The organism is Streptomyces sp. NPDC046805, from assembly GCF_040645355.1.
Classification (GTDB): domain Bacteria; phylum Actinomycetota; class Actinomycetes; order Streptomycetales; family Streptomycetaceae; genus Streptomyces.
Window position 1 is genome coordinate 55,672 of sequence record NZ_JBEYYC010000005.1, and the last position, 189,401, is coordinate 245,072.

Consider the following 189,401-nt stretch of genomic DNA (forward strand, 5'->3'; position numbering starts at 1 on the left):
GCGAAGGCGGCGATGTGCTGGGCGACGCCCTTGGCGATCTCGGCGTTCGGCTTGTCCAGCTCGACGAGGACACCGATCTGCGGCGGCAGGTCGGGCATCGTGCGGTGCATGTACGCCGTCACGTAACCGCCGGCGAACTGCGCGAAGCGGTCGAGGACGATCTTCTCGCCGAGGTTGGCGTTGGCCTCGTCCACGAACGCCTGGACGGTCTTGCCGGGCTCGATCTCGGAGGCGAGCAGGGCCTCGATGTCGGCCGGGGAGGTCTTGGCGACGTGCTCGGCGATGGCCTTGGCCACGGCCTGGAACTTGTCACCCTTGGCGACGAAGTCCGTCTCGCACTTCAGCTCGACGATGACGCCGGAGGAGTTGTCGTCGGCGATGACGGAGACCACGGCGCCGTTCTCGGCGGAGCGGCCCTCGCGCTTGGCGACGCCCTTCTGGCCCTTGATGCGGAGCGCCTCGACGGCCTTGTCGACGTTGCCCTCGGCCTCGTCCAGCGCCTTCTTGCAGTCCATCATGCCGGCGCCGGTGAGCTCACGAAGCTTCTTGACGTCGGCGGCGGTGTAGTTCGCCATGAGTCTGTGAATCTTTCTCGAAGTCTGGAAGATCGAAGATCAGCGGGGTCTGCGTTCCCCGTGCCGTCCATGGAGCGGGGTCCCGCTGACACATCACTGACCTACGGGTGAACGGCGGGGGCGGTTTTCATGTCACCGCCCCCGCCGTCAACTCTGACGCTGACGGGTCAGGCCTGCTCGCCCTCGGCGGCCGGAGCCTCGGTGGCCGGAGCCTCGGTGGCCGGAGCCTCGGTGGCCGGAGCCTCGACGACGGTCTCGGTGACGACCTCGGCGGCCGGGGCCTCGGTCGCGGCCTCGACGGCCACGGCGGCCTCGTCGGCCTTCTTCTCGCCCTCGAGCAGGTCGCGCTCCCACTCGGCGAGGGGCTCGCCCGCGGCCTTCTCGCCCTTCTCACCGGTGGCGGCGCCGGAGCGGGCGATGAGGCCCTCGGCGACGGCGTCGGCGATCACACGGGTGAGCAGGGTGACGGAGCGGATCGCGTCGTCGTTGCCCGGGATCTTGTAGTCGACCTCGTCGGGGTCGCAGTTGGTGTCGAGGATGGCGACGACCGGGATGTTGAGCTTCCGGGCCTCGCCGACCGCGATGTGCTCCTTCTTGGTGTCCACGATCCAGACGGCGCTGGGCACCTTCTGCATCTCGCGGATACCACCGAGGGTCTTCTCGAGCTTGGCCTTCTCGCGGGAGAGGACCAGCAGCTCCTTCTTGGTCAGACCGGAAGCGGCGACGTCCTCGAAGTCGATCTGCTCGAGCTCCTTGAGGCGCTGCAGACGCTTGTAGACGGTCGAGAAGTTGGTGAGCATGCCGCCCAGCCAGCGCTGGTTGACGAAGGGCATGCCGACGCGGGTCGCCTGCTCGGCGATGGCCTCCTGCGCCTGCTTCTTCGTGCCGACGAACATGACCGTGCCACCGTGGGCGACGGTCTCCTTGACGAACTCGTAGGCGCGGTCGATGTACGACAGCGACTGGAGCAGGTCGATGATGTAGATGCCGTTGCGCTCGGTGAAGATGAAGCGCTTCATCTTCGGGTTCCAGCGACGGGTCTGGTGACCGAAGTGGACGCCGCTCTCCAGCAGCTCCCGCATCGTGACGACGGCCATGGCCGTATCTCCTTGGATTTCTCGGTTGTGCCGCGGATGCCGGACGGCTCCCGCGCCTGACGCCCGCAGCGCGCCGTTGCCACGTGAGGACCGAGGGGCGCTGACCCGAAGAGACGTTGCCGTCCGCTTCGTGTCGGGGCGTGCGAAGTCGACCCGGTGACCCGGATCGCCACCAGAAGTGTACGGGACCCGCGGGGCAGCGGGTGACGCAGCTGTCCACAACCGGTGAGTAGTCCACAGTTCCGGCCATGATCGACGGGGGTGCGGGAGGGTTCGGGGCATGCGAGGAGTGATGCGGTGCGTGAGTACGGGTCTGGGGCTGGCGGCCGTCCTGACTCCCTGGGCATGGGCCGACGCCCCGGCGCGGTCACGGGCGGCGCCGGACCCACCGGTCCCCGCCGTCGGCCGCGCCTGGCCGGTGGGCACCCGCCCGGCGGTCCTACGCGGTTGGGAACCCCCGGCAACGGCCTACGGCCGCGGTCACCGCGGAGTGGACCTCGCGGCGCCGACGGGAACCCCGGTACGAGCGGTGGCGGCCGGCCGGGTGTCCTTCGCGGGCCGGGTGGCGGGCCGGGGCGTGGTGTCCGTACAGCTGACGGGCACGAACCTGCGAACGACGTACGAGCCCGTGAGGGCGTCGGTGGAGGAAGGGGAGGAGGTGGGGGCGGGGGAGGTGGTGGGGGTGGTGGAACCGACGACGTCGCACTGCACGGCTACGTGCGTCCACTGGGGTCTGCTGAGCGGAGAGACCTACCTGAACCCACTGTCCTTGCTGCCGCCGTGGCTGCTCCACAGGGGTCCATCGAGACTGCTGCCGGTGCTGGGCGTGCCGCTGCCCACCTAAGCCGGCCGGCCGGCCGCGGGCAGTCGTACCTCCCCCAAGTTCTTCGAGCAGCGGGACCCCAGGCGGCACGGGTGGGCGCAGCCGCACCCCGCAAGCGCGGGTGACCGAATCCCCCGGCCAGCCGAGGCCGACAGCCGACGTCAGCCCTCAACCCCTCGCAGCGCCATGGAGACCGCCGCATCCGTGATCGCCGCGGGCTCCTCCGCCGCCCCCAGCTCGATACGCCGCACCGCCGCGTCCACGACCCCCTGAAGCAGCATCGCCGCCAGCCGCGGCTGCGCGTGCCCCATCTCCTCCAGCGCCTCGACGATCATCGCGACGAGCCCGCCGTGCGCAGCGCGGATCTTCTCTCGGGCCCCCGCGTCCAGCTCGCTCGCGGAGATCGCCACGACGGCCCGGTGCCGCCGGTCCCCCACCAGTGCCAACTGCTGCCGTACGTACGCCTCGACCTTGCCCTCGGCGGAGTCGGCCCGGTCCATCGCGGCCGACACCTCCGCCGCCCATACGGGGAAGTCGACCTCGCACAGCTCCTCGACCACGGCGGCGCGCGAGCGGAAGTACTCGTACACGGACGACCGCGCCAGCCCCGTCCGCTCGGCCAGGGCCGGGAAGGTCAGCGCCTCCGTCCCGCCCTCGGACAGCAACGACCGAGCCGCGTCCAGCAGGGCGGCTCGCTGCATCGACCGGTGCTCGGCCACAGAGGCCGCTCGAATCCTTGGCACGTCAACCACTTTACAAATGCGCCCACCCGGATGGGAGGCTCACCGCCCGAAGCCGGCCAGCTTCGCGCGCAGCTGCAGCACCGACTTGGTGTGGATCTGACTGACCCGGCTCTCGGTGACGCCGAGCACGTTCCCGATCTCGGCGAGCGTGAGTCCCTCGTAGTAGTACAGCGTGACGACGGTCTTCTCGCGGTCCGGCAGCGTGTTGATCGCCCGCGCCAGGAACCGGCGCAGCTCCCGGTCCTCGGCCACCTCCACCGGATTGTCGGCGGCGGTGTCCTCCAGCGTGTCCATCAGGCTCAGCCGGTCCCCGCCGTCGCCGCCGACGTGCAGCAGCTCCTCCAGGGCGACCACGTTCGCGAGCGACAACTGGCTGAACACCGCGTGGAGTTCGTCCACCTCGATGTCCAGCTCGGCGGCCACCTCGACCTCCGAGGGGGTACGCCGGAGCCGCGCCTCCAAGGTGGCGTAGGCACGCTCGACGTTGCGCGCCTTCTGCCGCACCGACCGGGGGATCCAGTCCAGTGCGCGCAGCTCGTCGATCATCGCACCCCGGATCCGGGTGATCGCGTACGTCTCGAACTTGATCTCGCGCTCGATGTCGAACTTCTCGATCGCGTCGATCAGCCCGAAGACACCCGAGGACACGAAGTCGGCCTGTTCGACGTTCGGCGGCAGACCGACGCTCACCCGCCCCGCCACGTACTTCACCAACGGCGAGTAGTGCAGGATCAGCTGCTCCCGCAGCCGCTCGTCCCCCGTCGCCTTGTACGACCGCCACAGCTCGTCGAGCGTCGATGGAGCGGGCGGCCGCACGCTGCCACCGTCGCGGGCGGCTGGGGGAGTCGCCGCCCGGTCGGAGCCGGAGGTGTGCTGGGGCATTCGTCGCCTTGTGTCGTTCTGCCGAGAAGTGCCGTGAAGTGCCAAGTGCCGTGAAGTGATGGCGCCTGGGTGAGCTGTCGGTCTGATGTCGAGTTGGTGCGGTCTGCGTCGAGGCCTCCGTGAGCGTAGCGTGACTGAGGAGTCGCGGTGTGCGAACAGTGAGCCTCCACCCCCGCCCGGACACCGTTCGTCCCACTCGCCGCCGGATGGCGCGCGTTGCTCTGCGTAACCGTTCCCGTGCGCCAACTCCATGAATTCCCAAGGGCGTCGGGGTTCCCCCGGACGGCCGAACACACTGGGTCAGCATCAGCTCCGCCCCTCACGGACCGAGATCACTGCCTGGCGTGTCAACTTCCAGCCGTCGTCGTGTCGTTCGACGTATCCGAGTGCTCGTAGTTCGTACAGTCTCGCGATCGCTTCGTCCTCGGTGGTCTGCGCACCCCGGGCGATCTCCGGGGGTGCCGCCGACCGGTGTCCGGGAAGCGCGGCGAGGACGCGCCGGGCGGCCGGTTCCAGCAGGTCACGGGGGAGCACCGGGCCGCTCCGGGCGGGTGCGAGCTCACCGATGCCGCCGACCAGTTCGACGACTTCCGCGGCATCGGTGACCAGCGTCGCCTCGCCGCGCAGCAGCTCATGCACGCCCGCGGACAGGCGGCTGGTTGCGGGCCCGGGCACGCCCATCGTCAGCCGCCCGAGGCGCTGGGCCGCCCGCGCCGTGACCAGCGAGCCGCTGCGGTAGGCGGCCTCCACGACCACGGTGCCCCTGGTCAGCGCGGCGATCACCCGGTTCCGCAGGATGAATCTGCTCGGTGTCGGATGATCGCCGGGCGGCAACTCCCCCACCACCAGGCCCTGTTCCGCGATCCTGCCGATCAGCTGGGCGTGTCCGCGCGGGTAGGGCCGGTCGACCCCGCAGGCCAGCACGGCGACGGTGGCGCCGCCCGCGCCGAGGGCACCCCGGTGCGCGGCGCCGTCCACGCCGTAGGCGCCGCCGGACACCACCACCCATCCGCGCTCGGCGAGCCCGGCGGCCAGGGTGGCCGCCATGTGGGCGCCGTAAGCGGTGCAGGCGCGGGCTCCCACGACGGCGACGGATCGCAGCCCCCACATCCGCAGACTGGGCCGCCCGCGGACCCACAGTCCCGTCGGCCGGGCGTCGCCGAGGTCTTCGAGCTGGGCCGGCCACTCGCCGTCCCCGGGCATGACGAACCGCACGCCCGCGTCCCGCGCGACGGCCAGGTCCCGCTCGGGCTCGGCCCGCGCGGCCCGCGCCCCGAGCCCCTCCCAGCGCGCCGCGCTCACCCCCGGCAGGGGCTCGCCGCCGTCCCGTAACCGCCGGGCCACCTCCCCCGCCCCGTGCTCCCGCAGCCACCGCCCGCCGGCCTCGTCACCGGGTTCGAGGACACGGGTGAGGAAGATCCGGGAAAGCAGCTCGTCGTACGGGGCTTCGCGCGCGCTCATGCCGGCGCCCCGATGGCCATGGGCACGCCGCGCGGGACCCCGGTGCGCAGTTGCAGGGCGAGGGCGACATCGGTGGCGTCGGGCCGGTCGTGACCGGAGAGATCCGCCACCGTCCAGGCGACACGCAGCACACGATCGAGCCCGCGGGCCGTCAGCACGCCCCGTTCGAGGCTGCGCTCGGCCTCGTCCAGCGCGCCGCTCGCGGCGTGCCAGCGCCCGCGCAGCTCTCTCCCGGGCACCTCGCTGTTGGTCCGCCACGGGGTTCCGGCGAGGCGCGCCACGGCGCGTTCCCGCGCCGCCCTGACCCGGTCGGCGACCGTCGCGCTGGACTCGCCCCGGGCGCCGCGCTCGGCGAGCTCGGCGCGGGTGACGGGGTCGACCTCCACCCGGAGGTCGACACGGTCGAGCAGCGGGCCGGACAGCCGCGCCTGATAGCGGCGGATCGCCGAGGGCGGGCACTCGCACAGGGAGTCCCGCTGCGAGAAGCGGCCGCAAGGGCACGGATTTGCCGCGAGCACCATCAGGAACCGTGCCGGGAACCGCACCACACCGGCACTGCGCGCGATCACGACGTGCCCCGCCTCCAGGGGCTGCCGCAGAGCGTCCAGGGTCTGGCCGTGGAACTCCGGCGCCTCGTCGAGGAAGAGCACACCCCGGTGGGCCAGCGAGACCGCGCCGGGACGTGCGATGCCCGGACCGCCGCCGACCAGCGACTGCATCGTGGCCGAGTGGTGCGGGGCGCAGTAGGGCGCGACGTCGATGAGCGGCTTGCCCGCCGGCAGCAGCCCGGCCACCGAGTGCACCGCGGTGACCTCCAGCGACTCCTCACGGCTGAGCCGGGGCAGGACGGCGGGCAGCCGCTCGGCGAGCATGGTCTTGCCCGCACCGGGCGGCCCTTCCAGGAACAGGTGGTGCCCGCCCGCCGCGGCCACCTCCACCGCCGTACGCGCCGAGGTCTGTCCCACGACATCGGCGAGATCGTGTTCCGGGCCGTACGGTGAGGCGCCCATGACGCGCATGCCGGTGGCCGCCCCCGTTCCGGGCACGCGCAGGCCGGACAGGAGCGGATCCGGGCGTCCCTGCTGGTCGGGCTCCTCCTCGGGCACGGGCTCGTCCGTCAGGACGGCGATCAGTTGCCGCAGGCTGCGGATGCCGAGCACCGACACCCCGGGCACCAGCGAGGCCTCGGCCGCGGCGCACTCGGGCACGACCACCTGCTCGTAGCCGGCGTCGGCCGCGGCCAGCACCGCGGGCAGGATGCCCCGGACCGGGCGGACCCGGCCGTCCAGCCCCAGCTCGCCGATCATCACGATGTCCACGAGCACCCGCGGATCGATCCGCTCGGCGGCACCGAGCACCGCGCAGGCGACGGCCAGGTCGTAACCGGAGCCCGCCTTGGGCACCGACGCGGGGCTGAGGCCCACCGTGAGCTTCTTCTGCGGCCACTCGGCCCCCGAGTTCACGACGGCCGCCCTTACCCGGTCCCGGCTCTCCGTCAGGCTCTTGTCGGGCAGCCCCACCAGCGTGAACGCCGCCACCCCCGGTTCCAGATCGGCCTGGACCTCCACGACCACGCCCTCGACGCCCACCAGCGCCACCGAGCACGCACGGGCGAACCCCATCAGGCCACCCCCCGCGCGTGTTCGAGCAGGGGCGCGCCGCGGTCCGGGAGCAGGACCCCGACCAGGTCGATGCGGACGCCGCCGGGCGGGGCGCCTCCGTGCGCCTGGATCCAGCGTTCGGCCAAGTCGCGCAGGCGCGACGCCTTCTCGGATGTCACCGCGGCCATCGGATGCTCGTAACCACTGCCGCGGCGGGTCTTCACCTCGCAGATGACCAGTACGTCGCCGTCCCTGGCCACGATGTCGACCTCACCGGTCCTGCCGCAGCGCCAGTTGCGCTCCAGAACCGTCATCCCGGCCTCGGTCAGCCGCCGCGCGGCCAGGTCCTCGCCGTACTGACCGAGTGCGCCCCGTGCCGTGCGTACCGTGCGTACCGTGCGTTCGTTCATGTCGGCACCACCTCCGGCGCCCACGGTCACGCATCCCGCCGGAGGAAGTGGATCTTGGTGGGCTACTCGGTGATTGTGGACAACTCCGTCACCCACACGTGTCACAGCCCGGTACCCACGTAAGCGTCCCGTCAGCCGCTCGGGAGCTCCAGGTCGCTCTTGTTCAGCTCCTCGATGTTCACGTCCTTGAACGTGAGGACACGGACCTGCTTCACGAAACGGGCCGGCCGGTACATGTCCCAGACCCAGGCGTCCGCCATGGACACCTCGAAGAACACCTCACCCTGGACCGAGTGGACCTGCATCTCGTAGTCGTTGGTCAGGTAGAAGCGCCGCTCGGTCTCGATCACGAATTTGAACAGACCGACGACGTCGCGGTACTCCCGGTAGAGCTTCAGCTCCATCTCGGTCTCGTACTTCTCGAGGTCCTCGGCGCTCATGGCATGTTCCCCTTCAGCCGTGCGATCCCCCCCATTGTGCGCCAGTCCTGCGGGTCGTCAGTCGATTTCCGGGTCGCCAGACGATTTCTGGGTTCCGCTAGGCGATTTCCGGGTCGAGGGTCACGGGACCGGCCGGGGGACCTTCGTCGAGCAGCCTGCTCAGCAGCTCGGCGAGTCTGGTCGGGTACACCGTCTCACGGGTCCGGGTCAGTTCCCCGCACGTCCACCAGCGTGCACCCGCGACGCTGCGCCGCTCCAGTTCGGTCAGGTCCGTCGCCCCGGTCGCCGTCTGTACCGTCCGGGCCAGGTAGTACCACTCGTCCTGGTCCCAGCGGCGGCCGGCGAAGGGGAACGAGCACCGGCGCCGCCACAGCACCGGGCCGAGTTCGACCTCGGTGATGCCGGTCTCCTCGGCGAGCTCCCGCAGCGCGGCCTCCTCGCGCGTCTCGTCGCCCTCCAGGCCGCCGCCCGGGGTGAACCACCAGTCGTCGGCCGGATCGTCCGGCTCGTGGCCGTGCAGCAGGAGGATGCGGTCCTCGGGGTCGAGCAGCACCACCCGGGCGACCTTGCGCAGACCGCCCCGGGGCGCGTCCCCGTGGGCGGTTCCGCCCGCGTCCGTGGCCTCAGCGGGCACCGGCGGACCCGGGCCGGGTACTGGAGCGGCCCCGCCGCCCCGCGATCGGGCCGTACGCCGCACCGCCGAAGATCAGGACGACGCCGGCGACGATCACGGCGGCGATGGTGCGCACCGGGCCCGGCTGGGAGAGGGCGCCGAGGGCCTCGAAGCCGGTGGGGCTCTTCAGCATGCCCTTCATGGGCCAGACGACGGCGTCGACGCGAGCGGTCACCGCGTTCTGCGAGACGGTGCCCTTGGCCGCGTCGGCGAGGTGGGCGCTGGAGTCCAGGGAGCCCTGGCGTTCGTCGCCGAGCAGGAACAGGCGCCCCTGGGGGACCTTGACCGTCGGGATCTTCGAGACCTCGGCCGGGGTGCCCTCGGGGAGGTAGGGCTCCTCGATCTTCTTGCCGTTGACGGTCAGCTTGCCGTCGGTGCAGCAGGCGACGGTGTCGCCGCCGACCGCGACCACACGCTTGACCACGGCCGCGCCCGTGACCCAGCTCTTGTCGTTGAAGACCACGACGTCGCCGCGGCGGACCTCACCGCCGTCGACGCGCTGCGCCAGGACGCGGTTGCCGACGCCGATCGTCGGCGACATCGAACTGGTGGGCACGGTGTACGGCTGGTACACCACCGCTCCCCATGCGAATCCGCCGAGGAACAGCACTGTGCCCAGTGCGACGGCCAGTCCCGACAACCGCTGACCGAGCTTGCCGCCGGCCTGCGCCGTGCCGGTGACCCCCTGATGCGGGGCCGTACGTGTCGTGCTCTCGCCACCCATGGCCCCGCACCCTACCCGGCACTTCCGGTCCGGCGGCAGCCCCTGCCGCCGATCAAGGCGTGCCCCGCGCGGCCCGCACACAACCGACACCAAACCCCCGCCGGACCAGCGAACGAGCACATGTCGTCGCGGTCCGGCGGGGGCCGGGATGCACACGCGGTGCCGGTGTCACCGGCTTCCGGCGGCCACCTTGGCGGTGGACTCGGACTCCGTCTTCATGGCGCTCCTGCGGCGCCACACCGCCACCGGCAGGACGGCCGCGAGGGCGACGCCCTCCGGAGCGACCGACAGGACGGCGGCGGCCGAGGACTGCTGGTCGAGGCCCACCTGGTCGAAGGTGTCCGGGATCGGCAGGGTGCCCCAGCGGTTGATCGGCCAGGCCCGGACGATGGCGCGGCCGACGACCTTGTCGACCGGAACCATGCCGTGGTTCTTGTCGCCCTGGTTGTAGCGCGAGTCGCGGGAGTTCTGGCGGTGGTCGCCCATGACCCAGATGTAGCCCTTGGGGATGTGCACCGTGAACTGGCCGCCCTGCTCGTCGACACTGCACGGCGTGTTGCCGGGGTACACGTACGGCTCGATCAGCGCCTTGCCGTTGACCTTCAGCGGGCCGGTGCCGTTGCACTCGACGGTGTCGCCGCCCACGCCGATGACCCGCTTGATGAGGTCCTTCTCCTCGGCGGACGGCATGAGGCCGATCCAGCTGAGGACCTTCTGCAGCGCGTTCGGGGTGGGGGTCGGCTCCCCCGCCAGCCAGTCGGCCGGGTCGTGGAAGACGACGACCTCGCCGCGCTCGGGCTTGGAGCCGAACCACGGGGTGAGCTTGTCGACCAGCACGCGGTCACCGCGCTGGAGCGTGTTCTGCATCGAGTCGGACGGGATCGAGAACGCCTGCACCAGGAACGTCTTGATCAGCAGCGCCAGCACCAGCGCGATGCCGACCAGGATCGGCAGCTCCTTCCAGAAGGAGCGGTGCTTCGGCCGGGGAGCCGGGTCGCCCGGCCCGTTGCTCCGCGCCCGGGGCGGCCCGCCGGCCGTGGAACCGCCCTCGGGGCCTCCGGAATCACTCCCCGAGGTCACGGCGTCGTCCGCGGCGGGGCCATTCACGCCCGCGGGATGCCCGCGGTGCTCCTCGCCGTCGTGCCCGGATCGCGCGCCAACCGCCACATCCCCCACGCCAACTCCTTACTCCGTGCCGCCGCCTGCCCCAGGTACGACGCAGGCCCACCACTCCCATAACGAGCGGGAGTTCCGCAGGGGTCGGGAGCTGGATCGTTCCGTTCGGATCGTCGGAGGCAACCCTATGCGACACCCGGGGGACCGCAGCCGCCCCCGACACGGGGTTGGACACGCTTGTGAAGGTTTTCGGTTCCCGCAGGGTCGTCCAGTGTCCGATGGGCCAGCCGATGAGCATCGCGCGGCCCACCACCGAGTCCTCGGAGACCGTCCCTCCGTAGGGAGTCTGCTGGTGGTAGCGGGAGTCCGCGGAGTTGCCGCGGTGGTCGCCCATCACCCACAGGCGGCCCTTGGGGACCGTGATGTCGAAGCGGATGGCGGAGGGAGCGTCGCCGGGATACACGTAGTCGGTCTCGGCCAGCGGCACGCCGTTGACGGTCAACCGCCCTTGGGCGTCACAGCACTTGACGTGGTCGCCGCCGACGCCGACGACCCGCTTGATGAGGTCCTTCTCGTTGTCGGAGGGCAGCAGACCGATGAAGGTGAGGCCTTCCTTGAGCTGCTTGACGCCGACGGGGTCGTTCTTCTGGACGGTCTGCTCGCCCGCCAGCCAGCCGCCCGGGTCGTGGAAGACGACGACGTCCCCGCGCGCGGGCTTGGCGCCGAACCACGGGGTGAACTTGTCGACCAGGACGCGGTCGCCGATCTGGATCGTCTGCTCCATGGAGCCCGACGGGATCACGAACGCCTGGACGAGGAAGGTCTTGAGGACCAGCGCTATGAGGACGGCCACGCCGACCAGGAGCGGCACCTCCCGGACGGCGCCGCGCCGGCGCTTGCGCTTGACCTTGCGCTGAAGCTTGCGCCGCTCCGCGCGAGTGCGGCCCCCGGCCGGTCCGGCGGCGGTGCGCCGGGCCCCGGTGGGCAGCAGATTGTCGGCGGCGCTGCCCGGCACACCGCGCGGCTTGCCCCGGTTACCCATGGACACCGTCCGCTGTGCTTGATCGCTTCGCCGCAGAGGCGCTCCGGCCGGGTTCGCCGCCCGGCACGCGCGCGTAGGCGACAGGGCGGCGCAGGTGCGTCCAGTGGGCGGACGGCCAGACGATCCAGTCGGCCCGGCCGATGACGTAACCGACCGGGATCATGCCGCCGCCGGGCGAGCCCAGATGGTCACGGGAGTCGCTGGAGTCCGCGCGGTGGTCGCCGAGGACGAAGAGCCTGCCGTCGGGCACCACGACGTCGAAGCGCACGGTGGACGGGCTGTCCCCGGGATAGAGGAACGCCGTCTCGTCGACCGGCCGGCCGTTCACGTCGATCCTCCCGTCCTTGTCGCAGCAGACCACATGGTCTCCCCCCACACCCACGACGCGCTTGATGTAGTCGCCATCCCCGAAATACCCGGTGCCGTCGAACACGACCACGTCGCCGCGCCGCGGCCCGGCCTCGAAACCGTACGCCAACTTGTTTACGAGAACGCGGTCCCCGATCCTCAATCCCCGCTCCATGGAGCCGCTCGGAATCTGGAACGGCTGCACCACGAACGTGCTGAGGAGCAGCAGGAACAGAAGGCAGGTGAAGAGGGTCAGGGTGATCCAGCCGCCCGGCAGCCGCTCGGTGATCCGCGGCACCAACGCGAAACGCGACCGTTCCTCCACGACCCCGGTGTCGGGGCGGGAGGAGCGGTCGCGTTCCGTCGGCTGTGCTTCGGTGTCCATCGGGGCCAGATGTTATCCGGCCCGACTGTGGACCCCGGGAGGCGCTCAGCTCTCGCGCTTCTCCTTGATCTTCGCGGCCTTGCCGCGCAGGTCGCGCAGGTAGTACAGCTTGGCGCGACGCACGTCACCACGGGTGACGAGCTCGATCTTCTCGACGATCGGGGTGTGCACCGGGAAGGTGCGCTCGACGCCGACGGAGAACGAGACCTTGCGGACCGTGAAGGTCTCGCGGACACCGGCGCCCTGGCGGCGGATCACAACGCCCTTGAACTGCTGCACACGGGAGCGGTTGCCCTCGATGACGCGGACGTGGACGTTGACGGTGTCACCCGGGCGGAAGGCCGGGACGTCGCTGCGCAGCGACGCGGCGTCGACGGAGTCGAGCAGGTGAGACATTTCGTCTGCTTTCTTCGCTGATGCCACAGGTCATCAACGGGAAGTAGGTTTTCAGGAAACCGCCGTGCGAGTCGGGACGGGCGTCGTGTCCCCCCATGGCAGGGGCGCACGCCGGACGGACGCACAGCAGCGGTCTATTCTTCCACGCTCTACGGCCTGCGCCAAAATCGGCCGTACGGCTCCCCGTCCGGGTCCGGCGCCCAGCCCAGGATGGACAGCATCTCGCGGTCCTTCTTGTCGAACGCCTTGGGGTCGCAGCGCTCGATGAGGTCGGGCCGGTTGAGCGTCGTCCGCTTCAGGGCCTCGTCGCGGCGCCAGCGCGCGATCTTGCCGTGGTGGCCGCTGAGCAGGACCTCCGGGATGTCCCGGCCGCGCCACTCGGGCGGCTTGGTGTAGACGGGGCCCTCCAGCAGGCTCGCCATCGCGCCGGGCGCGAAGGAGTCGTCCTGGTGGGAGGCGGCGTTGCCCAGGACGCCGGGCAGCAGCCGGGCCACGGCCTCCGTGATGACGAGGACGGCCGCCTCGCCGCCGGCGAGGACGTAGTCGCCGATGGACACCTCGTACACCGGTATCCGCGTGGCGTACTCGTCCATGACACGGCGGTCGATGCCCTCGTAGCGGGCCGGCGTGAAGATCAGCCAGGGGCGCTCGGAGAGCTCGACGGCCAGCTCCTGGGTGAAGGGGCGGCCGCTGGGGGTGGGGACGATCAGCGCGGGCGTATGGGCGCCTGCCTCGTAGCCGTCGGCGAGGACGGTGTCCAGGGCATCGCCCCAGGGGTCGGTCTTCATGACCATGCCCGGGCCGCCGCCGTACGGCGTGTCGTCGACCGTGTTGTGGCGGTCGTACGTCCACGTCCGCAGGTCGTGCACGCCCACGTTCAGCTGTCCACGCGCGCGTGCCTTGCCGACGAGGGAGACGTTCAGCGGTTCGAGGTACTCCGGGAAGATCGTGACGACGTCGAGGCGCATCAGGACTCTTCCTCCGAGTCCGCCGGCTCCCGGGACGAGGCGATCTCCGCGCGGTCGTCGATCAGGCCCGGCGGCGGCGCGATGACCGCCCTCTGCTCCTCCAGGTCGATCTCGGTGACGATCTCCTCGACGAAGGGAATGAGGACCTCGGTGCCGTCGGCGCGCTCGACGATGAACAGGTCCTGCGAGGGCAGGTGCGAGATCTCGGTGATCCGGCCGACCTCGGTGCCGTCCTCGGTGACCACGTCGAGATCGATGAGCTGGTGGTCGTAGTACTCGTCCTCGCCCTCGGGGAGTTCCTCGGGGTCGATGTCGGCGATCAGCAGGGTGTTGCGCAGGGCTTCCGCGGCGTTGCGGTCGCCCACGCCCTCGAAACGCAGGAGGAGACGGCCGCTGTGGACGCGGCCCGCCTCGATGGTGAGCGGTCCCGCGGAGGCGGGGTCGGTGGCGAGCACGGCGCCGGGCGCGAGCCGGAGCTCCGGCTCGTCGGTCCGTACCTCGACGGTGACGTCGCCCTTGATGCCATGAGCACGGCCGATCCGTGCGACTACCAGCTGCACGAGTACAGATCTCCTGTCATACGACTGCGGGCCGGGGACGGCCCAGTGGCCCTCCCCGGCCCGAGCCGGTTGCATTGAAGCGTCAGCGGACGTGGTCCACGTCGACGAGGTCGACGCGGACACCGCGACCGCCGATGGCGCCCACGACGGTGCGCAGGGCGCGCGCGGTGCGGCCGTTGCGGCCGATCACCTTGCCGAGGTCGTCGGGGTGGACCCTGACCTCCAGCACGCGTCCGCGGCGCAGGTCGCGCGAGGCGACCTGCACATCGTCAGGGTGATCGACGATGCCCTTCACGAGGTGCTCAAGCGCCTCTTCGAGCATGCTGCTCAGGCCTCGGAGGACTCGGCGGCCGCCTCGTCCTTCTTCTCGGCCTTCTTCTTCTGGGTGATGGCCTCACCCTTGCCCTCGTCGTCACCGCCGAGAGCCTCGAACGACGGACGCGTGGACTTCGGCTCGGCGACGAGCAGCGGCGCCGGAGCGGGCTCGCCCTTGAACTTCTGCCAGTCGCCGGTCTTCTTGAGGATGGCGAGCACGGGCTCGGTCGGCTGGGCGCCGACGCCGAGCCAGTACGCCACGCGCTCGGCGTCCACCTCCATGACCGACGGGTTGTAGGTCGGGTGGTACTTGCCGATCTCCTCGATGGCCCGGCCGTCACGGCGGGTACGGGAGTCGGCGACGACGATGCGGTAGTGAGGCGAACGGATCTTGCCCAGACGCTTCAGCTTGATCTTGACTGCCACGGGAGTGGATTCTCCTGGATTGGACGTGGTTGGGCACAACGAGATGCCGCGTGGGGTTGCGGTACCCGAGTGGCCCGATGGACGCGTCAGCCGGAGGAGAGAGGGGTCCTGTGCGGCTGTCGAGTACAGCTAGCCATTGTGCCACACCCCACGGGGCGCTTCAGGCCACGGGTGCGGGCGGGCACACCGCAGGCGCACCCGGCGCCCTGTGACGCACGTCGGGTGCGCGACCCGGCGGATCCGGCCGGGGTACGGCTGCCACGAGCAGCCGTACCCCCTAGCCCGCCGCCGCCCCCACTGCCTCCGGGATGCGGAACGGCTTGCCGCAGCCCCCGCACATGATCGGCGCCTGGGCCAGGACCGACGGGACGACCCGGACGTTGCGGCCGCAGTCGCAGACCGCCTTGACGCGGACGCCGCCGCCCGAGGAGCCGTGACGGGCGGCCGGGCCGCGGAAGGTGCGGGAGGTGTCGGCGGCCGTGGCCGCGGTGTGGGCCTTCAGGGCGCGCTGGAGCCGCTCGATGGTCGGGCGGTAGCGCCGCTTCGCCTCGGGGTCGAGCGTGACCAGCGAGAAACCGCTGCTGGGGTGCGGTTCGTCGGGGTGGTCGAGGCCCAGCTCCTCGGCGATGGCGAGAAATCTGCGGTTGTGGTAGCGGCCTGCCCGGGAGGTGTCGCGGATCCCGCGGGAGGCTGCGATGCCGTGGACTGCCTCATGGAGCAGTCGCTCGAAGGAGAGCTCGTGCCCGCATGCGGACGACGACTCTCCGATCAGGGATTCTGGCGCGGCAAGGTCCGGCAGCTCGGGGTGGTACCGCTGAATGTCGGCCCACGCCTGCGCCAGCTCTGCGGCGAGAACAGGTGGTGTCTGTGTCGTGCTCACGTAATGACAACGAGCCGGGGTGCTTCAGTGTTCCGATTCCGGGGCATCCCAAATAATTTGCACGTACCCGTCAGTTGCGGCTGATGCGTCCGGACGAGGGCGGGTGCGCTGATCTGCGGAGAAGCCTCACAGCTCGTACCAAGCCGGTGCGTAGCCTGACGTACGCCCATCCGTCTGCCGGCGCCAGGCGCGCCGAGGCGGCTGTCGCCGCCGGTTGCGCAAGAGGCGTTTCGGCCGCTCTCGTACCGGAGGGCCTCACCTCAATAAGCGCGCGCGACGACCGCGACGTTACCGGGTGCGTCATCGGCGCCCGGCACCGCCCCGTCCTCGGCGACCAGACACCGTACGGTGATCCCGTGGTCGGCCAGCCTGGCCTCGCCTTCTTCGCCGAGCACGGCCCACGGGAGGCGCGCCCAGCCGCCGGCGGTGACGGCCTCGACGGCCTCCTCGACCGTAGCCACCTCCGCCGTACGGGACACGCGGCGCTCCCGGGACTGGCGCAGCAGCAGCGCCTGGTCCTCCTCCAGGACGGCCGGGAGCAGTCCCGCGAGGGCGTCCAGGGACACCGGCGTCTTCCCTCCCGGGATACGACGGACCAGCATCGCGGTGCCGTGCTCCAGGTCACGGGGGCCGATCTCGATGCGCACCGGGACGCCCTTGAGCTCCCAGTCCACCGCACGGCGGCCGAACGGGATGTCCGTACGATCGTCCACCTCGACGCGGACACCGGCCGCCCCGAGCCGGTCGCCGACCTCGCGGACCTTGGCCAGAACCGCCTCGTCCCCCTTCACGGCGAGCACGACGGCCTGGATCTGCGCGAGGCGGGGCGGCACGCGCAGCCCGTCGTCGTCGCCGTGCATCATCACCAGGGCGCCGATCATGCGCGTGGTGGCACCCCAGGAGGTCTGCCAGACCAGTTCCTCGCGGCCGTCCTTCGACAGGTAACGGGTGTCGAAGGCCTTGGCGAAGTTCTGGCCCAGTTCGTGACTGGTGGCCATCTGCAGGGCCTTGCCGTCGCCCATCATGCCTTCGAGGGTGAGCGTGTTGACGGCGCCCGCGAACCGCTCCCTGCCCGTCTTGCGCCCGGCTACGACATCCATCGCGAGGACGTTCACCATGAAGTCCTCGTACACCTGGCGGTGGATGTGCGCGGCGAAGTCGCGCGCCTCCTCGTACGTGGCGTGCGCCGTGTGGCCCTCCTGCCACAGGAACTCGGTCGTGCGCAGGAACAGCCGCGGACGCAGCTCCCAACGCACCACGTTCGCCCACTGGTTGATGAGCAGCGGGAGGTCGCGGTAGCTCTGCACCCACTTCGAGAAGGAGGCGTTGACGATCATCTCGGAGGTGGGGCGGACGACCGCGGGCTCCTCGAGCTCCTTGCCGCCGCCGTGCGTGACGACCGCGAGCTCGGGAGCGAAACCCTCGACGTGATCGGCCTCCCTGGTGAGGTACGACTCCGGGATCAGCAGCGGGAAGTACGCGTTCTGCGTGCCCGTCCGCTTGATCCGGGCGTCCAACTCCGCCTGCATCCGCTCCCACAGGCCGTACCCGTACGGCCGGATCACCATGGTGCCGCGCACCGGCCCGTTGTCGGCCAGTTCGGCCTTGCCGATCAGCTCCTGGTACCAGCGCGGGAAATCGGCCGCCCTGGGCGTGAGAACGGGTGCCTTCGCCATGACGTGATCGTAGGGGCCCGTATTGCCGCGACGTGAATTATTTTCCGCTGGCACATGCAACCCACAAGCCGGCCTTCACGCCCCCTGGACGCCGCCGCGAGCCGGGAGTTACCTGACATACGTGGGGAGTGCCCGCGCACGGAACGGGGGCCATGGAATCGGGCACAGCGGCAACTCTCGGCTGATTGGGGCGCTTACCTATGACACCTACGCTCGTGCGGCACCAGCCGTCTCACGCGGGACCCACGCCCCGCGTGAACCCGTGTGCACGCGCGCGTGACTGGTCCGAGATCCAGGAGCGGATGCTGGTCCCGCTCCACGAAGCCGTCTACGAACGACTCGACGTGGGCCCGGCCACCCGGCTGCTGGGCCTCGGTTGCGGCAGCGGGCTCGCCCTGCTGAGGGCGGCCTCACGAGGCGCCACGGTCACCGGCGTCGACGCGGGCTGCCCCGAACGGCTCGCCCTCGCGCGGCAGCGACTGCTGCCGGACGAGCCGGGCACGCGCGCGAGGGCGACGATCCGGATCGTCGAGGGCGCGCCTCGGGACACCGCCGGCGCGGCCTCACCCGCGTACACCGTGGTGACCGCCTTCGAGCCCATCGGGTGCCGCCCGGGCGACGCGGACGTGCTCGGCGAACTGCTCGCCGCCGCGACACCGCTCGCCGCGCGCGGGGCGCCGGTGGTGCTGACCGGCTGGGGTCCGCCGGAGCGCTGCGCCACGTCGGCCGTGCTGCGGGTGGCCACGAAGCTGGCCGATCCCCTGCGCGGGACGGGCAGTTGGCGCCCGGCCCTGCGCGACGACCTGGAGGAGGTCGCCCAGCGGGCCGGGCTGAAGCCGGACGGCTCCGGGCGGGTGGCCTGCCCGTTCGGGTACGCCGACGTCGCCAGCGCCGTACGAGGCCTGCTGTCGACGGGCCTGTTCGACGCGGCCGTCACGGCGACGGACCAGGCGCAGGTGGACAAGGAGATCAGGGAGGCGCTGCACCCGTACCGGTGGCAGGACGGGACGGTGTGGATGCCGAACGTCTTCCGCTACCTGATCGCCCGCGTCCCCTAGGAAACGCCGAGGGCGCCCCCTTTGCAGAAGGGGGCGCCCCACAGACGTACGTACGGCGGCGCACTACGCGACCATGCGCCGTACGCGAACGCGCGTCAGCCCATGAACTTCTTGAACTCGTCGGGCAGTTCGAAGTCCTGACCGCCCTGCTGCGGCAGCCCGAGAGCGCCGCCCTGGGCCGCGGCCTCGCGGCGCTGCGCCTCCTCCAGCTCCTGCTGCTTGCGCTTCATCGGGTTGCCGGAGCGCTGCTTGCCCTTGGCCTTCTTCGGCTGCTTCTTGGCCCGGCCGGGGCCGCCGCCCATGCCCGGGATCCCCGGCATGCCGGGCATGCCGCCGCCCTGGGCCATGCGGGACATCATCTTGCGGGCCTCGAAGAACCGCTCGACCAGGTTCTTGACCGCGCTGACCTCGACACCGGAGCCCTTGGCGATACGGGCGCGGCGCGAGCCGTTGATGATCGTCGGCTCCTGGCGCTCGCCCGGGGTCATCGACTTGATGATCGCGGCCGTGCGGTCCACGTCCCGCTCGTCGATGTTGTTGATCTGCTCCTTGATCTGGCCCATGCCCGGCATCATGCCGAGCAGCTTGGAGATGGAGCCCATCTTCCGGACCTGCTCCATCTGGGCCAGGAAGTCGTCCAGGGTGAAGTCCTGGCCCTTCTTGGACGCCAGCTTGGAGGCCATCTTGGCGGCCTCTTCCTGGCTGAACGTCTTCTCCGCCTGCTCGATCAGGGTGAGCAGGTCACCCATGTCGAGGATGCGGGAGGCCATCCGGTCCGGGTGGAAGGGGGCGAAGTCGTCGAGCTTCTCACCGTTGGACGCGAACATGATCGGCTTGCCGGTCATGTGGCGGATGGACAGGGCCGCACCACCGCGGGCGTCACCGTCGAGCTTGGAGAGCACCACGCCGTCGAAGCCGACGCCGTCGCGGAAGGCCTCGGCGGTGTTGACCGCGTCCTGACCGATCATCGCGTCAACGACGAAGAGGACCTCGTCGGGGCTGATCGCGTCGCGGATGTCCACGGCCTGCTGCATCATCTCGGCGTCGATGCCGAGGCGGCCGGCGGTGTCCACGACCACGATGTCGTGGACCTTGGTCCTCGCGTGGTCGAGGGAGTCCTTGGCGACCTTGACCGGGTCGCCGACGCCGTTGCCCGGCTCGGGCGCGTAGACCGCGACGCCGGCGCGCTCGGCGACGACGCTCAGCTGGTTGACGGCGTTCGGGCGCTGGAGGTCGGCGGCGACCAGCAGCGGGGAGTGGCCCTGGTCCTTGAGCCACTTGGCGAGCTTGCCAGCGAGGGTGGTCTTACCGGCGCCCTGGAGACCCGCCAGCATGATCACGGTGGGGGGCTGCTTGGCGAAGCGCAGACGCCGGGTCTCGCCGCCCAGGATCGTGACCAGCTCGTCGTTGACGATCTTGAGGACCTGCTGGGCCGGGTTCAGCGCCTTGGAGACCTCGGCGCCGAGGGCGCGCTCCTTGACGTTCTTGACGAACGCGCGGACGACCGGCAGGGCCACGTCCGCCTCAAGGAGGGCGATGCGGATCTCGCGTGCCGTGGCGTCGATGTCCGCCTCGGAGAGCCTGCCCTTGCCCCGGAGGGACTTGAACGTGGCGGAGAGGCGGTCGGAGAGAGTATCGAACACGGCGACGTCGGTCCTCGCATCGGCAGTGGCTTGGGTCGTCCTCCAGAGTATCTGGCTCGGCAAGCAAGTCGCCCCTCCCCGGTGTGATCAGCTGGGAGAGACGACACCCCCGCGGCTGCGGGGAGCATGTGCGACAGCCTCTCCGACGACTCAGCGCGACCGGATCACCCCCGCGACAGCGGGGAGCACGCCGAGGAAACGCGCGAGGCGACCTCCAGGTCACGCCCGCAGCGTCTCCTCCAGCTTCTGCGCCACCGCGGACGCCTCCCCACTCGGCAGCGGCGAGCCCGCCGGACCGGTCACGTAGAAGGCGTCGACGGCGTTGGAGCCGAGCGTCGACACGTGCGCGCTGCGCACGCGTACCCCCGCGTCCTCCAGTGCCCGCCCGATCCGGAACAGCAGGCCCGGCGCGTCCTGGGCGCGCACCTCGATCACCGTGGCGTGCCGGGACGCGGCCGGGGCGACCGTCACCCGGGGTGGCGGCGCGACCACGGTCCGGCGGCGCGGGTAGGCCGCGTCCCGCTCCGCGAGGCGGCCCGCGATGTCGAGGGTGCCGTCCAGTGCCCGTACGAGGTCGGCGCGCAGACGGGCGGCCTGGGGCAGGGAGCCGTACTCCGCCGCGACGCGCCAGTTCAGCAGCAGGACCGAGCCGTCGTCGACGTCCTCGGGGAGATTCAGGGCGCCCAGTTCCGCCGTGCGGACCGTCAGCCGGTGCATGGCGAGCACACCGGCCATCGCGGGCAGCACGCCCGGCTGGTCGGGTACGGCGATGACCAGCTCCACGCCGAGGGGCTCGGGCTCCCCGGAGGGCTCCCCGCCGGACGGGGCTTCCGTCTGGGCGCGCAGCGCCAGCACCGGTCCGCCCGTGCGGAACGCCTCGAGGGCCAGCCGCTCCTGCTCGGCCGTGGGCGCGCCGGGCTCGGGTTCCTCGGGGGCGTCGCCCGCGAGCACCGCCGAGACCCGTTTCACCAGGTCGGCGACCAGGGAACCGCGCCACGTGGACCATGCGGCCGGGCCGGTCGCCAGCGCGTCCGCCTCGGTCAGCGCGTGCAGCAGCTCCAGCGTGCCCTGCGTGCCGACCGCGTCGGCGACCGAGCGGACGGTGGCCGGGTCGTCCAGGTCGCGCCGGGTGGCCGTCTGGATCAACAGCAGGTGGTGGCGTACGAGGGTGGCAAGCACGCCCGCGTCCGTGCGGTCGAAGCCGATCCTCGCGGCCACGTCGCGGGCGATGATCTCGCCGGCCACGGAGTGGTCACCCGGCCAGCCCTTGCCGATGTCGTGCAGAAGGGCGGCGACGAGGAGCAGGTCGGGGCGGCCGACGCGGCGGGTCAGGTCGGAGGCGCGGACCGCCGTCTCGATCAGGTGGCGGTCCACCGTCCAGACGTGGACGGCGTTGCGCTGGGGGCGGCAGCGGACCCGGTCCCAGTCGGGCAGCACCCGGCTGATGAGGCCCTCCGCCTCCAGTGCCTCCCAGACCTCGACCGTCGGGCGGCCCGAGCCGAGCAGGGTCACGAGCTGTTCGCGCGCCTCCGCGGGCCAGGGCGTGGGCAGGGGGCGTACGGCGGCGGCCATGCGCCGTACGGCGTGCAGGGAGAGCGGCAGTCCGGCCTGCGCGGCGGCAGCCGCGGCGCGCAACGGGAGCACGGGGTCGCGTTCGGGGCGGGTGGAGCGGGCGAGCACCACCTCGCCGTCCTGTTCCACCACGCCCTCGGCCAGCGGAGACCGCTCGGCGACCGGCTTGCCGCCGCCCAGCATGGCGCGCAGGCGCGGCCGCACGGAGCGTGAGCGCAGCACGCGCCCCACCTCACGCCAGGTGACGTCACTGGCGTACGAGATCACGCGCGCCGCCTCGTACACCTGCCGCAGGAGGGTGTCGGCGTCCAGGAGACCCAGCTCGGCCGCGACCTGGTCCTGTTCCTGGAGGGCCAGGCGGTCGGTGGCCCGGCCGGTCGTCAGGTGCAGGGCGTCGCGTACGTCGAGCAGGCGCCGGCGGGCGTCGGCGAGGCCCTCGCGCGGGGCGTCGGCGAGCCAGGAGGCGGCGACCGCGCGCAGAGCGGTGGCGTCCCTGAGGCCGCCGCGGGCCTCCTTGAGGTCGGGTTCCAGGAGGTACTGCAACTCGCCCTGCCGCTCGGCGCGTTCCGCGCACAGCTCCTTCAGTTCGGGGAGGCGTCTCGGCGCCTGGTTGCGCCAGTCGGCGAGGACGGCGGTGCGCAGTCCGGCGGTGAGGCCGGGGTCGCCGGCGATGTGCCGGGCGTCGAGGAGGCCGAGCTGGACCTTGAGGTCGTCGGCGGCGGTCTTGCGGGCCTCGGCCGGTGTGCGCACGGAGTGGTCCAGGGCGAGGCCGAGGTCCCACACGGGGTACCAGATGCGGTCGGCCAGGGTGGCGATCCTGGCGCCGTCACCGCCGTCGTGCAGCAGGAGGAGGTCGAGGTCGCTGCGCGGGGACAGCTCGCCGCGCCCGTAGCCGCCGACGGCGACCAGGGACACGCCCTTCAGGTCCTCGGTGGCCGCGTGCAGCAGCCCCGCCAGCCAGTCGTCCGTCAGCTCGGCGAGGGCAACGCGGCGCGGCGGACCGGACCGCGCCCCCTCGGTGAGCAGGCGCAGCCGGGCCGCCGCGTAGCCGCTGGGTCCCGAGTCCTCCGCGTCGTTCCGGACATGCGTACTCGTCACCCGGAGACTCCCGTCCTCGTCCTCGTGGTCCTCTTGGCCCTCGTGATGGCGCGGTCGCTCAGAGCGCGTCCGGGCCGCGCTCGCCGGTGCGGACGCGTACGGCCGTCTCGACCGGCAGGGACCAGACCTTGCCGTCGCCGATCTTGCCGGTGCGGGCCGCCTTCACAAGGACGTCGATCAACTGCTCGGCGTCGTCGTCCTCGGCGAGTACCTCGATGCGGACCTTGGGAACCAGGTCGACCGTGTACTCGGCACCGCGGTAGACCTCGGTGTGGCCCCTCTGACGACCGTAACCGCTTGCCTCGGTGACCGTCAGTCCGTGGACGCCGAAGGCCTGGAGGGCCTCCTTGATCTCGTCGAGCCGGTGCGGCTTGACGACGGCGGTGATGAGCTTCATGCGTCGACCTTCCTGGTCTGCGGGGCGGCCGGGGCCGGGGCGGGAGCGGCGGACGCGACGACTCCGCCGCCGGCGCCGCTGAAGTCGTAGGCGGTCTCGGCGTGCTGGGCCTGGTCGATGCCGGAGACCTCCTCGTCCTCGGTGACGCGCATGCCCAGGGTCTTGTCGAGGAGGAAGGCGAGGATCGCGGAGACGATCAGGGAGTAGGCCAGGACCGCGAAGACGCCGGCGCACTGCTTCCAGAGCTGGGCCGGGCCGCCGCCGTAGAAGAGACCCTTGGCCGCGGACTGGCCCTGGCCGCTGGCGAAGAAGCCGATCAGCAGGGAGCCGACGATGCCGCCGACCAGGTGAACGCCGATGACGTCGAGGGAGTCGTCGTAGCCGAACCTGTACTTCAGGCCGACGGCCATGGCGCACAGGACACCGGCGATGGCGCCGACGGCGATCGCGCCGAGCGGGGTGACCGCGCCGCCGGAGGGGGTGATGGCGACCAGGCCGGCGACGGCGCCGGAGGCGGCGCCCAGCGTGGTGAAGGCGCCGTGGCGGATCTTCTCGTAGGCGAGCCAGGCGAGCATGGCGGCGGCGGTGGCGACCTGGGTGTTGACGAACATCAGCGCGCCGACGCCGTCGTCATTGCCGAGCCAAGATCCGGCGTTGAAGCCGAACCAGCCGAACCACAGGAGCCCGGCGCCGAGCATGACCAGCGGGAGGTTGTGCGGGCGCATCGGATCCTTCTTGAAGCCGATGCGCTTGCCGATGACGAGGATCACTCCGAGCGCGGCGGCGCCCGCGTTGATGTGGACCGCCGTACCGCCCGCGAAGTCGATCACGCCCAGTTCGTAGGCCCAGCCGCCGGTGCCCCAGACCCAGTGCGCGACCGGGAAGTAGACGACGGTGGCCCACAGGGCGATGAAGAGCGCCCAGGCCGAGAACTTGACGCGGTCCGCGAGGGCGCCGCTGATCAGGGCGGGCGTGATGATCGCGAACATCAGCTGGAAGACGGCGAAGACGAAGACGGGGATGGTGTAGCCGGGCCAGAGCTCCGTCTTGCCGATCCCGCCGAAGCCGACGAAGTCGGACGTCCAGCCGATGAACGAGCCCCGGTCGGTGCCGAAGGCCAGGGAGAAGCCGTAGAGCACCCACAGGATCGTGACGATGCCGAGGCTGATGAAGCTCATCATCAGCATGTTCAGGGTGCTCTTGACGCGGACCATGCCTCCGTAGAAGAAGGCCAGGCCCGGCGTCATGAGCATCACCAGAGCGGAACAGATGAGCATGAAGCCTGTGTTCGCGGATGACAGTTTGGGTGCCTCCGCGGCAAGCGTGACGGCTGGGGCCATCGGCGTCTCCTCGTCGCGTGCGGGTCCGGTAGGTGAGGGGTGGGCCGTGGTGCGCCATGAGCGTGGCGCAGCACGGTTTCAGTAGAAGCCCCTCGTTGTTTCACCGGGGTGACGAAGGTGCCGTGCGTGTTACGCGTCCATGAACTGCGAGATGTCCTGGCACCGAAAAAACCGGCCGCGGGCGGCCTCTCCGATGACCTGGCATGGGGGAGCCGAGTCGGACAGTTCGGGAGGGCCGGCCGCGGCCGGGGTTCTGCGGGGTCAGACCGCCTGCGCGGTCTCCGGGAGGTCGTGGGCGAGCTGGTCGGAGAGATCGATGATCTCGGCGAGGTCGCCGAAGTCGCGGACGGCGGCGTCGACGGTCTTTCGGATACGAGTGTTCACCCGCTCGGAGCGGACCTTCTTGGCGACGCCCATGGCCCGTGAGGCGTACGCGGTGCTCTGCTCCGGTTCGCGGCGCAGCAGATGCACCGTGGCCATGCCGATGAGGTTGAGCGCGTACGACCGCTGATGTTCGAGGTCCTTGGCGAAGAGCTCCACGGCCCGGTCCATCAGGGGCTCGGCCAGGGAGGCGTAGGCGGGGCTGCGTCCGGCCACGTAGGCGAGGTCGCGGAAGGAGTGGGAGTTCTCGCCATGCAGCTCGGCCTCGGAGAAGAAGCGGATCCAGTCGGGGTCCGGCTCGTCCCACTCGTCGGCCTCGGAGAAGGTCTCCTCGGCCATCCGCACCGCCCGCTTGCACTTGCCGGGCAGGCCCATGTTGGCGTAGGCGCGGGCCTCCATCGCATACAGCATGGACTGGGTACGGGGGCTCGCGCAGTCCCGGCTGCCGTACTGCGCGAGGTGGATGAGCTCCAGGGCGTCGTCGGGCCGGCCGAGATGGATCATCTGGCGGCTCATGCTGGAGAGGATGTACGAGCCGAGCGGCTTGTCACCCGCTTCCTTGGCGGCGTGCAGGGCGAGGACGAAGTACTTCTGGGCGGTGGGCTGGAGCCCGATGTCGTAGCTCATCCAGCCCGCCAGCTCGGCGAGTTCGGCGGCGACCTTGAAGAGGATGCGGGTGGTGTGCTCGGACTGGGGTTCCTGGAGGAGGTCGGTGACCTCGTGCAGCTGGCCGACGACCGCCTTGCGGCGCAGGCCGCCGCCGCACTGGGCGTCCCACCGACGGAACATCACCGCGGTGGTCTCCAGCAACTCCAGCTCCGGCTTGGACAGCCGCCCGGGGCGCCGTGACTCGGACGGCTCGGGCTCCTGCCGGGCGATCGGGCTCAACTGTGCGGGGACGAGCCAGCGTTGCATCGGCTCGATGAGCGTCGGCCCGGCAGACAGGGCCAGCGAGGTCCCCAGGAAGCCGCGCCGTGCCAGCATCAGGTCGCTGCGCGAGAACTCGCTGAGCAGCGCCACGGTCTGCGGGGCGGTCCAGGGCAGGTCGACGCCGGACGCGGAGGGTGACGGGCGGGCGGAGCGCAGGCCGAGGTCCTCGACGGAGACCACGCAGCCGAACCGCTCGGAGAACAGCTCGGAGAGGATCCTGGGGATCGGCTCGCGCGGGTTCTCGCCGTCCAGCCAGCGGCGCACCCGCGAGGTGTCAGTGGAGATGTGGTTGGCCCCCAACTGGCGGGCCCGGCGGTTCACTTGACGGGCGAGCTCGCCCTTGGACCAGCCGCTGCGCACGAACCACGAGCCGAGCAGCTCATTGGGGCGCTTGTCAGCGTTCGCCGTGCTTCCGCCGTTGCCGCCCACTGGAACGCCCCCATCCCTGAGACCACTTGTCGCCGTGTGCGCCAAGCCTTATCAGAATGCCGGTAAACCCGGCCGCCCGTCCGCTGGTTGTCACCCGTCGAACGCGATGCCGGATTGCCTCCGGCATACCCGCGAGGGCATGTGCCCTCAGGTCTCATGCACTCAAAGTAATCCTACGATCACGGACTCAGCCATGGCGATCCCCGAAACGCCACCATTCGCCACCCCTTCGATTGAACTCACCATCGCCCTGGCGCGATTCACTTGACATAGGACGAACGGAAGTGGGCGGAGCGGTGCACCCGGGGGCGCACGCAGTCCGGCGCACCACCCAGGACGCCTCAGGGCGCCGCTCACCCCTGTGAGCACGGGAGGCATGCCACAGTGAGGCATCACGCTCCGCTTCCATCCCGCTCCGTGTCGTAACCACCGGTGCGCTGGACCCGTTGGAGGGGGCATGGACTTCACGATCGGCGGCCTTCGCGAGATCCGCTCCGGTGCGCGGCGGCGCGGCCGTTCGTCAGAGTGCACGGCCGTCGCCGAGTTCACCGGGCTCTGGGGCTGGGACGTGGTGCCGGGCGCGCGGGCCGCGCAGGGCGCCTGCTCGTGCGGTCGGGCCGACTGCCGCGCGCCGGGCGCACACCCGCTGGAATTCGCGCCGCAGGTTTCGGGCGGCGCGACGCTCGACGAGGTGACCAAGGCGTGGGGCGAGTTCCCGGGGGCCGCGGTCATGCTGCCGGTCGGCCGCGCCTTCGACGTGATCGAGGTGGCCGAGCCCGCCGGGCGCCGGGCCCTGGTCCGCCTGGAGCGCATGGGGCTGCCCCTAGGCCCGGTCACCGCGACTCCGGACGGCCGCGCCCAGTTCCTCGTCGCCCCGGGCGCGGCCGCCGATCTCCCCGCGTCGCTCTACCGCCTGGGCTGGGACGACCCGTCCGCCCTCGACCTGCGCGGCCTCGGCCCCGGTACGCACATCACGGCCCCGCCCTCCGACCGGGGCGGCCTGGGCCCGGTGCGCTGGCTCCGCCCGCCGGCCCTGGACGCGGCGACCAGGCCTCCGGCGGCCCGGCTGCTGCTGGGCACGCTCGCCTATGTGGCGCACCGCTCGCGGGCTTAGACGTACGTATCCATCACAGGACGCTGTAGCCGCAGCCATGCCGTACACGGCGAAGCGCCCGTCCCTGTCGCTTGTCAGGGGCGGGCGCTTCTCGAAGGGTGGGGAGAATTACCGCCCTTGTCAGTCACCGATAAGGGCGTCAATGAACGCCTCCGGATCGAACGGCGCCAGGTCGTCGGCGCCCTCGCCGAGGCCGACCAGCTTCACCGGCACGCCCAGCTCGTTCTGGACCGCGATCACGATGCCGCCCTTGGCGGTGCCGTCCAGCTTGGTGAGCACGATGCCGGTGATGTCGACGACCTCACCGAAGACCCGGGCCTGAACCAGGCCGTTCTGGCCGGTGGTGGCGTCGAGGACGAGCAGCACCTCGTCGATCGGCGCCTGCTTCTCCACCACCCGCTTGACCTTGCCGAGCTCGTCCATGAGGCCGGTCTTGGTGTGCAGGCGGCCGGCGGTGTCGATGAGGACGACGTCGGCGCCGAGCTCCTTGCCCTCCTTGACCGCGTCGAAGGCGACGGAGGCGGGGTCGCCGGCCTCCGGGCCGCGCACGGTGTGGGCCCCGACCCGCTCGCCCCAGGTCTGGAGCTGGTCGGCGGCGGCGGCACGGAAGGTGTCGGCGGCGCCCAGGACCACGCTGTTGCCGTCGGCCACGAGGACGCGGGCGAGCTTGCCGGTGGTGGTGGTCTTGCCGGTGCCGTTGACGCCGACGATCATCACGACGCCCGGCTTGCTGGACTCGGGCTCGGTCTTCACGGTGCGATCGACGTCGGTGCCGATCACCTTGAGCAGCTCCTCGCGCAGCAGCGTGCGCAGTTGCTCGGGGGTGCGGGTGCCGAGCACCTTCACCCGTTCCTTCAGCCGCTCGACCAGCTCCTGGGTGGGCTGCACGCCGACGTCGGCGGCGAGCAGGGTGTCCTCGACCTCCTCCCACGTCTCCTCGTCGAGGTGCTCGCGCGACAGCAGCGCGAGCAGGCCCTTGCCGAGGGCGTTCTGCGAGCGGGAGAGGCGGGAGCGGAGGCGGACCAGGCGGCCGGCCGTGGGTGCGGGGATCTCGAGCTCGGGGACGGGGAGCTCTTCGACGACGGGAGGTTCCTCGACGGCGGTCGGGGCCGAGCCGCCGGGGAGATCCACCTCCTCTATCGTGCGGCGCGGTTCTTCGCGTGGGGTCTCGGCCTCGTCGCCGACGTGCGGCTCGGCCGGAGGTGCGGTGAGGTCGGGCGCGGACGGGGGCGGCGGCGGCAGCGACTTCTTTCTGCGCATGCTGCCGACGACGAGCCCACCGAGCGCGGCGACCACGACCACGGCGATGACTACAGCAAGGATGACGGTTTCCATAACCCGTCCAGTATCCATCGCTCCCCCGGGAAGACCCGTGCTCTCCGGGAAGGGAGTTTCCGTATGTTCCTCCAACGCCCTCGCGCGATTTTCGGAGGATTAGTCGGACTAACGTACGATGGCTCACCATGAGCACCACCGCCCCACACGATGGCGCCCTCGACCACCTCGAAGAATCCCTGGAACACCACGGCCTGGAAACACGCGGCCTGGAACCAGTCCCCCACACCGAGCGCACCGCGAAGACCCGCGGACTGCTCCCCACCTGGATCGCCGCCAACATCAGCGTGCTGCTGCTGGGCATGGGCGCGAGCCTGGCCGTGTCGTACGGCCTGAACTTCTGGCAGTCCCTGGCGGTCGGCGTCGCGGCGCCGGTCGTCTCCTACGGACTCGTCGGTCTGATCGGCATCGCCGGCAAGCGCGGCGGCGCCCCCGGCATGGCCCTGTCCCGCGCGGTGTTCGGCCAGCGCGGCAATCTGCTCCCCGGCTCGCTGATCTGGATCGCGCGCTGGGGCTGGGAGACGATCAACGCGGTGACCGGCGCCTATGCGCTGCTGACCGTGCTGGACATCGTCCTCGGCGTCAGGAGCAACACCGTCCTGGTCATCGTCACGCTGCTGGCCTTCGTGATCGCGACGTTCGTGATCTCGGGTCTGGGCATCGGTGCGCTGCAACGCTGCAACCGGTGGGCGACCTGGCTGTTCGGCGGCTTCTCGGTCCTGGTCCTCGGCTATCTCGCCGTGCACACGGACTGGGGCAAGGTCTTCGGGCAGGGCGCGGGCTCCACGGCGTCCATGATCGCCGGCGTCGGCCTGATCGCCGCGGGCGGCATCAGCTGGGTGCCGGCGGCGCCGGACTTCACGCGCTATCTGCCGCGTACGGCCTCGTCGGTGGCGATCGTGCGCAACACCGTCGGCGGCGCCGGGATCGTCGTCCTGCCGATGGTCCTGATGGGCGCGGTGATGGCGTCCACGACGCCGGACCTCGCCACGGCGACCGACCCCGTCTCCTTCCTCGGCAAGATCCTCCCCATGTGGCTGGCGGTCCCGTACCTGCTCATCGCCGTGGTCGGCATGCTGCTGATCAACGCGATGTCCATGTACTCGGCGGGCTTCACCGCGCAGACCCTCGGCATCCGCATCCCGCGCCACTGGGCGGTCTCGGTCAACGCGGCGATCTCGCTGATCCTCGGCGGCTTCCTGATGCTGGTGGCGACGAGCTTCATGGGCTCCTTCATCGCCTTCCTGTCGATGCTCGCGGTGGCCTTCGGGGCCTGGGTCGGCGTCTTCGGCACCGACATGCTGCGCCGCAAGGAGTACGACGGCGCCGCCCTGCTGGACACCACGCACAGCAGCGCCTACTGGTACCGGGGCGGCTTCTCCCCCGCCGCCGTCGCCGCCTGGGCGCTCGGCCTCGGCACGGGGCTGCTGTTCACCAAGTCCGACTGGTTCACCGGCCCGCTCGCGACGAACAACCCGGTCGGCCAGTACGGCCTCGGCTGGGTGGCGGCGATCGTCGTCTCGGGTCTGCTGTACGTGATCCTGCCGAAGCCGGCGGTGGCGGCTCCGGCCTCCGCCCCGGCCGAGCAGGCGAGCGAGCTGCCGCACGAGGAGCCGGTGACGGCGGCCGTCTGACGGCGGCCGTCCGATCGGGGCCGACGCCCGAGAACCCTCAGGAAAAAGCCGTACTGCCCCGGCTCACGCTGTGTGAGCCGGGGCAGTACGGCTTCCCTTGAAGGGTCGAGGAGCGGGCAGCGGGGACTTGGCCCGGCTCCTCGAGTCTGTGCGACGGGTGCTATCCCATCTCCTCCAGCGCCTTGCCCTTCGTCTCCTTGACGAACTTGAGGACGAACGGGATGGAGAGCGCGGCGAAGATCGCGTAGATCACGTAGGTGCCGGAGAGGTTCCAGTCGGCCAGCGACGGGAAGCTCGCGGTGATGGCCCAGTTGGCGATCCACTGCGCGGAGGCGGCCACGCCCAGGGCGGCGGCGCGGATCTTGTTCGGGAACATCTCGCCGAGGAAGACCCAGACGACCACACCCCAGGAGAGGGCGAAGAAGAGGACGAACACGTGGGCCGCGATCAGGGCGACCCAGCCCTGCGTGGCGGGCAGCTTGCCGTCGACCAGGTGGTAGGAGAACGCCCAGGCCTCCAGCGCGAGGCCGACGACCATGCCGACGGAGCCGATGATGGCGAGCGGCTTGCGGCCGATGCGGTCCACGAAGATCATCGCGATCACGGTGCCGATGATGTTGATGATCGACGTCGTGAACGAGTAAAGGAAGGAGTCCGTCGGGTCGACGCCGACCGACTGCCACAGCGTCGAGGAGTAGTAGAACGCGACGTTGATGCCGACGAACTGCTGGAAGACCGACAGGCCGATACCGATCCAGACGATCGGCTTGAAGAAGAAGCGGCCGCCGAGCAGGTCCTTGAAGACGGACTTGTGCTCGCTCTTCATGGCGTGCTCGATCTCGGCCACACGGGCGTCCAGGTCGACCTTGTCGCCCTCGACCTCCTTGAGCACCTCACGGGCGCGGGCGTCCTTGCCGACGGAGATCAGGAAGCGCGGCGACTCGGGGATCGCGAAGGAGAGCAGACCGTAGAGAACGGCCGGGACGACCATGACGCCGAGCATGACCTGCCAGGCCTCGAGGCCCAGGATCTGGCCGCGCTGGTTGCCGCCGGCGGCGTTCAGGATGCCCCAGTTGACCAGCTGCGAGATCGCGATGCCGATGACGATCGCGGCCTGCTGGAAGGATCCGAGGCGTCCGCGGTACGCGGCCGGGGAGACCTCGGCGATGTAGGCAGGGCCGATGACGGAGGCCATGCCGATGGCGAAACCGCCGATGATGCGCCAGAAGGCGAGGTCCCACAGCGCGAAGGGCAGCGCGGATCCGACGGCGCTGATCGTGAAGAGGACGGCGGAGATCTGCATGCACCGGATGCGGCCGATGCGGTCGGCTATACGACCCGCCGTGGCGGCGCCGATGGCACAGCCGATCAGCGCGATGGCGATGACCTGAGCCAGGGTCGCGGAGCCGATGTCGTAACGGCTCCGGATCGCCTCGACGGCGCCGTTGATCACGGCACTGTCGTAACCGAAGAGGAAGCCGCCCATCGCGGCAGCCGCCGCGATGAAGATGACGTGCCCGAGATGTTCGGGATGAGCCGTCCTGGCTCCTGGCTGAGGTGCCTGCGCTGTGCTGGTCACGTATAACTCCTCGGGCCACCGGCAACGCTGCCGGGGTGGGGGATGAGCCCATTCAGGCTTCCAGTGGCGCACAGGTTCACGCCGCTCACACCTGAAGGTAAAAGCAACGTTGCCGAGACTATGCCTTCAAGTTTCGAAGTCAATAGGTCGACCACTGTGAGCTACGAGATACATCAGCGCGCCATCACTTCACTTCTTGAAGTTTGTGTTAACGGATCTTGACGTTGACGTCGGTTGTCAGCGGAGGCGTTGGCTGATGACCTTCGATACACCGTCACCCTGCATGGAGACGCCGTACAGTGCGTCGGCCACCTCCATGGTGCGCTTCTGGTGGGTGATCACGATGAGCTGCGACGTCTCCTGCAGCTCCTGCATGATCCGGATCAGCCGCTGCAGGTTGGTGTCGTCGAGGGCGGCCTCGACCTCGTCCATCACATAGAAGGGGCTGGGCCGGGCCTTGAAGATGGACACCAGCATCGCCACGGCGGTCAGCGACCGTTCGCCGCCGGACAGCAGGGAGAGCCGCTTGACCTTCTTGCCCGGCGGCCGGGCCTCGACATCGACGCCCGTGGTGAGCATGTTGTCGGGATCGGTCAGGACCAGACGTCCCTCTCCACCGGGGAAGAGCCGGCTGAAGACGCCCTCGAACTCGCGGGCGGTGTCCCGGTAGGCCTCAGTGAAGACCTGCTCGACGCGCTCGTCGACCTCCTTCACGACCTGAAGGAGGTCGGCGCGCGTCTTCTTCAGGTCCTCCAACTGCTCGCTGAGGAACTTGTGGCGTTCCTCCAGGGCCGCGAACTCCTCCAGCGCGAGCGGGTTCACCTTGCCGAGCTGCTGGTACGCCCGCTCCGCCGCCTTGAGCCGCTTCTCCTGCTCGGCGCGCACGAACGGTCGCGGCCGGTTGCGCGCGTGCTCCGGATCCTCGGGCAGTTCCTCGCCCTCGGCGGGCGGCGAGGGCGGCACCGGCTGGTGCGGGCCGTACTCGGCCATGAGCCCGGCCGGCTCCACGCCGAGTTCCTCCAGCGCCTTGGCCTCCAACTGCTCGATGCGCAGCCGCTTCTCCGCGCCGAGCACCTCGCCCCGGTGCACCGAGTCCGTCAGCTTGTCCAGCTCGCCCTTCAGATCACGTCCGGCGTTCCGGGCGGCGGCCAGCTCCCGCTCCCGCAGATCCTTGGCGGCCTCGGCGGCGACGCGCTCCTCCTCGGCCCGGCCGAGCGACACCTCGACGTGCGTGAGCAACTGCCGCGCACCGGAGGCGACGGCCTGAGCCACGTCCGCCTCGTACCGCAACCGGGCCCGCCGCTGTTCGGCACGCGCGCGTGCCTCGCGCTCGGCGCGGGCGCCCCGGTCCAGCGCGTCGGCCCGCCCCGCGAGCCCCTTGACCCGCTCCTCGTGCGTACGGACCTGGAGCCGGGCCTCCATCTCGGTCTGCCGCGCGTTGGCCCCGTCGGCGGCGAGCCGGTCCCGTACGAAGGTGTCCGGCTCCTCCTCGACCGGCATCTCCTCGGCGACGGCAAGCCGCTCGGCCAGCTCCTCGGCCTCCTGTACGGCACGGTCGAGCGCCTCCAGCGCACGCGCCGCCGCCGCGACGGAACGCTCGGCCTCGCCCGCGGCCCCGCGCGCCTGCCCGGCGAGCCGCCCGAGCTGCTGGGCGACGGCCGACTTCTCCCGGTCGGCCGCGCGCCGCCGCTCCCCCAGCTCCTCGACGAGCGCGGCACGCTCTGTGCGCCGCTCGGCCGCCGCGCGCTGCGCCTCGGCCAGCTCCTCGCACCGCACCGCCAACTCGTCCAGCTCGGCGGCGGCCTCGTCGACGGAGGCCTGCACTTCAAGGAGGCTCGGCGCCCCGGCCGACCCACCGTGCGCGAAGTGCGCCCCGAGCAGGTCGCCCTCGGCCGTCACGGCGGTCAGGTCAGGGCGCGCGTAGACGAGATCCTCGGCGTCCTCCAGGGTGCCGACGACGACGATCCCCCGCAGCAGCCGCCGTACGGCGGGCATGAGCTCGGCCGGGCCACGGACCAGGTCGGCGGCGAAGGGGGGTCGGGTGGAGGGAGTGCCTTCGGCGGCGTCAGCGGCCGTCGAGGTCGAGGCGGGGGCGGAGGTGCTCCCGGCACCGGCACCGGCGCCCGTGTCCGCGGGCCCGGCATGCTCGGGGTACCCGCCACGGCCCCTCTCGTCGCAACCCTCCGGGGCGCCGGCCAGCAGCAGGGCCGCGCGGCCGGCGTCCTGCTTGCGCAGCAGCCTGATCGCGTCGGCCGCCGATGCCGGGGTCGCCACGGCGATCGCGTCGGCCGCCATGCCGAAGGCAGCGGCCAGGGGTACCTCATACCCCGGGGTCACCGTCAGCAGCTCGGCCGCCGGACCCAGCAGGCCCGTCAGTCGGTCCCGGGCGCCCAGGAGCGCGCCGGTGCCGTCCTTGCGGCGCAGGCCCAGGGCGAGCGCCTCGTGGCGGGCCTGCGTCGCGGCGCGCTTGCGTTCCGCTGCCGTGGTCGCTTCGCGTGCCGCCGTCAGGGCTCCCTCCGCCTCGGCGAGCTCGCGCTTGGCCGCCTCGTGCTGCCCGGCGAGTTCCACGTCGCCGGCGTCGAGGCCGTCGACCTCGGCTTTGAGGGCTTCGTACTCCTCCTGGGCGGCGACCGCCCGCTCCCCCGCCTCGTCACGCGCGGCGGCCAGCCGGTCGATCTCCGCCTGGGCGGACGCGGCGCGCGAGCGGGCCGCGTTGACCTGGCCGGACAGCCGGGCCAGTCCCTCGCGGCGGTCGGCGATGGCGCGGGCGACGTCCTTCAGGCGCCGTTCCTCCGCGGCCAGTTCGCGCTCCAGGTCGGCGCGGTGGGCGACGGTGTCGTCCAGCGCGTGCTGGGCCGCTTCCAGGGCGGCCTCCAGTTCGGCCTCTTGCTCACGGATGCGGGCGGCCTCGCGCTCCATGTCCTCGGGGTCGCGGCCGCGCCGTTCCTCAGGAGGCGCGGAGGTCGCGCTCTTCACGCGCGCGTCGGCCAGCGAGATCGTGCCGCGGGCGCGTTCGGCCAGCTGGGAGAGCTCGTGCCAGGTCTGCTGGGCGCGCTGCAGTCGGGGCGTGAGCCGGCGGACCTCGTCCTCCAGCAGGGCCTCGCGCTGGAGCGCCTTCCGCAGCTCCTGCTCGGCGGCCTCCTTGCGCTGCTTGAGCTCGGCCTCGTCGGCGATCTCGGTCTTGAGCGCTTCGCGGAGTCGTACGAGATCGTCCGCGAGCAGCCGGAGACGGGCGTCGCGCAGGTCCGCCTGGATCACCGCGGCCCGGCGGGCCACCGCCGCCTGCCGGCCGAGCGGCTTGAGCTGGCGGCGCAGTTCGTCGGTGAGGTCCTGCACGCGCGCGAGGTTGGCCTGCATCGCGTCGAGCTTCCGCAGCGCCTTCTCCTTGCGCTTGCGGTGCTTGAGGACGCCGGCCGCCTCTTCGATGAAGGCGCGGCGGCCCATCGGATCGGCGTGCAGGACGGAGTCGAGCTGGCCCTGGCCGACGATGACGTGCATCTCGCGGCCGATGCCGGAGTCGGAGAGGAGCTCCTGGATGTCGAGGAGGCGGCAGGTGTCGCCGTTGATCTGGTACTCGCTGCCGCCGTTGCGGAACATGATCCGCGTGATGGTGACCTCGGCGTACTCGATGGGCAGGGCCCCGTCGGAGTTGTCGATGGTCAGGGACACCTCGGCCCGGCCGAGCGGCGGACGCCCGGTGGTGCCGGCGAAGATGACGTCCTCCATCTTGCCGCCGCGCAGCGACTTGGCGCCCTGCTCGCCCATGACCCAGCTGAGCGCGTCCACGACGTTGGACTTGCCCGAGCCGTTCGGGCCGACGACGCACGTGATCCCCGGCTCCAGCCGCAGCGTGGTCGCCGAGGCGAACGACTTGAACCCGCGGAGGGTCAGCGCCTTGAGATGCACGCCGTCGGACTCTACCTTCCGCCGCTATATCACCGCATGAACACGAGCATCCGCACGTATCTCACTCCGAGAACATGCGCAACCGCTCGGTTTCACGCATGAACATGCAGGGCACACCAGACGTTGAAGAGGGTGAAAGGATGCGCGGGGGAAAGAAAGAAGGGACGCCGAAGCGTCCCTTGCAACTCTGACAACTTAGCGGTCGATACGAGCAGCCCAACCGCTGCGTGTGCCGTCGTGGAGCAGTACAGCGATCAGGTGAGCGCAGGCTCCGCCTGGTGTGCGTCGATGCTCTCCATGATCCTGTCGTGAGAAGCGGCAGCCGTCAGCGCGTCGTTCTCGGCCTGGATCCGTACGAGCTCGGATTCCAGGTCCTGTACACGCTGCTGGAGCCGTCGCATCTCGGCGAGGAGTCGCGGGTCGGAGCCGCCGACGTAACCGAGAAGCGCCTTTGCCATGATTGATGGTCCTCCACACTGAGTGACCGACCGAATGCGGTGTGGGTCGTGAGGGATCGCACCAGGGGTGCTTGACACACTCAAGTGTTGCTCTGCCGTTGCTACATGCCAAACAGCTAAGGTGCGCGGGGCTTTCAGCGTCTCACCAAAAAGTTTGACGGTCAACACGATCACGCCCCGCATCGGCGGGCATCCCTGGGCTCGCGGCCGTTGGACGGCGGCGCTGCGAATCCTGCGGGGCCCTCAGGGCACGGCGATCATTCTTCCCTCGGGAGCCTCCCACGGCAAGCAATTCTTGGCAACCACCAGGCTCTTTTCCCTTCAGGCGGGGAGCGGCGAAGGCCCCTCCGCTTCGACCCGCGAGCCTTCGGGGGTCGGGGTCAGCGAACGGCGAAACCGTCGTAGCCGCCGCGAGGTGTGTCCCATATCTCGGTGACACCGTCGACATCCCCGGGCGTGTCACCGCCCTGAAGCCATGCGAGCAGCCCCTCGCATCCCTCGCGCGCCCCCTCGGCGACCACCTGGACCCGTCCGTCCCCCAGGTTGAGGGCAAAACCGCTCAAGCCGCCGATCTCCAGGGCCTTGGCCCGCGTGAACCAGCGAAACCCCACACCTTGGACGCGCCCCCGCACCCAGGCGACCATCCGTACTTCCTCACTCATGGGTGCAACCTAACCAGCCAATGTCCCAGGAGACACTTCCTCCCCCAGCCGTTTGCGGTACCGTCCCGACCCGTGAAGCTCGCGTGAAACTCACTCGATCGAGTGAGAAGAGTCGATCACAGGGACTACAGGAACCACTCGGACCGTAAAGATCGCGGACATCGCGGAGATCACGCGGATCGCATGCCTCACATGGATCCCGTGGATCGCACGGACCTCATGGCCCAGCGCGCAGGACGGGTCCCGGGCCGGCCGCGAGGGCGAGGAAGAGGGCAAGGACATGGGACGCCACCGACGCTCCGCCGCCGGCCGCGCCGCCAGGAGCCGCGCCACGGGGGGCACGGGAACGGACGGCTCCTATGCGGGGGGCCACGACTATCACGGCTATCACGACTACGCGGGCGGCCATGACCCGTACGACGCGTACGCGCGTGAGCTGTACGCGCGCGCCCGGGACTCGTACGCGGAGGGCAGGGGCCGGCGCACGGACGGCGGGGACTCGTACGCGCGCGGCCACGGCTCGTACGCGGAGGGCCAGGGTCGCTACACGGACGGCCGGGACTCGTACGCGGCCGACCGGACCGGCATCGGTATCGCGCCCTATCTGAACCCCGAGGCGTACGGCGCCACCGACGAGCGCAGCTCGGCGTACCTCTACGCGACCGACGACGACTACGCCCGGGCCACGAACACCGTCGTCCTGCCCACGGATCGGCACACCGACGGATTCACGAACAGCTTCGCGGAGAGCTTCACGGGCGGATTCGCCGAGGAGCTCACGGATGCGTTCGATGCGTTAACCCCGGTGTTCACTCCGGGTGGCGGGTCCCGGGAGCGGGGGCACCGGCGCAAGAAGAAGGCCGCGACGCCCGTGCGGACGGGGCTGCTCGGGGTCTCCGCCGCCGTCGCCCTCGGCACGGTCGCGGTGGCCGCGGGTGTGGTGCCCGGCCTGGACAACTACCGGCTCGGCGGCGGCACCAGCACCACGGGCGGCGGCAGCGTGCAGGCCGGGGGTGCACCCGGCAACTCGGCCTCCGAGCAGGGCGGCACCTCCGGCAGCGCCGACGGGGGCGGGGCCGGCGGATCCACCGCGAGCCGTGACACCCACCGCACCGTGTCGCCCACACCGTCCGCCCCGGCGTCCTCGGCGCCCGCGCAGTCCACGCCCCCCTCGACGCCGTCGGAGAAGCCGAAGGCGCCCCACTCGAAGAAGCCGCACACCACGCCGACCGACAAGGCCCCGAAGAGTCCGAAGGCCCCGCCGAAGACGTCCGCCCCGGGGAAGGTCTCCGCTCAGGCCGCCGCGCAGGCGGAGGTGCTGAAGCTGGTCAACCGGGAGCGCGCGAAGGTGGGCTGCACCCCGCTGGCGGCGAACGGTTCACTGACCGAGCTGGCCGCGTCCTTCAGTCTGGACATGGCCGCGCGGGACTTCTTCGACCACACCGACCCGACCGGGCTGACCCCGTGGGACCGGGCCGCCCAGGTCGGCATAACGGACCTCGGCGGCGAGAACATAGCCCGGGGCCAGACCGACCCGGCCGCCGTCATGGAGGCCTGGATGAACAGCCCCGGCCACCGCGCCAACATACTGAACTGCGACTACAGGACCCTCGGCGTCGGCGTGCACTTCGGGCTCGGCGGCCCCTGGTGGACCCAGGACTTCGGCTACTGACCTATTCGCAGGTCAGAGACTTACGCACCGCCCTGGGCCGTCTCGGGGCCGTCGCCCGTGGGCTCATCCCCTGGAAGACGCGATCAACGGCGGCCCGGGTACGGGTCCCGCTCCATGCTCACTCGCCCCATGGCAGCTCCCGCCCAAAGCCGCTCCGTAAGGTGTTTGGCGGTCCGGAAGAGCGGGGTGTGGCTCTAAAGTCGCTTGCCCCCGGTGGCTCCGGTGGAGTGGCCGCCCCGCTCTTCGGGACGCCCGGGCCGCTGATTGAGATGTGCGAATCGGTCGCTGTTTACGGAGCTGACGGCGGGGTGTCCTCGGACCGGAACGGCACGCTGTCCGAAGCCGAGGAGACGCACATGACCACACAGGTGCCCTGCTTATGGGTCGGTATCGACGCCAGCAAGGCCCACCACTGGTGGGTCGCCATCGACGACACCGGAACCACCGTCTGGAGCCGGAAGGTCAGCAACGACGAGGCCGTCATCCTCGCTGGCCTGAACGAGGTCCTTGCACTCGCCAGCGAGGTCCGTTGGGCAGTGGACCTCACCGGCACCGCGCCCGCCCTGTTGCTGGCCCTGCTCGCCGACCACGGCCAACGAATCGTCTACGTACCTGGCCGAACGGTCAACCGCATGGCCGGCGCCTACAGGGGCGAGGCCAAGACAGATGCCCGCGACGCCTACGTCATCGCCGAAACAGCCCGTCTACGGAAGGACTTCGCCGCCGTCGAGGTGCCCGCGAACCCGGTCGCTGATTTGGCTCTGCTCACGACCCACCGCACCGACTTGATCGCCGACCGGGTCCGTCTGCTCAACCGCCTCCACGACGTGCTCACCGGCATCAGTCCTGCCCTCGAAGCGGCCTTCGACTACGCCGACCACAAGGGCGCCCTGATCCTGCTCACCGGCTACCAGACCCCCGCCGCCCTGCGCCGCTGCGGCCAGGCCCGCCTGACCCGCTGGCTCACCGCACGAGGCGTGCGCCACCCCGAAACCGTCGCCGCCACCGCCCTCACCGCCGCACATGCCCAGCACATCCAACTACCCGGCCAGGACACGGCCGCGGGCATCACCGCAGACCTCGCAGCGCAAGTGCTGGCCCTGGACGAACGGCTCAAGCAGCTCGACCGGCAGATCAGCGACGCCTTCCACACCCACCCGCAGGCCGCCGTCATCGAGTCAATGCCTGGCATCGGCCCCATCCTCGGAGCCGAGTTCCTCGTCGCCGCAGGTGACCTGGCCGCCTACCCCGACGCCGGTCACCTCGCCTCCGCCGCCGGCCTGGTCCCCGTCGCCAAGGACTCCGGACGCCGCACCGGCAACCTCCGCCGGCCCCAACGCTACAGCCGCCGCCTACGCAGAGTGTTCTACCTCTCCGCGCAGACCAGCATCATCCGCAACGGCCCCAACCGGACCTACTACCTCAAGAAACGAGCCCAAGGACACAAGCACATACCCGCCGTCATCGCCCTCGCCCGCCGCCGCGTCGACGTCCTCTGGGCCCTACTACGGGACGACCGCCCCTTCACCGCCAGCCCACCAGCTAGGACACCGGCCGCTACAGCAGCTTGACTCGGTCATTAAGACTCCACCGACCGCGTGGGCATGCATACGCCCAGGGGCCTTCAAGACGCCGTTCGGCCTGTCGCCCAAACCTCGACGGGCGCAATCGAAGCGGCGCGCTCCAACCGGCGAATGAGCTGCCAGAGGACGACGATCGATAGCACAGCGGCACAGATGTCCAGACCGTCGCTGATGATGATCTGTCGCAGGGCATGACGAGCCTGGTCCGTAGTGACAGCCTTCTTCAAGTCCTTGGAGGCATCGTTGAACGCATACGAATTCGCTGCCACCAGGACAGACAGCCACCACGCTGTAAGCAGGGGATGTCCGCGTCTACGGTGCGGTTCCGGCTGGCCGGCAGCCCACAGATCGTTGACGAACATCTTGGGCACGAAGAGCTGCGCAACCGGTATCACCCAGCCAAAGACCAGCCACGCCTTGCGCCGGCGCTGTCCCTGGGGCCAGAGCACATCCGCGACATCGCGCATGTTGGCGAGCCAGATGCTGAACTGAAGCAGGGCGACGAGGAGCAGCCCTGTTCGCCAGCCCATCAGGTTTCTGAAATACGTGTCGACCTCGACCAGCGGGTTGTCGACGTACGGCCCCGGCGTCATCGGTCCCGCCAGCAGTTGGTATTTGTGCCATGCCGCCAGCCCGGCCGCGACAGCCACCAGCGCGAACGCGGCGAGCGCGACGCTGGCAAACCAAGCCTGCCCGCGCGGCAACCTGACTGTTCCGACCACGTCACACCTCCTGGAGGCCTCCCGTTCGGACTCCTCGCAGGTCGGCAGCGGATCTTAACCCTCGGGGGAGCGGATACAACAGCGTCTTTGCGTCGAGGGCCGTTATCCGCCTGCGCGTCGAGCACCCTCCGGGCCGTCTCCGGGCCGTCGGAGGGTGCTCAATGACGACCAACACTGACAACCACCGACGGCTGAGTCGCAGGTCGCAGCGTTGATCGATTACACGGCCGCAGGTCAGAGACCCGACCGTCACTTCTTCGGCTACTGAGTCCGACGACCGGCGGGCGTCGTCACGACGCGACGCGACGCGACGCGGGCGCCGCGACAAGACGTGGCGCTACGACGAGACGCGCGGCGCCCGCTGGCAGGTCGGGCAGAAGTAGCTGGACCGGTTCATCCAGGGGCGGCGGCGCATCGGCGTACCGCACCTCTTGCACGGCAGTCCCTCGCGCCCGTACGCGTCGAGTGAGCGGTCGAAGTAGCCCGATTCTCCGTTGACGTTGACATACAGGCTGTCGAAGCTGGTGCCGCCGACCGCGAGGGCCGCGTTCATCACGTCCCGTACGTGGCCCAGGAGTTCGGCCGTGCGGGGGCGGGTGAGGGTCGCGGTCGGGCGCTCGTAGTGGAGGCGGGCTCGCCACAGGGCCTCGTCCGCGTAGATGTTGCCGACGCCGCTGATCAACGACTGGTCCAGCAGGGCCCGTTTGACGGTGGTGCGCTTGCGGCGCAGGGACTGGTGGAAGGCCTCGTCGTCGAAGAGCGGGTCCAGGGGGTCGCGGGCGATGTGCGCGATGACGTCGGGCAGCCCGTCGGGGGTGTTGTCGTGCAACGACAGTCCGCCGAAGGTGCGTTGGTCGACGAAGCGCAGTTCCGTGTCCACCTCGTCGGCGAAGGTGACGCGGATGCGCAGGTGCTTCTCGTCCGGGGCCTCGTGCGGCTGCACCAGCAGCTGGCCGCTCATGCCGAGGTGCGCCAGGACGGACTGGTCGGTGTCCTCCAGGGGCAGCCACAGGTACTTGCCGCGGCGGCTGGGGACGCCGATTTGGTGGTCCTTGAGGCGGTGCGCGAAGTCGTCGGCGCCGGCCACGTGGCGGCGGACGGCGCGCGGGTGGAACACGTCGACGCCGGCGACCGTGCGGTGGGCGACCCACCGCTCCAGGCCGCGCCGTACGACCTCGACCTCGGGCAACTCGGGCATGGGATCCCCCGTGGGAAAGCGTGTATGAGCCGAAGATAACCGTGGATGCGCCGAGCGCCCGCCCCGGGTCGGGACGGGCGCTCGGGTGCGCTGTTCGTCAGGCGGAGGCGGACGACGCGGTGTCGTTCGCGGGGTTGCTCTCGGCGGCCTCCGTGGCCGCCTTGGAGCGCGCGTCCGCGTCGGCCCGGATGGACCGCCAGGCGGACTCGGCGGCCTGCTGCTCCGCCTCCTTCTTGCTGCGGCCGGTGCCGGTGCCGTACGAGACGCCTCCGACGCGGGCGGCAGCAGTGAAGGTCTTCTCGTGGTCGGGGCCGGTCTCCGTGACCAGGTACTCGGGCACGCCGAGCCCCTCGGTCGCGGTGAGCTCCTGGAGACTGGTCTTCCAGTCCAGGCCGGCTCCGAGGTTGGAGGACTTCTCGATCAGCGGGTCGAAGAGCCGGTGCACCAGCTCCGCCGCCGAGTCGAGGCCCCGGTCGAGATAGACCGCGCCGATCACCGCTTCCAGGGTGTCGGCGAGGATGGACGCCTTGTCCCGGCCGCCCGTTCCCTCTTCACCGCGGCCCAGCCGGATGAAGGAGCCCAGGTCGAGACCGCGACCCACCTCCGCGAGCGCACGCGAGTTCACCACCGCGGCCCGCAGCTTGGCCAGCTGGCCTTCAGGCAGGTCGGGGTGGATGCGGTACAGCGTGTCGGTGACGACGAGGCCGAGGACGGAGTCACCGAGGAACTCCAGCCGCTCGTTCGTCGGCAGACCGCCGTTCTCGTACGCGTAGGAACGGTGGGTCAGTGCACGCACCAGAAGGGCGGACTCGACCTCATAGCCGAGCCGCCCTTCCAGAAGCGTGTGGGACGAGGCCGTGTTGTCCGCCTTCTTCTTGGCGGGTGCGTCCATCTTGGCGTCAGCCGCCTTCTTGGGACTGGACACAGTGCCTCTCACCAGCCGCTCAGACCTCGAGGACCTGGCGCTTGTTGTAGGTGCCACAAGCCGGGCACGCGATGTGCTGCTGCTTGGGCTCGTGGCAGCGCTCGCACGCAACCAGGGTGGGGACCGCAGCCTTCCACTGCGACCGGCGGTGGCGCGTGTTGCTGCGCGACATCTTCCGCTTCGGAACAGCCACGGCTACTTCTCCTGCTTCTCGTCGGCGGGCGCTGATCGAGGCACGCCGCCGCTCATCTCGTCCTTCTCGCCGTCCGACATGGTGCCGGCGAGTCCCTGCAAAGCCGCCCAACGAATGTCGACGGCATCGTGATGGTGGTCCGGGTCGTCAGCGAGCCGCACTCCGCACTCGGAGCACAGTCCCGGGCAGTCTTCCTGGCACACCGGCTGCATCGGCAGTGCGAGCACCACCGCATCACGCAGCACCGGTTCGAGGTCGAAGAGTCCGTCCTCGAGGTAGAACCTCTCCTCGTCGTCCTCGGCGTCGTCGCCCGGCTCCGCGATCACGCGGCCCCGGTCGTCGGCGTCAGGGTACGAGAACAGCTCCTGGAAGTCCGCTTCGAGGTCGTACTCGAGCGGCTCCAGACACCTTACGCACTCTCCCTCGGCCTGTGCACGGGCGGTGCCTGTGACGAGCACCCCTTCCATGACCGACTCGAGTCGGAGTTCGAGCTCCACCGGGGCGCCTTCCGGCACTCCGATGACTCCCTGGACACCGAAGTCCTTGGGGGCGTCGATCGTGCGGGTCAGCCTCTGCAGCGCACCAGGACGCCGCCCCAGGTCGTGTGTGTCGAACACGAGGGGCTTGCGGTGGTCGAGGTGAGCGTGAGGGGCCATTCCTGCTTTCGATCTCTGAGCTCAGAGGGACACTGCCCTTCGGTGTCGCCGGGCAGCGCTGATCGCGGACGTATGCGCGACCGAACAGCCAGGATACTGGACCTTTCGCTCTCGGCCCAATCGGCCCGACGTCCCCACCGTCGGCCCCGGGTCCACCGCCCCGGTACTACAGGCCCCGCCCCTGCTCGTACGCCCGCAACTGCTCGGCACTGATCATGCTGGTGTCGAAGAGGCTGGTCTCGTCGAGAGCGTAGCCCTGCTGCTGGTGCTGCTGCTGTTGCTCGTGGGCCTGGTGCGGGTCGTAGGCGGCCTGCTGGGCGTCGTAACCCTGGACCGGAAGTCCGGCCGCCGGAGCGTAGTCGACGGGGGCATAGGGGTCGGCCTGCTGGTAGCCGTACGGGTCGTAGACCTGCTGGCCCTGCTGCTGCGGGAAGGCGGCGTACGGGTCGGTCTGCTGGTAGCCGTAGGGGTCGTGCGGGGCCATATCCGCCTCGGCGTAGACCTCCTGCGGGATCTCCTGGGGGATCCCCTGCGGCATCTCCGGCCGGGTCTCCTGCCGTGCCGGCTGCCCGGCCGGGGCGTCCGCGAGGGCCGCGAGGTCGGCGAGGTAGTCGGCGTCGCTGGAGTGCTGGAGCTTCGTGGAGTCGTCGGCGAGGGCGCCGAGGTCGTCGCTGGCGATACGACCGTGCAGCTTCTGGCGGCCGCGGCCGACCGCGTCCAGGGTCGCGGCGAGGACCGCCTCGAAGGCGCCCAGCTTGGCGTCGACATACGCGTCGGCGTTGTGGCGCAGGGTCTCGGGGTCGTGGCTGCGCTCGGGGGCGTCCTCGTCCTCGTAACCGTGCTCGTCGAGGCCGGGACCGGTGCCGAGGAGCTTCTCGCGGCCGCGGCCGACCGAGCCGAGGGTCTTGGTGAGGACGACCTCGAAGTTGGCGAGCTTGGAGTCGACGTAGTCGTCGGCCTCGGCGCGGACCTCCTCGGCCTCCTGCTGGGCCTCCGTGACGATCCGGTCGGCCTCGGCCTGGGAGCGGCGGGCCACCTCGGTGCCGGAGACCAGCGAGCCGCGCTCGGCGTGCGCGTTCTCGATGATCTGCTCGGCCTCCTGGCGGGCCAGCTCGACCATCTGCTCACGGCCGCCGATCAGCTCCTGGGCGTGCGCGAGGGAGTCGGGCAGGGCCTGACGCACCTCTTCGAGCAGCGCGAGCAGGTCGGCGCGGTTGACCACACACGACGCCGACATGGGCATGGCGCGGGCGCCTGAGACCGCGGCCACGATCTCGTCGAGCTTCTTCTGCACGTCCACCTGTGCTCGCCACTCTCTACAGCCGGGTTGGAGACGGACGAGACCGACTGTACGTCCATGTGGTGTCCGTCGGACACCGGGTGACGGTTTGTCAGGCTCCGACGGATTTCGCCCGCCTCGCTCAGCCCTGCTTGAGGCGCTCCGTGAGGGCGTCGAGGACGATCGGCGGGACCAGGTGCGAGACGTCGCCGCCCCAGGTCGCGACCTCCTTGACCAGGGAGGACGACAGGAAGCTGTAGGTGGGGTTGGTGGGCACGAAGAGGGTCTCCACGCCCGAGAGGCCGTTGTTCATCTGGGCCATCTGCAGCTCGTAGTCGAAGTCGCTGACCGCGCGCAGCCCCTTGACGATGGCGGGGATGTCGCGCTGCTTGCAGAAGTCGACCAGCAGGCCGTGGAAGGCCTCGACCCGTACGTTCCCGTACTCGGCGGTGACCTGGCGGATCAGGTCGATCCGCTCGTCGATCTCGAACAGGCCCTTCTTGGCCTTGTTGATCATCACCGCGACGTAGACCTCGTCATAGAGACGGGAGGCGCGGGAAATGATGTCGAGATGTCCGTTGGTGATCGGGTCGAACGACCCGGGACAGACGGCGCGGCGCACTTGAGATCCCTCGCTCTCCGGTCCGGTCATCGTGCGTCTTCGCACGTAGAGGCGGCGCGACCGTACCAAAACGTCCCTTCGCCGTAGCGACGGGACCGGATCGCCTCGAAGCCGTCGGGCCAGTGGAATTCGCCGCCTCTTGTGCTGCGCTCCACGGTGACGAGGGCTTCCTCCGCTAGCCAGCCTTCCGAGCGGAGTGTGAGGAGAATCTCGCCAAGATCGTCGTCCGAAACGGCATAAGGCGGGTCGATAAAGACGAGGTCGTACGGCTCGGCCGGTGCCGGGGTCTGGATGATCTGTTCCGCTTTGCCCGCCCTGACCTCCGCGCCGGGAAGGCCCAGGTTCTTCACATTCTCGCGGACGGTGCGCACGGCACGCGCGTCGGCTTCGACGAGCAGGGTGTGGCCCGCGCCGCGGGACAGCGCCTCCAGGCCGACGGCGCCCGAGCCCGCGTACAGGTCGAGGACGCGCTCACCGTCCAGGGGGCCGCCGAGCAGGGACTGCCAGGTGGAGAACAGGCCCTCGCGCGCGCGGTCGGAGGTGGGGCGCGTGCGGGTTCCCTGCGGGACGGCCAGGCGGCGTCCGCCGGCTTTGCCGGCGATCACGCGGGTCATTTTCGGGGTCCTTCTTCGAAGAGCTGCTGTGACTCGATGAGCCGCTTTGGCTCGATGAGCTGCTTTATGTGGTCAGTTTGGCAGCCTCGGGAGGGGGGTGCTTGACCGCCGTCGGCGGGTGCGGGTTCGTTCGGGCTCGTCGCTCCGTTCCCCGCGCCCCTTTCGGGCGGGACCGCTCAGCCCTTCTCCAGGTACTGCTCCCTCTCCTCGTCCAACAGGGCGTCCAGGGCCGTGCGCAGGCCGGGCAGCCCCTCCAGTTCCGGGTCCGCGGCGACCAGCTCGGTGGCCTCCTTGCGGGCCTCGGTGATGATCTCCTCGTCGTCGATGACGGCGAGCACCCGCAGGCTGGAGCGGGCGCCCGACTGGGCCTGGCCCAGGACGTCGCCCTCGCGGCGCTGTTCGAGGTCGATGCGGGAGAGCTCGAAGCCGTCGAGGGTGGCGGCCACGGCGCCCAGGCGCTGGCGGGCCGGGCTCGCCTCGGGCATCTCGGTGACCAGCAGGCACAGCCCGGCGGCCGAGCCGCGTCCCACCCGGCCGCGCAGCTGGTGCAGCTGGGAGACGCCGAAGCGGTCGGCGTCCATGATCACCATGGCAGTGGCGTTGGGCACGTTGACGCCGACCTCGATGACGGTCGTGGCGACCAGGACGTCGGTCTCCCCGGCCGCGAAGCGGCGCATGACGGCGTCCTTGTCGTCGGGCTGCATACGGCCGTGCAGCACCTCGACCCTGAGCCCCAGGAGCGGGCCCGCGGCGAGCTGCTCGGCAACGTCGAGGACGGCGAGCGGGGGGCGCTTCTCGGCCTCGTCCTCGGGGGACTTCTTCTTGCCCTTGGCGTCGGCGCCCTCATCGACGGAGTCGCCGATGCGCGGGCAGACGACGTACGCCTGGTGCCCGGCCGCGACCTCCTCACGCACCCGCTCCCACGCGCGCTCCAGGAAGTGCGGCTTGTCGGCGGCCGGGACGACATGGCTGGCGATGGGCGAGCGACCGGCCGGCAACTGGTCGAGGACGGAGGTCTCCAGGTCGCCGAAGACGGTCATGGCGACGGTCCGCGGAATCGGCGTCGCGGTCATGACGAGCAGATGGGGCGGCTGCTTGCCCTTGCCGCGCAGGGCGTCGCGCTGCTCGACGCCGAAGCGGTGCTGCTCGTCGACGACGACCAGGCCGAGGTCGTGGAACTGCACCTTGTCCTCGATCAGCGCGTGCGTGCCGATCACGATCCCGGCCTCGCCGGTGGCGAGGTCGAGCAGCGCCTGCCGCCGCGCGGCCGCCCCCATGGACCCGGTGAGCAGCACGACCTTGGTCGCCTTGTCGGCACCCCCGAGCATCCCGCCCTCGGCCAGCTCGCCCATCATCTCGGTGACCGACCGGTGGTGCTGCTGGGCGAGCACCTCGGTGGGCGCGAGCATGACGGCCTGCCCGCCGGAGTCGACGACGGCGAGCATGGCGCGCAGCGCGACGAGGGTCTTACCACTGCCGACCTCGCCCTGCAGCAGCCGGTGCATCGGATGCTCGGTGGCCAGGTCGTCGAAGATCTCCTTGGAGACCTTCCGCTGGCCGTCGGTGAGCGTGAAGGGGAGGCGGTCGTCGAAGGCCGCGAGGAGGCCGTCGGGGGTGGGCTTGCGCGCGACCGCGGGGAGTTGGGCGTCAACCCGGCGGCGGCGGGCCAGGGCGACCTGCAGGACGAAGGCCTCGTCCCACTTGAGGCGGGCGCGGGCGTCCTCGATGTCCGCCTTGGTGTGCGGGCGGTGGATCTTGAGCAGGGCCTCGGGGAGAGGGGTCAGGCCGCGGTCCGCGCGGAGGGAGTCGGGCAGCGGGTCGAGGGCCTCCTGCGCGCTGGGCAGCACCGTCTGGATCGCCTTGCCGATCTTCCAGGACTCCAGCTTGGTGGTGGCGGGGTAGATCGGGATGAGGGCTCCGGCCCACGACTCGACGTCCTCCTCGCCGTCCTCCCCCAGCAACTGGTATGCCGGATGCGCCAGTTGAAGGCGCCGGTTGAACATGGAGACCTTGCCCGCGAACATCGCGCGCGTGCCGGGCAGCAGTTCCTTCAGGGGCTTGTGAACGCCGTTGCCGAAGAAGACGAGTTGGAGGCGGCCGCTGCCGTCCGTGATCGTGACTTCGAGGCGCTGGCCCTTGCCGCGGGGAGTCCTGGGGGAGGCGAAGGTGTGCAGGCGGGCGTCGGCGACCTGGGCGACCACCGTGACGTGCTCGTCCATGGGGAGGTCGGCGAGGTGGGTGAGCTGGCCCCGCTCCTCGTAGCGGCGCGGATAGTGGTGCAGGAGGTCACCGACGGTGTGCAGGTCGAGGTTCTCGGCCATCACCTTCGCGGTGGCGGGGCCGAGCGCCTTCTTCAGTGGTTCTCGCAGTGCGGGCACGAGATCCATTGCACACCACATCACTGACAAAGCCGTAGACGGACCGGGAAACCCGTGGTCAGGCAGGTCGTTCGGGCTCTAGGATGGCGCGTTCCGGCCTGCCCGCGGTCACCTCCCCACACGGGACCGCCCGACCCCGCGCCGTCGCGAAGTCCCCCCACCGGCGCTGTGACGATGGACTACCAGACCTCACAGTCATCCCAGAATTCCCAGACCTCCCAGTCACCTCACACACCACAGACACCTCATACGTTCCAGGTCGACCTGCGCGGTCTGGTGGACCTGCTCTCCCACCACCTGTACTCCAGCCCCAAGGTCTATCTGCGCGAGCTGCTGCAGAACGCGGTGGACGCCATCACCGCCCGGCGGGCCGAGGAGCCCGGCGCCCCGGCCCGCGTGCGGCTGCACGCGGAGGACGGCACCCTGCGCGTGGAGGACACCGGCGTCGGGCTCACCGAGTCGGACGTGCACAGCCTGCTGGCGACCATCGGCCGCAGCTCCAAGCGGGCGGAGGGACTGCAGGAGGCCCGCTCCGACTTCCTGGGCCAGTTCGGCATCGGACTGCTCGCCTGCTTCGTGGTCGCCGAGCGCATCCGGGTCGTCAGCCGCAGCGCCCGTACGCCCGAGGCGCCGCCCGTGGAGTGGACGGCACGCGACGACGGCTCGTACACCGTGCGGACGCTGCCCGACGAGGCCCGGCCCGAACCCGGCACCACCGTGCACCTGGTGGCACGCGCCGGCGCCGGCGAGTGGCTCACGCCCGAGCGGGTCCGGGAGCTGGCACGGGACTTCGGGTCGCTGCTGCCGTACGACGTGCGCGTGGGCGACGAGTCGGTCACCGACCTGCCGGCGCCCTGGGACCACCCGTACCCCTCGCCCGGCGCGCGCCGGGTGGCGCTGGCCCGGCACTGCCACGAGCTCTTCGGCTTCACGCCGCTGGACTCCATCGCCCTGGACGTACCGCTCGCCGGGATCCGTGGCGTGGCGTACGTGCTGCCGTCGGCGGTGAGCCCCGCCCAGCGCGCGACGCACCGGGTGCACCTGAAGGGCATGCTGCTCACCGAGCGCGCCGAACAGCTCCTGCCGGACTGGGCGTTCTTCGTGCGCTGCGTCCTGGACACGGACAGCCTGCGGCCCACCGCCTCACGCGAGGCGCTGTACGAGGACGAGACGCTGGCGGCCGTGCGCGAGGCGCTCGGTGAGCGGATCCGCTCCTGGCTGACCGGGCTCGCGGCGGGTGACCCGCAGCGGCTGGCGGCCTTCCTGTCCGTGCACCACCTGGGGGTCAAGTCCCTCGCCCGGCACGACCGGGAGATGCTGCGCACGATGCTGCCGTGGCTCCCCTTCGAGACGACCGACGGTCAGCTGTCCCTGGAGGAGTTCGCGCAGCGGCACCCCGTGGTGCACTTCACACGGACGGTCGAGGAGTACCGGCAGGTCGCGCCGATCGCCTCCGCGCAGGGCGTCGGGGTGGTCAACGGCGGTTACACGTACGACAGCGAGCTGGTCGAGGCGCTGCCGTCGGTGCGTCCGGGGACGGTGGTCGCCGAGCTGGACGCGGACACCGTGACCGCGCACCTGGACGCGGTCGACCCGGCCGAGGAGCTGGCGCTGTCCGGCTTCCTCGCGGCCGCGCGGGCGAAGCTCGATCCGCTGGGGTGCGACGTCGCCCTGCGCGCCTTCCATCCGCTGTCCGTGCCCGCGCTGCACCTGGACGACCGGGCGGCCCGGCACGAGCAGGCCCGCACGGAGGCCGAGGAGCAGGCCGACGACCTGTGGGCGGGCATCCTCGGCGCGCTGCGCGGCAGCGCCCCGCGCGCGCGTCTGGTGCTCAACCACCTCAATCCGCTGGTACGGCGGATCAGTTCGCTCGACGACCCGGAGCTGATCGGCACCGCGACCGAGTCGCTGTACGGGCAGGCGCTGCTCATGGCGCAGCGCCCGCTGCGGCCCGCGGACTCGGCGCTGCTGAACCGGGCGTTCATCGGCCTGCTGGAATGGGCCACTCACGGGGAGGGCGGTCACCGATGACCGGGATCACGGACTTCGACGCGCTGCGCCGCGCGATGGCGGAGAACTCCGAGCTGCCGGAGGGCCCGGCCCGCAACGCGCGCGCGGAGCAGCTGCTGGCCGAGGCAGAGAAGCTGAACATCCCGCTCGCCGTGATCGAGGCGCTCGGGCATCAGCTGAAGGTCTACAACTACAGCTCCGAAGCGGACAAGATGTTCGTCCCGTTCGCGCGGCTGCTACGCATGTGGGACGAGCGGCCCGAGGACTTCGACGCGTACGAGACGCACGCGCTGCACTGGGCCTTCAAGTGGATGTCGGCCGGGATGCTGGACCAGCCGCACATCCCGCTCGCCTCGATCGAGAAGTGGCTCGGCGAGATGGAGCACCGCTACCGGCTCGCCGGGCACTCGGAACGGGCCGTGCGCAGTGCCGAGTTCAGCGTGGCCTCGCACATCGGGGACCTGGAGCGCGCCGAGCGGGCGTACGCCGCGTGGCTGGCCGCCGACCGCGACCGGATGGCCGACTGCCGTGCCTGCGAGCTGCACGGGCAGGGGGTGTGGCAGGTCAGTCGGGGCCGGGACGCCGAGGCGCTGGAGCTGTGGCGGCCGGTCGTGGAGGGCGAGTACACCTGCGCGCACGAGCCGCACGCAGTCCTCGCGTCCTCTCTGGCGCCGCTGCTGCGGCTCGGCCGCACGGAGGAGGCCCGCGCCCACCATCTGCGCGGCTTCCGGCTGGTGCGGTCGATGGAGAGCATGCGGGGCGCGTACGCGGACCACGTGGAGTTCTGCGCGCTGTCCGGCAACGAGGCGCGCGGTCTGGAGCTGCTCGCCGAGCGGCCGGCGTACTTCACCGACACCGGGCAGCCGCGCACCGGGATGGACTTCCTGGCCGTGGTGGCCCTGCTGATGGACCGCCTGACCGAGCGGGGGCTCGGGGAGCAGCCGGTGCCCGGCCCGGCCGGACAGGCCTGGACCGCGCGGGAACTGGCCGCGCACGCGCGCGCGGAGGCCCTGGAACTGGCCGCGCGGTTCGACGGGCGCAACGGCTCGTCGCACATCGGCGAGCGAGTACGGGAGCGGATGGATCAGCGCCCGCTGGTGGAGCGGCTGCCGCTCGGGGTGCGCACGGCCGCCGTGCCACGGCCCGTGGCGTCCCCGGCCGCCGCCGCTGCTGCTGCTTCCTCGGCTGCGGAGGGCGAGCCCGGACTGCCCGAGCTGCTCGCGGAGGCCCGGCGGCGGTCGGACGCCCTCGACCCGCGCACCCTGGAGGCGTGGGAGGTGGTCTCCCGGACGGCCGAGGGCGTCGACGAGGGCGTCGAGCTGGACGCGCGCACGCGCGCGGAGCTCGCCGACCACGCGGCGATGGCCGCCGGCCCCGAGGGCGTCGAACAGTTCCACCGGGCCGCCGACCTGTACGCGGAGGCGGGCGATCCCGGCGAGGCGCTGGCCGCACGCGCGCGTGCCGCCTACGTACGCGCGCTGGTCGGCGACATGGACGAGGCGCTCGCGGCGATCACCGAGCCGTACGACGGCGTCCGCGACCTGTACGCCCGGGACGCCACCGGTGTGCGACAGACGGCGTCCGTGCTGATGAGCCGCGCGCGCATCCTGACGCGGCGGATGCACGACGAGGACGCCGGTGACAGTGCCGCCCCCGCCGCCGAGCAGGCCGTGCGCGAGCTGCTGGCGCTCGTCGAGGAGCGCACCGAAGGCGACCTGCGGCTGGCGTCCCGCGCCGCCGAGGGGCGGGCCATGCTCGCGGAGGTCGCGGAGCACACCGGCGACGCGGAGAACGCTGCGGAGCTGTTCCGGCAGGCCGCCGAGCGGTACGTGGCGGCGGGGCTGCCGTGGTTCGCGGCGGAGTACGACGTGCGGGTGGCCGTTCTCGCCGGTGAGCGCGGCGACCTGGCCGAGGCCGAGGAGGCGCTGCGGGCGGCCCTGAAGCACGGCGGGCCGTACGTGGAGGGGGTCGAGCGAGCCCAGCTGCATCTCCGGCTGACCCAGGTCCTCGGGGGCCGGGGCGAGGTCGCCGAGGCCGCGGAGCACGCCCTGGAGGCCGCCCACTGGGCCGACGAGGCAGGCGAGAGCGGCACGCTGGGCGCCTGGGCACGGCACCAGCTGGGCGGCTTCCTGCTGCGGCAGGGACGGTACGCGGAGGCCGCCGAGGTGCTGGAGTCGGCGCTGTCCGACCTGAGCGCCGAGACGCACGGCGACGGCGCGGTCGTACAGGCGCGGTGGTGGCTCGGCGACTGCCTGGGCGAGCTCGGCGAGCACCGGGAGGCCGCCGAGCACCGGCTGCGGGCGGCGGAGATCGCCCGGCACTGGCCCGAGCAGCGCGACCACGCCATGCTGGCCCACCTCGCCGCGGAGTCCCTCAGCCGGGCGGGGCTGCCCGCCGAGGCGGACCAGGCCTACACGCGCGCGGGCGACCTGTGGCGCTCCCTCGGCGACATGGGCGGCCTCGTCCGCACCCTGCGCGCCCGCGCGTGGCTGGCGCTGCGCACCGAGGCCGGGATCGACGGCGCGCGGGAGCTGATGGCGGGCGCGGTCGGGGAGTGCACGGAGGCGTTGGAGGCCTCGGACGACGCTCCGGACGATGCGGCGGACCGGGAACGGCTCACCGCCGAACTCGGCCACACCCACCGGCAGTTCGGCGATCTGCTGGCCCGCTGGGCATCCGCGGAGGACGAGGACGCCGAGGAGGGCGACGAAGCCTGGGACGCCACGTTCCGGGCCGTGTTCGAGGAGGCGCTGGACCAGGTGACGCGGGCCGTCGCGGTGTTCGAGTCCCTGGGGGACGCCGCGCTGCACAGCCGTACGGGCGCCGAGCTCGCCGCGGGCTGGCTGGCGGCCGACCTGGACCGCCCGGCCGAGGCGCTCGCACGCGCGCGTGCGGTGCGGGAGGCCTACGCGGGGGCCGACGAAACGGACGAGACCGTGCTGGCGCGGCGGGCGGAGGCGGACAAGATGCTGACGCTTCCCCAGTAGCCGGAGCGCTGGGACGCGCCGCGGCTCACTCCACGCCGATGAGCAGCAGCGCTCCCTGCCGGCCGCCTCGGTAGACCACCGTGTCGACGGCGAGGTACGCCTCCCGTACGCGGGCTTCGAGGCGGTCGGCGACGGCTTCGGGCGTCTCCTCCCCGAGGACTATGGTGACCAGCTCACCGCCGGCCTGGAGCATGCGCTCCAGGACGGTTTCGGCGGTGGCGGTGACGTCCGAGCCGATCACGGCCACGTCGCCGTCGATGAGGCCGAGGACGTCTCCGGCCTGGCAGATGCCGGCCATGGTCCAGGACTGGTGCTCCGCGACGGCGACCTCGGCGTAGCGGGTCGCACCCGCCGCCGACGTCATCGACACCACGTCCTCGTCGAAGCGGCGCCCCGGTTCGTGTACGGCGAGCGCTGCTATGCCCTGCACCGCGGAGCGCGTCGGGATGAGGGCGACGCGGATGCCGTCCGCGCGGGCCTGCTCGGCGGCCGCGGCCGCGGTGTGACGCAGCTCGGCGTCGTTGGGCAGCAGCACGACCTCGCGCGCGTGGGCGCGTCGTACGGCCTCGGCGAGTTCCCCGCTCGCGGGCGGCTCCCCGGGGCGTGCCAGCACGGTGGTGGCCCCGGCCTCGGTGTACAGCCCGGCCAGGCCCTCGCCGGGCACGACCGCGACGACGGCCCGCTGCACCCGCTCCCGGGGCGTCCGCTCGCCGCCGCCGGTGTGTACGTCGCCGAGCCCGAAGTGGGTGATCCGGATCCGGTACGGCCGCCCGGCCTCGACGCCCGCCTCCACGGCGGCGCCGGCGTCGTCGACGTGCACGTGCACGTTCCACAGCCCGTCGCCGCCGACCACGACGAGGGAGTCACCGAGAGCGTCCAGCCGGTCCCGCAGCCGGGCCACGGCGGCGTCGCCGGCCTCCAGCAGATAGATCACCTCGAAGGCGGGCCCCCCTTGTCCGGCCCCGTCGGCGCACCCTTCCGCCCCTGCGCTCCCGGACATGGGCTCCACGCGCGCGTACGTCTCCTCGACGGGGCCTCCCTGCGGGAGCCCCGCGTCTCCCGGCGCCTCCCCCGTGAACGTCTCCACCAGCGCCGCGAGCACCACCACGAGCCCCCGCCCGCCGGCGTCGACCACCCCCGCCCGCTCCAGGACGGCCAGCTGCCTCGGGGTCGCCGCCAGCGCCGCGCGCGCCCCTTCGTAGGCGGCCCGCGCGACCGCCCCGCAGTCGCCCGCGGCACCCTCGGCGGCGTCGGCGGCCGCCGAGGCGACGGACAGGACGGTCCCCTCGACCGGGTGGGCCACGGCCTGGCGGGCGGAGTCGGCGGCGTGCCGCAGGGCGAGCTGGAGCCCCGGCCCGTCGGCGTGATCCGTATCACCCGCGGCCGGAGCGCCGACGGGCGTCTCGTCGCTCGCGGCGAGCACCTGCGCCATGCCGCGCAGCAGCTGCGCGAGGATCGTCCCGGAGTTGCCGCGCGCCCCGATGAGGGCGCCGTGCGCCATCGCACGTACGGCCTCGGCCGGTGTCGGCCGGGCACCCTCGCCGGCACCCGCCTCGTACCCGGAGAACACGGCCTCGACCGCTGCCGCGGCCGACTCCACCGTCAGGTACAGGTTGGTTCCGGTGTCGCCGTCGGCCACCGGGTACACGTTGATCGCGTCGATCTCCTCGCGCGCCCGCCCGAGCGCCCGGAGCGCGTGACCGCACCAGGTGCGCACCGCGAGAGCATCGAAGAATGTCTGCGGCACCTGCGCCACCTGCGCCTCCTTGAGCTGCTGGACGTGGGACGCAGCGTAGACCCCGGGCCGGTGCCCGCCGGAGGAGGGCCGGGAGCCGGGCCCCGGGCCGCCATGGTAGTTTCGTTGTACGGACGCAGTCGTTGTATGCTGCTCCGGTTGCCCGATCCGAATCGGGCCATCCCCCTGGCAAAGCCACTCAAGATCTCAGATCCTCGGATCTCGGTCCCGGCCTGCCGGGATCAACCGTAAGTGCATCTGAAGTCTTTGGAGTGACCCGTGGCTGCCAACTGCGACGTCTGTGGCAAGGGGCCGGGCTTCGGCAACAACATCTCGCACTCGCACCGCCGTACGTCCCGTCGCTGGAACCCGAACATCCAGCGCGTCCGTACCGTGGTCGGCGGGACGCCGAAGCGCGTGAACGCTTGCACCTCGTGCATCAAGGCCGGCAAGGTCGCGCGCTGACGTACAGCGCGGCCACTGCTGGTTCGCTGCAAAAAGCCGGTCCACCTCTGGGTGGACCGGCTTTTTGCCATCTCCGAGGCCCCGGCCGGTCGATCCCGGAACAGAGGCCCCTGTCACTCCGGGAACCGGGGCCTCTGTCACTGACGTGTCAATCCCGGAACCGCCACCCGTGATCCACGGGCCCGATCCCCGCGCCCAGCGCGAACCCCGCCGCGATCGCCCCGGTGACGTACTCCTTGGCCTCCGTCACCGCCTCCGGCACGGAGCGCCCCTTCGCCAGCCCCGCGGCGATCGCGGAGGCGAGCGTGCAGCCCGTGCCGTGGGTGTGCCGGTTGTCGAACCGCGGCGCCCGCAGCCAGTGCTCCTCGGAGCCGTCGGTCAGCAGGTCGACGGCGTCCCCGGACAGATGGCCGCCCTTGATCAGCACCCAGCGCGGCCCGTACGCCAGCACGGCCGCGGCGGCGTCCCGTAGTTGATCTTCCGACTCGACGTGCACGCCCGTCAGTTGGGCCACCTCGTCGAGGTTCGGGGTGGCCACGGTCGCCACGGGCAGCAGTGCCGTGCGCACCGACTCCAGCGCGGAGACCGCCAGCAGCGAGTCCCCGTGCTTGGAGACCCCGACCGGGTCCACGACCGTCGGCGCGTCCGTCCCCGCGAGCAACTCCGCCACCGCCTCGACCAGTTCGGCCGAGGCCAGCATGCCGGTCTTCACAGCCCGGACGCCGATGTCGTCCACGACGCTGCGGTACTGGGCCCGCACCGCCTCCACCGGCAGCTCCCAAGCGCCCTGCACGCCCAGGGAGTTCTGCGCGGTCACCGCCGTGACCACGCTCATGCCGTGGACGCCGAGCGCGAGCATCGTCTTCAGGTCGGCCTGGATGCCGGCGCCGCCGCCGGAGTCGGAACCGGCCACGCTGAGCACAGTGGGAATCATGACTCGATGTCTCCGAAGTGGTCCCAGCCGCCCTTGCTGGTCCAGGGGGCGCCGTCGACCGTCACGTGGGGCAGCGCCGAGGGGTTGAGGACCTCGCCGATGACCTGCCAGCGGGCCGGAAGCTTCACGTCCGGCGGGAAGGTCGCCACGATCGCGTGGTCCTCTCCCCCGGTCAGCACCCACTGGAGCGGGTCGGCCCCGACGGCCTGCCCGATGTCGTTCATCTGGGTCGGGATGTCGAACGCGCCGGAGCGGATGTCGATGCGGACCTTGCTGGCCTCGGCGATGTGCCCCAGGTCGGCGATCAGCCCGTCGCTCACGTCGCACATGGCGGTCGCGCCCAGCCCGGCCGCCGCGGGACCGGCGTGGTACGGCGGCTCCGGGCGCCGGTGGGCCTCGACGAAGGCGCGCGGCGAACGGAAGCCGCGGGACAGCACCGCATACCCGGCGGCGGACCAGCCCAGCCAGCCGGTCACGGCGACTATGTCGCCGGGCTGCGCGCCCGCCCGCGTCACCGGCTCGTGGCCGCGCAGGTCACCGAGCGCGGTGATCGACACGGTGATCGTGTCGCCGCGCACGACGTCGCCGCCGACGACGGAGGCCCCGGCGACCTGGCACTCGTCGCGCAGGCCGTCCATCAGCTCGGTGGGCCACGTAACCGGGAGTTCGGCGGGGACGACCAGCCCGAGCAGCAGCGCGGTCGGTACGGCGCCCATCGCGGCGATGTCCGCGAGGTTCTGCGCGGCCGCCTTGCGCCCCACGTCGTACGCCGTGGACCAGTCGCGGCGGAAGTGCCGCCCCTCCAGCAGGATGTCGGTGCTCGCCACCACCCGGCGGTCGGGCGCCGCGACCACCGCGGCGTCGTCGCCGGGACCGACCCGGACCGCCGGGGTGGTCGTCAGACGGGAGGTGAGCTCCCTGATGAGCCCGAACTCCCCGAGCTCACCAACAGTGCCCTTCATTGCCCTTTCGCCCCTTCTATGGCTGTCCGTGCCCGCTCGCGCTTCATCGTCGCCCTCGCTACGGTCGAGGTGACCGTCAACCTCTACCGTGCCTGTGCCCCGGCGCGGAGGCGTCGGCCCCCGCAGGTCTCCCCGCGGCGAGCGGCGACGCGATACCGTGGCGTTCCTTTTCCCCACATGATCCTCGTGGCCGCCCTGGAGGTTCCGTGGTACAGGCGTACATCCTGATCCAGACGGAGGTCGGCAAAGCGTCGACCGTCGCCGAGACGATCAGCCAGATCCCTGGAGTCATCCAGGCCGAGGACGTGACAGGACCGTACGACGTCATCGTGCGCGCCCAGGCCGACACCGTCGACGACCTCGGTCGCATGGTGGTCGCGAGGGTCCAGCAGGTGGACGGCATCACCCGCACCCTGACCTGTCCGGTCGTGCATCTCTAGTCCCCGTCTACGCTTGGCCGGTGAACATCTTCCGTCACCGGCCCCTGGGCCTGCTCGCGCCGGCCCTGCTGATCACCGCCGCAGGCTGCTCCTCGGCGGGCGGCGGCGCCACGGTCGAGGTTCCCACTCCGGACGCGAAGGCGGCCGGATCGTGCCGGAACCTGCACACGGCGCTCCCACCGAAGCTGGACGGACTCGACCGCGACGACCCCGGGCCCCGGTCCGTCTACACGGCGGGCTGGGGAAGCCCGGCGATCATACTGCGCTGCGGTGTCGAGCGGCCCAAGGAGATGAACGACCCGGAGGCCGACGGGGTCGGCGTGAACGGTGTCGACTGGCTGCTGCAGAAGCAGGACGACGGGTCCTTCCGCTTCACCACCACGCTGCGCGAGGCGTACGTCGAGGTGACGATCCCGAAGGACCGCACCGCGCACGGACTGGCACCGCTGACCGACCTGGCGAAGCCCATCAAGAAGGCGATCCCCGAAGGGATCGCCCACTGAATCCCGCGCGGCCCGAATCCCGCGTCGCCGGACGTGGCCTCGCTCAGCGCAGCCCGGTGGACCTGCGCAGGGCCGCCTGCACCAGGCGGTCCACCAGCTCGGAGTAGCTGATCCCCGCCGCCTGCCACATCTGCGGGTACATCGAGATCGGCGTCATGCCGGGCATCGTGTTGATCTCGTTGATCACGAACTCGCCGTCCTCGGTGAGGAAGAAGTCCGCACGGACCAGGCCCTCGCAGGAGGTCGCCTCGAAGGCCTCCACCGCGAGCCGCTGCACCTCGGCGGTCTCCTCGTCCGTCAGCGGCGCGGGCACGATGCCGGGCGTCGAGTCGATGTACTTCGCCTCGAAGTCGTAGTACGTGTGCGTCTCGGGGGAGGGGATCTCGGAGGGCACGGACGCGCGCGGGCCGTCCTCGAACTCCAGGACACCGCACTCGATCTCGCGGCCGCGCAGCGCGGCCTCCACGATGATCTTCGGGTCGTGCCGCTGGGCCTCGGCGATCGCCTCGTCCAGGCCGGACAGGTCCTCGACCTTGGTGATGCCGATCGACGAGCCCGCGCGCGCGGGCTTCACGAACAGCGGCCAGCCGTGCTCGCCGGCGAGATCGACGATCTTCTTGCGGGCGCCCGCCTCGTCCTGTGCCCACTCGCGCGGCCGGATCACCACGTACGGGCCCACCTTGAGCCCGTAGGAGGTGAACACCCGCTTCATGTACTCCTTGTCCTGGCCGACGGCCGAGGCGAGCACGCCCGCGCCCACGTACGGGACGCCGGAGAGCTCCAGGAGGCCCTGCAGGGTGCCGTCCTCGCCGTACGGGCCGTGCAGCACCGGGAAGACCACGTCGACCTCGCCGAGGGCCTTGGGCACGGAGCCGGGCTCGCTGAAGACGACCTCGCGGTCGGAGGGGTCGAGGGGGAGCAGCACGGCTCCCTCGCCCGACTCCGCCAGTTCCTCGACGTCGGGCGTCCGGCGGTCGCTGATGGCCATGCGCTCGGGCTCGTCGGCGGTGAGCGCCCAGCGGCCGTCGCGGGTGATGCCGATCGGCAGGACGTCGTACTTGGTCCGGTCGATGGCGCTCAGCACGGCGCCGGCGGTGACCACGGAGATCCCGTGTTCGGAGCTGCGACCGCCGAACACGACGGCCACGCGCGGCTTGCGAGACGGCTGCTCAGGGCTCTGGGGGAGGTTCTCGGTGCTCATATCGCGATGAGCGTACCCGTTGGTAGAGCCCTGAGACAGCGTCCACCCGCGAGCGAGCCGGAGGGAGCGCCGGTGCCGCGGGGTGCGTTCGCTCAGCGTCGTTCGGGCTTCGCGCTGCGCGACATCAGCTCCTTGAGGGCGACCACCGGCGGCTTGCCCTCGTGCACGATGTCCACGACCGTCTCCGCGATGGGCATCTCGACGCCGTGCCGACGGGCCAGATCCACCACGGACTCGCAGGACTTGACGCCCTCGGCGGTCTGCTTGGTGACCGCGATGGTCTCCTCCAGGGTCATGCCCCGGCCGAGGTTGGTGCCGAAGGTGTGGTTGCGCGAGAGCGGCGAGGAGCAGGTGGCCACCAGGTCGCCCAGGCCCGCGAGTCCGGAGAAGGTCAGCGGGTCGGCGCCGAGCGCGACGCCGAGCCGGGTGGTCTCGGCGAGCCCGCGCGTGATGAGCGAGCCCTTGGCGTTGTCGCCGAGCCCCATGCCGTCGGCGATGCCGACCGCGAGACCGATCACGTTCTTGACGGCGCCGCCGAGTTCGCAGCCGACGACGTCGGTGTTGGTGTACGGCCGGAAGTACGGCGTGTGGCAGGCGGCCTGGAGCCGCCGGGCGACCACCTCGTCGGTGCAGGCGACCACGGCCGCGGCGGGCATCCGCGCGGCGATCTCCCGGGCGAGGTTGGGCCCGGTGACCACGGCGATGCGGTCCTGGCCGACCTTGGCGACGTCCTCGATGACCTCGCTCATCCGCATCGTGGAGCCGAGTTCGACGCCCTTCATGAGGGAGACGAGCACGGTGTCGGGCGCGAGCAGCGGAACCCATTCCGCGAGGTTGGCGCGCAGAGTCTGGGAGGGCACCGACAGCACCGTGAAGTCGGCGCCGGCGGCGGCCTCGGCGGGGTCGGTGGTGGCCCGCAGGTTCTCCGGAAGTTCGACGCCGGGGAGGTAGTCGGGGTTCGTCCGGCCGGAGTTGATCGCGTCGACGACCTCCGGGCGCCGCCCCCACAGGGTGACCTCGCACCCGGCGTCGGCCAGCACCATGCCGAACGCCGTACCCCATGAACCGGCGCTGAAGACGGCCGCCTTGACGGGCTCGCTCACTTGCCGCTGTCCCCTTCCCCGACGGTCTCCGTCTGCGTTTCCCGCACGGTCTGCGCCTGCGTCCGGCGCCGCTGCTCGATCCGCTCGCGGCGCGGGTCGTAGGGCGTCTCGGGCGCCTTCTCGCCGCGGATCTCCTCCAGGTGGCGCGTGACGGCGGCCATGATGACCTCCGTGGCCTCCTTGAGGAGTTCCGCGCTCATCTCCTGGTCGTAGAAGCGCGACAGGTCAACGGGCGGGCCCGCGAGCACGTGATGGGTCTTGCGCGGCCAGAGGTGGGGCTTCTTGGCGTACGGCGGCAGCAGTTCGTTGCAGCCCCACTGTGCGACGGGAATCACCGGGCACTTGGTCTGCAGGGCCACGCGCGCGGCACCGGTCTTGGCGGTCATGGGCCAGCCGTCGGGGTCGCGGGTCAGGGTGCCCTCGGGGTAGAAGGCGACGCACTCACCGCGCTCGACGGCGTCGATCGCGGCCCGGAACGCGCTCAGCGCGTCGGTGCTCTCGCGGTAGACGGGGATCTGCCCGGTGCCGCGCATCGCGGCGCCGATGAAGCCCTTCTTGAAAAGCCCGCTCTTCGCCAGGAATCGCGGCACACGGCCGGTGTTGTACTGGTAGTGCGCGTACGCGAACGGATCCACATGGGAATTGTGGTTCACCGCGGTGATAAATCCGCCTTCGGCCGGCATGTGCTCCATTCCACGCCAGTCCCGCTTGACCAGAACCACGAGTGGTGGTTTGCAGATCATCGCGGCGAAGCGGTACCAGAAGCCGATTCTGCGGCGGGGCACGCGAACACCTTCCTCTAGAGCCTGGGGGGCCGCACAAGTGTCGCCCCAGGCCGCCGGTCTGTCGAGAACACGGTACGCCCGCCCGTCCCGCACCACGGCCGTTCCAGGGAGCTCGGCACCACTCCCCCGGCCAGGGCCGCCCGATGCGCTGGGTGACAATGAGCGCGACAAGGGAGGGACGGTACGGCGGTGCAGTGGACCTTGGTCATCCCTGTGAAGCCCCTGGCGCGGGCGAAGAGCAGGCTCTCCGACACCGCCGACGACGGGCTGCGCCCGGGACTGGCCCTCGCGTTCGCGCAGGACACGGTGGCGGCGGCGCTGGCCTGCCCGGCGGTCCGGGATGTGGCGGTCGTCACGAACGACGCCCTCGCCGGCCGTGAACTGGCCGCGCTGGGCGCCGCGATCGTCGCGGACGAGCCACGAGGCGGCCTGAACGCCGCCCTGGCGCACGCGGCGACGGTCGCACGGACATCGCGTCCCGCATCCCCGGTGGCGGCCCTGAACGCCGATCTGCCGGCACTGCGCCCCCTGGAATTGTCACGCGTACTGGACACCGCGGCGGAATTCCCGCGCGCATTTCTCGCCGATGCGGCAGAAATAGGAACGACATTGCTGGCGGCGGCCTCGGGCCGGGAATTGCGACCGGCTTTCGGCACCGATTCCCGGGCCCGCCATCGCGCGTCGGGGGCCGCGGAACTCCGACTGGACGCGGTGGATTCGGTACGACAGGACGTGGACACCGGAGCCGATCTGCGGGCGGCGCTGGCGCTGGGCGTGGGGCCGCGCACGGCGGCCGCGGCCGCACGGCTGCTGATCCCCGGACAGTGACCCCGCAGCAGTGGTCCCTGAGCAACGGTCCCTGACCGATAGGGCAGGCCACGGGACAGGCAGTAGGCTGCCGACATGCAGGCGACCGCATACACGTACGACCCCGAAACCCGCAGCGGACAGGTGCTCCTGGACGACGGCACCCCGGTGCCCTTCGACGCCCCGGCGTTCGACGCGGGCGGACTGCGGCTGCTGCGGCCGGGACAGCGGGTGCGGATCGAGACGGAGGGCTCGGGAGAGGGCCTGCGGATCACGCTGGTCACGCTGCAGACGCTCTGAGCGCCTGCGGACGCCCCCCGAAAACGCCGCGGGCCGGACTCCCTCGGGAGTCCGGCCCGGCGCGTGAGTGCCCCGTGTGCCTCCTACGCCTTGCGGGCGGTGGCCTTCTTGGCGGTGGTCTTGCGGGCCGTCGACTTCTTGGCCGGGGCCTTCTTCGCGGTGACCTTCTTCGCCGGAGCCTTCTTGGCCGCCGTCTTCTTCGCGGTGGCCTTCTTGGCGGTGGTCTTCTTCGCGGCCGCCGTGGTCTTCTTGGCGGTCGTCTTCTTGGCCGTCGCCTTCTTCGCGGCGGCCTTCTTGGCCGTGGTCTTCTTGGCCGCCGCCTTCTTCGCCGCGGCCTTCTTGGCGGTGGCCTTCTTCGCGGCCGCCTTCTTGACGGTCACGGCAGCGCCACCGGTCAGGCTGCCCTTGGGCGCCTTCTTGACGGCGACCTCGCCGCCGCGCGGCAGCTTCTTCGAGCCGCTCACCAGGTCCTTGAAGCCCTGACCGGCGCGGAAGCGCGGCACGGACGTCTTCTTGACCCGAACCCGCTCTCCCGTCTGGGGGTTACGGGCGTAGCGAGCGGGGCGGTCCACCTTCTCGAAGGACCCGAAGCCGGTGACCGAGACCCGGTCGCCCGCGACAACCGCGCGAACGACGGCGTCCAGGACCGCGTCCACGGCATCGGCGGCCTGCTGGCGGCCCCCCATCTTGTCGGCAATCGCTTCTACGAGCTGCGCCTTGTTCACGTCTTCCCCTTCGGAGACATTGCCAGAACGAAAGTGTTCAAGCTTTTTCGCACGTTAGGCAGATATATACCGCAAATCAAACACGAAACGGGCTAATCACCCTTGTGCCGCAACGGACTCGGCTCTCTCGGACTTGTTCAGCGTTCCTCTTGCGGGAATCGACCCTCGTCGAGGTCAGCGATGAACCGATCGAGACGCCTTGCCGCATCGGCGAGATCGTGCTTGGCCACGGCCGTAATGACCAGCAGCTTCCGGGTCAGCGCCATCCGTACGCCCTCCGGGACTTGCAGTGCGCGCACTCTTGCGTGCGCTTCCTTCAGCTGGTCCGCGACCGCCGTATAGAGCTCGAGTTGGCCGTCGTGTTCCATGCACAGATTGTGCCATCTGGGGCGAGTTGTCGCCTGCGCAGGGGGCAACTGCCGTCTCCAACGGCGTTGCGCGGCCGCCCGGAAGCGATGCGTCCGGAACCCGTCTACCCGGCCAATCAGCCTTTCAACGTGGGAAGTTGCGGACCTCGACGCACCACCCCGGAGGGGTACGGGGCCGAACATGGCTGTACCCCCGATCGTGGCGATCGGGGGTACAGACGGGGTGTTGCGGTGGCCGAAAGTCGACGCTGGGGCGCCCTTGGTTCAGACCTTGACCGTCCGCGGCTTGTACGCGGGGCGCTTGGCCTCGTAGGAGGCGATGTCGGCCTCGTTCTGCAGGGTGATGGAGATGTCGTCCAGCCCGTTCAGCAGCCGCCAGCGGGAGTTCTCGTCCAGCTCGAAGGAGGCGGTGACGCCCTCGGCGCGCACCTCACGGGCTTCGAGGTCGACCGTGATCGCCGCCTGCGGGTCCTTCTCCGTGAGCTCCCACAGCGCGTCCACGGTCTTCTGCTCCAGCACCACCGTGAGCAGGCCGTTCTTCAGCGAGTTACCGCGGAAGATGTCGGCGAAACGGGAGGAGATCACCGTCTTGAAGCCGTAGTTCTGCAGGGCCCAGACGGCGTGCTCGCGCGAGGAGCCGGTGCCGAAGTCGGGCCCGGCGACCAGGACGGTCGCGCCCTGCCGCTCCGGGAGGTTGAGCACGAACTCCGGGTCCTTGCGCCAGGCCTCGAACAGCCCGTCCTCGAAACCGTCCCGCGTGACCTTCTTGAGCCAGTGAGCAGGGATGATCTGGTCGGTGTCGACGTTGGAGCGGCGCAGCGGCACGGCACGGCCGGTGTGCGTGGTGAAGGCTTCCATGGCTCTCAGACTCCAGCGGGCGTAGGGGCGTCGGCGGACAGGTCGGCGGGGGACGCGAGGTGGCCGAGGACCGCGGTGGCGGCCGCGACCTGCGGCGACACCAGGTGCGTACGGCCGCCCTTGCCCTGCCGGCCCTCGAAGTTGCGGTTGGAGGTGGACGCGGAGCGCTCACCCGGGGCCAGCTGGTCGGGGTTCATGCCGAGGCACATCGAGCAGCCCGCGTGCCGCCATTCGGCGCCGGCCTCCTTGAAGACGACGTCCAGGCCCTCGGCGACGGCCTGCAGCCCCACGCGCGCGGAGCCCGGGACGACCAGCATCCGTACGCCGTCGGCGACTTTGCGGTTCTTGAGGATCTCGGCGGCGGAGCGCAGGTCCTCGATGCGGCCGTTGGTGCAGGAGCCTACGAAGACGGTGTCCACGGTGATGTCGCGCAGCGGCTGTCCGGCGCTCAACCCCATGTATTCCAGGGCCTTTTCGGCGGCCAGCCGCTCCGAAGCGTCTTCGTACGAAGCCGGATCGGGGACCGCGGCCGAAAGCGGCGCGCCCTGGCCGGGGTTGGTGCCCCAGGTGACGAACGGCGCGAGCGCGTCCGCGTCGATGACGACCTCGGCGTCGAAGACCGCGTCGTCATCGGTGCGCAGGGTCTTCCAGTACTCCACCGCGGCGTCCCAGTCCGCTCCCTCGGGGGCGTGCGGGCGGCCCTCGAGGTAGGCGAACGTGGTCTCGTCGGGGGCGATCATGCCGGCGCGGGCACCGGCCTCGATCGACATGTTGCAGATGGTCATGCGGGCCTCCATCGAGAGCTTCTCGATGGCGGAGCCGCGGTATTCCAGGATGTAGCCCTGGCCGCCGCCCGTACCGATCCGCGCGATGATCGCCAGGATCAGGTCCTTGGCCGTGACGCCCTCGGGCAGTTCGCCCTCGACCGTGATGGCCATGGTCTTCGGGCGGGCCAGCGGCAGCGTCTGGGTGGCCAGCACGTGCTCCACCTGCGAGGTGCCGATGCCGAACGCCAGCGCACCGAAGGCGCCGTGCGTGGAGGTGTGCGAGTCACCGCAGACGACCGTCGTACCGGGCTGGGTCAGGCCCAGCTGCGGGCCGACCACGTGCACGACGCCCTGCTCGACGTCGCCGAGCGAGTGCAGCCGTACGCCGAACTCGGCGCAGTTCTTGCGCAGCGTCTCCAGCTGGGCCCGCGAGACCGGGTCCGCGATGGGCTTGTCGATGTCGAGGGTCGGGGTGTTGTGATCCTCGGTGGCGATGGTGAGGTCGAGACGGCGGACCGGTCGGCCGTTCTTCCTGAGGCCGTCGAAGGCCTGCGGGCTGGTCACCTCGTGCAGCAGGTGCAGATCGATGAAGAGGAGGTCGGGCTCGCCTTCGGCGCGCCGGACGACATGGTCGTCCCAGACCTTCTCCGCCAGTGTCCTACCCATCGCTTCTTCCCCTTTTTCGGCTCGTTCGCCTCCGGGGCGCTCCGGGTCGGTGCCGGGAGGCCGATCGCGCCCGGCCCTTCGGGCCTGGGCGCGTTCGGGCCCTCGACACCGGCGCGCCCTGCGGCTCACTCGCGCTGTTCGCGGGCATCTGTCACCGGTCCCGCGCGTTGCGGGCCGCCGTGTTGTCCAGAGTGGCGCGTTCCACGAAATAATGAACTTGCGTTTCACAGAGTGAGACGTGAATATCGTTTCATGGACAACAGTAGCGGCGTCGGCGTTCTGGACAAGGCAGCCCTCGTCCTGAGCGCTCTGGAGTCCGGTCCGGCCACCCTCGCGGGTCTGGTCGGGGCCACCGGACTGGCACGACCCACGGCCCACCGGCTGGCCGTGGCCCTGGAACACCACCGCATGGTGGCACGCGACATGCAGGGACGGTTCATCCTCGGACCACGCCTGTCCGAGCTGGCCGCGGCGGCGGGCGAGGACCGGCTGCTGGCCACGGCGGGCCCGGTGCTCACCCACCTCAGGGACGTGACCGGCGAGAGCGCGCAGCTCTACCGGCGCCAGGGTGACATGCGGATCTGCGTGGCCGCGGCGGAACGGCTGTCCGGCCTGCGAGACACGGTCCCGGTCGGCTCCACGCTCACCATGAAGGCGGGCTCCTCGGCGCAGATCCTCATGGCCTGGGAGGAGCCGGAGCGCCTGCACCGCGGTCTGCAGGGCGCCCGCTTCACGGCGACGGCCCTGTCGGGCGTACGGCGCCGGGGCTGGGCCCAGTCCATCGGCGAGCGCGAGCCGGGCGTCGCGTCCGTCTCCGCGCCGGTGCGCGGCCCGTCGAACCGCGTGGTGGCCGCGGTCTCCGTCTCCGGCCCCATCGAGCGCCTGACGCGTCACCCGGGCCGTATGCACGCCCAGGCGGTCATCGACGCCGCCGCCCGCCTCTCCGAGGCGCTGCGCCGCTCGGGCTGACCCGGGCACCTTCGGACACGTCACCGGGGAGGGCCGGCCTCAACGCCGCGGCAGACCCTCCCCGACTCCCCCGTCAGGCCCTTCTCGACTGCTGCCACCGACGGCGAGCGATGCGCGGCCGGGACTCCGAACTGCTCGTGCTCCACGCCTGGTTGGCGCACGAGGCGGTGCCGGGCGCGGGAACGCCGAAGGCCCTCCACCGAAGTGGAGGGCCTTCGAACTGCGTACCCCCGACCGGATTCGAACCGGCGCTACCGCCTTGAGAGGGCGGCGTGCTAGGCCGCTACACAACGGGGGCGAGGATCAAGCGTTTCCGCTGATCCGAGCTGGTCTACCTGGACTCGAACCAAGACTAACTGAACCAGAATCAGCCGTGCTGCCAATTACACCATAGACCAATGTGGTTTAGACCAGCAGTACCCCCGACCGGATTCGAACCGGCGCTACCGCCTTGAGAGGGCGGCGTGCTAGGCCGCTACACAACGGGGGCCCTAGCGATCCCGAGTTGATCGAGATCAGTACCCCCGACCGGATTCGAACCGGCGCTACTGCCTTGAGAGGGCAGCGTGCTAGGCCGCTACACAACGGGGGCTTGCGGATGTGATCCGCGAGTGCAGATGAGCTCTGCGAGCTGGCCTACCTGGACTCGAACCAAGACTAACTGAACCAGAATCAGTCGTGCTGCCAATTACACCATAGGCCACTGGAACGCAAGCCCCTGCGGGGATTTTGTTCTAGCTGCGCCTCCGGACCCGGCCTTTCGGCCCGCTCCCCGGCGGCGCAGAAAGAACATTACCCGAAGGTGGACGGGGCTCCAAAACGGGTATCCGCGCGGACGAGCGCGGGGAGTTCGGCGAGGCTGGAGATCCGGTACCGCCCGACGGTCGCGGCGCCGCCCTCGTACGCCCCGTCACGACCGGCATACGCCCCGTCCCGGGCGATCCACACGGACAGCAGCCCGGCCTCGGCGGCGCCCCGCCCGTCGATCTCCGGATGGTCACCGACGTACGCCACCTCGTGCGGAGGCAGGTCGAGCGCCGCGCAGGCCGCCAGGAAGGCGCCGGCCTCCGGCTTGGACACACCGAGCTCGGCGGCGCACAGCACGGCCTCGAAGCGGTCGCGGACGCCGAGGGTGCGGAGCTTGTACTCCTGGACCTTGAGGCTCGAGTTGGACAGCACCGCGTGCCGGTGGCTGGCGGCGAGGGTGTCCAGGGCGGGCAGGACGTCCGGGAACAGGGCCCAGGCGGCCTCGTAGTGGACGATGTAGCGCCGGAGCCAGTCATCGGCGTCGGCGTCGCTCAGCGGCGCGTCCAGGAACTCCCGCACCCGGTCCCGCCGCTGCTCCTCGAAGGTGGCCTTGCCCGCCCCGAAGCGGGCCCACTGCCGGTCGGTGACCTCCCGCCACCGCTCCATGGCCCGCTCCACGGAGCCGGGCCCGTCGACCAGCCCCTCGGCCGACAGGTGCGCCCGCATCCCGGCCCGGTCCGCGGACGTGTAGTCGAACAGCGTGTCGTCGACGTCCCAGACCACGGCGCGGATGCTCATGGGGCGACGGTAACCCGATCGAGTGGTGCGCGTCCGGGGTTCGGCGGCACGCCGTTCCCGAAGGCGCCCGCATGCGTGAGGGGCGGCACCCGGAGTCACCGGGTGCCGCCCCTCACCGCTGCTCGGCTTACGCGGCCAGCTTCGCCAGCGCCGCGTCGATCCGGGCCAGCGTCTTCTCCTTGCCCAGGACCTCCAGGGACTCGAAGAGCGGCAGGCCGACCGTGCGGCCGGTGACGGCCACGCGGACCGGGGCCTGGGCCTTGCCCAGCTTGAGGCCGTGGGCCTCGCCGGCGGCCAGGACGGCCTCCTTCAGGGACTCGGCGGAGGTCCAGTCGGCGGCCTCCAGCTTCTCCCGGGCCGTACGGAGCAGGGCGTCGGAGCCCTCCTTCATGGCCTTCGCCCAGCTCGCCTCGTCGAAGACCGGCTCGGGCAGGAACAGGAAGTCGACGTTGTCCGTGATCTCCGACAGGACCTTGAGGCGGGTCTGCGCGTGCGGCGCGATCGCCTCCCACTTCGTCTCGTCGAAGTCCTCGGGCGCCCAGGGGGCGACGGGGGCCTGCAGCCACGGGCGGCAGCGCTCCGTGAAGTCCTTGACGTCCAGCAGCCGGATGTGGTCGGCGTTGATCGCCTCGCACTTCTTCAGGTCGAAGCGCGCCGGGTTGGGGTTCACGTCGGAGATCTCGAAGGCCGCGACCATCTCGGCGATCGAGAAGATGTCCTGGTCCGCCGAGAGCGACCAGCCCAGCAGGGAGAGGTAGTTGAGCAGGCCCTCGGGCAGGAAGCCGCGCTCGCGGTAGAGGTTCAGCGACGACTCCGGGTCACGCTTCGACAGCTTCTTGTTGCCCTCGCCCATCACGTACGGCAGGTGGCCGAACTCCGGGGTCCGGTTCGCGATGCCCAGCTCCATCAGCGCCTTGTACAGGGCGACCTGGCGCGGGGTGGAGGAGAGCAGGTCCTCGCCGCGCAGGACATGGGTGATGTCCATGAGCGCGTCGTCGACCGGGTTCACCAGCGTGTACAGCGGGGCGCCGTTGGCGCGCACGATGCCGTAGTCCGGCACGTTCTCCGGGGTGAACGTCAGCTCGCCGCGGACCAGGTCCGTGAAGGTGATCGTCTCGTCGGGCATGCGGAAGCGGACGATCGGGGTACGGCCCTGGGCCTTGTACTCCTCGACCTGCTCGGCGCTCAGGTCACGGCAGTGGCCGTCGTAGCCGGACGGCTTGCCGGCGGCGCGGGCGGCCTCGCGGCGGGTGTCCAGCTCCTCCTGGGAGCAGTAGCAGTAGTAGGCGTGGCCGGCGTCGAGCAGCTTCTGGGCGACGTCCTTGTAGATGTCCATGCGCTGCGACTGGCGGTACGGCGCGTGCGGGCCGCCGACCTCGGGGCCCTCGTCCCAGTCGAAGCCCAGCCAGCGCATCGCGTCGAGCAGCTGGTTGTACGACTCCTCGGAGTCGCGGGCCACGTCGGTGTCCTCGATGCGGAACACCAGGGTGCCCTGGTGGTGGCGCGCGAACGCCCAGTTGAACAGGGCGGTGCGGACCAGGCCCACGTGGGGGTTACCGGTGGGCGAGGGGCAGAAACGGACGCGTACGGGTGTGCCGGATGCGCTAGCCACGCTTTACAACCTTGTTGGTGAGAGTGCCGATGCCTTCGATGGTGACGGCGACCTCGTCGCCGACACTCAGGGGGCCGACACCTGCCGGGGTGCCGGTGAGGATGACGTCGCCGGGGAGCAGCGTCATGGCCTCGGAGATGTTGACGATCAGGTCCGCGATGGGATGGATCATCTGGCTGGTGCTGCCGAGCTGCCGCTGCTCACCGTTGACGGTGGTCTGGATGGTCAGGTCGTTCGCGGCGGCGAGGTCGATGTCCGTCTCCACCCAGGGGCCGAGCGGGCAGGACGTGTCGAAGCCCTTGGCCCGGGCCCACTGCTTCTCGCGCTTCTGGACGTCGCGCGCGGTGATGTCGTTGGCGCAGGTGTAGCCGAGGACGACGTCCTGGACGCGCTCCCGCGGGACCTCGCGGCACATGCGGCCGATCACGACGGCGAGCTCGCCCTCGTAGTCCAGCTGCTGGGTGAACGGCGGGTACTGGATCTCGTCGCCGGAGCCGATGACCGAGGTCGACGGCTTGAAGAAGGCGAACGGCGCCTCGGGCGCCTCGTTGCCCAGCTCCTTCGCGTGCTCCGCGTAGTTGCGGCCGAAGGCCACGACCTTGTTGGGCAGCACCGGCGGGAGCAGCCTGACCTTGCTCAGCGGCACCTTCGTGCCGGAGAGCTCGTATTCCGCGAACGGGATGCCCTTGATGATGTCGAGGACGAGTTCGTCCTGCTTGTCACCCTCGACCGCGCCGAAGGCGACGTTCCCGTCGATGGAGAACCTGGCGATGCGCACGGGATCCTTGCGCCCCTTCACTGAAGACCGAGCCGGCTGGAGTCTGACGCTCCAGGCTAACGCGGCAGGGGCGCCGCGACCTCGCGCATTACGGCATACGACGAAGGGCGCCGCTCCGGAGAGGGCGCCCTTGACATCCGCTCGGCCGCGTTGAACTCCGCGGGGCTTCCGGGCGTACTACTCCGCGACGAAGGCCGCGACCGGGATCTCCATGAGGACGGTGCGCCGCGGGTTGGCGGTCTGGGCGGGGAGGTCGACGGAGTGCTCCGGCAGCTGGGGGATCTGCAGTTCCCCGGCGTCGTCGAGGTGCGCCAGAGTCGTGCGACGCGGGTTGGCTATGTTGCGGAACATCATCGTCTTCACGGTGTTACGGACCCTGTCCTCAGGTGGAGTTGGCAGTGAGCGCCCTCTTGTAAAGCGTCAGGCTAAACATGCAATTCCCCGCCGAAGCCGTGAATTGCCCGGGATCAGCGTGTGAGTTTGCTCACGAATCCGCGCGCATTTCGGTCAATTCCGACCGGAGATCCCCTTCGGCGAAACGGACATTGCCTCTCCGAAGGCTGCATTCCGCTCCTGATCATGGCGACTGGGACAGCCGCCGCGCGCTGGCGACTCGCAGGAATAAGTCCGTAATGTACGAGATCGATTTCCACGCGTCGTAATGCCACAATCACGAACCGTCACGGTTGTCGCGGCCTGACACACGGGCCTTGTTGGAGATCCGGCACTGTGCTGGAATTCCACGGACCGCCGCAGGATCGAGCCGGCGCACGGGGGCGCGCAACAGCGCCGAGTGGCGGCGAGATGGGGGGAGCCGGCGCCGGTTGCCGACGATCACCCGGTGGGCGTATTCAGGGCGCTCTCCACAACGCCGACACCGTGTCCTTCCGTTCACGCGGAGGGGCGCCTGGTCCAGAGGTTGCGACGCTAGTGCAGGGACGTTTCAAGAGGGATGGCAGCGCTCCGGCGGAGCCGGAGACGCGTGGCGGGACCGACCGCGGTTCCTCGCCCCAGCACGCCCCGACCCAGGGCACGACCCAGTCCGTCGACGGCAGTCGGCGCTCCGGTCGCTCCGGCGCGCCGTCCGCGCCGAGCCCCGCTCCGGCGGTGCAGCCCCCGAAGGGCCCGAGCGGCCCCGGCTCGCGCGTGGCGCTGCGCAACTGGCGCATCTCCACGCGCCTGGTGTCGCTGCTCGCGCTCCCCGTGGTCGCGGCCACGTCGCTGGGTGCGCTGCGCATCAACGACTCCATGGACGACATCCAGCAGCTCGACAACATGAAGCTGCTGACGGACATGACCAAGCAGGCGACCCAGCTGGCCGCCGCGCTCCAGGAGGAGCGCGACCAGTCCGCCGGTCCCCTCGCGCACGGGCAGAGCGCCTCCAACTACACGGTCAAGGGCTACCAGCAGCGCACGGACCGCGCCCGCAAGAGCTTCGAGGACACCTCGGAGGAGATCGACGCGGCGAGCAAGGACGGTCAGCTCCAGGGCGTCCGTGACAGCCTCGTCGGCCTGACCGGCCAGCTGGAGAGCCTCGCCAAGATCCGCCGGGCCGCCTACCAGTCGAAGGACAACTCGACGCAGACGGTCGAGGCGTACCACCGGCTGATCACCCAGCTGGTCGACCTCTCGCAGGACATGGCGGAGGCGTCCAGCAACCCGGAGATGATCCAGCGCACCCGCGCCCTGGCGGCCTTCTCCACCGCCAAGGAGTACGCGTCCGTGCAGCGTGCCGTCCTGGCCGCGGCCCTGCCCGCCAACAACACGACGGGCGGCAAGCTCTCCGAGAACGACCGGCTGTACGCCGAGTCGGCGCTGCAGAGCGAAGGCTCGGAGATCAGGATCTTCCGGCAGATCTACTCCGACGAGGGCGCCGAGGAACTCCTCAAGCCCATCGACGAGGGCAACCCCACCATCGAGGCCGCGAACACCTATGCCAAGCGCGCCCTCGGCCAGGAGGAGGGCCTCTCCGGGCTGCCCAAGCGCTCCTACCGGGACTGGGTGGACGACAGCTCCACCAAGATCCAGCAGATGAAGAACATCGAGCAGCAGCTGCTCGAGGACATGGAGCAGAAGGCCCGCGAGCTGAAGTCGTCCTCCGAGCAGGAAGCCATCATCTCCGGTGTGCTGATCCTGCTGGTGCTCGGCGTCTCGCTGGTCGGCGCCTTCGTCGTGGCCCGCTCCATGATCCGCTCGCTGCGCCGGCTCCAGGACACCGCGACCAAGGTCGCCCAGGACCGCCTGCCCGAGCTGGTCAAGCAGCTGTCCGAGTCCGACCCGCAGGACGTCGACACGTCCGTGGAGTCGGTCGGTGTGCACTCCAAGGACGAGATCGGCCAGGTGGCCACGGCCTTCGACGACGTGCACCGCGAGGCCGTCCGCCTCGCCGCCGAGCAGGCCCTGCTGCGGGGCAACGTCAACGCGATGTTCACCAACCTCTCGCGCCGCTCCCAGGGCCTCATCCAGCGTCAGCTGTCGCTCATCTCCGAACTGGAGTCCCGCGAGGCCGACCCGGACCAGCTGTCCTCGCTGTTCAAGCTCGACCACCTCGCGACGCGCATGCGCCGTAACGGTGAGAACCTCCTCGTCCTCGCCGGTGAGGAGCCCGGCCGCCGCTGGACCCGCCCGGTCCCGCTGGTCGACGTGCTCCGCGCCGCCGCGTCCGAGGTGGAGCAGTACGAGCGCATCGAGCTCGCCGCGGTCCCGACCACCGAGGTCGCCGGCCGCGTCGTCAACGACCTCGTGCACCTGCTCGCCGAGCTGCTCGAGAACGCGACCTCCTTCTCCTCGCCGCAGACCAAGGTCAAGGTCACCGGTCACGCGCTGCCCGACGGCCGCGTGCTGATCGAGATCCACGACACCGGTATCGGCCTGTCCCCCGAGGACCTCGCCGCGATCAACGAGCGGCTCGCCTCGCCGCCCACGGTGGACGTCTCCGTCTCCCGCCGCATGGGTCTGTTCGTGGTCGGCCGTCTGTCGCAGCGCCACGGCATCCGCATCCAGCTGCGCCCGTCCGACTCCGGTGGTACGACCGCGCTGGTCATGCTGCCCGTCGACGTCGCCCAGGGCGGCAAGAAGCCCGCTCCGGGCAAGGGCGGCGCCGGCGGCGCAGGCGGTCCGGCCGCCGCTGCGGCCGCCGCGGGCGCGGCCGCTGCCCGCCGTGGCGGCGGTCAGGGCGGCGGTCCCCTCGGGGCCGGCGCACCCGCCGGAGGTGGACGTCTCGGTGCCGCCGCCCCGCGCGGCCAGGTCGGCGCCGGTCAGGGCCCGCGGGCCGAGCTGCCCGGCACGGGCCAGGGCGGCCGTCCGGGCGGGCCCGGCGGAGCGCGCGGAGCGCAGGGTCCGGCGGCGCCTCAGCAGGGCCGCCCGCAGCAGGACCTCTTCGGCGGCGGTTTCGGCGGTCAGGCCCCGGGTGCCCCGGGTGCCCCGCAGGGCCTGCAGGCCGCCGGTTCGGGCGCACCGCAGCAGGACCTCTTCGGGGGCGGCCGGGGTGCCGTACCCCCGCAGCGCGGTGACAACACCGCCGACCGGGGCCGTCAGCCGCAGCTGCCGCCGCGCGGTGGCCCGCGGGCCGAACTGCCGGGCGGCAGCGGGCCGTCGGGCACGCCGGGCTGGGGCAACGACAACGCCGCGCTGGACTCCCCGCGCGGCCACGACGAGCAGGACACGGCGCACACCGGGCCCATGGGGCGGTTCGACGCCCAGCAGGGTCCGGGCGCCACAAGTGAGTTCCCCCGCCAGGACTTCAACGGCGCGCAGAACTCGGGCCAGTTCGCCGGCCCCGGCGTCAACGGGCAGCAGGAGACGGGCCAGTTCGTCCGCTCGGACATCTTCGGAGGGCCGACCGGACAGCAGTCGGGCTCCGGCACGGGCCAGTTCGAGCGTCCGCAGGCGTACGACAACACCTCCGGCCAGTACGGTGCGCCGGGCCACGCGGGCAACATGCCGCACAACACCCAGCACACGGGCCAGTTCGAGCGTCCGCGGGCAGGCGGCCGGGGCGCCGACTTCGGTGCGCCGCAGCCCCCGCAGGCCCCGCAGCAGCACCAGGCCCCGCCGCAACGTCAGGTGCCCCAGCAGCACCAGGCCCGTCGGCAGCCCGAGGCGCTGCCGGCCGCGGGCACCGGTGACGGCCGTACGCCGCTGTACGACACGCTGGAGACCAACTGGTTCCACGGCACCCAGCAGCAGGACGGGGGCCAGGCTCCGGCGCCGCAGGCCGGCGCCCCCGCCTCCCCTGCTCCGGCCCGGCAGCGTCCCACCCCGGCCGCCTGGCGCAGCTCGCCGAACGACGACCTCAGCCGGCAGGCGGAGCGCGTACGGGAGCCCGCCGCGGGCGGTGTCACCACCTCAGGCCTGCCGCGCCGGGCGCCCGGGGCGAACCTCGTCGCGGGCACGGCTCAGCAGCAGCAACAGCACCACACCGGTCCGCAGGTCTCGCGTGCGCCCGACGACGTACGTGGCCGGCTGACCAATCTCCGTCGGGGTATCTCGCAGGGTCGTCAGGCGAGCAACGGCCAGACCGGCAGCTTCCCGAGCCCCACTCACCAGCAGGAGCGTTAGTTGAGCCAGATGAGCCAGGCGGCACAGAACCTCAACTGGTTGATCACGAACTTCGTGGACAACACCCCGGGGGTGTCCCACACCGTCGTCGTGTCGGCCGACGGTCTCCTCCTGGCGATGTCGGAGGGCTTCCCACGGGACCGTGCCGATCAGCTGGCGGCCGTCGCGTCCGGACTCACCTCGCTGACGGCCGGGGCCTCCCGGATCTTCGATGGGGGCAACGTGTCGCAGACGGTCGTCGAGATGGAACGCGGGTTTCTCTTCCTCATGTCCGTCTCGGACGGGTCGTCCCTGGCGGTCCTGGCCCACCCCGAGTGCGACATCGGCCTCGTCGGCTACGAGATGGCGCTCCTCGTCGACCGCGCGGGCGCCGTACTCACGCCCGATCTGCGCGCCGAACTACAAGGAAGTCTGCTCCACTGACCGACCCGGATCCACCCGCCTCACCAAATCACCGTCCGGCCGCCACAATCCCCCCACCGGCCCACGTCAGACGGCACGCCTGACCAACTTGCTGTCCCGCCCGGAGGATTCATGACACCGCCCACCGCCTCTCATGATCCGTACGCCGAGGCGTACGGGGACGAGGGCGATCAGCCGCTGGTACGTCCCTATGCGATGACCGGCGGCCGGACCCGGCCCCGCTATCAGCTCGCCATAGAGGCGCTGATCAGCACGACGGCCGATCCCGCAGCCCTCATGGGGCTGCTCCCCGAGCACCAGCGCATCTGCCACCTGTGCCGCGAGGTGAAGTCGGTGGCCGAGGTGTCGGCGCTGCTCGCCATGCCCCTCGGCGTGGCCCGGATCCTGGTGGCCGACCTCGCGGAGGCCGGCCTGGTCGCCATCCATCAGCCGGGTGGCGACGAGAACAACGGCGGTGCACCGGACGTGACACTGCTCGAAAGGGTGCTCAGTGGACTTCGCAAGCTCTGACGGAGGCCGGGCCACCACCTCGGCGAAGATCGTTGTGGCCGGCGGTTTCGGCGTGGGCAAGACCACGTTCGTCGGCGCCGTCTCGGAGATCAACCCGCTGCGCACAGAGGCCGTCATGACGTCCGCCAGCGCGGGCATCGACGACCTCACCCACACCGGGGACAAGAAGACCACCACGGTCGCCATGGACTTCGGCCGCATCACACTCGACCAGGACCTGATCCTGTACCTCTTCGGTACGCCCGGTCAGGACCGCTTCTGGTTCATGTGGGACGACCTGGTTCGCGGTGCGATCGGCGCGGTGGTTCTGGTCGACACCCGGCGGCTGGCCGATTGTTTCCCCGCGGTCGACTACTTCGAGAACAGCGGGCTGCCGTTCGTCGTCGCGCTGAACGGCTTCGACGGCAGCCAGCCGTACCAACCCGAAGAAGTGCGTGAGGCACTGCAGATCGGCCCCGACACCCCGATCATCACGACGGACGCCCGGCATCGCGCCGATGCCAAGAGTGCGCTGATCACGCTGGTCGAGCACGCTCTCATGGCTCGACTTCGCTAGCACTCAAGTCGGGACTTCCGTACGGCAGTTGCCGTAAGGACACCGGATCCGACTGTGGCCTTTGACACGGTCGGCACCGGTGTTCATAACGTTTCGGCAGAGGAATCGCGTGGTATCACCACGCGTCGCGCACAACCGATGCCGCTGCGCTCACAAAGGCCCCGTCATTTGGCGGGGCTCGCTCTGTATGACCGATTTATCGGCGGAGCGCCCCGAGCGGATTCCGCGGTTTCCACTGTTTGGAAGAGCGCTGGTCGACGTGCTGGAATGCCTGAACTGCCCAATAGTCATAGCCGTACTCAGTACGTGGTCGATGACACACCGGGCTCTGAGAGACTGCGGCACGACGTACACGACGTAGGTGCCCGCCGCCGAGAGGTTGTTGGTCGAGTGAGGCGAAGCAAGAACGGTCCCGAGCCGTCGGCGCGGGGCAACTTCACCCCGCCGCCGCGCGCTGCGGCGCCCGCCCCTGTGCCCGGACCGGAGCCAACGGCCGCTCCCGCCCCGAGCGGCGGCCGTTTCTCCCCGCGCAACTGGCGAGTGCCGACGCGGCTGAACGCGATCCTGCTGATTCCCGTGGTGGTCGGCCTCGTCATGGGCGGCTTCCAGGTGAAGAGTTCGATCGACACCTGGAACGAGGCCCGTGACGCGGAGAACACCGCGCTGCTGGTCCGCGCCTCCCTCAAGTACGCCAACGCGCTCTACGTCGAGCGCGACACCTCCGCGGCGCCGCTGCTCCTGCACAAGGACAAGCCGACCGTCGAAGCCGTCCGCAAGAAGACGGACGAGGCCGCCGACGGCTTCGACCGGGCCGCGCTGAACGCGCCGCAGACGCCCGGCCTGGTGCGCCGGCTGAAGCTGTTCCGTCAGGTGGAGCCCGGGCTGCAGAACCTGCGCGCGGCCGCGTACACCCCCAAGCTCACGGGTGTGCAGACCGAAGAGGGCTACGTCAAGATCGCCCACCCCCTGATGGAGTTCGCCAACGAGCTCGGTCTGGGCACCGGCAACATCACCTCCTACGGCCGTACCGTCTACGCGATGTCGCTCACCCAGGCGGCCCTGTCGCTGGAGCGGTCCATCGGCATGCACCTGCTGATCAAGCCCGGTCCGGACGCCCCGAACCTGGCCACGCAGCGCACCTCTCTCGCGTCGTACGCCTACCTGGAGCGCATCGCCGCCGAGGAGTACCTCGGCGGTGGCACCGAGCAGGACGCGCAGAAGCTCTCCGACGCCGAGGCGCAGGTCAAGGCCCAGGGCGCGCAGATGGCCCGGGCGGCCAAGCTCAAGAACCCGGCCTACATACCGCCGCCGGCCAAGCCGGAGACGCTGGTCGGGGCCGTGGCCACGATGAAGGACACCAGCCCCCTCACCCGCCAGGTGCTCGCCCAGCAGGGCGTCACCCCGCAGAACTGGTGGGCGGTCAACACTCTCAAGTTCAACGCCTACGGCAAGATCGAGTCGGACATGGCCGACAAGGCCGTGACCGAGGCCTCGGGCATCGCCGACGACGCCAAGACCTCCACGTTCATCACCGGTGGCGTGGTCCTGGTCGCCCTGCTCGCCGCGTTCATCCTGGCCGGCATGGTGGCCCGCCAGATGAGCCGCTCGATGCGCCAGCTGCGCAACGCCGCCTTCAACATCGCCGAGCAGCGTCTGCCGATGCTGGTCGACCAGCTCTCCCGCACCGACCCCGGTCGCGTCGACACCCGTGTGACGGCCATCCCGATCACCACCACGGACGAGATCGGCGAGGTCGCCCGCGCCTTCGACCAGGTCCACCGTGAGGCCGTCCGGCTCGCCGCCGAGCAGGCTCTGCTCCGGGGCAACATCAACGCGATCTTCACCAACCTGTCGCGCCGCAACCAGTCTCTGATCGAGGGCCAGCTGACCCTGATCACCGACCTGGAGAACAACGAGGCCGACCCGGACCAGCTGGAGAACCTCTTCAAGCTGGACCACCTCGCGACCCGTATGCGCCGCAACGGCGAGAACCTCCTCGTCCTCGCCGGCGAGGAGCCCGGCCGCCGCTGGGACCAGCCGGTCCCGCTGGTCGACGTCCTGCGCGCCGCCTCCTCCGAGGTGGAGCAGTACGAGCGCATCGAGCTCTCCGGTGTCCCCGAGGCCGAGATCCACGGCCGTGCCGTGACCGACCTCGTGCACCTGCTGGCCGAGCTGCTGGAGAACGCCACCACGTTCTCCTCCCCGCAGACCAAGGTCCGCGTCACCGCGACCCGTCTCCCCGACGGCCGCGTCATGGTCGAGATCCACGACAAGGGCATCGGCCTGACGGCCGAGGACTTCGCCGAGATCAACCACAAGCTGGCCAACCCGCCGAGCGTGGACGCCGCGATCTCGCAGCGCATGGGCCTGTTCGTGGTCGGCCGGCTGTCCGACCGGCACGGTATCCGTGTCCAGCTGCGCCCCTCGGGCGAACAGGCCGGTACGACCTCCCTGGTCATGCTGCCCGACGCGATCACCCACGGTGGCGGTGGCGAACAGCAGCTGCAGCAGGACGAGTTCACGGTCTCGCAGATCATCCCGGAGCAGAAGCCCGGGGGCGAGAACTTCAGCCAGCCGCAGCCGCTGCGCACGGCGGCCGAGCTCGGCTTCGACGACAGCCGCTACGACGTTCCGGACGACCTCCGCGACCTCGACCCGGTCGGCCGCTCGTTGATGCGTGAGGAGCGCCGCGCGGCCCTGGAGGCACAGACGCACGGTCAGGCTCCGCAGCTCCCCCAGGGGCGCCAGGACGCCCCCGAGACGCCCTCCTACCCCGCCGAGTTCAGCGCACAGCAGAACTACGACGGCAGCACGACGGGATACCAGCAGCAGCCTTCCGAGTACGACCAGCAGCAGCCGTCGTACGACGAGCAGTACTTCGCGCCGAACGGCGGCCTGCAGCAGAACGACGCCTTCTCCGCGGGCGCCGGATACCCGGAGCCCGGGTATGCGGAACCGGCCCAGGAGCAGCGCCCGGGCGGTCACGCCGCCGGTCGCGACTCCTTCCAGGCCTTCAACCAGCAGTCCCACCAGGACGACTGGCCGCAGCAGAACAGCTACCAGAACGGCTACCCGGGCCAGTACGCTCCGGAAGCGGAATCCACGCAGGCCGGTGACGCGAACGAGCCGAACCGCGTAGGCTTCGACCGTCCGGTCCGGCCCTCCCCCGCCGCCCACAAGCTGACCGACTCCGGCCTGCCGCGCCGCGGAAGCGCGAACGGCAACGGCGCGGTCGGTGCGGGGCACACGCAGCAGGAGGCGTCGGCTTCCGCACCGGAGAGCAACGGCGACAATGCCTGGCGTTCGGCGAACGACGATCGCTGGCAGCAGGCCTCGCAGCTCCGGAAGCCCAAGGCGGGCGGGGTCACCTCCTCCGGCCTTCCGCGGCGGGTGCCCAAGGCCAACCTGGTCGAGGGCGCCGCGGAGACCACCCCCCAGGGAGGCCCCCAGGTCTCCCGCGCCCCGGAGGATGTCCGGGGCAGGTTGAGCAACCTGCGCAGGGGCGTCCAGCGTGGACGCAGCGCAGGCAGTGAATCGAACGGCCAGGGCTTCGGTCCTGACAGCACCTACAACCAGGAGCGTTAGTGTGAGCCCGATGAGCCAGGCGGCACAGAACCTGAACTGGTTGATCACCAACTTCGTGGACAACACCCCGGGGGTGTCCCACACCGTGGTGGTCTCCGCCGATGGACTCCTTCTGGCGATGTCCGAAGGCTTCCCTCGTGACCGCGCCGATCAGCTCGCGGCTGTCGCCTCCGGTCTGACGTCTCTGACGGCAGGCGCCTCCCGGATCTTCGAGGGCGGCAGTGTGAACCAGACAGTTGTGGAGATGGAGCGAGGATTTCTCTTCATCATGTCCATCTCTGACGGCTCTTCTCTCGCTGTCCTGGCACACCCCGAAGCGGACATCGGCCTCATTGGGTACGAGATGGCCCTGCTGGTGGACCGCGCGGGCACGGTCCTCACCCCGGATCTCCGTGCGGAGCTCCAGGGAAGCCTTCTCAACTAACAGACAGACGGTGCGTGTTCGCGTTCCGGGGCCGTAAGGTTTCGGGACGCGGCTCCCCAGGCATGGGTGCCCGGCGCAGTCGGAGGAGGAGAAAGTGTCAACACCCCCAGGCAGTTCGTCTTCGGGTAACTGGTCGTACGGCCCTGCCCAGGGCTACGGCCAGGGCGACGGGTCACAGAACCCGTACAACTTCCCCTCCGCGCCGAGCCACCAGCAGCCGTACGCGCCGCAGGGCCCCGGCCCTTCGCCGTACGAACAGCCGTTGCAACCGCGCATCCAGCCGGTGCAGCCGCAGCGCCGTCCCGAGCCGGCGCCCGCAGGGGCGTCGAACAACCCCTTGGTCCGTCCGTATGCCATGACCGGCGGCCGGACCCGCCCGCGGTACCAGCTCGCCATCGAGGCACTGGTGCACACCACCGCGCAGCCGCACCAGATGCAGGGGCAACTGCCCGAGCATCAGCGGATCTGCAACCTCTGCCGTGAGATCAAGTCGGTGGCCGAAGTCTCGGCTCTCCTCACGATCCCTCTCGGCGTGGCCAGGATCCTCGTCGCCGACTTGGCGGAGGCGGGCCTGGTCGCCATCCACCAGCCCGGCGGCGACGAGAACGCCGGTGGCCAGCCAGACGTGACACTGCTCGAAAGGGTGCTCAGTGGACTTCGCAAGCTCTAGCGGCGGTCCTTCCCGCTCCACCACTTCCGCGAAGATCGTGGTGGCGGGCGGCTTCGGCGTGGGCAAGACCACGTTCGTCGGCGCCGTCTCGGAGATCAACCCGCTGCGCACAGAGGCCGTCATGACGTCCGCCAGTGCGGGCATCGATGACCTCACCCACACCGGGGACAAGAAGACCACCACGGTCGCCATGGACTTCGGCCGTATCACCCTGGACCAGGACCTGATCCTGTACCTCTTCGGTACACCCGGTCAGGACCGGTTCTGGTTCATGTGGGACGACCTGGTCCGGGGCGCCATCGGCGCCATCGTCCTGGTCGACACCCGCCGTCTCGCCGACTGCTTCCCCGCGGTCGACTACTTCGAGAACAGCGGCCTGCCCTTCGTCATCGCCCTCAACGGCTTCGACGGCAGCCAGCCGTACCAGCCGGACGAGGTCCGCGAGGCTCTCCAGATCGGCCCCGACACCCCGATCATCACGACGGACGCCCGCCACCGCGCGGACGCCAAGTCGGCGCTGATCACGCTGGTCGAGCACGCCCTGATGGCACGGCTCCGGTAACGCGCACGCGCATCAGGTGGGCGGGCTCTCCCCAAGGGGGAGGGCCCGCCCCCTTGTTCGTGTCGTGCGCCTGCGCCCTGCCCCGCGCGGGAAGGAAGCGCAAAGGGGCCCCTCCGTGCGGAGGGGCCCCTTTGCTGCTGCTGAAGCGGCGCAGCCTAGCCGTGCCAGCTGTGCGGAGCGCGGAAGCCGGGCTCACGCTCCAGGCGGCGCCAGCCGGCCTTCGCGCGGCCGCGGTGGGTCTGCTCGGTGGAGGCCGGCTGAGCGGCCGCACGGGCCAGGAGGACGGCCGTGATGGCGGCGACCTCCTCGGGCTCGGCGTGGCCCTTCTCGACGCGGATGTCAGGGGTGTTCATGGATGTCAGTCTCCGTGAGAGAGGCTTCCGCGGGATGGCCGCGGAAGATCCGCCGGGTTACTGCGGGGGGTTGCCGTGCTTGCGGGAGGGCAGGTCGGCGTGCTTGGTGTGCAGCATCGCCAGCGACTTGACGAGCACCTCGCGGGTCTCGGCCGGGTCGATGACGTCGTCGACCAGACCGCGCTCCGCCGCGTAGTACGGGTGCATCAGCTCGGCCTTGTACTCCTTGACCATCTTCTGCCGCATGGCCTCGGGGTCCTCGGCCTCGGCGATCTGACGGCGGAAGATGACGTTGGCCGCGCCTTCCGCTCCCATTACCGCGATCTCGTTGGTGGGCCACGCATAGGTGAGGTCGGCGCCGATGGACTGGCTGTCCATGACGATGTACGCGCCTCCGTACGCCTTGCGGAGGATCAGCGAGATCCTCGGCACGGTCGCGTTGCAGTAGGCGTAGAGCAGCTTCGCGCCGTGGCGGATGATCCCGCCGTGCTCCTGGTCGACACCCGGCAGGAAGCCCGGTACATCCAGGAAAGTGACGATCGGAATGTTGAAAGCGTCGCACATCTGGACAAAGCGCGCAGCTTTTTCGCTGGCCTCGATGTCCAGCACGCCCGCCAGCACCTGGGGCTGGTTGGCGATGATGCCGACGACCTGGCCGTCGAGGCGGGCCAGGGCGCAGATGATGTTGCGCGCCCAGCGCTCGTGGACCTCGAGGTAGTCGCCGTCGTCGACGATCTCCTCGATGACCTTCGCCATGTCGTACGGCCGGTTGCCGTCCGCCGGGACCAGGTCCAGCAGGACGTCGCCGCGGCGCTCGACCGGGTCGGAGGACTCGGCGCGCGGCGGGTTCTCGCGGTTGTTCTGCGGGAGCAGCGACAGGAGGTAGCGCACCTCGGCGATGCACGTCTCCTCGTCGTCGTACGCGAAGTGGCAGACGCCGCTCGTCTCGGCGTGCACGTCCGCGCCGCCGAGGCCGTTCTGGGTGATCTCCTCACCGGTGACCGCCTTGACGACGTCCGGGCCGGTGATGAACATCTGCGAGGTGTCGCGGACCATGAACACGAAGTCCGTGAGGGCCGGGCTGTACGCCGCGCCGCCCGCGCACGGGCCGAGCATCACGCTGATCTGCGGGATGACGCCGGACGCCTTGGTGTTGCGCTGGAAGATGCCGCCGTAGCCGGCGAGGGCGGAGACGCCCTCCTGGATGCGCGCGCCGGCGCCGTCGTTGAGGGACACCAGCGGGGCACCGGCCGCGATGGCCATGTCCATGATCTTGTGGATCTTGGTGGCGTGGGCCTCGCCCAGCGCGCCGCCGAAGATCCTGAAGTCGTGGGCGTATACGAAGACCGTGCGGCCCTCGACCGTGCCCCAGCCGGTGATGACACCGTCGCTGTAGGGCTTCTTCGCCTCCAGGCCGAACCCGGTCGCCCGGTGCCGGCGCAGCTGCTCGACCTCCTGGAAGGAACCCGGGTCCAGCAGCAGCTCGATGCGCTCCCGCGCGGTCAGCTTGCCCTTGGCGTGCTGTGCCTCGGTCGCCTTCTCGCTGGGGCCGGCCAGCGCCCGCGCACGGATCTCGTGCAGCTCGGCGACGCGCCCGCGCGCGTCCACCGGCTCGCTGGTCGATTCACCCGTCGCGTCTTCCAAAACGGTCATGTAGCGACCTTACGAAGGACACCTGGGAAAGCGAGCCGTCGACTCCGTACAGTCTCCGGCCCGTTTTCCTGGTACCCCTGAACAGAAGCTCGACGGCATGCAGCCGTTCCGACTGCTCAGAGGGCGTGGCGCTTGTAGGGGTGCGACAAAGACATCACCCGAGAGACACCTCACATTCGTGCCCCGCACATGCCATCCCCGGAGTGACACGGAGCCTCAAACGGCGGCCCGTCGAGAGGACCTCCACGGTGTCGTCCGCTCGCAGCACCGACCGCACCGGCCGGTCCCAGACGATCTCCAGCGGCGCGCCCGTGCGCGGCGGCTCGCTGATCCAGAGCTTAGCGGTACGGCCGGAGCGGCGGACCAGCACGCTCGCGCCCGCGGAGCCGGTCAGCGCCCCCGCCGTGGCGGCCTGCCAGAAGTTGGCGGCGAGGAGGCCGAGCGAGGGGACGCCGACCGCCTGGCAACGGGCGTCGTTGGCGAGGACGGACAGCCAGTCCCGGTCGGCGGCACGGTCGGCGACCGTACGGCGGGAGGCGCCGGGCAGCAGGACATAGACGTACGCGGCGTCCGCCGGATCGGTGCCGTGGTCGAGCCAGAGGGTCTGCCAGCGCCGGGTGTGCCGCTCCGTCGTGCTCGTGGTGTTGATGTCCGACCAGGCGCCGGTGCGGTCCTCGCGCAGGGTGTGCAGGTCGCCGCCGTACGGCAGGATCCAGCCGCCGTGGCCCTCCAGGTGGGCCCAGTCCCGCCCCCGTGCGAGGGCCTGGGTGCCGCCCTCCCCCAGGTTCCGGTTGTCCACGACCGTCTCGACCGGGACGCCGTCCGCGCAGGTGATCCCGGCTCCGAGGCAGATCACCGCGTCCGCCACGCAGAACCACGACTTGCGGGCCTCCAGGGTCGAGCCGAGGCCCTTGAGATGCTGGCCGACCGCCGCGTACTCGCCGTCCGTCACCCCGCCCACCCATCGCACATCCGGCTTGGGCTCGCCCCACTCGCCGCCGGCCCGGTCGGCGAGGCGTCTGGTGGAGACGGTGGTGCCGGGCAGCCGGTACCAGTCGACCGTCGGCCAGTACCAGTCGGTGTACTGATCGGCCCGGCCGCTGCCGCCCTCGGGCCACCAGTAGAGCATCCCGGCCCCGGTGTGCCAGCCGCGTGGGTTCTCGCCGTTGCCGCACTCGTAGTGGGCGATGCGGTCGCTGGCCATGGAGAGAGCGGCGACGAATCCCGGGCGGCGGTGCACGGCGCGGTCCATCGCCGCGAAGAGGTGGTGGCCGACGGGTTCGGGGGCGGCGGCCACGGGCGCGTCGGCGACGGCGTGCAGCCGGGCCAGGTCGGCGAGGTCGAACTGACGGCTCGTCAGTATCGGTGTGACGGTGTCCCGTTCGATCCATCCCTTGATACGGCCGTACCAGCGCTCGCGCTCCTCCTCGCTCGCACCGCCCGCGAGCAGCGTCATGGCCGCGATGAGCGCCTGGCCGTGGAAGTGGTCGCTGCGCATGACGTGCAGGTCGTCGCTCTTGAGGTAACCGCGGCTGATGGCACGCCCGTTGACGCCGTCCATCACCAACCCGTCGTGGATGAGCGGGGCGTAGGCGTGCTCGACGCCGTCCAGGATGTTCTGCTTGCCAGGGTCGGTGACGTCCCAGGCGGACCCGGCGAGCAGCGCGAAGAGCCGCCCGAGCCCGTCGAGCATGACCTGCCCGTACGTCCCCGAGTAGGCGACCCAGGTGTGCTGGACGAACGAGCCGTCGGCGTACAGCCCGTCCCCCCGGGTGACGTACGGGAAGACCGGCGAGAGCGCGTCCCGGGCGAGGGCGACGCGGTCGCCGGCCCGGCCGAGGATGCCGCGCAGGGCGACGGAGCGGCACAGGTCGACGCGGTTGGCGCCGGTGGACGTGCCGGAGTAGTCGGTGAGCATCGTGTCCGGGATGAAGTGGTCGACGGCCGCGCAGGCGGCGGCGATCCGCGCGTCGCCGAGGTGGTCGTACAGCGCCGCCGTGATGTCCATCAGGAGCCGTGGGCTGCCGATCTGCCACTCCCACCAGTTGCCGTAGCGGCTGGTGGAGGTGTTGTAGACGGTGGCCGAGAGGTGGTCGAGGCCGCGGAGGACGTCGGCGAGGAGGGCGGGGTCGCCGGTGGAGCCGGTGCCGCTGCGGACGTACGCCTGGGTCATCGCCCACAGGCGGCTGTAGCTCTGGGTGATGCCGGCGGGCGGGTCGAAGGGGTAGCCCGGCCAGAGGGAGGTGCCGGTCGGGGCCATGGTGGCGCGGAAGGTGCGGGCCAGTTCGCCCGTCTCGGCGAGGCGGGACGCGTAGGGCTCGGCGGCCGGGTCGTATCCGGCACCGAGGGCGATGTCGAGCCAGCGGAGGCGGAGCCGGACGAAGGGGTCGTCGTCGGCTGCCCTGGCGGGGCCGGCCCCCGTGAGGGCGGTGGTCGCCGTCGCCGTCGCCGTCGCGAGAAGGATGGCGGCCAGAAAGGTGCGGCGCGTTGAAGTCATGCTCATGCCGTCTACCACCGCGGCACCCATCACGGAATACCGGTGACGCGGTGTAGCGACCGAAACACGCCTATGAATGATGTTGAAAGTTGAATCGAATGGGTCTATGGTCGCCCTATCGGCATCGTTGAATGTTCAACATCAACGAGGACATCGAGCAAGGAGCAGCACTCATGGGCATCTTCGGCCGCAAGAACACCGACGAGACCACCCCCGCCACCTCGGCGCCGGCCGCCGTGAACGCCGGCCTGGCCGCGCTCAGCGGTGACTACACGATCGACCCGTCGCACACCACGCTCGGCTTCGTGGCCCGGCACGCCATGGTCACCAACGTCAAGGGCGCCTTCCTCGACTTCTCCGGCACGCTGCACCTGGACGGCGGCGACCCAGCGCGCTCGACCGCCTCCGTCGACGTCAAGATGGACAGCATCGACACGGGCAACGCCGACCGCGACAAGCACCTGCAGTCCGCCGACTTCTTCAAGACGGACGAGTTCCCGATGATGACCTTCCGCTCCACCAAGGCGGAGGCCCTGGGCGGCGACGACTTCCGGATCACCGGCGACCTGAGCATCATGGGCGTCACCAAGCCGATCACCATCAACCTCGAGTTCAACGGCTCCGCCAAGGACCCGTTCGGCAACGAGCGCGTCGGCTTCGAGGGCAAGGCGGAGCTTCTGCGCTCCGAGTGGGGCCTGACCTGGAACGCGGCGCTGGAGACCGGCGGCGTCCTGGTGTCCGACAAGATCAAGCTGAACTTCGACATCTCGGCGATCAAGAACGCGTGAGCCCCCGGCGTACGGCCGCCCGAGCCGTCCGCCCCCTGAGCGAGTGCCCGCCCCTTCCCTGCACCGGGGGGCGGGCGCTCACGCGTGTGCGGCCTTCAGCGCAGGCCGAGCGGTAAGACCTGTGGGCCTGCGCGGAGTTCAGAAATTTCCGCCGTCGCCGAAGCCCCCGCCGAAGTCCCCTCCGCCGCCGTCGCCGAACCCGCCGCCGTCACCGAACCCGCCCCCGAAGTCATCGGGGTTGAAGTCCGCGCCGGACACGTCGCCGCCCTCGCCGCCGAAGCCGGTCCCGAAGTCGCCGTATCCGGTGCCGTAGTCGGCCGCGTACGACGGGGTCGACATCATGCTGCCCAGCAGGGTGCCGACCAGCAGGCCGGGCAGGATGCCGCCGCCGAAGTAGCCGCCGGCCCAGGGGCCGTAGGCCGGACCGGCGTCCCAGTAGGGGCGGCGGCCGTAGTCGGTGTCGACCTCGCGGATCATGGGGTCGCGGCCCTCGGCCAGCCGCGTCCGGTCGGCCGCGCAGACGGGGACCTCGCGGGGTGCGCCGCCGGGCGGGGTCCACTCCGCGTCGGCGACCGACGGGCCGTGGCGGGGGTCGAAGAAGCAGGGCGGACGACGCTCCGGCAGCGGCATGCCGTGGCGGCGGGCGGCCAGTTGCGCGAGGGAGAAGCGGCCGTCCTCCAGCGCCTGGGTGACGGCGCGGACGTCCTCCGGTCTGCGGGCCCCGGCCATGGCGGTCTTCGCCTGCTCGTAGGCGTCCAGGGCCCGTTCGTAGTCCGCGCGCATGGCGTCGTCGGCGCCCGGCTCCGCGGGGTGGAAGTCCAGGCGGTCCAGCTCCTCGCCGAACGCGGTGATGTCCTCGTCGACCACCACCCGCAGCCGGTCCAGCGCGGCCCGCTGCTCCTCCTCGCGGCGCCGCCGGTTGCGTCGGACCAGCGCGTACGCGCCCGCGCCGCCGACCACCAGGACCGCGGCCGCGATGATCAGCGCGATGCCGGACGCTCCCCCGCCACCGGAGGAACCCCAGCTCGACGGGGCCTTGCCGCCCATGTTGGCGAGGGCACGGTCGGTGAAGTCCGTCAGCTGGGCCCGGGCGTCCTCGCCCTGGACGCTGGTGACCAGGTTCTGCACGGCCGTGTGGGACAGCACCGAGGAGTCGGCGCGGGCATCGAAGCGGTCGCCGAGGCGGATGGCGTAGAGGCCGGTGACGCCGGTGGCCGTGCGCAGGTTCGCGAAGAGGTTCTGGGTGGGGTACCCGGCCGGCAGGACGGCGATGAACAGGGGTTTGTCGGCGTCCTTGATGTGCTTGGCCAGCGCGTCGCGGTCCGCGGCGGGCAGCTGGGCGGCGGCCGCCGGATCGACGTACACCGGGTTCTTGCGCAGGGCCTCGGCGATCGTCGAGACGCTGGTGACCGCGGGGGCGGCCGGCGCGCGCGAGGCCGAGGCGGCGACTGCCGCACCCGGTGTGAGCACCACCCCCGCGACGAGCGCGAGGGCCGCCAGCAGGAGGGCGGGGAGGCTTCGGATCCGTCGCACGGCCTTCATGTTTCGAAGCTACCCGAAGCCTCTCAAATTGGTCATACGTCTGGTCGACTCTCCAGGCGCGCGGCCCGAAGGCCCGGCGGCGCGGCGACCCGTGGGGCCGGTGCGCGCCGGGGTGATCGTACAGCTCCTTCGCCTCCAGGAGCAGGGCTGCGACCGATCGATGGGCCCCGGCGAGTCCGAGAGCTCGCCGGGACCTCGTGCGCCGCGTCGGCTACGCGGCCGGTTCGACGCCGGCCCGCAGCAGGCCGTAGGTGTACGCGTCCTCCAGGGCCTGCCAGGAGGCAGCGATCACGTTGTCCGCCACGCCCACCGTGGACCACTCGCCCGTGCCGTCGGAGGTCGAGATGAGGACCCTCGTCGTGGAGTGCGTGCCGTGCTTGCCCTCCAGGATGCGGACCTTGTAGTCGACCAGGTCGAGGGTGGCCAGCTCGGGGTAGATCTTCTCCAGCGCCACGCGCAGGGCCCGGTCCAGGGCGTTGACCGGGCCGTTGCCCTCGGCCGTGGAGACGATGCGCTCGCTCTTGGCCCAGAGCTTGACGGTGGCCTCGTTGGCGTGGGAGCCGTCGGGGCGGTCCTCGACGATGGCGCGCCAGGACTCGACCTCGAAGTACTTCAGCGGCCTGCCCTCGACCTCGCCGCGCAGCAGCAGTTCGAAGCTCGCGTCCGCCGCCTCGTACGTGTAGCCGGCCAGTTCGCGTTCCTTCACGCGCTCGACCACCCGGCCGATCAGCTCGCGGTCGCCGCCGAGGTCGATGCCGAGTTCCTTGCCCTTGAGCTCGACCGAGGCGCGGCCCGCCATGTCGGACACCAGCATCCGCATGGTGTTGCCGACCGTCTCGGGGGCGATGTGCTGGTAGAGGTCGGGGTCGACCTTGATGGCCGAGGCGTGCAGGCCCGCCTTGTGGGCGAAGGCGGAGACACCGACGTACGGCTGGTGGGTGGAGGGGGTGAGGTTGACGACCTCGGCGATGGCGTGCGAGATGCGGGTCATCTCGCGGAGCCGGCCCTCGGGCAGGACCTGTCGGCCGTACTTGAGCTCCAGGGCGGCGACGACCGGGAAGAGGTTGGCGTTGCCGACGCGCTCGCCGTAGCCGTTCGCCGTGCACTGGACGTGGGTCGCGCCCGCGTCCACCGCGGCGAGGGTGTTGGCCACCGCGCAGCCGGTGTCGTCCTGGGCGTGGATGCCGAGCCGGGCGCCGGTGTCGGCCAGGACCGTGGAGACGACCGCCTGGACCTGGGCCGGGAGCATCCCGCCGTTGGTGTCGCACAGGATCACCACGTCCGCGCCCGCTTCCGAGGCCGCCCGCACGACCGCCTTCGCGTACTCCGGGTTGGCCCGGTAGCCGTCGAAGAAGTGCTCGCAGTCGACGAACACACGGCGCCCCTGCTCCGTCAGGAAGGACACCGTGTCGCGGACCATCTCCAGGTTCTCGTCCAGCGTGGTGCGCAGGGCGAGTTCGACGTGCCGGTCGTGGGCCTTCGCGACCAGGGTGATCACCGGGGCGCCGGAGTTGAGGAGCGCCTTGACCTGCGGGTCGTCCGCCGCCCGCGCGCCCGCGCGGCGGGTGGCGCCGAAGGCGACCAGCCGGGCGTGGCGGAAGTCGATCTCCGCTTGCGCGCGGGCGAAGAACTCGGTGTCCCGCGGGTTCGCGCCGGGCCAGCCGCCTTCGATGAAGCCCACGCCGAAGTCGTCCAGGTGCCGTGCGATGGCGAGTTTGTCCGCGACGGTGAGGTTGATGCCCTCCCGCTGGGCGCCGTCGCGCAGCGTGGTGTCGAAGACGTGGAACGAGTCGTCGAGCTCGCTGGATGCCGTCTCGGTCATGGTCTGAAGACTCCCGTGTCAAGTTCTCGGTCGTACCGGAATGACCGGCTCCACCGTCCCCCCATCCTCCCTCGCGCTCCGGCCCCCGGCTGAGGTGGGCCGGGAAACGAAAAAACCCCTCGCGGGTGCGAGAGGTCTGCGCGCGGGTCGAGGACGACGATGGCCACCCGTACCTGGTCGTACGTGATGGTCACTGCGGACCGGCGCGCCTGCTGCCAATCATCATGGCGAACGAGGGCACGGGGGCAGTCTGGCACAGCGCCGCCCCCGGCCCGGTGACTGTCTCAGGATGCGGGCGTCAAAGTGGACTCCGCGCGGGGCTCCACCCGCGTCAGGTCCAGGTCCTTCGTCTCCCGCATGGTGAGGTACACGACGAGGGACACGGCGGCGCAGCCGGCCACGTACCAGTAGAAGCCGGACTCCACCCCCGCGTTCTTGAACCACAGGGCGACGTATTCCGCCGTACCCCCGAACAGGGCGTTGGCGAGCGCGTACGGCAGCGCCACGCCCAGCGCGCGCACGCCCGTCGGGAACAGCTCGGCCTTCACACAGGCGTTGATCGAGGTGTAGCCGGTGACCACGACCAGGGCGAGCAGGGACAGCCCGAGGGCCGGCCAGTAGCTGCCCGCGTGCTTCAGCAGGGTCATGATCGGCACGGTGAGGAAGGTGGAGCCGACCGCGAAGGTGATCAGCAGCGGGCGCCGGCCTATCCGGTCGGAGAGGCGGCCCGCGAGCGGCTGGAGAGCGGCGAAGACGATCAGCGCGGTGAAGGAGACGAGGGTGGCGGTCTCCTTGGACAGGCCCGCCGAGTTGGACAGGTACTTGGTCAGATACGTGGTGTACGTGTAGTAGGCGACCGTGCCGCCCATGGTCAGCGCCATGACCAGGAACGCCTCCCGCTTGTGCTGCCACAGCGCACGCAGGGTGCCCCGCTCCTCGGCGCCGGAGGTGTCCTCCTCGTACACCTCGCTCTCCAGCATGGTGCGCCGCAGGTAGAAGACCACCGCGGCACCGAGCGCGCCCACGACGAACGGGATGCGCCAGCCGTAACTGTGCAGCGCCGCATCGGACATGGTGCGCTGCAGGAGGATCTGCAGCCCGAGGCCGATGATCTGACCCACCGTCATCGACACGTACTGGAAGCTGGAGGCGAAGCCGCGCTTGCCCGGGTCGGAGGCCTCCGTCAGATAGGTGGCGCTGGCCGCGTACTCGCCGCCCACGGACAGGCCCTGCAGCAGCCGGGCGACGAGCAGGACGACCGCGCCGCCGTACCCCGCGACCGCGTACGTCGGTGCGACGGCGATGAGGATCGCGGACGCGGACATCAGCGTGACGGTCAGGGTCAGCGCCGCTTTACGGCCTCTGCGGTCGCCGACTCTGCCGAGCAGCCAGCCGCCGACGGGGCGCATGAAGAACCCGACGGCGAAGATGCCCGCCGTGTTCATCAGTTGGGCCGTGGCGTCGCCGCTCGGGAAGAACGCTCCGGCGAAGTAGGTGGCGAAGGTCGCGTACACGAACCAGTCGAACCACTCGACCATGTTGCCGGCCGAACCGACCCAGATTTTCTTCCAGTGTTGTTGTCCCATGGGCCGTTACTTGCCCGGCGGAGGAACAAGGGATTCCTTTACGCCCCGAGGGTTTCAACGGGCGGACAAGTGCGGGGAGTTCCGCGGACGGGCGGCCGTGGTGGGGCCGCCCGTCCCGTGCGGTGGCTCAGCCCAGCGGGTGCATCCAGCCGTGCGTGTCAGCGACGGTGCCGCGCTGGATGTCCAGCAGGGCCTCGCGGAGCTTGAGGGTGACCTCGCCGGGCTGCCCGTCGGACTGCTTCCACTCGGCGCTCGCGCGCTTGACGGTGCCGACCGGGGTGATGACGGCGGCGGTGCCGCAGGCGAAGACCTCGGTGAGGGTGCCGTTCTCGGAGTCGCGCTGCCACTGGTCGATGGAGACGCGGCCCTCCTCGGACTCGTATCCGAGGTCGCGGGCGACCGTCAGCAGGGAGTCGCGGGTGACGCCCTCCAGGATGGAGCCCGTCAGGGTCGGGGTGACGATCTTGTCGCCGTACACGAAGTACAGGTTCATGCCGCCGAGTTCCTCGACCCACTTGTGCTCGACCGCGTCGAGGTAGCACACCTGGTCGCAGCCCTGGGCGGCGGCCTCGGCCTGGGCGAGCAGGGAGGCCGCGTAGTTGCCGCCCGTCTTCGCGTCGCCCATGCCGCCGGGGACGGCGCGGACGTGGTCCTCGGACGCCCAGATGGAGACCGGCTTCACGCCGCCCTGGAAGTAGGCGCCGGCCGGGGAGGCGATGACGACGAAGAGGTACTCGTTGGCCGGGCGCACGCCCAGGCCGACCTCGGTCGCGATCATGAACGGGCGCAGGTAGAGGGACTCCTCGCCGCCGTGCGCGGGGACCCAGTCCTTGTCGTGGCGGACCAGGGCGTCGCAGGCCTCGATGAAGGTCTCGACCGGCAGCTCGGGCATCGCGAGGCGGTGGGCGGAGCGCTGGAAGCGCTTGGCGTTCTGCTCCGGGCGGAAGGTGGCGACGGAGCCGTCGGGGCGGCGGTAGGCCTTCAGGCCCTCGAAGATCTCCTGGGCGTAGTGCAGGACGTTGGTGGCGGGGTCGAGGGGGATCGCCGCGTACGGAACAAGCTGGCCGTCGTGCCAGCCGCGCCCCTCGGTCCACTTGATCGTCACCATGTGATCGGTGAAGTGGCGGCCGAACCCGGGGTTGGCCAGGATCGCTTCGCGCTCCGCCGCGGAGAGCGGGGTGGCGGACGGCTTGAGCTCGATCGTGGGCGTCGTCATGAGTGGTTGTCCTTCACCGGTTGTAGTGACGGGCCGCGCTCACGCCCGCACGGCCGGTAGCCAGTGCCAGGACGTCCGAGCTTTCCCTCATACCGCGGCTCTGCGTTCGATTATCGCGCGTGGAGCGACAGCGGAAGGAATCGGGGTGAATACGGCCCGGTGATTGATGGTGGCACCCGGCGAGGCACAGCAAAAGCCGCCGGGTGCGGATGCGACCCGGCGGCCTCGAAAGAAGTCCGAGAGCGTGCGAAAGGGTCAGCCGGCCACCCGTACTCGGAGCGCGTCGCCGATCTCGGCGGTGCTGCGGGCGGGCAGTGCGCCGCGCTCCGCGAGGTCGGCGGAGACGGCGTCCTCGATGCGGGCCGCCTCGGCGTCGTATCCGAGGTGGCGCAGGAGCAGGGCGGCGGACAGGACCGTGGCCGTGGGGTCGGCCTTGCCCTGGCCCGCGATGTCCGGGGCCGAGCCGTGGACGGGCTCGAACATGGACGGGAAGTCGCCGCTCGGGTTGATGTTGCCGGAGGCGGCGACGCCGATGCCGCCGGAGACGGCCGCGGCGAGGTCGGTGATGATGTCGCCGAAGAGGTTGTCGGTGACGATGACGTCGAAGCGGGCCGGGTCGGTGACCAGGTAGATCGTCGCCGCGTCGATGTGGATGTAGTCGGTGGTGACCTCGGGGAACTCCTCGGCCACCTTGTTGAAGATGTTCGTCCACAGGTGTCCGGCGAAGGTCAGCACGTTGTTCTTGTGGACCAGCGTGAGCTTCTTGCGCGGGCGGGCCTGGGCGCGGGCGAACGCGTCGCGGACCACGCGCTCGACACCGAAGGCCGTGTTGACGGAGACCTCGGTGGCGACCTCGTGCTCGGTGCCCTTGCGGATGGTGCCGCCGTTGCCGGTGTACGGACCCTCGGTGCCCTCGCGGATCACGACGAAGTCGATCTCCGGCTGACCGGCCAGCGGGGTGGCGACGCCCGGGAGCAGCTTCGACGGACGCAGGTTGACGTGGTGGTCGAAGGCGAAGCGGAGCTTGAGCAGGAAGCCGCGCTCCAGGACCCCGGAGGGGACGCTCGGGTCGCCGATCGCGCCCAGCAGGATCGCGTCGTGCCGCTTCAGCTCGTCGAGGTCGGCGTCGGTGAGGGTCTCACCGGTGGCGTGGTAGCGCCGGGCGCCGAAGTCGTACTCCTTGGTCTCCAGCTTCACGTCCTGCGGAAGGACGGCGGCCAGGACCTTGAGGCCTTCGGTCACGACCTCCTGGCCGATGCCGTCACCCGGGATCACTGCGAGATTGATGCTGCGAGACATGGCGGCACCCTACTCCTCGTCCCATGGGATGACACGCCCTGTCCGGCATACGGACGGGCGATGGGCCCGACGGGTGACGATGTCAGCGTTTTTGACTGACGTTCACCCTGACGTAGGGCGGTAGTTGGCGATCGCTGGGAAGTTCTCCGCCATGGAGACCCCCGACTTCGGCATCCCGCCGCGGCTCGCCCGCCGGATGAGCATGGCCGAGCAGCACGACTACCTGCGTACCCGGCTCACCCGGCGCCGCACCCTGGTGACGGCGGGCGCGGTGGCGAGCGGGCTGGTGGCGGGCTGCTCCGGAGCCCAGGGCACGGGCGGCGCGCTGGGTACGGCGGACGGCCGACCAGGACCCGCGACCTCGCGGGTCCCCGGCGCCGCGACCACCCCGTTCGGCCGCCATCTCGCCTTCGGCGCCGACCCGAAGACCCGGATGCGGATCTCCTGGCAGGTGCCGTTCGCGGTCAAGCGGCCCTATGTGCGCGTCGGTCTGCGCCCCGACGACCTGGGCCGCCGGATCGAGGCCGAGGTGCGCGACCTGCACACGTCCGGGGTGCAGGGCGTGCGTCCGACGGTCGAGCAGTACTACGTCCACGCGGCCCTCGACGGCCTCCGCCCCGGCACGACGTACTACTACGGCGTCGGCCACGAGGGCTGGGACCCGGCCGCCCCGGACCACCGCTCGACCATCGCCTCCTTCCGCACGGCGCCCGCGACCCCGGAGCGCTTCGTGTTCACCGCCTTCGGCGACCAGGGCGTGGGGCAGGCCGCGAACGCCAACGACCATGTCCTGCTGCGCCAGAATCCGGCGTTCCATCTGCACGCGGGCGACATCTGCTACGCCGACGGGAACGGGACCGGGACGACGAAGGACGGCTACGACCCCCGGTCCTGGGACCTGTTCCTCAAGCAGACCGAGCCGGTGGCGAAGTCGGTGCCGTGGATGGTGACCACCGGCAACCACGACATGGAGGCCTGGTACTCGCCGGACGGCTACGGCGGCCAACTCGCCCGTTTCTCCCTCCCGGGCAACGGCTTCGACCCGCACGGGACGCCGGGCGCGTATGCGTTCACGTACGGCAACGTCGCCTTCGTGGCACTGGACGCGAACGACGTGTCGTACGAGATCCAGGCCAACCTCGGCCACACGGGCGGCCGGCAGACGGCATGGCTGGACCGGAAGCTCGGTGAGCTGCGCGCGGCGAAGGGCGTCGACTTCGTCGTCGTCTACTTCCACCACTGCGCGTACTCCACCTCGCAGCACGCCTCCGACGGCGGTGTCCGGGGGGAGTGGCTGCCGCTCTTCGCCCGGCACCAGGTGGACCTGGTGATCAACGGGCACAACCACGTCTACGAGCGGACGGACGCCGTGCGCAACGGCGAGGTCGGCAGGACGGTGCCGATCGGCGCGTCGACGGACCCGACGCGGGACGGGATCGTGTACGTCACCGCGGGCGGCGGCGGCCGGGACCTCTACTCGTTCCCCTCGGGCGTCAAGGACAGTTACGAGGGCCATGTCACCCGGCACGACGCGGTGAAGACCTTCCGCTGGACCAAGTCCCGTACCCAGGAGGCGGAATCGGCGGAGTGGTCGCGGGTGCGGTACACCGGCTTCTCCCTCCTCTCGGTGGAGGCGGAGGCCGGTACGTCCCCGAGGCTCAAGGTCTCGGCGCTGGCGCAGAGCGGCGACCGGATCGATCACTTCGAGGTACGGCGCGGCGCGGCCGGTGAGGGCGCGCGCCGCACCCGCGCGGGGCACACGTGACACGTGTGACCGGTTCACGTGACACGTGTGACCGGATCAGTGGCCGGCTTCGCCCCCGTTGTCACGGCGGTCGAGGGCGCGCTGGAGGGCGGCGGCGGCGTTCTTCCGGTCGGACTCGCTCGTGCGGGACACGTGGCGGACTCGGCGGCGGGCGGTCGTCTCGGCCATGGCAATCGACTCCTTCGGCAAACATGGAGCACGGAAGAGAAAAGGGGAGACGCCGGAAGAGGCGGCGAGCGGTGCCGCAGGAGTGACCTGCACGGGGCCCGGCTCACGAACCGCCATTCGCTTGATCGAGCGAGTCGTTCGGCTCCTACAAAACTAAAGGAGGACCCCGCGTCTGTCTCCATAATTAGTCGGACGTCCTACTATCTGAGACGGCGCAGCTCCCTGATCAGCGCGCGGACGGCCGCCGAGCAGGACGTCGCCGACCAGCCCGGCCGGGACCGGGGAACCGGAGCCGACGGTGGCGATCCCGAGGTCGGCGCGGCCCGCGGTCACCTCGCCGGCCGTGCCGGGACCCAGCTCCCTTACGACGGTCACGGTCGCCTCGATGCCGGGGTGCGCTGCCGCAAGCCGCTCCGGGGCGGGCGGCAGCAGATGCAGGGCCGCACTGCGGAAGGCGGCGATCCGCAGCGGGCCGGTGACCTCCCCCGCCTGCACGCCGCGGGGGTCGGCGACCAGGGCCGCCGGCATCCGCAGCACCCGCCGCGCGTGCGCCACCGCCCGCTCGCCGGCGAAGGTGAAGTACCTGACGGAGAACGTCGGTTACGACGCCGCCTTCGACTACCACGCGGGCCCGGTCGCCGAACTCCTCGCCGCGGCCGCCCCCGACGGCGTCGACGTCGTCGTCGACAACGCGGGCGGCGACCAACTGGGCGCTGGCATCGGCGCGTTGCGCGAGCGCGGGCGGGTGGTGCGGGTCGGCACGGTCGCCCAGTACAACACCCCCTCCGCCCCGCCCGTGGTGTTCGACCATGCCGCCGTGGTGGAGAAGAGTCTGCGCATCGAGGGCTTCCTGGTGCGCGACTACCGGGACGTGCAGGAGGAGTTGTACGAGTTCGCCGTGCCGCATCTGCTGAGCGGGGCACTGGAGCCGGACGAGACGGTGGTGGACGGCTTCGAGCGGATCGTGGAGACGTTCCTGCTGATGCTGCGCGGGGCAACACGGGGAAGATCCTTGTGCAAGCAGCCCCAAAGGGAACAATGAGGTCATGAACGACACGGCCAAAGTGCTGCTGGTGGGCGGTCCGCAGGACCTGCCCGAACGGATCGTCCCGCTCCCGCCCCCCAAGGACGATGTGAAGATCGAGCTCCGCAACGGATACGAGCACTTCAGGCGGACCTCGCGGTACGAGGACACGACGGAGGGCAGGCTGCCGGTGTACGAGTGGTGGGAGCGGACGGAGATGCCCGGTTAACACGCGCGGCATGACGCCGCCACCGCGTCCCGGAAGCCCTTCGGGTCCTCCACCCACGGCATGTGCCCCGCGTCCGGCAGGACCACCCGGCGTACGCGGGGCAGCGCCCGCTCCAGGGAGTCCACGGCGGTGCGCGGGCGCGGGTCCCGGGCACCGTCGACGATCAGCACGGGGACGTCGAGGGAGGCGCAGGCGGCGTACAGCTCGGGGGTGCCCCAGGTGCGCCTGCGCTCGTCGTTGAGCGCCCTGCTGCACGCGTGGTTGATCCCGAACCACGGGTCGGCCATGCGCTCGGCGTGCTCCAGGGCCCGCTCCCGGTCCTCGAACTCGGCCGACCACTGGAGCACCGCACGCTCCCGCTCCTCGCGTTCCGTGAGCCGGGTGCGGCCGGTCAACTCCCGCCAGCGGGCGAGGCGTTCGGGGTGATCGGCGAGCCGGGCACGGGTGTTCTCCGTGAAGGCGGGATACCAGTCGGCGTCCGGGCCGATCCCCGTACCGGAGACGTACACGAGCGTGCTGACCCGCTCGGGGTGCGCCAGCGCGTAGCTCAACGCCAGCTGGGCGCCCCAGGAGTGGCCGAGCAGCGCCATCCGGTCGAGGCCGGCGTGCCGCCGTACGGTGTCCAGGTCCGCGACGAACCGGTCGGTCGTCCACGGTCCCGCGCACGGGCGCGATCGCCCGCAACCGCGCTGGTCCCACCGGACGACGGGAGTGACGTCCGCCAGCAGCCCGGCCACGTCCGCGAACATGTCCCACAGCCCGGGCCCGCCGTGGCAGAGCACCAGGGGTGCCTCTCCGTGATCCGGCCTCGCCACCCACAGTCGTACGCCGTCGTCCGTCTCCACCGCCACGCTCGGGGTCACCAGGACAGTGTGGCCCGCGCGGGCATGGAAACGGGCCGGGAAGCCCGCTCGGGGTGGTCGGGCTTCCCGGCCCGGATTCGGGGGCGGGGGCGTCAGCCCATGTGGGGGTACGTGTAGTCGGTCGGCGGGACCAGGGTCTCCTTGATGGCGCGGGTCAGGGTCCAGCGCATCAGGTTCTGCGGGGCGCCGGCCTTGTCGTTGGTGCCGGAGGCGCGGCCGCCGCCGAAGGGCTGCTGGCCGACGACGGCGCCGGTCGACTTGTCGTTGATGTAGAAGTTGCCCGCCGCGTAGCGGAGCTTCTCCATCGTGTACGCCGCCGCCGCGCGGTCGTTGGAGATGACCGCGCCGGTGAGGGCGTAGTCGGAGACCGACTCCATCTGGGTCAGCATCTCGTCGTACTGGTCGTCCTCGTAGACGTGCACGGCGAGGAACGGGCCGAAGTACTCGGTGCGGAAGACCTCGTTCTCCGGGTCGGTGCACTCGACGACGGTCGGACGGACGAAGTAGCCGACCGAGTCGTCGTACGTGCCGCCCGCGACGATCGTGCAGGTCGGGTCGCCCGCGGCGCGGTCGATCGCGTCCTTGTTCTTGGCGAAGGCGCGGTCGTCGATCACGGCGCCGATGAAGTTCGACAGGTCGGTGACGTCACCCATGGCCAGGCCGTCGACCTCGGCCGCGAACTCCTCCTTGAAGCCGGAGTTCCAGATGGAGGCCGGGATGTACGCACGCGAGGTCGCCGAGCACTTCTGGCCCTGGTACTCGAAGGCACCGCGGGTCAGGGCGGTCTTCAGCGCCGCCCGGTCCGCGCTCGGGTGGGCGACGAGGAAGTCCTTGCCGCCGGTCTCGCCGACCAGGCGCGGGTAGGCGCGGTACTTCTCGATGTTGTTGCCGACCGTCTTCCACAGGTACTGGAAGGTCTTGGTCGAGCCGGTGAAGTGGATGCCGGCCAGGTCGCGGTGGGCCAGGGCGACCTCGGAGACCTCGATGCCGTCACCGGTGACGAGGTTGATGACGCCCTTGGGCAGACCGGCCTCCTCCAGCAACTGCATCAGCAGCACGGCGGCGTGGGTCTGCGTCGGGGACGGCTTCCACACGACCACGTTGCCCATGAGGGCCGGGGCGGTCGGCAGGTTGGCCGCGATGGCGCTGAAGTTGAAGGGGGTGATCGCGTAGACGAAGCCCTCCAGCGGACGGTGGTCCATGCGGTTCCACACGCCCGCGGAGTTGGCCGGGGGCTGCTCGGCCAGGATCTGGCGGGCGTAGTGGACGTTGAAGCGCCAGAAGTCGATCAGCTCGCAGGGCGAGTCGATCTCGGCCTGCTGGGCCGTCTTGGACTGGCCGAGCATGGTGGAGGCGGCGATGGTCTCGCGCCAGGGGCCGGAGAGCAGCTCGGCGGCGCGGAGGATGATGGCCGCGCGGTCGTCGAAGGACATCGCACGCCAGGCGGGCGCGGCGGCCAGGGCCGCGTCGATGGCGTCCTGGGCGTCCTGCTGGGTGGCGTTGCGGAGCGTGCCGATGACGGCCTTGTGGTTGTGCGGCTGGACGACCTGGAAGGCCTCGCCGCCGCCCATCCGCTTCTCGCCGCCGATGGTCATCGGCAGGTCGACCGGGTTCTCGGCGAGCTCCTTGAGCTTGGCCTCGAGGCGGGCACGCTCGGGCGTGCCGGGGGCGTAGCCGTGCACCGGCTCGTTGACGGGGGTGGGGACCTGGGTCACAGCGTCCATGAGACCTTTGACTCCTTTTTTCTTGAGCGGGTGTCTTGAGCGGGTGTTCGGGCTCAGCCCTTGGTGGCCATGCTGCGCAGGAAGAAGCGCAGGTTCGCCGGCTTCTCCGCGAGACGGCGCATGAAATAGCCGTACCAGTCGGTGCCGTAGGCGGTGTAGACGCGCATGCGGTGTCCTTCGGCGGCCAGCCGCAGGTGCTCGTCGCTGCGGATGCCGTAGAGCATCTGGAACTCGTACTCGTCCAGTTTGCGCCCGGCCTTCCGCGCGAGCTCCTGCGCGATGGAGATGAGGCGCGGGTCGTGGGACCCGATCATCGGGTACCCCTCGCCCTCCATCAAGGTCCGCAGGATACGGACGTACGCCTTGTCGATCTCGTGCCTCTGCTGGTACGCGACCTCGGCGGGCTCCTTGTACGCGCCCTTGACGAGCCGTACGCGGCTGCCGCTCGCGGCGAGCCGGCGGGCGTCGGCCTCGGTGCGGAACAGGTAGGCCTGGATGACGCAGCCGGTCTGCGGGAAGTCCTTCCGCAGCTCCTCGTGGATGGCGAACATCGAGTCGAGGGTGGTGTGGTCCTCGGCGTCGAGCGTCACGGTCGTACCGATGGCGGCGGCGGCCTCGACGACCGGGCGGACGTTGGCGAGGGCCAGCTCGTGACCACCCTGGAATGCAGGGGCGGGCCCGGAGGGCCCTCGGTCGAGGGTGGTGGCGGGCGACGGGAGGGACTGCCCGAACATCGACAGCTTGACGGACATCTCGACCCTGTCGCCGAGGCCGAGCGCCTTGAGGCGCTGGATCAGCTCCAGGTAGGCGTCCCGGGCGGCGGCGGCCTGCCCGGGGGTCGTGATGTCCTCGCCGACGACGTCCATGGTCAGCTCCAGGCCCTTGGCCGTGAGCTCCTTGATGATCGGGACGATGTCCGCCACGGTCTCACCCGGGATGAAGCGGTCGACGACCTGTTTGGTCACCGGGGCCGCCGAGATCAGACGTCGCATCCGGTCGCTGCGCGACGCGGCGAGAATCACGGGACCCAGCACGGGGCACCTCCACAACAGAGCACCAGACGGCCGTCGGCCGACGATTCGGCTACGGCACGGAGAACCACCGTGAAACCTAAGGATCCCTCTGATCGTGGGCCATCGACAGCTGTCACGCATCCGTTCCCCCGATCTCAGACAGATGTATGAAGGGGGCGCTGAAATGCGGGAGAATGCCCGAGTGACGGCCGTTTACAAAGGTGACTACCAGGAGCTGGTGGACGAGATCTCGGAGCTGCTGGGCGTCCCGGCGACCCTGGAGAACCGCGACTTCGAACTGATCGTCTTCGGCGCGTACGACGACAGCGAGGGCGAGTTGGACGCCTCGGCCCTCGACCCGGTCCGCGCCCGCTCGATCCTGACCCGGCGTTCCACGGCGGCCGTGCGCGAGTGGTTCGAGGGCTTCGGCATCACGCGGGCGACGGGGCCGGTCCGCATCCCGCCCACCCCGGAGGCCGGGGTCTTCCGCGGACGGATCTGCCTGCCGGTGCGCCATAGGAGTGTCGCCCTCGGGTACGTCTGGCTCCTCGACAGCGATCCGGGCCCGAGCGAGAGGCAGCTGACGGCGGCCATGGCGGTCACCGCCCGCATCGGCGCGCTGCTCGCGGACGAGGCCGAGGCCGGGGCCGGCCTCACCCGGGAGCTGCGGGCGGTGCTGACCGCCGAGCCGGGCTGGCAGCGGGACATGGCGGTGGCGGAGCTGCGCACGGCGCTGGGGAACCGCGCGGACGGCCCGCACACGGTGGTGTGCGTGGCCCCGTGGCCCTCGGCGGACCCCGCCGACGCACCGTCGGTGCGTACGCTGCCGGGGGCGACGGCGCTGTGCACGGTGCCGTGGGGTGCCGCGTCGCAGTCGCTCGCGCTGCTGGTGCGCCTGCGGTCGGCGGACGCGATGACGCCTGCGGTGTCGGCGGCGGGGCGCCTGCTGGAACGGGCGGGCGGCACGGGAGGCAAGGGTGGCGGCGCCGCCGCGGGCATCGCGCCCGCGCGGCCCGGGCTCGCGGAGCTGGGGACGTCCTGGCAGGAGGCGGTCGGCGCCACCCGCGCGGTGCTCGCGGAGCCGAGGCTCGGTCCGGTCGCGCAGTGGGCGCGCATCGGGCCGTTCCGTCTGCTGACCGCCCTCCCTCCGGAGGCCGCCCACGACCCCGTGGTCACCCCGCTCCTCACCCCCGCCCACCTCGAACTGGCCCGCACCGCCGAGACCTACCTCGACTACGCGGGCCAGGCGGGCCGCACGGCAGCCGCCCTGGGCATCCACCGCCAGACCCTCTACTACCGCCTGTCCCGGGTGGAGCACCTCACGGGGCTCGACCTCGACGACGGCGAGGACCGGCTGCTGCTGCACATGGCGTTGAAGGGGGCGCGGCTCTGAAAGCCGTTCCGGACGGCGCCCCGGGCACAGCACGACGCCGGGCGGGCTGGATGTCCAGCCCGCCCGGCGTCTCGGTGCGGTGGTCTCAGACCAGGTTGACCGAGCGGGCGAACGTCGCGCCGATCTCGGCGCCCAGGTCGGCCAGGACGCCGGCGCCCACCGTGTCGTCCACGGTCAGTACGGCCAGTGCCTCACCGCCGACGCCGGCGCGCGCGACCTGCATGCCGGCGATGTTGACGCCCGCCTCGCCGAGGATGCGGCCGACGGTTCCGACGACGCCGGGACGGTCCTCGTAGCGCAGGACGAGCATGTGCTCGGCGAGCGCGAGGTCGACGTCGTAGTCGCCGACGGCGACGATCTTCTGGACGTGCTTCGGGCCGGCCAGCGTGCCGGAGACCGACACCTCCTCGCCGCCGGACAGCGTGCCGCGCACGGTCACGACGTTGCGGTGGTCGGCCGACTCCGAGCTGGTCGTCAGGCGCACCTCGACGCCGCGCTCCTGGGCGAACAGGGGAGCGTTGACGTACGACACCGTCTCGTCGACGACGTCCTCGAAGACGCCCTTGAGCGCGGAGAGTTCGAGCACCTTCACGTCGTGCTGGGTGATCTCGCCGTACACCTCGACGTCCAGCCGTGCGGCCACCTCGCCCGCGAGCGCGGTGAAGATGCGGCCGAGGCGCTCGGCGAGCGGCAGGCCCGGCTTGACGTCCTCGGCGATGACGCCGCCCTGCACGTTCACCGCGTCCGGGACCAGCTCGCCGGCGAGCGCGAGGCGCACCGAGCGGGCGACGGCGATGCCCGCCTTCTCCTGGGCCTCGTCCGTGGACGCGCCGAGGTGCGGGGTGCACACGACCTGGTCCAGCTCGAAGAGCGGGGAGTCGGTGCACGGCTCCTTCGAGTACACGTCCAGGCCGGCGCCCGCGACGCGGCCCTCCTTCAGCGCCGCGTACAGCGCCTCCTCGTCGACGATGCCGCCGCGCGCGGCGTTGACGACGCGCACGCTCGGCTTGACCTTGTGCAGCGCGTCCGCGCCGATCAGGCCGAGGGTCTCGGGCGTCTTCGGCAGGTGCACGGTGATGAAGTCGGAGACGGCGAGCAGCTCGTCCAGGGACAGCACCTTGACGCCCATCTGCGCGGCCCGCGCGGGCTGCACGTAGGGGTCGTACGCCACGACCTTCATGCCGAAGGCGGACATGCGCTGGGCGACGAGCGCGCCGATGCGGCCGAGGCCGACGACGCCCAGGGTCTTCTCGGCCAGCTCCACGCCCGTGTACTTGCTGCGCTTCCACTCGCCGTCCTTCAGCGCGGCGTTGGCCTGCGGGATGTTGCGGGCGGTGGCGAGGATCAGGCCGCAGGCCAGCTCGGCGGCCGTGACGATGTTGGAGGTGGGGGCGTTGACGACCATCACGCCGGCCTTGGTGGCGGCGGAGACGTCGACGTTGTCCAGGCCGACGCCGGCGCGCGCGACGACCTTCAGCTTCTTGGCGGCGGCGATCGCCTCGGCGTCGACCTTGGTGGCGGAGCGGATCAGGATCGCGTCCACGTCGGTGATGGCCGGGAGCAGCTCGGATCGGTCCGCTCCGTTGCAGTGCCGGATCTCGAAGTCCGGGCCAAGCGCGTCAACGGTGGCGGGCGACAGCTCTTCGGCGATGAGTACGACGGGTTTCGAGCTCACGTGGGTCCTCACAAGTCCAGAGCGTGCGGACGGCCGTCCCGACGGCCGCAGGCGGAGGAGGGGGGCAAGCCGCGGAAGACGCACGACGCTGTGGGCCTGACGCGTATGTAGTCCAGCAGTGTAGTAGTGCCGCGTACGGCATATCGCGCCGCGGCGGAAGGATCACCCGTCCGTGGGTGGACAGCGTGGACAAGATGGGCGGCGGGGCCGGAGCAACCGGCTCCGGCCCCGCGGCCCTGAGGCCTACGCCTCCTCGTTCACCCAGCTCATCAGCTTGCGCAGCTGCTTGCCGGTGGTCTCCAGCAGGTGCTCGGAGTCCTGCTTCTTGTAGTCGTCGTACTTCTTCAGACCGCCGTGGTACTCGTCCATCCAGTTCTGGGCGAACGTGCCGTCCTGGATCTCGGTGAGGACCTTCTTCATCTCGACCTTGGTCTGGTCGTTGATGATGCGCGGGCCGGTGACGTAGTCGCCCCACTCGGCGGTCTCGGAGACGGACCAGCGCATCTTCTCCAGGCCGCCCTCGTACATGAGGTCCACGATCAGCTTCAGCTCGTGGAGGCACTCGAAGTAGGCGATCTCCGGCTGGTAGCCGGCCTCGACCAGGGTCTCGAAGCCCGCCTTGACCAGGGCCGCGGTGCCACCGCACAGCACGGCCTGCTCGCCGAACAGGTCGGTCTCGGTCTCCTCGGTGAAGGTCGTCTTGATGACGCCGGCGCGGGTGCCGCCGATGCCCTTGGCGTACGACAGCGCCAGCGCGAAGGCGTCGCCCGAGGCGTCCTGCTCGACGGCCACGATGCACGGAACGCCGCGGCCCTCCTCGTACTGGCGGCGGACCAGGTGGCCCGGGCCCTTCGGGGCGACCATGCAGACGTCGACGCCGGCCGGGGGCTTGATGAAACCGAAGCGGATGTTGAAGCCGTGGCCGAAGAACAGCGCGTCGCCGTCCTTCAGGTTCGGGGCGATCGACTCCTCGTAGACCTGGGCCTGGATCGGGTCCGGGACCAGGATCATGATGACGTCGGCCTCGGCGGCGGCCTCCGCCGGAGTCACCACGCGCAGGCCCTGCTCCTCGGCCTTGGCCCGGGACTTGGAGCCCTCGGGCAGACCGACGCGCACGTCGACACCGGAGTCGCGCAGCGACAGGGCGTGGGCGTGGCCCTGGCTGCCGTAGCCGATGACCGCGACCTTGCGGCCCTGGATGATGGACAGGTCGGCATCAGCGTCGTAGAACAGCTCGGCCACTTTGGGTTCTCTCCTTGATGTGACTGGTGTCGCGTCCCACCGTATGCCGGTGGGCGGAAAGGAAGTTTCGGGGTCTCGCCATACGGGCGGCCGGTGCGCTTCGCGCGGGGGCCGGCCGCCCGCTCGTGTGCCGGTACGGACCGGATCGTGTGCCGGTGGCGACCGGTTCGTGTGCCTAGGCGGACCGGTCGAGGGCGCGCAGCGACCGGTCGGTGATCGAACGGGCGCCGCGTCCGATCGCGATCGTGCCGGACTGGACCAGCTCCTTGATGCCGAACGGTTCGAGCATCTTGAGCATCGCGGACAGCTTGTCGCCGCTTCCGGTGGCCTCGATGGTGACGGCCTCCGGGGAGACGTCGACGGTCTTGGCGCGGAACAGCTGGACGATCTCGACGACCTGGGAGCGCGTCTCGTTGTCGGCGCGCACCTTCACCAGAACGAGTTCGCGCTGGACGGCCTGTGACGGCTCCAGTTCGACGATCTTCAGCACGTTGACGAGCTTGTTGAGCTGCTTGGTCACCTGCTCCAGCGGGAGGTCCTCGACGTTCACCACGATGGTGATGCGGGAGATGTCGGGGTGCTCGGTGACGCCGACCGCGAGCGAGTCGATGTTGAAGCCGCGGCGGGAGAACAGGGCGGCGATGCGGGCGAGGATGCCCGGGGTGTTCTCCACCAGGACGGAGAGCGTGTGCTTGGACATTTCTCTTTCGTCTCTCTCGTGCGTCTCTGGCTCAGTCGTCTTCGTTGTCGCCGAAGTCGGGGCGGACGTCCCGGGCGGCCATGATCTCGTCGTTGGAGGTGCCGGCGGCGACCATCGGCCACACCATCGCGTCCTCGTGGACGATGAAGTCGACGACGACCGGGCGGTCGTTGATCGAGTTCGCCTCCTCGATGACCTTGTCGAGGTCGTCCAGGGACTCGCAGCGGATCGCGTAGCAGCCCATGGCCTCCGACAGCTTCACGAAGTCGGGGACGCGGGTGCCGGCGCTCGGTCCCGTGGCGGGGCCGTTGTGAGAGGACGGGTCGTCCGTCTCGTGGCCGGAGTGCAGCACGGTGTTGGAGTACCGCTGGTTGTAGAAGAGGGTCTGCCACTGGCGGACCATCCCGAGGGCGCCGTTGTTGATGACGGCCACCTTGATCGGGATGTTGTTCAGGGCGCAGGTGGTGAGCTCCTGGTTGGTCATCTGGAAGCAGCCGTCGCCGTCGATCGCCCAGACCGCCCGGTCCGGCCGGCCGGCCTTGGCGCCCATGGCGGCCGGGACCGCGTAGCCCATGGTTCCGGCGCCGCCGGAGTTCAGCCAGGTCGCGGGCGTGTCGTACTGGACGAAGTGCGCGGCCCACATCTGGTGCTGGCCGACGCCCGCCGCGAAGATCGTTCCCTCGGGCGCCAGTTGACCGATCCGCTCGATGACCTGCTGCGGGGACAGCGAGCCGTCCGCGGGCTGGTCGTAGCCGAGCGGGTAGGTGTCGCGCCAGCGGTTGAGGTCCTTCCACCAGGCCGCGTACCTCGACCTGGCGGCCTCGCCCTGCTGACCCTCGCTGTGCTCCTTCTGCACGGCCTGGATCAGGTCCGCGATGACCTCGCGGGCGTCACCGACGATCGGCACGTCGGCCTCGCGGTTCTTGCCGATCTCCGCGGGGTCGATGTCGGCGTGGACGATTTTGGCGTACGGCGCGAAGCTGTCCAGCTTGCCGGTGACGCGGTCGTCGAAGCGGGCTCCGAGGGCGACGATCAGGTCGGCCTTCTGCAGCGCGGTGACGGCGGTGACCGCACCGTGCATGCCCGGCATTCCCACGTGCAGCGGGTGGCTGTCGGGGAACGCGCCGAGCGCCATCAGGGTGGTGGTGACGGGCGCTCCGGTGAGCTCGGCGAGGACCTTGAGCTCGGCGGTGGCCTTCGACTTCAGGACGCCGCCGCCGACGTAGAGGACGGGCCGCTTGGCGGCGCTGATCAGCTTGGCGGCCTCGCGGATCTGCTTGGCGTGCGGCTTGGTCACCGGGCGGTAGCCGGGCAGGTCCATGACCGGCGGCCAGGAGAAGGTGGTCCGCGCCTGCAGGGCGTCCTTGGCGATGTCGACGAGGACCGGTCCGGGGCGGCCGGTGGAGGCGATGTGGAACGCCTCCGCGATGACCCGGGGGATGTCCTCGGCCTTCGTGACAAGGAAGTTGTGCTTGGTGATCGGCATGGTGATGCCGACGATGTCCGCCTCCTGGAAGGCGTCCGTGCCGATCGCCTTGGACGCGACCTGGCCGGTGATCGCCACGAGCGGCACCGAGTCCATGTGCGCGTCGGCGATGGGCGTGACCAGGTTCGTCGCACCCGGGCCCGACGTCGCCATGCAGACGCCGACCTTGCCGGTGGCCTGCGCGTAACCGGTGGCCGCGTGGCCGGCGCCCTGCTCGTGCCGGACCAGGACGTGCCGCACGCGACGCGAGTCCATCAGCGGGTCGTACGCAGGCAGGATCGCCCCGCCCGGAATGCCGAATACGGTGTCGGCGCCGACCTCCTCGAGCGAACGGATCAGGGACTGCGCGCCGGTCACGTGCTCGACGGGCGCGGACTGCTGTCCTCCGGAACGGGGCCGCGGCTGCGGATGGTGGGCCCCGGTGGCCTGCTCGGTCATCGGCATTCTCTTCTCGATGCTGAGGGTTTCTGCGAAGTTCGTGCGGTGTGCGGCTGTTGTCCGCATGGTGCATGTGCAACAAAAAACCCCTCGTGCCGTTAGGCAAGCGAGGGGAGCGCGCCGGAGGAGGTCGCTGGGGATTCCGGACGGTGTCCGGTGAGTCCCAGCTCAGCCGACGCGCTTTCCAAGTACGAGAATTCGGGTGCGCATGGCACTGACCCTCCCCCCGGCACGCACCACGTGTCAAGTGGGTGGGACGGGAGTCTCATTATGTGAGCGAAGGGCGCTCCCGCCTCCCAAGACGGCCGTCGCGCCACTGCTCACACCACTGGTGTACACCCCCGTGCGGCCCGCGAAGGCCGGTTCGGCCGGACCGTGCGGAACCGGGTAGGGACCGCGGCCGATCGCCCGGCGCAGCCGGTACTCGTCCAGCGGCGCGGCGAACACCATGCCCTGCCCGTGGGTGCAGCCCATCGCGCGCAGGGCGACGAGCTGCTCGGGGAGGTCCACGCCGTCGGCCACGGACTGCAGCCCGAGGTCGGTGGCGATACGCAGCAGCCCGCTGGTGATCTTGTGCAGCCGGGCGGACTCGACGACGCCCTCGACCAGGCCGCGGTCGAGTTTCAGCACGTCGACGGGGAGCTTTCTGAGCGCCGTGATCGCCGCGTACCCGCTGCCGAAGCCGTCGAGCGCGATCCGTACGCCGAGACGCCTGAGGGCGCTCAGCCGCCGGTCCAACTCGTCCAGGCAGACCCGGGGATCGAGGTCGGCCAGTTCGACGACCAGGGAGCCGGAGGGCAGCCCGTGCCGGGTCAGCAGGGCCTCCACGGAGCCGAGCGGCATCGACCGGTCGAGCAGCCGCCGGGCGGACATCCGCACCGCCACGGGGACGGCGTGCCCGGTCGCGGTGCGCTCGGCGGCCTGCTCCACCGACTCCTGGAGGATCCAGCGGTCGAGCTCCGAGGTCTTGTCGCTGTCCTCGGCCACCCTCAGGAACTCGGCCGGCGTGAACAGCACCCCCTGGGAGGAGCGCCAGCGCGCCTGCGCGGAGACCGAGGTGATCCGGCCGCTGTCCAGGCACACCACCGGCTGATGCAGCAGCGTGAACTCGCCGTCGTGCAGGGCGGCACGCAGCCGCGTGGCCAGCTCCGCCTTGCGTACGACGTCCTGCTGCATCTGCGGCTTGTACAGCTCGACGCGGCCCTTGCCGGCCGACTTGGCGCGATACATGGCGAGGTCGGCGTTGCGCAGCAACTCGCCCCCGCCGAGGCCGGGTTCGGCGAAGGCCACGCCGATGGACGCGTTGACCCGGACGTCGTTCCCGTCGATGGCGTACGGCTGGGAGAGGGTGCCCCTGAGGCGGTCGGCGAGCTCCAGGATGTGCCGCTCCCGGGCACTGTGGTCACGGGTGCCGTCCCCGACGATCAGGGCCGCGAACTCGTCGCCGCCCAGCCGGGAGGCGGTGTCCCCGCGGCGGACCGCCTCCTGGAGTCTGCGGGCGGCCTGGACGAGCAGCTCGTCCCCGGCCTGGTGCCCGATCGTGTCGTTGACGGCCTTGAAGCCGTCCAGGTCGATGAAGAGCACCGCCGTGCCGCGCAGGGCGGCGCCGCGGTCGGAGGCACGGCGGCCGGAGACGGCCTGCTGCACGCGCCGGGTGAACAGCGCGCGGTTGGGCAGGTCGGTCAGCGGGTCGTGCTCGGCGTTGTGCTGGAGCTGCGCCTGCAGGCGCACGCGCTCCGTCACGTCCCGGCTGTTGAGGATGAGCCCGCCGTGATGGCGGTTGACGGTGGACTCGACATTGAGCCAGCCGCCGCCACCGGACCGGAAGCGGCACTCGATGCGCGTGGCACGTTCTTCGAGGGGGCTGGCGGCGAGGAAGCGGCGCACCTCGTGCACCACGCAGCCCAGATCCTCCGGGTGGATGAGATTGGCCAGTTCGGTACCCACCAGCTCCTCCGCGGGGCGGCCGTAGACACCGGCGGCGGCCGGGGAGACGTACCGGAGGATGCCGTTGGGAGCGGCGATCATGATGACGTCGCTGGAGCCCTGCACCAGGGAGCGGAAGTGGTTCTCCTTCTGCGCCAGTTCCTGGGTGAGGGTGATGTTGTCGAGCAGCATGATGCCCTGGCGCACGACGAGCGCCAGCACGACGGCGCCGGCGGTGATGAGCACGACGTGGTCGGGGCTGCGGCCGTTGAGGCCGTTGTACAGGATGCCCAGCGTGCACACGCCCGCGGCCAGGTACGGGGTGAGCGCGGCCAGGGAACCGGCGATGGGCCGGCCGGCCGGATACCGGCTGTGATCACCCCCCGGGGCGGGCGCGGGGTGGTGCCCGCCGCCGTGCTGTCCCGGCACGTGCTCGTGCACCACGCGCGGGTGCCCGTCCGGGGTGTGCCGGTCGGGCTCCCGCTGCCCCTGGTGCCGGGGAGCCGCCCAGGGGGCGTACGCGAGGAGCAGCGAGCCGGCGAACCAGCCCGCGTCCAGCAGCTGTCCGGAGTGGTAACTGCTGTGCAGCAGCGGCGAGGTGAACAGAGCGTCGCACATCACGGTCAGGGCGAGCGCGCCGATCGCGGTGTTCACGGCCGTACGGTTCCCCGGTGTTCTCCGGAAGTGCAGCGCGAGCACCATGCTGACGAGGGCGATGTCGAGCAGCGGATACGCCAGCGACAGCGCGGTGTGCGCCACGCTCGGCCCGTCGAACCGGGCGGCCTGGGCGAGCGCGAGGCTCCACGACAGGGTGAGCAGCGAGCCGCCGATCAGCCAGGCGTCCAGGGCCAGGCAGATCCAGCCCGCCTTCGTCACCGGCCGCTTGGCCAGCACGAGCAGCCCCACGATGGCGGGGGGCGCGAAGCACAGGAAGAACAGGTCGGCGTAGCTGGGGCTGGGCACCTGTCGCTGCAGGACGACCTCGTACCACCCCCAGACCGCGTTGCCCAGGGCCGCCATCGCCGAGGAGACGGCGAACAGCAGCCACGCGGGTCGAAAGCGGACGCCGGGTGTACGGGCGTAGAGGAAGCACGAGACGGCGGCCGTTCCGGCCGCGGCGGTCAGCCCGAAGTCGCCCATGACCAGCGCGAGTTCGCTCGAGCCCCAGCCGGCCGCGGAGCCGACGGCGTAGCCCGCGCAGACCAGGACCAGGACGAGCTGGTGGACCAGGCGCGACCCGCCGTCGAGAGCCGGCGGACGCGGCAGCGGCGTCCCCGGCACGGGGTGCGCCCGCGCCGGGGCTCCGTCGAGGGTGGTCGTCACGGCGGGCGGCGCGTTCACCGGGGCCCCCCGGTCCGCGCGGCTCCCGGATCGCGCTGGTCCCGGTGCGCCGGGTGCGTGTACCTCCTGCGGACGCTGGGCCTGCGGTGGTGGAGTTGGCTGAAGTGGTGGCAGCGTCTGCGCGACGCCGTGCGCCAGGGCCGCCGTCGGCGGCTCCGCCGCGTCGGATCGTTCGTCCATAGGCCGTGCATCGCCCGTCGCCCCCCTCACAGATGTGAAATGTCCGTCCCCGGCGCCGATCGGTGCGCGGCGCAGCCCCTGTCGGGACGATACACCAGTCTCGTCACTCAGGGACATAGGTTCTCTACGCACAGTGACGACCAGCGGGAATGCGCGTACTTACCGCATCCAGAGGATCGCGGAGGGTGCCCGAACCGGATTACACGCCCTTACCTGCCCGCCGTCACGCGCCCGTCGACGTCGTGGAGCCCGTCGTAAGGATCACGTTGCGCAGGGGCTCCCGGTTCACGAAACGGGTCAACTGGTCCACCAGCAGCCGCTTGGCGCGCGGCAGGAACGCCGAGGTGGGGCCGCCCACGTGCGGGCTGATCAGCACGCCGGGCGCCTGCCACAGGGGGTGCCCCGGGGGAAGCGGCTCGGGATCCGTCACGTCCAGCGCGGCGGTGAGGCGGCCGCCCTCCAGCTCCGCGAGCAGGGCCTTGGTGTCGACGACGGGCCCGCGGGCGACGTTGACCAGCAGCGCTCCGTCCTTCATCCGCGCCAGGAAGTCACCGTCGACCAGGCCCCGGGTGTCCTCGGTCAGGGGCGTGGAGACGATGACGACGTCCGCTTCGGGGAGCAGGGAGGGCAGTTCGGTGAGCGGATGCACGGGACCGCGCTCTGTGGCACGCCCGGAGCGCGCCACGCGCGCCACCCGCGCAAGCTCGAAGGGCGCGAGCCGGTCTTCGATGGCCGAGCCGATGGACCCGTATCCGACGATGAGGACCGTCTTGTCCGCTAGGGCGGGACGGAACCCGGTCTGCCAGCGCCCCTGCTGCTGCGCCCGGACGAAGTCGGGGATGCCGCGCAGGGACGCGAGGATCAGGGTGAGCGCGAGCTCGGCGGTGCTCGCCTCGTGCACTCCGCGCGCGTTGCACAGCCGTACGCCGGGCGCGATCGACGACAGCACCCCGGTGACGTCGTCGACACCGGCCGAAAGCGTCTGGACGACCTGGAGATGGGACATCCGCCCCAGCGGACCCACCTTCACGGAGTGGCTCTTCAGGTACGGCACGACGTACACCGCGCAGTCCGCGGGATCGGCCGGGAACTCCTGCCGCCCGTCCTCACCCCCGTCCCAGAAACGGTAGTTGAGCCCCTCGGGAAGACCCTCGATGTCCTGCGGCGGAATGGGTAGCCATACGTCTGCGGTCATGGTCAGAGGCTATGTCAGGGACGCAAGGGCGCAGAGGTTAGGTTGGGAGGCCAGGAAAGGGAGGTTCACGACCAGGTGGAGCGCAGGACGATCGGGGCCGAGGCGCTCGCGGTGGGGGCCGTCGGACTCGGATGCATGCCGATGAGCTGGGCGTACAGCGCTTCCCGGCGGCGGGGCGACGAGTCGCTCAGGGCGGTGCACCGGGCGCTGGACGTGGGCTCGTCGCTGCTGGACACGGCTGACATGTACGGCCCGTTCACCAACGAGCTGCTGCTGGGCCGGGTGCTGAAGGAGCGGCGCGCGGACGCCTTCGTGTCGACGAAGGTCGGCCTGCTGGTCGGCGAGCAGCACATCGTGGCCAACGGCCGCCCGGGGTATGTGAAGCGGGCGTGCGACGCCTCCCTCAGGCGCCTGCAGACGGACTTCATCGACCTCTACCAGCTGCACCGCGCCGACCCCGAGGTCCCGGTCGAGGAGACGTGGGGCGCGATGGCGGAACTCGTCCAGGCCGGGAAGGTACGGGCGCTCGGCCTGTGCGCGGTGGGTGCGCGCGGCGGCCGCCGCTCGGGCGCGGGTCTGCACGACGCCACGCTCCGCCAGCTCCGGCGGGTGCAGCAGGTCTTCCCGGTGAGCGCGGTGCAGGCCGAGCTGTCGGTGTGGTCGCCGGAGGCGCTGGACGCGCTGCTGCCGTGGTGCGAGGCGCGGGGCGTGGGCTTCCTGGCGGCGATGCCGCTGGGCCACGGCTTCCTGACCGGCACGCTGACCCCCGGCGGGGGCTTCGAACCCGAGGACGTCCGGGCCCGCCACCCCCGTTTCACGGCCGAGATGATGGCTGCCAACCAACCCATCGTGGCGGACCTGCGCCGCATGGCCCGCCGGCACGGCGAGGACGTCACTCCCGCTCAGGTGGCCCTGGCGTGGGTGCTGGCCCAGGGCCGGCACGTGGTCCCGGTGCCGGGGACCAAGCGGGAGCGCTGGGCCACGGAGAACGCCGCGGCCGCCGGCCTCGGGCTGACCGCGGCGGACCTCACGGCACTGGCCCGGCTGCCGCGCGCGCAGGGGTCGTGGGAATGACGGCCACGGGCGCCCGAAACCCGTCCGGCTGAATCGGGAACCCATGCGGTGCGAGCGGTGTATGAGAAGGAGAGCCTGGAGGGGAACCGCCGCGTCGAAGGGACCATGATCGTGCAACGTCGAGCTGCGACGGCCGTGCTGGCCGCGGCCACGCTCCTGCTCACGGCCGGCTGCTCCTCCGGCGGGGGAGGATCACCGTTCGGGAGCGGGAGCACAGGGTCGAGCGGGCCGGGCGGCGCGGCAGCCGGTGTCTCCGCGTCCGGCAGGGCGTCCGAGCCGACCCCGCCCGCCCAGGGTTCCGTGAAGGTGCTGCGGACGGTCACCGAGGATCTGACATCCCCGTGGGGCCTGACGCCCCTGCCGGACGGCGACCTGCTGGTCTCCTCCCGTGACGACGCGACGATCGTCCACGTGGACGCGAAGACGGACAAGAAGACCGAACTGGGCAAGGTCTCGGGGGTGTCCCCGGCCGGTGAGGGCGGCCTCCTCGGCATCGCCCTCTCCCCCGACTTCGCCTCGGACCACATGATCTACGCCTACTTCACCTCGGCCTCGGACAACCGCATCGTCCGCATGCTGTACGACGAGCACAAGCCCGCCGGCGATCAACTGGGCGCCCCCGACACGATCTTCAAGGGCATCCCCAAGGGCCGTATCCACAACGGCGGCCGCATCGCCTTCGGCCCGGACGGCATGCTCTACGCGGGCACGGGCGAGAGCGGCAACGGGGGACTGGCCCAGGACAAGAACTCCCTGGGCGGCAAGATCCTGCGCCTGACCCCGGAGGGCGAACCGGCCCCGGGCAACCCGTTCCCCGACTCCCCCGTCTACAGCTACGGCCACCGCAATGTGCAGGGGCTGGCCTGGGACGGCAAACAGCGGCTGTTCGCCTCGGAGTTCGGCCAGCACACCTGGGACGAGCTGAACGCGATCAAGCCCGGCGACAACTACGGCTGGCCGGATGACGAGGGCCAGTCGTCGAACAGCACGTTCCACAACCCGATCGCCGAGTGGCACACGGACGACGCCTCCCCCAGCGGCATCGCCTACGTCGACGGCGTCATCTGGATGGCGGCCCTGAAGGGCGAACGCCTGTGGCGTATCCCGCTGAAGGGCACGGAGGCCGCGGCCGCCCCGCAGGCCTTCCTCACGGGTGAGTACGGCCGCCTGCGCACCGTGACCGCGGCGGGCGGCGACAAGCTGTGGCTCGTCACGAGCAACACGGACGGCAGAGGGAAGCCGGCGAAGGGCGACGACCGAATCCTGGAACTGGAGGTGAAGTGAGCCCCGTTGGGGAGCCGGCCCCCTTGGGGAGCAGGTCCGGTGAGCAGCAGGCCCGTTGAGGCGTGGGCCGCACCCGGATTCACCCCGTCTTCCCGGCGGGGAGCGGGTCGGACGGAAACAGGTCCAGCCGGTGGGCCAACGCCGCCGCCTCTCCCCTGCCCGCGACGCCGAGCTTGCCGAGGATGTTCGACACATGGACGCTCGCGGTCTTCGGGGAGATGAACAGCGCCTCGGCTATCTGACGGTTGGTACGGCCCGCCGCGACCAGGCGCAGGACGTCGCGCTCCCGGCTGGTGAGACCGAGGGCCTCTACGGGATCGGCCGGGGTGAGGGCGTGCTCGCGGGCACGGGTCAGGGACAGGCGGCCGCGCTGGGCGAGGAGGGTGACGGCGTCGGCCAGCGGGCGCGCGCCGAGGTGGCCGGCGACGGCGTGGGCCAGGCGCAGCAGCTCCGTGGCACGGGCCCGCTCGTCCTCGCCGCCCGAGGAGAGGAGTGCCTCGGCCAGACGGTGCCGGACGCGGGCGAGGTCGTAGGGCCGCTCCAACTGCTCGAAGGCGGTGACGACATGCGACCAGGCGTCCACGTCGGCGGTGCCCTCGGCCCGGCGCAGTTCGGCGCGGGCCCACTGCTCGTAGCCGAGCCAGATCGGTGCGTTGGTGGTGAGCTTCTTGACGGCCGCGGCGATGCGCTCCAGGGCCGCCGCGCGGCCCGGCTGCGCGGCGGGCACCGTCCGGGCGCCGGCCTCGGCGGTGGCGGCGGCCAGCAGGAGGTGCCAGCCATAGCGCTGGGTGCCGGGCGGCATGCCGGAGTCCAGGGCGCGGTCGAGTTCGGCGCGGGCGTCGAGGAGGCGCCCTTCGGCCGCGGCGACGCCGATCGCGAGGGCGGCCAGCGGGAGGGACTGCTGGGGCATGGGGTCGTGGGCGCCGTAGCGGCTCCGGGCGGCGGCCAGTTGGCGCGCGGCCTCGGGCCCGTCGCCACGGCCGAGGGCGATCCGGGCCAGCACCATGAGGGCCATCCCCTGGGGCTTGGCGTTGTGGCCGCGCCGCAGCGCGTGCTCCGCGGCCTCGACGGCGGCGTCCCAGCGGCCCAGTGAGTACCGCGAGTCGGCGAGGTTGGACCACACCCAGGACTCGGAGTTCAGCAGGCCGAACTTCCGCGTGTGGCCGACCCCTTCCTCCAGGAGGCGGGCGGCCTCGCCGGAGCGGCCCAGGGCTTCGAGCTCGGAGGGCAGGTTGATGTAGGCGCGTCCGGCGACGGACGGCATGCCGTCGGCGACGGTCCGTTCCTTCACCTCGGTCATCATCGCGAGTCCCGCCTCGGCGTCGCCCGCGCCGGCCATGAGGCCGCCGAGGGTGAGGCGGGCGTTCGTCTCCGTCTCGCGGGCGCCCAGCATCCGGGCGTACTCCACCGCGCGTTCGGCGGCCGAGAAGGCCTCCGGGCCGGGCGCGCGCAGCATCAGCGAACCGGCGACCTGGTCCAGCACATTGGCGTGTACCTCGGACGGTGGGAGTCCGCGCACCAGTTCCTGTGCGGTGGCCAGCTCCTGCCGGCCGTCGCCACGGGCCAGGTTCTGCACCAGGTGGGAGCGCTGGGTCCAGAACCAGGCCGCGCGCAGGGGATCGTCCTCTTCCTCCAGCAGCCCCAGCGCCCGCTTGGTGATCTTCAGGGCGCGCTCGCGCTCCCCGCACAGCCGCCCCGCGACGGCGGCCTCGGCCATCAGATCGAGATAGCGCAGGGGCGCGGTGGCCGGGTCGCAGCCGCAGGGAGGGTAGACCTCGGTGTAGTCGACCGGGCGCAGGGTGGCCCTGACGTTCTCGGGGGTGGCGTCCCACAGCTCCATCGCCCGCTCCAGCAACCGCAGTTGTTCGGAGTAGGCGTGGCGGCAGCGGGCCGCCACGGAGGCGTCCAGGACGGCGGGCAGCGCCTTGGCGGGATCGCCGGCGTGGTACCAGTAGCTGGCGAGGCGGGTGGGGCGCTCGTCGGCGGGGGCGAGCGTCGGGTCGGCCTCCAGGGCTTCGGCGTAACGGCGGTTGAGGCGGGAGCGCTCGCCGGGCAGCAGGTCGTCGGCGACGGCCTCGCGGACCAGGGAGTGGCGGAAGCGGTAGCCGTCGCCGCCGGGTGCGGGTGTGAGGATGCCGGCGTTCACGGCGGACCGCAGGGCCTCGATGAGGTCGTCCTCGGCGAGCCCGGCGACGGCGGCGAGCAGCCGGTACTCGACGGTCGAGCCGCCCTCGGCGACGATCCGGGCGACGCGCTGGGCGGTCTCCGAGAGCGTCTCGACGCGCACGAGGAGCAGATCGCGCAGCGAGTCGGTGAGGCCGGTGCGGCAGCCCTCATGGGCGGCGACGGCCAACTCCTCGACGAAGAAGGCGTTGCCGTCGGACCGTTCGAAGATCTCGTCGGCCTGGTGGGGGTCCGGTTCGGCGGCGAGGATGCCGGCGATCTGGCGGCCGACCTCCTCGCGGTTGAAGCGGGCGAGTTCGACGCGGCGGACGGTGCGCAGCCGGTCGAGTTCGGCGAGGAGGGGGCGCAGGGGATGGCGGCGGTGGATGTCGTCGGAGCGGTAGGTGGCGAGGATGACGAGGCGGCCGGTGCGCAGGGTGCGCAGGAGGTAGGACAGGAGGTGGCGGGTGGAGGCGTCGGACCAGTGCAGGTCCTCCAGGGCGACGACGACCGTGCGGTCGGCGGCGGCCCGTTCGAGCAGGCGGGCGGTGAGTTCGAAGAGCCGGGCCGTCCCCTCCTCGTCGTGCCGGCCCGCGGCCCGGGTGAGCGCGGCGTCGCCCAACTCGGGCAGCAGACGGGCCAGTTCCTCCTCCTGGCCCGCGGCAGCATCGGACACCTCGTCGGGCAGCGCGCGGCGCAGGGCGCGCAGGGCGGTGGAGAACGGGGCGAACGGCAGCCCGTCGGCGCCGATCTCCACACAACCGCCCACGGCCACGACGGCGCCCTGACGGGAGGCGGCCGTGGCGAACTCCTCGACCAGACGCGTCTTGCCGACGCCCGCCTCACCGCCGATCAGCAGCGCCTGTGGCCCTCCCGCGGCGGCACGGGCGAGCGCGTCGTTCAGCGTGTCCCACTCATCGCCGCGGCCGACGAACACCGGACTGACGGATCTGGTCTCCACGGGCCCGAGCATCGCACGGGGGCCCGGCGAGGCGGCGGCGGTTTTCCACAGCGGGGGTGGATTCGTCGTACCGGTGGCGGGGAGCGGTGCCCTACGGCCGTCGCTCACGCGGCGCGCGGAAGCCGGCGACGGGGGTGGCCGGCGTCGCCGCCGGGTTCGGGCTCGGGGCGGGCCGCGGTGCGGCGGGCCGTCGCCTCGCGGCGGGCTTCGTGGCGCACGCGGACGGCCTCGCGGGCCAGGCGCTCGTGCTCGGCCCGGCGGAGCAGCTCGGCGGAACGGACGCGGTGGAGTTCGAACTCGAACATGGCAGGTCCTCCAGGAGAGTCGGGTGCGGGTTTCGGGCTTCGCTTGCCGCGATGCCCCCACCTTCGTCTCCCAGGGAGGGGTGCCGCATCGGGAGAGTTCCGCATCTTCGGGCGGGCGGCGGCCCCTTGGACATGCGTAAGGGGCCTCAGAGGATCCGTCTCGTGCTCACGGATGCTCTAAGGCCCCTTGGACGCCTGCGGTGTCGGCGTACGGATTCAGTGCGGCGACGGCAGCGCGAGCAGCGCGTCGGAGTACTTGAGGACGGCCAGGAGCAGGCCGATGACGCCGAGCGAGACGCCCGCCCAGGCGACCGACTTGATCCAGGGGGCCTGCGGCTTGCCGGGGGTGCCGAACGCGGGCCGGGCCAGGACGACGACGCCGGTGACCAGCGAGGCCAGCGCGAAGAGCCCGGCCCACAGCGCGGTGGTGTGCCAGGCGTCGCCGTAGACCGCCTTGATCTGCGCGCCGACGCTCGCGGTCGACGCGGTCTTCAACTGGCCGACGAGGGTCGCGCGCGCGGCGGCGACGGTGCCGATCCAGCCGCCGGTGAGCGAGACGAGGCCCAGCGCGGCGGAGACCACGGCGGCGGCGCCCTGGCCGACCCCGGAGGCGCCCTCGGGCGCGTTCTCCGCGACCTCGCCGAGCTCCTCGCCGGCTGCGGCGACGGCCTCGGTCTCCGTCACCTCGTCGGCGGCCTCGGTCGACTTCGTACGCTCGGCTGCCTTGGTCGCGTCCACCGTTTCCTCGCCGTTCCTCGCCTGATCGATCTCGGTCTCGTCGTTCTTGGCCTCGGTGCCGGTCCCGGCACCGTCAACAGTCTTCGTTCCCATGTCTCGCACCGTACGGACGCTCTCTGAGAGGACTCTTAATGATCGTTGTGAGCGGTACGCGCGCGTGCCGCGCGCCACTCGGGGGCGAGCACCGACCAGACCTCGATGTCGTGCCGGATGCCCTGGTGGAGGCGGCTCTCGCGGAGCACCCCGTCCCTGGTCATCCCCAGCCGCCGCGCGACATTGACGCTCGGCTGGTTGGCGGACGCCGCATGCCACTCCACCCTGTGCATGCCGCGCTCGTCAACCGCCCAATCGATGAGCATCCTGACGGCGCGCGTGACCAGGCCCCGTCCGGCCGCGGCGGGCTCCAGCCAGCAGCCCGCCTCGCAGTTGCCCTGCTGTGCGTCGAACGTGCGGAACAGCACCCCGCCGACCAGCTTCCCCTCCAGCCAGATCCCATGCAGGCTGCCGGCGTCCGCGGTGCGCTTGTCGGCGTACGCGGTGAGGAGGACGCGCGCGGAGTCGACGTCCGTCGCCCCCGCCCCGAAGGCGATGTACTGCCCGATGAACTCCCGACCCCGGTCCAGGTGCGCGAGGAACTCCTCGGCGTGCCAGGGCTCCAGCGGGCGCAGTTCGGCGCCGTCGTCCCCCAGGGATCTCGCGTACATCGTGCGGTTGCTCCTTCGCTGCGTGCGCTGCTACCGAACGAGCCTCTCATGGGCGGTGCGATCCTCGTCCCCAAGGCGTACGCCGTACGCCTGGCATACGTCGCCGTCCGGGGCGTCCCTCCGGCCGCCCCACTCCCCGCGCCGGGCCCGCCGGACCGTACGTACTACGCTCGCCCGGCATGAGGGGACGCGCTGATTCCGACATAGAACCCGAGACAGCCGAGGCGGCCGTCCCGGAGGACCGTGCGGGGGACCACCCGGAGGACTCGGACCACGCCGAGGGCGAGGACTACGTCGAGGACGCCCGCCGGGCCCGCTGGACGGCGATCGGTACCGGAGCCCTGCTCTCCCTCGCGGGCCTCGCCGCCGCGCTGCTCCGTCTCACCGGCTCCGCACCGGCACTGGTGCCGGCCGCCTACGCCTTCGGCGCCGCCGTGTGCGTGCTCGCCACGGTCCTCGGTCACCGCGGCCGTACCCGCTGGGCCCTCTGGCTGCTGATCACGGGCACGATGATCATGGCCCTCGGCGACCAGTCCGACTGAACGCGGCTGAACCTGGCCGGGAAACACCTGGGGGATGCATCGAAACCGATGCATCCCCCAGGGACTACCGCTTACGGACGCCGATCGCTCAGCCCTCGCTGACGCCCAGCTTCTCCAGGATCAGCTCCTTGACGCGGGCCGCGTCGGCCTGGCCGCGGGTGGCCTTCATGACCGCGCCGACCAGGGCGCCGGCCGCGGCCACCTTGCCACCGCGGATCTTGTCGGCGATGCCCGGGTTCCCGGCGATGGCCTCGTCGACGGCCGTGCCAAGGGCGGAGTCGTCGGAAACCACCTTGAGCCCGCGCTTCTCGACGACCTCGTCCGGGGTGCCCTCGCCCGCGAGGACGCCCTCGATGACCTGGCGGGCCAGCTTGTCGTTCAGGTCACCCTTCACGACCAGCTCGGTGACCCGGGCGACCTGCTGCGGCGTGATGGCCAGCTCGTCCGGCGAGACACCCGACTCGTTGGCGCTGCGCGCCAGTTCGCCCATCCACCACTTGCGGGCGGATGCGGCGTCGGCACCGGCGTCGATCGTGGCGACGATCGGGCCCAGCGCGCCGGCGTTGAGGATCGCCTGCATGTCGGTGGCCGAGATCCCCCACTCCTCGCGGAGCCGGTTGCGGCGGACCAGCGGCAGCTCGGGCAGCGCGGCGCGGATCTCCTCGACCCACTCGCGCGACGGGGCCACCGGCACCAGGTCCGGCTCGGGGAAGTACCGGTAGTCCTCGGCCTCCTCCTTCACGCGGCCCGAGGTCGTCGACCCGGTGTCCTCGTGGAAGTGGCGGGTCTCCTGGACGATGGTGCCGCCCGAGGAGAGCACGGCCGCGTGCCGCATGATCTCGAAGCGGGCCGCGCGCTCCACGGACCGCAGCGAGTTGACGTTCTTGGTCTCACTGCGCGTGCCGAACTTGTCGGCGCCCTTGGGCATCAGCGACAGGTTGACGTCGCAGCGCATCTGGCCCATCTCCATGCGGGCCTCGGAGACGCCGAGCGCCTTGATGACCTCGCGCAGCTCACGGACGTACGCCTTCGCCACCTCGGGGGCACGGTCGCCCGCGCCGACGATCGGCTTGGTGACGATCTCGATGAGCGGGATGCCGGCGCGGTTGTAGTCGAGCAGCGAGTGCTGCGCGCCGTGGATACGGCCCGTGGCACCGCCGACGTGCGTCGACTTGCCGGTGTCCTCCTCCATGTGGGCGCGCTCGATCTCCACGCGGAAGGTCTCGCCGTCCTCCAGCTGTACGTCGAGGTAGCCGTTGAAGGCGATCGGCTCGTCGTACTGGGACGTCTGGAAGTTCTTCGGCATGTCCGGATAGAAGTAGTTCTTACGGGCGAAGCGGCACCACTCGGCGATCTCGCAGTTCAGCGCGAGACCGATCTTGACGGCGGACTCGACGCCGATCGCGTTGACGACCGGGAGCGCGCCGGGCAGGCCGAGGCAGGTCGGGCACGTCTGCGAGTTGGGGTCGGCGCCCAGTTCGGTCGAGCACCCGCAGAACATCTTGGTCTTGGTGCCGAGTTCGACATGGACCTCGAGGCCCATGACGGGGTCGTACGACGCCAGTGCGTCCTCGTACGACACCAGGTCGGTCGTGGTGGTCACGATGAAACTTCCCTCTCAGCCCAGCAGGACGTCGTCATCGCCCAGCCGCTTCAGCTCGCGGTAGAGGATGGCGAGGCCGGTCACGATGGCGACGGCGGAAACGGCGGCGTCGATCAGGCGCAGCGTGTCGTGCTCGGCGCGGGCCTTCTTGATCTGCTTGGCGACGCCGACCGCGCTGAACGCGGTCCCCGCCATGGACAGGTACGTACCGGACTTCGACTTCTTGAAGCCCTTGGCCTTGTTCAGTGCACTCACAGCGACGGAGCCTCCTCGAGCAGCGGGTGCCCCCACTTTTCCACGAAGGCGGCCTCGACGGCCGCACCGACCTTGTACAAACGGTCGTCCTTCAGCGCCGGGGCGATGATCTGCAGACCGACCGGAAGGTTGTCCTCGGGCGCGAGGCCGCAGGGCAGCGACATCGCCGCGTTGCCCGCGAGGTTGGTCGGGATCGTGCAGAGGTCGGCCAGGTACATGGCCATCGGGTCGTCGGTGCGCTCGCCGATCGCGAAGGCGGTGGTCGGCGTGGTCGGCGAGACGATCACATCGACACCACTGCCCGGCTCGAAGGCCTTCTCGAAGTCGCGCGTGATGAGCGTGCGGACCTTCTGGGCGCTGCCGTAGTAGGCGTCGTAGTAGCCGCTGGAGAGGGCGTACGTGCCGAGCATGATGCGCCGCTTGACCTCGTCGCCGAAGCCAGCCTCACGGGTGAGGGAGGTGACCTCCTCGGCCGAGTGGCTGCCGTCGTCGCCGGTCCGCAGGCCGTAGCGCAGGCCGTCGAAGCGGGCGAGGTTGGAGGAGCACTCGGACGGCGCGATCAGGTAGTACGCCGACAGCGCCAGGTCGAAGGACGGGCAGTCCAGCTCGACGATCTCGGCGCCCAGTTCCTTGAGCAGCTCGACGGACTCGTCGAAGCGCTGGATGACGCCGGCCTGGTAGCCCTCGCCGCGGAACTGCTTGACGACGCCGATGCGCATCCCGGCGACGCTGCCGTTGCGGGCGGCCTCGACGACCGCCGGCACCGGGGCGTCGATGGAGGTCGAGTCGAGCGGGTCGTGCCCGGCGATGACCTCGTGGAGCAGCGCCGCGTCCAGGACCGTACGGGCGCAGGGGCCGCCCTGGTCGAGGGAGGACGAGAACGCCACCATGCCGAAGCGGGACACGGCGCCGTAGGTCGGCTTCACGCCGACCGTGCCGGTGACGGCGGCCGGCTGGCGGATGGAACCGCCGGTGTCGGTGCCGATGGCGAGCGGCGCCTGGAAGGAGGCGAGCGCGGCGGACGAACCGCCACCCGAGCCACCGGGGATCTTGGTGAGGTCCCACGGGTTGCCGGTCGGGCCGTAGGCGCTGTTCTCGGTGGAGGACCCCATGGCGAACTCGTCCATGTTGGTCTTGCCGAGGATGACGACGTCGGCGTCCTTCAGGCGCTTGGTGAGCGTCGCGTCGTACGGCGGGATCCAGCCCTCGAGGATCTTCGAACCGACGGTCGTCGGAACGCCCTCGGTGGTGAAGATGTCCTTGAGCGCGAGGGGAACACCGGCCAGCGGGCCGAGCTTCTCCCCGCGGGCGCGCTTGTCGTCCACGGCGCGCGCCTGGGCGAGGGCGCCCTCACGGTCGACGTGCAGGAAGGCGTGCACCTTCTCGTCGACGGCGTCGATGCGGGCGAGGTGGGCCTCGGTGACCTCGACGGCCGTGAGCTCGCCGGAGGCGATCTTCTCGGCGGTCTCGGCGGCGGTGAGCTTGATGATGTCCGTCATGACTTCTTAGTCCTCCCCCAGGATCTGCGGCACCTTGAAACGCTGCTGCTCCTGGGCCGGGGCGCCGGAGAGCGCCTGCTCGGGGGTGAGCGACGGACGGACCTCGTCCGCCCGCATGACGTTCGTCAGCGGGAGGGGGTGCGAGGTCGGCGGTACGTCTTGGTCGGCGACCTCGCTGACGCGGGCGACCGCGCCGATGATGTCGTCGAGCTGGCCTGCGAAGTGGTCGAGCTCTTCGGGCTTCAGCTCCAGACGCGCCAGCCGGGCGAGGTGGGCGACCTCCTCGCGCGTGATGCCAGGCATGCAGCGATCCTCTGGGGTGAGTGTGTGTGGTTTGGGGTTGGGGCTCGTCGTCCCCTTCCCGTCGTCCGCCCGAAGGGCGGGTCGCGCGGCGTCTGGGGCGTGCGATCGCAAGGCGCCGGAGCGTCCTCGTGGCGGAGCCACGTGGGCGATTCGGCAACGCGGCGAGCGTGCGTGCCAGGCGTCGCGCGACAGACGGGAAGGGGACGACTAGCCCCAATCCTATGGGGCCCGGCACGGTGCCCGTGAAACAGTTTCCCGAGCCGGGCGCCCCACGGGTCCTCCAGGCTCGCCGGCCGCGGTCAGCGGCGCCCCTCCCAGGCGGCGCTCCGCAGGAAGTGGTTGTCGTAGACCTCCTGTACGTCGAGGAGGCTCTCCGGGGTGAGTTCGCCCAGGCGGATGCGCTGGAGGTGGCGGAAGTACTCGAAGCGCTCGACGCCCGGGGCGATCACGATCAGGATGTCGGCGGTGGCCCCGGGGGCGGCGGCGAACGCGTGCGGCCTGCCCGGCGGCACGATGACGAGGTCGCCGCGCTCGGCGGTGACGACGTCGTCTCCGGAGAGGAGCTCGGCGGCGCCGTCGAGCAGGTAGAACATCTCGGCGGAGTTGTTGTGGAGGTGCGGGCGGGCCCCGTCGGCACCCTCGCCGAGGGTGATGCGCACGGTGGACAGCGCACCGCCGCTGGCACTGCTGTCGGCGAGCAGCTTGACGGTGGAGGGCGCCTGGCCGAGCACCTCGGCCTCGGCGTCCCGGACGAGTACGGTCTCGTCGAACTTCGGCACGAACAACGACATGGCTGGTTCCCCCCGGGTGGGACGTCGGGTCGGACCGCGAACAGCAGTCCGGCGGTGATGAGCACAATGATCGCGGTGGCGAAGTGAATTCAGCCCGCAGCCGTCAGTCGTCGGAAGCCGCCGCCGGCAGGGCGGCCCGCTGCCAGCCCCGCGACCCCCGCGCCCGCAGCCACGCCGTCGTCTCCTCGGGAGGCATCGCGGCGGCCACCAGCCAGCCCTGTACGGCGTCACAGCCCAGGTCCCGCAGCCGTTCCCAGGTCTCGTCGTCCTCCACGCCCTCCGCGACGACCAGCAGCCCGAGTGAATGCGCCAGGTCGACCGTGCAGCGCACGATCTCCGCGTCCTCGGTGTCCACGGCCAGCCGCGCCACGAACGACCGGTCGATCTTCAGCTCGCTCACCGGCAGCCGCCGGAGATGGACGAGCGACGAGTACCCGGTGCCGAAGTCGTCCAGGGACATCTTCACGCCGTGCCCGGACAGCGCGGCGAGCGTGTCGGCGGCGCGCTGCGGGTCCTCCAGCAGGACGTGCTCGGTGATCTCCAGCTGCAGCGCTCCCGCCGGGACCCCGTGCCGGGCCAGCCGCGCGGCCACCGAGCCCGCGAAACCCGGCGTGTGGACGTCCCGCGGGGAGACATTGACCGCGACGGGCACCCGCAGGCCCCGCGCACGCCACTCGGCGACCTGCCCGAGCGCGGTCTCCAGTACGTACTCCGTCAGATGGGGCATCAGCCCGGACGACTCGGCGATCGCTATGAACTCGTCCGGCGGAACCTTCCCGCGCTCGGGGTGCACCCAGCGGACCAGGGCCTCGAGACCGGCGACCTGCCCGTCGAAGCGGACCTTGGGCTGGTAGTGCAGCTGCACCTCGTGCGCGTCGAGGGCGCGGCGCAGATCGCCCAGCAGACCGAGCCGGTCGGGGGTGTTGGAGTCCCGCTTGGACTCGTACACCTCGACGCCCGTACGGTCCCGTTTCGCCTGGTACATCGCCACGTCCGCGCGGCGCAGCAGCCCCTCGGCGTCGGGGGCGTGGTCCGGGAAGACGGCGACGCCCGCGCTGGCCTCCAGCACGAGGGTGAGTCCGTCGAGGTCGAGCGGTGAGCTCAGCGCGGTGACGAGACCGCGGGCGACGCGGATCGTCGACGTCGTGGAGTCGGCGATCGGCACCAGTACGGCGAACTCGTCGCCACCCAGCCGCGCGGCCTCCGCTCCGCGCGGCAGGGCGTGCCGGAGCCGGTCCGCGATCTGCAACAGCAGCCGGTCACCGGCGAGATGACCGAGAGTGTCGTTCACCGACCGGAAGCGATCGAGGTCGATCAGCATGAGGGCGGCGCGGGCGTCGATGCGCTCGGCGTCGTCGAGGGCGGTCCAGATCCGCTCCAGGAGCCACTGCCGGTTGGGCAGCCCGGTCAGCGGGTCGCGCAGTTGCTCCTCCGCCCGGGCCCTGGCTATCCACAGGGTGGAGTCGAGGGCGATCAGCGGGATGGAGAACAGCGGGAGCAGGACCGGCCGGGCGACGGCGACCACGCAGACCAGCGGCGCGATGCCGAGCAGCGCGACCGCGACCAGTCCGTGTCTGACCAGGGCGGTGCGGGCGATGGTGGGCAGGCCGCCGCCGCGCGGGGCGTGCAGGTACCACAGCAGGGTGCGGGTGACCGCGAGGTAGGCGACCGCGACCAGCACGACCTGGGGGCCGGTGGTGACGGTCCAGTCGTCCGGGTTCCAGCGCGTCTCCACGGTCGGCACGCGGCCGAAGACGCCCAGCACCAGAGCGCCGGCGCCGATGCCGAGGATGTCCACCGCGCCGTGCAGCACGCCCTGCCGCCAGCGGTGGCGGCGGGCTATGCCGACCAGGACGACGACGGTGAGGCTGACCATGCCGGCGGCCACCCAGCCGTACAGCAGCAGGACGGCCAGGGTGAGGGCGGCGCCGGAGCCGGTGCCGCCCCACCAGCGGGCGTGGCCGAGCATCACCAGGTGGCCGACGATGACGCCGGTGAGCACGGCCAGGGACCAGCCGACCGTGCCGGCCGGGAAGAGGGCGCGGTGCTCGGTGAATGCCCGCAGGAAGCCGACGCCCAGCGCGAATCCGGCGGCCGCGACGATGCCGGCGGGCAGCGCGGGCAGGGACTGATGGCGTTCGACTCCGGCCCCGGGCAGCGCGGGGGCTCCTTCCAGGGCCAGGCATGCGGAGGCGCGCGTCGGGGTCGCGGTGCGCGGACGTGCGACGACATGCCCCCGCACACCCGCCCGCTCCGTGGCCCGCGCCACCCACCGGCACCTTCGCCACGCGACCGCCCTGCGACGCAGGCGCAGCCATGAGTCCGGGGCGGCGCTCTCGGTCGGTTCCATTCCCGTCCCTCTCACAGCCGGCGGTGCCCACGCCACGCGGCCCGATGCCCGTCAACGGCTCCGCGCTGGAAAACCCTTCCCCCCGTTCCCCAGGTCGGCCTTCGAGATGTTCCTCGAGGGTTACGTCAAGGGCCTTGCGAGAGCAGGGGGATGCCCCGACCGCAGCTGGGCACGGCAGGTGCATGTCTCAACAGTAGGACGAGGAAGGCTTCCACGGGCAGCGGTCGTCGACGGTTGCCCGAATGCGCCCCGGCCACCCGTATGCGTCTGGTATGCGCCGAACGGGTGGCCTTCCCCCGCTACTCCCCGGCCGGAAGGGCGACTTCGGCGGCGGCCTCGGGCCCCTGCTCCAACAGGACGCCGAAGCCGTCCTCGTTCAGAACCGGCACCTTGAGCTGCATGGCCTTGTCGTACTTCGATCCCGGATTCTCACCCACGACGACGAACGACGTCTTCTTCGACACAGATCCGGTCACCTTCGCGCCTCGGCTCTGCAGCGCCTCCTTGGCGCCGTCCCGGGTGTAGTTCTCCAGCGTTCCGGTGACGACGACGGTGAGCCCCTCCAGCGGGCGCGGGCCCTCGTCCTCGCCGGTGGCCTCCTCCTCCAGCGGGACGCCGGCGGCCTTCCACTTGCGGACGATCTCGCGGTGCCAGTCCTCGGCGAACCACTCCTTGAGGGCGGCGGCGATGATCGGGCCGACGCCGTCGGTGGTCGCCAACTCCTCCTCGGTGGCCTGCTCGATGCGGTCGATGGAGCGGAACTCGCGGGCGAGGGCCTGGGCGGCGACCGGGCCGACGTGGCGGATGGACAGGCCGTTGAGGAAGCGGGCGAGCGGACGCTCCTTGGCCGCCTCGATGTTCTTCAGCAGCGCGAGGGTGTTCTTCTTCGGCTCGCCCTTCTGGTTGGCGAAGACCGTGACGACCTTCTCCTCACCGGTCTTGGGGTCGCGCTTGGGCAGCCCGCTGTCCTGGTCGAGGACGTACGCCTTGATGGGGAGCAGCTTCTCCACGGTGAGGCCGAACAGGTCGCCCTCGTCGACCAGCGGAGGGTCGGCCGGCTCCAGAGGGCGGGTGAGCGCGGCCGCGGCCACGTCGCCGAAGTGCTCGATGTCCAGGCACTCGCGGCCCGCGAGGTAGGAGACGCGCTCTCTCAACTGGGCCGGGCAGGTACGCGCGTTGGGGCAGCGGAGGTCGATGTCGCCCTCCTTCATGGCCCGCAGCGGCGTCCCGCACTCGGGACACTCGGCCGGCATCACGAACTCCCGCTCGGTGCCGTCACGCAGGTCGACCACCGGTCCGAGGATCTCCGGGATGACGTCACCGGCCTTGCGCAGCACCACCGTGTCGCCGATGAGAACGCCCTTGGCCTTGACGACGTCCTGGTTGTGCAGCGTGGCGAACTCGACCTCGGAGCCCGCGACCGTGACCGGCTCGACCTGGGCGTACGGCGTGACGCGGCCGGTGCGGCCGACGCCCACCTTGATGTCGATGAGCTTGGTGTTGACCTCCTCCGGCGCGTACTTGTACGCGATCGCCCAGCGCGGGGCGCGGGCGGTGGAGCCGAGGCGGCCCTGGAGCCGGATCTCGTCGAGCTTGACGACGACGCCGTCGATCTCGTGCTCCACGGAGTGGCGGTTCTCGCCGTAGTACGCGATGAACTCCCGTACGCCGTCGAGGTCGTCGACCACACGGTTGTGCGGGGAGGTGGGCAGGCCCCAGGTCTTCAGCAGGTCATAGGCCTCGGACAGGCGGGTGAGTCCCTCGTAGCCCTCCAGGGCGCCGATGCCGTGGACGACCATGTGCAGCGGGCGGGTCGCGGTGACGCGCGGGTCCTTCTGGCGCAGCGAACCGGCCGCCGCGTTGCGCGGGTTGGCGAAGGGCTTGTCGCCGGCCGCGACGAGCCGCTCGTTGAGTTCGAGGAACTTCTCCATCGGGAAGTAGACCTCGCCGCGGATCTCCACGAGGTCGGGGACGTGGTCGCCGTGCAGCCGGTCCGGGATGTCCGTGATCGTACGGACGTTGGGCGTGATGTCCTCGCCGGTGCGGCCGTCTCCGCGCGTGGCCGCGCGCGTGAGGCGGCCGTGCTCGTAGGTGAGGTTGACCGCGAGGCCGTCGACCTTGAGCTCGCACAGGAAGTGGTAGTCCTGGTCGCCGAGTTCGCGGGCGATGCGGTCGGCCCAGGCAGCGAGCTCCTCGTCGTCGAAGGCGTTGTCGAGGGAGAGCATCCGCTGGCGGTGCTCGACCGCAGTGAACTCCGTCTCGTACGCCCCCGCGACCTTCTGGGTCGGCGAGTCGGGCGTGCGCAGCCCGGGGAACTCGTCCTCCAGCGCCTCCAGGGAGCGCAGGAGCTTGTCGAACGCCGCGTCGCTGATGACGGGAGCGTCCTTCACGTAGTACCGGAAGCGGTGCTCCTCGATCTGCTCAGCGAGCTGCGCGTGCTGCTCCCGTGCCTCGGCGGGCACCGTCGTCTCCGCTTGCTTGTCGCCGGCCACCGTATTGTCCTCCCGTTACTCAGGGTTGTCCGCGAGTGATCTCGCCGCCCGGACGCAGTGGGCGAGGGCCTTGCGGGCGTACGCGGGGGAAGCGCCCGCGAGTCCGCACGACGGGGTGACCGTGACGGCGTCCGCGAGAAGCCCCGGTAGCAGCCCCAGCCTGCGCCACAGCGTCCTGACACCCATGACGCTACCGGCAGGGTCTGACAACGGGCCGTCCACGGACGGCACGACACCGGTGAACAGCCGCGTCCCGCCTTCCACGGCCTCGCCGATCGCCTCGTCGTCACGTTCGGTGAGGAGCGAGAAGTCGAAGGCGATCCCGTCGGCACCGGCACGGCGCAGCAGCTCGAACGGCACGTCCGGCGCGCAGGAATGGACCACGACGGGGCCGCCGGTGTGCACCCCGAGGACGTCCCGGAGCGTGGCCTCGGCGACCTGCCGGTCGACGGCCCGGTGGGTACGGTATCCGCTGGCGGTCTTCACCCGGCCGCGGAGTACGGCGGTGAGGGTGGGTTCGTCGAGCTGCAGGACGAGTTGTGCGCCGGGCACGCGGCGCCGGACGTCGGCGAGATGGAGGCGCAGCCCCTCGCCGAGCGAGGCGGCGAGGTCGCGGCAGGCCCCGGGGTCGGAGAGGGCGGCCTCGCCGTTCCTCAGCTCCAGCGCGGCCGCCAGCGTCCAGGGCCCGACGGCCTGGACCTTCAGCGGGCCCTCGTAGCCCTGGGTGAACTCCTCCAGGGCGTCGAGGTCCTCCCCCAGCCAGGACCGCGCCCGCTTGGTGTCCCGCCCGGGCCGGTCGCCGATCCGCCACCCGCTGGGCTCCACGCGCGCGTACAGGTCGACGAGCATCCCGGCGGTCCGCCCGATCATGTCGGCGCCAGGGCCGCGGCCCGGCAGTTCGGGCAGGAACGGGAAGTCCTCGAAGGTCCCGGTGACGGTCTTGACGGCCTCGCGGGCGTCCCCGCCGGGCAGGGAGCCCACACCGGTGGCGGCACCGAACCTGAACTGGCTGTTTTCGCTCACCCAGGAAGCCTACGTAACTTCCCGGGGCGCGATTCCACCACCGGGCCCGGTCAGCGCCCCGGCCGTACCGACACGTCGTTGATCTCCGCGTCCCGGGGCAGGTCCAGGGCCGTGAGGACGGTCGTCGCGACCGACTCGGGGTCGATCCACTGCTCGGCCTCGTACTCCTTGCCCTCCTGCTGGTGGACCTTGGCCTGCATGGGGGTCGCGGTGCGGCCGGGGTAGACGGAGGTGACGCGCACGCCGTGTCCGTGCTCCTCCTGGCGGAGGGAGTCGGCGAGGGCCTTGAGGCCGTGCTTGGAGGCGGCGTACGCGGACCAGCCGGCGTGGGCGCTCAGTCCCGCGCCGGAGTTCGCGAAGAGCACCTGGCCGCGGGCGGCGCGAAGTTGGGGCAGGAAGTGCCGGGTCAGCTCGGCGGGGGCGATCAGGTTGACGTTGAGCTGGTGGCGCCAGGACTTGGGGGTCAGCTCGCCGATGTCGCCCAGATCGGCGACTCCGGCGAAGTGCAGGAGCGAGTCCACGCGGTCCGGGAGGGTCTGGTGGGAGAAGGCCCAGGAGAGCTTGTCCGGGTCGGAGAGATCGCCGACCAGGGTGCGGGCTCCGGGGAACTCGGCCGCCAGCTCCTTCGCGCGGCCGGCGTCGCGCGCGAGGAGGACGAGATCGTCCCCGCGCGCGTGGAGGCGGCGGGCCACGGCCGCGCCGATGCCGGAACCCGCCCCGGTGATCACATGAGTAGCCATGCGCCTCATGGTCGCATCAGCAGGCCCTCACACGGTGCCCAGGCTCTCCTCCAGGTAGGCCAGCGCCCCGACCGGCTCCTCGGCGAAGAACACCAGGTCGGTCAGCGGCCGGGGCAGGAAGCCCTCGCTGTCCATCCGGTGGAACTGCTCCTTGAGGCCGTCGTAGAAGCCCGCCGTGTTCAGCAGCACCACCGGCTTGTCGGTGTGGCCGTGCTTCTTCAGCTCCAGGATCTCGGTGGCCTCGTCGAGCGTCCCGGTGCCGCCCACCATGATCACCACGGCGTCGGCCTTCTCCAGCAGCAGCCGCTTGCGCTCGGCGAGGTCCTCGGCGACGACCATCTCGTCGGCGCCGGCCCGCGCCTTGGCCGCCAGGAAGCCGACGGAGACGCCGACCAGCCGGCCGCCCGCCTCCTGCACCCCGTCGGCGACCACCTTCATCAGGCCGACGTCGGAACCGCCCCAGACCAGCGTGTGACCGCCCTTTCCGAGCAGTTTCGCGAAGTCGCGCGCGGGGCGCGTGTAGCGGTCGTCGAGGTCGGCGGCGGAGAGGAAGACGCAGATGTTCATGGGCGCCACCGTACGCGGGAAGATGCACGGCCGTGTCCGGGAAGAACACGGCCGTATCCGGGAAGAAGCGGAAGCCCGCGAACGCTTTCCGAGTATGGCCGCAGGACACACGATCACCATCGAACAGGGCGAGCAGCACGTGCGCGCGGTGCACGGGGACCTGGTGCTCGCCGACAGCCGCCGACCCCTGCTGCTGCGCGAGACCGGCAGTCCCGTGCGGTACTACATCCCGGCCGAGGACGTGCGCCTCGACCTCCTCACCCCCTCCGGCACCCACTCGGTCTGCCCGTTCAAGGGGACGGCGACCTACTGGTCCCTGCCGGACGCCCCTGACCTGGTGTGGGCGTACCCGGAACCCAAGGACGAGGTGGCGCCGCTCAAGGACCACCTGTGCTTCTACGAAGTAGAAGTGTCGTAACCAGATATCCCTGCCCTCGGTGGCAGTCTCCACAGGCATGGACAAACAGATCATTTCCCGCGACGGCACCCTCATCGTGCACGACCTCACCGGTGAAGGCCCGGCGGTCATCCTGGTGAGCGGCGCGCTGGCGACGGGCGCCACGATGGCCCCGCTCGCCACGCGGCTGGCGGACCGCTTCACCGTCATCCCCTACGACCGCCGAGGCCGTGGCGAGAGTGGCGACACGGCGCCGTACGCCGTGGCCCGTGAGGTCGAGGACCTGGAGGTGCTGATCGAGGCGGCAGGCGGCGAAGCGGCGCTCTACGGCGTCGGAGCGGGCGGTGCGCTGGTGCTGGAGGCCGCGGCGAGCGGGCTGCCCGTGCGCCGGGTCGCGGTGTACGAGGCGCCGTTCTCCGACCGGAGGGACCGGGGCAGTGCGCGCGCCTCGTACGCCCGGGAGCTGGCGGAGGCCCTCGGGCAGGGCCGGCGCGGTGACGCGGTGGAGCTCTATCTCCGGCTCACCGGTATGGCCGAGGAGGTGATCCAGCGTGCCCGGCGCTCCCCGCTGTGGGCCGACATGGAGGCACTCGCGCCGACGCTGGCATACGACGCCACCGTGATGCGCGACGGCCTGCTGCCCCGGGAGCGGATCGTGGTGATCGCGGTGCCGGTGCTCGCCATGGCGGGCGGCGCGAGCTCCGCGTGGCTGCGCGCGGCCGCCCGGGACGTCTCGACCACGGCCCCCCACGGCACGTACCGCACCCTGGAGGGCCAGACCCGCATGGTGGACCCGGACGTGCTGGCGCCGGTGCTGGCGGAGTTCTTCGCCGGGTAGCTCTACGCCACCGCGGTCGTCGCGCGCGTGGTCGTCGCGATGGTCGCCGAGCCCACCACGCGCGTGCCGTCGTACAGCACGATCGCCTGGCCGGGGGCGACGCCGCGGACCGGCTCGGTGAAGGTGACCCGCAGCTCGCCGTCCACGAGTTCCGCGCTCACCTCGGTCTCGCCGCCGTGGGCGCGCAGCTGGGCCGTGTACGTGCCGGGGCCGGACGGGGCGACGCCGCACCAGCGGGGCTTGATCGCGGTGAGGGCGGTGACGTCGAGGGCCGCGACCGGGCCGACCGTCACCGTGTTGGTCACCGGGGAGATGTCGAGGACGTAGCGCGGCTTGCCGTCGGGGGCCGGGGTGCCGATGCGCAGTCCCTTGCGCTGGCCGATGGTGAATCCGAACGCGCCTTCATGGGTGCCGACCTTGGCGCCGGACTCGTCGACGATGTCGCCCTCCGCCTTGCCGAGGCGGGAGGCGAGGAAGCCCTGGGTGTCGCCGTCGGCGATGAAGCAGATGTCGTGCGAGTCGGGCTTCTTGGCGACCGCGAGGCCCCGCCGCTCGGCCTCGCCGCGGATCTCGTCCTTGGTGGTGACGGTGTCGCCGAGCGGGAACAGCGCATGCGCCAGCTGCTTCTCGTCCAGGACACCGAGGACGTACGACTGGTCCTTCGCCATGTCGGAGGCGCGATGCAGCTCGCGCGTGCCGTCCTCGTTCACGATCACCTTGGCGTAGTGGCCGGTGCAGACGGCGTCGAAGCCGAGGGCGAGGGCCTTGTCCAGGAGCGCGGCGAACTTGATCTTCTCGTTGCAGCGCAGGCACGGGTTGGGGGTCCGGCCGGCCTCGTACTCGGCGATGAAGTCCTCGACCACGTCCTCGCGGAAGCGGTCGGCGAGGTCCCAGACGTAGAACGGGATGCCTATGACGTCCGCGGCGCGGCGGGCGTCGCGCGAGTCCTCGATGGTGCAGCAGCCCCGCGCGCCGGTGCGGAACGACTGCGGGTTCGCGGAGAGCGCGAGGTGGACGCCGGTCACGTCGTGGCCCGCCTCGGCCGCGCGGGCGGCGGCGACGGCGGAGTCCACGCCGCCCGACATGGCGGCGAGAACGCGGAGGGGGCGGGTGCGCTGCGGGGTGTCAGTCATAACGCTTCCAGGGTACGGGGAGGCGGGAACCGAAAGCCGCGCCCGTCCGTTGACGATCACATGGGGGAGAAGAAGAGCGACGGGGACCGGCGGCTGGGCAGGCGCGCGCTGCTGGTGGGCGGGGCCGCGGCGGCGGCCGGTACGGCGGTGCTGGCCCGCGAGGAGCTGTCCCGTCTGTGGTGGCGGCTGCCGGGAGTGGACAAGCCGCGGGTGGCGGGCGCGGTGGACTTCCGGGGGGCGCGCTGGGTGGCCGCGTCCTCGGGGAACTACCGGCGGGCGGACCGGCCCGCCGACTATCCGATCGACCGCGTGGTCATCCATGTCACCCAGGGCGGCTACGACAGCGCGGTCAAGGTGTTCCAGGACCCCGCGCACGGGGCGGCCGCGCACTACATCGTCCGCAAGGACGGCCGGGTGACCCAGCTGATACGGGAGCTGGACGTGGCGTTCCACGCGGGGAACCGGGAGTACAACGAACGCAGCGTCGGCATCGAGCACGAGGGATTCGTGGAGGACGCGTCCTCCTTCACGGACGAGATGTACGCGGCTTCGGCGCGGCTGACGACGGCGATATGCGGGCGGTACGGCATACCGGTCGACCGGGAGCACGTCATCGGGCACGCGGAGGTGCCGGGGACGGACCACACGGATCCCGGGCCCCATTGGGACTGGGACCGGTACATGAGGCTCGTGCGGCGGGCCTGAGCGCCGGGCCGCAGCCCGCGTCGGTTACGTCAGTCCGGCCGCGCGCGCACGCTCCACCGCGGGGCCGATCGCCTGCGCCACCGCGTCGACGTCGGCCTTCGTGGAGGTGTGGCCGAAGGAGAAGCGGAGGGTGCCGCGGGCCAGGTCCGGGTCGGTGCCGGTGGCGAGGAGGACGTGGCTCGGCTGGGCCACGCCCGCGGTGCAGGCGGAGCCGGTGGAGCACTCGATGCCCTGGGCGTCGAGGAGGAGCAGCAGGGAGTCGCCCTCGCATCCCGGGAAGGTGAAGTGGGCGTTGGCCGGGAGGCGGTCCACGGGGTCGCCCCCGAGGATCGCGTCCGGGACGGCCGCACGGACCGCGTCGATCAGGTCGTCGCGCAGGCCGCCGATCTCTCGGGCGAACCACTCGCGCTGCTCGGCGGCCAGCCGGGCGGCCACCGCGAAGGAGGCGATCGCCGGGACGTCGAGCGTGCCGGAGCGGACGTGGCGCTCCTGACCGCCGCCGTGCAGGACGGGTACGGGGGTCTGGTCGCGGCCGAGGATCAGGGCGCCGATGCCGTACGGGCCGCCGATCTTGTGGCCGGAGACGGTCATCGCGGCGAGGCCGGACGCGGCGAAGTCGACGGGGACCTGACCGAAGGCCTGGACCGCGTCGGCGTGCAGCGGGACGCCGAACTCGGCGGCGATGTCGGCGAGTTCGCGGATCGGCATGACCGTGCCGATCTCGTTGTTGGCCCACATGACCGTGGCCAGCGCGACATCGTCGGGGTTGCGGGCGAGGGCCTCGCACAGGTCGTCCGGCTGGACCCGTCCGTACGCGTCGACGGGCAGGTACTCGACGGTGGCGCCCTCGTGGTCGGCGAGCCAGTGGACGGCGTCCAGGACGGCGTGGTGCTCGACGGGGCTGACGAGGATGCGGGTGCGGGCCGGATCGGCGGCGCGGCGGGACCAGTACAGGCCCTTGACCGCGAGGTTGTCGGCCTCGGTGCCGCCGGAGGTGAAGACGACCTCGCTCGGGCGGGCACCCAGCGCTTCCGCCAGGGTCTCGCGGGACTCCTCGACCGTACGGCGGGCCCGCCGGCCGGAGGCGTGCAGCGAGGACGCGTTGCCGGTGATGCCCAGCTGGGCGGTCAGCGCCGCTGCCGCCTCCGGGAGCATCGGGGTGGTCGCGGCGTGGTCGAGGTAAGCCATGGTGAGCCCGATTCTACGGGGGCCCTCCAGGGCGTCGGACGACGGCGTGGGCCGAGGGACGAGGCGCTCGCGGCCCGTCCCCGGCCGCGCGCCACGGTCTTCCCTCGGCTCGCGACGCGCGTCACTGGTTGTCGATACGCGTCGTCAGGTGTCGCTGCCCGGCGCTGCCCTCCGCTAGAAGCTCCAGGACACCGTGTTGTCCGTCTGGATGAAGGCCAGCAGGACCACGAGGTCGGCGATGCCCAGGGAGAGGCCGAGCAGGGCACGGCCGCGACGGCCGGTGCCGCGCCACAGGGCCACGCCGGCCAGGGCGATGGCGATGGGGCCGAGGACGACATTGAGGACGAGGAGGCCGATGAGCCCCAGGATGAAGGACGCGACGGCCATGCCGTCGGCGTCGCGCAGGCCGGTGCGACGGTCGGCCGGTGCGGTGAGGTGCATGGTGGTCAACTCCCGACGGTCGGGTCGATAGGGGTGAGTCGAGGGCGGCGCCGGGGGCTACTTGACCGGTACGGCGCGGCCGTGGGCGAGTCGGCGGGCGTGGCGCTCGCGGAGCGCGAAGACACCGAGCCAGCCGGCGATGACCGCGGCGGCGACGGCGGTGAAGAACAGCGGAGCGTGGGCGACGACGCCCAGCACGACTCCGAACAGCAGGAGCGCGGCGACGATGAACAGCATTGGGATGCGATCCCCCCTCAGAGATGCTCACAGAGCTTGTCGGTGAACGATTGTAGTTACAACTGTTCACTGACTTTGGAGTCTAGCGCGCGCACGGCTTTCCAATTGCGGAGAACAGTTGTTAACTGGATGACATGAGTCACACCGTCGGCATCCGTCAGGCCCAGAAGCAGAAGACCCGACGGGCGCTCCTCGACGCGGCGTTGGAACTGCTGGAGGAGCAGAGCCTGAGCAGTCTGGGCCTGCGGGAGGTCACCCGCGCGGTCGGCATCGCCCCCACCGCCTTCTACCGGCACTTCCACTCCACCGCCGACCTCGGTGTGGCCCTCGTCGAGGAGGCGCTGGGCAGCCTGCACCCCATGGTGCGGACGACGGTCGCCCTGGCCGACCACGAGCGCATCCCGCACGCCGTCCAGTTGCTCGCCGAGCACGTGCGGGCACACCCCACCCACATCCGCTTCATCTGCCGCGAACGGCACGGCGGAGTCCAGCCCGTACGGGAGGCCATCCGGGCGCAACTGTCCCGGTTCGCCGTGGAGTTGAGGGACGAACTGGGCAAGGACCCGGCACTCGCGGACTGGCCCGAGGACGACCTGCTGATGCTCGGCCAGCTCTACGTCGACCAGCTGCTCATCACCGCGTCGCTCTTCCTGGAGGCGCTGGAGACCGCGGAAGGCGACGGGGCGGAGCCCCGGGCGGACGAGTGGGAGCGCGCCACGCAGGCCGCGACCCGCCAGCTGCGGCTGATCCACCTCGGCAGCCGGCACTGGCTGGACTGACGGGGACGGACAACACACAGGGGCGGCGCACCCGTTCACCGGGCGCGCCGCCCCTGTCGCACAAGGCCCCTCGACGGGACCGGACTCTCCGCGAGCCGCTCAGTCGGGCCTCAGCCGAGCCTCACCCGGGCCAGCTGCCGGGACTGCGCGACCAGCCGGTCCGCACTGTCCCAGACCTCGGCGTCCTCCTCGAGAAAGCCGCCGGCCAGGTTGCGGGTGGTGATCGAGACGCGCAGCGGGCCCGGCGCCGGGCGGTGGCGTACGTGCACGGTCAGCTCGACCGTGGGGACCCAGCCGGAGAGACCGAGCTCGAAGGCGGTGGGCGGCAGGGCGTCCACCACGAGCAGCAGGGAGAGCGGGTCGGCGTCGCGGCCGTCCGCGAGGCCGAACCAGGAGCGCATCTCGCCCTTGCCGGACGGGGCGCCGAGGGCCCAGCCCAGGGTGGCCGGGTCCAGCTTGAGCATCAGGCGCTCGGTGATGGCCGAGCTGCCGGAGATCGGGCTGGGTCCGTCCTGGGGGCCGAAGCACTGGTCCATGGGCGGGATGTCCGGGGGCGTCGCCGTCGTACGGACGTCGTCCGGGAGCGCGTCGAGGTCGCCGTAGGAGGCGAGGACGCGGATCCGCTCGACCTCGTTGCCGTGCTCGTCGAACTGGAACAGGGAGGCCTGTCCGGTGGAGAGGGTGCGGCCGGTGCGCACCGTCTCGGTGCGGACCACCGCGGGGCCCGGCTGGGACGCCGTCAGATAGTGCGCGGAGATCGTGAACGGGTCCCGGTGCGGGAGGGCGTCCGCGAGGGCACGACCCAGGACGGCCAGCAGGTAGCCGCCGTTGACCGCGCTGATGATCGTCCAGCCTGCCGACAGGTCGATGTCGTAGACACCGGGCTCGCGCCGGGTGAGCGCCGTGTCCCGGTCGAATTCGCTGTCGCCGATCACGGCCCGCATACCGGCCGCGGTAGCTGCTTCTGACATGCGTGAACCGTACAACAAGAAATTACTGAGCGGTAGCTTTTCAGGGTCGGAGGGGCGGGAGGCGGGGACGCCTACTCCTCGGTCACGGTGGAACGACGGTTCCAGGCACGCGGCGCGCGCCAGTGGAAGCGCATCGCGAGCAGGCGCAGGACGAAGGCGGTGAGGGCCGCGAGCCCGCTGGTGAACGGAGTGAGGGCGTCGGTGCGTATGCACAGCGCCACCATGGTGGCGCCGACCATCGCCGGCACCGCGTACAGGTCGCGGTCCCAGCGCAGCAGGGAGGGCACCTCGTTGGCGAGCACGTCACGCAGTACACCGCCGCCGACGGCGGTGGCGAGGCCGAGGGTCGCGGAGGCGGTGAGCCCGAGCCCGTACTCGTACGCCTTGGTCGTCCCGGCGACGCAGAAGAGCCCGAGGCCCGCCGCGTCGAAGACGTTGACCGCGGCCTGGATCCGCTCGACGTGCGGATGCAGGAAGAAGACCAGGAGCGCCGCGAGCAGCGGGGTGATGAAGTACCCCAGGTCCGTGAAGGCGGCGGGCGGTACGGCGCCGATGATCAGATCACGGAACAGCCCCCCGCCCAGCGCGGTGACCTCGGCGAGGACGGCGATGCCGAAGACGTCGAAGTTCTTGCGGACGGCGAGCAGCGCACCGGAGATCGCGAAGACGAAGATACCGACGAGATCTATGGTGTGCTGGACGGAGGGGGTGAAGAGTTGCTGGAACACCCCGACATTCTCACCCGACAGGATGCGTGAACCTTACAAAGCCAGGTCTGTGAGGTGAATTACCTTTCTTGACCGGCCTGAGTCGGTCGACCTGGCTTTGTCCGGTTGTCCTGCGTCACTTCTCTTCGGTGGACTCCTGGGCGTCCGCGTCCGCACCGGCTTCCGCGTCGCCATCCGCCTCGTCGGCCGCGGCCGACTCCTCACTCGGCGCCGAGGCCTCCTCGACGGCCTCCGCCTCAGCCACCGCCTCCGACTCGGAGCCGGCCTCGACCTCGACCTCGGTCTCGGACTCGGCCTCGGCCTCCGTAACCGCCGCCGCAACCGCGGCCGACGTCTCCGCCGACTCCTCCAGCACCGCGTCCGGGACGAGCTCCGACGCCTCCTTCGCGACGGTCAGCAGCACCGTGTCCTGGGGCGCCTGGTCGGCGAAGTTCTCCGGGTGGTGGCAGGCGACCCGCTGGCCGGGACGCAGCTCCAGGAGCTGCGGCTCGGTCGTCTTGCAGATCTCCGTCGCCTTCCAGCAGCGGGTGTGGAAGCGGCAGCCGCTCGGCGGGGCCAGGGGCGACGGGACGTCGCCGCGCAGCAGGATGCGCTCGCTCTTGACGCCCCGGCGCTTCGGGTCCGGGATCGGCACCGCCGACATCAGCGCCTTGGTGTACGGGTGCATCGGCGCCGCGTACAGCGAGGTGCGGTCGGCGAGTTCGACGAGCTTGCCGAGGTACATCACCGCGATGCGGTCCGAGACGTGCCGGACGACGGAGAGGTCGTGGGCGATGATCACGTAGGTGAGGCCCAGTTCCTCCTGGAGGTCGTCCATGAGGTTGACCACCTGCGCCTGGATCGAGACGTCCAGCGCGGACACCGGCTCGTCGGCGACCACCAGCTTCGGCTTCAGGGCCAGCGCGCGGGCGATGCCGATGCGCTGGCGCTGACCGCCGGAGAACTCGTGCGGGTAGCGGTTGTAGTGCTCGGGGTTGAGGCCCACCACGGAGAGCAGGCGCTGCACTTCCTTCTTGATGCCGCCCTCGGGCTCGACACCCTGCAGCCGGAAGGGGGCTCCGACGATCGTGCCGATCGTGTGGCGCGGGTTCAGCGACGAGTACGGATCCTGGAAGATCATCTGCACATCGCGGCGCATCGGGCGCATCCCGCCCACGCCGAGGTGTGTGATGTCCTTGCCCTCGAACTCGACGGTGCCGCCGGTCGGTTCGAGCAGCCGCGTGATCAGCCGGCCCATGGTCGACTTGCCGCAGCCCGACTCGCCCACGACGCCCAGGGTCTCACCGGCCTTGACCTCGAAGTCGATGCCGTCGACCGCGCGCACCGCGCCGACCTGCCGCTGGAACAGGCCCTTGCGGATCGGGAAGTGCTTCTCGAGGCCCGTCACCTTCAGCAGGATCTCGCCGGGTGCGGCGTCCTCGGTGAGCTGGGCCTCGCCGCTCTGCTGGGGAATCGTCACGGCCGCGTCCTTGGAGTTCTCGCTCACAGCTTCGGCGCAATCTCTTCGGTCCAGATACGCTCCCGCTGCTCCTGCGACATGTGGCAGGCGGCCCAGTGCCGGCTGCCGACCTCGGTCAGCTCGGGGCGGACCGTGCGGGTGACGTCGTCCTTCGGGATGTCGGCGTACGGGCAGCGCGGGTTGAAGGCACAGCCGGACGGGATGTTGATCAGGGAAGGCGGAGAACCCTTGACCGGGATCAGGCGCTCCTGCTGCTCACGGTCCAGTCGCGGCATCGAGCCGAGCAGACCCCACGTGTAGGGGTGCCGGGGCTCGTAGAACACCTTCTCGGCCGGTCCCCGCTCGACGCAGCGGCCGCCGTACATGACCAGGATGTCGTCGGCCAGCTCGGCCACGACGCCCAGGTCGTGAGTGATGATGATGACCGCGGAGCCGAACTCCTTCTGCAGATCGCGGATGAGGTCGAGGATCTGCGCCTGGACGGTCACGTCCAGGGCGGTGGTCGGCTCGTCCGCGATGAGCAGCTCGGGGTTGTTGACCAGCGACATCGCGATCATCGCACGCTGGCGCATACCGCCGGAGAACTCGTGCGGGTAGCTGTCGACGCGCTTGTCCGGCTGCGGAATACCCACGCGGTCGAGCATCTCGATCGCCCGCTTGCGGGCGGTCTTCTTGTCGACGTTGTGGTGGATGCGGTACGCCTCCACGATCTGCGCGCCGATCGTGTAGTACGGATGCAGCGCCGACAGCGGATCCTGGAAGATCATCGCCATCTGGCGGCCGCGCAGCTTGCGCACGTGGTCGGGGTCGGCGCCCAGCAGTTCGGTGCCGTCCAGCCAGATCTCGCCCGAGATCCGCGCCTTGCGCTTGCCGTACTGGCCGGCGGTGTGCAGGCCCATGATGCCGAGCGACGTCACCGACTTGCCGGAGCCCGACTCGCCCACGATGCCGAGCGTCTTGCCCTTCTCCAGCTTGAAGTCGAGCCCGTCGACGGACTTGACCAGGCCGTCGTCGGTGGGGAAGTGCACCTTCAGGTCACGCACTTCCAGGAAGGCGCTCGGGGGCGACGAGGAGCTCGCGGGCTCGCCCACTGCCGCTCCGGTGTTGCTGAGCTCGGTCATGCGAGCCTCACTCGGGGGTCGATCACGGCGTACAGGACGTCCACCACCAGGTTGGCGACGAGCACCGCGAGGGAGGTGATCAGGGTGACGCCCAGGATGATGGGCAGGTCCTGGTTCTTGATGCCGTTGAGCACCGCCTGGCCGAGGCCGGGCAGGCTGAACGTGGTCTCGGTCAGGATCGCGCCGCCGATGAGGGCGCCGAGGTCCATACCGAGCATGGTCAGGATGGGGGTCATCGTCGAGCGCATGGCGTGCTTGCCGATGACGGCCTGCTCCTTGAGGCCCTTGGCTCGGGCGGTGCGGATGTAGTCCTCACCGAGGATCTCCAGCATGGTGGCCCGGGTGATCCGGGCGTACATCGCCGCGTACAGGAACGCCAGGGTGATCCACGGCAGGATCATGCCGCCGAACCAGCCGCCGACGCTCTGTGCGAACGGCACGTACTCGGCGTCGATCCAGCCCAGTCCGTAGGAGAAGATCGCGAGTGAGAGCAGACCGGTGAAGTAGATGGGGAGGGAGACGCCGCCCAGGGCGACGACCATCGCGCCGCGGTCCCAGAAGCTGCCCCGCTTCAGCGCGGAGAGGACGCCCGCCGCGACACCGAAGACCAGCCACAGCACGGCGGCGCCGAGCGCGAGGGCCAGGGTCACCGGGAAGCGGTCGGTGAGCACCGGCCACACGGCCTGCTCACTGCGGAAGGAGTAGCCGAAACACGGCGCGGCGCAGTGGGTGACGTCACCGCCGGCCGCGTAGGTGCGGCCCATGAAGATGCCCTTGAAGAACTCCCAGACCTGGGCGTAGATCGGGTCGTTCAGGCCCAGCTTCACGCGCACGGCCTCGACGGCCGCGGGGTCGGCCTGCTTGCCCACGAAGCTCGTGGCGACGTCGACGCCTGCCCACTTGGGGACGAGGAAGAAGATGCCGAAGACCACCATGATGATGACCACGAGCATCACTACGGCGGCGAACAGCCGCCTGATGAGGTAAGCGAGCACAGCTCTCGGCCCGCCGCGGACCGCGGGCCACCGGTGGGGGCACCTCCCACGCCTTTTGGGCGGTGGGGGACCTCCGGTGGCCCGCGATCACGCGTCGCCGGCCTTCACCTGCCTTTCGTGCCGTACGGCGGGTGTGCCAGGGTTACTTCGTGTTCTTCAGGCCGAGGTTGACGAAGTCGTACATGCCGCTGTAACCGTCGGTCGTGTAGACGTTCGCGAGGTTGCTCGAGCGCCAGTTGATGAACTTCTCGAAGGTGAAGGGCAGGTAGTAGCCGCCCTCCATGACCTTGTGGTTGATCTCCGTGGCGATCTTGGTCTTGCCCGCGTCGTCCAGCGTCTTGACGTAGTCGTCGAACAGACCGTCGATCGCCTTGTCGTGGATCATCGCGTAGTTGTTGTTACCGCTCTGCAGGATGTACTTGCTGTCCCACAGCGGCAGACCGTAGCCCTGGACGGACGGGAAGTCCGGGCCCCAACCCATGATGATGATGCCGTAGTTCTTCTTCTTGACGTTCGACGGGCTGCCGATGATGCCCGTGGTCTGCGAGCCGTCGAACTGCTCGATGTCGACGTTGACGCCGATCTTCTTCAGCGACGCCTGCAGGGACTGGGCGGTGGCCACCTCGACCGGCTTGTTGTTGCGGACGGCGATGGTGGTCTTGAAGCCGCTGGGCTTGCCGCAGGCCTTCAGCTCTTCCTTGGCCTTGGCGACGTTGCCGCTCTTGTTCGCGCCGGCGATCCCGAACGGGTCGTACTTCTGGCCCTCGGCGCCCGGGACGGACGGCGGCAGCATGTTGGTGCCGATGTCGCCACCGGCGACCGGGCCACCGCGCGCGGTCTGCAGCGACACGTGGTCGGCGCCGTAGATCAAGGCCTGGCGGCAGTGGATGTTGTCGAGCGGCTTCACGGTCTGCGGGAAGACCGCGTAGCGGACGTAGCCGGAGACCGGGTTGTCCAGGTTGGCCTTGTGCTGCTTCAGGGCCTCGGTGCGACCCTGCGGCGACATGCCGGTCTGGGCGAGGTCCACGTCCAGGTCACCGCTGATCAGGCGCTGGTCCAGGTCGTTGGCGTTCGTGAAGAACTTGATCGTGACCTTGTCCGGGTACGCCTTGCGCACGGGGTCCGAGGACTGCTTCCAGGCCGAGTTGCGGACCAGGGTGAGGTCCTTGCCCGGGCTGTACGACTGGAACTTGTACGGGCCGGAGGAGAAGGGGTGCAGGCCGTACTTGGACTTGGTGTCCTTGTCCTGACGGACCGGGGACGCCGAGGTCAGCGCGAGCACGTCCTCGAAGTCCGAGTTGGCCTTCGGCAGGTGGAAGACGATCGTCTTGTCGTCGGGCGTCTCGATCGACTTCAGGCCCAGCTTGTCCTTGGACTTGTCCTTGTAGGGACCCTTGTACTCGTTCTTGGGGTCGAGGAAGTCCTTCAGGTACGTCGGACCGCCGGACAGCACGTCCTGCGCCCACACGCGCTCGATGCCGTACTTGACGTCCTTGGAGGTGATCGGCTTGCCGTCCTCCCAGGTGATCCCGTCGCGCAGCGTGTACGTGTAGGTCTTGCCGCCGTCGGAGACCTTGGCGAGTCCGGTGGCGAGGTCCGGGGTCAGCTCGGCGCCGGCCTTGCCGGGCTCCGTCTTGCCCGTGACGAGCTGGCGGCTGTAGTAGCGCGAGAAGTTCCACATGAAGCCGTAGTAGCCACGCGTGGTGTCCCACGAGTCGGCGTCCTGGGCGCTGCCGAACTTCAGCGTTCCGCCCTTCTTGGCCTGCGAGGCTTGGGCGACCTTGTTGTTCGCGGCGTCGAAGCCGGCAGCGCCGGTCGCCGAGCCCTTGTCATCGCCCTTGCCGCCGCCGCACGCCGCTGTGGTCAGCAGCGCAGCGACCACGGCGGTAGCGGCCACGGCCCGCTTCTGCCGCCCTGAGGTGCGTTGGGTAGTCACGATCTCGGATCCTCCGGTTGTGATGAGAGATCCCGTGTACGAGGCACGGGTCGCTTGGTGTACGGCAGTTCAGCGAGAGCCCTTCGGATCCAGCGCGTCCCGCACGCCGTCGCCGAAGAGGTTGAAGGCGAGAACGGTGATGAAGATCGCCATGCCCGGGACCACCATGTACATGGGGTCCGAGTCGTAGTAGTCGATCGCGCTCGAAAGCATCTGCCCCCAGGAGGCCGTGGGCGGCTTGACGCCCACGCCCAGGAAGCTGAGTGCCGCCTCGGTGAGGATGTTGGTGGGGATCATCATCGTCGTGTAGACGATGATGGGCGCGACGAGATTGGGCAGCAGTTCCTTGAACAGGATGTAGAACCGCCCGGCGCCGAGCGATCGGGCCGCCTCGACGTACTCCCGCTCGCGCAGAGACAGCGTCTGGCCGCGCACCACACGTCCGATGTAGGGCCAGCCGAAGAAGCCGATGACCAGGATCATCACGAAGACACGCACGTTCGTGCCGGTCAGCCCCAGCATGTTGTTCGGCATGACGGAGACCAGGGCGATGATGAACAGCAGCTGCGGGAAGGCCAGCAGCCCGTCCATGACCCGGCTGATCACCGAGTCGATCCAGCCACCGAAGAAGCCGGCCAGAATGCCGAGGACGGTGCCCAGGATCACGGCGACCACCGCGGAGAGGAAGCCGACCAGCAGCGAGATCTGGGCGCCGTACAGGATGCGGGCGAAGATGTCGCGGCCGTTGACCGGCTCGATGCCCAGCAGATGGTCGCCGCTGATGCCGCCCAGCGCCCCCTTGGGAGTGCCGAACAGCGGGTCGATCAGGCTCTCGTGATAAACGTCGGGATCCTGCCCGACGAGGCTCGCGATCACGGGCGCGAGCAGGGCGATCGCGATGAGCGCGAGCACCACGAGGCCGCCCGTGAGAGCGAGCTTGTCCCGCTTGAGGCGCTCCCAGGCGATCCGGCCCAGGGAGCGTCCCTGTACAGCCTTCGCACCGGCGCTGGCAACCGCCGCTTCCTCGGCCGCACTCGAGACCGCTTCCGCGGTCGGCTCGTGCAATGGTGCCGTCATCTGGCTGGGACCCCTCTCAACCGGCGGTTACCGGCCCACACTTGCCGCGGTAGCGGCATGATCAGTCCGTCGTTCAACAGGGGCGAGAACCCCTGGTGCGGGAGTCTTCAACGCTATGGCGATCTGTTGCCAGACCAGACGGCGAAAGTATGCGCAACCGTGATGCAGCGCTGGGGATTCCGTTATCCGAACAGGAGGTAACGGCCCTCGGACGCGGGGAAGTTGGGACAAAACGGCGATTGTGTGCCGTAAGGAGCGAAGAACCGCTTCTCTACGCGCGCAGAAACGGGTCAGCCGGGTGAACCGGTACGCAAAACCGAACACCGCGGCGTGCGGAACCGGTTGGGCGGTGGGGCCGCGGGTCAGTAACCGCCCTGCACGGGCGGGTAGCCGTAACCGGCGGCGGGGGCCGGCGGCTGGGCGGCGTGGGCTTCGCGGTCGTAAAAGGGGCGGGTGCCGCCCGAGCGCATCCACAGGACGACCGGGTCGTACTCGTCGGTCATCGCGACGGTCGACACCGGCAGCCCGTCCGGGACGGCGACGACGGACTGCTGCATCATCGCGCGCACCGAGTCGACGGCGGCCGGCGACGTGTCGTACACGTCCAGGCCGATGGCGAGGTACGGCGTCCCGAGGGCCGGCTGCACCCAGGCGCGGCGCAGCGAGCGGATCGCGGGCGTGCGGTGGGCGTTCTGCGCGAGCAGGGCGTAGAACTGGGGGATCTCGACGCCGGGTTCGGAGATGCTCAGGGGTCCTGCGGGCTGGCGGTCCAGGCCCGTGGCGATGCGCCGCAGGTCGAGCCAGGGGATGCCGACGCCGCCGCCGGGGGTGTGCGGGTTGAGCCAGATGCCGTAGTGGTCCGGGTAGAGCGTGCGGGCGACGTCGAGCCCGTCGACCACCTCGTACGACCGGTTCCAGCCGCTGGCGGAGAGCTCCTGGGCCGAGGTGACACAGGGGGCGTAGCCGTGGCCGTCGATCTCCATGTTCCCGTACTGGGCGTCGGGGGAGCCGGCCTGGCCGTGCCAGAGGAGCATCCAGATCTGGCCGGACGAGGGGGTCGCGAGCGCGCGGAGGAGCGCCTCGTAGGCGTCGTAACGCCCCGGCGTCACCTGGCGCAGCATGTGCTCGACCTGTCCGGTCGCGGTGTCGCTGCCGCTCGGGCTCACCTGTTGTACCGCCCCTCGAAAAGTCGCCCACGATATGAAACCAGCTTAAGTGGCTTCGCCGACAGCGGCCGCCTCCGAGGCGGGGGCTGACTGCGCGTCGGCGGGTGCGGGTCCGTCGTGGCTGGTCGCGCAGTTCCCCGCGCCCCTGGGTCGGCTGCTCTGCGGTCAGTTGTCAGTGGCCGTGCTGGTAGAAGGGCCTGACCTTGGCCTTCATCCACTCCCCCACCGGGTCCTGGGCCACGTCCAGGAGGACCAGGTTGACCGGCCACGGCGCCGGGGCCTTGGCCAGTGCCCTGCCCAGGGCGTCGAGCGGGCGTTCCCGCAAGTCGCCCTCCCACTGGGAGAGTTCCACGCCGATGAACATCACCGGGTCGGCCGTCTCGATCGCGGCCAGGCAGCGGCGGGCCGTGACGACCACGCCCGTCTCGGCGAACTCGGCCGAGGCGGCGGACAGGAAGTCGACCGGCTCCTCCTGCCAGTCCGGCTCGAAGAGGCGTACCCGGGCGCCGCCGGTGGGGCCGTCGAGCTCGCTGCGGCCCCCTCGGCCGAGTTCGGCCACCGCGTCGGGCGGCAGCGGGATGCCGACCACGCCGTCCGGATTGATGGCCATGCCCACCTGCGGCGGCAGGCCGCGGGCGAACTCCACGGCGGGCGCGATGGTGTACGACATGTGGGAGCCGGCCACCTGGCGGAACTGCTCCTCGGAGCTGAAGACCGGGACGAACACCTGGCCGTCGATGTCCATCGTGGGCAGGTCGAGCGGGCCGCTGTGCGGGCCGCCGCCGCCCGGCAGCGGAACCCAGACGAAGCTGCGGCCCAGCACCTCGACGATCCGGCCGCCGGCCGCCGGGACACCGAGGGACGCCGACAGGACCTCCTCGAGTTCGTTGCCGGGCCATCCGCCGTGCGGATGCGGGTGTGCCTGTGCCGGGAAGTCCGCGGGAATGTCCGCCGGGAAGTCCATCTGCCTCTACCGCCTGCTGGGAACCACTGGTGTGGCTGAAAGGCTAACGGGTGAATGCGCATGCCCGCCGGTCGTCCCGGTCCGTGAAGGCGATGCGCCGCAGCACGTCGCCCGCGTCGCGGTCCAGGAGCACCGCCGAACCGCAGCCCTCGGGAAGGTCGCCCTGCTCCACCGCGCGCAGAAGGCGGGTGACGGCCCTGCGGTGGCGCAGGAAGGCGTAGCGGGAGACGCTGCGGCCGCGCGCGCGTTGGCCCTCCCGCGCCGCGTCCGGGGGCACGTCGAGGAGCACCAGGTGCAGGGTGCCGCCCCGGCGGCGGGCCGCTCGGGCCAGCCAGTCGCGCACCCAGGCCTGGGTGCCGCAGTCGTGGACGACGACGCCCTCGCCGGAGCGCAGGGCGCGGCGCAGTCCGGCGTAGTGGGCGAGGCGGACCAGGGGGCGGTAGACGGCGTAGGGGAGGAGGCGGGGCATGCGGGCGTCCCAGCGGTCACGGGTGTCCTGGGAGTCGATGCGCGTCGCCCGGACCGCGCGGGTCATCAGCGTGGACTTGCCGCTGCCGGGCAGGCCGGTGACCACCACCAGGTCGGCAGGCCCGAAGAGCAGGCCGTACGGGCTCCGGCCGGCGCGGTCGCGCAGGTCCCGGACGACCGGCGCCGGGCCCGGTCCGCGGCGCTCGCGGGCCGGGGCCGCGGACCGCTTCGACAGCGTGATCCCCGTCGTCGTGGCGTACACCGTGGTCCTGTTCACCGTGATCGTCCCTCCCCTGGGGGTCTGGGGTCCCCTGCCCGCCAAGTGTAAAGAGAAGGTAATGCCCGGCGCTTCGTGTTTTCGTGCCGGAACTGCCACAGACCGGTTACGGATCCGGCCTGCCGTTCGGCCACGCGGCGTGTAATGATGTGGCCGCCAACTGCATACCGGCCGTTTGAATCCGCGCGGGAGAGTCCCCGGCGGCGCTTCCCCGAGGCGCCGCGCCAGGGCGCCGAAGGAGCAAGTCCCTCCCTTGAATCTCTCAGGCACCGTTACCGCGCGGGCGAGGCACATCTGAAAAGCGGGCCGCTGCGTCAGCGGCTCCACCCAAGGTGCAAGCCGTGCCCTCCGGGGATCATGGCGAACCTCTCAGGTTCCGATGACAGATGGGGAGGAACGACCTTGCCTGTCATGCCCTGGGAGAACGACCGATGAGCAGCACCGAATCCCATCAGCTCCGCCACACCGCGCTCGACGCGCTGCATCGCTCGCTGGGCGCGACGATGACCGACTTCGCCGGCTGGGACATGCCCCTGCGCTACGGCTCCGAGCGCGACGAGCACATCGCCGTCCGCACGAAGGCCGGTCTGTTCGACCTCTCCCACATGGGCGAGATCACCGTCACCGGCCCGCAAGCGGCGCAGCTGCTGAACTACGCCCTGGTCGGCAACATCGCCTCCGTCGGTGTGGGCCGTGCCCGCTACACGATGATCTGCCGGGCCGACGGCGGCATCCTGGACGACCTGATCGTCTACCGGCTCGGCGAGACCGAGTACATGGTCGTGGCCAACGCCTCCAACGCCCAGGTCGTGCTGGACGCGCTGACCGAGCGTGCCGCGGGCTTCGACGCCGAGGTCCGCGACGACCGCGACGCCTACGCGCTGATCGCCGTCCAGGGCCCCGAGTCCCCCGGCATCCTCAAGTCACTGACCGACGCCGACCTCGACGGCCTCAAGTACTACGCCGGTCTGCCCGGCACCGTCGCCGGTGTCCCCGCGCTGATCGCGCGCACCGGCTACACCGGCGAGGACGGCTTCGAGCTGTTCGTGAAGCCCGAACACGCCGTCGAGCTGTGGCAGGCGCTGACCAAGGCCGGCGAGGGCGTCGGCCTGGTCGCCTGCGGCCTGTCCTGCCGCGACACCCTGCGCCTGGAGGCGGGTATGCCGCTGTACGGGCACGAGCTGACCACCTCGCTGACCCCGTTCGACGCCGGGCTCGGCCGGGTGGTGAAGTTCGAGAAGGAGGGCGACTTCGTGGGGCGCGAGGCGCTCACCGAGGCCGCGTCCCGCGCCGAGTCGAACCCGCCGCGCGTCCTGGTCGGCCTGGTCGCCGAGGGCCGCCGCGTCCCGCGCGCCGGGTACGCCGTCGTCGCCGGCGGCGAGACGATCGGCGAGGTCACCTCGGGCGCCCCCTCCCCCACGCTGGGCAAGCCCATCGCCATGGCGTACGTCGACGCGGCGCACTCGGCGCCGGGCACGGCGGGCGTGGGCGTGGACATCCGGGGCACCCACGAGCCGTACGAGGTCGTGGCACTCCCCTTCTACAAGCGCCAGAAGTAGAGACTGAACCGGCAGGGCCCCGGGCGTCGAGGGCCCGGGCCCCGGTCCGGCGCCCGCCCCGGCTGTGATGCCGGGCACATCACCGGGCGCCTCACCCTGCCCATCTGCGCCTTCCGCAGTCCCCCGTCATCAGCACTCCCCCGCGTACAGGAGAATTCAGGCCATGAGCAACCCCCAGCACCTGCGGTACAGCAAGGAGCACGAGTGGCTGTCGGCCGCCGAGAGCGGCGTGGCGACGATCGGCATCACGGAGCACGCGGCCAACGCGCTCGGCGATGTCGTCTTCGTCCAGCTTCCGGCGGTCGGTGACACGGTGGCCGCGGGCGAGACCTGCGGTGAGCTGGAGTCCACCAAGTCGGTCAGCGACCTGTACTCCCCCGTCTCCGGCGAGGTCACCGCGATCAACGAGGACGTGGTCGACGACCCGTCGCTGGTCAACTCCGCCCCCTTCGAGGGCGGCTGGCTGTTCAAGGTACGCGTCACGGAGGAGCCGGCCGACCTGCTCTCCGCCGACGAGTACGACGCCCACATCGCCGGCTGAGGAGTCGTAGCCGTATGTCGATTCTGAACACGCCCCTGCACGAACTCGACCCGGACGTGGCAGCCGCGGTCGACGCCGAACTGCACCGCCAGCAGTCCACGCTCGAGATGATCGCCTCGGAGAACTTCGCTCCGGTCGCGGTCATGGAGGCGCAGGGCTCGGTCCTCACCAACAAGTACGCCGAGGGCTACCCGGGCCGCCGCTACTACGGCGGCTGCGAGCATGTCGACGTCACCGAGCAGATCGCCATCGACCGGGTCAAGGACCTGTTCGGCGCCGAGTACGCCAACGTCCAGCCGCACTCGGGCGCCTCCGCCAACCAGGCCGCGCTCTTCGCGCTGGCCAAGCCCGGCGACACCATCCTCGGTCTGGACCTGGCCCACGGCGGCCACCTCACCCACGGGATGCGGCTGAACTTCTCCGGCAAGCAGTTCAATGTGGTCGCGTACCACGTGGACGAGGCCGGCCTGGTCGACATGGCCGAGGTCGAGCGGCTCGCCAAGGAGCACCGCCCGAAGGTGATCATCGCGGGCTGGTCGGCGTACCCGCGCCGGCTGGACTTCGCCGAGTTCCGCCGGATCGCCGACGAGGTCGAGGCGTACCTGTGGGTCGACATGGCGCACTTCGCCGGTCTGGTCGCGGCCGGGCTGCACCCGAACCCGGTCGAGTACGCGGACGTCGTCACCTCCACCACCCACAAGACGCTGGGCGGCCCGCGCGGCGGCATCATCCTCGCCAAGAAGGACTTCGCGAAGAAGCTGAACTCGTCCGTCTTCCCGGGCTTCCAGGGCGGCCCCCTGGAGCACGTGATCGCGGCCAAGGCGGTCTCCTTCAAGGTCGCGGCGAGCGAGGACTTCAAGGAGCGCCAGCGCCGTACGGTCGAGGGCGCGCAGATCCTCGCCGAGCGGCTGACGGCGGCCGACGCCCGCGAGGCCGGCGTGAACGTCCTGTCGGGCGGCACCGACGTGCACCTGGTCCTGGTCGACCTGCGCGATTCCGAGCTGGACGGGCAGCAGGCCGAGGACCGCCTCCACGAGGTCGGCATCACGGTCAACCGCAACGCGGTCCCCAACGACCCGCGCCCGCCGATGGTCACGTCGGGCCTGCGTATCGGCACGCCCGCCCTCGCCACCCGCGGCTTCACGGCCGAGGACTTCGCCGAGGTCGCGAACGTGATCGCCGAGACGCTGAAGGCGCCTTCCCCCTTCGGGGAGGCCGACGCGGCCGCCCTGAAGGCCCGGGTCACGGCCCTGGCCGACAAGCACCCGCTGTACCCCGGTCTGGGCCAGTAGTTCCGTAGTCCCTTTTTGCGGCGGTGTCGCGCACACTCGTATGTGGGCGCGGCACCCCGCACCCTGCACCACCCGTATGTGAGGAGTCACCCCGTGGCCATCTCGGTCTTCGACCTGTTCTCGATCGGCATCGGCCCGTCCAGCTCCCACACGGTCGGCCCGATGCGCGCGGCGCGCATGTTCGCCCGCCGGCTGCGCAACGAGGATCTGCTGGAGTCCGTCGTATCGCTGCGCTGTGAACTGTACGGCTCCCTGGGCGCCACGGGCCACGGCCACGGCACCCCGAAGGCGGTGCTGCTCGGCCTGGAGGGCTCCTCGCCGCGCACGGTGGACGTGGAGACGGCCGACGAGCGGGTGGAGCAGATCAGGAAGTCGAGCCGGCTCAGCCTTCTCGGCAAGCACGAGATCGCGTTCGACTCCGACGCCGACATGGTCCTGCACCGCCGCAAGGCGCTGCCGTACCACGCGAACGGCATGACCATCTGGGCGTACGACGCCTCCGGAGCGGAGGTCATGTCGAAGACGTACTACTCGGTGGGCGGCGGCTTCGTCGTGGACGAGGACGCGGTCGGCGCGGACCGCATCGTGCTGGACGACACGGTCCTGAAGTACCCCTTCCGCACGGGCGACGAGTTGCTGCGCCTGACGAAGGAGACGGGCCTGTCGATCTCCTCGCTGATGCTGGAGAACGAGCGGGCCTGGCGCACCGAGGAGGAGATCCGCGAGGGGCTGCTGGACATCTGGCGGGTCATGCAGGCGTGCGTGTCGCGCGGCATGTCGCGCGAGGGCATCCTGCCGGGCGGCCTCAAGGTGCGCCGCCGCGCGGCCGTGTCCGCGCGCCAACTGCGCGCCGACGGCGACCCGTTGGCGCACGCGATGGAGTGGATCACGCTCTACGCGATGGCGGTCAACGAGGAGAACGCGGCGGGCGGCCGGGTCGTCACCGCCCCGACGAACGGCGCGGCCGGCATCATCCCGGCGGTCCTGCACTACTACATCAACTTCGTGCCGGGCGCCGACGAGGAGGGCGTGGTCCGCTTCCTCCTCGCGGCCGGCGCCATCGGCATGCTCTTCAAGGAGAACGCCTCCATCTCCGGGGCCGAGGTCGGCTGCCAGGGCGAGGTCGGCTCCGCCTGCTCCATGGCGGCGGGCGCCCTCGCGGAGGTGCTGGGCGGCAGCCCCGAGCAGGTCGAGAACGCCGCCGAGATCGGCATGGAGCACAACCTCGGCCTCACCTGCGACCCGGTCGGCGGCCTGGTCCAGATCCCGTGCATCGAGCGCAACGGCATGGCCGCGGTGAAGGCGGTCACGGCCGCGAAGATGGCGATGCGCGGCGACGGTTCGCACAAGGTGTCCCTGGACAAGGTCATCAAGACCATGAAGGAGACCGGTGCGGACATGAGCGTGAAGTACAAGGAGACGGCGCGCGGCGGGCTGGCCGTCAACATCATCGAGTGCTGACGGGGCGAGCCCTTTCCGGGGGAAAACCTCTCACCGCATCAAGAATGCGAAAAGGGTGGGAGAGCATGTCGTTCCATACTCCCACCGAGTAACCCAAAAGGTGCCGGCGCAGAGCGACAGGAAAATGCGCTCGATTCTGCGCTCGCACGCCTTTCAAACCCTCCCTATTCAAGTGTGGTCCACGTCACACTCGGTCGAAGCCTCATTGCATTTCCCTTCACCTCCCTTTTAGGATCCCCGGCGTCGGAAAACCACCCGTCGAGGGGAGGTATGCCGTGACCATCAAGAAGATCGTGCGCAGCGTCAGCGCCTGAAATCGGCGGAACTGATTCCGGTTCTCCGGGTGGGGCTGACACCTTTCCCATCCGGAGAATCCCGCGCTCACGCGTTCTCCATCGCCGCACGACGCACGGGGGCTTCCTTGAGATTCACCGTGGTGGGGACCGGCACCATCGGTTCCCGGTACGTCACCTACCTGCGCGGGGCCGGACACGACGTCGTCACCGTGGACCGGCGGGAGCCGGCCGACTCCCCGGACGTGCGGGACCTGCGCCCCCGGTTACGGCCGGACGCCTGGATCGTCGCGACGCCCACCTCCACCCACCTCACCGTGCTGCGCCAGATCCTCGGCGCCGACCCCGCCGCCCGTGTCCTGCTGGAGAAACCGGCCTGCTCCGCGGGGGAGATCCAGGCCCTGAGCGGCGTCCGGGAAGAGCATCCGCGCGCCCGGGTCATGGTCAACGACGTCTACGCCCACAGCCAGGCGGTACGCCTGTTCGCCCGGGCCGTGCGCGCCGGCGGCCGCCCCGAGGACATCGCCTCCGTGACCGTCGAGTTCACCAAGAACCGGCGCCTCGACGAGGCCCGCGGCCGGTTCACCGACCCCGGGTACGGCGAGGTCGGCTACGAGTGGTTCCACCTGATGACGCTGCTGCGCTCCGTCCTCCCTCCCCGCGCCTACGCCGCCTACCTCACCACCGCCCGCCCCGGCCCGCCCCCCGACCTGCGCGTCGACACCCGCGGCGAGAAGCTGCCCCACATCCGGCTGCACGCGTCCATGCGCGGCGCCATCGCCTTCGCGGACGCGGCGGGCTTCGCCTTCGCCGGCCTCGGCGCCCAACGGCAGCTCGCGCGGGGCGCGATCCCCTACGGGTCGTCCTTCCGATACCGATTCGCGCAGGTCGGCTTCCACTCCGGGGTGCGGGTGACCCTGGCCTTCGAGTCCGGCTTCGGCCTGGTCCCGGACCACAAGAACTCCCACTCGGTGCACATCGGGGGCGGCCTGGCGGAACGGTCCTTCCGGATCGTCGGAAACCAGCTGCGAGAGGCACTCTTCGCCCAGCTGGAGGTCCTGTTGGCGGGCGACGGAGGAATGGCGGAGCTCCGCATTCCGGAACACCGTCACATGGATGCGCTGGCCCGCGAAATCAAACGCCTTGAGCACCTCGACAAGCCAGGGAACCCCGACCCGGGACATTCGGGTCCGGGACATTGCGAGCGGCTGACGACAACTCCCGCCTGAAAAGGGCCGAGTCAAGGGCGCGAGCCAAAAGGATCGAGTCAAAGGGACAGAGCGGAAAAGGATCAGCCCGAAAAGGAGGCACGACCGTCCCGTGCATGAATCCCCCAGCGCACCGCACGCGTCTTTTTTCGCACCGCCGGACGAACGGCGCCGGATCCCCGTCGACGACTTCCACGCCGAGTACCCGGCTCTTTCCTACGACCCGGACAACGAGCGGGAAACCCGCAGTCACACCTCGTACGTGCGCCGGTGCCTGGACGATTTCGTCCGCTCCACCGAAGGGCACCCGGTCCGCTCGTTCACCTGGGGCCCCGAGCACCGGACCCAGGTCTCGCGGCACCCCGTCTACCAGGGCGCGCCCTACGCCGCCGAGGCCTTCGGCAGCCTGCCCACACTGAGCCGCTCTGTGCTGCGTACGACGGCGGAGCCCTTCGACTACACGGCCGCGGAGTCGACCCTCGCCTACGGGGACCAGACCTCAGGGACGTCGGGGGCGCCCCTGACCGTGGTGTACAGCCCCCCGTACATGGCGCAGTACCAGAGCCTCAACATCATCAAGGTCGCCGTGCGCGCCCGCATCCGGGGTCTGGGCGACCGGCCGGTGTTCTCCGTGACGCTGACCGACAACCCCTCCCTCGGCGCGGGCCTGTTCTTCACCGACCCGCTGGACCTCGTCGGGCTCCAGCTGATCTGGCACGTCGACACCGGGGACCCCGAGTCCCTGGCCCGCATGACCGCGATGCTGGAGCTGCTGAACCCGGAGGCCGTCTCCTCCAAGCCGAACCTCTTCACCGTCCTGCTGGACCACTGGGCCCGCGAGGGACGGCCGGCGCCCTGCGCACCGCGTTTCGGCGTGTCCGGCGGCGCGATGCTCACCGACACCCTGCGCAAACGCTTCCAGGAGTACTTCGGGGCGCAGGTCATCAGCTCGTACGGCATCAGCGAGGCGGGCTACCTGGGTTCGGAGTGCGACCACGGCACGATCCATCTGGACGAGTCCCTGCACGAGCGGTTCGAGGTCGTGCCGCAGGCCGGCCGAGAAGGCTCCGAGAGCGGCAGCGAGAACGGCACGGAGGCGGGGGAACTGGCCGTCACGTCGCTGAGCAACCGCTGCATGCCTCTCGTGCGGTACCGGGTGGGCGACATGGTGCGCATGTCGCGGAACACCTGTGGCTGCGGCGCCCCGGGCCCGGTCCTGGACGAGCTGCGCGGCCGTACGACGATCGTCTTCCGGCTCGGCGACGGGCAGAAGCTGTCGCCGACCCGCTACATGGACCTCTTCCAGAAGAACCCCGGTCTCCTCGAATACCAGCTCACCCAGCGAGAGCCCCGCTCGTTCCTCGTCCGCGTCCAGTCGCGTGCAGGCCTGACGCCCGCCGAGCGGGCGGCGCTGGGAGCGAAGGTGCGCGACGACATCGCGGCCGGCATGCCCGTGCCCGTCGAGGTGGCCTGGGAGGAGTGCGTCTTCGAGCAGGAGGGAGCGAAGTTCGCCCGCTTCCGAAGCGAAGTCACCTCATGACAGTCCACAAAGTCACCTCATGACCGTCCGAGTCCGCGAAGTCACCCCATGACCGTCCCAGTCCGCGAGGCCACCTCGATGACAGACAGCGAGGCCACATCATGATCGATTCCGTTGTGCGCGACGCGCAGAAGCTGTTCCGGGTGACTCCGGACCTCGTTCCGGTGGTCACGGAGGGGCAGGGGCCTCGCGTGCTGCACGAGCCCGTCGTCCGCCACATCACCGGCGACGAGGCGGCGTACGCCGTCTTCCGGCAGGTGTGCACGTTCGTCTCCCCCTACGGCCAGAGCTGGCTCCACCAGCCCGGAGCCGAGGAGCCGTACCTCTCCCTGGAGTTGGCCCGTGACGCGCTGAACGCCGACCGCTACCGGAGCCTCCTCACGGAGATCGTGCTGTCCGACAGCGTGTCCCTTCCCTACGACTACCGGGCCCTCGCCGCACGCGAGTTGGTGCGGGTGGGGACGAACGCGTTCACCGATCTGGTGGCGGCCGTCGAGGGGACGTACGTCGCGAAGCCGCGCACCGTCGACAGCAAGCTCGCCTCGCTCACCGACGGCATCGACCACGTCTTCGAGATCCCGCAGACGGTGGAGGAGCGCCTGGCGCTGCTCCGGGCCGCCACCGGCATCAAGATGCGCGAGAGCCGTGCCCTGCTCGCCGGCCGAGTCCTGCGGGCCTGCGGCGCCCCCGCCGAGGCCCTCGCCGCCGTGGACGCCTTCGAGGCGGCCGTGCGGCCCGCCGAGGAGTCGCTGACCTCGGCCGAAGCGGAGCGCCTCATCGCCGAGGACGCGGACAACGCGCTGGTCTCACCCGAGGACTATCTCGTCGGCTGGGACCAGGAGTTGGCGGTGCCCGGCCCTGGCAGCGCGCCGCTCACCCTGGCCGAACTGCTGCGGATCACCCTGCTCGCACCGGAGTTCAAGCTCCCCGACGCGACGGTCAGGCCCGCCCTGGTCGACTTCTACCGTGCGGCCCTGCGGGTCAGCGGCCGGGTCGTCGTCGGGCTCGGCAGCGGTGTCTTCTATGTGGAGCACGGGGCCGACGCCCATCCGTCGTACTTCTACGCGGGCCGGGACGCCGTCCTCGGCAAGGGGTGCACGATCGACGGCGTGGGCGGTGTGGTCCTGCAGCAGGGCTGCTTCCTGGGCGGCGGGTTCGTGCCGGTCCTGATCCACACCCACAAGCACATCCGCAAGAGCGGTGAGCCGGGCGTCGCCGAGCGCAAGCAGGTGCTGCCCGTGGTCTTCGCGGCGCAGGCCGGCAGCCGCCTGCCCATGCAGCACGTCGGCATCTTCGAGACCGCGGACTTCCTCGACGGCGAGCCGAGCCCCTACGCCGGCATTCGCGCCATCGCCCTGGACAAGTGAGGACGGTTCCCATGCAGGACGACGCCACAACGGCCGCGCCGACCGGCTTCACCCCCGACACCTGGGCCGCCTTCGCCCGCGACGGCATCCTCGTGGTCCACGACGTACTGGACGCGGCGCAGGTCGACGCGCTGACGGCGGCCGTCACCGCACAGAAGGACCCGACCGCCATGAACGTCGTCGAGCTGCACGAGCGGTTCACGGAGTTGATCGACCATCCCGCTCACACGGGCTTCGTCTACGACGTCTACGGCGAGATGCTCAAGCTGCTGCGCAGCGAGTACTTCAAACGCCCGCCGGGCCAGGCGATCCGCAACAAGTGGCACTACGACGGCCCCCGGGCGCTGCCCTTCGAGGTGTTCAGCCCGAACCTGCCGCTGCGCATCAAGGTCGGCTACTGGCTGACCCCGCTGCCCCGCGAGGACAGGGGCAACCTCGTCTACGTCCCCGGCAGTCACCACCGCCCGTACCTGGAGACGTACCACACGCACGAGCCCCACCCCGACGAACGCCAACTCCTCGTGCGACCGGGCGCGTTGACCCTGATGTGGGGCGGCCTGTGGCACCGGGTCGCGGAGAACCTCGGGGACACGACCCGGCTCAACGTCTTCCTGGAGTACGGCCCGTCGTGGATCGTCACCAGTGACCGCAACCGCTCCGACCCCGACTGGATCGCCTCGCTGACCCGCAACCGCCGTATCATCATGCGCGATTACGACCACCCCAACAGCAACGTCAAGCTCTTCGACAGCGACGTACCGCTCTACCACCGGCGCCCCGACGAACCGGATCCCCAGGAGGGCCGGTACGGCGACCACGTTCCGCCCGCCCTGCGCAAGCGGAGCACCTGGACGGAGCGGCACGGCACGGTATGAGTCATCTGCTAGAGCTGGTGGACGTCGTCTACCACTACCCCAGTGACAAGACCCGGCGCCGGCCGGTCCTCGACGGCGTCAGCCTCGGCGTCGAACCGGGCGAGGCGCTGGGCGTCGTCGGCCGCAACGGATCCGGCAAGAGCACCCTGCTCAAGGTGCTGGCCAACCTGCTGCGGCCCACCTCCGGCGAGGTCCGCTTCGACGGCGAGCCGGTCGCCCGGCGCGACCGCGCCTACCGCTCGCTGCTCAACTACTGCGCCGGTGCGCCGCTCGGCTTCTACCCGCGCCTGACCGCCGTGGAGAACCTGCGGTTCTTCTCGGGCATGAAGGGGCGGATGCTTTCCGGGGCGGAGGCGACCGCCCTCCTGGAGCGGGTGGGCCTCGCGGCGAGCGCGGACGTCACCTACGCCAAGTTCAGCCTCGGCATGCGCCAGCGCACGCACCTGGCGGCCCTGCTGCTCGAACCGTCCGCGGTGTGGATCCTGGACGAGCCGACGACCGGCCTGGACCAGGACGGCCTCACCCTGCTGGACGACCTGCTCACCGAGGCGTCGGCGCGCGGCCGGACCCTGGTGGTCGTCAGCCACGACGCGGACTTCCTGGGCCGGGTCACCTCGCGCCAGGTCACGCTGGCGGAGGGGCGGATCGCGTGAACCGCACCTCGGCCCTGGCCCGTTTCGCCCTGTTCCTCGTCAAGGTCCAGTGGATCGACCGGCGGGCGACCTCCTCGTTCCTGATGGGCATCACCATCCAGACCGCCCTGCTCACCCTGGGCGTGTGGAAGTCCGCCTCCGCCCCGGGCGAGGCGCTCGCGATGGCCACCCGGTCGGCGCTGCTGACCTGCACCGCGATCGTCTTCCTCGCCGCCATGTCCAATGTGCAGAACGAGTTCCGGTACGGCACGGTCGAGCGGGTGCTGCTGGGAAAGGTGCCCTTCTCGCAGCTCATCGGGGTCCGCGCGGCGGCCACCGCGGTGGTCTCCTCCCCCGCCGTCGTCGTCCCCTTCCTCGGCGCGGCGGTGCGCTTCCCGGACCTGTTCTCCGCCACCACCGCGCTCCTCGTCCTGCAGGTGTACGTGTTCCTGGCGGCGCTGTGCTACCAGTCGACGCTCCTGCTGTGCCAGTTCCGCAACCCCGGTACGGCCGTGGTGTGGCTGCGGATGGCCGTGCTGTTCCTCGGGCTGTCCGTGGTGCCCTTCCCTGGATCGGCGACGCTCGCGCTGTTCTTCCCGACCGGCTGGATGCTGAAGGTCGCCGCCGCCGCGCACGGCACGCACCCGGCTTCGGCCACCGCCGCGGCCACGGCTGCCTTCGTGGTGGTCACCGCGGCCTGGACCGCCGCGTGCCGGCTGGGGCTCGGCCGGCGGACGCTGACCGCGGTGGAACGCAACCTCACGGACGGGACGGAGGCGGTGTGACCACCTGGCGCATGTCGCTGCTCGTGCTGCGGCACCGGATACGGCGCGAGGGACGGTCCTCGTACCTCCTGCGCATCAGCGTGCTCGCGGTCCTGAACACACTGCTGCTGTCCGGTCTGTTCACGACGGTCTCGGGGCACGCCTTCGACTTCGGTCTGCTGTCCGAGCAGTACGGCTACTTCATCCCGCTGACCGCCCTGTCCGCGGCGGTGGGCTCCTGGGAGACGGAGCTCTTCTCCGGGCTCGGCGAACGCTACCTCGGACATCCGAGCTGGGTGTGGCGCACCCGTCTGCTGTCGGTCGCCGTCGAGTGCGCCGTGCCGTTCCTGCTGTTCGCCGTCGGGCTCGCTGCCACCGGCGCGGACCATCTGACCGACCAGCTGATCACCCTCGTCGCCATGGGCGCCGTCTTCGCCCTCTTCGGGTCCGCGCTCGGGTTCTGCATCGGATTCAGGCACGAGAAGGCGGTGAACAACTTCATCAACCTGATCCCCTGGGTGCTCGGCTTCGGCCCCGGCCCGTTCTTCGGCAAGGAGGCGTACGGGCCCGCCGTCCTGCTGCCCGGGGGCTTCTCGGCGGAGGGGCGGTTCGGGTGGGAGTGGGTCAAGCTGGGGGTGATCGCGCTGCTCGCGTGGGGGCTGCTGGTGGCGGGCAGCCGGGCGCGCAGGCACCGGTTCTATCCGTAGGTTCCGCCCGCTCTGCCGCCATCGGGTGCCGGCCCGAGCGTTTCGGGCATGTCGGCGGATCGGCCGTGCCAAGGTGGGGAATACAACGGTCGAACCCTCAACTCCTGTCACCCCACTGACACTTCAGGGAGTATGCCCATGCTGCACGGCATCGACGTGAGCGCGTACCAGTCCTCGTCCTACGACACGGACGGCATCTCCTTCGCCTTCATCAAGGCGACGGAGGGCCGCTCGTACGTCAACCCCAGACTCAGCGCCCAGACCAAGACCGCCCGCGACGCCGGTCTGGTCGTGGGCTTCTACCACTTCCTCTGGCCCGGCCACCTCACCGCCCAGGCCGAGTACTTCGTCGAGCACGCCCCCGAGAAGGCGGGCGACATCCTCGCCGTCGACTGGGAGACGACGAGCGAGGGCACACACGCGAGCAACGCGGAGAAGGACGCGTTCATCCGCAAGGTGAAGGAGCTGCGCCCGCACCATCGGGTCATCCTCTACACGAATCGGAATTACTGGCTGACCGTCGACACCACGTCGTACGCGGGCGACGGCCTCTGGATCGCCGACTACGTCACGGCGGGGCACCCTCGCATCAAGGCCAAGTGGCGCTTCCACCAGTACACCAGCGAGCCGCACGACAAGGACGTGGCCGCCTTCACCGACCGGGCCGCCCTGCGGGCGTGGGCGCGGAAGGATTAGCCCCGGAATTCCGCCGGTCGTTCCGGGGATGCCTCCGTCAGGGCCTTCTGCACTGCCGCGAGGCCCTCGCGCAGGCCGTACACCGGGGTGCCCGGCTGCTGGCGCCAGGAGTCGTCGATGCCGCCCGCGTCGACCGTGTCGAAGCCGAGCTCGTCGATCAGGGACCGCACCTTCGCCTTGGCCGCCGGGTCGTCACCGGCGACCGGCAGGGCCATGCGGTCGGGGGCGCCGGACGGGCGGGGGCGCTCCAGGATGTCCTGGGCGTAGGTGCCGTTGAAGGCCTTGATCACGGGGTGGCCGATCTGCTGCTCGGTCCAGCGGCTCTCGGTGCGGCCCTCCTGCTCGATCTCGGGGATACGGCCGTCCCGCTCCTTGGGGTAGTAGTTGCCGGTGTCGATCACGGCGACGCCCTCGGCCGCGCCGTCCAGCAGGCCCGCCGGCAGGTGCGGGACCGCCTTCACGGGGACCGTGACCACGACGACCTCCGCGCCGCGCGCCGCATCCTCGGCCATGACGGGCGTCGCGCCCGTCTCCTCGGCCAGCGCGGTGAGGGTGTGCGGGCCGCGGGAGTTGGCCACGGACACGTCGTGGCCGAGAGCGGTGAGCCGCCGTGTGAGGTTGCCGCCGATGTTGCCCGCGCCGATGATGCCGATCTTCATGACTCGCCCCGCCTTCCGGAGGTCGGTGCCCTGAGGTGTCCCTCTGCGCCCTCGGTGTCCGAGGTGTCCTCGGTGTCGTCGTGCAGCCTTTGCAGACCACCATCAACGCCGGGCTCCGGCGAGCTGTTCCGCGCCGATCGGGTGACGCGGGCACGCGAAAGGGGGCGCCCAGGCCGGGCGCCCCCTTTCGCGTCGCCTCACTTGCTCAGGTGCGCCCAGAACTCGTCGAACGACAGAACCTTGTCGCCGTTGAGGTCGCGGCTCTTGATGATGGCCTCCGCCACCGACTCGGTGACGTTCCAGTCGCCCTGCTGCGCGAGGGCGGACTTGAACTCGGCGGCGGTGATGAAACCGTCGCCGTCCGCATCGATCCGCTGGAACTGAGTGCGTGCTTCCTCGATGTCCGCCACCGATCCGCCCCTTTTGCTCGTGTTTCTCATGCCAATGCTGGCGTACTGACGCTGGTCAGGTTAACGGCCCGCTCGCGCGCGGAGCGCGGCGGCCACCCAGGCGAAGTCCTCCGTGTGCTGCTGCGGGGGCTCGTGGCCGTTCACGATGGCCATGAGGTCGCGGTAGCGAGCGACCTGCGCGTTCGTACCGGTCTCCAGCCGTTCCAGGACGGACGCCCGGTCCGAGTCCGGCCCGAGCAGCTCGTCCAGGACGGCGTCGGCCTCGGGCGATCCGGGCGCGACCCCGCGCTCGCGCGCCGGCTGCACCAGTTGCACCAGCCGCTTGGGGAACCACGGGGAGGCCCCGCTCGGCGCCGCCGTCCGCTCCCGTGCGTTGAACTCCACCATCTGCCGCATCCGGGTCCGAAAGCCGGGGTCCTGGACCAGCTCCGCCAGCTCCACCCACGCGTCGACCTGCTCCGGCGTCGGGTCGTCCGGCAGATCCACGGACGTGTGCTCCAGGCGGCGGCGGATCTCCGGGTCCGCGGTCTCGATGCCGCGGAAGGTCTCCTCCACGAACTCCTCGATGATCCGCCTCCGCTCGGCGGCCGACAGCCGTGCCAGCTTGTTCATCAACGTCGTCTCCTCTGCGGTCGAGCCACGTCGCGCCACGGTCGACAGCACCGCACGGGTCACCTTCAGCGACCGGATCTGCGCGTCCAGGGCCGCCACATGCGCGGCCGCGACCTGCGCCACCGTCGCGTCGCCCGCCAGCACGCTGCGGACGTCGTCCAGGCCGAGGCCCAGTTCACGCAGGGTGCGGATCAGTTCGAGGCGGGCGACGGACCCGGCGTCGTACATCCGGTAGCCGCCGGCGCTGCGGCCCACGGGCGTCAGCACGCCCTCGTCGGACCAGTAGCGGATGGTGCGAACCGTCAGGCCGGTGGCCCGCGCCAGCGCGCCGATGGTGAGAAGTCCGGTGTCGTCGTCGATCACGTCTGCGAGTCTGGGCCTTCCAGTGGGTGGAGACTCAAGTGGAAAGTCGAGGAGTGCGGTCGTGGCGGAGACTCTGCGGGACATTCTCGACGCTGCGGCACGGGGCGTCTTCCCGCCCGCGGACGGCCGTACGACGGTGGTGCCGCAGCCCTCGCACCGGGACGCGGGGGTGCTCGCCTTCACGGCCCACTCGGTCGTCTTCACGGACGAGGATCCCCGCTGGGTGTACGACACACTGCGGGCGACGGAGTGCGACGCGCTGGCCGCGACGATGAACGCGCGGTTCCTCGCCGCGTTCATGGACCGCACGGGCCGCAGCTGCGACACGATCGACGTGCTGCTGGCAGGTTCCCCGCTGCCGGGCGAGCCCGAGCTCGCACTGACCGAGATCCACGACCCCCGTCATCCGCGCGTGGTCGGCTCGCACCGGCGGCGCGACGGCGTGCGGGTGTGGGCGGCGGACGGCGGGGTGCTCGTGCTGGGGCGCGGCGTCGCGGGGCGGCTGGAGGCCGCGGTGGAGGTCGACGAGGAGGTACGGCACCGGGGGCTTGGGCGGGCCCTGGTGACGGCGGCGCGGCACCTGGCCGCGGAGCCGGTGTGGGCGCAGGTGTCGGCGGGGAACGCCCGCAGCCTGCGGGCGTTCCAGGCGGCCGGCTACCGTCCGGTGGCCTCGGAGGCGCTGCTCATCAGTGCCAGGGCTCGTAGTACGGGTTGCTGACGCAGTCGTCCAGGCGCTCGGTCCTGGTCGCCTTGTCGACCGGGCAGGCGCCGACGATGTACTGCCGGGCGATGCCGCCCGGGAAGGCGACCTCGACCTGGTCGGCCCACTTGTGGGTGTCACCGATGGTCTTGTTGACGTCGATGCCGCCAGGGGCGTCGATGTAGTAGTTGTACTTGGACTTCCAGGTCTTGTAGAGGTCGTGGTCGTACGTCGTGGAGACGTAGGGCGACGGCTGGTTGACGAGGACGTATTTCTCCACGTCGTACTGGCCGCCCACGACGTCCCGGGCGTAAAAGCCCTCGGGGAAGATCGTCTCGGGTGCACGGTTGTCGTTGCGCCACAGCGTGCCGCAGGTCTTGCGCCACACGGGGTTCGGCGTGATGCGGGCGACGTCGACGCCGCGGTCGGCGGCGGCCTTGACCGGGTCGTCGAACTGCGGGCAGACCGGAGCGGCGGCCTCGGCGGGAGCGGCCGTGGCCACGCTGCCGGGTACGGCGGCCGTGGTCGCGAGGACGGCCCCCAGGGAGAGAACGGCGGCTGCGACACGCCGCCGAACACGAGTGGTGATCATGAGCAGCACGATGTCGGCTGCGCGGCGGACCGTGGTGGATCATCACTCGATCGACGGCGTGTCCAACTTCCCGTGATTCAGCGGAAGATGCCCGTGTGCCCGAGCGAGTAGCGGCCCGGCTGCGGGTAGACGACGAGGCCGTGCGGGCCGCTGCCGACCTTGATGCGGGCCAGCTGGCGGCCGGTGCGGGTGTCGATGGCGTACACCTCGGAGTTGTAACGGCCGGACAGCCACAGGACCTTGCCGTCCGCCGAGACGCCGCCCATGTCGGGGCTGCCGCCGTTGGGCAGGCGCCACTTCTCGGTGAGCTTGTTCTTGGCGAAGTCGAAGACGGAGATGGTGCCTTCGCCGCGGTTGGAGATGTACATCACGCGGGAGTCGCGGCTGACGTACAGGCCGTGCGCGCCCCAACCGGTGGTCAGGAAGGTCGGCTTGCGGAAGGTGTCGCCGTTCAGGATCCACACGCCGCCCGCCTTCATGTCGGCGATGTAGAACCGCTTTCCGTCGGGCGAGACCTTGACGTCCTGCGGCATCGCGCCGTCGAGCGGCAGCCGCTCCTGCGCGACGACCTTCATCTTCGCGGTGTCGACCTTGAGGAGTTCACCGCTGAACTCGCAGGAGACGATGAAGTACCGCCCGTCCAGGGAGAAGTCGGCGTGGTTGACGCCGTAGCAGCTGACCGGGACGGTCTTCTTGCGCTTCATGGTGTGGGCGTCGCGGAAGACGAGCTCCCGGTCGAGGGAGGCCATCACGACGGCGTACTTGCCGTCGGGCGTGAAGTAGAGGTTGTACGGGTCGTGGACGGCGACCGTCTTGCCCGCCTTCCCGGTCTTCGGATCGATGGGGGTGAGGGAGTTGCCGCGGTCGTTGTTGACCCACAGCGTCTTCAAGTCCCAGGAGGGAACGACGTGCTGGGGCTGCACGCCGACCGGGATCGTCCTCAGGATCTTGTACGTCTTCGGGTCGATCACGGTGACGGTGTTGGAGTTGGTGTTGGGGACGTAGACGCGCGAGGGGAAGCCCTTGACCACCGGGGAGAACTTGCCCGGGCGGTCGGCGGCGTAGACGTCGGACGGATCGAGCACGGGCGGCATGCCGGGCAGGCCGTCGATCTCCTGGGGCTTGGGCTTCGGCTTGGGCTGGACCGGCGCCTTGCTGGCAGCGGGCTCGTCCGCACGGTGCGGGGACTCGGACGTACCGCCGCACGCGGCGAGCGACGTCAGGGCGGCCAGGGTGGCCAGGGCGGCACCGGCGGCCCGGGCACGGACGGCGTGGAGAGGATGCATCAGCTCAGCAGCTCCGTGGTGGTGACCGCGCGCAGTCCGCGGCGGTCGAGTTCGTGGAGTACGGCGGGGAGGGCGGCGACCGTGTCCGGGTACCCGAAGTGCAGGCTCACCACCGATCCGGACCGGACCTCTGCCAGCACCTTGCGGGTGACGGCTGGGGCGCCCGGCCGCGTGTAGTCGAGCGAGTCGACGTCGTACGACAGGACGTGCGGGTAGCCCGCGGCGCGGGCCAGCCGGGCGACGAGCGGGGAGGCGGTCGGGGCCCGGGACGGCCGGAACCAGGTGCCGATCGAGCCGGTCAGGTGCTTCAGCCGGTCCGCGCAGGCGGTGATCTCGGCGAGCGCGTCGTTCTCGGGCAGCGCGTTGACGGCGATGTGCCGCTGGGTGTGGTTGCCGAGGTCGTGGCCGCCGTCAAGGATGCGCCGGGCCAGCTCCGGGTGCTCGTCGAGCCAGGTGCCGACGGCCAGCACGGTGACCCGGGCGCCGCCCTTCTCGGCGGTGTCGAGGAGCTGTCGCGCGATGCCGGGGTCGCCCTGGCCGTGGAAGGTGAGGGCGACGCGGGCACGGGTGCGCGGTCCGTGGGTGATCTGGGTGGGCTGGCGCGGGAAGGCGCGGGGGGCCGGGGCGGCCGGCGGGGTGCCTGGCGCGGGGGCGCGCTCGGACGCGCCGTGGTCGGAGGCACGTGGGGAGGCGGCGGACGCGGAGGAGGAGCCGGGCCGCACGGCGGAGGCGGTGGAGGACGGGGACGAGGTGGCGCATCCGGCGGCCAGGGCGCCCCCGGCGGCGAGCCCGGCACCCGTCCGCAGCGCCCCGCGGCGGTCGATCGTGGTCACCCGCACCATTTAAGGCGTGTCGGGCGGGAAAACGGCCGATTGATCCGATGGGGACGTGCTCGGGTCGCGCGCTTCTGCCGCGGCCGGCCGTCCTTACCGGTCGCCCTGCCCGGCCGAGTCCTAGCGGTCGGCGACCCGCATCTCGAACCACGTCGTCTTGCCGCGCGGGAGCAGATCCACGCCCCAGCGGTCGGAGAGCTTGTCGACCAGGAACAGTCCGCGGCCGCTGATGTCCATTTCCTGGACCGGCATCAGGCAGGGCAGCCCCCGGGAGGGGTCGCGGACCTCGACGCGGATCCAGCCGGGGCGGCGGCGCATACGGAGGCCGAAGACCCGGGCGCCGGTGTGGCGTACGGCGTTGCCGACCAGCTCGGAGACGAGCAGGACTGCGTCCTCCGTGAGCTTCGGGCTGAGCCGCCACTGGCGCAGGACGACGACCTGGGCGAGGCGGCGCGCGGTGGCCGCGGATTCGGGGCGGGACGGTAACGGAATCTCCGACTCCGTCGGGTTGCCGAACAACTCGAGTGCCCGGAGGGCTCGTTCGTCCTCGACCGCCGGGGACCAGCGTCCCGCGGTCGCGCGGCCGAGTCCCCTCGGCTGTTCGATGCCCTCCAGCCCCGCCATGCCCTCATCATGGCCGCCCGGAGCATCCTCCGGAGGCGTTCCGCCGGAATACGCCCCCCGGAAGCTACCGTTCCGGGACATCCACCCAGCATATGCCGACGGCATTTCAGGGCCACTGACAGCCCGTCTGACCTGCGAAGACGGTGCTCCCTCGGGCAAGCGGCCGGTCTCCTCGACAGGCCAGGCTTAAGGCTGCCTTAAGGCTCCCATAAACCGACCCGCCGAGGGACCGGGTCAGACACCGCGTCAATTGCAAGGGGTTCCGCGAGAAAACCGGGTGTACGTCAGAGGAACTTGGCCTTCCCGGGACCCTCCTCCACGAAGCTCCGCATGCCCCGCTCGCGGTCCTCGGTCGCGAACAGCCCGGCGAACCAGTTCCGTTCGACGGCGAGCCCGGTCTCGAGATCCGTCTCGATGCCCGTGTCGACGGCCTCCTTGGCCGCACGCAGGGCGATCGCAGGACCCTGCGCGAGCTTCGCGGCCCAGCCCTGTGCCTCGGCGTACACCTCGTCGGCCGGGACGACCCGGTCCACCAGGCCGATGGCCAGCGCCTCGTCGGCCTTCACCATACGGCCCGTGAAGATCAGGTCCTTGGCCTTCGACGGCCCGACCAGACGGGGCAGGCGCTGGGTGCCGCCCGCGCCCGGGATCAGACCGAGCAGGATCTCCGGCTGACCCAGCTTGGCGTTGTCGGCGGCGATGCGGTAGTCGGCGCACAGGGCCAACTCGCAGCCCCCGCCCAGCGCGTAGCCGGTGACGGCGGCGACGACCGGCTTGGGGATGCGGGCCACGGCGGTGAAGGCGTCCTGCAGGCCGCGGGCGCGCAGGACCATCGCGGCGTGGTCCATGGCCTGCATCTCCTTGATGTCCGCGCCCGCCGCGAACACCCGCTCCCCGCCGTAGATCACCACGGCGCGCACGTCGTCGCGACGCGTGGCCTCCTCGGCGAGTTCCTTGAGCCGGTCCTGCGTGGCGATGTCCAGCGCGTTCATGGGCGGGCGGTCCAGGCGCAGCGTGCCGACGCCTTCGGAGACTTCGAGATGTACGGTCATGCCCCGCAGGTTAGCGGCCGTTCACGCGGCGCGGGATCCCCCGCCGGGGAGCCGTACGTCACCCCGGCCCGGAACCGGACCTGTCACCCCGAACCGTCACGCCCCTGGCCAACGCGCGTAGAAGCGAGCATCATGGCGTACGCCAACGCACCATCCCGCACGGTGATTTCGTCGTCAGTTTGTCATGCACTGGTCAATCCACTGGTCGATACCGGTGACGGTGCACTGATCCATCCGTCCGACGAAGGGACAAGCAATGGCTTGCGGATCAACCTCGTTGTGGGCAGGCGAGACGTCCTGGTTCTGCTGCGGCAGTTCCTGGGGACCCTGCGGCAGCGCCGGAACCGGCGCCTGCGGCACCTGTCAGTCGAGCAAGAACATGGCCGCGTGGCCGAACCTGTCGGCCGCCTGCTGGGGCGTCACCAACCCCGGCGCCTGCGGCGAGAACATGCCCAGACGCGGCTGCGGTGCCGTGATCAAGGTCAAGCACCAGTGCTCCGGCGCCACCGTCTGCGTCACCCTCGCCGACTGCGGCCCCAACACCCAGCTGTGGTGCAGCGAGAAGACCTGCTGCAACGGCGTGTGCCGCACGCACCGGGTCCTCGACCTCACGCCGGCCGCGTACTCCACCATCGGCAGCCTCAGTTCCGGGCTGCTCCCCGTCTACATCTACGAGTGAGGAGGACGACCATGACCGGACGCACCAGCGTCGACCGCCGCCGTGTCCTGACGACCGCGGCGCTCGGCGGAGCCACCATCGTGGGCGCCTCCGTACTCGGGGGCCTGGACGCGGACGCCGCGTTCGCCGCACCGATGCCGCCCCTGGACCCGGCGATCTCCAAGTCGTCCTTCATCGACGCCCGGGTCAGCCAGATCAAGGGCAGCGTCCTCGACGTCGTCGAATCCGACGGAGGCCACCGGCTCATCCAGCTCACCAACGCCACCAGCGTCTGGAAGCTGGAGACGGTCACCGCCGAGGCCATCGAGGCCGGCGACGGCCTGTACGCCAGGGGCGTCGACATGCCCGACGGCACCATGGCGGCCGACGCGATATGGGTGAACATCGTCAACCTCTACGTCACCGTCCGCGGCATCGAGCGGTCCCGGCTGCATCTGAGCCACGGTCACAACACCCTGGTCGGCAACATCGTGCCGAAGCGGACGTCCGCCTCCTTCCGCGGCGGCGCCCTCACCTCGGACCTCTCGCAGTTGCGGATCGGGCACCACGCCCAGGTGCTCGGCGCCTGGCGGCCCGCGGACGACAGCGTGGACATCGCCCGCATCAGCGTCGGGCACTGAGCCGGGGGGTACGTGATGGTCTCGCTCGCTACGAACCTCGCGACGCTGCTGCTCGGCGTCCTGCTCGCCGGCACCGGGGCGGGCAAGGCGTTCGGCCGCCACGTCGCGCGTCAGGCGGCCGGCACCGTGCTGGTCCGCGTCCTGAACGACGGCCGCCGCGCCACGCTGGTCCTGCGGGCCACCGGTGCCGTGGAACTCGTGATCGCCGCCGGCCTGTTGGCCGCCCCGGCCACGAGGGTCCCCGGCATCGCGGCGACCGCCCTGGGGATCGGCTTCCTCGGATACCTCGGGTACGCCCGGGCGACCGCCCCGGAGTCGTCCTGCGGATGCACCGCCCGGAACAACGGACCCGTGACCTGGCGGGCCTTCGTCCGCGCGGGCCTGGTCGTGGCGGGCGGGGCCGCGGCCGTCGGGGCGCGCACGGCCTGGTGGACCCAGGCCGCCCGGCACCCGGTGGCGTCGGCCGTGTTCCTGGCCGTCTCCCTGGCCGTCCTGGTCGCGGTCTCCAGCGACCTGGACGACCTGTGGCTGGTACCGCTGCGCAGAACGCGGCTGACGGTCTTCGGCCACCCGCTGGTCGGCGGCCACGACGAGGAGGTGCCGGTCGCCGCCTCCGTCGAGCTGCTGGAGCGTTCGCTGGCATGGGTGGCCGCCTCACCGGTCGTACGCTCCGGGCTGATCGACCACTGGGAGGCCGACGGCTGGCGCTTCCTGCAGTACGCCGGGGTCCATGACCCGGACGGTAGGGCGCGTCCGGTCACCGTGCTGTTCGCGGTGGACCCGCACGCGACCAGGGACACCACCACGAGCCCCGCGGTCCGGGTCACCCTGATCGACGACCTGACCGACGAACCCGTGGACGTGGACCTGCTCGACGGCTTCCCGCCGCGCGCTTCGCTGCCGATGGCCTGACAACGCGACACTGGCAATGCAAAAAGGGCGGGGCGCCCTCCGGACGCCCCGCCCCCGCACGCTCGCGACTGCCGCGCGTTCCTACTTCTTCCACTCGTCCCAGGACATGTTCCAGCCGTTGAGCCCGTTGGCCGGGTCGACGGTCCGGTCGTGGGAGTGCCGGACGACCACCACGTCGCCGATCATCGAGTGGTTGAAGAACCAGGCCGCCGGGACGCTGCTGCTGTAGCCGCCGCGCACGTCGCGCAGGCCCACGCAGCCATGGCTGGCGTTGAAGTTGCCGAAGGCGCCGCCGCCCCAGTAGTTGCCGTGGATGAAGGTGCCGGAGTCGGTCAGGCGGATGGCATGCGGGACGTCCTTGATGTCGTACTCGCCGCCGTATCCGACCGTCTCACCGTTCATGCGGGTCACCGTGAGCTTCTCGCGCATGACCATCTGGCCGTTCCAGGTGTCGTAACCGGGCTTGCCGGTGGTGACCGGGATGGTCTTGATGACCTTGCCGTCCTGGGTGACCTTCATGGTGTGCTTCCCGGCGTCCACGTACGAGACCTGGTTGCGGCCGATGGTGAACTTCACGGTCTTGGACTGCTTGCCGTAGACGCCCGGCCGCCCCTCGACGCCGTCGAGGTCGAGGGTGACGGAGACCTTGGTGCCTTCCTTCCAGTACTTCTCGGGGCGGAAGTCCAGGCGGTCGTTGCCGAACCAGTGGCCCTCGACGTCGACGGCCGGCTCGGTCTTGATCTTGATGGCCTTCTCGACGGTGTCCGGATGCGTGATGCCCCGGGTGAACCGCAGGGAGAACGGCATGCCCACGCCGACCGTGGAGCCGTCCTCCGGAGTGAAGTTGCCGATGAAGGTGTTCTTCGGTGTCAGCGTGGTGAAGCTGGAGTCCTCGGCCGCCTCGCGGCCCGCGGAGTCCTTGGCGATCGCGTGCACCGTGTACTTGGTGGACGCCGACAGGTGGGTCGACGGCGTCCAGGTGGCGCCCCCGCCGCTGATCGCGCCGTCGACCGCGTCGCCCTTGGAGTCCTTCACCTCGACCTGGGTCAACTTGCCCTTGCCGACCGTCACTTTGAGAGCGCCGCTGGTGTCGACCGACTTCGCCCCGTCCTTGGGCGCGATGACGACCACGGCTTCCGACTGCTTGCTCTGCTCCTTCGAGGAACCCTTGCCCTTCCCCTCACCGGACCCTCCCCCGCCGCACGCGGTGACGGCCAGGAGCAGAGCGCCGGTTATGAGTACTCCCGCCCCCTTCACCCCCAGCCGCCGCCCGCCAACCGACGCCCCGGATATCGGACGCACGTTCAATTCTTCTCCCCTCGCCGGGCCCGGTCAGGCCCGCACACCCCATGACATGTGCTCGCCTTCGGGACGCTGGGCCGGCACCGAGAGACCGGCCGCGCTCAGCCCTTCGGGCCTCCGCGCGCTCAACTCCTCGGCACCGGCTCGCCCCTACGGCTCACAGTCGCGTGTCCCGCGCACGCGTTGGCGCATATTAACCGCACGACCAGGGGAGTTGGCGCCCGGCGACTGTCACTGTTCCGTTCCAACCTCGCCGGGCACCCGATACCACAACCCCGCCCCTCACCAGGTCACTTGACCATGCTGCCCGCTTTCCACTCGTTCCATCCCATGTTCCACCCTCCGAGCCCGTTGTCGGGAGCGACCGTCTTGTCCTTGCTGTGGACGACCTCGACGACGTCCCCGATGAGGCTGCGGTCGAAGAACCAGCCCGCAGGCGTGTCCGAGCCGCCGCCCTTGACGTCCCTCAACCCCACGCAGCCGTGGCTGACATTGACGTTGCCCGGAGCGTCCGGCGCCCAGTAGTTGCCGTGCAGGAAGGTGCCGGACTCGGTGAGCTTCATGGCGTGCGGGACGTCGGGGATGTCGTACTCGCCGCCGAAGCCGACCGTCTGGCCGTTCATCCGGGTCACCTCGTACATCTCCATGACCACCATTTTTCCGTTGTACGTCGTGGTCTTGGGGGCGCCGGCCGTGATCGGCACCGTGGCCAGCAGGTCGCCGTCGCGGCGCACCTCCATGGTGTGCCGGGTCGCGTCGACCAACGAGACCTGGCTGCGGCCGACGGTGAAGGAGATCTTCTTGGACTGGAGCCCGTAGACGCCGGGCGCCCCTTCGACGTCGCGCAGCCGCAGGTCGATGGTGACCCGGGTGCCGGGTTTCCAGTACTGCTCGGGACGGAAGTCGAGGCGCTGCTTGCCGAACCAGTGCGGGCGCACCTCGACGGCGGGCTTCGCGGTCACGCGGATGGCGCGTTCGACCGCGGCACGGTCCTCGATCTCCCGGCTGAACGTCAGGGAGACGATCATTCCGGTGCCGACGGTGGAGCGGTTCTCCGGGGTGACGTAGCCGATGAACCGCTGCGCGGGGACGTACGTCGTGAACGTGGTGTGCCGGGCCGAACGGCGTCCGAGCCCGTCCAGCGCCACCGCGTCCACCGAGTACTCGGCGGACAGCGCCAATTTCGCCTCGTCGGGCTCCCAGGCCGTCCCGTTCGCGGTGATGTGCCCCGCCACCGGGGCGTCCTGCGCGTCCTGGGTCCGGACCACGCTCACCGACTCCAGCCGTCCGTCGGCCGCCCACACCCGCAGCCGCCCGTCGGGACGTACGGCCTTGCTGCCGTCGCCCGGGGAGACGCGGATGATCTCCTCGGGTGCCCGGGGTTTGCCGAACACTCCGTCGAGCCCCAGCCCGTCCGTACGGCCCGAAGTGCAGCCGGCGGCTCCCGCCAGCAGCGCTGCCCATGTCAACACCGCGACCAACGCGGCCACCGCGCGCCGTGCGCGCCCTTGTCCATGCCTCACGCATGCTCAACGACCGGGGGCGCCCTGGGGAAACGTGAGTGCGACGCACGCGCTGGGCATAACTAGTGAAGAGGACTACGTGAAGGGGAGCCGCCGCACCCACCGGAGCCGTAGGGGGTGCGCCCGAGTCGCGCGAGCATGAGGGTCCATTGGGGTCAATGGAGGTGCCTGGAGGCCCCGGGAGATCCCCCCGGCTCGCGCGGAGCCGAGAGCTTGGGGAGCGTTGTGGGCCCGCGGGCCCGTGGGGGCCCCGTCCGCCCGGCCGGGGTCCAATGCGCCCCGAAGGCGAGCGAGCCGACGAGCCGACGCGGAGGGGCGACAGGTGACGAGCGCAGCCGAGCAGCGGGCTCAGGAGCGGGCCGCACAGGGCGGCCTGCCGGCCACCGCGGTGAACGGCGGCCCGCGCGCCGCGCCCCCCACGGTGCCGGCCTGGCCGGGCGCCCCCACCCCGCTGGGCGCGCGGTTCCGCATCGGCCCGGACGGGGTGGCGGGCACCAACTTCGCGCTCTGGGCGGGCGGGGCGGAGGCGGTCCACCTGTGCCTGTTCGACGAGCGGGGCAGGGAGATGCGGGTACGGCTGAGCGAGCTGACCCACGAGATCTGGCACGGCTTCGTCCCGGGCGTGATGCCCGGACAGCGCTACGGCTACCGGGTGGACGGCCGCTGGGACCCGTGGACCGGCGCCCGCTGGAACCCGGCGAAGCTGCTCCTCGACCCGTACGCGCGCGCGGTGGACGGCGCCGGAGGAAACGACTACAGCAGCCTCCCGGCGGAGGTGTACGGGCACGTCCGGGACTGGCCGGAGCAGCACGTCGCGGACACCGTGCGCGACGACCGCGACTCGGCGCCGTACGTCCCCAAGGGCGTCGTGGTCCACGACGACGCGACCGACGACGAATGGGCCTACGACCGCCGCCCCAAGACGCCGTGGGCGGACTCGGTCATCTACGAACTGCATGTGCGCGGCTTCACCCGACTGCACCCGGGAATCCCGGAGGAGCTGCGCGGCACCTACGCGGGCCTGGCCCACCCGGCGGCCATAGAGCACCTGACCCATCTGGGCGTGACGGCCGTGGAACTCCTCCCCGTCCACCAGTTCGCGCACGAGGACCACCTGCTGCGCCGCGGCCTGCGCAACTACTGGGGCTACAACTCCATCGGCTACTTCGCCCCGCACGCGGCGTACGCGGCCTCCGGTACGACGGGGCAGCAGGTCGGCGAGTTCAAGCGCATGGTCCGCGCCCTGCACGCCGCCGGCATCGAGGTGATCCTCGACGTGGTCTACAACCACACGGCGGAGGCCGGCGAGTTGGGCCCCACGCTCTCCCTGAAGGGCATCGACAACCGCGGCTACTACCGCCTCCAGGACGATCCGCGCCGATACGCCGACTACACGGGCTGCGGAAACACTCTCCACGTGGTCCAGCCCCAGGTCCTCCGCCTGATCACGGACTCCCTTCGCTACTGGGTCACGGAGATGGGCGTCGACGGCTTCCGCTTCGATCTGGCGGCCGCGCTCGCCCGCTCGATGCACGACGTCGACATGCTGTCCCCCTTTCTGGCGGTCATCGCCCAGGACCCGGTCCTGCGCCGGGTGAAACTGATCGCCGAGCCATGGGACATCGGCACGGGCGGCTACCAGGTGGGCGCGTTCCCCCCACTGTGGACGGAGTGGAACGACCGCTACCGCGACGCGGTCCGCGACTTCTGGCGCGGCGCCCTGCCGGACGTACGCGACCTCGGCTACCGCCTGTCCGGCTCCAGCGACCTGTACGCCTGGGGCGGCCGCCGCCCGTACGCCTCGGTCAACTTCGTGACGGCGCACGACGGTTTCACCCTCCGTGACCTGGTGTCGTACAGGAACAAGCACAACGAGGCCAACGGCGAGGGCAACCGCGACGGCTCGAACGACAACCGCTCCTGGAACTGCGGCACGGAAGGAGAAACGGAGGATGGCCGCGTACGAGCCGTGCGGCGCCGCCAGTTGAGAAACCTGCTGACCACGCTTCTCCTCTCGACGGGCGTACCGATGCTGGTCGCGGGCGACGAACTGGGCCGCACTCAGCGCGGCAACAACAACGCCTACTGCCAGGACAACGAGACCAGCTGGCTGGACTGGACCCTGCTGGACGACCCCGACTGGCGCCCCCTGTACGAGCTGACCTCCCGCCTCATCGCCCTACGCCACCGCCACCCGGTCCTACGCCGCCGCGCCTTCTTCTCCGGCCGCGCCCACTCGGCGGACGGCCTGCGGGACCTGGCCTGGTTCACGGCACGGGGCGAGGAGATGACGCCCACCGACTGGTACGCCCCCTCCCCCACCCTCGGCATGTACCTCTCCGGCCGCGACATACCGGGCCGCGACGAGCGGGGTGCCCCGATCCTCGACGACAGCTTCCTGGCGATCCTGCACGCGGGCGACCGCCCCGCGAACTTCGCCCTGCCCGGGCCGCCTTGGGCGGAACGCTACGAGGTCGTCGTCGACACGTCGCAGGAGGAGCAGGGGGAAGCGCCGGGGGTGGTGCATGAGGCGGGGGCGGCGATCACGGTGCCGGCGCGGGCGGTGTTGTTGCTGCGCGTGCTCGGCTAGCGCCGGCGACCGACCGGTCCGGCCAAAACTCAGTGGGCGTTGTCAGTGGCAGTCCGTAGTCTCACGGGTGATGTCGACGATGACTGCCACCACCACGGACCACACCGGTCGTTCCGGTCGTTCCGCCGTACGTACGCTGCTGCGCCTGTGGCCCTACGTACGGCCCGTGCGGGTGCGGGTGTTCACGGCCGCGTTCGTCGCGGTGCTCGCCTCCTGTGCGGGGCTCGTGATCCCGCTCGTGCTGAAGTGGATGGTGGACGGGCCGGTGGCCGACCGGGACCCCGGCGGGGTGTGGCTCGGGGCGCTGTACCTGCTGCTGCTCGGCATCGCGGAGGCACTGCTGTTCGGGCTGCGGCGATGGCTGGTGGCGCGGCCGCTGACGCACGTCGAGGCGGAGATGCGGGCCGACCTGTACCGGCATCTGCAGCGGCTGCCGATCGCCTTCCACGACCGCTGGGCGTCGGGGCAGTTGCTCTCCCGGAGCACGACCGATCTCATGCTGCTGCGTATGTTCCTCGCCTTTCCGATGACGTTCCTCCTCGTCAACGGGGTGACCATCCTGGTCGGCGTCGGGATCATGCTGATGCAGAACTGGACCTTGGGGCTGGTGATCCTCGGCCCGGCGATCCCCGTCGTTGTCATGTGCGCGGTCTTCGAGAAGCGGTACGCCGATGTGGCACGCCTGGCACAGGACCAGGTGGGCGACCTGACGACGATCGTCGAGGAGAGCGTGCTCGGCATCCGGATCATCAAGGGCTTCGGACGGCACCGGAGTCAGGCCCGGGTGTTCCGGGAACTGGCGATGACGCTGCGGGAGACCGAACTGCGCAAGGCGCGGCTGCTCGCCGCGATCTGGGCCGTCATCGTGACCCTGCCGGAGCTGACGATCGGGGCGGCCCTGGTCCTCGGTGCGGTGGAGGTCGCGAACGGCGACCTCTCGGCGGGCACGCTGGTCGCCTTCCTGTCGACGGCACTCGCCCTGCGCTGGCCCGTGGAGTCGATCGGCTTCCTGCTGGCCATGAGCCAGGAGGCGGCGACGGCCACGGAGCGCTACTTCGAGGTGCTGGACGCGGAACCGGAGGGCGGCGCCGAGTCGCGCAGTCTCGCCCCGGCCGGCACCGACGCCGGGGACGCGGACGGACTCCGGTTCCACCAGGTCCGGTTCAGCTACCCCGACGCGCCTGCGGACTCACCCCCGATCCTCGACCGCGTCGACCTCCACATCCGCCCCGGCGAGTCCATGGCCCTCGTCGGAGCCACCGGCAGCGGGAAGACGACCCTCACCGCGCTCGTGCCCCGCCTGCACGAGGTCACCTCCGGGCGGATCACGCTGGACGGCGAGGACATCACCGCCATGCCCCGCGAGGAGCTCCGCTCGAAAGTCGCCGTGGCCTTCGAGGAGCCCACCCTCTTCTCCGCGTCCGTCGGGGACAACGTGCTCATGGGAGGCGAGGACGGGGCCGGCGCACCGGAGGTGGAGCGTGCGCTGTCCGTCGCGCAGGCCGAGTTCGCGCACGCGCTGCCGGAGGGCACGGACACCCAGGTCGGTGAGCAGGGGCTGAGCCTCTCCGGTGGACAGCGGCAGCGGCTGGCGCTGGCGCGGGCCGTCGTCGGACGGCCGCGGTTCCTGGTGCTGGACGACCCGCTGTCCGCGCTCGACGTGCACACCGAGGCCGCCGTCGAGGCCGCGCTGCGTCAGGTCCTCGCGGACACCACCGCGCTCATCGTGGCCCACCGGCCCTCCACCGTGCTGCTCGCCGACCGCGTCGCCCTGCTGTCCGGCGGCCGGATCACCGCCGTCGGCACCCACCACGAACTGCTGCGCACCAACGCGGAGTACGCGTACCTGATGTCCGGGGAACAGGAGGACGACACACGATGAACGCCCCCACGGCCGCCTCTGCCCCCACCACCGACCAGGACGACGAACTCCCGCTCCGGCCCGGCGCCGGCGACGCCTTCGACCACGACGTCCTGCCCACCCCGCCCGGCGCCACGGCCGCCCTGCTGCGCTCGCTCCTCGCGCCGATGAAGGCCCGGGTCACCGTCACCACCCTCCTGCTGCTGTTGCAGCAGGCGGCCGTGCAGGCGGGGCCGCTGCTGGTGGCGTACGCCATCGACAGAGCCGTACCCGCGTTCCGGGACCACGACCGCGGCCCGTTGATCGCGGTGGCCGTCGGCTATCTGCTGTGCGGGCTGGTCTCCGGCACGCTGCAGTTCGCGTTCATCGCGGCCTCCGCCCGCGTCAACCAGGACGTGCTGCTCGACCTGCGCGGCCGGATCTTCCGGCACGCGCAGGCGCTGAGCGTCGACTTCCACGAGCGGTACACGTCCGGGCGGCTCATCTCGCGCTCCACCACGGACGTGGAGTCGCTGCGCGAACTGCTCAGCGAAGGGCTGCAGGAGCTGGTCACGGTCATCCTGTCCTTCGTCTACATCTCGACGATGCTGCTCTGGCTGGACCTCGGTCTGGGCGCCGTCGCGGTGGCCTCCTTCGGTCCGCTCTACCTCCTCGTACGCCTCTACCGGCGCCGCGCCGGGCAGGTGTTCAAGGCGCGGTCCACCGCGATCGCGGCGGTGATCGTGAAGTTCGTGGAGACGATGAACGGCATCCGGCCCGTGCGCACCTTCCGCCGGGAGGCCGCGAACGAGGCCGACTTCCAGGTGCTGAACCGGCGGCACGAGCGGACCAACGGCGACGGCATGCTGGAGATGGCCCGCTATGTCGTCGGCTCCCGGCTGGTCGCGAACACGGCCGTCGCGGTGATCGTGCTGTGGGGTGCCTACCGGGTGGCGTCCGGCTCCCTGGCGCTGGGTGTGCTGGCGGCGGCGGTGCTGTATCTGCGGCGGCTGTACGACCCCATCGACCGGCTCGGCATGTTCCTCAACTCCTACCAGTCGGCCGCCGCCTCGCTGGAGAAGATCGCGGGACTGCTGGCCCAGACGCCGTCCGTACCCGAGCCGTCAACACCCAAACTGCTTGCGGCACTTGAGTCGGCCGAGCAGCCCGGCCGCACGGTCGTCTTCGACAGTGTCCGGTTCGCCTACCGCACCGGCGGCGAGGTGCTGCCCCGCTTCGACCTGACGCTCCCGGCCGGGCGGACGGTCGCGGTGGTCGGCTCGACGGGCGCGGGCAAGTCGACGCTGGCCAAGCTGCTGGCCCGCTTCTACGACCCCACCGACGGCCGGATCCTGCTCGACGGCGTCGACCTGCGCGAGCTGGCGCTGCCCGAACTGCGGCGCGGGGTGGTGATGGTGACGCAGGAGGCATTCCTGTTCTCCGGCACGGTCGCCGAGAACATCGCCATCGGGCGGCCGGACGCCACCCGGGAGGACATCGAGCGAGCGGCGAAGGCGATCGGGGCGCACGAGTTCATCGACGCGCTGCCCGACGGGTACGACACGGACGTCCGCAAGCGGGGCGGCCGCATCTCCGCAGGTCAGCGCCAACTGGTCGCCTTCGCACGGGCGTTGCTGGCCGACCCCGCGGTGCTCATCCTCGACGAGGCGACCAGTTCGCTGGACGTCCCGGGCGAGCGGGCCGTGCAGCGGGCGATGTCGACGGTCCTGCGGGGGCGTACGGCCGTCGTCATCGCGCACCGGCTGTCGACCGTGGAGATCGCGGACCGGGTGCTGGTGATGGAGCACGGGCGGATCGTAGAGGACGGCGGTCCGGCCGAACTGATCGCGGGGACGGGCCGGTTCGCCGACCTGCACCGGGCGTGGCGGGACAGCCTGGCGTAGGGCCGAAGGGGAGGGACACGTGCCGGGCGGCGATTCCCGGCGCTTCCGCCTTGCTCGAAAATCGGCCATTGGGCTCCGAAAATCGGAAGTCAAGGGTCGGTCAACGCACGGCTCCGGAAACGTCAACTTCCGGAAGCGGACAGGGCCGTTCACATTCCTGCAATGTTCACCCGAGAGCCGTCTTTCGGCCAACATCATTTTGGGGTCCTGACATGTACGCGCCCCTGATGCCACTCTTCCTTCACCCGCCGCAGCAGCAACGCAACTTCACAGCACACTCCGGCCAGTAACCCCACGCTGACCGGACTCCCCCACTGAAGGAGCTTGAGTGAGCCCCCTCTTCGCGCGTCACCAGCGCACCACTCTGGCCATCGCCACCGCTGTCGCCGCCGGCGCCCTGCTCTCCACCGGCCTGACCACCAGCGCCTCCGCCCAGTCCGCGGCCGCCTCCCGGCAGCCGCTGGCCGCCGCCCCGACGGCGCTGTCCACCGCGGCCCGCACCACCCTGATCCACCAGGCCCAGACCGACGCCGCCGAGACCGCCCGGCACATAGGCCTCGGCGCCAAGGAGAAGCTGGTCGCCAAGGACGTCGTGAAGGACGTCGACGGCACCGTCCACACCCGCTACGAGCGCACCTACGCGGGTCTGCCGGTGCTCGGCGGTGACCTGGTCGTCCACACCTCCAAGGCGGGCAGGACCGAGGGCGTCACCAAGGCGACGAAGAGCGCCATCAAGGTGGCCACCGTCAAGCCGCAGATCACCTCGGCCAAGGCCGAGAAGCAGGCGCTGACCGCCGCCAAGGCCGCCGGATCCGACAAGACCGCCGCGGACAGCGCGCCGCGCAAGGTCATCTGGGCCGGCGCCGGCAAGCCCGTCCTCGCCTACGAGACCGTCGTCGGCGGCTTCCAGGACGACGGCACCCCGAACCAGCTGCACGTCATCACCGACGCGGCCACCGGCAAGAAGCTCTACGAGTACCAGGGCGTCGAGACCGGTACCGGCAAGACCCTCTACTCGGGCACGGTGAGCCTCAACACCACCCTGTCGGGCTCGACGTTCCAGCTGTACGACACGACGCGCGGCGGCCACAAGACGTACAACAAGTCGCACACCACCAGCTCCACCGCGGGCACCCTGTTCACCGACGCGGACGACGTGTGGGGCACCGGCACCGCCTCCAGCTCCGCCACCGACCAGACCGCCGCCGCCGACGCCGCCTACGGCGCCCAGGAGACCTGGGACTTCTACAAGAACACCTTCGGCCGCAACGGCATCAAGAACAACGGCGTCGGGGCGTACTCCCGCGTCCACTACGGCAACGGCTACGTCAACGCCTTCTGGGACGACAGCTGCTTCTGCATGACCTACGGCGACGGCTCGGGCAACACCCACCCGCTGACGTCCCTCGACGTCGCGGGCCACGAGATGAGCCACGGCGTCACCTCCAACACCGCGGGCCTGCAGTACAGCGGGGAGTCCGGCGGCCTCAACGAGGCGACCTCGGACATCTTCGGCACCGGCGTGGAGTTCTACGCGGCCAACGCCTCCGACCCCGGTGACTACCTCATCGGCGAGAAGATCAACATCAACGGCGACGGCACCCCGCTGCGCTACATGGACAAGCCCAGCAAGGACGGCGGCTCGGCGGACTACTGGTCCTCCACCGTCGGCAACCTGGACGTCCACTACTCGTCCGGCGTCGCCAACCACTTCTTCTACCTGCTGTCCGAGGGCAGTGGGACGAAGACGATCAACGGCGTGACCTACAACTCGCCCACGTCCAACGGCTCCACGGTCACCGGCATCGGCCGCGCCAAGGCGCTGCAGATCTGGTACAAGGCGCTGACGACGTACTTCACGTCGACGACCAACTACAAGTCGGCCCGCACCGGCACGCTGAGCGCGGCCGCGGCCCTCTACGGCTCCGGCAGCGCGGAGTACAACGCGGTGGCGGCGGCCTGGTCCGGCGTCAACGTCAGCTGACCAGCGCGTAGTTGACACAGGCGGCCCCCGGGACGAAGACGGTCCCGGGGGCCGCCGTACGCTACGGACCCATGCCCTTCACCTACGAGCCGGTCGGCGCGACCCGCGAGCACCTCACCGCCTGCCCGCCCGGCTTCCACCCCCTGCATGTGCGCACCCGCATCGGCGAGGGCGAGCGGGTGTTCCGCCGTGCCGCCGAGGCGCTTCTCACCTGGGAGATGCACCGCGCGATGGGCGTGGGCATCGACGCCACCGCCGACCGCGCGGCCCCCGACGTGGACGTCACGGTCAGCCTCGCCGGCCTCGTCAAGGCACCCTGCCGCATCGTCTGGACGGCGGAGGAACCCCGCCGCGCCGGCTGGGCCTACGGCACGCTCGAAGGCCATCCGGAGTGCGGCGAGGAGGCCTTCGTGGTGGACCGCACCGGCGACGGGACGGTCTGGCTGACCGTCGCCGCCTTCAGCCGCCCCGCGAAGTGGTACGCCCGTGCCGCCGGCCCGGCGGGCCGCGGTTTCCAGCACGTGTACGCCCGCAGATGCGGGTCGGTGCTGCGGAAGCTGTGCGCCGGGGAGGAGGAGCAGTGACCGCCCCGTAGCACAGCAGGCCCGCCTCACCGCATCAGCACACCCGCTCCCTCCACCGCCTCCTCGGACGGCGTCGCCACCAGACCCAACTCCGCGCCGGAGGAGAGGAGTCGGTGGCTCGGCAGGATGCGGACCGTGTAGCCGTACGGGCCCGTGCGGTCCAGCGAGAGGGGGCCCTCGTAGACCCAGCGGCCCTCCAGGTCGGGGCCGCCCGCCGATTTCAGGGGGACCGCCGTGGCGTCGGTGATGCGGTCCTCCGCGTCGACGCGGCCCGAGACCGCCTGCACCTCCACGTCGTCGGGGCCGAGGGCGCCCAGGCCGACGCGGACCCTGAGGCCCAGGGTGGCGCCCAGTTCCGCGGTGGCCGTGGCCGCCGTCGTCTCGACGTGGTCGACGCTCACGCCGTGCCAGGCCTCGCGCACCCGCGCCTTCCACGCGGCCAGGTCGCGAGCCGCGTCCGGGGTCAGCGCGCGGGCCGCGTGCGCGGCCGGGGCGTAGAGGCGCTCGACGTACTCGCGGACCATGCGGCCCGCCAGCACCTTCGGGCCCAGCCGGGTCAGGGTCTGGCGGACCATGTCGATCCAGCGGTCGGGCAGCCCGGCCCGGCCGCGCTCGTAGAAGCGGGGGGTCACCCGCTGTTCGAGCAGGTCGTAGAGCGCCGCCGCCTCGATGTCGTCGCGCCGGTCGGGGTCGGTGCCCGCGCCGTCCGCCGTCGGGATCGCCCAGCCGAAGTCCGGCTGGAACCACTCGTCCCACCAGCCGTCCAGGACGGACAGGTTGAGGCAGCCGTTCAGCGCCGCCTTCATGCCGCTGGTGCCGCAGGCCTCCAGCGGACGCAGCGGGTTGTTCAGCCAGATGTCGCATCCCGTGTAGAGCTTCTGCGCCATCGCCATGCCGTAGTCGGGCAGGAAGACGATCCGGTGGCGGACGCGCGGGTCGTCGGCGAAGCGGACCAGCTCCTGCACGAGCCGCTTGCCGCTGTCGTCCGCCGGGTGCGCCTTGCCGGCGACGACGATCTGGACGGGCCGCTCGGGGTGCAGCAGCAGGTCCATCAGCCGGTCGCGGTCCCGGAGCATCAGCGTCAGGCGCTTGTACGACGGGACGCGGCGCGCGAAGCCGATGGTGAGGACGTCGGGGTCCAGCACGCCGTCGATCCAGCCCAACTCGGCCGTACCGGCGCCGCGTTGCCGCCAGGACGCGTCCAGCCGCCGCCGTACCTCCACGACCAGCTGCTCGCGCAGCTCGCGCCGCAGCTCCCAGACGTCCTGGTCCGGGACGTCCGCGAGCCCCTCCCAGCGGTCCGACGCGCCGCCGGTCAGCGCGTCCTCGGCCCGCTGCACCCCGAGCCCGCGGGCGCCCAGCCGCAGCACCTCCGGGGCCACCCAGGTCGGGGCGTGCACGCCGTTGGTGACCGAGGTGATCGGGACCTCGGCCGGGTCGAACCCCGGCCACAGCCCGGCGAACATCTCGCGGCTGACCTGCCCGTGCAGCAGGGACACCCCGTTGGCGCGCTGGGCCAGCCTCAGCCCCATGACCGCCATGTTGAACAGGTTGGGCTCACCGCCCGGGTAGGTCTCCATGCCGAGGCGCAGCACGCGCTGGACGTCGATGCGCGGGAGTTCGGCGTCGCTGCCGAAGTGACGCGCGACCAGCTCACGGTCGAAGCGGTCGATGCCGGCCGGGACCGGGGTGTGGGTGGTGAAGACGGTCCCGGCCCGCACCGCCTCGAGGCCCGCGTCGAAGTCGAGCCCCTGGTCGCAGAGTTCGGCGATCCGCTCCAGACCGAGGAAGCCCGCGTGGCCCTCGTTGGTGTGGAAGACCTCGGGTTCGGGGTGGCCGGTCAGCCGGCAGTACGTCCGTACGGCCCGGACACCTCCTATGCCGAGCAGCATCTCCTGCAGCAGCCGGTGCTCGCTGCCGCCGCCGTACAGCCGGTCGGTCACCCCGCGCTCGCCGAGGTCGTTGTCCTCGACGTCCGAGTCGAGCATCAGGAGGGGGACGCGGCCGACCTGCGCGAGCCAGATCCGGGCGCACAGCTGCCGCCCGCCGGGCAGCGCGAGGCAGACCTGGGCCGGGGTGCCGTCGGCCTCCTTCAGCAGCGTCACCGGCAGCTCGTGGGGGTCGAGCACCGGGTAGTGCTCCTGCTGCCAGCCCTCCCGGGACAGGGTCTGGCGGAAGTAGCCGTGCCGGTAGAGCAGACCGACACCGATCAGGGGTACGCCGAGATCGCTGGCCGCCTTCAGATGGTCCCCGGCGAGGATGCCGAGGCCGCCGGAGTACTGCGGCAGGGCGGCGGTGATGCCGAACTCCGGGGAGAAGTAGGCGACGGCGGCGGGGAGTTCGGCGGCCTGCGCCTGGTACCAGCGATCGCCGGTCACATAGTCGTTGAGGTCGCCGGCCACCGCGGTGAGGCGCCGCAGGAAGCGGCGGTCACCGGCCAGCTCGGTGAGCCGGCCGGGGCGCACGCCGCCCAGGAGCCGGACCGGGTCGCCCCCGGAGGCGGCCCAGCGTTCGGGGTCGACTGACTGGAACAGGTCACGTGTCTCCGCATGCCAGGACCAGCGCAGATTGCGCGCCAGGTCGCTCAGCGGACGGAGGGGTTCGGGGAGAACGGGACGGACGGTGAACCGACGGATCGCCTTCACACTCACCTCGGCACGTTCGCTGGGTGGACGCACGACACTGTGCGCCCCGTCACTCAGCACGGTACCGGTGTCCACACGGGTGCCGCCGGGAGCTGCGCCCGCGGACCCCCCATCGGGCCGAACCCCTGCCGGGCCGATCGCCGTAGCCGGGACGACCGCAACAGCAGTACCGACCGCCGAATCGATATGGCCGATTCCGTACCCGTAGGCCTTCTTGTGGCTCTTCGCCCCGCACGAGACGCTCTCTCACAGAGTGGAGGAGGGGAACTCACACCATGGCACGGACGCGAATCGGGCGTCTGCGCCGGGCGGGAGGCCTGATCGCGGTCGCCACGGCCGCGATGCTCTCGGCCGCCACCCTGCCCGCGCACGCCGCACCGGAGGGCAAGATACTCGGCGCCGGTCAGCCCGGCGCCGTGGGCGGTAGCTACCTGGTGACTCTGAAGGAAGGGGTGAGGGCCCCGTCGACGGCCGGCAGGACCGTGGCCGCGCGGTACGGGGCGAGAATCAGCCACACCTACGGCCGGGTACTGAACGGCTACGCCGTACGGGCGGGCGCAAGACAGGCCGAGCGGCTCGCCGCGGACTCCCGGGTCGCCTCGGTCGTCCAGGACAGCCGCGTGGCCCTGGAGCACACGCAGAAGAACCCGCCGTCCTGGGGCCTGGACCGCATCGACCAGCGCAGCCTTCCGCTCGACAAGAGCTACACCTGGCCCGAGCCCGCGGGTGCCGGGGTGACGGTGTACGTGATCGACACCGGAATCCGCATCACCCACCAGGACTTCGGCGGCCGGGCGAGCTACGGCTGGGACTTCGTCGGCAACGACCGGACAGCGGGGGACGGCAACGGCCACGGCACCCATGTCGCCGGCACCATCGCCGGCACCCGGTACGGCGTCGCCAAACAGGCCAAGGTCGTCGCCGTACGGGTCCTCGACAACGCGGGGTCGGGCACCACCGCCCAGGTCATCGCCGGCATCGACTGGGTCACCCGGCACGCGCACCGGCCCGCGGTCGCCAACCTCAGCCTGGGCGGGTACCACAACAGCCAACTCGACACCGCCGTCAGCAACTCCGTCCGGTCCGGTGTGACGTACACCGTCGCCGCCGGCAACGACGGGCTGCCGGCCAACCTGTACTCCCCTGCCGACGTACCCGAGGCGATCACCGTCGGCGCCACGGACAGGACGGACGCACGGGCCTCGTTCTCCAACTTCGGCCCCGCGCTCGACCTGTTCGCCCCGGGGGTGTCCATCACCTCCGCGTCCTACGCGAGCGACACCGGCAAGGCGACCTTCTCCGGTACGTCGATGGCGTCGCCGCACGCCGCGGGCGCGGCCGCGCTGTATCTGGCGGGCCATCCGAAGGCCACGCCGGCGCAGGTCTCCAAGGCGCTCGTCTCGGGGGCCTCGCCCGGAAAGGTGTCCGGCGCGGGCCTGGGCTCGCCGAACGAACTCCTGCGGGTGCCGCCGCCTTGAGCACCGAGCGTCGCAGCCGGCCCCGTTCACAGCGGACGGGGCCGGTCTTGCGTGCCGGGATACGCGTGAGTAGTTAACAAAGTGCCGGATTGCCCACCCGAATAGGGTGGGAAGGCTCCCCCGGTACGACGCGCACCACCGCACGACCCATCTCCCCACACCCATCCGCCCATACCCCTCGTAGACGCGGACAGGAGCGGTCATGCCCGCCACGCACCAGTCGCCAGCACCCCCCACGGACAGCTCTCCGGCACCGCCCGCCGGCGGCCCGCCCGCGCCCGTGCCCCCTGGGGGCAACGGCCGTACGAGGCACCGGGCTTCGGACGACACAGCCACCCCCACCGTCACCGGCCGCATCCCCGTCCTCGACGTCCGCCCGGTCGTCCAGCGCGGGGCGAGGCCCGCCAAGGCGGTCACCGGTGAGTCGTTCGAGGTGTCGGCCACCGTGTTCCGGGAGGGGCACGACGCCGTCGCCGCCAACGTCGTACTGCGCGATCCGCGCGGCCGCCCCGGCCCCTGGACCCCGATGCGCGAACTGGCCCCGGGCACCGACCGCTGGGGCGCCACGGTCACCGCCGGCGAACCGGGTCTGTGGACGTACTCGGTGGAGGCGTGGGGTGATCCGGTCACCACCTGGCGGCACCACGCGCGGATCAAGATCCCGGCGGGGATCGACACGGACCTGGTCCTGGAGGAGGGCGCGCGGCTGTACGAGCGGGCGGCGGACCGGGTCCCGGAGGAGGACGGACAGCGGGACGTCGTCCTCGGCGCGGTCACGGCCCTGCGCGACGGCGACCGGCCGGCCGCCTGGCGTCTCGCGGCGGCGCTGGCGCCTGAGGTCGACGAGGTGCTGGCCCGCCATCCGCTGCGGGAACCGGTCACCGCGTCGGAGGCGTTGCCGCTGCTGGTGGAGCGGGAGCGTGCGCTGTTCGGCTCGTGGTACGAGTTCTTCCCGCGTTCGGAGGGGTCGGCCGAGCGGCCGCACGGGACGCTGCGTAGCGCCGCCCGCCGTCTGGAGGCGATCGCGGGCATGGGCTTCGACGTCGTCTATCTCCCGCCGATCCATCCGATCGGGACGGCGTTCCGCAAGGGCCGCAACAACACCCTGCACGCGCGCCCGGACGATGTCGGGGTGCCGTGGGCGATCGGCTCC

General features: G+C 70.9%; 168 protein-coding genes, 5 tRNA genes, 2 pseudogenes and 1 riboswitch (1 of these 176 running past the window's edge). Of the genes and pseudogenes, 58 read left to right on the plus strand and 117 right to left on the minus strand.

The window, feature by feature from the left end:
* Window positions 1-575, minus strand: partial view of a translation elongation factor Ts gene (gene tsf, locus ABZ910_RS07950; protein WP_361360733.1) — the 5' portion only. It extends 262 nt beyond the left edge of the window; 575 of the gene's 837 nt are visible here — the first part of the coding sequence; its start codon is at window positions 573-575; its stop codon lies beyond the left edge, outside the window.
* Window positions 576-742: 167 nt separating this feature from the next.
* Window positions 743-1,672 (minus strand): 30S ribosomal protein S2, encoded by a 930-nt coding sequence (gene rpsB / locus ABZ910_RS07955; protein WP_361360735.1) that lies wholly within the window; start codon window positions 1,670-1,672, stop codon window positions 743-745.
* Between the two features lie 292 nt (window positions 1,673-1,964).
* Between rpsB and ABZ910_RS07960 the strand changes: the two genes are divergently transcribed.
* Window positions 1,965-2,516, plus strand: a complete 552-nt coding sequence (locus ABZ910_RS07960; protein WP_361361024.1) for a M23 family metallopeptidase — start codon at window positions 1,965-1,967, stop codon at window positions 2,514-2,516.
* Window positions 2,517-2,656: 140 nt separating this feature from the next.
* On the opposite strand, the gene ABZ910_RS07965 is transcribed toward ABZ910_RS07960, so the two are convergent.
* The 18 genes from ABZ910_RS07965 to proS all read right to left on the minus strand — a co-directional run bounded on the left by ABZ910_RS07965 (window position 2,657) and on the right by proS (window position 17,541).
* The gene (locus tag ABZ910_RS07965) at window positions 2,657-3,214 is read right to left on the minus strand and encodes a helix-turn-helix domain-containing protein (protein WP_361361026.1); all 558 of its coding nucleotides are present in this window, start codon (window positions 3,212-3,214) and stop codon (window positions 2,657-2,659) included.
* 63 nt (window positions 3,215-3,277) lie between these two features.
* Complete coding sequence (whiG, locus tag ABZ910_RS07970; RefSeq protein WP_361360737.1) at window positions 3,278-4,120, minus strand: RNA polymerase sigma factor WhiG; 843 nt, start codon at window positions 4,118-4,120, stop codon at window positions 3,278-3,280.
* Window positions 4,121-4,426: 306 nt separating this feature from the next.
* A complete protein-coding gene (gene dprA / locus ABZ910_RS07975) occupies window positions 4,427-5,581 on the minus strand; it encodes a DNA-processing protein DprA (protein ID WP_361360739.1) in 1,155 nt (384 codons plus the stop codon).
* Window positions 5,578-7,203: a YifB family Mg chelatase-like AAA ATPase gene (locus ABZ910_RS07980; RefSeq protein WP_361360740.1), complete on the minus strand. Its 1,626-nt coding sequence runs from the start codon at window positions 7,201-7,203 to the stop codon at window positions 5,578-5,580. The genes dprA and ABZ910_RS07980 overlap by 4 nt, the downstream gene beginning before the upstream one ends.
* On the minus strand, window positions 7,203-7,622 hold the full coding sequence (locus ABZ910_RS07985) for a YraN family protein (protein ID WP_361360742.1): 420 nt from the start codon (window positions 7,620-7,622) through the stop codon (window positions 7,203-7,205). Before ABZ910_RS07985 ends, ABZ910_RS07980 begins: the two co-directional genes overlap by 1 nt.
* Before the next feature lie 101 nt (window positions 7,623-7,723).
* Window positions 7,724-8,032 (minus strand): DUF2469 domain-containing protein, encoded by a 309-nt coding sequence (locus tag ABZ910_RS07990; RefSeq protein ID WP_018102380.1) that lies wholly within the window; start codon window positions 8,030-8,032, stop codon window positions 7,724-7,726.
* A 97-nt stretch (window positions 8,033-8,129) separates the two neighbouring features.
* Window positions 8,130-8,666, minus strand: coding sequence for an NUDIX hydrolase (locus ABZ910_RS07995; RefSeq protein WP_361360744.1), 537 nt, complete (start codon window positions 8,664-8,666; stop codon window positions 8,130-8,132).
* Entirely contained in the window at window positions 8,656-9,429 is a 774-nt protein-coding gene (lepB, locus tag ABZ910_RS08000; protein ID WP_361360746.1) for a signal peptidase I, read from the minus strand. Before lepB (ABZ910_RS08000) ends, ABZ910_RS07995 begins: the two co-directional genes overlap by 11 nt.
* A 168-nt stretch (window positions 9,430-9,597) precedes the next feature.
* Complete coding sequence (lepB, locus tag ABZ910_RS08005; protein WP_361360748.1) at window positions 9,598-10,605, minus strand: signal peptidase I; 1,008 nt, start codon at window positions 10,603-10,605, stop codon at window positions 9,598-9,600.
* Entirely contained in the window at window positions 10,493-11,587 is a 1,095-nt protein-coding gene (lepB, locus tag ABZ910_RS08010) for a signal peptidase I (protein WP_361360750.1), read from the minus strand. Before lepB (ABZ910_RS08010) ends, lepB (ABZ910_RS08005) begins: the two co-directional genes overlap by 113 nt.
* Window positions 11,580-12,320 carry a signal peptidase I gene (gene lepB / locus ABZ910_RS08015; protein WP_361360752.1) on the minus strand — a complete coding sequence of 247 codons (741 nt, stop codon included), beginning with the start codon at window positions 12,318-12,320 and terminating at the stop codon, window positions 11,580-11,582. The genes lepB (ABZ910_RS08010) and lepB (ABZ910_RS08015) overlap by 8 nt, the downstream gene beginning before the upstream one ends.
* A 45-nt stretch (window positions 12,321-12,365) precedes the next feature.
* Window positions 12,366-12,716: a 50S ribosomal protein L19 gene (gene rplS / locus ABZ910_RS08020; RefSeq protein WP_019760519.1), complete on the minus strand. Its 351-nt coding sequence runs from the start codon at window positions 12,714-12,716 to the stop codon at window positions 12,366-12,368.
* A gap of 149 nt (window positions 12,717-12,865) precedes the next feature.
* Window positions 12,866-13,684 (minus strand): tRNA (guanosine(37)-N1)-methyltransferase TrmD, encoded by an 819-nt coding sequence (trmD, locus tag ABZ910_RS08025; RefSeq protein WP_361360754.1) that lies wholly within the window; start codon window positions 13,682-13,684, stop codon window positions 12,866-12,868.
* The gene (gene rimM, locus ABZ910_RS08030; RefSeq protein WP_361360756.1) at window positions 13,684-14,244 is read right to left on the minus strand and encodes a ribosome maturation factor RimM; all 561 of its coding nucleotides are present in this window, start codon (window positions 14,242-14,244) and stop codon (window positions 13,684-13,686) included. Before rimM ends, trmD begins: the two co-directional genes overlap by 1 nt.
* A gap of 82 nt (window positions 14,245-14,326) precedes the next feature.
* A complete protein-coding gene (locus tag ABZ910_RS08035) occupies window positions 14,327-14,566 on the minus strand; it encodes an RNA-binding protein (protein ID WP_055597159.1) in 240 nt (79 codons plus the stop codon).
* 5 nt (window positions 14,567-14,571) lie between these two features.
* Entirely contained in the window at window positions 14,572-14,985 is a 414-nt protein-coding gene (gene rpsP, locus ABZ910_RS08040; RefSeq protein ID WP_361360758.1) for a 30S ribosomal protein S16, read from the minus strand.
* A 277-nt stretch (window positions 14,986-15,262) separates the two neighbouring features.
* Window positions 15,263-15,865, minus strand: a complete 603-nt coding sequence (locus tag ABZ910_RS08045) for a hypothetical protein (protein WP_361360760.1) — start codon at window positions 15,863-15,865, stop codon at window positions 15,263-15,265.
* A gap of 260 nt (window positions 15,866-16,125) precedes the next feature.
* Entirely contained in the window at window positions 16,126-17,541 is a 1,416-nt protein-coding gene (proS, locus tag ABZ910_RS08050) for a proline--tRNA ligase (RefSeq protein ID WP_361360762.1), read from the minus strand.
* Between the two features lie 200 nt (window positions 17,542-17,741).
* On the opposite strand from proS, the gene ABZ910_RS08055 reads away from it, so the two are divergent.
* A complete protein-coding gene (locus tag ABZ910_RS08055; protein WP_361360764.1) occupies window positions 17,742-18,599 on the plus strand; it encodes an SAM-dependent methyltransferase in 858 nt (285 codons plus the stop codon).
* Between the two features lie 95 nt (window positions 18,600-18,694).
* Here the strand turns inward: ABZ910_RS08055 and ffh are convergent, their stop codons facing one another.
* The 5 genes from ffh to ABZ910_RS08080 all read right to left on the minus strand — a co-directional run bounded on the left by ffh (window position 18,695) and on the right by ABZ910_RS08080 (window position 26,389).
* Window positions 18,695-20,242, minus strand: coding sequence for a signal recognition particle protein (gene ffh, locus ABZ910_RS08060; protein ID WP_361360766.1), 1,548 nt, complete (start codon window positions 20,240-20,242; stop codon window positions 18,695-18,697).
* A 219-nt stretch (window positions 20,243-20,461) separates the two neighbouring features.
* Window positions 20,462-22,912, minus strand: coding sequence for a [protein-PII] uridylyltransferase (locus ABZ910_RS08065; protein ID WP_361360768.1), 2,451 nt, complete (start codon window positions 22,910-22,912; stop codon window positions 20,462-20,464).
* Between the two features lie 58 nt (window positions 22,913-22,970).
* Window positions 22,971-23,309 carry a P-II family nitrogen regulator gene (locus ABZ910_RS08070; protein ID WP_361360770.1) on the minus strand — a complete coding sequence of 113 codons (339 nt, stop codon included), beginning with the start codon at window positions 23,307-23,309 and terminating at the stop codon, window positions 22,971-22,973.
* Window positions 23,306-24,649 carry an ammonium transporter gene (locus ABZ910_RS08075; protein WP_361360772.1) on the minus strand — a complete coding sequence of 448 codons (1,344 nt, stop codon included), beginning with the start codon at window positions 24,647-24,649 and terminating at the stop codon, window positions 23,306-23,308. Before ABZ910_RS08075 ends, ABZ910_RS08070 begins: the two co-directional genes overlap by 4 nt.
* 261 nt (window positions 24,650-24,910) lie before the next feature.
* Window positions 24,911-26,389, minus strand: a complete 1,479-nt coding sequence (locus ABZ910_RS08080; RefSeq protein WP_361360774.1) for a hypothetical protein — start codon at window positions 26,387-26,389, stop codon at window positions 24,911-24,913.
* A 457-nt stretch (window positions 26,390-26,846) separates the two neighbouring features.
* Between ABZ910_RS08080 and ABZ910_RS08085 the strand changes: the two genes are divergently transcribed.
* Entirely contained in the window at window positions 26,847-27,503 is a 657-nt protein-coding gene (locus ABZ910_RS08085) for a bifunctional DNA primase/polymerase (RefSeq protein WP_361360776.1), read from the plus strand.
* Between the two features lie 120 nt (window positions 27,504-27,623).
* Here the strand turns inward: ABZ910_RS08085 and ftsY are convergent, their stop codons facing one another.
* Complete coding sequence (gene ftsY, locus ABZ910_RS08090) at window positions 27,624-28,838, minus strand: signal recognition particle-docking protein FtsY (RefSeq protein ID WP_361360778.1); 1,215 nt, start codon at window positions 28,836-28,838, stop codon at window positions 27,624-27,626.
* 128 nt (window positions 28,839-28,966) lie between these two features.
* Here ftsY and ABZ910_RS08095 point away from each other — a divergent pair, with 128 nt between their 5' ends.
* On the plus strand, window positions 28,967-30,472 hold the full coding sequence (locus tag ABZ910_RS08095; RefSeq protein ID WP_361360780.1) for a cytosine permease: 1,506 nt from the start codon (window positions 28,967-28,969) through the stop codon (window positions 30,470-30,472).
* A 160-nt stretch (window positions 30,473-30,632) separates the two neighbouring features.
* Here ABZ910_RS08095 and ABZ910_RS08100 read toward each other — a convergent pair whose 3' ends face one another.
* From ABZ910_RS08100 to ABZ910_RS08115, 4 genes are all read right to left on the minus strand, one after another.
* A complete protein-coding gene (locus ABZ910_RS08100; RefSeq protein ID WP_361360782.1) occupies window positions 30,633-32,051 on the minus strand; it encodes a sugar porter family MFS transporter in 1,419 nt (472 codons plus the stop codon).
* A gap of 237 nt (window positions 32,052-32,288) precedes the next feature.
* Window positions 32,289-35,957: an AAA family ATPase gene (locus ABZ910_RS08105; RefSeq protein ID WP_361360784.1), complete on the minus strand. Its 3,669-nt coding sequence runs from the start codon at window positions 35,955-35,957 to the stop codon at window positions 32,289-32,291.
* A 254-nt stretch (window positions 35,958-36,211) separates the two neighbouring features.
* Window positions 36,212-36,415, minus strand: a complete 204-nt coding sequence (locus ABZ910_RS08110; RefSeq protein ID WP_058922942.1) for a hypothetical protein — start codon at window positions 36,413-36,415, stop codon at window positions 36,212-36,214.
* Window positions 36,416-36,795: 380 nt separating this feature from the next.
* The gene (locus ABZ910_RS08115) at window positions 36,796-37,077 is read right to left on the minus strand and encodes an acylphosphatase (protein WP_361360786.1); all 282 of its coding nucleotides are present in this window, start codon (window positions 37,075-37,077) and stop codon (window positions 36,796-36,798) included.
* Between the two features lie 280 nt (window positions 37,078-37,357).
* Between ABZ910_RS08115 and ABZ910_RS08120 the strand changes: the two genes are divergently transcribed.
* Both ABZ910_RS08120 and ABZ910_RS08125 read left to right on the plus strand, forming a co-directional pair.
* Window positions 37,358-38,749: a CAP domain-containing protein gene (locus tag ABZ910_RS08120; protein ID WP_361360788.1), complete on the plus strand. Its 1,392-nt coding sequence runs from the start codon at window positions 37,358-37,360 to the stop codon at window positions 38,747-38,749.
* Window positions 38,750-39,105: 356 nt separating this feature from the next.
* Entirely contained in the window at window positions 39,106-40,320 is a 1,215-nt protein-coding gene (locus tag ABZ910_RS08125) for an IS110 family transposase (protein WP_361360790.1), read from the plus strand.
* A gap of 53 nt (window positions 40,321-40,373) precedes the next feature.
* Here the strand turns inward: ABZ910_RS08125 and ABZ910_RS08130 are convergent, their stop codons facing one another.
* The 9 genes from ABZ910_RS08130 to recG form a co-directional block, all read right to left on the minus strand.
* Window positions 40,374-41,054, minus strand: coding sequence for a DUF4328 domain-containing protein (locus tag ABZ910_RS08130; RefSeq protein ID WP_361360792.1), 681 nt, complete (start codon window positions 41,052-41,054; stop codon window positions 40,374-40,376).
* Between the two features lie 337 nt (window positions 41,055-41,391).
* On the minus strand, window positions 41,392-42,252 hold the full coding sequence (mutM, locus tag ABZ910_RS08135) for a bifunctional DNA-formamidopyrimidine glycosylase/DNA-(apurinic or apyrimidinic site) lyase (RefSeq protein WP_361360794.1): 861 nt from the start codon (window positions 42,250-42,252) through the stop codon (window positions 41,392-41,394).
* A gap of 97 nt (window positions 42,253-42,349) precedes the next feature.
* Window positions 42,350-43,189 (minus strand): ribonuclease III, encoded by an 840-nt coding sequence (gene rnc / locus ABZ910_RS08140; RefSeq protein WP_361360796.1) that lies wholly within the window; start codon window positions 43,187-43,189, stop codon window positions 42,350-42,352.
* 7 nt (window positions 43,190-43,196) lie between these two features.
* On the minus strand, window positions 43,197-43,370 hold the full coding sequence (gene rpmF / locus ABZ910_RS08145) for a 50S ribosomal protein L32 (protein ID WP_028802425.1): 174 nt from the start codon (window positions 43,368-43,370) through the stop codon (window positions 43,197-43,199).
* A gap of 2 nt (window positions 43,371-43,372) precedes the next feature.
* Complete coding sequence (locus ABZ910_RS08150; RefSeq protein WP_361360798.1) at window positions 43,373-44,026, minus strand: YceD family protein; 654 nt, start codon at window positions 44,024-44,026, stop codon at window positions 43,373-43,375.
* A 166-nt stretch (window positions 44,027-44,192) separates the two neighbouring features.
* Complete coding sequence (locus ABZ910_RS08155) at window positions 44,193-45,326, minus strand: cell division initiation protein (RefSeq protein ID WP_361360800.1); 1,134 nt, start codon at window positions 45,324-45,326, stop codon at window positions 44,193-44,195.
* A 121-nt stretch (window positions 45,327-45,447) separates the two neighbouring features.
* The gene (coaD, locus tag ABZ910_RS08160) at window positions 45,448-45,927 is read right to left on the minus strand and encodes a pantetheine-phosphate adenylyltransferase (RefSeq protein ID WP_361361028.1); all 480 of its coding nucleotides are present in this window, start codon (window positions 45,925-45,927) and stop codon (window positions 45,448-45,450) included.
* A 26-nt stretch (window positions 45,928-45,953) separates the two neighbouring features.
* Window positions 45,954-46,541, minus strand: coding sequence for a 16S rRNA (guanine(966)-N(2))-methyltransferase RsmD (gene rsmD, locus ABZ910_RS08165; RefSeq protein ID WP_361360802.1), 588 nt, complete (start codon window positions 46,539-46,541; stop codon window positions 45,954-45,956).
* Window positions 46,542-46,717: 176 nt separating this feature from the next.
* Window positions 46,718-48,928 carry an ATP-dependent DNA helicase RecG gene (recG, locus tag ABZ910_RS08170; RefSeq protein ID WP_361360804.1) on the minus strand — a complete coding sequence of 737 codons (2,211 nt, stop codon included), beginning with the start codon at window positions 48,926-48,928 and terminating at the stop codon, window positions 46,718-46,720.
* Between the two features lie 165 nt (window positions 48,929-49,093).
* On the opposite strand from recG, the gene ABZ910_RS08175 reads away from it, so the two are divergent.
* Window positions 49,094-50,950, plus strand: coding sequence for an HSP90 family protein (locus tag ABZ910_RS08175; protein ID WP_361360806.1), 1,857 nt, complete (start codon window positions 49,094-49,096; stop codon window positions 50,948-50,950).
* On the plus strand, window positions 50,947-53,916 hold the full coding sequence (locus ABZ910_RS08180) for a tetratricopeptide repeat protein (RefSeq protein ID WP_361360808.1): 2,970 nt from the start codon (window positions 50,947-50,949) through the stop codon (window positions 53,914-53,916). Before ABZ910_RS08175 ends, ABZ910_RS08180 begins: the two co-directional genes overlap by 4 nt.
* Window positions 53,917-53,941: 25 nt before the next feature.
* Here the strand turns inward: ABZ910_RS08180 and ABZ910_RS08185 are convergent, their stop codons facing one another.
* Window positions 53,942-55,672: a DAK2 domain-containing protein gene (locus tag ABZ910_RS08185; RefSeq protein WP_361360810.1), complete on the minus strand. Its 1,731-nt coding sequence runs from the start codon at window positions 55,670-55,672 to the stop codon at window positions 53,942-53,944.
* 258 nt (window positions 55,673-55,930) lie between these two features.
* Here ABZ910_RS08185 and rpmB point away from each other — a divergent pair, with 258 nt between their 5' ends.
* Window positions 55,931-56,116, plus strand: a complete 186-nt coding sequence (rpmB, locus tag ABZ910_RS08190) for a 50S ribosomal protein L28 (RefSeq protein ID WP_220646355.1) — start codon at window positions 55,931-55,933, stop codon at window positions 56,114-56,116.
* 148 nt (window positions 56,117-56,264) lie between these two features.
* Here rpmB and thiD read toward each other — a convergent pair whose 3' ends face one another.
* Together thiD and ABZ910_RS08200 are read right to left on the minus strand one after the other, a co-directional pair.
* Window positions 56,265-57,050, minus strand: coding sequence for a bifunctional hydroxymethylpyrimidine kinase/phosphomethylpyrimidine kinase (gene thiD, locus ABZ910_RS08195; protein ID WP_361360812.1), 786 nt, complete (start codon window positions 57,048-57,050; stop codon window positions 56,265-56,267).
* A complete protein-coding gene (locus ABZ910_RS08200) occupies window positions 57,047-58,012 on the minus strand; it encodes a thiamine-phosphate kinase (protein WP_361360814.1) in 966 nt (321 codons plus the stop codon). The genes thiD and ABZ910_RS08200 overlap by 4 nt, the downstream gene beginning before the upstream one ends.
* Before the next feature lie 206 nt (window positions 58,013-58,218).
* Here ABZ910_RS08200 and ABZ910_RS08205 point away from each other — a divergent pair, with 206 nt between their 5' ends.
* Both ABZ910_RS08205 and ABZ910_RS08210 read left to right on the plus strand, forming a co-directional pair.
* Window positions 58,219-58,452, plus strand: a complete 234-nt coding sequence (locus ABZ910_RS08205) for an Lrp/AsnC ligand binding domain-containing protein (protein ID WP_361360816.1) — start codon at window positions 58,219-58,221, stop codon at window positions 58,450-58,452.
* Between the two features lie 20 nt (window positions 58,453-58,472).
* Entirely contained in the window at window positions 58,473-58,955 is a 483-nt protein-coding gene (locus ABZ910_RS08210) for a DUF3515 domain-containing protein (protein WP_361360818.1), read from the plus strand.
* A gap of 43 nt (window positions 58,956-58,998) precedes the next feature.
* Here ABZ910_RS08210 and ABZ910_RS08215 read toward each other — a convergent pair whose 3' ends face one another.
* From ABZ910_RS08215 to ABZ910_RS08225, 3 genes are all read right to left on the minus strand, one after another.
* On the minus strand, window positions 58,999-60,156 hold the full coding sequence (locus ABZ910_RS08215; RefSeq protein WP_361360820.1) for a D-alanine--D-alanine ligase family protein: 1,158 nt from the start codon (window positions 60,154-60,156) through the stop codon (window positions 58,999-59,001).
* Window positions 60,157-60,248: 92 nt separating this feature from the next.
* A complete protein-coding gene (locus ABZ910_RS08220; RefSeq protein WP_361360822.1) occupies window positions 60,249-61,259 on the minus strand; it encodes an NAD(P)H-dependent glycerol-3-phosphate dehydrogenase in 1,011 nt (336 codons plus the stop codon).
* Window positions 61,256-62,044, minus strand: coding sequence for a lysophospholipid acyltransferase family protein (locus ABZ910_RS08225; protein ID WP_361360824.1), 789 nt, complete (start codon window positions 62,042-62,044; stop codon window positions 61,256-61,258). Before ABZ910_RS08225 ends, ABZ910_RS08220 begins: the two co-directional genes overlap by 4 nt.
* A 189-nt stretch (window positions 62,045-62,233) precedes the next feature.
* Here ABZ910_RS08225 and cofC point away from each other — a divergent pair, with 189 nt between their 5' ends.
* Window positions 62,234-62,872, plus strand: coding sequence for a 2-phospho-L-lactate guanylyltransferase (gene cofC / locus ABZ910_RS08230; protein ID WP_361360826.1), 639 nt, complete (start codon window positions 62,234-62,236; stop codon window positions 62,870-62,872).
* A gap of 75 nt (window positions 62,873-62,947) precedes the next feature.
* Window positions 62,948-63,151, plus strand: a complete 204-nt coding sequence (locus ABZ910_RS08235; protein WP_361360827.1) for a hypothetical protein — start codon at window positions 62,948-62,950, stop codon at window positions 63,149-63,151.
* Between the two features lie 83 nt (window positions 63,152-63,234).
* Here ABZ910_RS08235 and ABZ910_RS08240 read toward each other — a convergent pair whose 3' ends face one another.
* The 4 genes from ABZ910_RS08240 to leuC form a co-directional block, all read right to left on the minus strand.
* Entirely contained in the window at window positions 63,235-63,876 is a 642-nt protein-coding gene (locus ABZ910_RS08240; protein WP_361360829.1) for an HU family DNA-binding protein, read from the minus strand.
* Between the two features lie 137 nt (window positions 63,877-64,013).
* On the minus strand, window positions 64,014-64,244 hold the full coding sequence (locus ABZ910_RS08245; RefSeq protein ID WP_361360831.1) for a hypothetical protein: 231 nt from the start codon (window positions 64,242-64,244) through the stop codon (window positions 64,014-64,016).
* Window positions 64,245-64,508: 264 nt separating this feature from the next.
* A complete protein-coding gene (gene leuD / locus ABZ910_RS08250; RefSeq protein ID WP_361360833.1) occupies window positions 64,509-65,102 on the minus strand; it encodes a 3-isopropylmalate dehydratase small subunit in 594 nt (197 codons plus the stop codon).
* A 5-nt stretch (window positions 65,103-65,107) separates the two neighbouring features.
* On the minus strand, window positions 65,108-66,535 hold the full coding sequence (gene leuC / locus ABZ910_RS08255; protein ID WP_361360835.1) for a 3-isopropylmalate dehydratase large subunit: 1,428 nt from the start codon (window positions 66,533-66,535) through the stop codon (window positions 65,108-65,110).
* Window positions 66,536-66,787: 252 nt separating this feature from the next.
* Here leuC and ndgR point away from each other — a divergent pair, with 252 nt between their 5' ends.
* Window positions 66,788-67,504, plus strand: a complete 717-nt coding sequence (gene ndgR / locus ABZ910_RS08260; RefSeq protein ID WP_053762813.1) for an IclR family transcriptional regulator NdgR — start codon at window positions 66,788-66,790, stop codon at window positions 67,502-67,504.
* 225 nt (window positions 67,505-67,729) lie between these two features.
* Here ndgR and ABZ910_RS08265 read toward each other — a convergent pair.
* From ABZ910_RS08265 to ABZ910_RS08305, 9 genes are all read right to left on the minus strand, one after another.
* Window positions 67,730-67,802, minus strand: a tRNA-Glu gene (locus ABZ910_RS08265).
* A gap of 28 nt (window positions 67,803-67,830) precedes the next feature.
* Window positions 67,831-67,902: transfer RNA gene (locus ABZ910_RS08270), tRNA-Gln, on the minus strand.
* Window positions 67,903-67,921: 19 nt separating this feature from the next.
* Window positions 67,922-67,994: transfer RNA gene (locus ABZ910_RS08275), tRNA-Glu, on the minus strand.
* 29 nt (window positions 67,995-68,023) lie between these two features.
* A tRNA-Glu gene (locus ABZ910_RS08280) sits at window positions 68,024-68,096 on the minus strand.
* Window positions 68,097-68,135: 39 nt separating this feature from the next.
* A tRNA-Gln gene (locus ABZ910_RS08285) sits at window positions 68,136-68,207 on the minus strand.
* Between the two features lie 89 nt (window positions 68,208-68,296).
* Window positions 68,297-69,049, minus strand: a complete 753-nt coding sequence (locus ABZ910_RS08290) for an HAD family hydrolase (protein WP_361360837.1) — start codon at window positions 69,047-69,049, stop codon at window positions 68,297-68,299.
* Between the two features lie 127 nt (window positions 69,050-69,176).
* Window positions 69,177-70,661, minus strand: a complete 1,485-nt coding sequence (gltX, locus tag ABZ910_RS08295) for a glutamate--tRNA ligase (protein WP_361360839.1) — start codon at window positions 70,659-70,661, stop codon at window positions 69,177-69,179.
* Window positions 70,654-71,439 (minus strand): fumarylacetoacetate hydrolase family protein, encoded by a 786-nt coding sequence (locus tag ABZ910_RS08300; RefSeq protein WP_361360841.1) that lies wholly within the window; start codon window positions 71,437-71,439, stop codon window positions 70,654-70,656. Before ABZ910_RS08300 ends, gltX begins: the two co-directional genes overlap by 8 nt.
* Before the next feature lie 177 nt (window positions 71,440-71,616).
* Complete coding sequence (locus ABZ910_RS08305) at window positions 71,617-71,793, minus strand: hypothetical protein (RefSeq protein WP_361360843.1); 177 nt, start codon at window positions 71,791-71,793, stop codon at window positions 71,617-71,619.
* Between the two features lie 576 nt (window positions 71,794-72,369).
* Here ABZ910_RS08305 and ABZ910_RS08310 point away from each other — a divergent pair.
* From ABZ910_RS08310 to ABZ910_RS08345, 8 genes are all read left to right on the plus strand, one after another.
* Window positions 72,370-75,999 (plus strand): nitrate- and nitrite sensing domain-containing protein, encoded by a 3,630-nt coding sequence (locus tag ABZ910_RS08310; RefSeq protein WP_361360845.1) that lies wholly within the window; start codon window positions 72,370-72,372, stop codon window positions 75,997-75,999.
* Between the two features lie 9 nt (window positions 76,000-76,008).
* A complete protein-coding gene (locus ABZ910_RS08315) occupies window positions 76,009-76,422 on the plus strand; it encodes a roadblock/LC7 domain-containing protein (protein WP_361361030.1) in 414 nt (137 codons plus the stop codon).
* Window positions 76,423-76,533: 111 nt separating this feature from the next.
* Window positions 76,534-76,932 (plus strand): DUF742 domain-containing protein, encoded by a 399-nt coding sequence (locus ABZ910_RS08320; RefSeq protein ID WP_361360847.1) that lies wholly within the window; start codon window positions 76,534-76,536, stop codon window positions 76,930-76,932.
* Window positions 76,913-77,488, plus strand: a complete 576-nt coding sequence (locus ABZ910_RS08325; RefSeq protein WP_361360849.1) for an ATP/GTP-binding protein — start codon at window positions 76,913-76,915, stop codon at window positions 77,486-77,488. The genes ABZ910_RS08320 and ABZ910_RS08325 overlap by 20 nt, the downstream gene beginning before the upstream one ends.
* 390 nt (window positions 77,489-77,878) lie before the next feature.
* Window positions 77,879-81,073: a nitrate- and nitrite sensing domain-containing protein gene (locus ABZ910_RS08330; RefSeq protein WP_361360851.1), complete on the plus strand. Its 3,195-nt coding sequence runs from the start codon at window positions 77,879-77,881 to the stop codon at window positions 81,071-81,073.
* 10 nt (window positions 81,074-81,083) lie between these two features.
* Window positions 81,084-81,497, plus strand: a complete 414-nt coding sequence (locus ABZ910_RS08335) for a roadblock/LC7 domain-containing protein (protein ID WP_004983065.1) — start codon at window positions 81,084-81,086, stop codon at window positions 81,495-81,497.
* 94 nt (window positions 81,498-81,591) lie between these two features.
* Window positions 81,592-82,167, plus strand: coding sequence for a DUF742 domain-containing protein (locus ABZ910_RS08340; protein ID WP_361360853.1), 576 nt, complete (start codon window positions 81,592-81,594; stop codon window positions 82,165-82,167).
* On the plus strand, window positions 82,148-82,729 hold the full coding sequence (locus ABZ910_RS08345; protein ID WP_307622619.1) for an ATP/GTP-binding protein: 582 nt from the start codon (window positions 82,148-82,150) through the stop codon (window positions 82,727-82,729). Before ABZ910_RS08340 ends, ABZ910_RS08345 begins: the two co-directional genes overlap by 20 nt.
* A gap of 155 nt (window positions 82,730-82,884) precedes the next feature.
* On the opposite strand, the gene ABZ910_RS08350 is transcribed toward ABZ910_RS08345, so the two are convergent.
* From ABZ910_RS08350 to ABZ910_RS08360, 3 genes are all read right to left on the minus strand, one after another.
* A complete protein-coding gene (locus ABZ910_RS08350; protein ID WP_361360855.1) occupies window positions 82,885-83,082 on the minus strand; it encodes an acyl-CoA carboxylase subunit epsilon in 198 nt (65 codons plus the stop codon).
* 57 nt (window positions 83,083-83,139) lie between these two features.
* Complete coding sequence (locus ABZ910_RS08355) at window positions 83,140-84,735, minus strand: acyl-CoA carboxylase subunit beta (RefSeq protein ID WP_361360857.1); 1,596 nt, start codon at window positions 84,733-84,735, stop codon at window positions 83,140-83,142.
* A 154-nt stretch (window positions 84,736-84,889) separates the two neighbouring features.
* Complete coding sequence (locus ABZ910_RS08360; protein ID WP_361361033.1) at window positions 84,890-87,232, minus strand: polysaccharide lyase 8 family protein; 2,343 nt, start codon at window positions 87,230-87,232, stop codon at window positions 84,890-84,892.
* A 173-nt stretch (window positions 87,233-87,405) separates the two neighbouring features.
* Between ABZ910_RS08360 and ABZ910_RS08365 the strand changes: the two genes are divergently transcribed.
* Window positions 87,406-88,020, plus strand: coding sequence for a YceI family protein (locus ABZ910_RS08365; protein ID WP_361361035.1), 615 nt, complete (start codon window positions 87,406-87,408; stop codon window positions 88,018-88,020).
* A 138-nt stretch (window positions 88,021-88,158) separates the two neighbouring features.
* Here the strand turns inward: ABZ910_RS08365 and ABZ910_RS08370 are convergent, their stop codons facing one another.
* From ABZ910_RS08370 to ABZ910_RS08390, 5 genes are all read right to left on the minus strand, one after another.
* Window positions 88,159-89,562, minus strand: a complete 1,404-nt coding sequence (locus ABZ910_RS08370; RefSeq protein ID WP_361360859.1) for a hypothetical protein — start codon at window positions 89,560-89,562, stop codon at window positions 88,159-88,161.
* A gap of 211 nt (window positions 89,563-89,773) precedes the next feature.
* Window positions 89,774-91,384 (minus strand): citramalate synthase, encoded by a 1,611-nt coding sequence (gene cimA / locus ABZ910_RS08375; protein WP_361360861.1) that lies wholly within the window; start codon window positions 91,382-91,384, stop codon window positions 89,774-89,776.
* Between the two features lie 284 nt (window positions 91,385-91,668).
* Window positions 91,669-92,970: an MFS transporter gene (locus tag ABZ910_RS08380; RefSeq protein WP_361360863.1), complete on the minus strand. Its 1,302-nt coding sequence runs from the start codon at window positions 92,968-92,970 to the stop codon at window positions 91,669-91,671.
* Window positions 92,971-93,097: 127 nt separating this feature from the next.
* Window positions 93,098-94,186, minus strand: coding sequence for a branched-chain amino acid aminotransferase (locus ABZ910_RS08385; protein WP_361360865.1), 1,089 nt, complete (start codon window positions 94,184-94,186; stop codon window positions 93,098-93,100).
* A gap of 255 nt (window positions 94,187-94,441) precedes the next feature.
* The gene (locus tag ABZ910_RS08390) at window positions 94,442-95,485 is read right to left on the minus strand and encodes a 3-isopropylmalate dehydrogenase (protein ID WP_361360867.1); all 1,044 of its coding nucleotides are present in this window, start codon (window positions 95,483-95,485) and stop codon (window positions 94,442-94,444) included.
* Between the two features lie 151 nt (window positions 95,486-95,636).
* Between ABZ910_RS08390 and ABZ910_RS08395 the strand changes: the two genes are divergently transcribed.
* Complete coding sequence (locus ABZ910_RS08395) at window positions 95,637-97,250, plus strand: metallophosphoesterase family protein (RefSeq protein WP_361360869.1); 1,614 nt, start codon at window positions 95,637-95,639, stop codon at window positions 97,248-97,250.
* Window positions 97,251-97,286: 36 nt separating this feature from the next.
* On the opposite strand, the gene ABZ910_RS08400 is transcribed toward ABZ910_RS08395, so the two are convergent.
* Window positions 97,287-97,418, minus strand: a complete 132-nt coding sequence (locus ABZ910_RS08400; protein WP_361360871.1) for a hypothetical protein — start codon at window positions 97,416-97,418, stop codon at window positions 97,287-97,289.
* 246 nt (window positions 97,419-97,664) lie between these two features.
* A pseudogene (locus ABZ910_RS08405) lies at window positions 97,665-97,994 on the minus strand (LysR substrate-binding domain-containing protein); the annotation flags it as partial.
* Here ABZ910_RS08405 and ABZ910_RS08410 point away from each other — a divergent pair.
* A pseudogene (locus ABZ910_RS08410) lies at window positions 97,972-98,460 on the plus strand (zinc-binding dehydrogenase); the annotation flags it as partial. The pseudogenes ABZ910_RS08405 and ABZ910_RS08410 sit on opposite strands and share 23 nt — an antisense overlap.
* A 4-nt stretch (window positions 98,461-98,464) precedes the next feature.
* Window positions 98,465-98,671 (plus strand): DUF5988 family protein, encoded by a 207-nt coding sequence (locus tag ABZ910_RS08415; RefSeq protein WP_361360873.1) that lies wholly within the window; start codon window positions 98,465-98,467, stop codon window positions 98,669-98,671.
* Here the strand turns inward: ABZ910_RS08415 and ABZ910_RS08420 are convergent.
* From ABZ910_RS08420 to ABZ910_RS08430, 3 genes are all read right to left on the minus strand, one after another.
* Window positions 98,668-99,534, minus strand: coding sequence for an alpha/beta hydrolase (locus ABZ910_RS08420; protein ID WP_361360875.1), 867 nt, complete (start codon window positions 99,532-99,534; stop codon window positions 98,668-98,670). The two genes, ABZ910_RS08415 and ABZ910_RS08420, sit on opposite strands and share 4 nt — an antisense overlap.
* A gap of 92 nt (window positions 99,535-99,626) precedes the next feature.
* Window positions 99,627-101,258, minus strand: a complete 1,632-nt coding sequence (gene pruA / locus ABZ910_RS08425; RefSeq protein WP_361360877.1) for an L-glutamate gamma-semialdehyde dehydrogenase — start codon at window positions 101,256-101,258, stop codon at window positions 99,627-99,629.
* Between the two features lie 53 nt (window positions 101,259-101,311).
* Window positions 101,312-102,292: a proline dehydrogenase family protein gene (locus ABZ910_RS08430; RefSeq protein WP_361360879.1), complete on the minus strand. Its 981-nt coding sequence runs from the start codon at window positions 102,290-102,292 to the stop codon at window positions 101,312-101,314.
* Between the two features lie 163 nt (window positions 102,293-102,455).
* Here ABZ910_RS08430 and ABZ910_RS08435 point away from each other — a divergent pair, with 163 nt between their 5' ends.
* Window positions 102,456-103,664, plus strand: coding sequence for a helix-turn-helix domain-containing protein (locus tag ABZ910_RS08435; RefSeq protein ID WP_361360881.1), 1,209 nt, complete (start codon window positions 102,456-102,458; stop codon window positions 103,662-103,664).
* A gap of 85 nt (window positions 103,665-103,749) precedes the next feature.
* Here ABZ910_RS08435 and serA read toward each other — a convergent pair whose 3' ends face one another.
* The 6 genes from serA to ABZ910_RS08465 all read right to left on the minus strand — a co-directional run bounded on the left by serA (window position 103,750) and on the right by ABZ910_RS08465 (window position 113,847).
* Window positions 103,750-105,339 carry a phosphoglycerate dehydrogenase gene (serA, locus tag ABZ910_RS08440; RefSeq protein ID WP_361360882.1) on the minus strand — a complete coding sequence of 530 codons (1,590 nt, stop codon included), beginning with the start codon at window positions 105,337-105,339 and terminating at the stop codon, window positions 103,750-103,752.
* Window positions 105,340-105,582: 243 nt separating this feature from the next.
* Window positions 105,583-106,581, minus strand: a complete 999-nt coding sequence (ilvC, locus tag ABZ910_RS08445) for a ketol-acid reductoisomerase (protein WP_361360884.1) — start codon at window positions 106,579-106,581, stop codon at window positions 105,583-105,585.
* A gap of 175 nt (window positions 106,582-106,756) precedes the next feature.
* Window positions 106,757-107,281 carry an acetolactate synthase small subunit gene (gene ilvN / locus ABZ910_RS08450; RefSeq protein WP_361360886.1) on the minus strand — a complete coding sequence of 175 codons (525 nt, stop codon included), beginning with the start codon at window positions 107,279-107,281 and terminating at the stop codon, window positions 106,757-106,759.
* 31 nt (window positions 107,282-107,312) lie between these two features.
* Entirely contained in the window at window positions 107,313-109,211 is a 1,899-nt protein-coding gene (locus tag ABZ910_RS08455) for an acetolactate synthase large subunit (protein ID WP_361360888.1), read from the minus strand.
* 237 nt (window positions 109,212-109,448) lie between these two features.
* Window positions 109,449-112,472: an EAL domain-containing protein gene (locus tag ABZ910_RS08460; RefSeq protein WP_361360890.1), complete on the minus strand. Its 3,024-nt coding sequence runs from the start codon at window positions 112,470-112,472 to the stop codon at window positions 109,449-109,451.
* Between the two features lie 403 nt (window positions 112,473-112,875).
* On the minus strand, window positions 112,876-113,847 hold the full coding sequence (locus ABZ910_RS08465) for a 2-hydroxyacid dehydrogenase (RefSeq protein WP_361360892.1): 972 nt from the start codon (window positions 113,845-113,847) through the stop codon (window positions 112,876-112,878).
* 75 nt (window positions 113,848-113,922) lie between these two features.
* Between ABZ910_RS08465 and ABZ910_RS08470 the strand changes: the two genes are divergently transcribed.
* Together ABZ910_RS08470 and ABZ910_RS08475 are read left to right on the plus strand one after the other, a co-directional pair.
* Entirely contained in the window at window positions 113,923-114,921 is a 999-nt protein-coding gene (locus ABZ910_RS08470; RefSeq protein ID WP_361360894.1) for an aldo/keto reductase, read from the plus strand.
* Between the two features lie 105 nt (window positions 114,922-115,026).
* The gene (locus ABZ910_RS08475) at window positions 115,027-116,205 is read left to right on the plus strand and encodes a PQQ-dependent sugar dehydrogenase (RefSeq protein ID WP_361360896.1); all 1,179 of its coding nucleotides are present in this window, start codon (window positions 115,027-115,029) and stop codon (window positions 116,203-116,205) included.
* Between the two features lie 79 nt (window positions 116,206-116,284).
* On the opposite strand, the gene ABZ910_RS08480 is transcribed toward ABZ910_RS08475, so the two are convergent.
* The 4 genes from ABZ910_RS08480 to ABZ910_RS08495 form a co-directional block, all read right to left on the minus strand.
* Window positions 116,285-119,341 (minus strand): AAA family ATPase, encoded by a 3,057-nt coding sequence (locus tag ABZ910_RS08480; RefSeq protein ID WP_361361037.1) that lies wholly within the window; start codon window positions 119,339-119,341, stop codon window positions 116,285-116,287.
* A 92-nt stretch (window positions 119,342-119,433) separates the two neighbouring features.
* A complete protein-coding gene (locus ABZ910_RS08485; RefSeq protein WP_361360898.1) occupies window positions 119,434-119,634 on the minus strand; it encodes a hypothetical protein in 201 nt (66 codons plus the stop codon).
* A gap of 216 nt (window positions 119,635-119,850) precedes the next feature.
* Window positions 119,851-120,465: a hypothetical protein gene (locus tag ABZ910_RS08490; RefSeq protein WP_361360900.1), complete on the minus strand. Its 615-nt coding sequence runs from the start codon at window positions 120,463-120,465 to the stop codon at window positions 119,851-119,853.
* Between the two features lie 35 nt (window positions 120,466-120,500).
* The gene (locus ABZ910_RS08495; RefSeq protein ID WP_361360902.1) at window positions 120,501-121,076 is read right to left on the minus strand and encodes a GNAT family protein; all 576 of its coding nucleotides are present in this window, start codon (window positions 121,074-121,076) and stop codon (window positions 120,501-120,503) included.
* A 48-nt stretch (window positions 121,077-121,124) separates the two neighbouring features.
* Between ABZ910_RS08495 and ABZ910_RS08500 the strand changes: the two genes are divergently transcribed.
* Both ABZ910_RS08500 and ABZ910_RS08505 read left to right on the plus strand, forming a co-directional pair.
* On the plus strand, window positions 121,125-121,259 hold the full coding sequence (locus tag ABZ910_RS08500) for a hypothetical protein (protein WP_361360904.1): 135 nt from the start codon (window positions 121,125-121,127) through the stop codon (window positions 121,257-121,259).
* Window positions 121,256-121,618, plus strand: coding sequence for a hypothetical protein (locus tag ABZ910_RS08505; protein WP_361360906.1), 363 nt, complete (start codon window positions 121,256-121,258; stop codon window positions 121,616-121,618). The genes ABZ910_RS08500 and ABZ910_RS08505 overlap by 4 nt, the downstream gene beginning before the upstream one ends.
* 88 nt (window positions 121,619-121,706) lie before the next feature.
* Here the strand turns inward: ABZ910_RS08505 and gatB are convergent, their stop codons facing one another.
* From gatB to ABZ910_RS08555, 10 genes are all read right to left on the minus strand, one after another.
* Window positions 121,707-123,224: an Asp-tRNA(Asn)/Glu-tRNA(Gln) amidotransferase subunit GatB gene (gatB, locus tag ABZ910_RS08510; protein ID WP_361361039.1), complete on the minus strand. Its 1,518-nt coding sequence runs from the start codon at window positions 123,222-123,224 to the stop codon at window positions 121,707-121,709.
* A gap of 12 nt (window positions 123,225-123,236) precedes the next feature.
* A complete protein-coding gene (locus ABZ910_RS08515; protein WP_361360908.1) occupies window positions 123,237-123,476 on the minus strand; it encodes a hypothetical protein in 240 nt (79 codons plus the stop codon).
* Complete coding sequence (gene gatA / locus ABZ910_RS08520) at window positions 123,473-124,975, minus strand: Asp-tRNA(Asn)/Glu-tRNA(Gln) amidotransferase subunit GatA (RefSeq protein ID WP_361360910.1); 1,503 nt, start codon at window positions 124,973-124,975, stop codon at window positions 123,473-123,475. Before gatA ends, ABZ910_RS08515 begins: the two co-directional genes overlap by 4 nt.
* Window positions 124,976-124,981: 6 nt before the next feature.
* On the minus strand, window positions 124,982-125,278 hold the full coding sequence (gatC, locus tag ABZ910_RS08525; RefSeq protein ID WP_018531282.1) for an Asp-tRNA(Asn)/Glu-tRNA(Gln) amidotransferase subunit GatC: 297 nt from the start codon (window positions 125,276-125,278) through the stop codon (window positions 124,982-124,984).
* Between the two features lie 299 nt (window positions 125,279-125,577).
* Window positions 125,578-126,069: a cupin domain-containing protein gene (locus tag ABZ910_RS08530; RefSeq protein ID WP_361360912.1), complete on the minus strand. Its 492-nt coding sequence runs from the start codon at window positions 126,067-126,069 to the stop codon at window positions 125,578-125,580.
* A 103-nt stretch (window positions 126,070-126,172) separates the two neighbouring features.
* On the minus strand, window positions 126,173-128,419 hold the full coding sequence (locus tag ABZ910_RS08535; protein ID WP_361360914.1) for a bifunctional diguanylate cyclase/phosphodiesterase: 2,247 nt from the start codon (window positions 128,417-128,419) through the stop codon (window positions 126,173-126,175).
* Between the two features lie 299 nt (window positions 128,420-128,718).
* A complete protein-coding gene (ligA, locus tag ABZ910_RS08540; protein WP_361360916.1) occupies window positions 128,719-130,911 on the minus strand; it encodes an NAD-dependent DNA ligase LigA in 2,193 nt (730 codons plus the stop codon).
* A gap of 15 nt (window positions 130,912-130,926) precedes the next feature.
* Entirely contained in the window at window positions 130,927-131,934 is a 1,008-nt protein-coding gene (locus ABZ910_RS08545; protein WP_361360918.1) for a methionine synthase, read from the minus strand.
* Window positions 131,935-131,984: 50 nt separating this feature from the next.
* On the minus strand, window positions 131,985-132,674 hold the full coding sequence (locus ABZ910_RS08550) for an SDR family oxidoreductase (protein WP_361360920.1): 690 nt from the start codon (window positions 132,672-132,674) through the stop codon (window positions 131,985-131,987).
* Window positions 132,675-132,701: 27 nt separating this feature from the next.
* Window positions 132,702-133,241 (minus strand): TIGR00730 family Rossman fold protein, encoded by a 540-nt coding sequence (locus ABZ910_RS08555; RefSeq protein WP_361360922.1) that lies wholly within the window; start codon window positions 133,239-133,241, stop codon window positions 132,702-132,704.
* Between the two features lie 94 nt (window positions 133,242-133,335).
* Here ABZ910_RS08555 and ABZ910_RS08560 point away from each other — a divergent pair, with 94 nt between their 5' ends.
* Window positions 133,336-133,659 (plus strand): DUF427 domain-containing protein, encoded by a 324-nt coding sequence (locus tag ABZ910_RS08560; protein WP_361360924.1) that lies wholly within the window; start codon window positions 133,336-133,338, stop codon window positions 133,657-133,659.
* A 37-nt stretch (window positions 133,660-133,696) separates the two neighbouring features.
* Complete coding sequence (locus ABZ910_RS08565; RefSeq protein WP_361360926.1) at window positions 133,697-134,476, plus strand: alpha/beta hydrolase; 780 nt, start codon at window positions 133,697-133,699, stop codon at window positions 134,474-134,476.
* Between the two features lie 2 nt (window positions 134,477-134,478).
* Here the strand turns inward: ABZ910_RS08565 and mnmA are convergent, their stop codons facing one another.
* Window positions 134,479-135,609, minus strand: coding sequence for a tRNA 2-thiouridine(34) synthase MnmA (gene mnmA, locus ABZ910_RS08570; RefSeq protein WP_361360928.1), 1,131 nt, complete (start codon window positions 135,607-135,609; stop codon window positions 134,479-134,481).
* Window positions 135,610-135,669: 60 nt separating this feature from the next.
* Between mnmA and ABZ910_RS08575 the strand changes: the two genes are divergently transcribed.
* Window positions 135,670-136,314 (plus strand): N-acetylmuramoyl-L-alanine amidase, encoded by a 645-nt coding sequence (locus ABZ910_RS08575; RefSeq protein WP_361360930.1) that lies wholly within the window; start codon window positions 135,670-135,672, stop codon window positions 136,312-136,314.
* A gap of 24 nt (window positions 136,315-136,338) precedes the next feature.
* Here ABZ910_RS08575 and ABZ910_RS08580 read toward each other — a convergent pair whose 3' ends face one another.
* The 3 genes from ABZ910_RS08580 to ABZ910_RS08590 all read right to left on the minus strand — a co-directional run bounded on the left by ABZ910_RS08580 (window position 136,339) and on the right by ABZ910_RS08590 (window position 138,180).
* Entirely contained in the window at window positions 136,339-137,502 is a 1,164-nt protein-coding gene (locus tag ABZ910_RS08580) for a cysteine desulfurase family protein (protein ID WP_361360932.1), read from the minus strand.
* Between the two features lie 174 nt (window positions 137,503-137,676).
* Window positions 137,677-137,943: a DUF4190 domain-containing protein gene (locus ABZ910_RS08585; protein WP_361361041.1), complete on the minus strand. Its 267-nt coding sequence runs from the start codon at window positions 137,941-137,943 to the stop codon at window positions 137,677-137,679.
* A gap of 57 nt (window positions 137,944-138,000) precedes the next feature.
* Window positions 138,001-138,180: a hypothetical protein gene (locus ABZ910_RS08590; protein WP_361360933.1), complete on the minus strand. Its 180-nt coding sequence runs from the start codon at window positions 138,178-138,180 to the stop codon at window positions 138,001-138,003.
* A gap of 134 nt (window positions 138,181-138,314) precedes the next feature.
* Here ABZ910_RS08590 and ABZ910_RS08595 point away from each other — a divergent pair, with 134 nt between their 5' ends.
* Entirely contained in the window at window positions 138,315-138,959 is a 645-nt protein-coding gene (locus ABZ910_RS08595) for a TetR family transcriptional regulator (RefSeq protein ID WP_361360934.1), read from the plus strand.
* A 110-nt stretch (window positions 138,960-139,069) separates the two neighbouring features.
* Here the strand turns inward: ABZ910_RS08595 and ABZ910_RS08600 are convergent, their stop codons facing one another.
* The 10 genes from ABZ910_RS08600 to ABZ910_RS08645 all read right to left on the minus strand — a co-directional run bounded on the left by ABZ910_RS08600 (window position 139,070) and on the right by ABZ910_RS08645 (window position 150,121).
* Window positions 139,070-139,930: a thioesterase family protein gene (locus tag ABZ910_RS08600; protein WP_361360936.1), complete on the minus strand. Its 861-nt coding sequence runs from the start codon at window positions 139,928-139,930 to the stop codon at window positions 139,070-139,072.
* Window positions 139,931-140,001: 71 nt separating this feature from the next.
* Window positions 140,002-140,658, minus strand: a complete 657-nt coding sequence (locus ABZ910_RS08605; protein WP_361360938.1) for a trimeric intracellular cation channel family protein — start codon at window positions 140,656-140,658, stop codon at window positions 140,002-140,004.
* Between the two features lie 115 nt (window positions 140,659-140,773).
* A complete protein-coding gene (locus ABZ910_RS08610; RefSeq protein WP_361361043.1) occupies window positions 140,774-142,111 on the minus strand; it encodes a dipeptide ABC transporter ATP-binding protein in 1,338 nt (445 codons plus the stop codon).
* Window positions 142,112-142,140: 29 nt separating this feature from the next.
* Window positions 142,141-143,238, minus strand: coding sequence for an ABC transporter ATP-binding protein (locus ABZ910_RS08615; protein ID WP_361360940.1), 1,098 nt, complete (start codon window positions 143,236-143,238; stop codon window positions 142,141-142,143).
* The gene (locus ABZ910_RS08620) at window positions 143,235-144,233 is read right to left on the minus strand and encodes an ABC transporter permease (protein ID WP_361360942.1); all 999 of its coding nucleotides are present in this window, start codon (window positions 144,231-144,233) and stop codon (window positions 143,235-143,237) included. The genes ABZ910_RS08615 and ABZ910_RS08620 overlap by 4 nt, the downstream gene beginning before the upstream one ends.
* 142 nt (window positions 144,234-144,375) lie before the next feature.
* On the minus strand, window positions 144,376-146,169 hold the full coding sequence (locus ABZ910_RS08625) for an ABC transporter substrate-binding protein (RefSeq protein WP_361360944.1): 1,794 nt from the start codon (window positions 146,167-146,169) through the stop codon (window positions 144,376-144,378).
* A gap of 69 nt (window positions 146,170-146,238) precedes the next feature.
* Complete coding sequence (locus ABZ910_RS08630; protein ID WP_361360946.1) at window positions 146,239-147,246, minus strand: ABC transporter permease; 1,008 nt, start codon at window positions 147,244-147,246, stop codon at window positions 146,239-146,241.
* Window positions 147,247-147,608: 362 nt separating this feature from the next.
* Window positions 147,609-148,412 (minus strand): enhanced serine sensitivity protein SseB C-terminal domain-containing protein, encoded by an 804-nt coding sequence (locus ABZ910_RS08635; RefSeq protein ID WP_361360948.1) that lies wholly within the window; start codon window positions 148,410-148,412, stop codon window positions 147,609-147,611.
* Window positions 148,413-148,584: 172 nt separating this feature from the next.
* The gene (locus tag ABZ910_RS08640) at window positions 148,585-149,376 is read right to left on the minus strand and encodes an enhanced serine sensitivity protein SseB (protein WP_361360950.1); all 792 of its coding nucleotides are present in this window, start codon (window positions 149,374-149,376) and stop codon (window positions 148,585-148,587) included.
* A gap of 43 nt (window positions 149,377-149,419) precedes the next feature.
* The gene (locus ABZ910_RS08645; RefSeq protein WP_361360952.1) at window positions 149,420-150,121 is read right to left on the minus strand and encodes an AAA family ATPase; all 702 of its coding nucleotides are present in this window, start codon (window positions 150,119-150,121) and stop codon (window positions 149,420-149,422) included.
* 176 nt (window positions 150,122-150,297) lie between these two features.
* Window positions 150,298-150,409, plus strand: a riboswitch (glycine riboswitch).
* Between the two features lie 143 nt (window positions 150,410-150,552).
* Here ABZ910_RS08645 and gcvT point away from each other — a divergent pair.
* From gcvT to ABZ910_RS08705, 12 genes are all read left to right on the plus strand, one after another.
* Window positions 150,553-151,680 (plus strand): glycine cleavage system aminomethyltransferase GcvT, encoded by a 1,128-nt coding sequence (gene gcvT / locus ABZ910_RS08650; RefSeq protein WP_361360954.1) that lies wholly within the window; start codon window positions 150,553-150,555, stop codon window positions 151,678-151,680.
* 163 nt (window positions 151,681-151,843) lie between these two features.
* Window positions 151,844-152,221, plus strand: coding sequence for a glycine cleavage system protein GcvH (gene gcvH / locus ABZ910_RS08655; protein ID WP_361360956.1), 378 nt, complete (start codon window positions 151,844-151,846; stop codon window positions 152,219-152,221).
* 14 nt (window positions 152,222-152,235) lie between these two features.
* The gene (glyA, locus tag ABZ910_RS08660) at window positions 152,236-153,513 is read left to right on the plus strand and encodes a serine hydroxymethyltransferase (protein WP_361360958.1); all 1,278 of its coding nucleotides are present in this window, start codon (window positions 152,236-152,238) and stop codon (window positions 153,511-153,513) included.
* 93 nt (window positions 153,514-153,606) lie between these two features.
* Window positions 153,607-154,974, plus strand: coding sequence for an L-serine ammonia-lyase (locus ABZ910_RS08665; RefSeq protein ID WP_361360960.1), 1,368 nt, complete (start codon window positions 153,607-153,609; stop codon window positions 154,972-154,974).
* Window positions 154,975-155,410: 436 nt separating this feature from the next.
* On the plus strand, window positions 155,411-156,496 hold the full coding sequence (locus ABZ910_RS08670; RefSeq protein WP_361360962.1) for a hypothetical protein: 1,086 nt from the start codon (window positions 155,411-155,413) through the stop codon (window positions 156,494-156,496).
* 91 nt (window positions 156,497-156,587) lie between these two features.
* Entirely contained in the window at window positions 156,588-158,015 is a 1,428-nt protein-coding gene (locus ABZ910_RS08675; protein WP_361360964.1) for an AMP-binding protein, read from the plus strand.
* A gap of 101 nt (window positions 158,016-158,116) precedes the next feature.
* Window positions 158,117-159,382, plus strand: coding sequence for a hypothetical protein (locus tag ABZ910_RS08680; RefSeq protein ID WP_361360966.1), 1,266 nt, complete (start codon window positions 158,117-158,119; stop codon window positions 159,380-159,382).
* 11 nt (window positions 159,383-159,393) lie between these two features.
* Window positions 159,394-160,257 (plus strand): phytanoyl-CoA dioxygenase family protein, encoded by an 864-nt coding sequence (locus tag ABZ910_RS08685; RefSeq protein ID WP_361360968.1) that lies wholly within the window; start codon window positions 159,394-159,396, stop codon window positions 160,255-160,257.
* Window positions 160,254-160,910 (plus strand): heme ABC exporter ATP-binding protein CcmA, encoded by a 657-nt coding sequence (gene ccmA / locus ABZ910_RS08690; RefSeq protein ID WP_361360970.1) that lies wholly within the window; start codon window positions 160,254-160,256, stop codon window positions 160,908-160,910. Before ABZ910_RS08685 ends, ccmA begins: the two co-directional genes overlap by 4 nt.
* Entirely contained in the window at window positions 160,907-161,674 is a 768-nt protein-coding gene (locus ABZ910_RS08695; protein WP_361360972.1) for a hypothetical protein, read from the plus strand. The genes ccmA and ABZ910_RS08695 overlap by 4 nt, the downstream gene beginning before the upstream one ends.
* Window positions 161,671-162,360, plus strand: a complete 690-nt coding sequence (locus ABZ910_RS08700) for a hypothetical protein (RefSeq protein ID WP_361360974.1) — start codon at window positions 161,671-161,673, stop codon at window positions 162,358-162,360. The genes ABZ910_RS08695 and ABZ910_RS08700 overlap by 4 nt, the downstream gene beginning before the upstream one ends.
* Before the next feature lie 138 nt (window positions 162,361-162,498).
* On the plus strand, window positions 162,499-163,056 hold the full coding sequence (locus ABZ910_RS08705; RefSeq protein WP_361360976.1) for a glycoside hydrolase family 25 protein: 558 nt from the start codon (window positions 162,499-162,501) through the stop codon (window positions 163,054-163,056).
* Here ABZ910_RS08705 and ABZ910_RS08710 read toward each other — a convergent pair.
* From ABZ910_RS08710 to ABZ910_RS08720, 3 genes are all read right to left on the minus strand, one after another.
* Window positions 163,053-163,715, minus strand: a complete 663-nt coding sequence (locus ABZ910_RS08710) for an NAD(P)-binding domain-containing protein (protein WP_361360978.1) — start codon at window positions 163,713-163,715, stop codon at window positions 163,053-163,055. The genes ABZ910_RS08705 and ABZ910_RS08710 overlap by 4 nt on opposite strands.
* Window positions 163,716-163,912: 197 nt before the next feature.
* Window positions 163,913-164,125, minus strand: a complete 213-nt coding sequence (locus ABZ910_RS08715) for an EF-hand domain-containing protein (RefSeq protein WP_361360980.1) — start codon at window positions 164,123-164,125, stop codon at window positions 163,913-163,915.
* A 60-nt stretch (window positions 164,126-164,185) separates the two neighbouring features.
* A complete protein-coding gene (locus ABZ910_RS08720) occupies window positions 164,186-165,100 on the minus strand; it encodes a MerR family transcriptional regulator (protein ID WP_361360982.1) in 915 nt (304 codons plus the stop codon).
* 61 nt (window positions 165,101-165,161) lie between these two features.
* Here ABZ910_RS08720 and ABZ910_RS08725 point away from each other — a divergent pair, with 61 nt between their 5' ends.
* A complete protein-coding gene (locus ABZ910_RS08725) occupies window positions 165,162-165,818 on the plus strand; it encodes a GNAT family N-acetyltransferase (RefSeq protein ID WP_361360984.1) in 657 nt (218 codons plus the stop codon).
* Here the strand turns inward: ABZ910_RS08725 and ABZ910_RS08730 are convergent.
* The 6 genes from ABZ910_RS08730 to ABZ910_RS08755 all read right to left on the minus strand — a co-directional run bounded on the left by ABZ910_RS08730 (window position 165,787) and on the right by ABZ910_RS08755 (window position 170,547).
* Window positions 165,787-166,392, minus strand: a complete 606-nt coding sequence (locus ABZ910_RS08730; protein WP_361360986.1) for an ADP-ribosyltransferase — start codon at window positions 166,390-166,392, stop codon at window positions 165,787-165,789. The genes ABZ910_RS08725 and ABZ910_RS08730 overlap by 32 nt on opposite strands.
* A gap of 77 nt (window positions 166,393-166,469) precedes the next feature.
* Window positions 166,470-167,678, minus strand: a complete 1,209-nt coding sequence (locus ABZ910_RS08735; protein WP_361360988.1) for a hypothetical protein — start codon at window positions 167,676-167,678, stop codon at window positions 166,470-166,472.
* On the minus strand, window positions 167,678-168,520 hold the full coding sequence (locus tag ABZ910_RS08740; RefSeq protein WP_361360990.1) for a polysaccharide deacetylase family protein: 843 nt from the start codon (window positions 168,518-168,520) through the stop codon (window positions 167,678-167,680). Before ABZ910_RS08740 ends, ABZ910_RS08735 begins: the two co-directional genes overlap by 1 nt.
* Window positions 168,521-168,631: 111 nt before the next feature.
* The gene (locus tag ABZ910_RS08745; protein WP_361360992.1) at window positions 168,632-169,240 is read right to left on the minus strand and encodes an ATP-binding protein; all 609 of its coding nucleotides are present in this window, start codon (window positions 169,238-169,240) and stop codon (window positions 168,632-168,634) included.
* 179 nt (window positions 169,241-169,419) lie between these two features.
* On the minus strand, window positions 169,420-170,187 hold the full coding sequence (locus ABZ910_RS08750) for an enoyl-CoA hydratase-related protein (protein WP_361360994.1): 768 nt from the start codon (window positions 170,185-170,187) through the stop codon (window positions 169,420-169,422).
* Window positions 170,188-170,361: 174 nt separating this feature from the next.
* Window positions 170,362-170,547: a hypothetical protein gene (locus ABZ910_RS08755; protein WP_361360996.1), complete on the minus strand. Its 186-nt coding sequence runs from the start codon at window positions 170,545-170,547 to the stop codon at window positions 170,362-170,364.
* 19 nt (window positions 170,548-170,566) lie between these two features.
* On the opposite strand from ABZ910_RS08755, the gene ABZ910_RS08760 reads away from it, so the two are divergent.
* The 3 genes from ABZ910_RS08760 to ABZ910_RS08770 are packed head-to-tail and all read left to right on the plus strand — an operon-like array spanning window position 170,567 to window position 172,398.
* A complete protein-coding gene (locus tag ABZ910_RS08760; protein ID WP_361360998.1) occupies window positions 170,567-170,866 on the plus strand; it encodes an RlpA-like double-psi beta-barrel domain-containing protein in 300 nt (99 codons plus the stop codon).
* Between the two features lie 11 nt (window positions 170,867-170,877).
* Window positions 170,878-171,486: a cell wall protein gene (locus ABZ910_RS08765; RefSeq protein WP_361361000.1), complete on the plus strand. Its 609-nt coding sequence runs from the start codon at window positions 170,878-170,880 to the stop codon at window positions 171,484-171,486.
* A 15-nt stretch (window positions 171,487-171,501) separates the two neighbouring features.
* Complete coding sequence (locus ABZ910_RS08770; protein ID WP_361361002.1) at window positions 171,502-172,398, plus strand: MauE/DoxX family redox-associated membrane protein; 897 nt, start codon at window positions 171,502-171,504, stop codon at window positions 172,396-172,398.
* A gap of 81 nt (window positions 172,399-172,479) precedes the next feature.
* Here the strand turns inward: ABZ910_RS08770 and ABZ910_RS08775 are convergent, their stop codons facing one another.
* Together ABZ910_RS08775 and ABZ910_RS08780 are read right to left on the minus strand one after the other, a co-directional pair.
* The gene (locus ABZ910_RS08775; RefSeq protein ID WP_361361045.1) at window positions 172,480-173,661 is read right to left on the minus strand and encodes an Ig-like domain-containing protein; all 1,182 of its coding nucleotides are present in this window, start codon (window positions 173,659-173,661) and stop codon (window positions 172,480-172,482) included.
* 329 nt (window positions 173,662-173,990) lie between these two features.
* The gene (locus tag ABZ910_RS08780) at window positions 173,991-175,223 is read right to left on the minus strand and encodes an Ig-like domain-containing protein (RefSeq protein WP_361361004.1); all 1,233 of its coding nucleotides are present in this window, start codon (window positions 175,221-175,223) and stop codon (window positions 173,991-173,993) included.
* 322 nt (window positions 175,224-175,545) lie between these two features.
* Between ABZ910_RS08780 and glgX the strand changes: the two genes are divergently transcribed.
* The 5 genes from glgX (at window position 175,546) to ABZ910_RS08805 (ending at window position 184,125) form a co-directional block, all read left to right on the plus strand.
* Window positions 175,546-177,813 (plus strand): glycogen debranching protein GlgX, encoded by a 2,268-nt coding sequence (gene glgX, locus ABZ910_RS08785; protein WP_361361006.1) that lies wholly within the window; start codon window positions 175,546-175,548, stop codon window positions 177,811-177,813.
* A 70-nt stretch (window positions 177,814-177,883) separates the two neighbouring features.
* Entirely contained in the window at window positions 177,884-179,695 is a 1,812-nt protein-coding gene (locus ABZ910_RS08790; RefSeq protein ID WP_361361008.1) for an ABC transporter ATP-binding protein, read from the plus strand.
* Window positions 179,692-181,557, plus strand: coding sequence for an ABC transporter ATP-binding protein (locus tag ABZ910_RS08795; RefSeq protein WP_361361010.1), 1,866 nt, complete (start codon window positions 179,692-179,694; stop codon window positions 181,555-181,557). The genes ABZ910_RS08790 and ABZ910_RS08795 overlap by 4 nt, the downstream gene beginning before the upstream one ends.
* Window positions 181,558-181,885: 328 nt before the next feature.
* Window positions 181,886-183,541: a M4 family metallopeptidase gene (locus ABZ910_RS08800; protein ID WP_361361012.1), complete on the plus strand. Its 1,656-nt coding sequence runs from the start codon at window positions 181,886-181,888 to the stop codon at window positions 183,539-183,541.
* 71 nt (window positions 183,542-183,612) lie between these two features.
* Window positions 183,613-184,125: a DUF1990 domain-containing protein gene (locus tag ABZ910_RS08805; protein ID WP_361361014.1), complete on the plus strand. Its 513-nt coding sequence runs from the start codon at window positions 183,613-183,615 to the stop codon at window positions 184,123-184,125.
* A 26-nt stretch (window positions 184,126-184,151) separates the two neighbouring features.
* Here the strand turns inward: ABZ910_RS08805 and glgP are convergent, their stop codons facing one another.
* A complete protein-coding gene (glgP, locus tag ABZ910_RS08810) occupies window positions 184,152-186,770 on the minus strand; it encodes an alpha-glucan family phosphorylase (protein ID WP_361361047.1) in 2,619 nt (872 codons plus the stop codon).
* Between the two features lie 275 nt (window positions 186,771-187,045).
* On the opposite strand from glgP, the gene ABZ910_RS08815 reads away from it, so the two are divergent.
* Window positions 187,046-188,248: a S8 family peptidase gene (locus ABZ910_RS08815; RefSeq protein WP_361361016.1), complete on the plus strand. Its 1,203-nt coding sequence runs from the start codon at window positions 187,046-187,048 to the stop codon at window positions 188,246-188,248.
* Window positions 188,249-188,450: 202 nt separating this feature from the next.
* On the plus strand, window positions 188,451-189,401 hold a 951-nt coding region (locus ABZ910_RS08820; RefSeq protein WP_361361018.1), incomplete at its 3' end, for a maltotransferase domain-containing protein.

Excerpts from the sequence above, each read along its gene's own strand:
- rpsB (WP_361360735.1), bottom strand. The coding sequence starts at position 1,672 with ATGGCCGTCGTCACGATGCGGGAGCTGCTGGAGAGCGGCGTCCACTTC.
- ABZ910_RS07960 (WP_361361024.1), top strand. The coding sequence starts at position 1,965 with ATGCGGTGCGTGAGTACGGGTCTGGGGCTGGCGGCCGTCCTGACTCCC.
- whiG (WP_361360737.1), bottom strand. The coding sequence starts at position 4,120 with ATGCCCCAGCACACCTCCGGCTCCGACCGGGCGGCGACTCCCCCAGCC.
- dprA (WP_361360739.1), bottom strand. The coding sequence starts at position 5,581 with ATGAGCGCGCGCGAAGCCCCGTACGACGAGCTGCTTTCCCGGATCTTC.
- ABZ910_RS07980 (WP_361360740.1), bottom strand. The coding sequence starts at position 7,203 with ATGGGGTTCGCCCGTGCGTGCTCGGTGGCGCTGGTGGGCGTCGAGGGC.
- ABZ910_RS07990 (WP_018102380.1), bottom strand. The coding sequence starts at position 8,032 with ATGAGCGCCGAGGACCTCGAGAAGTACGAGACCGAGATGGAGCTGAAG.
- lepB (WP_361360746.1), bottom strand. The coding sequence starts at position 9,429 with ATGGGTGGCGAGAGCACGACACGTACGGCCCCGCATCAGGGGGTCACC.
- lepB (WP_361360750.1), bottom strand. The coding sequence starts at position 11,587 with ATGGGTAACCGGGGCAAGCCGCGCGGTGTGCCGGGCAGCGCCGCCGAC.
- lepB (WP_361360752.1), bottom strand. The coding sequence starts at position 12,320 with ATGGACACCGAAGCACAGCCGACGGAACGCGACCGCTCCTCCCGCCCC.
- rplS (WP_019760519.1), bottom strand. The coding sequence starts at position 12,716 with ATGTCTCACCTGCTCGACTCCGTCGACGCCGCGTCGCTGCGCAGCGAC.
- trmD (WP_361360754.1), bottom strand. The coding sequence starts at position 13,684 with ATGCGCCTCGACGTCGTCACGATCTTCCCGGAGTACCTCGAACCGCTG.
- ABZ910_RS08035 (WP_055597159.1), bottom strand. The coding sequence starts at position 14,566 with ATGCTCGAAGAGGCGCTTGAGCACCTCGTGAAGGGCATCGTCGATCAC.
- proS (WP_361360762.1), bottom strand. The coding sequence starts at position 17,541 with ATGGCGAAGGCACCCGTTCTCACGCCCAGGGCGGCCGATTTCCCGCGC.
- ABZ910_RS08055 (WP_361360764.1), top strand. The coding sequence starts at position 17,742 with ATGACACCTACGCTCGTGCGGCACCAGCCGTCTCACGCGGGACCCACG.
- ABZ910_RS08070 (WP_361360770.1), bottom strand. The coding sequence starts at position 23,309 with ATGAAGCTCATCACCGCCGTCGTCAAGCCGCACCGGCTCGACGAGATC.
- ABZ910_RS08075 (WP_361360772.1), bottom strand. The coding sequence starts at position 24,649 with ATGGCCCCAGCCGTCACGCTTGCCGCGGAGGCACCCAAACTGTCATCC.
- ABZ910_RS08085 (WP_361360776.1), top strand. The coding sequence starts at position 26,847 with ATGGACTTCACGATCGGCGGCCTTCGCGAGATCCGCTCCGGTGCGCGG.
- ftsY (WP_361360778.1), bottom strand. The coding sequence starts at position 28,838 with ATGGAAACCGTCATCCTTGCTGTAGTCATCGCCGTGGTCGTGGTCGCC.
- ABZ910_RS08095 (WP_361360780.1), top strand. The coding sequence starts at position 28,967 with ATGAGCACCACCGCCCCACACGATGGCGCCCTCGACCACCTCGAAGAA.
- ABZ910_RS08110 (WP_058922942.1), bottom strand. The coding sequence starts at position 36,415 with ATGGCAAAGGCGCTTCTCGGTTACGTCGGCGGCTCCGACCCGCGACTC.
- ABZ910_RS08115 (WP_361360786.1), bottom strand. The coding sequence starts at position 37,077 with ATGAGTGAGGAAGTACGGATGGTCGCCTGGGTGCGGGGGCGCGTCCAA.
- ABZ910_RS08120 (WP_361360788.1), top strand. The coding sequence starts at position 37,358 with ATGGGACGCCACCGACGCTCCGCCGCCGGCCGCGCCGCCAGGAGCCGC.
- ABZ910_RS08125 (WP_361360790.1), top strand. The coding sequence starts at position 39,106 with ATGACCACACAGGTGCCCTGCTTATGGGTCGGTATCGACGCCAGCAAG.
- mutM (WP_361360794.1), bottom strand. The coding sequence starts at position 42,252 with ATGCCCGAGTTGCCCGAGGTCGAGGTCGTACGGCGCGGCCTGGAGCGG.
- ABZ910_RS08150 (WP_361360798.1), bottom strand. The coding sequence starts at position 44,026 with ATGGCCCCTCACGCTCACCTCGACCACCGCAAGCCCCTCGTGTTCGAC.
- rsmD (WP_361360802.1), bottom strand. The coding sequence starts at position 46,541 with ATGACCCGCGTGATCGCCGGCAAAGCCGGCGGACGCCGCCTGGCCGTC.
- recG (WP_361360804.1), bottom strand. The coding sequence starts at position 48,928 with ATGGATCTCGTGCCCGCACTGCGAGAACCACTGAAGAAGGCGCTCGGC.
- ABZ910_RS08175 (WP_361360806.1), top strand. The coding sequence starts at position 49,094 with ATGGACTACCAGACCTCACAGTCATCCCAGAATTCCCAGACCTCCCAG.
- ABZ910_RS08180 (WP_361360808.1), top strand. The coding sequence starts at position 50,947 with ATGACCGGGATCACGGACTTCGACGCGCTGCGCCGCGCGATGGCGGAG.
- thiD (WP_361360812.1), bottom strand. The coding sequence starts at position 57,050 with ATGATTCCCACTGTGCTCAGCGTGGCCGGTTCCGACTCCGGCGGCGGC.
- ABZ910_RS08200 (WP_361360814.1), bottom strand. The coding sequence starts at position 58,012 with ATGAAGGGCACTGTTGGTGAGCTCGGGGAGTTCGGGCTCATCAGGGAG.
- ABZ910_RS08215 (WP_361360820.1), bottom strand. The coding sequence starts at position 60,156 with ATGAGCACCGAGAACCTCCCCCAGAGCCCTGAGCAGCCGTCTCGCAAG.
- ABZ910_RS08235 (WP_361360827.1), top strand. The coding sequence starts at position 62,948 with ATGCAGGCGACCGCATACACGTACGACCCCGAAACCCGCAGCGGACAG.
- ABZ910_RS08245 (WP_361360831.1), bottom strand. The coding sequence starts at position 64,244 with ATGGAACACGACGGCCAACTCGAGCTCTATACGGCGGTCGCGGACCAG.
- leuD (WP_361360833.1), bottom strand. The coding sequence starts at position 65,102 with ATGGAAGCCTTCACCACGCACACCGGCCGTGCCGTGCCGCTGCGCCGC.
- leuC (WP_361360835.1), bottom strand. The coding sequence starts at position 66,535 with ATGGGTAGGACACTGGCGGAGAAGGTCTGGGACGACCATGTCGTCCGG.
- ndgR (WP_053762813.1), top strand. The coding sequence starts at position 66,788 with ATGGACAACAGTAGCGGCGTCGGCGTTCTGGACAAGGCAGCCCTCGTC.
- ABZ910_RS08290 (WP_361360837.1), bottom strand. The coding sequence starts at position 69,049 with ATGAGCATCCGCGCCGTGGTCTGGGACGTCGACGACACGCTGTTCGAC.
- ABZ910_RS08305 (WP_361360843.1), bottom strand. The coding sequence starts at position 71,793 with ATGATGTTCCGCAACATAGCCAACCCGCGTCGCACGACTCTGGCGCAC.
- ABZ910_RS08315 (WP_361361030.1), top strand. The coding sequence starts at position 76,009 with ATGAGCCAGGCGGCACAGAACCTCAACTGGTTGATCACGAACTTCGTG.
- ABZ910_RS08320 (WP_361360847.1), top strand. The coding sequence starts at position 76,534 with ATGACACCGCCCACCGCCTCTCATGATCCGTACGCCGAGGCGTACGGG.
- ABZ910_RS08335 (WP_004983065.1), top strand. The coding sequence starts at position 81,084 with ATGAGCCAGGCGGCACAGAACCTGAACTGGTTGATCACCAACTTCGTG.
- ABZ910_RS08350 (WP_361360855.1), bottom strand. The coding sequence starts at position 83,082 with ATGAACACCCCTGACATCCGCGTCGAGAAGGGCCACGCCGAGCCCGAG.
- ABZ910_RS08355 (WP_361360857.1), bottom strand. The coding sequence starts at position 84,735 with ATGACCGTTTTGGAAGACGCGACGGGTGAATCGACCAGCGAGCCGGTG.
- ABZ910_RS08360 (WP_361361033.1), bottom strand. The coding sequence starts at position 87,232 with ATGACTTCAACGCGCCGCACCTTTCTGGCCGCCATCCTTCTCGCGACG.
- ABZ910_RS08365 (WP_361361035.1), top strand. The coding sequence starts at position 87,406 with ATGGGCATCTTCGGCCGCAAGAACACCGACGAGACCACCCCCGCCACC.
- ABZ910_RS08370 (WP_361360859.1), bottom strand. The coding sequence starts at position 89,562 with ATGAAGGCCGTGCGACGGATCCGAAGCCTCCCCGCCCTCCTGCTGGCG.
- cimA (WP_361360861.1), bottom strand. The coding sequence starts at position 91,384 with ATGACCGAGACGGCATCCAGCGAGCTCGACGACTCGTTCCACGTCTTC.
- ABZ910_RS08380 (WP_361360863.1), bottom strand. The coding sequence starts at position 92,970 with ATGGGACAACAACACTGGAAGAAAATCTGGGTCGGTTCGGCCGGCAAC.
- ABZ910_RS08385 (WP_361360865.1), bottom strand. The coding sequence starts at position 94,186 with ATGACGACGCCCACGATCGAGCTCAAGCCGTCCGCCACCCCGCTCTCC.
- ABZ910_RS08390 (WP_361360867.1), bottom strand. The coding sequence starts at position 95,485 with ATGTCTCGCAGCATCAATCTCGCAGTGATCCCGGGTGACGGCATCGGC.
- ABZ910_RS08395 (WP_361360869.1), top strand. The coding sequence starts at position 95,637 with ATGGAGACCCCCGACTTCGGCATCCCGCCGCGGCTCGCCCGCCGGATG.
- ABZ910_RS08400 (WP_361360871.1), bottom strand. The coding sequence starts at position 97,418 with ATGGCCGAGACGACCGCCCGCCGCCGAGTCCGCCACGTGTCCCGCACG.
- ABZ910_RS08415 (WP_361360873.1), top strand. The coding sequence starts at position 98,465 with ATGAACGACACGGCCAAAGTGCTGCTGGTGGGCGGTCCGCAGGACCTG.
- pruA (WP_361360877.1), bottom strand. The coding sequence starts at position 101,258 with ATGGACGCTGTGACCCAGGTCCCCACCCCCGTCAACGAGCCGGTGCAC.
- ABZ910_RS08435 (WP_361360881.1), top strand. The coding sequence starts at position 102,456 with ATGCGGGAGAATGCCCGAGTGACGGCCGTTTACAAAGGTGACTACCAG.
- ilvN (WP_361360886.1), bottom strand. The coding sequence starts at position 107,281 with ATGTCCAAGCACACGCTCTCCGTCCTGGTGGAGAACACCCCGGGCATC.
- ABZ910_RS08455 (WP_361360888.1), bottom strand. The coding sequence starts at position 109,211 with ATGCCGATGACCGAGCAGGCCACCGGGGCCCACCATCCGCAGCCGCGG.
- ABZ910_RS08465 (WP_361360892.1), bottom strand. The coding sequence starts at position 113,847 with ATGACCGCAGACGTATGGCTACCCATTCCGCCGCAGGACATCGAGGGT.
- ABZ910_RS08475 (WP_361360896.1), top strand. The coding sequence starts at position 115,027 with ATGATCGTGCAACGTCGAGCTGCGACGGCCGTGCTGGCCGCGGCCACG.
- ABZ910_RS08480 (WP_361361037.1), bottom strand. The coding sequence starts at position 119,341 with ATGCTCGGGCCCGTGGAGACCAGATCCGTCAGTCCGGTGTTCGTCGGC.
- ABZ910_RS08485 (WP_361360898.1), bottom strand. The coding sequence starts at position 119,634 with ATGTTCGAGTTCGAACTCCACCGCGTCCGTTCCGCCGAGCTGCTCCGC.
- ABZ910_RS08490 (WP_361360900.1), bottom strand. The coding sequence starts at position 120,465 with ATGGGAACGAAGACTGTTGACGGTGCCGGGACCGGCACCGAGGCCAAG.
- ABZ910_RS08495 (WP_361360902.1), bottom strand. The coding sequence starts at position 121,076 with ATGTACGCGAGATCCCTGGGGGACGACGGCGCCGAACTGCGCCCGCTG.
- ABZ910_RS08500 (WP_361360904.1), top strand. The coding sequence starts at position 121,125 with ATGGGCGGTGCGATCCTCGTCCCCAAGGCGTACGCCGTACGCCTGGCA.
- ABZ910_RS08505 (WP_361360906.1), top strand. The coding sequence starts at position 121,256 with ATGAGGGGACGCGCTGATTCCGACATAGAACCCGAGACAGCCGAGGCG.
- gatA (WP_361360910.1), bottom strand. The coding sequence starts at position 124,975 with ATGACGGACATCATCAAGCTCACCGCCGCCGAGACCGCCGAGAAGATC.
- gatC (WP_018531282.1), bottom strand. The coding sequence starts at position 125,278 with ATGCCTGGCATCACGCGCGAGGAGGTCGCCCACCTCGCCCGGCTGGCG.
- ABZ910_RS08530 (WP_361360912.1), bottom strand. The coding sequence starts at position 126,069 with ATGTCGTTGTTCGTGCCGAAGTTCGACGAGACCGTACTCGTCCGGGAC.
- ABZ910_RS08535 (WP_361360914.1), bottom strand. The coding sequence starts at position 128,419 with ATGGAACCGACCGAGAGCGCCGCCCCGGACTCATGGCTGCGCCTGCGT.
- ABZ910_RS08550 (WP_361360920.1), bottom strand. The coding sequence starts at position 132,674 with ATGGCTACTCATGTGATCACCGGGGCGGGTTCCGGCATCGGCGCGGCC.
- ABZ910_RS08555 (WP_361360922.1), bottom strand. The coding sequence starts at position 133,241 with ATGAACATCTGCGTCTTCCTCTCCGCCGCCGACCTCGACGACCGCTAC.
- ABZ910_RS08560 (WP_361360924.1), top strand. The coding sequence starts at position 133,336 with ATGGCCGCAGGACACACGATCACCATCGAACAGGGCGAGCAGCACGTG.
- ABZ910_RS08565 (WP_361360926.1), top strand. The coding sequence starts at position 133,697 with ATGGACAAACAGATCATTTCCCGCGACGGCACCCTCATCGTGCACGAC.
- mnmA (WP_361360928.1), bottom strand. The coding sequence starts at position 135,609 with ATGACTGACACCCCGCAGCGCACCCGCCCCCTCCGCGTTCTCGCCGCC.
- ABZ910_RS08575 (WP_361360930.1), top strand. The coding sequence starts at position 135,670 with ATGGGGGAGAAGAAGAGCGACGGGGACCGGCGGCTGGGCAGGCGCGCG.
- ABZ910_RS08580 (WP_361360932.1), bottom strand. The coding sequence starts at position 137,502 with ATGGCTTACCTCGACCACGCCGCGACCACCCCGATGCTCCCGGAGGCG.
- ABZ910_RS08585 (WP_361361041.1), bottom strand. The coding sequence starts at position 137,943 with ATGCACCTCACCGCACCGGCCGACCGTCGCACCGGCCTGCGCGACGCC.
- ABZ910_RS08590 (WP_361360933.1), bottom strand. The coding sequence starts at position 138,180 with ATGCTGTTCATCGTCGCCGCGCTCCTGCTGTTCGGAGTCGTGCTGGGC.
- ABZ910_RS08595 (WP_361360934.1), top strand. The coding sequence starts at position 138,315 with ATGAGTCACACCGTCGGCATCCGTCAGGCCCAGAAGCAGAAGACCCGA.
- ABZ910_RS08600 (WP_361360936.1), bottom strand. The coding sequence starts at position 139,930 with ATGTCAGAAGCAGCTACCGCGGCCGGTATGCGGGCCGTGATCGGCGAC.
- ABZ910_RS08615 (WP_361360940.1), bottom strand. The coding sequence starts at position 143,238 with ATGACCGAGCTCAGCAACACCGGAGCGGCAGTGGGCGAGCCCGCGAGC.
- ABZ910_RS08630 (WP_361360946.1), bottom strand. The coding sequence starts at position 147,246 with ATGACGGCACCATTGCACGAGCCGACCGCGGAAGCGGTCTCGAGTGCG.
- ABZ910_RS08640 (WP_361360950.1), bottom strand. The coding sequence starts at position 149,376 with ATGGACTTCCCGGCGGACATTCCCGCGGACTTCCCGGCACAGGCACAC.
- gcvT (WP_361360954.1), top strand. The coding sequence starts at position 150,553 with ATGAGCAGCACCGAATCCCATCAGCTCCGCCACACCGCGCTCGACGCG.
- gcvH (WP_361360956.1), top strand. The coding sequence starts at position 151,844 with ATGAGCAACCCCCAGCACCTGCGGTACAGCAAGGAGCACGAGTGGCTG.
- glyA (WP_361360958.1), top strand. The coding sequence starts at position 152,236 with ATGTCGATTCTGAACACGCCCCTGCACGAACTCGACCCGGACGTGGCA.
- ABZ910_RS08680 (WP_361360966.1), top strand. The coding sequence starts at position 158,117 with ATGATCGATTCCGTTGTGCGCGACGCGCAGAAGCTGTTCCGGGTGACT.
- ABZ910_RS08685 (WP_361360968.1), top strand. The coding sequence starts at position 159,394 with ATGCAGGACGACGCCACAACGGCCGCGCCGACCGGCTTCACCCCCGAC.
- ccmA (WP_361360970.1), top strand. The coding sequence starts at position 160,254 with ATGAGTCATCTGCTAGAGCTGGTGGACGTCGTCTACCACTACCCCAGT.
- ABZ910_RS08705 (WP_361360976.1), top strand. The coding sequence starts at position 162,499 with ATGCTGCACGGCATCGACGTGAGCGCGTACCAGTCCTCGTCCTACGAC.
- ABZ910_RS08710 (WP_361360978.1), bottom strand. The coding sequence starts at position 163,715 with ATGAAGATCGGCATCATCGGCGCGGGCAACATCGGCGGCAACCTCACA.
- ABZ910_RS08730 (WP_361360986.1), bottom strand. The coding sequence starts at position 166,392 with ATGATCACCACTCGTGTTCGGCGGCGTGTCGCAGCCGCCGTTCTCTCC.
- ABZ910_RS08735 (WP_361360988.1), bottom strand. The coding sequence starts at position 167,678 with ATGCATCCTCTCCACGCCGTCCGTGCCCGGGCCGCCGGTGCCGCCCTG.
- ABZ910_RS08740 (WP_361360990.1), bottom strand. The coding sequence starts at position 168,520 with ATGGTGCGGGTGACCACGATCGACCGCCGCGGGGCGCTGCGGACGGGT.
- ABZ910_RS08745 (WP_361360992.1), bottom strand. The coding sequence starts at position 169,240 with ATGCCGTCGGCATATGCTGGGTGGATGTCCCGGAACGGTAGCTTCCGG.
- ABZ910_RS08750 (WP_361360994.1), bottom strand. The coding sequence starts at position 170,187 with ATGACCGTACATCTCGAAGTCTCCGAAGGCGTCGGCACGCTGCGCCTG.
- ABZ910_RS08760 (WP_361360998.1), top strand. The coding sequence starts at position 170,567 with ATGGCCGCGTGGCCGAACCTGTCGGCCGCCTGCTGGGGCGTCACCAAC.
- ABZ910_RS08765 (WP_361361000.1), top strand. The coding sequence starts at position 170,878 with ATGACCGGACGCACCAGCGTCGACCGCCGCCGTGTCCTGACGACCGCG.
- ABZ910_RS08770 (WP_361361002.1), top strand. The coding sequence starts at position 171,502 with ATGGTCTCGCTCGCTACGAACCTCGCGACGCTGCTGCTCGGCGTCCTG.
- ABZ910_RS08790 (WP_361361008.1), top strand. The coding sequence starts at position 177,884 with ATGTCGACGATGACTGCCACCACCACGGACCACACCGGTCGTTCCGGT.
- ABZ910_RS08795 (WP_361361010.1), top strand. The coding sequence starts at position 179,692 with ATGAACGCCCCCACGGCCGCCTCTGCCCCCACCACCGACCAGGACGAC.
- ABZ910_RS08805 (WP_361361014.1), top strand. The coding sequence starts at position 183,613 with ATGCCCTTCACCTACGAGCCGGTCGGCGCGACCCGCGAGCACCTCACC.
- ABZ910_RS08815 (WP_361361016.1), top strand. The coding sequence starts at position 187,046 with ATGGCACGGACGCGAATCGGGCGTCTGCGCCGGGCGGGAGGCCTGATC.